The organism is Cryptosporangium sp. NPDC048952, assembly GCF_043197895.1.
Lineage (GTDB): Bacteria > Actinomycetota > Actinomycetes > Mycobacteriales > Cryptosporangiaceae > Cryptosporangium.
On the sequence record NZ_JBICTY010000006.1, the window covers coordinates 442,668 to 661,031 of the forward strand.

General features: G+C 70.0%; 195 protein-coding genes and 4 pseudogenes (1 of these 199 cut by a window edge). 72 read left to right on the plus strand and 127 right to left on the minus strand.

Annotated features, from left to right (window positions below; all coding sequences use genetic code 11):
- Together ACGFY5_RS32480 and ACGFY5_RS32485 are read left to right on the plus strand one after the other, a co-directional pair.
- A protein-coding gene (locus tag ACGFY5_RS32480; RefSeq protein ID WP_392725918.1) for a protein kinase crosses the window boundary here: on the plus strand, positions 1 to 427 show its 3' end. The gene continues 1,925 nt to the left of window position 1, outside the view; the window shows 427 of its 2,352 coding nt (coding positions 1,926-2,352); its start codon lies beyond the left edge, outside the window; its stop codon occupies positions 425 to 427.
- Between the two features lie 38 nt (positions 428 to 465).
- Positions 466 to 1,278 carry a purine-nucleoside phosphorylase gene (locus ACGFY5_RS32485; RefSeq protein ID WP_392725920.1) on the plus strand — a complete coding sequence of 271 codons (813 nt, stop codon included), beginning with the start codon at positions 466 to 468 and terminating at the stop codon, positions 1,276 to 1,278.
- Between the two features lie 54 nt (positions 1,279 to 1,332).
- Here the strand turns inward: ACGFY5_RS32485 and ACGFY5_RS32490 are convergent, their stop codons facing one another.
- Positions 1,333 to 3,033, minus strand: a complete 1,701-nt coding sequence (locus tag ACGFY5_RS32490; RefSeq protein ID WP_392725922.1) for an AMP-binding protein — start codon at positions 3,031 to 3,033, stop codon at positions 1,333 to 1,335.
- A gap of 130 nt (positions 3,034 to 3,163) precedes the next feature.
- On the opposite strand from ACGFY5_RS32490, the gene ACGFY5_RS32495 reads away from it, so the two are divergent.
- Positions 3,164 to 4,822, plus strand: coding sequence for a phospho-sugar mutase (locus ACGFY5_RS32495; RefSeq protein ID WP_392725923.1), 1,659 nt, complete (start codon positions 3,164 to 3,166; stop codon positions 4,820 to 4,822).
- A 105-nt stretch (positions 4,823 to 4,927) separates the two neighbouring features.
- Here ACGFY5_RS32495 and upp read toward each other — a convergent pair whose 3' ends face one another.
- Together upp and ACGFY5_RS32505 are read right to left on the minus strand one after the other, a co-directional pair.
- Positions 4,928 to 5,500, minus strand: coding sequence for a uracil phosphoribosyltransferase (gene upp, locus ACGFY5_RS32500; RefSeq protein ID WP_392726374.1), 573 nt, complete (start codon positions 5,498 to 5,500; stop codon positions 4,928 to 4,930).
- 302 nt (positions 5,501 to 5,802) lie between these two features.
- Positions 5,803 to 7,182: a glycosyltransferase gene (locus ACGFY5_RS32505; protein WP_392725925.1), complete on the minus strand. Its 1,380-nt coding sequence runs from the start codon at positions 7,180 to 7,182 to the stop codon at positions 5,803 to 5,805.
- Positions 7,183 to 7,266: 84 nt separating this feature from the next.
- Between ACGFY5_RS32505 and deoC the strand changes: the two genes are divergently transcribed.
- The 5 genes from deoC (at position 7,267) to ACGFY5_RS32530 (ending at position 11,042) form a co-directional block, all read left to right on the plus strand.
- Positions 7,267 to 8,199, plus strand: a complete 933-nt coding sequence (deoC, locus tag ACGFY5_RS32510) for a deoxyribose-phosphate aldolase (protein WP_392725928.1) — start codon at positions 7,267 to 7,269, stop codon at positions 8,197 to 8,199.
- Between the two features lie 5 nt (positions 8,200 to 8,204).
- Positions 8,205 to 9,620, plus strand: a complete 1,416-nt coding sequence (locus tag ACGFY5_RS32515; protein WP_392725931.1) for an aldehyde dehydrogenase family protein — start codon at positions 8,205 to 8,207, stop codon at positions 9,618 to 9,620.
- Positions 9,617 to 10,423, plus strand: a complete 807-nt coding sequence (locus ACGFY5_RS32520) for an aldehyde dehydrogenase family protein (protein ID WP_392725933.1) — start codon at positions 9,617 to 9,619, stop codon at positions 10,421 to 10,423. The genes ACGFY5_RS32515 and ACGFY5_RS32520 overlap by 4 nt, the downstream gene beginning before the upstream one ends.
- Before the next feature lie 125 nt (positions 10,424 to 10,548).
- The gene (locus ACGFY5_RS32525) at positions 10,549 to 10,770 is read left to right on the plus strand and encodes a hypothetical protein (protein WP_392725936.1); all 222 of its coding nucleotides are present in this window, start codon (positions 10,549 to 10,551) and stop codon (positions 10,768 to 10,770) included.
- Positions 10,713 to 11,042 carry a hypothetical protein gene (locus ACGFY5_RS32530; protein ID WP_392725938.1) on the plus strand — a complete coding sequence of 110 codons (330 nt, stop codon included), beginning with the start codon at positions 10,713 to 10,715 and terminating at the stop codon, positions 11,040 to 11,042. The genes ACGFY5_RS32525 and ACGFY5_RS32530 overlap by 58 nt, the downstream gene beginning before the upstream one ends.
- A gap of 158 nt (positions 11,043 to 11,200) precedes the next feature.
- Here ACGFY5_RS32530 and ACGFY5_RS32535 read toward each other — a convergent pair whose 3' ends face one another.
- Positions 11,201 to 12,676, minus strand: a complete 1,476-nt coding sequence (locus tag ACGFY5_RS32535; protein ID WP_392725941.1) for an ATP-binding protein — start codon at positions 12,674 to 12,676, stop codon at positions 11,201 to 11,203.
- 13 nt (positions 12,677 to 12,689) lie between these two features.
- Positions 12,690 to 13,379 carry a response regulator transcription factor gene (locus tag ACGFY5_RS32540; protein ID WP_035869599.1) on the minus strand — a complete coding sequence of 230 codons (690 nt, stop codon included), beginning with the start codon at positions 13,377 to 13,379 and terminating at the stop codon, positions 12,690 to 12,692.
- Positions 13,380 to 13,648: 269 nt separating this feature from the next.
- Here ACGFY5_RS32540 and ACGFY5_RS32545 point away from each other — a divergent pair, with 269 nt between their 5' ends.
- The 4 genes from ACGFY5_RS32545 to ACGFY5_RS32560 all read left to right on the plus strand — a co-directional run bounded on the left by ACGFY5_RS32545 (position 13,649) and on the right by ACGFY5_RS32560 (position 15,971).
- A complete protein-coding gene (locus tag ACGFY5_RS32545) occupies positions 13,649 to 13,915 on the plus strand; it encodes a hypothetical protein (protein WP_392725944.1) in 267 nt (88 codons plus the stop codon).
- Positions 13,916 to 13,996: 81 nt separating this feature from the next.
- Complete coding sequence (locus tag ACGFY5_RS32550) at positions 13,997 to 15,118, plus strand: DNA primase (protein WP_392725947.1); 1,122 nt, start codon at positions 13,997 to 13,999, stop codon at positions 15,116 to 15,118.
- Between the two features lie 164 nt (positions 15,119 to 15,282).
- Complete coding sequence (locus tag ACGFY5_RS32555; RefSeq protein WP_035858245.1) at positions 15,283 to 15,639, plus strand: VOC family protein; 357 nt, start codon at positions 15,283 to 15,285, stop codon at positions 15,637 to 15,639.
- Between the two features lie 134 nt (positions 15,640 to 15,773).
- Positions 15,774 to 15,971 (plus strand): PspC domain-containing protein, encoded by a 198-nt coding sequence (locus ACGFY5_RS32560; protein WP_392725949.1) that lies wholly within the window; start codon positions 15,774 to 15,776, stop codon positions 15,969 to 15,971.
- A 59-nt stretch (positions 15,972 to 16,030) separates the two neighbouring features.
- On the opposite strand, the gene ACGFY5_RS32565 is transcribed toward ACGFY5_RS32560, so the two are convergent.
- A complete protein-coding gene (locus ACGFY5_RS32565; RefSeq protein WP_392725952.1) occupies positions 16,031 to 17,011 on the minus strand; it encodes an endonuclease/exonuclease/phosphatase family protein in 981 nt (326 codons plus the stop codon).
- Entirely contained in the window at positions 17,008 to 18,120 is a 1,113-nt protein-coding gene (locus ACGFY5_RS32570; protein WP_392725955.1) for an adenosine deaminase, read from the minus strand. The genes ACGFY5_RS32565 and ACGFY5_RS32570 overlap by 4 nt, the downstream gene beginning before the upstream one ends.
- 235 nt (positions 18,121 to 18,355) lie before the next feature.
- Between ACGFY5_RS32570 and ACGFY5_RS32575 the strand changes: the two genes are divergently transcribed.
- Complete coding sequence (locus ACGFY5_RS32575) at positions 18,356 to 20,539, plus strand: MMPL family transporter (RefSeq protein ID WP_392725958.1); 2,184 nt, start codon at positions 18,356 to 18,358, stop codon at positions 20,537 to 20,539.
- Between the two features lie 111 nt (positions 20,540 to 20,650).
- Positions 20,651 to 21,364: a maleylpyruvate isomerase family mycothiol-dependent enzyme gene (locus tag ACGFY5_RS32580; RefSeq protein WP_392725960.1), complete on the plus strand. Its 714-nt coding sequence runs from the start codon at positions 20,651 to 20,653 to the stop codon at positions 21,362 to 21,364.
- On the opposite strand, the gene ACGFY5_RS32585 is transcribed toward ACGFY5_RS32580, so the two are convergent.
- The 8 genes from ACGFY5_RS32585 to ACGFY5_RS32620 form a co-directional block, all read right to left on the minus strand.
- Positions 21,361 to 22,482: a hypothetical protein gene (locus ACGFY5_RS32585; protein ID WP_392725963.1), complete on the minus strand. Its 1,122-nt coding sequence runs from the start codon at positions 22,480 to 22,482 to the stop codon at positions 21,361 to 21,363. The two genes, ACGFY5_RS32580 and ACGFY5_RS32585, sit on opposite strands and share 4 nt — an antisense overlap.
- Before the next feature lie 98 nt (positions 22,483 to 22,580).
- On the minus strand, positions 22,581 to 23,630 hold the full coding sequence (locus ACGFY5_RS32590) for a DUF4272 domain-containing protein (RefSeq protein WP_392725966.1): 1,050 nt from the start codon (positions 23,628 to 23,630) through the stop codon (positions 22,581 to 22,583).
- 35 nt (positions 23,631 to 23,665) lie between these two features.
- Positions 23,666 to 24,949 carry a thymidine phosphorylase gene (locus ACGFY5_RS32595; protein WP_392725968.1) on the minus strand — a complete coding sequence of 428 codons (1,284 nt, stop codon included), beginning with the start codon at positions 24,947 to 24,949 and terminating at the stop codon, positions 23,666 to 23,668.
- 93 nt (positions 24,950 to 25,042) lie between these two features.
- Positions 25,043 to 25,435 carry a cytidine deaminase gene (locus tag ACGFY5_RS32600; protein ID WP_392725971.1) on the minus strand — a complete coding sequence of 131 codons (393 nt, stop codon included), beginning with the start codon at positions 25,433 to 25,435 and terminating at the stop codon, positions 25,043 to 25,045.
- Positions 25,432 to 26,895 (minus strand): ABC transporter permease, encoded by a 1,464-nt coding sequence (locus ACGFY5_RS32605; RefSeq protein WP_392725974.1) that lies wholly within the window; start codon positions 26,893 to 26,895, stop codon positions 25,432 to 25,434. Before ACGFY5_RS32605 ends, ACGFY5_RS32600 begins: the two co-directional genes overlap by 4 nt.
- Positions 26,892 to 28,178 (minus strand): ABC transporter permease, encoded by a 1,287-nt coding sequence (locus ACGFY5_RS32610; protein WP_392725976.1) that lies wholly within the window; start codon positions 28,176 to 28,178, stop codon positions 26,892 to 26,894. Before ACGFY5_RS32610 ends, ACGFY5_RS32605 begins: the two co-directional genes overlap by 4 nt.
- Positions 28,175 to 29,698, minus strand: coding sequence for an ABC transporter ATP-binding protein (locus ACGFY5_RS32615; protein ID WP_392726377.1), 1,524 nt, complete (start codon positions 29,696 to 29,698; stop codon positions 28,175 to 28,177). The genes ACGFY5_RS32610 and ACGFY5_RS32615 overlap by 4 nt, the downstream gene beginning before the upstream one ends.
- A gap of 92 nt (positions 29,699 to 29,790) precedes the next feature.
- Entirely contained in the window at positions 29,791 to 30,843 is a 1,053-nt protein-coding gene (locus ACGFY5_RS32620; RefSeq protein ID WP_392725979.1) for a BMP family protein, read from the minus strand.
- Positions 30,844 to 31,300: 457 nt separating this feature from the next.
- Between ACGFY5_RS32620 and sdhC the strand changes: the two genes are divergently transcribed.
- The 4 genes from sdhC to ACGFY5_RS32640 are packed head-to-tail and all read left to right on the plus strand — an operon-like array spanning position 31,301 to position 34,665.
- A complete protein-coding gene (gene sdhC, locus ACGFY5_RS32625) occupies positions 31,301 to 31,711 on the plus strand; it encodes a succinate dehydrogenase, cytochrome b556 subunit (protein WP_392725981.1) in 411 nt (136 codons plus the stop codon).
- A gap of 2 nt (positions 31,712 to 31,713) precedes the next feature.
- Positions 31,714 to 32,121, plus strand: a complete 408-nt coding sequence (locus ACGFY5_RS32630; protein WP_392725983.1) for a succinate dehydrogenase hydrophobic membrane anchor subunit — start codon at positions 31,714 to 31,716, stop codon at positions 32,119 to 32,121.
- Positions 32,122 to 32,134: 13 nt separating this feature from the next.
- Complete coding sequence (gene sdhA / locus ACGFY5_RS32635) at positions 32,135 to 33,877, plus strand: succinate dehydrogenase flavoprotein subunit (protein WP_392725984.1); 1,743 nt, start codon at positions 32,135 to 32,137, stop codon at positions 33,875 to 33,877.
- Positions 33,877 to 34,665: a succinate dehydrogenase iron-sulfur subunit gene (locus ACGFY5_RS32640; protein WP_392725986.1), complete on the plus strand. Its 789-nt coding sequence runs from the start codon at positions 33,877 to 33,879 to the stop codon at positions 34,663 to 34,665. Before sdhA ends, ACGFY5_RS32640 begins: the two co-directional genes overlap by 1 nt.
- Before the next feature lie 8 nt (positions 34,666 to 34,673).
- Here the strand turns inward: ACGFY5_RS32640 and ACGFY5_RS32645 are convergent, their stop codons facing one another.
- Positions 34,674 to 34,937 (minus strand): SCO4848 family membrane protein, encoded by a 264-nt coding sequence (locus ACGFY5_RS32645; RefSeq protein WP_392725988.1) that lies wholly within the window; start codon positions 34,935 to 34,937, stop codon positions 34,674 to 34,676.
- Between the two features lie 94 nt (positions 34,938 to 35,031).
- Between ACGFY5_RS32645 and ACGFY5_RS32650 the strand changes: the two genes are divergently transcribed.
- Both ACGFY5_RS32650 and ACGFY5_RS32655 read left to right on the plus strand, forming a co-directional pair.
- Positions 35,032 to 36,021: a hypothetical protein gene (locus ACGFY5_RS32650; protein ID WP_392725991.1), complete on the plus strand. Its 990-nt coding sequence runs from the start codon at positions 35,032 to 35,034 to the stop codon at positions 36,019 to 36,021.
- A 49-nt stretch (positions 36,022 to 36,070) separates the two neighbouring features.
- The gene (locus ACGFY5_RS32655) at positions 36,071 to 37,489 is read left to right on the plus strand and encodes a D-alanyl-D-alanine carboxypeptidase family protein (protein ID WP_392725994.1); all 1,419 of its coding nucleotides are present in this window, start codon (positions 36,071 to 36,073) and stop codon (positions 37,487 to 37,489) included.
- Positions 37,490 to 37,565: 76 nt separating this feature from the next.
- Here ACGFY5_RS32655 and ACGFY5_RS32660 read toward each other — a convergent pair.
- The 3 genes and pseudogenes from ACGFY5_RS32660 to trpS all read right to left on the minus strand — a co-directional run.
- Positions 37,566 to 38,423: pseudogene (locus ACGFY5_RS32660) on the minus strand (YihY/virulence factor BrkB family protein); the annotation flags it as partial.
- 19 nt (positions 38,424 to 38,442) lie between these two features.
- Positions 38,443 to 38,958 (minus strand): 2'-5' RNA ligase family protein, encoded by a 516-nt coding sequence (locus tag ACGFY5_RS32665; RefSeq protein ID WP_392725997.1) that lies wholly within the window; start codon positions 38,956 to 38,958, stop codon positions 38,443 to 38,445.
- Positions 38,955 to 39,968, minus strand: a complete 1,014-nt coding sequence (gene trpS, locus ACGFY5_RS32670; protein WP_392725999.1) for a tryptophan--tRNA ligase — start codon at positions 39,966 to 39,968, stop codon at positions 38,955 to 38,957. The genes ACGFY5_RS32665 and trpS overlap by 4 nt, the downstream gene beginning before the upstream one ends.
- Positions 39,969 to 40,059: 91 nt before the next feature.
- Here trpS and galE point away from each other — a divergent pair, with 91 nt between their 5' ends.
- Positions 40,060 to 41,034, plus strand: a complete 975-nt coding sequence (gene galE, locus ACGFY5_RS32675) for a UDP-glucose 4-epimerase GalE (RefSeq protein ID WP_392726002.1) — start codon at positions 40,060 to 40,062, stop codon at positions 41,032 to 41,034.
- A gap of 115 nt (positions 41,035 to 41,149) precedes the next feature.
- Entirely contained in the window at positions 41,150 to 42,247 is a 1,098-nt protein-coding gene (locus ACGFY5_RS32680) for a glycoside hydrolase family 6 protein (protein WP_392726005.1), read from the plus strand.
- A 253-nt stretch (positions 42,248 to 42,500) separates the two neighbouring features.
- Here the strand turns inward: ACGFY5_RS32680 and ACGFY5_RS32685 are convergent, their stop codons facing one another.
- From ACGFY5_RS32685 to sucC, 10 genes are all read right to left on the minus strand, one after another.
- Positions 42,501 to 44,435 carry a galactose oxidase-like domain-containing protein gene (locus ACGFY5_RS32685; protein WP_392726006.1) on the minus strand — a complete coding sequence of 645 codons (1,935 nt, stop codon included), beginning with the start codon at positions 44,433 to 44,435 and terminating at the stop codon, positions 42,501 to 42,503.
- The gene (locus ACGFY5_RS32690; RefSeq protein ID WP_392726008.1) at positions 44,432 to 46,864 is read right to left on the minus strand and encodes a glycosyltransferase family 2 protein; all 2,433 of its coding nucleotides are present in this window, start codon (positions 46,862 to 46,864) and stop codon (positions 44,432 to 44,434) included. Before ACGFY5_RS32690 ends, ACGFY5_RS32685 begins: the two co-directional genes overlap by 4 nt.
- A 1,051-nt stretch (positions 46,865 to 47,915) precedes the next feature.
- Entirely contained in the window at positions 47,916 to 48,767 is an 852-nt protein-coding gene (locus tag ACGFY5_RS32695) for a bifunctional methylenetetrahydrofolate dehydrogenase/methenyltetrahydrofolate cyclohydrolase (RefSeq protein WP_392726010.1), read from the minus strand.
- A gap of 24 nt (positions 48,768 to 48,791) precedes the next feature.
- Positions 48,792 to 50,168: a VWA domain-containing protein gene (locus tag ACGFY5_RS32700; protein WP_392726011.1), complete on the minus strand. Its 1,377-nt coding sequence runs from the start codon at positions 50,166 to 50,168 to the stop codon at positions 48,792 to 48,794.
- A complete protein-coding gene (locus ACGFY5_RS32705; RefSeq protein ID WP_392726013.1) occupies positions 50,165 to 51,034 on the minus strand; it encodes an AAA family ATPase in 870 nt (289 codons plus the stop codon). The genes ACGFY5_RS32700 and ACGFY5_RS32705 overlap by 4 nt, the downstream gene beginning before the upstream one ends.
- 163 nt (positions 51,035 to 51,197) lie before the next feature.
- Entirely contained in the window at positions 51,198 to 52,757 is a 1,560-nt protein-coding gene (gene purH, locus ACGFY5_RS32710; protein WP_392726016.1) for a bifunctional phosphoribosylaminoimidazolecarboxamide formyltransferase/IMP cyclohydrolase, read from the minus strand.
- A complete protein-coding gene (gene purN / locus ACGFY5_RS32715) occupies positions 52,754 to 53,359 on the minus strand; it encodes a phosphoribosylglycinamide formyltransferase (RefSeq protein ID WP_392726019.1) in 606 nt (201 codons plus the stop codon). The genes purH and purN overlap by 4 nt, the downstream gene beginning before the upstream one ends.
- Positions 53,360 to 53,440: 81 nt before the next feature.
- Entirely contained in the window at positions 53,441 to 54,787 is a 1,347-nt protein-coding gene (locus ACGFY5_RS32720) for a DUF6350 family protein (RefSeq protein WP_392726022.1), read from the minus strand.
- A gap of 147 nt (positions 54,788 to 54,934) precedes the next feature.
- Complete coding sequence (gene sucD, locus ACGFY5_RS32725; RefSeq protein WP_392726024.1) at positions 54,935 to 55,831, minus strand: succinate--CoA ligase subunit alpha; 897 nt, start codon at positions 55,829 to 55,831, stop codon at positions 54,935 to 54,937.
- A gap of 13 nt (positions 55,832 to 55,844) precedes the next feature.
- Positions 55,845 to 57,017: an ADP-forming succinate--CoA ligase subunit beta gene (gene sucC / locus ACGFY5_RS32730; protein WP_392726026.1), complete on the minus strand. Its 1,173-nt coding sequence runs from the start codon at positions 57,015 to 57,017 to the stop codon at positions 55,845 to 55,847.
- A gap of 959 nt (positions 57,018 to 57,976) precedes the next feature.
- Between sucC and ACGFY5_RS32735 the strand changes: the two genes are divergently transcribed.
- Positions 57,977 to 58,621 carry a M23 family metallopeptidase gene (locus ACGFY5_RS32735; protein ID WP_392726029.1) on the plus strand — a complete coding sequence of 215 codons (645 nt, stop codon included), beginning with the start codon at positions 57,977 to 57,979 and terminating at the stop codon, positions 58,619 to 58,621.
- A gap of 287 nt (positions 58,622 to 58,908) precedes the next feature.
- Here ACGFY5_RS32735 and pcrA read toward each other — a convergent pair whose 3' ends face one another.
- The gene (gene pcrA, locus ACGFY5_RS32740) at positions 58,909 to 61,272 is read right to left on the minus strand and encodes a DNA helicase PcrA (RefSeq protein ID WP_392726032.1); all 2,364 of its coding nucleotides are present in this window, start codon (positions 61,270 to 61,272) and stop codon (positions 58,909 to 58,911) included.
- Positions 61,273 to 61,510: 238 nt separating this feature from the next.
- Between pcrA and ACGFY5_RS32745 the strand changes: the two genes are divergently transcribed.
- Both ACGFY5_RS32745 and ACGFY5_RS32750 read left to right on the plus strand, forming a co-directional pair.
- Complete coding sequence (locus ACGFY5_RS32745; protein WP_392726035.1) at positions 61,511 to 61,765, plus strand: chorismate mutase; 255 nt, start codon at positions 61,511 to 61,513, stop codon at positions 61,763 to 61,765.
- Positions 61,766 to 61,793: 28 nt separating this feature from the next.
- Positions 61,794 to 62,516, plus strand: coding sequence for a PIG-L deacetylase family protein (locus ACGFY5_RS32750; protein WP_392726037.1), 723 nt, complete (start codon positions 61,794 to 61,796; stop codon positions 62,514 to 62,516).
- Here ACGFY5_RS32750 and ACGFY5_RS32755 read toward each other — a convergent pair.
- Entirely contained in the window at positions 62,513 to 63,172 is a 660-nt protein-coding gene (locus ACGFY5_RS32755) for a sensor domain-containing protein (protein ID WP_392726040.1), read from the minus strand. The two genes, ACGFY5_RS32750 and ACGFY5_RS32755, sit on opposite strands and share 4 nt — an antisense overlap.
- Positions 63,173 to 63,281: 109 nt before the next feature.
- Here ACGFY5_RS32755 and ACGFY5_RS32760 point away from each other — a divergent pair, with 109 nt between their 5' ends.
- Positions 63,282 to 65,087, plus strand: coding sequence for a neutral/alkaline non-lysosomal ceramidase N-terminal domain-containing protein (locus ACGFY5_RS32760; protein ID WP_392726041.1), 1,806 nt, complete (start codon positions 63,282 to 63,284; stop codon positions 65,085 to 65,087).
- On the opposite strand, the gene ACGFY5_RS32765 is transcribed toward ACGFY5_RS32760, so the two are convergent.
- The 16 genes and pseudogenes from ACGFY5_RS32765 to ACGFY5_RS32840 form a co-directional block, all read right to left on the minus strand.
- Entirely contained in the window at positions 65,080 to 66,111 is a 1,032-nt protein-coding gene (locus ACGFY5_RS32765) for a polyprenyl synthetase family protein (protein ID WP_392726043.1), read from the minus strand. The genes ACGFY5_RS32760 and ACGFY5_RS32765 overlap by 8 nt on opposite strands.
- Complete coding sequence (gene nuoN / locus ACGFY5_RS32770; RefSeq protein ID WP_392726046.1) at positions 66,108 to 67,637, minus strand: NADH-quinone oxidoreductase subunit NuoN; 1,530 nt, start codon at positions 67,635 to 67,637, stop codon at positions 66,108 to 66,110. Before nuoN ends, ACGFY5_RS32765 begins: the two co-directional genes overlap by 4 nt.
- Positions 67,634 to 69,190 carry an NADH-quinone oxidoreductase subunit M gene (locus ACGFY5_RS32775; RefSeq protein ID WP_392726047.1) on the minus strand — a complete coding sequence of 519 codons (1,557 nt, stop codon included), beginning with the start codon at positions 69,188 to 69,190 and terminating at the stop codon, positions 67,634 to 67,636. Before ACGFY5_RS32775 ends, nuoN begins: the two co-directional genes overlap by 4 nt.
- On the minus strand, positions 69,187 to 71,124 hold the full coding sequence (gene nuoL, locus ACGFY5_RS32780) for an NADH-quinone oxidoreductase subunit L (RefSeq protein ID WP_392726050.1): 1,938 nt from the start codon (positions 71,122 to 71,124) through the stop codon (positions 69,187 to 69,189). The genes ACGFY5_RS32775 and nuoL overlap by 4 nt, the downstream gene beginning before the upstream one ends.
- Before the next feature lie 13 nt (positions 71,125 to 71,137).
- Positions 71,138 to 71,437, minus strand: coding sequence for an NADH-quinone oxidoreductase subunit NuoK (nuoK, locus tag ACGFY5_RS32785; protein WP_392726052.1), 300 nt, complete (start codon positions 71,435 to 71,437; stop codon positions 71,138 to 71,140).
- 6 nt (positions 71,438 to 71,443) lie between these two features.
- A complete protein-coding gene (locus tag ACGFY5_RS32790) occupies positions 71,444 to 72,220 on the minus strand; it encodes an NADH-quinone oxidoreductase subunit J (protein ID WP_392726054.1) in 777 nt (258 codons plus the stop codon).
- A complete protein-coding gene (nuoI, locus tag ACGFY5_RS32795; protein ID WP_392726057.1) occupies positions 72,217 to 72,771 on the minus strand; it encodes an NADH-quinone oxidoreductase subunit NuoI in 555 nt (184 codons plus the stop codon). The genes ACGFY5_RS32790 and nuoI overlap by 4 nt, the downstream gene beginning before the upstream one ends.
- Position 72,772: 1 nt before the next feature.
- Complete coding sequence (gene nuoH / locus ACGFY5_RS32800) at positions 72,773 to 74,083, minus strand: NADH-quinone oxidoreductase subunit NuoH (RefSeq protein WP_392726380.1); 1,311 nt, start codon at positions 74,081 to 74,083, stop codon at positions 72,773 to 72,775.
- Positions 74,080 to 76,641: an NADH-quinone oxidoreductase subunit G gene (locus ACGFY5_RS32805; protein ID WP_392726059.1), complete on the minus strand. Its 2,562-nt coding sequence runs from the start codon at positions 76,639 to 76,641 to the stop codon at positions 74,080 to 74,082. Before ACGFY5_RS32805 ends, nuoH begins: the two co-directional genes overlap by 4 nt.
- Positions 76,641 to 77,948: an NADH-quinone oxidoreductase subunit NuoF gene (nuoF, locus tag ACGFY5_RS32810; protein ID WP_392726061.1), complete on the minus strand. Its 1,308-nt coding sequence runs from the start codon at positions 77,946 to 77,948 to the stop codon at positions 76,641 to 76,643. Before nuoF ends, ACGFY5_RS32805 begins: the two co-directional genes overlap by 1 nt.
- A 455-nt stretch (positions 77,949 to 78,403) precedes the next feature.
- Positions 78,404 to 79,297: pseudogene (nuoE, locus tag ACGFY5_RS32815) on the minus strand (NADH-quinone oxidoreductase subunit NuoE); the annotation flags it as partial.
- Complete coding sequence (locus tag ACGFY5_RS32820; RefSeq protein WP_392726063.1) at positions 79,294 to 80,616, minus strand: NADH-quinone oxidoreductase subunit D; 1,323 nt, start codon at positions 80,614 to 80,616, stop codon at positions 79,294 to 79,296. The gene ACGFY5_RS32820 and the pseudogene nuoE, both read right to left, overlap by 4 nt.
- A 13-nt stretch (positions 80,617 to 80,629) precedes the next feature.
- Positions 80,630 to 81,316, minus strand: coding sequence for an NADH-quinone oxidoreductase subunit C (locus tag ACGFY5_RS32825; protein WP_392726066.1), 687 nt, complete (start codon positions 81,314 to 81,316; stop codon positions 80,630 to 80,632).
- Positions 81,313 to 81,975, minus strand: coding sequence for a NuoB/complex I 20 kDa subunit family protein (locus ACGFY5_RS32830; RefSeq protein ID WP_392726068.1), 663 nt, complete (start codon positions 81,973 to 81,975; stop codon positions 81,313 to 81,315). The genes ACGFY5_RS32825 and ACGFY5_RS32830 overlap by 4 nt, the downstream gene beginning before the upstream one ends.
- 45 nt (positions 81,976 to 82,020) lie before the next feature.
- On the minus strand, positions 82,021 to 82,398 hold the full coding sequence (locus ACGFY5_RS32835; protein ID WP_392726071.1) for an NADH-quinone oxidoreductase subunit A: 378 nt from the start codon (positions 82,396 to 82,398) through the stop codon (positions 82,021 to 82,023).
- A 133-nt stretch (positions 82,399 to 82,531) separates the two neighbouring features.
- Complete coding sequence (locus ACGFY5_RS32840; protein ID WP_392726382.1) at positions 82,532 to 83,812, minus strand: geranylgeranyl reductase family protein; 1,281 nt, start codon at positions 83,810 to 83,812, stop codon at positions 82,532 to 82,534.
- Positions 83,813 to 84,213: 401 nt separating this feature from the next.
- On the opposite strand from ACGFY5_RS32840, the gene ACGFY5_RS32845 reads away from it, so the two are divergent.
- Both ACGFY5_RS32845 and ACGFY5_RS32850 read left to right on the plus strand, forming a co-directional pair.
- Positions 84,214 to 84,828 carry a superoxide dismutase family protein gene (locus ACGFY5_RS32845; protein ID WP_392726072.1) on the plus strand — a complete coding sequence of 205 codons (615 nt, stop codon included), beginning with the start codon at positions 84,214 to 84,216 and terminating at the stop codon, positions 84,826 to 84,828.
- Positions 84,829 to 84,910: 82 nt separating this feature from the next.
- Entirely contained in the window at positions 84,911 to 85,510 is a 600-nt protein-coding gene (locus ACGFY5_RS32850) for a superoxide dismutase family protein (protein WP_392726075.1), read from the plus strand.
- A gap of 20 nt (positions 85,511 to 85,530) precedes the next feature.
- Here the strand turns inward: ACGFY5_RS32850 and ACGFY5_RS32855 are convergent, their stop codons facing one another.
- Positions 85,531 to 86,217 (minus strand): demethylmenaquinone methyltransferase, encoded by a 687-nt coding sequence (locus tag ACGFY5_RS32855; protein WP_392726077.1) that lies wholly within the window; start codon positions 86,215 to 86,217, stop codon positions 85,531 to 85,533.
- A gap of 102 nt (positions 86,218 to 86,319) precedes the next feature.
- Between ACGFY5_RS32855 and ACGFY5_RS32860 the strand changes: the two genes are divergently transcribed.
- Both ACGFY5_RS32860 and ACGFY5_RS32865 read left to right on the plus strand, forming a co-directional pair.
- The gene (locus ACGFY5_RS32860; protein ID WP_392726080.1) at positions 86,320 to 86,829 is read left to right on the plus strand and encodes an SCP2 sterol-binding domain-containing protein; all 510 of its coding nucleotides are present in this window, start codon (positions 86,320 to 86,322) and stop codon (positions 86,827 to 86,829) included.
- Complete coding sequence (locus tag ACGFY5_RS32865; protein ID WP_392726082.1) at positions 86,829 to 88,409, plus strand: AMP-binding protein; 1,581 nt, start codon at positions 86,829 to 86,831, stop codon at positions 88,407 to 88,409. The genes ACGFY5_RS32860 and ACGFY5_RS32865 overlap by 1 nt, the downstream gene beginning before the upstream one ends.
- 21 nt (positions 88,410 to 88,430) lie before the next feature.
- Here ACGFY5_RS32865 and ACGFY5_RS32870 read toward each other — a convergent pair whose 3' ends face one another.
- The 6 genes from ACGFY5_RS32870 to ACGFY5_RS32895 all read right to left on the minus strand — a co-directional run bounded on the left by ACGFY5_RS32870 (position 88,431) and on the right by ACGFY5_RS32895 (position 94,847).
- A complete protein-coding gene (locus ACGFY5_RS32870) occupies positions 88,431 to 89,534 on the minus strand; it encodes a polyprenyl synthetase family protein (RefSeq protein ID WP_392726085.1) in 1,104 nt (367 codons plus the stop codon).
- 44 nt (positions 89,535 to 89,578) lie between these two features.
- Positions 89,579 to 90,613, minus strand: coding sequence for a MerR family transcriptional regulator (locus ACGFY5_RS32875; RefSeq protein ID WP_392726088.1), 1,035 nt, complete (start codon positions 90,611 to 90,613; stop codon positions 89,579 to 89,581).
- Positions 90,614 to 90,655: 42 nt separating this feature from the next.
- Complete coding sequence (mqnC, locus tag ACGFY5_RS32880; protein WP_392726091.1) at positions 90,656 to 91,852, minus strand: cyclic dehypoxanthinyl futalosine synthase; 1,197 nt, start codon at positions 91,850 to 91,852, stop codon at positions 90,656 to 90,658.
- Positions 91,853 to 91,913: 61 nt separating this feature from the next.
- Entirely contained in the window at positions 91,914 to 93,665 is a 1,752-nt protein-coding gene (locus ACGFY5_RS32885) for a molybdopterin-dependent oxidoreductase (protein WP_392726093.1), read from the minus strand.
- Between the two features lie 34 nt (positions 93,666 to 93,699).
- Complete coding sequence (locus ACGFY5_RS32890) at positions 93,700 to 94,551, minus strand: menaquinone biosynthetic enzyme MqnA/MqnD family protein (RefSeq protein WP_392726096.1); 852 nt, start codon at positions 94,549 to 94,551, stop codon at positions 93,700 to 93,702.
- Between the two features lie 20 nt (positions 94,552 to 94,571).
- Entirely contained in the window at positions 94,572 to 94,847 is a 276-nt protein-coding gene (locus ACGFY5_RS32895) for an isoamylase early set domain-containing protein (RefSeq protein ID WP_392726097.1), read from the minus strand.
- A gap of 274 nt (positions 94,848 to 95,121) precedes the next feature.
- Here ACGFY5_RS32895 and ACGFY5_RS32900 point away from each other — a divergent pair, with 274 nt between their 5' ends.
- Together ACGFY5_RS32900 and ACGFY5_RS32905 are read left to right on the plus strand one after the other, a co-directional pair.
- The gene (locus ACGFY5_RS32900; protein WP_392726099.1) at positions 95,122 to 97,101 is read left to right on the plus strand and encodes a HelD family protein; all 1,980 of its coding nucleotides are present in this window, start codon (positions 95,122 to 95,124) and stop codon (positions 97,099 to 97,101) included.
- 66 nt (positions 97,102 to 97,167) lie between these two features.
- Positions 97,168 to 97,731 (plus strand): Uma2 family endonuclease, encoded by a 564-nt coding sequence (locus tag ACGFY5_RS32905; RefSeq protein WP_392726101.1) that lies wholly within the window; start codon positions 97,168 to 97,170, stop codon positions 97,729 to 97,731.
- Here the strand turns inward: ACGFY5_RS32905 and ACGFY5_RS32910 are convergent, their stop codons facing one another.
- Both ACGFY5_RS32910 and ACGFY5_RS32915 read right to left on the minus strand, forming a co-directional pair.
- Positions 97,732 to 98,019, minus strand: coding sequence for a DUF4229 domain-containing protein (locus ACGFY5_RS32910; protein WP_392726104.1), 288 nt, complete (start codon positions 98,017 to 98,019; stop codon positions 97,732 to 97,734).
- 5 nt (positions 98,020 to 98,024) lie between these two features.
- The gene (locus tag ACGFY5_RS32915; RefSeq protein ID WP_392726105.1) at positions 98,025 to 98,942 is read right to left on the minus strand and encodes a radical SAM protein; all 918 of its coding nucleotides are present in this window, start codon (positions 98,940 to 98,942) and stop codon (positions 98,025 to 98,027) included.
- 179 nt (positions 98,943 to 99,121) lie between these two features.
- Here ACGFY5_RS32915 and ACGFY5_RS32920 point away from each other — a divergent pair, with 179 nt between their 5' ends.
- The 3 genes from ACGFY5_RS32920 to ACGFY5_RS32930 all read left to right on the plus strand — a co-directional run bounded on the left by ACGFY5_RS32920 (position 99,122) and on the right by ACGFY5_RS32930 (position 103,225).
- On the plus strand, positions 99,122 to 100,966 hold the full coding sequence (locus tag ACGFY5_RS32920; protein WP_392726108.1) for an NlpC/P60 family protein: 1,845 nt from the start codon (positions 99,122 to 99,124) through the stop codon (positions 100,964 to 100,966).
- Positions 100,967 to 101,168: 202 nt separating this feature from the next.
- The gene (locus tag ACGFY5_RS32925) at positions 101,169 to 102,377 is read left to right on the plus strand and encodes a hypothetical protein (protein WP_392726110.1); all 1,209 of its coding nucleotides are present in this window, start codon (positions 101,169 to 101,171) and stop codon (positions 102,375 to 102,377) included.
- A 251-nt stretch (positions 102,378 to 102,628) separates the two neighbouring features.
- Positions 102,629 to 103,225, plus strand: a complete 597-nt coding sequence (locus ACGFY5_RS32930) for a putative glycolipid-binding domain-containing protein (protein ID WP_392726112.1) — start codon at positions 102,629 to 102,631, stop codon at positions 103,223 to 103,225.
- Here ACGFY5_RS32930 and ACGFY5_RS32935 read toward each other — a convergent pair.
- The 4 genes from ACGFY5_RS32935 to ACGFY5_RS32950 form a co-directional block, all read right to left on the minus strand.
- Positions 103,204 to 104,439 (minus strand): hypothetical protein, encoded by a 1,236-nt coding sequence (locus ACGFY5_RS32935; protein ID WP_392726115.1) that lies wholly within the window; start codon positions 104,437 to 104,439, stop codon positions 103,204 to 103,206. The genes ACGFY5_RS32930 and ACGFY5_RS32935 overlap by 22 nt on opposite strands.
- Before the next feature lie 37 nt (positions 104,440 to 104,476).
- Entirely contained in the window at positions 104,477 to 105,592 is a 1,116-nt protein-coding gene (locus ACGFY5_RS32940) for a PLP-dependent cysteine synthase family protein (RefSeq protein WP_392726118.1), read from the minus strand.
- The gene (locus tag ACGFY5_RS32945) at positions 105,582 to 106,562 is read right to left on the minus strand and encodes a threonine/serine dehydratase (RefSeq protein WP_392726120.1); all 981 of its coding nucleotides are present in this window, start codon (positions 106,560 to 106,562) and stop codon (positions 105,582 to 105,584) included. The genes ACGFY5_RS32940 and ACGFY5_RS32945 overlap by 11 nt, the downstream gene beginning before the upstream one ends.
- A gap of 371 nt (positions 106,563 to 106,933) precedes the next feature.
- Positions 106,934 to 107,386, minus strand: a complete 453-nt coding sequence (locus tag ACGFY5_RS32950; RefSeq protein WP_392726123.1) for an Lrp/AsnC family transcriptional regulator — start codon at positions 107,384 to 107,386, stop codon at positions 106,934 to 106,936.
- Positions 107,387 to 107,857: 471 nt separating this feature from the next.
- On the opposite strand from ACGFY5_RS32950, the gene ACGFY5_RS32955 reads away from it, so the two are divergent.
- The gene (locus ACGFY5_RS32955; protein ID WP_035858356.1) at positions 107,858 to 108,073 is read left to right on the plus strand and encodes a BldC family transcriptional regulator; all 216 of its coding nucleotides are present in this window, start codon (positions 107,858 to 107,860) and stop codon (positions 108,071 to 108,073) included.
- Here the strand turns inward: ACGFY5_RS32955 and ACGFY5_RS32960 are convergent.
- The 4 genes from ACGFY5_RS32960 to ACGFY5_RS32975 are packed head-to-tail and all read right to left on the minus strand — an operon-like array spanning position 108,070 to position 111,985.
- Entirely contained in the window at positions 108,070 to 108,705 is a 636-nt protein-coding gene (locus ACGFY5_RS32960; RefSeq protein ID WP_392726126.1) for a UbiX family flavin prenyltransferase, read from the minus strand. The two genes, ACGFY5_RS32955 and ACGFY5_RS32960, sit on opposite strands and share 4 nt — an antisense overlap.
- Entirely contained in the window at positions 108,702 to 109,598 is an 897-nt protein-coding gene (mqnP, locus tag ACGFY5_RS32965) for a menaquinone biosynthesis prenyltransferase MqnP (protein ID WP_392726129.1), read from the minus strand. The genes ACGFY5_RS32960 and mqnP overlap by 4 nt, the downstream gene beginning before the upstream one ends.
- Complete coding sequence (locus ACGFY5_RS32970) at positions 109,595 to 111,040, minus strand: menaquinone biosynthesis decarboxylase (RefSeq protein WP_392726132.1); 1,446 nt, start codon at positions 111,038 to 111,040, stop codon at positions 109,595 to 109,597. The genes mqnP and ACGFY5_RS32970 overlap by 4 nt, the downstream gene beginning before the upstream one ends.
- Positions 111,041 to 111,076: 36 nt before the next feature.
- Positions 111,077 to 111,985 carry an NlpC/P60 family protein gene (locus tag ACGFY5_RS32975; RefSeq protein WP_392726134.1) on the minus strand — a complete coding sequence of 303 codons (909 nt, stop codon included), beginning with the start codon at positions 111,983 to 111,985 and terminating at the stop codon, positions 111,077 to 111,079.
- Between the two features lie 404 nt (positions 111,986 to 112,389).
- Between ACGFY5_RS32975 and ACGFY5_RS32980 the strand changes: the two genes are divergently transcribed.
- The gene (locus ACGFY5_RS32980) at positions 112,390 to 112,542 is read left to right on the plus strand and encodes a hypothetical protein (RefSeq protein ID WP_392726137.1); all 153 of its coding nucleotides are present in this window, start codon (positions 112,390 to 112,392) and stop codon (positions 112,540 to 112,542) included.
- A 101-nt stretch (positions 112,543 to 112,643) separates the two neighbouring features.
- Here ACGFY5_RS32980 and ccsB read toward each other — a convergent pair whose 3' ends face one another.
- The 6 genes from ccsB to hemL are packed head-to-tail and all read right to left on the minus strand — an operon-like array spanning position 112,644 to position 118,763.
- Positions 112,644 to 113,645 (minus strand): c-type cytochrome biogenesis protein CcsB, encoded by a 1,002-nt coding sequence (gene ccsB / locus ACGFY5_RS32985; protein WP_392726140.1) that lies wholly within the window; start codon positions 113,643 to 113,645, stop codon positions 112,644 to 112,646.
- Complete coding sequence (locus ACGFY5_RS32990; RefSeq protein ID WP_392726142.1) at positions 113,642 to 115,351, minus strand: cytochrome c biogenesis protein ResB; 1,710 nt, start codon at positions 115,349 to 115,351, stop codon at positions 113,642 to 113,644. The genes ccsB and ACGFY5_RS32990 overlap by 4 nt, the downstream gene beginning before the upstream one ends.
- Entirely contained in the window at positions 115,351 to 116,202 is an 852-nt protein-coding gene (locus ACGFY5_RS32995; RefSeq protein WP_392726145.1) for a cytochrome c biogenesis CcdA family protein, read from the minus strand. The genes ACGFY5_RS32990 and ACGFY5_RS32995 overlap by 1 nt, the downstream gene beginning before the upstream one ends.
- A complete protein-coding gene (locus ACGFY5_RS33000; RefSeq protein WP_392726148.1) occupies positions 116,199 to 116,786 on the minus strand; it encodes a TlpA family protein disulfide reductase in 588 nt (195 codons plus the stop codon). The genes ACGFY5_RS32995 and ACGFY5_RS33000 overlap by 4 nt, the downstream gene beginning before the upstream one ends.
- A 4-nt stretch (positions 116,787 to 116,790) precedes the next feature.
- Positions 116,791 to 117,441, minus strand: coding sequence for a histidine phosphatase family protein (locus tag ACGFY5_RS33005; protein ID WP_392726150.1), 651 nt, complete (start codon positions 117,439 to 117,441; stop codon positions 116,791 to 116,793).
- Between the two features lie 2 nt (positions 117,442 to 117,443).
- Complete coding sequence (gene hemL, locus ACGFY5_RS33010; RefSeq protein WP_392726153.1) at positions 117,444 to 118,763, minus strand: glutamate-1-semialdehyde 2,1-aminomutase; 1,320 nt, start codon at positions 118,761 to 118,763, stop codon at positions 117,444 to 117,446.
- Between the two features lie 145 nt (positions 118,764 to 118,908).
- Here hemL and ACGFY5_RS33015 point away from each other — a divergent pair, with 145 nt between their 5' ends.
- Entirely contained in the window at positions 118,909 to 119,547 is a 639-nt protein-coding gene (locus ACGFY5_RS33015; RefSeq protein ID WP_392726154.1) for a carbonic anhydrase, read from the plus strand.
- Between the two features lie 111 nt (positions 119,548 to 119,658).
- Positions 119,659 to 120,249 carry a hypothetical protein gene (locus tag ACGFY5_RS33020; RefSeq protein WP_392726156.1) on the plus strand — a complete coding sequence of 197 codons (591 nt, stop codon included), beginning with the start codon at positions 119,659 to 119,661 and terminating at the stop codon, positions 120,247 to 120,249.
- Here the strand turns inward: ACGFY5_RS33020 and ACGFY5_RS33025 are convergent.
- Positions 120,239 to 121,387: an NAD(P)/FAD-dependent oxidoreductase gene (locus ACGFY5_RS33025; protein WP_392726158.1), complete on the minus strand. Its 1,149-nt coding sequence runs from the start codon at positions 121,385 to 121,387 to the stop codon at positions 120,239 to 120,241. The genes ACGFY5_RS33020 and ACGFY5_RS33025 overlap by 11 nt on opposite strands.
- 119 nt (positions 121,388 to 121,506) lie before the next feature.
- Between ACGFY5_RS33025 and ACGFY5_RS33030 the strand changes: the two genes are divergently transcribed.
- Positions 121,507 to 122,598 carry an S-(hydroxymethyl)mycothiol dehydrogenase gene (locus ACGFY5_RS33030; protein ID WP_392726161.1) on the plus strand — a complete coding sequence of 364 codons (1,092 nt, stop codon included), beginning with the start codon at positions 121,507 to 121,509 and terminating at the stop codon, positions 122,596 to 122,598.
- Complete coding sequence (locus ACGFY5_RS33035) at positions 122,595 to 123,224, plus strand: MBL fold metallo-hydrolase (protein ID WP_392726163.1); 630 nt, start codon at positions 122,595 to 122,597, stop codon at positions 123,222 to 123,224. Before ACGFY5_RS33030 ends, ACGFY5_RS33035 begins: the two co-directional genes overlap by 4 nt.
- Positions 123,225 to 123,334: 110 nt before the next feature.
- Here the strand turns inward: ACGFY5_RS33035 and ACGFY5_RS33040 are convergent, their stop codons facing one another.
- Positions 123,335 to 124,336, minus strand: coding sequence for a hypothetical protein (locus ACGFY5_RS33040; RefSeq protein WP_392726165.1), 1,002 nt, complete (start codon positions 124,334 to 124,336; stop codon positions 123,335 to 123,337).
- Positions 124,337 to 124,469: 133 nt separating this feature from the next.
- On the opposite strand from ACGFY5_RS33040, the gene ACGFY5_RS33045 reads away from it, so the two are divergent.
- Both ACGFY5_RS33045 and ACGFY5_RS33050 read left to right on the plus strand, forming a co-directional pair.
- Entirely contained in the window at positions 124,470 to 125,711 is a 1,242-nt protein-coding gene (locus tag ACGFY5_RS33045; RefSeq protein WP_392726168.1) for a lytic murein transglycosylase, read from the plus strand.
- 49 nt (positions 125,712 to 125,760) lie between these two features.
- Entirely contained in the window at positions 125,761 to 127,599 is a 1,839-nt protein-coding gene (locus ACGFY5_RS33050) for a protein kinase (RefSeq protein WP_392726171.1), read from the plus strand.
- Here ACGFY5_RS33050 and hemB read toward each other — a convergent pair.
- The 6 genes from hemB to ACGFY5_RS33080 form a co-directional block, all read right to left on the minus strand.
- Positions 127,596 to 128,648, minus strand: coding sequence for a porphobilinogen synthase (hemB, locus tag ACGFY5_RS33055; protein ID WP_392726174.1), 1,053 nt, complete (start codon positions 128,646 to 128,648; stop codon positions 127,596 to 127,598). The genes ACGFY5_RS33050 and hemB overlap by 4 nt on opposite strands.
- 103 nt (positions 128,649 to 128,751) lie before the next feature.
- On the minus strand, positions 128,752 to 130,326 hold the full coding sequence (locus ACGFY5_RS33060) for a uroporphyrinogen-III synthase (protein ID WP_392726176.1): 1,575 nt from the start codon (positions 130,324 to 130,326) through the stop codon (positions 128,752 to 128,754).
- On the minus strand, positions 130,323 to 131,264 hold the full coding sequence (gene hemC / locus ACGFY5_RS33065) for a hydroxymethylbilane synthase (RefSeq protein ID WP_392726178.1): 942 nt from the start codon (positions 131,262 to 131,264) through the stop codon (positions 130,323 to 130,325). Before hemC ends, ACGFY5_RS33060 begins: the two co-directional genes overlap by 4 nt.
- On the minus strand, positions 131,261 to 132,631 hold the full coding sequence (locus tag ACGFY5_RS33070) for a glutamyl-tRNA reductase (RefSeq protein ID WP_392726181.1): 1,371 nt from the start codon (positions 132,629 to 132,631) through the stop codon (positions 131,261 to 131,263). Before ACGFY5_RS33070 ends, hemC begins: the two co-directional genes overlap by 4 nt.
- A 43-nt stretch (positions 132,632 to 132,674) precedes the next feature.
- The gene (locus tag ACGFY5_RS33075; protein ID WP_392726183.1) at positions 132,675 to 133,406 is read right to left on the minus strand and encodes a redox-sensing transcriptional repressor Rex; all 732 of its coding nucleotides are present in this window, start codon (positions 133,404 to 133,406) and stop codon (positions 132,675 to 132,677) included.
- A 236-nt stretch (positions 133,407 to 133,642) separates the two neighbouring features.
- Positions 133,643 to 133,891 (minus strand): glutaredoxin family protein, encoded by a 249-nt coding sequence (locus ACGFY5_RS33080; protein WP_392726185.1) that lies wholly within the window; start codon positions 133,889 to 133,891, stop codon positions 133,643 to 133,645.
- A 658-nt stretch (positions 133,892 to 134,549) separates the two neighbouring features.
- On the opposite strand from ACGFY5_RS33080, the pseudogene ACGFY5_RS33085 reads away from it, so the two are divergent.
- From ACGFY5_RS33085 to ACGFY5_RS33095, 3 genes and pseudogenes are all read left to right on the plus strand, one after another.
- Positions 134,550 to 135,412: pseudogene (locus ACGFY5_RS33085) on the plus strand (ECF subfamily RNA polymerase sigma factor, BldN family).
- A 256-nt stretch (positions 135,413 to 135,668) separates the two neighbouring features.
- Positions 135,669 to 136,775: a DUF5667 domain-containing protein gene (locus tag ACGFY5_RS33090; RefSeq protein ID WP_392726187.1), complete on the plus strand. Its 1,107-nt coding sequence runs from the start codon at positions 135,669 to 135,671 to the stop codon at positions 136,773 to 136,775.
- Between the two features lie 165 nt (positions 136,776 to 136,940).
- On the plus strand, positions 136,941 to 137,822 hold the full coding sequence (locus ACGFY5_RS33095) for an HAD family hydrolase (protein WP_392726189.1): 882 nt from the start codon (positions 136,941 to 136,943) through the stop codon (positions 137,820 to 137,822).
- Here ACGFY5_RS33095 and ACGFY5_RS33100 read toward each other — a convergent pair.
- The 9 genes from ACGFY5_RS33100 to ACGFY5_RS33140 all read right to left on the minus strand — a co-directional run bounded on the left by ACGFY5_RS33100 (position 137,819) and on the right by ACGFY5_RS33140 (position 145,223).
- Positions 137,819 to 138,007, minus strand: coding sequence for a hypothetical protein (locus ACGFY5_RS33100; protein WP_392726191.1), 189 nt, complete (start codon positions 138,005 to 138,007; stop codon positions 137,819 to 137,821). The two genes, ACGFY5_RS33095 and ACGFY5_RS33100, sit on opposite strands and share 4 nt — an antisense overlap.
- Positions 138,008 to 138,017: 10 nt before the next feature.
- A complete protein-coding gene (locus ACGFY5_RS33105) occupies positions 138,018 to 139,202 on the minus strand; it encodes a lysophospholipid acyltransferase family protein (protein WP_392726192.1) in 1,185 nt (394 codons plus the stop codon).
- A gap of 35 nt (positions 139,203 to 139,237) precedes the next feature.
- Positions 139,238 to 140,326 carry an NAD-dependent epimerase/dehydratase family protein gene (locus ACGFY5_RS33110; protein WP_392726195.1) on the minus strand — a complete coding sequence of 363 codons (1,089 nt, stop codon included), beginning with the start codon at positions 140,324 to 140,326 and terminating at the stop codon, positions 139,238 to 139,240.
- A 21-nt stretch (positions 140,327 to 140,347) separates the two neighbouring features.
- Positions 140,348 to 140,446: a 30S ribosomal protein bS22 gene (locus ACGFY5_RS33115; protein ID WP_003948845.1), complete on the minus strand. Its 99-nt coding sequence runs from the start codon at positions 140,444 to 140,446 to the stop codon at positions 140,348 to 140,350.
- A gap of 470 nt (positions 140,447 to 140,916) precedes the next feature.
- Entirely contained in the window at positions 140,917 to 141,123 is a 207-nt protein-coding gene (locus tag ACGFY5_RS33120; protein WP_035858397.1) for a helix-turn-helix domain-containing protein, read from the minus strand.
- Positions 141,124 to 141,416: 293 nt separating this feature from the next.
- Positions 141,417 to 142,220 (minus strand): pyrroline-5-carboxylate reductase, encoded by an 804-nt coding sequence (proC, locus tag ACGFY5_RS33125; protein WP_392726197.1) that lies wholly within the window; start codon positions 142,218 to 142,220, stop codon positions 141,417 to 141,419.
- Positions 142,221 to 142,233: 13 nt separating this feature from the next.
- The gene (locus ACGFY5_RS33130; RefSeq protein WP_392726199.1) at positions 142,234 to 143,154 is read right to left on the minus strand and encodes a proline dehydrogenase family protein; all 921 of its coding nucleotides are present in this window, start codon (positions 143,152 to 143,154) and stop codon (positions 142,234 to 142,236) included.
- Positions 143,155 to 143,339: 185 nt separating this feature from the next.
- Positions 143,340 to 144,188 carry a sugar phosphate isomerase/epimerase family protein gene (locus ACGFY5_RS33135; protein WP_392726202.1) on the minus strand — a complete coding sequence of 283 codons (849 nt, stop codon included), beginning with the start codon at positions 144,186 to 144,188 and terminating at the stop codon, positions 143,340 to 143,342.
- A gap of 48 nt (positions 144,189 to 144,236) precedes the next feature.
- A complete protein-coding gene (locus ACGFY5_RS33140; RefSeq protein ID WP_392726203.1) occupies positions 144,237 to 145,223 on the minus strand; it encodes a hypothetical protein in 987 nt (328 codons plus the stop codon).
- A 100-nt stretch (positions 145,224 to 145,323) separates the two neighbouring features.
- Between ACGFY5_RS33140 and ACGFY5_RS33145 the strand changes: the two genes are divergently transcribed.
- Positions 145,324 to 146,112, plus strand: a complete 789-nt coding sequence (locus ACGFY5_RS33145) for a hypothetical protein (RefSeq protein WP_392726384.1) — start codon at positions 145,324 to 145,326, stop codon at positions 146,110 to 146,112.
- Here the strand turns inward: ACGFY5_RS33145 and ACGFY5_RS33150 are convergent.
- Positions 146,109 to 147,092, minus strand: a complete 984-nt coding sequence (locus ACGFY5_RS33150; protein ID WP_392726205.1) for a helix-turn-helix domain-containing protein — start codon at positions 147,090 to 147,092, stop codon at positions 146,109 to 146,111. The genes ACGFY5_RS33145 and ACGFY5_RS33150 overlap by 4 nt on opposite strands.
- A 109-nt stretch (positions 147,093 to 147,201) precedes the next feature.
- On the opposite strand from ACGFY5_RS33150, the gene ACGFY5_RS33155 reads away from it, so the two are divergent.
- A complete protein-coding gene (locus tag ACGFY5_RS33155; protein WP_392726207.1) occupies positions 147,202 to 147,387 on the plus strand; it encodes a hypothetical protein in 186 nt (61 codons plus the stop codon).
- 9 nt (positions 147,388 to 147,396) lie between these two features.
- On the opposite strand, the gene ACGFY5_RS33160 is transcribed toward ACGFY5_RS33155, so the two are convergent.
- Positions 147,397 to 148,077 (minus strand): response regulator, encoded by a 681-nt coding sequence (locus tag ACGFY5_RS33160; protein WP_392726209.1) that lies wholly within the window; start codon positions 148,075 to 148,077, stop codon positions 147,397 to 147,399.
- Entirely contained in the window at positions 148,074 to 149,354 is a 1,281-nt protein-coding gene (locus tag ACGFY5_RS33165) for a sensor histidine kinase (protein ID WP_392726386.1), read from the minus strand. The genes ACGFY5_RS33160 and ACGFY5_RS33165 overlap by 4 nt, the downstream gene beginning before the upstream one ends.
- A gap of 197 nt (positions 149,355 to 149,551) precedes the next feature.
- Here ACGFY5_RS33165 and phoU (ACGFY5_RS33170) point away from each other — a divergent pair, with 197 nt between their 5' ends.
- Together phoU (ACGFY5_RS33170) and ACGFY5_RS33175 are read left to right on the plus strand one after the other, a co-directional pair.
- Entirely contained in the window at positions 149,552 to 150,202 is a 651-nt protein-coding gene (gene phoU / locus ACGFY5_RS33170) for a phosphate signaling complex protein PhoU (protein WP_392726212.1), read from the plus strand.
- Positions 150,203 to 150,219: 17 nt separating this feature from the next.
- A complete protein-coding gene (locus tag ACGFY5_RS33175; RefSeq protein ID WP_392726389.1) occupies positions 150,220 to 150,918 on the plus strand; it encodes an HAD-IA family hydrolase in 699 nt (232 codons plus the stop codon).
- A gap of 115 nt (positions 150,919 to 151,033) precedes the next feature.
- Here the strand turns inward: ACGFY5_RS33175 and ACGFY5_RS33180 are convergent, their stop codons facing one another.
- From ACGFY5_RS33180 to mshA, 5 genes are all read right to left on the minus strand, one after another.
- Positions 151,034 to 151,789: a phosphoglyceromutase gene (locus ACGFY5_RS33180; protein WP_392726215.1), complete on the minus strand. Its 756-nt coding sequence runs from the start codon at positions 151,787 to 151,789 to the stop codon at positions 151,034 to 151,036.
- A 24-nt stretch (positions 151,790 to 151,813) separates the two neighbouring features.
- Positions 151,814 to 154,744 (minus strand): discoidin domain-containing protein, encoded by a 2,931-nt coding sequence (locus tag ACGFY5_RS33185; RefSeq protein ID WP_392726218.1) that lies wholly within the window; start codon positions 154,742 to 154,744, stop codon positions 151,814 to 151,816.
- 360 nt (positions 154,745 to 155,104) lie between these two features.
- Entirely contained in the window at positions 155,105 to 156,709 is a 1,605-nt protein-coding gene (locus ACGFY5_RS33190) for an MFS transporter (RefSeq protein ID WP_392726221.1), read from the minus strand.
- A 37-nt stretch (positions 156,710 to 156,746) separates the two neighbouring features.
- The gene (locus tag ACGFY5_RS33195; protein ID WP_392726224.1) at positions 156,747 to 157,241 is read right to left on the minus strand and encodes a YbjN domain-containing protein; all 495 of its coding nucleotides are present in this window, start codon (positions 157,239 to 157,241) and stop codon (positions 156,747 to 156,749) included.
- 8 nt (positions 157,242 to 157,249) lie between these two features.
- Positions 157,250 to 158,509 carry a D-inositol-3-phosphate glycosyltransferase gene (gene mshA, locus ACGFY5_RS33200; RefSeq protein ID WP_392726227.1) on the minus strand — a complete coding sequence of 420 codons (1,260 nt, stop codon included), beginning with the start codon at positions 158,507 to 158,509 and terminating at the stop codon, positions 157,250 to 157,252.
- A gap of 164 nt (positions 158,510 to 158,673) precedes the next feature.
- On the opposite strand from mshA, the gene ACGFY5_RS33205 reads away from it, so the two are divergent.
- Together ACGFY5_RS33205 and ACGFY5_RS33210 are read left to right on the plus strand one after the other, a co-directional pair.
- Positions 158,674 to 159,423, plus strand: a complete 750-nt coding sequence (locus ACGFY5_RS33205) for an SDR family oxidoreductase (RefSeq protein WP_392726230.1) — start codon at positions 158,674 to 158,676, stop codon at positions 159,421 to 159,423.
- On the plus strand, positions 159,420 to 160,217 hold the full coding sequence (locus ACGFY5_RS33210) for a class I SAM-dependent methyltransferase (protein ID WP_392726232.1): 798 nt from the start codon (positions 159,420 to 159,422) through the stop codon (positions 160,215 to 160,217). The genes ACGFY5_RS33205 and ACGFY5_RS33210 overlap by 4 nt, the downstream gene beginning before the upstream one ends.
- A 44-nt stretch (positions 160,218 to 160,261) precedes the next feature.
- Here ACGFY5_RS33210 and ACGFY5_RS33215 read toward each other — a convergent pair whose 3' ends face one another.
- Positions 160,262 to 161,305: a UDP-N-acetylmuramate dehydrogenase gene (locus ACGFY5_RS33215; protein ID WP_392726235.1), complete on the minus strand. Its 1,044-nt coding sequence runs from the start codon at positions 161,303 to 161,305 to the stop codon at positions 160,262 to 160,264.
- Between the two features lie 144 nt (positions 161,306 to 161,449).
- Here ACGFY5_RS33215 and ACGFY5_RS33220 point away from each other — a divergent pair, with 144 nt between their 5' ends.
- Complete coding sequence (locus ACGFY5_RS33220; RefSeq protein WP_392726237.1) at positions 161,450 to 162,217, plus strand: maleylpyruvate isomerase N-terminal domain-containing protein; 768 nt, start codon at positions 161,450 to 161,452, stop codon at positions 162,215 to 162,217.
- Here the strand turns inward: ACGFY5_RS33220 and ACGFY5_RS33225 are convergent.
- The 4 genes from ACGFY5_RS33225 to ACGFY5_RS33240 all read right to left on the minus strand — a co-directional run bounded on the left by ACGFY5_RS33225 (position 162,214) and on the right by ACGFY5_RS33240 (position 165,955).
- Entirely contained in the window at positions 162,214 to 163,002 is a 789-nt protein-coding gene (locus ACGFY5_RS33225) for an alpha/beta fold hydrolase (RefSeq protein WP_392726391.1), read from the minus strand. The two genes, ACGFY5_RS33220 and ACGFY5_RS33225, sit on opposite strands and share 4 nt — an antisense overlap.
- Entirely contained in the window at positions 162,996 to 163,298 is a 303-nt protein-coding gene (locus ACGFY5_RS33230) for a DUF2516 family protein (protein WP_392726240.1), read from the minus strand. Before ACGFY5_RS33230 ends, ACGFY5_RS33225 begins: the two co-directional genes overlap by 7 nt.
- Before the next feature lie 19 nt (positions 163,299 to 163,317).
- Entirely contained in the window at positions 163,318 to 163,914 is a 597-nt protein-coding gene (locus ACGFY5_RS33235; protein ID WP_392726242.1) for a DUF4352 domain-containing protein, read from the minus strand.
- A gap of 508 nt (positions 163,915 to 164,422) precedes the next feature.
- Positions 164,423 to 165,955 carry an EAL domain-containing protein gene (locus ACGFY5_RS33240; protein WP_392726245.1) on the minus strand — a complete coding sequence of 511 codons (1,533 nt, stop codon included), beginning with the start codon at positions 165,953 to 165,955 and terminating at the stop codon, positions 164,423 to 164,425.
- Positions 165,956 to 166,516: 561 nt separating this feature from the next.
- On the opposite strand from ACGFY5_RS33240, the gene ACGFY5_RS33245 reads away from it, so the two are divergent.
- Together ACGFY5_RS33245 and ACGFY5_RS33250 are read left to right on the plus strand one after the other, a co-directional pair.
- Positions 166,517 to 167,143 (plus strand): DUF47 domain-containing protein, encoded by a 627-nt coding sequence (locus ACGFY5_RS33245; RefSeq protein WP_392726248.1) that lies wholly within the window; start codon positions 166,517 to 166,519, stop codon positions 167,141 to 167,143.
- A 3-nt stretch (positions 167,144 to 167,146) separates the two neighbouring features.
- Positions 167,147 to 168,142 carry an anion permease gene (locus tag ACGFY5_RS33250; protein ID WP_392726251.1) on the plus strand — a complete coding sequence of 332 codons (996 nt, stop codon included), beginning with the start codon at positions 167,147 to 167,149 and terminating at the stop codon, positions 168,140 to 168,142.
- Here ACGFY5_RS33250 and phoU (ACGFY5_RS33255) read toward each other — a convergent pair.
- From phoU (ACGFY5_RS33255) to ACGFY5_RS33355, 21 genes are all read right to left on the minus strand, one after another.
- Entirely contained in the window at positions 168,139 to 168,777 is a 639-nt protein-coding gene (gene phoU / locus ACGFY5_RS33255) for a phosphate signaling complex protein PhoU (protein WP_392726253.1), read from the minus strand. The two genes, ACGFY5_RS33250 and phoU (ACGFY5_RS33255), sit on opposite strands and share 4 nt — an antisense overlap.
- A 107-nt stretch (positions 168,778 to 168,884) precedes the next feature.
- Positions 168,885 to 169,517 (minus strand): phosphate signaling complex protein PhoU, encoded by a 633-nt coding sequence (phoU, locus tag ACGFY5_RS33260; RefSeq protein WP_392726254.1) that lies wholly within the window; start codon positions 169,515 to 169,517, stop codon positions 168,885 to 168,887.
- Between the two features lie 115 nt (positions 169,518 to 169,632).
- The gene (gene pstB / locus ACGFY5_RS33265; RefSeq protein WP_392726256.1) at positions 169,633 to 170,409 is read right to left on the minus strand and encodes a phosphate ABC transporter ATP-binding protein PstB; all 777 of its coding nucleotides are present in this window, start codon (positions 170,407 to 170,409) and stop codon (positions 169,633 to 169,635) included.
- A 40-nt stretch (positions 170,410 to 170,449) separates the two neighbouring features.
- Complete coding sequence (pstA, locus tag ACGFY5_RS33270; protein WP_392726259.1) at positions 170,450 to 171,523, minus strand: phosphate ABC transporter permease PstA; 1,074 nt, start codon at positions 171,521 to 171,523, stop codon at positions 170,450 to 170,452.
- A 1-nt stretch (position 171,524) separates the two neighbouring features.
- Positions 171,525 to 172,556, minus strand: coding sequence for a phosphate ABC transporter permease subunit PstC (gene pstC, locus ACGFY5_RS33275; protein ID WP_392726262.1), 1,032 nt, complete (start codon positions 172,554 to 172,556; stop codon positions 171,525 to 171,527).
- Between the two features lie 124 nt (positions 172,557 to 172,680).
- A complete protein-coding gene (gene pstS / locus ACGFY5_RS33280; RefSeq protein WP_392726264.1) occupies positions 172,681 to 173,781 on the minus strand; it encodes a phosphate ABC transporter substrate-binding protein PstS in 1,101 nt (366 codons plus the stop codon).
- 252 nt (positions 173,782 to 174,033) lie between these two features.
- Entirely contained in the window at positions 174,034 to 174,633 is a 600-nt protein-coding gene (locus ACGFY5_RS33285) for a prepilin peptidase (RefSeq protein ID WP_392726266.1), read from the minus strand.
- Positions 174,630 to 175,544: a type II secretion system F family protein gene (locus ACGFY5_RS33290; protein WP_392726269.1), complete on the minus strand. Its 915-nt coding sequence runs from the start codon at positions 175,542 to 175,544 to the stop codon at positions 174,630 to 174,632. Before ACGFY5_RS33290 ends, ACGFY5_RS33285 begins: the two co-directional genes overlap by 4 nt.
- Positions 175,545 to 175,546: 2 nt before the next feature.
- On the minus strand, positions 175,547 to 177,478 hold the full coding sequence (locus ACGFY5_RS33295) for a type II secretion system F family protein (RefSeq protein ID WP_392726272.1): 1,932 nt from the start codon (positions 177,476 to 177,478) through the stop codon (positions 175,547 to 175,549).
- A complete protein-coding gene (locus tag ACGFY5_RS33300) occupies positions 177,475 to 178,968 on the minus strand; it encodes a CpaF family protein (protein WP_392726274.1) in 1,494 nt (497 codons plus the stop codon). Before ACGFY5_RS33300 ends, ACGFY5_RS33295 begins: the two co-directional genes overlap by 4 nt.
- Positions 178,969 to 178,970: 2 nt before the next feature.
- Positions 178,971 to 180,146 (minus strand): CpaE family protein, encoded by a 1,176-nt coding sequence (locus ACGFY5_RS33305; RefSeq protein ID WP_392726276.1) that lies wholly within the window; start codon positions 180,144 to 180,146, stop codon positions 178,971 to 178,973.
- Between the two features lie 14 nt (positions 180,147 to 180,160).
- Positions 180,161 to 180,904 carry a Flp pilus assembly protein CpaB gene (cpaB, locus tag ACGFY5_RS33310; protein WP_392726278.1) on the minus strand — a complete coding sequence of 248 codons (744 nt, stop codon included), beginning with the start codon at positions 180,902 to 180,904 and terminating at the stop codon, positions 180,161 to 180,163.
- A gap of 45 nt (positions 180,905 to 180,949) precedes the next feature.
- Complete coding sequence (locus ACGFY5_RS33315) at positions 180,950 to 182,209, minus strand: pilus assembly protein TadG-related protein (RefSeq protein ID WP_392726281.1); 1,260 nt, start codon at positions 182,207 to 182,209, stop codon at positions 180,950 to 180,952.
- Positions 182,206 to 182,595, minus strand: coding sequence for a TadE/TadG family type IV pilus assembly protein (locus ACGFY5_RS33320; protein WP_392726283.1), 390 nt, complete (start codon positions 182,593 to 182,595; stop codon positions 182,206 to 182,208). Before ACGFY5_RS33320 ends, ACGFY5_RS33315 begins: the two co-directional genes overlap by 4 nt.
- 2 nt (positions 182,596 to 182,597) lie before the next feature.
- Positions 182,598 to 182,789 (minus strand): Flp family type IVb pilin, encoded by a 192-nt coding sequence (locus tag ACGFY5_RS33325; protein ID WP_392726286.1) that lies wholly within the window; start codon positions 182,787 to 182,789, stop codon positions 182,598 to 182,600.
- Positions 182,790 to 182,880: 91 nt separating this feature from the next.
- Entirely contained in the window at positions 182,881 to 183,075 is a 195-nt protein-coding gene (locus tag ACGFY5_RS33330) for a Flp family type IVb pilin (protein WP_035858460.1), read from the minus strand.
- 104 nt (positions 183,076 to 183,179) lie between these two features.
- Positions 183,180 to 183,374, minus strand: a complete 195-nt coding sequence (locus ACGFY5_RS33335) for a Flp family type IVb pilin (protein ID WP_392726288.1) — start codon at positions 183,372 to 183,374, stop codon at positions 183,180 to 183,182.
- A 239-nt stretch (positions 183,375 to 183,613) separates the two neighbouring features.
- Complete coding sequence (ggt, locus tag ACGFY5_RS33340; RefSeq protein ID WP_392726290.1) at positions 183,614 to 185,356, minus strand: gamma-glutamyltransferase; 1,743 nt, start codon at positions 185,354 to 185,356, stop codon at positions 183,614 to 183,616.
- A gap of 147 nt (positions 185,357 to 185,503) precedes the next feature.
- Positions 185,504 to 196,024 carry an IPT/TIG domain-containing protein gene (locus tag ACGFY5_RS33345; protein WP_392726293.1) on the minus strand — a complete coding sequence of 3,507 codons (10,521 nt, stop codon included), beginning with the start codon at positions 196,022 to 196,024 and terminating at the stop codon, positions 185,504 to 185,506.
- A 72-nt stretch (positions 196,025 to 196,096) separates the two neighbouring features.
- A complete protein-coding gene (mshD, locus tag ACGFY5_RS33350) occupies positions 196,097 to 196,972 on the minus strand; it encodes a mycothiol synthase (protein WP_392726296.1) in 876 nt (291 codons plus the stop codon).
- Positions 196,973 to 196,998: 26 nt separating this feature from the next.
- Positions 196,999 to 197,715, minus strand: a complete 717-nt coding sequence (locus ACGFY5_RS33355; RefSeq protein ID WP_392726299.1) for a winged-helix domain-containing protein — start codon at positions 197,713 to 197,715, stop codon at positions 196,999 to 197,001.
- A 202-nt stretch (positions 197,716 to 197,917) separates the two neighbouring features.
- On the opposite strand from ACGFY5_RS33355, the gene ACGFY5_RS33360 reads away from it, so the two are divergent.
- From ACGFY5_RS33360 to ACGFY5_RS33400, 9 genes are all read left to right on the plus strand, one after another.
- Positions 197,918 to 198,574: an alpha/beta hydrolase family protein gene (locus ACGFY5_RS33360; protein WP_392726393.1), complete on the plus strand. Its 657-nt coding sequence runs from the start codon at positions 197,918 to 197,920 to the stop codon at positions 198,572 to 198,574.
- Positions 198,575 to 198,612: 38 nt separating this feature from the next.
- Positions 198,613 to 199,458 (plus strand): hypothetical protein, encoded by an 846-nt coding sequence (locus ACGFY5_RS33365; RefSeq protein WP_392726302.1) that lies wholly within the window; start codon positions 198,613 to 198,615, stop codon positions 199,456 to 199,458.
- A 77-nt stretch (positions 199,459 to 199,535) separates the two neighbouring features.
- A complete protein-coding gene (locus ACGFY5_RS33370; RefSeq protein ID WP_392726304.1) occupies positions 199,536 to 200,231 on the plus strand; it encodes a DUF2993 domain-containing protein in 696 nt (231 codons plus the stop codon).
- A gap of 37 nt (positions 200,232 to 200,268) precedes the next feature.
- A complete protein-coding gene (locus ACGFY5_RS33375) occupies positions 200,269 to 200,919 on the plus strand; it encodes a TlpA family protein disulfide reductase (protein ID WP_392726306.1) in 651 nt (216 codons plus the stop codon).
- 101 nt (positions 200,920 to 201,020) lie between these two features.
- Positions 201,021 to 201,095, plus strand: a complete 75-nt coding sequence (locus tag ACGFY5_RS33380) for an Ms5788A family Cys-rich leader peptide (protein WP_392726396.1) — start codon at positions 201,021 to 201,023, stop codon at positions 201,093 to 201,095.
- Positions 201,096 to 201,175: 80 nt separating this feature from the next.
- Positions 201,176 to 201,643, plus strand: a complete 468-nt coding sequence (locus ACGFY5_RS33385) for a DUF4395 domain-containing protein (protein ID WP_392726309.1) — start codon at positions 201,176 to 201,178, stop codon at positions 201,641 to 201,643.
- Complete coding sequence (locus tag ACGFY5_RS33390) at positions 201,640 to 202,473, plus strand: sulfurtransferase (RefSeq protein ID WP_392726312.1); 834 nt, start codon at positions 201,640 to 201,642, stop codon at positions 202,471 to 202,473. The genes ACGFY5_RS33385 and ACGFY5_RS33390 overlap by 4 nt, the downstream gene beginning before the upstream one ends.
- Before the next feature lie 2 nt (positions 202,474 to 202,475).
- Positions 202,476 to 202,778, plus strand: a complete 303-nt coding sequence (locus ACGFY5_RS33395; RefSeq protein ID WP_392726313.1) for a DUF1416 domain-containing protein — start codon at positions 202,476 to 202,478, stop codon at positions 202,776 to 202,778.
- A gap of 69 nt (positions 202,779 to 202,847) precedes the next feature.
- Entirely contained in the window at positions 202,848 to 203,984 is a 1,137-nt protein-coding gene (locus tag ACGFY5_RS33400) for a hypothetical protein (protein WP_392726316.1), read from the plus strand.
- A gap of 1 nt (position 203,985) precedes the next feature.
- On the opposite strand, the gene ACGFY5_RS33405 is transcribed toward ACGFY5_RS33400, so the two are convergent.
- Entirely contained in the window at positions 203,986 to 204,348 is a 363-nt protein-coding gene (locus ACGFY5_RS33405; RefSeq protein ID WP_392726317.1) for a DsrE family protein, read from the minus strand.
- Between the two features lie 204 nt (positions 204,349 to 204,552).
- On the opposite strand from ACGFY5_RS33405, the gene ACGFY5_RS33410 reads away from it, so the two are divergent.
- Positions 204,553 to 205,089, plus strand: a complete 537-nt coding sequence (locus ACGFY5_RS33410; RefSeq protein ID WP_392726319.1) for an FABP family protein — start codon at positions 204,553 to 204,555, stop codon at positions 205,087 to 205,089.
- A 432-nt stretch (positions 205,090 to 205,521) separates the two neighbouring features.
- Here ACGFY5_RS33410 and ACGFY5_RS33415 read toward each other — a convergent pair whose 3' ends face one another.
- Entirely contained in the window at positions 205,522 to 206,370 is an 849-nt protein-coding gene (locus ACGFY5_RS33415) for an aminotransferase class IV (protein WP_392726321.1), read from the minus strand.
- A 22-nt stretch (positions 206,371 to 206,392) separates the two neighbouring features.
- Between ACGFY5_RS33415 and ACGFY5_RS33420 the strand changes: the two genes are divergently transcribed.
- The 6 genes from ACGFY5_RS33420 to ACGFY5_RS33445 all read left to right on the plus strand — a co-directional run bounded on the left by ACGFY5_RS33420 (position 206,393) and on the right by ACGFY5_RS33445 (position 212,391).
- The gene (locus tag ACGFY5_RS33420) at positions 206,393 to 206,851 is read left to right on the plus strand and encodes a Fur family transcriptional regulator (RefSeq protein ID WP_392726323.1); all 459 of its coding nucleotides are present in this window, start codon (positions 206,393 to 206,395) and stop codon (positions 206,849 to 206,851) included.
- A 27-nt stretch (positions 206,852 to 206,878) separates the two neighbouring features.
- A complete protein-coding gene (locus ACGFY5_RS33425; protein ID WP_392726325.1) occupies positions 206,879 to 207,922 on the plus strand; it encodes a YgfZ/GcvT domain-containing protein in 1,044 nt (347 codons plus the stop codon).
- Positions 207,923 to 208,113: 191 nt separating this feature from the next.
- Positions 208,114 to 208,722, plus strand: coding sequence for an aerial mycelium formation protein (locus ACGFY5_RS33430; RefSeq protein ID WP_392726326.1), 609 nt, complete (start codon positions 208,114 to 208,116; stop codon positions 208,720 to 208,722).
- Between the two features lie 112 nt (positions 208,723 to 208,834).
- Complete coding sequence (locus ACGFY5_RS33435; protein WP_392726328.1) at positions 208,835 to 209,266, plus strand: hypothetical protein; 432 nt, start codon at positions 208,835 to 208,837, stop codon at positions 209,264 to 209,266.
- A 154-nt stretch (positions 209,267 to 209,420) separates the two neighbouring features.
- Positions 209,421 to 210,311, plus strand: coding sequence for an RNA polymerase sigma factor SigJ (gene sigJ / locus ACGFY5_RS33440; RefSeq protein ID WP_392726331.1), 891 nt, complete (start codon positions 209,421 to 209,423; stop codon positions 210,309 to 210,311).
- Positions 210,289 to 212,391: an ATP-dependent DNA helicase gene (locus ACGFY5_RS33445; RefSeq protein ID WP_392726333.1), complete on the plus strand. Its 2,103-nt coding sequence runs from the start codon at positions 210,289 to 210,291 to the stop codon at positions 212,389 to 212,391. Before sigJ ends, ACGFY5_RS33445 begins: the two co-directional genes overlap by 23 nt.
- A 3-nt stretch (positions 212,392 to 212,394) precedes the next feature.
- On the opposite strand, the gene ACGFY5_RS33450 is transcribed toward ACGFY5_RS33445, so the two are convergent.
- The gene (locus ACGFY5_RS33450) at positions 212,395 to 213,762 is read right to left on the minus strand and encodes an AI-2E family transporter (RefSeq protein ID WP_392726335.1); all 1,368 of its coding nucleotides are present in this window, start codon (positions 213,760 to 213,762) and stop codon (positions 212,395 to 212,397) included.
- 93 nt (positions 213,763 to 213,855) lie between these two features.
- On the opposite strand from ACGFY5_RS33450, the gene ACGFY5_RS33455 reads away from it, so the two are divergent.
- The gene (locus ACGFY5_RS33455; protein WP_392726337.1) at positions 213,856 to 214,206 is read left to right on the plus strand and encodes a GroES family chaperonin; all 351 of its coding nucleotides are present in this window, start codon (positions 213,856 to 213,858) and stop codon (positions 214,204 to 214,206) included.
- Here ACGFY5_RS33455 and ACGFY5_RS33460 read toward each other — a convergent pair.
- The 3 genes and pseudogenes from ACGFY5_RS33460 to ACGFY5_RS33470 form a co-directional block, all read right to left on the minus strand.
- On the minus strand, positions 214,197 to 215,603 hold the full coding sequence (locus ACGFY5_RS33460) for a PrsW family intramembrane metalloprotease (protein WP_392726339.1): 1,407 nt from the start codon (positions 215,601 to 215,603) through the stop codon (positions 214,197 to 214,199). The two genes, ACGFY5_RS33455 and ACGFY5_RS33460, sit on opposite strands and share 10 nt — an antisense overlap.
- Before the next feature lie 9 nt (positions 215,604 to 215,612).
- The gene (locus tag ACGFY5_RS33465; protein WP_392726341.1) at positions 215,613 to 218,162 is read right to left on the minus strand and encodes an FUSC family protein; all 2,550 of its coding nucleotides are present in this window, start codon (positions 218,160 to 218,162) and stop codon (positions 215,613 to 215,615) included.
- 11 nt (positions 218,163 to 218,173) lie between these two features.
- Positions 218,174 to 218,364 (minus strand): annotated as a pseudogene (locus ACGFY5_RS33470) (hypothetical protein); the annotation flags it as partial.

Below are 218,364 nucleotides of genomic sequence, written 5' to 3' on the forward strand. Positions count from 1 at the left end.
CTACCCCGACCGCGGGTTCACGCTGAAAGCCCCCGCCACCTGGTCGGAGAAAAAAGCCGAGACCTACGTCGACTACGACGGCCCCGAGGGCGACAAACTCCGCGCGCTGATCGAGAACGGCTCCTCACCGGAGCAGCACCTCAAAAGCGCGGAGAACTACCAGAAGCAGCGGCTCTCCAAGGGCCAGATCACCGCGTTCAAGACCGTGTACCAGCGGGCGAGCGCCAAGAAGCTCGGTGGGCGTGACACCTGGGAGTGGGAGTTCACCTACACCGAGAGCAACGTCCAGAAGCACCGCCTCTGGCGGGTCGCCGTCGTCGACGGCAAGGCGTACAACCTGTACCTGACCACCGCCGACGGTGACTTCTCCGACCGCAAGCCGCTGTACGACGAGATCACGGCCTCCTTCACGTTCGATCGACCCTGAGCCGTATTTCGGAGCGCGGTCGACTAGCCTGCTCGAACGTGACCCTTACGACCGACCCTTCCAGCCCTGAGTTCATCGCGGCCTCCGCGGCGACCGCGCTCGGTGAGGCCACCGGTGTGCGCCAGCACGACGTCGCACTGTGGCTCGGTTCGGGGTGGGCCCCGGCTGCCGATCAGATCGGTGCGCCCGACGCCGAGATCCCGCTCGACCGCCTCGTCGGCTTCGCCCCGCCGACCGCGCTCGGCCACGTCGGCTCGGTGCGTTCGCTCACCGTCGGTGAGAAGAAGGTGCTGATCTTCCTCGGGCGCACCCACCTGTACGAGGGGCGCGGTGTCGAGCCGGTCGTGCACGGTGTGCGCGTGGCGGCTGCCGCGGGTTGCCGCACCGTCATCCTCACGAACGCCGCCGGGGGGCTGCGGACGGGCATGTCGGTCGGGCAGCCGGTGCTGATCAGTGACCACATCAACATGACCGGTCGGTCGCCGTTGGTCGGGGCCACGTTCGTCGACCTCACCGACCTGTATTCGCCGCGGCTACGGGCGCTGGCGAAGGAGATCGACCCGTCGCTCGAGGAGGGCGTGTACGCAGCTCTTCCCGGGCCGCACTACGAGACGCCGGCCGAGATCCGGATGCTGGGCACGATCGGTGCCGATCTGGTCGGCATGTCGACAGCGCTCGAGGCGATCGCTGCCCGCGCCGCCGGCACCGAGGTGTTCGGTCTCTCGCTCGTGACGAACCTGGCCGCCGGTCTCGCCGGAAAGCCCCTCTCCCACGACGAGGTGATCGAAGCCGGCCGCGCCTCGGCCACCCGCATGGGCCAACTACTAGGCGAACTGATCGCCAGGACATAAAAAGCGGCCGCGCGTCCCGCCGGCGGGTGCGCTTTTTGCTTGAACCTGGAGCCCCTAAAGGTCTGGGAAGTCTTCTTCGCGGTATTCGTTGGGGCGGCGGTGGTTGCCTCGTTCGCGTTTGCGGAGTTCGATGCGGCGTACCTTGCCGGACAGCGTGCGGGGCAGCGGCCCGAACTCCACCCGCCGGACGCGCTGGTACGGCGGAAGGTGCGACCGCGCGTACCGCAGGATCTCCCGCGCGGTCTCCGGCCCGGCCGGATACCCGTCCGCGAGGTCGATGTACGCCTTCGGCATCGCGTCAGCCGGTCCGGGGCTGGGCACCACCGCGGCCTCACCGACCGCTTCGTGCTCGGCCAGCACCCCTTCCAACTCCACCGGCGAGATCCGGTACTGATCGCACGAGAACACGTCCTCGACCCGCCCGAGATACCGTAGATACCCTCGCTCGTCAGCGATCGCGACGTCCCCGGTGCGGTAATACCGTCCCCGCGTCACGGGCGCCCGCCCGGCGACAGCGGGCTCCACGGCGTCGAAATAGTGCGACATCAGACTCAACGGACGCCGGGTGAGATCCAGACAGATCTCACCCTCCTCCCCCGGCGCAGCCGGGTAACCGCTCAACGGGTCGACGAGCACGACCGGGCACCCCGGCAGCGGACGACCCATCGCACCGAGCGTCATCGGCTGCCCCGGTGTGTGGGCCACCAGAGCGGTGGCCTCGGACTGCCCGTACCCCTCGCGGATCGTGAGCCCCCACGCACGGCGCACCCGGTCGACGACACCGACCCCCACCGGCTCACTGATCGTCACCAGCTCGCGCAGCGTGCCGCGCCGACCGGTCAGATCCGCGCTCGCCAGCGCCCGCCAGGCCTTCGGTGGCGCGCACAACGTGGTCACCCCGCAGCGCTCCAGCAGCGTGAACAGCGTCTCCGGCGCGGGCTGCGGCGCGGCGTAGACCAGCACGCACGCACCGGCGTTCCACGGCGCGAACACGTTCCCGCACAGGTGCTTGGTCCAGCCGGGCGACGAGATGCTCAGGTGGACGTCACCCGGGCGCAGGCCCGCCCAGTACATCGTCGTCAGATGCCCGACCGGGTACGAGACGTGGGTGTGGACGATCGCTTTCGCCCAGCCGGTCGTCCCAGGGGTGAACAGGATCAGCAGCGGATCGTCGGCGCGGGTCGGTCCGTCGGGACGGAACGAGCCGATCCCGTTGCGACAGTCGTCGAACCGCAGCCAGCCGTCGACCGGCTCCCCGACCGCGATCCTGGTGGGCGCGTCGGGCAGGTCGGCGGTGCGGTCGGAGCGCACGATCAGGTGGCTGACGTCGGCCCGGACGATGCGCCCGGCGACCTCGGACGGCGCCAGCAGCGGCGAGGTGGGGACCGCGACCGCACCGAGCTTCATCAGCGCGAGCAACGATTCCCAGAGCTCCACCTGATTGCCGAGCTGCACGAGCACGCGGTCGCCGCGCTCGACCCCGCAGGTGCGCAGCCAACAGGCCACCTGGTCCGAGCGGCGGGACAGCTCGCCGAACGTCCAGGACTGCTCGGTCCCCTCGGCGTCGACGATCCACAGCGCACGGTCGGCGGCGTGCCGCGTGGCGAGGAAGCCGTCGAACCAGTCCAGCGCCCAGTTGAACTCGCTGAAATCCGGCCACTCGAACCTGCGGATCGCTGCCGGGTAATCCGAGGCGGTCTCCAAGAGGAGATCTCGGGCGACGCGGAAAACCGAGCCCGGGTCGGACGGTGTCACTGGCCGCTTCCTGACCTTTCTGGCCGCTGAACGGTGGTCGACCTCGCGCCAGGGTAAACGTCGAAAGGCCTGCTCGTGGCCCCGCGACACCGGGGTGCGTCCCGCCGTCTCAATACGCAACGATGGACCCATGACCGAAACGTCCGGCTGGACCGGCCCCGAGGTTGCGGCTCTGCGTCATCGCACCGAAGCGTGGATCGCCGACGATCCCGATCCGGTCACCCGCGCCGAGCTCCAGGCGGTGCTCGCCGGGGTCCCGGGCAGCCTCGACGACCTGGCCGACCGGTTCGCCGGACCGCTGACGTTCGGCACCGCGGGTCTGCGCGGGCCGGTGCGCGCCGGGCCCAACGGCATGAACCGCGCGGTGGTGCGGGCGGCCGCCGCCGGGCTGTGCGCCTATCTGGACGACAACGGCGCGTCCGGTCCCGTCGTGATCGGTTACGACGCCCGGCGCGGGAGCGCGGACTTCGCCGCGGAGACGGCCGCCGTCGTCACCGGTGCGGGCCGGGCTGCGTTGCTGCTACCCCGGCCGCTGCCGACGCCCGTGCTGGCCTACGCGGTGCGTCGACTGGACGCCGCAGCCGGGGTGATGGTCACCGCGAGCCACAACCCGCCCGCCGACAACGGCTACAAGGTCTACCTCGCCGACGGCGCGCAGATCGTCCCACCCGCGGACCGGGAGATCGAGGAACGCATCCGCGCCGTCGAACAGCTCGCTGCCGTGCCGCTCGGCACGGCAGCGCAGTCCGTCGACGAGCACGTGATCGACGAATACCTCGCGACGACAGTCCGGGCCGTCGTTCGATCCGATGACGACGCCCGGCGCGCCGCGCTGCGGGTGGCGTACACACCGTTGCACGGTGTGGGGCGCGAGATCGTGGAGCAGGCGTTCGCGCGGGCGGGGTTCGCGCCGTTGCACGTCGTGGCGTCCCAGGCCGATCCGGACCCGGCGTTCCCGACGGTCGCGTTCCCGAACCCGGAGGAGCCGGGCGCCGTGGACGAGCTGGTAGCGCTGGCGTCGTCCGTCGGGGCGGACATCGCGATCGCGAACGACCCGGACGCGGACCGGTGCGCGGTGGCGGTTCCGCAGGGATCGGGCTGGCGACTGTTGCACGGCGACGAGGTGGGTGCGCTGCTCGCCGACGCGCTGCTGCGGCACGGCGTCAAAGGCACGTATGCGACGACGATCGTGTCGTCGTCGCTGCTCTCGACGTTGGCACCGGCGCGCGGCGCCCGGGCGGCCGAGACGCTCACCGGTTTCAAGTGGATCGTGCGTGCTGCCGACGACCTGGCGTTCGGTTACGAGGAGGCGCTGGGGTACGCGGTCGCGCCGGGCGTCGTCCGGGACAAGGACGGCGTCGGGGCGGCGCTCGCGGTCGCCGATCTGGCCGCCGAGCTGAAGGCGGACGGGAAGACGCTCACCGACCGGCTGGACGAGCTCGCCGTGGAGTTCGGGTTGCACGCGACGTCGCAGTTGTCGGTGCGGGTGTCCGATCTGAGCGAGATCGGTTCTCTGCTGGCGCGGATCCGGTCGGCGCCGCCGTCGTCGCTGCTCGGGCGGGCAGTGAGCGAGGTGCACGACCGGTTGCCCGACGCGGACGTGCTGACCCTGCGCGCGCCGGGAGTGCGGGTGGTGGTGCGACCGTCCGGTACCGAGCCGAAGCTCAAGGCGTACCTGGAGGTCGTGGTGCCCGTGCCGGCCGGTGTGTCGGCGGCACGGGAATCGGCGAGCGAGCAGCTACGCGCGCTCCGTGCCGAGGTGGCCGTCGCTCTCGGAGTCGACCAGTAACCGGGGTCACGACGACTTCCCGGGCCTACCCGGGCGGGCGGTAGGGCCGGGAAATCGTCGTAGGGCCGGGAAGCCGTCGTAGGGCCGGGAAGTCGTCGGCGCGGCTCAGACCGCGCCGAACTGGCGGTCGCCGGCGTCGCCCAGGCCGGGGACGATGTACGCGGAGTCGTTGAGGCGCTCGTCGATGCTGGCCGTGATCACGCGGATCGGGAGGTTCGCCTCCTCGAGGCGGCGTAGCCCCTCCGGAGCGGCGAGTGCGCAGATCACCGTCACGTCGGTGGCGCCGCGCTGCGTGAGCAGGCCGACGCAGTGCTGGAGCGAGCCGCCGGTGGCGAGCATCGGGTCGAGCACGAACACCGGGCGGCCGGTGAGGTTCTCGGGCAGCGACTCCATGTATGCGCGGGGCTGGTGCGTCTCCTCGTCGCGGGCGAGGCCGACGAAGCCCATCGACGCCTCGGGGAGCAGGCCGAACGCGGCCTCGGCCATGCCCAGGCCGGCGCGCAGCACCGGGACGAGCAGCGGCGGGTTGCCCAGGCGGATGCCGGTGGTGCGGGCGACCGGCGTGTGGATCGGGTACTGCTCGATCTCGATCTCGCGGGTGGCCTCGTAGACGAGCATGAGCGTCAGCTCGCGGAGCGCCGCGCGGAACACGGACGGCTCGGTCCGGGCGTCACGCATGGTGGTGAGCCGGGCACTGGCGAGCGGGTGATCAACAACGAGCGTCTGCACGTCGCGACGGTACCGCGCCCCAGCTCAGCCACCCCCTGCCGGGGCGCGCCCGCCGCGCGCGGGGCCCGTTCCCCGCCGCAGGAGCGGACAGCGCAGCGCAGCGCGCGGACAGCGCAGCGCGGCGCGGCGCGCGGACAGCGCAGCGCGGCGCGGCGCGCGGACAGCGCAGCGCGCGGACAGCGCAGCGCAGCGCGGCGCGCGGGCGGGCGGGCGGACGCCAGGCGCGGGCGGACGTCAGGCGGGGACGGACGTCAAGCGGTGGCGCGCAGGGGGGTGGTCGGGGTGGCCGCGCGGACGGTCTCGGCTGCCAGGCGGGCGGCGGTCGCCCGGCGGTAGACGGATTCGATGGCGGCACCGTAGGCCTCGGGGGTGTGGCGGAGGGCCGCGGTGCGGCAGGCGGTGGCGGTGCGGGCCGCCAGGTCGCGGTCGGTGAGCAGCTCGGCGATCGCGTCGGCGAACTCGTCGCCGGACGCGCAGACCGCTGCTCCCGCCAGCGGGCCGTGGGCGTGCAGGACCGTGTCGCTGAGCACGACCGGCAACTCGGCCAGCGCCGCTTCCTGCAGCACCAGCCCCTGCGTGTCGGTGAGCGACGGGAACGCGAACACGTCCGCGGCCGCGTACGCCTCCGCCACCGCTCCGGCGGGCAGCTGCCCCGTGGTCACCACCCGGTCGCCCACGCCGTGCGTGCGCAGCAGCCCGCTCAGCCAGCGGCGCTCGTACACCGCACCGACGAGCGCGACCCGCACGTCCGGAAGCACCGACGCCAGCCGTGCGGTCGCGGCGAGCAGCGCCTCGACGTTCTTCTCCCGGTTCACCCGGCCGACGAACAGCACCAGCGGGGCGTCGCCCGGAATGCCGTACCGGTCGCGGAACGCGACCCCTGCCCCCGCGGACGCCGGCCGTTCCCGTACGCCGGTCGGGACCTGCACCACCCGCGACGGGTCGACCGGCAAGGCGGAGCGCCGCAGCACGGCCGCGGTCGGCACGACGACGACGTCCGTGCCGCCGAAGAACGCGGCGTTCGCGGCGTCCAGCAACCCGCATCGGGTGGCCGACCGCCGCTCCGGACGCCACGCCCCGGCCGCGCCCCGCACCACCCGAAGGGCAGCCCGCCGCCGCGCCGGCGACCCACTACCCGACCCTGCCATCGAACCGCCGGCGAACACCGCCGTCGATCCGCCCGCGGGACCGGCGAGGCGGCGGGCGTAGGCAGCGCGGAGCAGGCGCAGGGCGGTGGTGGGGATCTTGTACGCCTCGAGGTACGCGTGCAGGTCCGTGTGGTAGGTCTGCACCAGCGGCAACCCGAGCCTGGCTGCGGCGAGCACGCCGAGCAGACCGGCCGGGCCGGGCGTGTGCACGTGGATCACGTCGGGAGCCGCCTCCGCCACCCGCGCCACCTGCCGCGACCGCGGCCACGTGGCCAACCGCAGGTCAGCGACCCCGCACGGCACCGAAGGCAGCCCGATCACCGGAAAACCCACGGGGGTCTGCGACGGATATCCGGGAGCGAACAGCACGCTCTCGTGTCCCCGCTCGGCCAACGCCCCCGCCAGCGTGCGGATCGACGTGATGACGCCGTCCCGCCGGGGTAGGAACGTGTCCGAGAAGTGCGCGATGCGGAGGCCCGTCATGGCGCCCGAACCTAGGGCTCGCGGGCGGCTAACGGCAGAAGTTGCCGTGACCGGGGCGGTAACGCGCTGCGTAGGATGGAGTTCATGTCAGTTCCTTTCGCGCTGGACGTTGGCCGATCCGAAGGGTCGCTCCGCCGGTTCCTGCACGGCCTGCCGGGCGTCGACGAGGTCGGCGCGAAGGCACGCGCCGCCCGCCTCGGCACCCGCTCGATCAAGACGACGGCCAAGGCGCACGCGCTCGACCTGACGATCCGCATGATCGACCTCACCACGCTCGAGGGCGCCGACACTCCGGGCAAGGTCAGGGCGCTGTGCGCCAAGGGGCGCCACCCCGGCGACGACGCCCCGCCGGTCGCGGCGATCTGCGTCTACGGCGACATGGTCCCGTCGGCGGCGGAGGCGCTGGCCGGATCGGGCATCCACATCGCCGCTGTCGCCACCGCGTTTCCCTCCGGCCGCGCGCCGCGTGACGTCAAGCTGGCCGACACGAAGGCTGCCGTCGCCGCCGGCGCCGACGAGATCGACATGGTGATCGACCGGGGCGCGTTCCTCTCCGGGAGGTACGGCCAGGTGTTCGAGGAGATCGTCGCGGTCAAGGAAGCGTGCGGGGACGCCCACCTCAAGGTGATCCTGGAGACCGGCGAACTGGTCACGTACGACAACGTGCGCCGGGCGTCCTGGCTGGCGATGCTCGCCGGCGCCGACTTCATCAAGACGTCCACCGGCAAGGTCTCCCCCGCCGCGACGCTGCCGGTGACGCTGGTGATGCTGGAGGCGTGCCGCGACTACCGCGACGCCCACGGCCGGCAGGTCGGCATGAAGCCCGCCGGCGGCATCCGCACCGCCAAGGACGCGATCAAGTACCTGGTGATGGTCAACGAGATCACCGGCCCCGACTGGCTCGAGCCGGACTGGTTCCGGTTCGGCGCGTCCAGCCTGCTCAACGACGTCCTGCTCCAACGCCGGAAGATGGCCACCGGCCACTACGCCGGCTCCGACCACGTGACCTTGGACTGACGCCCATGTTCGAGTACGCGCCCGCACCCGAATCCCGCAGCGTCGTCGCGCTCCGCGATTCCTACGGCCTGTTCATCGACGGTGAGTTCACCGACGGCGGCGGCGTCTTCAAGACCGTCAATCCGGCCGACGAGGAGGTGCTGGCCGAGGTCGCTTCGGCCGACGCCGCCGACGTCGACCGGGCCGTGAACGCCGCGCGCCGCGCCTTCGACGAGGTCTGGGGCCCGATGCCTGGCCGCGAACGGGGCAAGTACCTGTTCCGGATCGCCCGCGTCCTGCAGGAACGGGCCCGTGAGTTCGCGGTGCTGGAGTCGCTCGACAACGGCAAACCGATCCGCGAGACGCGTGACATCGACCTGCCGTTGGTCGCCGCTCACTTCTTCTACTACGCGGGCTGGGCCGACAAGCTGCAGTACGCGGGGGTCGGAACTCGCCCCCTGGGAGTGGCCGGGCAGGTCATTCCGTGGAACTTCCCGCTGCTGATGCTGGCTTGGAAGATCGCACCGGCGCTGGCCACCGGCAACACCGTGGTGCTCAAGCCGGCCGAGACGACGCCGCTCACCGCGCTGCTGTTCGCCGAGGTGTGCCAACAGGCCGAGTTGCCGCCGGGTGTCGTCAACATCGTGACGGGCGCGGGAGAGACCGGGCGGACGCTGGTCTCGCACCCGGGGATCGACAAGGTGGCGTTCACCGGGTCCACCGAGGTGGGCAGGCAGATCGCCCAGGCGGTGGCCGGGTCGCCGAAGCGGCTCACCCTGGAACTGGGCGGCAAGGCCGCGAACATCGTGTTCGACGACGCGCCGGTCGACCAGGCGGTCGAGGGCATCGTCGACGGAATCTTCTTCAACCAGGGCCACGTGTGCTGCGCCGGGTCCCGGCTGCTGGTGCAGGAGTCGGTCGCCGACGAGGTGCTGGCCGCGCTGCGCCGCCGGATGTCGACGCTTCGGGTGGGCGACCCGCTGGACAAGAACACCGACGTCGGGGCGATCAACTCGGCGGAGCAGCTCGCGAAGATCCAGGAACTGTCGGCGGCGGGCGAGGCCGAGGGTGCCGAGCGGTGGTCGCCGGCGTGCTCGCTGCCCGACCGGGGCTACTGGTTCATACCGACACTGTTCACCGGTGTTTCGCAGGCCCACCGCATCGCCCGCGAGGAGATCTTCGGGCCGGTGCTGTCCGTGCTGACGTTCCGGACGCCCGCGGAAGCCGTCGAGAAGGCCAACAACACGCCGTACGGGCTGTCCGCTGGTATCTGGACCGACAAGGGCTCCCGGATCCTGTGGATGGCCGACAAGCTGCGCGCCGGTGTGGTGTGGGCCAACACGTTCAACCAGTTCGACCCGGCGTCGCCGTTCGGTGGGTACAAGGAGTCCGGTTACGGCCGCGAGGGCGGTCGCCACGGCCTGGAGGCTTACGTCCGATGAGCCGGTTGTCCGTTCGCAAGACGTACAAGCTGTACATCGGGGGCGCGTTCCCCCGCAGTGAGTCCGGGCGCACGTACCCCGTGACCGACCCGGAAGGGGCCTTCGTGGCGAACGTGGCGCACGCTTCCCGGAAGGATCTGCGGGACGCGGTCGTCGCGGCTTCGAAAGCGTCGGCCGGTTGGGCGGGTCGGACGGGGTACAACCGGGGCCAGATCCTCTACCGGGTCGCGGAGATGCTCGAGGCACGCCGGTCGGAGTTCGGCGCCGACGTGGACGCGGCGATCGACCGGTGGGTCTTCCACGCCGGGTGGGCGGACAAGTACGCGCAGGTCGTCGGAGCGACGAACCCGGTGTCGGGGCCGTACCTGAACCTGTCGACGCCGGAGCCGACCGGCGTGGTGGGGGTGCTCGCGCCGGCCGGGTCGCTGCTCGGGCTGGTGAGCGTGATCGCCCCGGTGATCACGACCGGGAACACGTGCGTGGTCGTGGCGTCCGACGCCGTGGCGGCGATCACGCTGGCCGAGGTGCTGGCGACGTCCGACCTACCCGGTGGTGTCGTCAACGTGTTGACCGGTCAGGCGGCGGAGCTCGGCTCGTGGCTGGCGTCGCACGAGGAGGTCCGCGGGCTGGACCTGACCGGGGCGTCCCTCGAGCAGGCCGCCGAGTGGGAGGCGCTGGCCGCCGCCAACCTCACGCGGGTGCGCCGACCCGACCCGGCGGAGGACTGGGAGGCCGACCCGGCCCTCTCCCGCCTGACCACCTTCACCGAGACGAAGACCGTCTGGCACCCGATCGGGGTGTGACGCCTTCGTAGTGACCTGGAGCCGCTCAGGGGCGACGCTGACGGCCGTCGCAGGGAGGGCCGTGACCCTTCTGTCAGCGTCGTTCCTGAGTGGCCGTGCACGGGTGAGAGTCGACGTCGGTATCCGTGCTGGCGAAGCGGATCGGGATCGGGATTCCATCGCTTTACGCGGCCTTCGGAGACAAGAAATCATTGTTCCGGGAAGTGGTCGACGTGTACGCGCGGACACACGGTGCATTCACTGAGCGAGCCTCGCCGCAGAGTCGTCTGCACGTGCAGGCGTCGAACGGATGTTGCGCGAAGCTGCCGCGGAATACACGGCGACGAATCACCCGAACGGCTGTCTGACAATCAGCGCGGCGACGAACTGCGGTCCGGATTCAGCCGATATCGAAGAACTACCGCGCAGCCGGCGGAATGCGAATGTCGCCGCGATCGAGCAACGGATTCAGTCCGACGTCGACGCCGGAACGCTGCCCGCCGATACGAACGCCGCCGCACTCGCCCGCCTGACCGGCGTCGCCGTTCAAGGCATGAGCCAGCAGTCCCGCGACGGCGCCACCCGCTCCGACCTGGAAGCAGTGGCCGCGCTGATCATGAACGCCTGGCCGACTCCCTGAAAAGCCTTACGCGGTGGGGCAGAGGGCTTGAGCCTGCTCTGTCCCACCGCGCTTCGGCTGCGTCCGGCGCCCGGGGGGTCGGCGTCGGTTCGCGTGGTGTCTGACAAGAGAAACGCTACGTCGGAACAATCACCAGCGGGAAGGCCCTTGAGGTTTCGTTAAGGTCTGTCTGAACGCGAGTTAACCCGCGTCTTCCGCATTGCTCGCAACGCCCCGACAGCGCGATGCAGCGGCCGGTAATCACCAGCCCCATGAGGCACATCAGACCACGCCCGATCGGAATCATCACGATCCGGCATCGCCCCGTCCCCACGCGCCATCTTTCGAAAGACCGTCGGATCGAGCATCGCGAGATCGACCCGAATTCGCGCGCCGCCCATCGGACTCGTGTCGATTCGAATCGATCCACCCGCCGTTTCGGCGACCTTTCGGACGATGTCGAGCCCGAGCCCGGTCGACCCGCCGCCGCTGTTCCCGCGCCGCACGGCCATCCGGGGGTGCCGGATGCCGGTGCCCGCGTCCTCGATGACGAGCGCGGCCACCGGACCGCGCAGCACGAGCACGCTCACCGCGAACGCGACGCCCGGCGCGGTGTGCCGGAACACGTTGCCCAGCAGCACGTCGACGCACGACACCAGCTCGGTGCGCGACACCGAGACCGGCACCCGCCGCCCCACCCCGGCCAGCCGGCAGTCGCGGTGCTCGTCCTCCGCGAGCGCGCCCCAGAACTCGACGCGCTCGGAGACCACCTCGGCCAGGTCGCACCACTCCGGCCCGCGCTCGGACAGCGGTCGGCGCGCGGTCTGGATGATGACGTCGACCTCACGCTCGAGCGTGGCGACGGCGTCGCGGATGCGGGCCGCGTCCACGCCGTCGTCGAGGGCCTCGGCGTCCAGTCGCAGCGCGGTCAGCGGGGTGCGCAGGCGGTGCGAGAGGTCAGCGGCCAGTTCGCGCTCCGCGTCGAGCGTCGCGACGACACGGTCGGCCATCGTGTTGAACGACGCCCCCGCCTCGGACAGCTCCCGCGGACCCGAGGGCTCCACCCGGGCGTCCAGGTTGCCGTCGCCGAACGCACGGGCGACCGCCGCGAGGTTGCGGGTCGCGCCGACGACTTTCGCGGCCAGCCGATCGGCGACCACCACCGAACCGATGACCAGTCCCAGCGCCACCGCGATGAGCGCAGCGGACGCACCGGCGACCCCCCGCGACAGCGTGTCCGAGGGCACGAACACCTCGATGACCGCGAGCTGGTCCCCGGACGACATCGACGTCGATTGCAGGTAGACGACGCCGCCGTCGACGTCCGCCGTGAGCGACTCGTCCGCGCTGCTGCGCACCAGCTTGATGTCGGTGGGCTTGGCACGCGTGGTGCCGATCACCGGCGTCTGGCCGTTGGGCAGGTAGATCGCCAGGCCGTCCTGGTTGTAGGCCGGGATCGTGCTGATCGCGTCCTCGATGACCTTGACGTCGTTCGTCGCGGCCAGCAGCGAGACGGCCTGGTTCGCTTGACGCTGCGCGTCGCTGATCGCCCGTTCCCGGGCGATCTGGTGCACCACCAGCAACAAGGGCACGACGAAGGCCAACGAGACCATCGCCGTGGTCGCGAGCGCGACCAGCGCAAGGGCCCGCCTCATCGGTTGCCCGACGTCATGTCGTGGGATCCACGAGCTTCACACCTACCCCGCGAACCGTCCGGAGGTACCGCGGGGCTGCCGCAGTCTCTCCCAGCTTGCGGCGTAACCAGGACAGGTGAACATCGATCGTCTGGTCACCACCGACCGCCGGCTGGCGCCACACCGCCTCCACGAGCTCACGCCGGCTCACCACGGTGCCGGGCCGGGCCGCGAGGTAGGCGAGGAGGTCGAACTCGCGGCGGGCGAGGTCGAGCGGGGCGCCGTCGAGGACGGCTTCCCGGCGGTTCAGATCGATCCGTAGGCCGCCGACGGTGAGCGTCGGGTCACGTCGCACCTCGCCCGGACTGCTGCGCCGGAGCACCGCGGTCATGCGCGCGGTCAGGTGCTCGAACGAGAACGGCTTGACGAGGTAGTCGTCGGCGCCGGAGTTCAGCAGGCGAACGATTTCCCGCTCGTTGTCACGGGCGGTCGCAACCACCACTGGAACATCACAAACGCCACGCAACATGCGTAAAGCGTCTGCTCCGTCCAAATCGGGTAGTCCTAGGTCGAGGATTACTACGTCGGGACGCGCAGAAGTGACTTCACGCAGTGCGTCCAACGCGGTTCCCACAGCACGGACCACGTGGCCCGCCTTTGACAGAGAACGTACAAGGGCACTACGGATCGTGGGGTCGTCCTCGACGAGCAACACGGTCGGCATGTCCGGCACGGTAGCCCGATGAAAGGATGGACGGTATGCCTCGTGCGGTACGGCTCACCTTGCTGTGGCTCGGTACTACCGCCTTAGCAGTGACCGTTTCGTGGTTTGGCGTTCGACTCGTCCTTTATGCAGCCGTACCAGAACGGTCGAAACTACTCTCGGTGTCGGATTTAAAAAGTGCGTCACCGAGAGCGACCAGACCTCCGCCCGCGGCGGGTGTCACGCAAGCCCCGTCCCCCACGGTTTCCACCAGCAACGAACCTACGCCGGTGCCGCAGCGGTGGGAGGACGCCGACGGATTGGTGAATTACACGAGCACGGTGCCGACCGATGGTGGCTGGGCCAAGATCCAGTGGAACAGCAACAAAGTGCTCGTTATCGACACACTTGCCGAAACGGGGTACGCCCCGAAGGTTCAGCAGGAAAGCGCGACCCGCGTGAGCATCTCGTTCGAGTCGGCTGCGAGATCGACGCTCATCACGGCGTGGTGGGACGACGACCGGCCGCAGGTGGACGTCGACAACGGCAACGGGTGAGACGCGGGGGTGGCGCCCGCCACTCGTCTGCCCGGCGGCCCTAAGGTGGGGACCGACAATAGGTCTTTCTCAGGAGGAGCTGTGGCGGGCAGGCACCCGGAAGACGTCGAGCCGCTCGAGGACGAGCTGATCGACGATGCCGAGGCCCCCGAGGAGGACTCCTCCGACGAGGCTGACGAGGTCGAGGGCGAACGCTCGGAGAGCGTGGCCGAGTACTGGGCCGGGCTCGGTATCGACCCCGTCGAGATCGCGCTGCCGCGCGGTGGTGTCGGGCTGACGCTGCGTGAGTACCGCGTCGTCGAGGAAGAGGTCGTCGAAGACGACCTCGACGAGTCGGCCCTCGCCACCGACGAGGACGACGAGTCCCTCCCCGCCGCAGACGCGGACGCCGACGACGCGTCCCGCCGTCGCGCGGCCGCCGCAGCGGACGACGAAGACGACGACGACGCGTCCCTCCGCGCCGCTGACGCGGACGACGCGTCCCGCGCAGCCGCCGACGCGGACGACGAGGACGCGGATGACGCGTCCCGCCGTCGCGCGGCCGCGGCAGCGGACGACGAAGACGACGACGAGGGCGGCGAGAACCGGACGGCGCGGGGGCGGCGCGGAGCCAAGTACAGCGACGAGGCCCTCGCCGAGCGCTTCAACCGCGAGTACGAGGACGACTCGGACGACGAGCCAGCGGACGACGACGAGGACGAGACCGAACCCGGTCGCGCCCGCCTCGCCGCCGGCGAAGAGGAAGCCGTCTTCCTCGCGACCAACGGCACCCTCCACCTCTTCCGCGACGCCGCCTCACTGGTCGCCTTCGTGAAGTCCTCCACCGACCACGACCTCGCCACCGGCGAGAACTGGGCCGAGCTGGTCGAGACCCTCACCCCCGACCTCGTCGTCCCCGACGACGAGGACCGCTACGAGCTCGACCTCGTCGTCGAGAACCTCCGCGGCGGCCGCGACGTCTGGGAACGCGACCTGATCGTCGGCGCCGGCGAACTCGCGCGCGACCTGGCCTACGCCCTCGACCTCACCGAGGTCGACAACAGCCTCGCCCCCGGCTCCCCGCTCGACGACCTCGACGAGGCACTCCGCGCCAAGGGCTTCTTCGCCCGCCGCAAGCTCAAGCGGATCGGCTCCGAACAGGCCGCGCTCGCCTGGCGCAGCGTCATCGGCCGCATCTCGTCGTCGGTCGAGTGGCACGACTGACCCACCGATATCGACTGACACTTGAGCCGAGGCTCCATTCCGTACGTGAGTCAGCCGAGGAGCCATGGATTTCACGGCGCTTCATGGGACTCACGGGCGACACCGCGTGGTAAAAGGGCACACTTACGGGTGTCGGGTCCGAAAACGACGGTTACGGAGCAGCGATGCCCACTTTGGCCAACGGCAAGCTCGCCTATCTCGAGATCCCGGCCGTCGACGTGCGGCAGTCAGCCGACTTCTACAGCCGCGTCTTCGGGTGGGCGTTACGTCGGCGGGGTGACGGTGCGCTGGCTTTCGACGACGCGGTGGGCGAGGTCAGTGGCGTCTGGGTGACCGGCAGGCCGCCGGCGTCCGAGCCCGGGTTGCTGATCTACATCATGGTCGACGACGTCGAGAAGACGATCACGTCGCTCGTGCAGCACGGGGGTGAGCTGATCCAGCCGGTCGGCGGGGAACCCCCGGAGGTCACCGCGAGGTTCCGCGACCCCGCCGGGAACGTGTTCGGAATCTTTGAACAGTAAGTAGGGGTCGCAACCCGGGATCCCCCGGACCCGAAGTTAGCTCTCGCGGGGGACGTTTTCGGTACCGGCTGGGCATCACAGTTGATATCGGCAGGGCAACACGCCCCGCCGAATTCCTGAGAAAGGTGCCAACCATGTCCTCGGTGTCCTACGGCCGTCGCCTCGCCCGCCCGCGCAACGACCGGTGGATCGCCGGTGTCTGCTCGGCCATCGGCCGACGCTTCGGCCTTTCCTCGAGCACCGTCCGCCTGCTCTTCGTGGTCTCCTGTCTGCTCCCGGGTCCCCAGTTCCTGATCTACCTGATCGCCTGGTTCATGATCCCGAGCGAGTGACCCCGAGCGAATGACCCCTAGCGAATGACCCCTAGCGAATGACCCCTAGCGAATGACCCCTAGCGAATGACCAGGTCCGCGACGATCGCGCGGTGGTCGGAGCCCGCGATCGTGTAGGCGTCGAACCTCGACGCGTCGGCACGCGAATCGACCAGCACGTGGTCGAGCGTCACCGGCGGCGCTTTGTTCGCGTTCATCGGCCAGGTCGGCACGAGACCCTTGCCGACCTCGGCCGCGGCGTCCACGTACCCGGTACCGACCAGCTCCCGGAACGGCGAATGGTCCAGCGAGGCGTTGAAGTCTCCGGCCAGCACCCGCACCGGACCGGACGTGGACGCCGCAGGCAGCCGCGAGATGTCCCCGACCCAGCGGGACGGTGATCCGAATTCCGCGGCCTGGAAGATCGGCGGACGCGGGTGTGCGCTCACGACCTCGTACACCCGCTCGTCCGAGACCTGCAGCCGCGCGACCGTCTGATCGAACCCGGACTTCGGGTCGACGGTGCGGTTGTCGGTCAGCGGGTAGCGGGCCCAGATCCCCGTACCCGAGGCCCCGGGCAACGCCCGCAGCGCCGAGTACGGGAACAGCCGCAGCGCCGCGAACTCGGCCGCCCACTCGGGCGTCAGCTCCTGCACGGTCAACACGTCCGGCTTCTCCCGCCGGATCAGCGTCGCCAGCTCGGGTACGGAGCCGGCGCCGATCTTCGTGTTGAACGCCATCACCCGCAGCCGGGCCCCGTCGGACGGTGCACCGGACGGGATCGCCCGCGGCACGACGAACGCCCCGAACGCGAGCACCACCACCCCGGCGGCCACCGACACCTTCCAGCGCCGACTCAGAAGCGCAAGAACCAACGGCAACAGCGAGAACAGGGCGACGTACGGCGTGAACGACACCAGCTGGGCGAACGGCGTCCGGTGGTCGTACCCCACGGCACGGACGAGCAGCCACACCGCCAGCCCCGCCACGGTGAGCCAGAGAACCGCACCCCACACCCGTACCGCGGCCCGGCGGGCGACACCGGTCGGAGCAGTGGTCACAGGAGCTTCTCGTACCCCGGCTTGATCACGTCCTCGATCAGCCGCAGACGCTCGTCGAACGGCAGGAACGCGCTCTTCATCGCGTTGACGGTGAACCAGCGCAGGTCGGCCCAGCCGTAGCCGAACGCCTCGGACAGCAGCGCGAACTCCTTCGACATCGACGTATCGCTCATCAGCCGGTTGTCGGTGTTCACCGTGACCCGGAACCGCAGGTCGCGCAGGAGCCCGATCGGGTGCTCGGCGATCGAGGTCGCCGCGCCGGTCTGGATGTTCGACGACGGGCACATCTCCAGCGGGATGCGCTTGTCGCGGACGTACGCCGCCAGGCGCCCCAGCCGGGCGACGCCGTCCCGGGGGTCGACCCCGTCGAGGTCGGAATCACCGGTCTCGATGTCGTCCACGATCCGGACGCCGTGCCCCAGCCGGTCGGCACCGCACCACTGCAGCGCCTCCCAGATGCTCGGCAGGCCGAACGCCTCACCGGCGTGGATCGTGAAGTGCCCGTTCTCCCGCTTGATGTACTGGAACGCGTCGAGGTGGCGGGTGGGTGGGAAACCGGCTTCGGCGCCGGCGATGTCGAAGCCGGCGACCCCGGCGTCCCGGTACGCGACGGCCAGTTCCGCGATCTCGCGGGAGCGCGCGGCGTGGCGCATCGCGGTGAGCAGCGTGCCCATCCGGATCGAGTGCCCCTCGGCCGCGGCCTGGGCCGCACCGGCCTCGAAGCCGTGCAGAACGCTGTCGACGACCTCGGTGAGCGCCAGCCCCTGCTCGATGTGCAACTCCGGTGCGAACCGCACCTCGGCGTAGACCACGCCGTCGAGGGCCAGGTCGTAGGCGCATTCGGCGGCGACGCGGCTCAGCGCGTCCTTCGTCTGCATGACGCCGACGGTGTGACGGAAGGTCTCCAGGTACTGCACCAGGGAACCGGAGTCGGCCTGGACGCGAAACCACTCGCCGAGCTCGTCGACGTCGGTGGTGGGCAGATCGCGGTAACCGGTCTCGGCAGCCAACTCGACGACGGTGCGTGGCCGGAGCCCGCCGTCGAGGTGATCGTGCAACAGAACCTTCGGGGCCCGAACGATGTCGGGGTAGGCCAACGGATCACTCATGCCCGCAGAGGCTATCCCAGTGCCCGCACTACGCCCCGGAGGCGTTCCGCCCGACTGATACCCAGGTATTAGGGGGTCGACTAAGGGTTAGATCCGGGGCCGTACCTGATGCCCGCAACCCGGCTACTCCGAGAGGGTGAGCCCCGTCAACGCGCCCGACGGGGGTGCGGGCGTTCGGAGGGGTACTCGGATGTTCGGTCGGTTGAGCCGATTCTGTTTCCGGCACCGCCTGTTGGTGGTGGCTGTATGGCTGATTGCGATCGTCGGTGGCGTCTTCGCCGCCGGCCCCGTGTTCGACTCCCTGGACAAGAAGTCGAACGACGTCGAGTTCGAGTCGATCACCGGTGAGGACGTCCTCGAGGAGGCGCAGACCGAGGGCGGCTCGGTGATCGCCGTCGTCGACCGGGTCGATCCCGCCGCCGCGGCGACCAGGACCGCTGTCGAGTCGGCAGCGACCGACCTGAAGAGCGAGCCCGGGATCGTCCGGGTCGACACCCCCTACTCGGCCGGGCCCGCGCTGATCTCCCAGGACAAGCGCGCGCTGATGGTCGTCGTCCACTACGAGAAGGACCTGGCCGACGACGTCGAGGACAAGTCGGTCGAGGCGGCGCAGAAGCGGCTCGACGCGATCGATCTTCCGGGCGCGCAGATCGAGCTCGGCGGCGACCAGCTGCTCGGGCGCGAGATCAACGCCCAGGTGCAGAAGGACCTGTCCACGGCCGAGATGGTCTCGCTGCCGCTGACGCTGCTGTTCATGGTGCTCGTGTTCGGCGGTTTCATCGCCGCCGGTCTGCCGGTGCTCGGCGCCGTCGCGTCGGTGGCGACCGCGATGGTGACGCTGTGGGGCTTCTCGAAGTTCGTCGGGTTGGGCAGTGACACCGTCACCGTCGTCACGCTGCTCGGACTCGGGCTCTCGATCGACTACGGCCTGCTGGTCGTCTCCCGGTACCGCGAGGAACTGGCCACTCTGGTGGCCGCTGCGGGGCCGGGCCTGACGCCCAAGAAGGTGCGGGTCGGCAAGCCGATCCTGCCGGCTTCGCTCCGCGAGGAGGCGGTCGCCCGGGCCGGCGCGACGGCCGGTCGCACCGTCGCGTTCTCGGCGCTCACGGTCATGGCGTCGTTCGCCGGTCTGGTCGTCGTCCAGATGCCGTTCCTGCAGGCGATCGGCGCGGCCGGCATCTCGATCGCGCTGGTCACGATGCTCACCGCGATCACGCTGATCCCCGCCCTGCTGCGGCTGGTCGGCCGCCGGATCACGCCGGCGGGCACCAAGCGGTTCCGCAAGGGCCGCCCCGCGAACCCGGACCGCGGCCTGTTCGCCGGCATCGCCCGGGGCGTCCAGCGTCGTCCGGTGCTCGTCCTGATCGGTTCGCTCGCGGTGCTGCTCGTCGCCGCGGTCCCGGTGCTGTCCACGACGATCAGCTCGCCGGGCATCGGCGAGATCCCGACGTCGATCGAGTCCCGTCGGGTGCTCGACACGCTGGACAACCGGTTCGGCCGCCAGGAGGCGCCCGCGATCTCGGTGGTGGCCCGGACGGACGCCGCGGCACTCGACCGGTGGGCCGCCGGCTTCGCCGACGACCGGGAGATCAGCCGCATCGGCAAGGCGGAGCAGGTCCGCCCCGGTACGTCCGTCGTCTCGATCGACGTCAAGGGCGACGCCAACGGTTCGCAGGCCCGCGAGCTCGTGGAACGACTGCGTGCCGACCGCCCGGACGGCGGTGAGTCGTGGGTGACCGGCCAGGCCGCGTTCTTCCACGACGAGTTGACGCTCTACAAGCGGGACCTGCCGCTGGCCGCCGGGGTCATCGCGGTGGCGATGTTCCTGCTGCTGTTCCTGATGACCGGATCCGTGGTCGTGCCGATCAAGGCGCTGCTGATGAACCTGGTGTCGATGGGTGCCACGTTCGGCGCGATGGTCGCGGCGTTCAAGTGGGGCTGGGGCGCCGGCCCGCTGGACCTGCTCGTCAACCCCGGCCTCGACCCCGCGGTGCTGATGGTGATCTTCGTCTTCGCGTTCGGGCTGTCGATGGACTACGAGACGTTCCTCCTGGCCCGGGTGAAGGAGGAGTACGACAAGGGCATGTCGAACGACGCCGCGGTGCGGACCGGGCTGCAGCGCACCGGCCGGATCATCACGTCGGCGGCGATCGCGATGGTCATCGTGTTCTCCTGCTTCGTGCTGGGTGACATCGGCACCGTCGAGCAGATCGGTTTCGGTCTGGTGGTGGCGGTGCTGGTCGACGCGACCATCGTCCGGTGCCTGCTGGTGCCGGCCACGATGACGCTGCTCGGACGGGCGAACTGGTGGGCGCCTCGTCCACTGAAGAAGGTGTACGACCGGTTCGGCCTGAAGGAAGCACCGTCGACTCCCGAGCCGGTGTCCACTCCGGAACCGGAGCTGGCCTCCACCAAGTAGGGCCCTGAGCTCGTGGGTCGACTCGTCAGTCGACCCACGAGTTCGACCGTTCGGCGCGAATCGGGTTAACGGTCCTGCACGGAGAGTCCCACCCAGGGCAGGATGTGCCGGGTGACAACGTCGACGTACGACCTCCCCGCCGCCGTCGCGAACGTCCCCCTGGCACAGGACCGGCTCGCCAACACGCTCAGCGCGCTCACCGACGCCGAGATCCGGGAGCCGTCGGTGCTCCCCGGGTGGACGCGAGGGCACGTCATCGCGCACGTGGCCCGGAGCGCCGAGGCGATCGTCCGCCTCATCGACGGCGTCCTGACCCACCGGCCGGCGCAGGCCTACCCGGGCGGCCCGGCGGTCCGCGACGCCGAGATCGAACTCGGCGCGCAGAGCACCGCCGACGAACTCGCGGACGAGGTGTACTCGTCCAACATCGCGGTGGTGCACGCGTTCGCCCGGATGACCGCTCCCACGTGGGGACGTCAGGTGCAGTTCCCCACCGGGGCGTTCCCGGCGTCCCGGTGCGCATGGGGCCGCTGGCGCGAGGTGGAGATCCACCACGTCGATCTCGGGCTCGACGTCTACACGATCGAGTCCTGGCCGGAGGAGTTCGTCGCCTGCCACCTGCCGCACGAGCTGGCGAAGCTACCGAACCGGCTGCCCGTCGGCAAAGCCGTGCAGGTGGGGCCGAGCCGGTTCGGATCCGGCGAGATCGTCGCGTCGATCGACGGGCCGGAGCCGGCGCTCCTGGCCTGGCTCCTAGGCCGGGTGGGCCTGGCCGCACCGTCGCTGACGATCTCCGGCTCCGTAGAACTCCCGCCCTGGAGCTAGCCCTTCGGCAACGCCGACCACGTCTCGCCGTCCCGGCTCACCCAGCTGCCCTTGGGGCCGTAGACGAGCACCTGGGAGCCGAGGTCGTAGACAGCGCCGCTCACGTCGTTCACCGGCGTGAGCTGGCCGCTGGGCGACACCACGGCTACCCGCCCGTCGGACGCGATCACCGCGTTGCCGGCGTCCGTGACACCGACGCCACTGCCGGTGTTGGAGCGGTACTCCTCCGGCAGTTTGACGCTGTCGAACGACCCACCGGAGTTGGTGCTGTAGAGCAGCGACTGGCGGGTCGTCCGGCCGGCCTCGGACGGTGCCGTACCCCCGGTTCCCCCCGACGCGTCCGGATCGGCGAGCGACAGCGCCCACGCCAGCTCGCCGGCGCCCGCGATGTCCACCGAGGACGAGGACGGCGCTGGTACCCGGTTGATCGTCCAGTGCTTGCCGCTGTCCCGGCTCACCGCAAGCACGACACGGCCGACGCCGTCCCGGCCCTGGATCCAGAGCGCCCCCTCCGACACCCGCGACGCGCTGATCGTCTCGGTGATCTGCGGCGGTGGCGGGCCGAACGACTTCGAGCTCCCGTTCGGACCGATCACCCGCAGGAACGGCTCGGCGCAGTCGACGTCGAGCGAGCACCAGCCGACCAGCGCAGAGTTGTCCGGCACCACGCTGGTGACGCCGAGCGGCTGGGCGCCGTAGGTCGGCCACTTCTTGCCGTCGGTCGTGCGCCGCGGCGGGCGGGACTCGTCGACCTGGATCTCGGTGACGACCTGGCCGCCGGGTAGCACCACGGCGTAGGCGTCGTCGAGCGGGGTGCTCGTCACCGGCTCGCCGGGCACAGTGGACACGTCCCAGCTCTGCCCGCCGTCGGAGGTGCGCAGCAACTGGTAGGTACAGCTGTCCGCGGCGCAGTGCGCACGGACGAGCGCACCGTTGTCGGCGTCGAGGAACCGACCGCCGATCGGGACGCCGTCGTAGGCGACCAGGCTGGAGCTGAGTGTGTCGTCGTTGCTCGTCGGCGACGCGGTGCTCTCGCTGTCGGCGGCGGAGCGGTCGCCGCAGGCGCTCAGGAGGAGCGCGCTAGCGGCGAGCATGGCCAGGAACGCGTGGCGCGTCACTGTTCGTATCCCTCCGTCAACTTCCGGCACGAGGTCCCCAGGAGCATCCCGCACCGCTTTGCCACTCTAGAGAGGCAAGGTCACACTTCGGAGGGTTTTCAACTGGCCAGATCAACCTCATCCCAGCGTGGCGGGGCCTGATGGTAGGGGCCGCGGAACGTCACGGCCCATTCCAGCGCCCACCGTCGCTGGCCGATCACGTAGGGTAGCGTCACGCCGGGTGAGGGCTCGTCGTTCATGAGTGCCTGGACGTGGCCCCAGTCGAGGCAGTAGTGCAGGTCCAGCAGAGCCGCCACCTCCGCGGCCGGCCGTGGGCGCACGCCTGCCCGCCGCTGCCACTCCGCGAACGGTTCGCCGGACCCGATGTCGGGCAGCCAGGCCGCCAGGCCCTCGCCGCAGTACCGACCGGGGTCGAGGTCCTCCCCCACGCCGAGCACCCAGGCGAAGGCCCAGAGCGCTTCGACGTGCAGCCCGTAGAGGTCGCCGGAGCCCTTGCGCTCGGACAGGAACGCCCACTCCGGTTCGGTGACGTCGTCGACCAGGCCGTTGCGCTCCAGCCAGCCGCAGGTGAGCTCGCCCGGGGCGCCGAAAACGCCGGCGAGGACCGCGTTCAGTACCGCGCACCGTCCGAGGATCTCGGCGGTCGGGCGCAACGCGACCGCGTCGCCGGGCTCCCAGACGAGCGGATATCCGTCGGGCGGTGGCGGGAAGCCGAGTTCGGCCAGGTCGGCCAGCGTCCCGTTCCGGATCATCACCGGGTCGGGCGCGGGCGTCGCCTGCCCCTCCTCGGGCGCCGGCTCCGGCTCGCCCCCGGCCCGGCGCCGCGCCGCGGCCCGCCCCCGCGCCCCTTCCGTGAGCAGAGGCGCCGCCACCGGCGGCGCGACGATCGGCGCCGCAACGCCCGGCACCCCAGAGCCCGGCACCGCAGAACCCGGCACCACAGAACCCGGCACCGCAGAACCCGGCACCGCAGAACCCGGCACCGCAGAACCCGGCACCGCAGAACCCGGCTTCGCGGGGCCGGGCGTCGCGGGGGCGCCCGCGATCGGCGGTCGCGGGCCGGGACGCTCGCTCCCCGCCGCCGGCGGCGGAGGCGCGAGATCGGGTGGGGAGACCAGGCCGACGTCCGGGTCGGGATCGTTCGCCATGGTCACCCCCGTCCGGGGCGGCGCGGGGGCACGGCTCAACCGCCGATCCGGCCGAGCACGAGCGGCCCGGTCTGCACGGCGGTGCCCGCCGGGCCCACGACCAGACCACCCGAGAGCGCATCCAACGCAGCCGGGATCCGATCGGCGTCCTCGGTGCGCAGTTCCAGGATCGGGTCGCCGGCGGCAACCGTGTCACCCTCCCGGCGGTGCAGCAGGATCCCCGCCGACGCCGAGACGGCGTCCTCCTTGCGCGCACGCCCGGCACCCAACCGCCACGCCGCGACGCCCACCGCGAACGCGTCCAACCGGGTCACGACCCCGGCCTGCTCGGCCCGTACGACCTCGGTGACCGGCGCGGTCGGCAGCGGCGCGGACGGATCGCCGCCCTGCGCGCTGATCATCGCGCGCCACACGTCCATCGCCTTGCCCGACGCCAGCACCTCGGCCGGGTCGACGTCCAACCCCGCCGCGGCCACCATCTCGCGGGCCAGCGCGATCGTGAGCTCGATGACGTCGGCCGGCCCACCCCCGGCCAGCACCGCGACGCTCTCCTCGACCTCGACGGCGTGCCCGACCGCGTAACCGAGCGGCGTGTTCATCGCGGTCAACAGCGCGACGGTCTTCACCCCGCGGTCCGTGCCGATCGCGACCATCGTCTCGGCCAGCTCACGGGCCTGCGCTTCGGTCTTCATGAAAGCGCCGGTACCCACCTTGACGTCGAGTACGAGCGCCGACGCACCTTCGGCGAGCTTCTTGCTCATGATCGACGACGCGATCAGCGGAATCGACTCGACGGTGCCGGTGACGTCACGCAGCGCGTACAGCTTCCGGTCGGCCGGCGCGAGCGTGTCGTTCGCGGCGCAGACCACGGCGCCGACGGACTCCAGCTGCGCCAGGTACTCCGCCGTGCTCAACCGGGCCCGCCACCCCGGGATCGACTCGAGCTTGTCGAGCGTGCCACCGGTGTGGCCGAGCCCGCGGCCCGACAGCTGCGGTACCGCCGCACCGCACGCGGCCACCAGTGGGGCCAGCGGCAGCGTGATCTTGTCGCCGACGCCCCCGGTGGAGTGCTTGTCGACGGTGGGGCGCGGAACGGCGCTCAGATCCATCTGCTCGCCGCTGTCGATCATCGCCGCGGTCCAGCGGGCGATCTCACGCCGCTCCATCCCGCGCAGCAGGATCGCCATCGCGAGCGCCGCCATCTGCTCCTCGGCGACCCGTCCGTGGGTGTAGGCGTCGACCACCCAGTCGATCTGAGCATCGGTGAGGGCCGCGCCGTCGCGCTTCGCCCGAATCACATCGACTGCCGTGAAGTGCACGCCTACCTCCGCTCACGTACCCGACCCACGATCGTACGCGCGAGTTGTCGCCCGATTTCAGCCCAGGAGTGTCACGCCACGTCTAGACGGCGTTCACCGGGTCACGAGGTCCTCCGGCCCGAACGCGTCGGGCAGAACCTCACGCATCGGTTTGACGCCCGACACCGTGTCGAGCAGGCAGTCCGGGCCGCCGAACTCCCACAGGAGCTGGCGGCACCGCCCGCACGGCATCAACCGGTTACCGGACCGGTCGACGCACGCCACCGCGACCAGACGGCCCCCACCGGTGGCCGCCAGCGCCGACACCATGCCGCACTCGGCGCACAGCCCGAGCCCGTACGACGCGTTCTCCACGTTGCACCCGACGACGATGCGCCCGTCGTCGACCAGCCCGGCGACGCCGACCGGGAACTTGGAGTACGGCGCATACGCCTTCTCCATCGCGGCCGTGGCCTCCGCCCGCAGCCTGTCCCAGTCGATCGTCATGAGCCCTCACCACGTCTGTACGGCAGGCCGTCGGCGGCGGGCATGCGCAGGCGCTGGGTGGCGAACGCCAGCACGAGCAGCGTGGCGATGTTCGGTGTGACGCCGACGAACTGGTTGGGCACTTCGAACCCGGTCAGCGTCAGGACGCCGAGCACCACCGCGGTCGGTAGATAGAGCGTCAGCGGGCCGGCTTCGGTGCTCCGACCCAACCGGACGCCGAGGTACCCGATCGCACCTGCGACGAGGATGCCGAGCGTCACGATGCCGGTCGTGCCCCACCCGTCGGCGGCCGACACTCCCAGCGCGACGAAACCCGCGAACACGCCGACGGCCACGAGCCAGACGGCGCTGGGCGAGAGCCGGCGCACCAGGCCGCTCGGCCCGTCGGTCTGGTAGATCCGCCACATCTGACGGATCGCCAGGTAGATGAGCGCGACAGCGGCGAACGCGAGCAGCGCCGGCACCGACGAGTTGTCCGACCGCAGACGCAGCGCGTCGGTGTAGCCGAACAGGAGCGCGCCGGCGAACGTGCCGCCGGGCGTCCAGTTGCCGAAGATCATCGCGGCGAGGCCGATGAAGCCGCGCCCACCGGTCTGGCCCTCCAGGTACGTGCCGCTGGAGACCGTCACCAGGTAGACGCCACCGAGGCCGGCGAACGCACCGGAGATCACGACCGCGAGGAACTTCGTGCGGTAGACGTTGACGCCGAGCGTCTCGGCCGCGGTGGGGTTCTCGCCGCAGGAGCGCAGGCGCAGGCCGAAGCTGGTGCGCCACAGGATCAGCCAGCTCAGCGGCACCAGGGCGATCGCGAGCACGGTGAGGGGTGAGAGTCCGACGAACACGCCCCGCAGGATGCCCGCGAGGTCCGACAGAATCACCCAGTGCTTGCCCTCGAGCGTGCCGAGCGGGCCGTCGATGCCGGGGATCGACCAGGTGCCCATCTGGTCGATCGGCGGCGACTGCCGCTCGCTGGCTTCCGGTTTGCCTTCGAAGAACACCTTGCCCAGGACGCCGCCGACGCCGAGCGCGAGGATGTTGATCGCGACGCCGGAGACGATCTGGTCGACCGCGAACACGACGGTGGCGATCGCGTGCAGGGCGCCGACGACGGCGCCGGCGATCAGGCCGACCACGACGCCGCTCCACGGCCCCCACTGGTAGCCGGCCCAGGCGCCGAACAGCGTGCCGACGATGAGCATGCCTTCGAGGCCGATGTTCGTGACGCCCGCGCGCTCGGTCCACACACCACCGAGGCCGGCCAGGCCGATCGGCACCGCGAGCTGCAGTGCGGCGCGGATCGCACCCGCTGACGTGAGGTCGTCGGCGCCCAGCAGCGCCCGGACGACGAAGAACGCGATCACGACCGCGGCCAGGACGTAGTAGAGCCGTACCCGGCTCACCCGGGACGTCCGCCCCGGCTCCGCCGGCGCCGGAGCGGTCCCCGCATCGATGAGACTCATCGCCCCTCCTCCCGCTCGTCATCAGGCTTGTCCGAAGACTTGTCCAAGCGCTCCGCGGTTGGAGGTGCGCCGACCGCCGCCGGCTCCGGGGACTCGGTCGAGAGGTCTTGGCCGGAGGCCAGTTGGCGGGCCACCTGGCGCGCTTCCTGCGCCTTGGTCCAGCGGTTGACCACGACGTACGCGATGACGACGCAGAACACGATCAGCGCCTGCACGATCGACGCGACCTTGTCCGACGTGTCGTTCGGCGGATCCAGGATCGCCAGCGACCGGGTCGTGACGTCGACCCAGCCCCACAGCAGCGCGGCCAACCCCATCCCGATCGGGTTGTTGCGCCCGAGCAGCGCCACCGCGATACCGGTGAACCCGATCCCGCTGGGGAAGTTCAGCGAGTAGTTGTGCCCGCGACCTTCGAGCAGCTCGGGCATGCCGATCAGGCCGGCGACCGCGCCGGAGAGCAGCATGCTGATCAGGATCATCTTCTTCGTGCTCACACCGCTGGCCACCGCCGCGCTCGGCGACGACCCCGTCGCCCGCAGGTCGAACCCGAACCGCGTGCGGTCGACCAGGATCGCGTACAGGACCCCGAGCAGGATCGCGACGATCAGGAAGCCGTAGACCTCCTTGGAGGCCGGCAGTTTGGGGTTGCGCACCGTGTCGGAGTCGAGCAGCCCGGAGCTGCTCAGCGCCTCGATGATCGGTCGCGCGACCGGGTCGAGCGACGGGAACCAGCCCGACTCCGGGATCGGCTTGGTGCCGACGTCGTTACCGCCGCCGGACAGCACGCCGAGGATGCCGTCACGCAGCAGGAATGCGATCACCGCGGTGGCGATCGCGTTCAACATGATCGTCGAGAGCACCTCGCTGACGCCCCGCGTCACCTTGAGGACGGCTGCGATACCGGCCCACGCCGCGCCGACCGCCATGCCGACGATCAGGATCAGGCCGATGTGCAGCGGCCCGGGCAGCGCGACCGCGCCACCCACCGCGGCGGCCAGGAACGCCGCCAGGCGGTACTGGCCGTCGACGCCGATGTTGAACAGGTTCATCCGGAACCCGATCGCGACCGCGAGCGCAGCGATGTACAGGAACGTCGCCCGGTTGACGATGTCGACGATGTTCGCGGGCCGCTTGCCCGACTGCACCATCGCGTCCAGGACGACGCCCGGCTCCTTGCCGAGCGCGATCAGCAGCACGGTGACCAGCAGCGAGGCCAGCACCAGCGCGAGGACCGGCGCAGCCAGCACCAGCCCGATGCGGCGCAGCCGCAACGCGAGGGTCATGCCGCTTCTCCCGCTCCGGTCATCGCCGCACCGAGTTCCTCGGGCGTCACGTTGTGGGGGTCGACCTGGGCGACGATGCGCCCGCGCAGGATCACGTAGAGGGTGTCGGACATACCGATCAGTTCGTCGAGGTCGGCGGAGATCAGGAGCGTCGCGAGTCCGGCGGCGCGGGCCCGGCGCAACTCGTCCCAGATCGCCGCCTGGGCGCCGACGTCGACGCCGCGGGTGGGGTGGGCCGCGATCAGCGCTTTCGGCTCGTGGCTCATCTCCCGGCCGATGATCAGCTTCTGCTGGTTACCGCCGGAGAGCGACGAGGCCGTGACGTCGACGCTGGGCGTGCGGACGTCGTACTCGCGGACGATGCGCTCGGTGTCGTCCCGGGCGCCCTTGCGGTCGACGAACGGCCCGCGGGCGTTCGGCTTCTGCGTCTGGTGGCCAAGGATGCGGTTCTCCCAGAGCGGCGCGTCCAGCAGCAGGCCGTGGCGGTGCCGGTCCTCCGGGATGTAGCCGATGCCGGCCTCGCGGCGCTGGCGGGTGCCCCAGGCGCTGATGTCCTGCTCGCCGAGCCGCACCACACCGGTGGACTCACGCATGCCCATGATCGCCTCGACCAGTTCGGCCTGGCCGTTGCCCTCGACGCCGGCCAGTCCGACGACCTCGCCGGCGTGCAGCGTGAGGTCGACGCCGTCGACGACGGGACGACCGGTAGCGGTCAGCACGGTCAGCTTCTCCGTGGTCAACACGGGCCGATCGGTGACGGTGGACCCGCGCAGTTCCGGCTCGGGTAGCTCGCTGCCGACCATGAGCTGGGCCAGGTCGCGTGCGGTGACCTCGGTCGGGAGGACGGTGCGGACGGTGGTGCCGCGGCGGATGACAGTGATCCGGTCGGCGACCGCACGCACCTCGTCGAGCTTGTGGGAGATGAACAGCACCGTCAGGCCCTCGGCCTTGAGCTCGCGGAGGTTGCCGAACAGCTCGTCGACCTCCTGCGGCACGAGCACGGCGGTCGGCTCGTCGAGGATGAGGATCCGGGCGCCGCGGTAGAGCACCTTGAGGATCTCGACGCGCTGCCGGTCCCCGACGCCGAGCTCCTCGACGAGCGCGTCCGGGTCGACGTCGAGGTGGTACGACGCCGCGAGCTCTTGCACCTTCGTGCGGGCGCGCCGCCGGTCGAGGAAACCGAACCGGGTGGGCTCGCTGCCGAGCACGATGTTCTCGAGCACGGTGAGGTTGTCGGCCAGCATGAAGTGCTGGTGCACCATGCCGACGCCGGCCTTGATCGCATCCGACGGTGAGGAGAACGTGATCGGCGTCCCGTCGATCACGATCTCGCCCTCGTCGGGCTTGTGCAGGCCGTACAGGGTCTTCATCAGCGTCGACTTGCCGGCGCCGTTCTCCCCGACGATCGCGTGCACTTCACCGCGGTTCGCCGAGAGGTTGACGTCGGAGTTGGCGACGACGCCGGGAAAGCGCTTGGTGATGCCACGCAATTCGACGGCGGGGGCGGGCGTCTCGGAGATGGCCGTCTCCTGTTCTGGGTCGTGCGGGGTTGCCGAAACATGACCCGGCCGGTCCCACCCCCGATTCGGGGATGGGACCGGCCGGGAGGAGATCACAGCTTGTCGGGCACCGTGACCGTGCCGGCGATGATGTCGGCCTTGAACTTGTCGATCTGCGTCGCGTACGTCTTGAACTGCTCGTTGTTGATGACGTAACCGACGCCGTTCTCCTTGAGACCCAGGACGGTGTTACCGGCCTTGAACTGGTCTCCCTCGACCGACTTGATGAAGTCGTAAACAGCAGTGTCGACGCCCTTGAGCGCGGAACCGATGATGTACGGCTTCACCGCGGCGGCCGCGGTCTGGAACTGGTCGGAGTCGGTACCGATGGCCCACTTCTTGCCGGCCGCAGCCGCCTCGAAGACACCGTTGTTCGACAGACCGGCGGCGGCGTAGATGACGTCCGCGCCCCGCTCGTAGAGACCGGTGGCGGCCACCTTGCCCTTGTCGGGGGCAGCGAAGCCGCTGAAGTCCGGCGGCTGCGAGATGTAGGTGGAGAGCACCTTGGTGCCCGGCTTGGCAGCCTCGGCGCCGGCCTTGAAGCCCGCCTCGAACTTCTGGATCAGCGGGTTGTTGACGCCGCCGACGAAGCCCACGGTGCCGGTCTTGCTGCCCAGCGCCGCGAGGGCACCGACGAGGAACGCGCTCTCGTTCTCCTTGAACGTGTACGAGGACACGTTCTCGGCGGTGACGCTGTTGTCGTCGATGATCTCGAACTTGGTGTCCGGGTAGTCCGGCGCGACGGCCTTCAGGGCGTTCGCGTACGCGAAGCCGACCGCGACGATCGTGTTGTAGCCGGCGTCGGCGAGCTCCTTGAGCCGCGCCTCCTTGTCGGCGTCGACCTCGCCGTCCTTGGCTGCAAGCTCCTTGTTCTCGAGCTTGAACTCCTTGGCGGCCTTGTCGAAGCCGGCCGCAGCGGCGTCGTTGAAGGACTTGTCGCCCCGCCCGCCGATGTCGTAGGCGAGCCCGATCTTCAGCGTCTGGGCGGAGGCGGACGAGTCGGAGCTCGTCGAGTCACCGTCGTCGTCGCTCCCGCCGCAGGCGGTGAGCGCCATAGCCAAGACCGCGGCCATCGCCGCGAATTTCATCCCACGCGGGTAGCGCAAGACAGTCTCCTTCCCCTGTGCACAAGGCCCCGGTCTGCATCCGTAGGTGCAGAACAGAGGGAGCGTAGGCGCAGGTAGACGTGGATTGAAGTGGAGCGGGCAGTCGTCACCGGAACGTGACTGAACTGCGATCACCGCAGCGGGACCTTAACGGGCGTTACGTAACCGCCTGATGAAACAGATGTTCCATTCGCGTCACCTGGCAAGAGTTGCCCGACCAAGCGGTCGATTTCGGGGAATTCGGTGCGCCTGAACTTGATCGTTTCGGTGGGTGTATCCCATGTGAGAGTGGCCACTCACCTGGTCTGACACATCACACCCTCATAGGGGTGTCCGGATCCTGGGAATAGCATGCGAAGACGCGGGTGTGTCTGATTCCTGTCACAGCCGTGCCTGCCCGGGAGCAGTCAGCACACTGTTTCCGGTCTCCACCTTTCACCACGGAGGCGTGTGTCGGATGCCCAGCGCCGCACCCACCGCCCGCCGCCTTCCGGCGGGCACGCTCTACCGGGGTCGTGAGGGGATGTGGTCGTGGGTCGCCCATCGGGTGACCGGCGTCCTGATCTTCTTCTTCCTCTTCGTCCACGTACTCGACACCGCTCTGATCCGGGTGTCTCCGGACGCCTACAACGACGTCATCGCGTCGTACAAGCACCCGATCATGAGCGTGATGGAGCTCGGCCTGACGGCCGCGATCGCGTTCCACGCCCTGAACGGGATCCGGATCGTGCTGGTCGACTTCTGGTCGAAGGGCACCAAGTACCAGGCCGTGATGCTGCGGGTGATCGTCGTGCTGTGGGTGGCCCTGCTGGTGCCCAGCGCGTACTACCTGCTCAAGCACGCGTTCCTCGAAGTGTTCGGGAGCTGAGAATGAGCCTTCAGATCGAGGCACCCCGCTCCCCGCGCCGCCAGCGGGCGGCCAACCGCACGAACTTCGAGATGTACGCCTGGGTGTTCATGCGCCTGTCGGGCCTGCTGCTCGTCGTCCTGGTCTTCACGCACCTGTTCGTCAACGCGTTCATCGACGGCGGTGTGCAGCGGATCAGCTTCGCGTTCGTGGCCGGCAAGTACGCCAGCCCGTTCTGGCAGGTGTTCGACCTGGCGCTGCTCTGGCTCGCGCAGCTGCACGGCACCAACGGCCTGCGCGTGATCATCAACGACTACGCCGAACGCGACGGCACCCGGTTCTGGCTGAAGATGCTGCTCTACGTGACGACGACGCTGATCATCGCGCTCGGCACGCTGGTCATCTTCACGTTCGACCCGAACCTCAGCTGACCAGGAGACCGACATGCAGTTTCACCGGTACGACACGGTCATCGTCGGGGCGGGCGGTGCCGGTATGCGCGCCGCACTGGAATCCGGCCAGCGTTGCCGCACGGCCGTCCTGACCAAGCTCTACCCCACCCGCTCCCACACCGGCGCGGCGCAGGGCGGCATGTGTGCCGCGCTGGCCAACGTCGAGGAGGACAACTGGGAGTGGCACACCTTCGACACGATCAAGGGCGGCGACTACCTGGTCGACCAGGACGCCGCCGAGATCATGGCGAAGGAAGCCATCGACGCGGTCCTCGACCTCGAGAAGATGGGGCTGCCGTTCAACCGCACCCCCGAGGGCCGTATCGACCAGCGTCGGTTCGGCGGGCACACCCGTAACCACGGCGAGGCCGCCGTGCGCCGGGCCTGCTACGCGGCCGACCGCACCGGCCACATGATCCTGCAGACGCTTTACCAGCAGTGCGTCAAGCACGGGATCGAGTTCTACAACGAGTTCTACGTCCTCGACGTCGTGATGACCGAGACCCCCGATGGTCCGGTCTGCACCGGCGCTGTCGCGTACGAGCTCGCCACCGGCGAGATCCACGTCTTCCACGCCAAGGCGGTCGTGTTCGCCACCGGTGGCTTCGGCAAGGTCTTCAAGACGACGTCGAACGCGCACACGCTCACCGGCGACGGCATGGGCATCGTCTGGCGCAAGGGCCTCCCGCTGGAGGACATGGAGTTCTACCAGTTCCACCCGACCGGCCTGGCCGGCCTGGGCATCCTGCTCACCGAGGGCGCGCGTGCCGAGGGCGGCATCCTGCGCAACGACGCCGGCGAGCGGTTCATGGAGCGGTACGCGCCGACGATCAAGGACCTCGCGCCGCGCGACATCGTCGCCCGCGCGATGGCCACCGAGGTCCGCGAGGGACGCGGCGCCGGTCCGCACAAGGACTACGTCTACCTCGACCTCACGCACCTGCCGCCGGAGCAGCTGGACGCCAAGCTGCCCGACATCACCGAGTTCGCACGGACGTACCTGGGCGTCGAGCCCTACACCGACCCGGTGCCGGTGTACCCGACCGCGCACTACGCGATGGGCGGCATCCCCACCAACATCCACGGTGAGGCGCTGCGCGACTCCGAGCACGTCATCCCCGGCCTGTACGCCGCGGGTGAGGTGGCCTGCGTGTCGGTGCACGGCGCGAACCGGCTGGGCACGAACTCGCTGCTCGACATCAACGTGTTCGGACGCCGCGCCGGGATCTCGGCCGCCGAGTACGCGCTGGCGCACGAGCACGTGGAGATGCCGGCCGACCCGGAGAAGGTCGTCATCGAGCTCGTCGAGGGCCTGCGGAGCTCCACCGGCGAGGAGCGGGTGGCCGACATCCGCCGCGAACTGCAGAACACGATGGACCTCAACGCGGCCGTGTACCGCACCGAGGGCTCGCTGAAGCAGGCGCTGGACGACATCGCCGGACTCAAGGAGCGCTACGCCCGGATCTCGGTCATGGACAAGGGTCAGCGGTACAACTCCGACCTGCTGGAGGCCGTCGAGCTCGGCTTCCTGCTCGACCTGGCCGAGGTGCTCGTCTACTGCGCGGAGGCCCGCAAGGAGTCGCGCGGCGGTCACTCCCGTGAGGACTACACCACCCGGGACGACGAGAACTACATGAAGCACACGATGGCGTACCGGCAGCCGAACGGTGACATCAAGCTCGGCACCAAGCCCGTCGTCGTCACCCGCTACCAGCCGATGGAGCGCAAGTACTGATGGCTTCCACGATGGAGATCACCCGCGAAGCGACCGACGAAGAGCTGGTCGAGAAGACCGTCTCGGGCACGGTCATCCGTACCGTCAACCTCAAGATCCGGCGGTACAACCCGGAGACCGACGCCGAGCCGCACTGGGAGACCTACGAGGTTCCGGTCACCCCCGGCGACCGGCTGCTCAACTCGCTCGGGCACGTCAAGGGTTATACGGACGGCACGCTGACGTACCGCCGGTCGTGCGCGCACGGCATCTGCGGTTCCGACGCGATGCGCATCAACGGCGTCAACCGACTGGCGTGCAAGGTTCTGCTCAAGGACCTCCTGACCAAGGACGGCGAAGAGGTCACGATCGAGCCCATCAAGGGCCTGCCGGTCCTCAAGGACCTGATCGTCGACATGGAGCCGTTCTTCGCCGCCTACCGCGCGGTGCAGCCGTTCCTGATCTCGTACGGCAACGAGCCGACGAAGGAGCGCCTGCAGTCGGCGGAGGACCGGGCCCGGTTCGACGACACGACCAAGTGCATCCTGTGCGCGGCGTGCACCAGCTCGTGCCCGGTGTTCTGGAACGACGGCCAGTACTTCGGACCGGCCGCGATCGTGAACGCGCACCGGTTCATCTTCGACTCGCGTGACGAGGGGTCGGAGGAGCGGCTGGAGATCCTCAACGACGCCGAGGGTGTCTGGCGCTGCCGGACGACGTTCAACTGCACTGACGCGTGCCCCCGCGGCATCGAGGTCACCAAGGCCATCCAGGAAGTGAAGCGCGCCTTGTTGTTCCGCCGCGTCTGACGTTCACTTTACGACGGAAGCCCCGCCTCTTCGTGTTCACGGCGGGGCTTCCGCGTTTTCCGGAGGCCCTGCACGCCGAGGAACGCGATCACGGTGCCGATCACGAGGGCCGTCACTATGAGTACGGCGTGCACGATGAGGAACGACGTCGGCGTGTCGCCGCTCCAGGCGCGTGGATCGTCCCAAATCGCTTTGGCGAAGCGCGGCCAGATCAGCCAGTTCCACCCACCGGCTACCAAAAGGAATGCTGCCCAGCGACGAGATAGGACCACGCCGTTCAGTATGCACGGCTACTCTGGGTTTGCCCCGTGGCCTTCTGAGGTACTGGCCCGGGAGGTATCCGAAGTCGACCCGGAGGCGCGTATCGTGTCCGAGCCACTGTCGGGTGATGCCGTGCCCTCCGACCCGGAGAAGGTCCACACCGAGGCTGAACTCGAGGCGTTAGCCGAGATCATGCCGTCGGTCGACGACACTCTGGAGACGGCGGCGGACGCATCGTCCTGGCCCCGCGAGATCATCGAGCCGGAGACTGAGCTCATCGAGCCGGAGGCTGCACCCTCCGCGCAGATCTCCCCACCCCGCACCGAATCCGCCCGGCAGGGCGCGGCCACCGCCACGGCGACCAGAGCCGCAGCCGCCTCCAGCATCCGCAACGGCGGAACAGTGAGACGCCCCTCCAACGGCGCGACCGTCCGCTGGACGCCGATCGAGGCCGTCGCGGACGAGTACGACGACATCCAACGCCTCGCGAGCCGCGGTTACCGCTGCCTCGGCGTCATCGGCAACGCCTCCCACCTGCGCGGCTCCGGCGGCCACACACCCTGGTGCTCCGAGGGCTTCGGCGGCCGCGCGTGCAAGTTCGGCAAGGTGTACGCGATCGACATCGAGGCCCCGAACATGTCGGGGCTGGAGCGCTGGCTGATCCCGCGACTGCGCAACGGCGCGTACAAGTGGGTCTTCTACCTGAACATCAACGGCCACCAGTACACCCGCAACGACTCGTTCCGCGGTACGTACTCGTCGTCCGACCACCATTTGCATCTGTCCGGCCTCGCCGGTCACGAGTCCGACAACTCGTCGATCGTGCGGGACTGGGAAAACTTTCGGACCAGCGGAGGAGAAGACATGGCCCAGGTGCCGCAGGCGCAGTGGGATCGCGTGCGCAAGCAGCTCGACTCGATCGACGACACGGTCCACGGCGGCAAGGGTGGCGCGTACCGCGAGTCCATCCTGCGCAAGGACCACTCCGACCAGGTCACCGAGCTGAAGGAATACGTCGACCAACGGTTCGACGCGATCGAGAAGAAGCTCGACGCGTTACTGGAGAGCACCTCCACCACGCCACCGGTGGTCTGAGGCAGCGGGTTGCCGGGCGACGCGCCCGGGTCCGGGTAGCGTTCGCCCGGTGAAGCCGGTTCGACTCGCAGCAGCGGCGCTCGCGTTGGTGTGCTCCGTCAGTTTTCCCGGAGTACGACCGGCGGCCGCGGCCGACGATCCGCCCTGCCCGATCGCCAAGCCGTCGCCGCCGGTCAGCGCACCGCCGCGGCCCACGCCGCCGGACCGGGAGAACTCCGACGACCCGGTCGGCGGCGAGCGGATGGGCAGCTCCGGCCTGGTGCTGCCCGACGGTGCCACCGCCGCGCTCCCGAAGACCCTGAACGCCCACTCCTGGGTACTGGCCGACCTCGATAGCGGCGAGGTGCTGGCGACGTGCTCCCCGCACGCGCTGCACCAGCCGGCGAGCACGCTCAAGCTGCTGACCGCACTGACCGTGCTGCCCCGGGTGAAGCCGCAGCAGGTCGTCACTGTCACCTCCGGCGACCTCGCGTTCGAGTCCGGCAGCTCGGCGGTCGGGCTGGTCGAGGGTGGCCGGTACAAGGTAGATACGGTCCTGCTCGGGCTGATGCTCGTCTCCGGCAACGACGCGGCGAACGTGCTGGCGCGGCTGGCCGGCGGCGAGAACGGCGTCAAGGGCGGGCTGGCCGCGATGAACGAGACCGCGGAGAAACTCGGTGCGAAGGACACCCGCGCGGCGACGCCGTCCGGGCTGGACGGGCCCGGCCAGTGGACCAGCGCCTACGACCTGGCGCTGATCGCGAAGGCCGACTTCGCCCGCCCCGACTTCCGCCGGTACACCGCGGCGAAGTCCGCGCAGATCCCCGGCCAGAAACCGAACGTGCAGCCGCCGCGCACGTACGCCGGGTTCCAGATCCAGAACGACAACAAACTGCTCTACAACTACGACGGCGCGATCGGCGGCAAGACCGGCTACACCGACACCGCCCGGCACACGTACATGGGCGCGGCCAGCCGCAACGGTCGGCGTCTGGTCGTGACGATGCTGGACGGCGAGCACCGGCCGCAGCCGCTCTGGCAGCAGGCAGCCGGGCTGCTCGACTGGGGCTTCGCGCTGCCGTCGGGCACCGAGCCGGTGGGCCGGCTGGTCGACGGCGCCGACGAGGCCGCGTCCGCCGGACCGTCGAGGCCTCCCGGCGCGGCCAGCACGGACGCCGTGGTGCCCGGCGGAACCGCGGACGGGCCGTCGGCGTACTTCGTCGGCGTCGGGGTGACCGGCGTCAGCCTGCTGGTGCTCGGCGTCGGGCTGCTCAGGGCCCGGCAGGTGCGCGCCCGGGCACGGCGACGTCGGTCGGCGCGGATGCCGCATCCGGTCGGTCCGGGTGGGCCGCCGCGGACTCAGCGTCACGAGCCGGATCGAGGCCCGTCCGGTCCCCGGCAGCGACCGGCCGGCCGTCCTCCGCAGCGATATAGCTCACCTTCTCCTCGGCGGCCGACGGATCCACGTCGGCAGGAGGGGTCTCGATGACCGCGATCACCTCGACGCACTCTCCGTCCGCCGGCGGGGCGACGCGGTCGATCACCTGACCGCCGCGCTGCGCGGTGGCGGTGAGCGCGGCGCAGTAGAGCAGCAGCTGGTCGAACAGGTTCAGGAACACCAGCAGGCCAACGGTGCCCGCCACCAGCGTGTAGGCGGGGTTCGACTCGGTCATGTTGATGTAGACGCGACCGACGGTCTTGAGCAGCTCGAGCCCGATGGCCCCGAGCAACGCGGGGCCGATGACCCGGCGGAACGACATCCGCAGCCGCGGCAGTCCGGCCAGGAAACCGACGAACGCCACCACGTTGACGACCAGCCCGGCGATGAACGCCAGAATGCTCAACGTGGTCTTGCCGGCGACCTCGCCGTCCTGCCCGGCGGCGCCGAGCAGCCACTCCGCGCCGCTGGAGAGCACGACCGTGACGCCGACCGAGAACAGCAGCGCCGCACCGAGCAGGATCAGCGCGACCAGGTCGTTGATCGTGCGCAGGAACCAGTTGCTCGGGAACTCGTTGCGCCGCCAGACCGCACGCACCGAGCTGCGCACGCAGTCCACCCAGCGCTGTCCGGCGAACAGGAAGCCGATCACGCCGATGACACCGGCCGTGTTCCGGGCGTCCGCGATCGCGGTCACCGGCAGTCCCGGCACGTTCTGCAGCAGGAACTGCTCGACCTGCTGCGTGAGCACGGCATCGTCGGAGAGCAGGAACCCGAGGACGGAGAACGACAGCAACCCCAGCGGGAACGCGGCGAGGAACGCGTAATAAGTGGTCGCCGCTGCCAGGCGGCCGCCGTTGACCTGGTCGAAGCGCACGGCGGCGCGAATCATCGTGTCGAACCAGCGATGGCGCTGCCGGGCACGGCGGACCGGCCCGACGATCCGGGCCGGTATCCCGGGAAACGCGACGAACCGATCGGCCATGCCGCGCCCCCTCGCCCCCTTACGTGGTGAAGGGGAAATCCTGCTGCGGGCGCCATCGCCCGTCGACGCCGTGCTCGAACAACGTAAATCCGGATACCCGGAATCGCGCTTCGAAATGCGCGAGCTGGGCGTAGACGCGGTCCAGGGTCTCGTCGTCGAGGTCGTGCGCGACGGTCACGTGCGGGTGGTACGGGTAGAGGCGCTCACGGTCGAGCGGCCCCGTGCGGATGTCCTTCTCCAACATCTCGCACTCGCTGATGCCGCTCGCGACGGCCACGAACACCACCGCGGTGATCGGGCGGAACGTTCCACTCCCCCGCAGGTGCAGGTCGAACGACGTGTGCCGGGTGGCCGCCACACGCAGGTGCTCGACGACGCCCGGCAGCTCCTCGTCGGCGAGCGGCGTCGGACCGAGCAGCGTGACGTGCGCGGGGATGAACGCGGCCATCGGATCACCGGCGCCCCGCCGGAAACCGTCCAGCTGCCCGCCGAAGGGAGCGGGGATCGGGAGCGCTACTCCGATGGTGCGGGTCACGGGGCCGCCGGGAGGAATCCGATGCGGTCGTAGGCCGCGGCGAGCGTCGCGCCGGCGATCTCCCGGGCCTTCCCCGCCCCGATCGCGAGCACGCGGTCGAGCTCGGCCGGGTCGTCGAGGTAGCCCTGCGTCGCCTTCTGGATCGGTGCGACGAAGTCGGCGACCACCGCGCCGAGGTCCTTTTTGAGGTCGCCGTAGCCCTTGCCCTCGTAGGCGCTCGTCAGCTCGTCGATCGTCCGGCCGGAAAGCGCGGAGTAGATCGTCAGCAGGTTGCTGACGCCCGGCTTGTTTTCCGGGTCGTACACGATTTCGCGACCGGTGTCGGTGACCGCGGACCGGATCTTCTTCGCGGTGCGGTTCGGCTCGTCGAGCAGGTCGATGATGCCGGCCGGCGAGGATGCCGACTTGCTCATCTTCGCCGTCGGGTCCTGCAGGTCGTAGATCTTCGCGGTCTCTTTGACGATGTACGGCTTCGGCACCGTGAACACCGGACCGAACGTCTTGTTGAAGCGCTGTGAGAGGTCACGGGAGAGCTCGACGTGCTGCCGCTGGTCCTCGCCGACCGGAACCGCGTCGGCCTGGTAGAGCACGATGTCGGCGACCTGCAGGATCGGGTACGTGAACAGGCCGACGCTCGACCGGTCGACGCCGCCCTTCGCGGACTTGTCCTTGAACTGGGTCATCCGGCTGGCCTCACCGAACCCGGTGATGCAGCTGAACACCCAGGCGAGCTGCGCGTGCTCCGGCACGTGGCTCTGCACGAACAGGGTGGACTGCTCCGGGTCGATGCCGACCGCGAGCAGCTGCGCGGCGCTCACCCGGGTGCGACGCCGGAGCGTCTCCGGGTCGTGACCCGCGGTGATCGCGTGCAGGTCGACCACGCAGTAGAAGCAGTCGTGGGTCTGCTGCATCGACACCCAGTTGCGCAGCGCCCCGAGGTAGTTGCCGAGATGGAACGAGTCGCTGGTGGGCTGAATGCCGGACAGCACCCGGGGACGTGTCTCACCCATACCGAGCATTCTGTCAGGGATGACCGCGCGGATGCTTCCCAGGCCGGATCGATACGATCTGTAACAGCCGGGGCAGCAACGAGGAGCTGAGATGAAACTGCTGGTGACGGGCGGCGCGGGCTATATCGGCGGGGTGGTGGTGCGGCTACTGGCCGATGCCGGGCACGACGTCACGGTGCTCGACGACCTCTCCACCGGTCACGCCGACGTGATTCCGGACGGGGTGACTCTGCACGAAATGTCAGTGCACGATGTCGCTTCGGTCCTGACGCCCGATTCCGGGTTCGAGGGCGTGCTCCACTTCGCGGCGAAGATCGCTGCCGGTGAGTCGGTCCAATTTCCGGAGCGGCACTACCACACGAACGTCATCGGCTCGCTCGCGTTGCTCGACGCGGTGCGGGCGGCCCGAGTGCCGCGGATGGTGTTCAGCTCGACGGCCGCTGTGTACGGCAACCCGCAGGAGGTGCCGATCACCGAGGATGCGGTGAAGGCACCGACCAATCCCTACGGCTGGACGAAGCTCTCGGTCGACGCCGCGATCGGCGCCGAGTGCACCGCGCACGGACTCGGCGCGATCAGCCTGCGGTACTTCAACGTCGCCGGCGCGTACATCCCCGCGTCGGGTGGGGCGCTCGGTGAGCGTCACGACCCCGAGACCCACCTGATCCCGATCGCGCTCGACGTCGCGGCCGGGAAGCGGGAGAACCTCCAGATCTTCGGCGACGACTACCCGACGCCCGACGGAACCTGCGTCCGCGACTACATCCACGTGGCCGACCTGGCGGCCGCGCACCTGCTGGCACTCGACGCGATCGAGCCGTCGCGGCACCGGGTCTACAACCTGGGTAACGGCAACGGCTTCAGCAACCAGCAGGTCGTGGAAGTCGTGCGGGAGGTCACCGGGCGGCCGGTGCCGGTCGAGATGGCGGCGCGCCGTCCCGGAGACCCGGCCGAGCTGGTCGCCTCCAGCGCGCGGGCCGCGAGCGAACTCGGTTGGGTGCCGCAACGTCCTGATTTGCACTCGATCGTCGCGGACGCCTGGACGTTCTACCAATCGCGCGAATGATCTGAACTTTTCCGTTACCCACGCACGTGTGGGAGCGGTGGTCGGTGCACAGAACGGCTGGCATCGGACCTGTACGGTCAGGCGGGAGTCAATGGGACAGGGCGGGAACCTCGAAGTGGAAGACCAGGCTGCACCTCCGGTAACTGCGGCCCCTCGGCATCGCCGGCCCAAACGGATCGGCACACCGCTGATCATCGGTCTCGCGGTCGTCGTCGCGCTCGTGGCCTGCGGTCTGACGGTCATGCTGACCTCGGGTGGCTCCGATGACGAGCCGCTGACGTCGAAGCCCACTGCCAAGACCGATCCGGACAACCCGTTGTCGGGTCAGAAGTTCTACGTCAACCCGGCGAACCCGGCGGCGCAGAACATCGAGCAGCTCAAGGCCGACGGGAACGCCGACGACGCGAAGCAGCTGGACAAGATCGCGTCCCGTCCGGTCGCGACCTGGCTCGCGGCGGGGTCCGGCGGCACGACCGACGAGGTCAAGGCACTCGTCACCGCAGCCGATCAGGCCAAGCAGACCGCTGTGATGACGGTGTACAACGTGCCGCACCGCGACTGCGGGCAGTACTCGTCCGGTGGGGCGAACGACGCGGACAGCTACAAGGCCTACATCGACGAGATCGCTGCGGGGCTGACGGGCCACAACGGCGTCATCATTCTCGAGCCGGACGCGATCGCGCACACGCTCGACAACTGCATCTCCGACGAGGGGTCGATCGCCGAGCGATACGAGCTGCTGGCGTACGCGATCACGACGCTGAAGGCGAATCCGAAGGCGCACGTGTACGTGGATGCCGGGAACGCGTCGTGGATCAAGGACTTCTCGCGGATGGTGGAGGCCTTGAAGAAGGTCGGCGTCAACAAGGCCGACGGGTTCGCGTTGAACGTGTCGAACTTCGAGACGACGGACGCGAGTGTCGAGTACGGGAACAAGTTGTCCGAAGCGCTGGAGGGCGAGCACTTCGTGATCGACACCAGCCGCAACGGCAACGGGCCGTACACCGAGACGTCGGACGATCTGAAGTGGTGCAACCCGCCGGGGCGGGCGCTCGGTACGCCGCCCACCAGTGACACCGGTATCCCCGGGGTGGATGCGTTTCTCTGGGTGAAGCAGCCCGGGGATTCGGACGGCGCCTGCCGCGACGGAGCACCTCAAGCCGGCCAGTGGTGGACCGAGTATGCCTTGGAGCTAGCCAAGGCCTCTGCGTAACCCTGAACCCCGTTTACGAGCCCCGAAAGCCCCGGCCTTAGGCCGGGGCTTTCGCGTTACCGGCCAGCCTGTAGCGGTCCCGTTCATACGTGCAGGAGCTCGCCTGAACGGGGCCGCACGGGGTCCGGGCCCGGAAGCGGTCCCGTCTTGCCAGGCCCTGGCCCGCCCGAACGGGACCGCTCCGGGCGCGGGCGGGAACAACGAACGGCGGGCCACCCCCCGCTGGGGGTGGCCCGCCGTTGAAGAGCGGGGCTTACTGCACCTGGACCCACTTGGCTTCGGACGGGGTTCCGTCCGCGTTGGTCACGAAGAGCATGTACCAACCCGACGGCACCAAACCGCGCTCCTTCGGGATCGTCACCCCGATCCCGTCAGCGGTCTTCGACACGTCCAACGCGATCGAACGCTGCTCGACGTCAGTGGAGTGCGTGACCGTGCTCGGCCGCATCAACCGAGCGGTAGCGACGTTCCCCGCGTCCGGCGTCGCGAACGTGTACGCCTTCCCACGCTGCACCGACTTCGGCCCGTCGGTGATCGACGGCCGCTCCCCGTGGTACAGGTACGCCGGCGTGAAGATCTCGATCCGCTTCTCGAACGTGCCCGGGTTCTTGTCGGACTTGTCGTACAGCGGGTCGGACCCCAGCGTGATGACCCGCCCGTCCGGCAGCAGCATCGACTCGGAGTGGTAGTTCCGCCCGACGGTCGGGTCCGCCGCCTTCGTGAACTTGTTCGTGTCGGGGTGGTAGATCTGCGCGGTCAGGTGATCGCTGTTGCCTTTACCGCGGTACCCCGACGACCCGTGCCCGGTGTAGAGCGTGTCGTCCGGAAGCAGCACCGTGCCCAGGTAGCGCGTCGGCGCCGGCAGGTCCGGCCCCGGCGTGAACGTCGGCGTGGCTTCCTTCAAGTCGATGATGTCGGTGCGAGCCGTCGACTTCGGGTCCTCACCGACGCCACCACCACCGAGCACCATGACCTTCTGGTCCTGCGCCGGCGCGAGCAGCACCGAAGCGCTGGTCTCGTTCATCTCCGGCTGACGCAGCCCGGACACCTTCGTGAACTTGTTCGTCTTCAGGTCCCAGACGCCCGGGTCACGGCCCTGCTTGTCCGAGCCGTACCCCGCGTTCGATCCCGAGTAGAACAACTTCTCGTTCTGCATCAGGAACACCGACGGGTACGTCGGGAAGTACCGGTTGAGCTTGGGCTGGAACTCCCACTTCTTCGTGGTCTCGTTGTAGACCTCGGTCTTGCCGGTGTCGATCCGGCCGAACTGGTCCAGGCCCGAGAGCGCCAGCACCTTGTTGTCGGCGGTGGGGATCAGCGTCGGGTACCACCGCGGCTCGTTGAGGTTGCCGACCCGCTCGTACTTCTCGGTGAACGGGTTGAACTCGTAGGAGTACTCCGCGCCGGTGTACTCCTGCTTCTCCATCGTGAGCTTCTCGGCGATGCCGTACATCGTGGTCTTGTCGTCGCCGGTCAGACCCTCGATGTCGAACTGCGTCGGCTTCGGGATGACCGAACCCTTGCCCTTGTCGACGGCCTCGATCCAGACCTCGACCTCGCTCGGCGTCACCGTCGTGTCGGCGTGCACGCTGACCTTCTTCGCGGCCGGCACCTTCACGTCCGACGTGAGCTTGTACTTCACGCCGGTCTTCGACGTGACGATCGTGCCCTTGTCGAGCTCGGTCGTGCCGCTGTCCGGGGACTCCTGCTTGATCTTCAGGACGCCCGCGGCGTGCGTGACCTTGTTCTCGAGCAGCTCGTACTTCTTCGTGCCGCCGGCGACCAGCAGGTTCCCGTTCGTCAGGAAGCTGTGCCCGGCACAGAAGATGTCGGTCGGCGTCGTGACGATCTTGAAGTGGTTCGTCTTCGGGTCCCAGATCAGGGTCTTGAACGTGCCGGCCTTGAACTGGTCTTCCTTGTTGCCCGAGCCCGCGATGATCAGCACCTTGCCCGTGGGCAGCAGGGCCGCGTGGATCGCGTTGACCTGGAAGTTGGACGGCACGGGAAGCATGTCCCAGTGCCCGAACTCGGACTTGTACGAGTCCCGGTTGATCTGGAACTGGTGGTACTGCTCCTGGCCGAAGGCAACCATCGGCCGGTTCACGATCGCGAGGACCGCGATCACTCCGGCTGACGTCACGAGCGTGACCAAACGGCGGCCCAGGGAAGGCTTTTTCCGGGGACTCATGCAGCTGTCTCCAGGTGCGGGTTGCGTGCGGACTGCGGACGGGCGGCGGCGGCCTTACGTGCCTGACGGCGACGCAGCGGGGTCTCGTAACGCCAGATGATCACGGGCAGCAGGCAGACGAAGCAGTTCAGCAACGGCCAGATCCAAAGCGGACCCCACGCATGCCCCAACGGAATCGAAACGATGACCAGGCCAGCGAAGAACGCGGCCCAGCCGAGGTGGAGGCTGAACGTCCGGAAGCGGTCGGGGCTCGCCGAGTCGCCCTTGGGCGTGACGACGAAACCACTCTTCCGGCCCAGCAGGGCACCGACGAACGACGAGACGTAGATCGGCGCCGACATCGTGGACATCAGCATGCCCACCGCGCCGGACGAACCGGCGCTCTCGTGCGGGCTCACGTTGTGCCGCCGGTTCCAGAGGTACAACCCGACCTGGAGCACCGCGGCGTCCACGTAGAGCATCAACCAGACCTGCAGCGGAACCTGCACGCCCTTCGTACCCAGGATGACCGAGAGAGCACAGGTGGCCGCGCCGAGCATCCAGGCGACCGCGGTCAGCGGGTAGAAGGACATCAACAACATGTAGTGCAGCATCCGACGCGGGCCGAGTTTCCAGCCGCGCTTCCAGAACGAGCGCATCAGCACCTCGTCGGTGCCGCGCGACCAGCGGTGCTGCTGGGTGAAGAAGTCGGTCCAGGACGCCGGGCCCTCGCCGACCGCGAGAACGTCGGGCGTGTAGACCGAGCGCCACTTCTTGCCGGTCGCCGGGTTCTTCGTAGTGTGGGCGACGATGCTCGTCGCCATGTCCTCGGTGATCGAGTCCTGCAGGCCGCGGATCGACAGCAGCGCGTCGATGCGGACCGCGTTGTTCGTGCCGACCAGCATGGGGATACCCAGCCGGTTGCCGGCCCGCTGGAGCACCGAGTGGAACAGGTACTGCTGCGACTCGGCCCACCGCGTCACGAAGTTGTCGTAGTTGCCGTAGACCTGGGGCCCGATCACGAAGCCGACGCTCGGGTCGCGGAAGTACCCCAGCATGCGCTCGCAGTAGTTCGGCAGCGGCGCGTGGTCGGGGTCGACCGACACGAACGCGTCGTACTCGCGGGCGTGGCTGATGATCCAGGCGTTGTAGTTGCCGTGCTTGGTACGCGCCTTGTGCGGGCCGTGCTTGGTGTTCCACTGCGGCACGTGGCGTCGGGTGAAGTGGCGGACTCCGAGCTCGGCGCACATCGCCTTGACCTCGTCGTCGTCACCCTCGTCGAGCAGCCAGACGTCGAACGGACCGTCGTGGCGGATGCGCTTCGCGGCGATCAGCGTCCGCCGGACGACGTCCACCGGCTCACGGCCCGGAACGATCGTGGTGAGGAACGCGACCCGCATGCCCGACGGCGGAGCGACCGGGATCGGGTCCCGGACGCTCAGCGTCATGATGCACAGCGTCAGGACGTTGATCAGGCGGAAGAGCTCGACCAGCGCCGTGCAGACGATCACGAAGATCGTCGCGGCGTAGAGCGCCTGGTGACCTTCGATCACCGGCATCTTGCCCGCGATCAACAGCCAGGCGAAGAACGTCACTTCGACGACGAGCGCGAGCAGCGTGACCATGGCCGTGCGGAACGGACGGCGGCGGAACAGCCGGCGCATCTGCACCTTGTACTCGCCCTGCGGCGCGGCCTGGATCGGGCCGGCCAGCGTGCTGTAGCCCTCGTAGTCGTAGGTCTCACGGGGGCCGTGAATGCGCTCGATGCCGAACTGGCCGGTCTTGTCCAGTTCGAACGCTGCGTCCAGGCCCGTCTCGGGGACCTCTTCGCGGGCGTCCGGACGGGAGAAGACCGGAACCGTCGCGCGGCCGATCGCGACCATGCGCGGGGCCGGGCCGAACGGCTCGTGGACGATGTCGAGCAGCGCCGTCTCTTCCTGACTCGGCGCTGGCATCGGCGGAGCGTCGATGAAGATCGGGCGGATGTACTCGCCGCTGTCCTCGTAGCCGTGGCCGCCGCGGGACGCGGGCTGCCGGTACTGGCTGTCGGGCTGCGGGCGCGTGTCGTACTGCTGCGGCGGCGGGCCGCTCGGCTGCGGCGGCGCCTGACGCGGCGGCTGCTGCTGGTGTGGCGGCTGCTGTTGCGGCGGCTGCTGCTGCTGCGGCGGCGCCGACTGCGGGCGGGCCGTGCCGTAGGCGGAGGGCTGGTCGTAACCCTGCTCGTAGCCGCGCTGGTCGTAGTTCTGGTCGTACCCGGGCGGGGATAAGTAGCCCTGGTCGGCGTCCGGCTCGGGGCGGGCGACCGGAATCCGGGCGCGGCCCGAAGCCTCGTTGGACGGCCCGGCCCAGTCACGGGGCTCCGGCGGAGGCGGAACCGAGGCACGACCCGGCTGGGCCGGCACGGACGCGCGGCCACGGCCGTCGTCCTCGCGACCCGCGGGCGGCGGCATCGGAACGCTCGCGCGCCCGGACGAACCCGGTACCGACGCCGCCCCGCTGACGGGGGCGCCGCTGACGGAGGCGGCGCCACTGACAGAGGCAGAGCCACTCACCGACGCGCGACCGGACGCCTCGGGCTGCCTGCCCCCGGCGTCGTTCCGGTCCTCGGCGCGATCGGAACCGCCCGCCGATCCCTCGGAATCGGCGGCCGGGCGCGCCGAGGGGACGCGCACCCGGCCTACTGCCGAGTTTTGGGCTTGTGACGAGTCATCTTCGCTCGCCGCAGCCCGGTTCGGCGCGGTCATTGCAGCCCTCCTCCGACAGGGGCGAACCCCTGACTGACACGGACGTGGAAATTTCCGGTGTGGCGATGGGTGACGATGGCCGACCGCTCCGTCAGCGGGCTGTGGGTCTCGGATGTAACGGCCACGGCGTTATTCACGCACCGTGACTCGGCAGGTCCCCTCCATGCCGTCCATCCGAGGATTGCCCTACATTGCACGCATCTACCTTTATGTCCATCTTGCTCATCTTGACGCGGCGACCCCTAAACGGTGCCTCCGAAGGACCGATCATAGGCAACATGCGCACTCTCATGTGAAGGTGCGGTCAAAACTTCATGTCGCTTTGTCAATCACCGACCAGAGCGTATAGTAATTTCGGAAAAGTAGCCCGAAGTCCGTTTGGTCGGACGCCCGCATTCGGTTGAACTCGCAACGATCGGCCGATACGCCAGTTGAGTCGGGATTGTCCAGAAGAACTTATGTCCGTCTTTGGGTGTTCTGTAAAAGTTCTCAGGAACAGTCTCTCCCCTAGGCTGCTTCAGCGTTGTCAACCTTGCGACGGAATCGCCGCCGCCTAGAGTGTCAGAAACCTGACATCGAGAAAACGCCGGGGCTCCGTAACACTCGCCACGATTTTCTCGGGACAGTCGCCAGAAACATCCATCCGTATCCCATAAATAACGCAGAGTTAATTTTCTGGGAAAGCGCAAAAGGAGGGCCCATTCGGCTGCTTCGAACTGACCATCGCTGTGAGTTTCTGGTGTTTAACCGACGGTGATCATTCGGCGAAACGCTCGGCGGTTTCGACCACGTTCGCCAGCAGCATCGCCCGCGTCATCGGTCCGACGCCCCCGGGCATCGGCGCGAGGAAACCTGCCACCTCGGCGACGGCCGGGTCGACGTCGCCGGCGAGACCGACCTCGGTACGCGTGATGCCGACGTCGAGCACCGCTGCGCCGGGCTTCACCATGTCGGGCGTCAGCATGTGCGCGTGACCGGTCGCGACGACGACGATGTCGGCCGCTTGGGTGTGCTCGGTGAGGTTGCGGGTGCCGGTGTGGCACAGCGTCACCGTCGAGTTCTCGGTGCGACGGGTGAGCAGCAGACCCAGCGGGCGGCCGACGGTCAGACCGCGGCCGACCACGACCACCTCGGCGCCGTCGAGCTTCACGCCGTAGCGACGCAGCAGCTCCACGATTCCGCGCGGCGTACAGGGCAGCGGCGCCGGAACCCCCAGGACGAGCCGGCCGAGGTTCGTCGGGTGCAGGCCGTCGGCGTCCTTGTCCGGGTCCATCAGCTCAAGGACGCGGTTCGCGTCGAGCCCACGGGGCAGCGGCAGCTGGACGATGTACCCGGTGCAGGCGGGGTCGGCGTTCAGCCGCGCCACCGCGCCCTCGACCTCCTGCTGGGTCGCGTCGGCGGGAAGGTCGACCCGGATGCTCTCGATCCCGACCTCGGCGCAGTCGCGGTGCTTGCCCGCCACGTAGGCGCGCGAACCCGGGTCGTCACCGACCAGTACGGTGCCCAGCCCGGGCGCCACCCCCCGCTTGCGCAGCGCGGCCACCCGGTCGCGGAGCTCGGCCCGGACCAGGGCCGCGGTTGCCTTACCGTCCAGCAGAGTCGCCGTCACGCCCCTCATCTAACCCGAAGTGGGTCAGACGGGCAGGACTCGACTGATGACCTGGGTTAGCTGGTCGGCGTTGCGGCACTCGTACATGTTGACGAGCGTGCGGTAGGCCTCGGTGGCCGAGTCACCGCTCCCCCACGAGCCGCGCGGCTCGGGGTTGAGCCAGTAGGTGCGACGCGCCCGGTCGACGATCTGTCGGACCGCCGCGAGGTTCGGGTCACCGCCGTTCGTCCGGGCGTCGCCGAGGATGAGCACTGACGTCCGCGGGCCGATCGCGTCCAGGGATTCCGTGACGAAGTCCCGCAGCGCCCGCCCGTAGTTGCTGTGCCCGTCCCACTTCACCACGCCGGCTTCGGACAGAATGCGCTCCACCAGCCGCGCCGGATCGGCGTCGTTGTCGGCCACCAGCTCGGTCACCTCGGCGGTCGAGTCGACGAATGCGAACGCCCGCACCCGGCTGAACTGGTCGTGCATCGCCTCGACCAGCATCAGCGTGAAGTGCGCGAACCCGGCGACCGATCCGGAGACGTCACAGAGCAGCACTATTTCCGGCCGTCCCGGCCGCGGTTTGCGGAACGCCGGACGCATCGCGACCCCGCCGGTCGACAACGACCGGCGGAACGTCCGTCGCAGATCCAGCGCTCCTCTTCTCGTATGACGACGTCGAGCCGCGAGCCGGGTCGCGAGCCGCCGCGACAGCGGTTGCACGGTACGGCGCAGCGCCGCCAGCTGCTCCCGGTTCGCGGTGACGAAGTCGCGGTGGTCGGCGGCCTTCGGGATCGAGTAGCGGGCGATCCGGTCACGGCCACGCATCTCCGCGACCCGGCGCCGGGCCTCCGCGGCGACCAGCTTCTCGAACTCGGCGACCCGCTGCCGCGCCTCGTCCCGCGCCAGGCGGTCGGCGAACTCGCCCTGCGCCATGCGTTCGGCCACCGACGCGATCAGCGTCTGCGGACGGAGACGCTCCATCGCCTGGTGCGCCGACCAACCACCGGACCCGGGTGCGCCCTCGCCGCCGGAGCCGACCTGGCCGTACTGCCCCAGCTGGGCGACGGCTTCTGCGGCCAGCTGGGCGAGCAGCGCCGGGTCTCCGCCGACCAGCGCGTCCGCGAGGCGGGCGCGGAGCTCCTCGATGCTCTGCGGCTCCGCGGAGCCCCGGGTGGCCTCCGGTGCGCCGGTCGCCACCGGGAAGTAGAGGTCGAACACCGCGTCGAACACGGCCTCGTGGCCGGAGCGGCGCAGCAGCGTGGCGGACAGGCCGTGGCGGAGTTGCTCCCGGTCGGCCAGGCCGAGCGCGTCGACGGCGCCGGCCGCGTCGATCGTCTCCCCCGGCCCGATCTGCAGGCCGTGCTCGCGCAGCGCCTGCACGAACTCGACGAGCCGGCCCGAGACGGTCGCGGTCACCGCAGCACCGAGTCCAGCCGCAGGCGCTTGGTGGCGTGGATGACATCCGTCTGATGCTTGAGTAGCACGCCGAGGCTCTCGGTGACGACCTGCTCGTCGAGCGTGTCGGCGCCGAGCGCGAGCAGGGTGCGGGCCCAGTCGATGGTCTCGGCGACCGAGGGAGCCTTGCGCAGCTCCATCGAGCGCAGCGCGTTCACCACCCGGACGACGCTCGTTGCCAGCGTGTCGTCGAGGTCCGGCACGCGGAGCCGGACGATCCGCTCCTCGAGGGCGGCATCCGGGAAGTCGATGTGCAGGTACAGGCACCTGCGGCGCAGCGCTTCGGAGAGTTCGCGGGTCGCGTTCGAGGTGAGGACGACGAACGGGGCGCGGGTGGCCGTGATCGTGCCCAATTCCGGCACGGTGATCTGGAAGTCGCCGAGGACCTCCAGCAGCAGGCCCTCGATCTCGACGTCGGCCTTGTCGGTCTCGTCGATGAGCAGGACGGTCGGCTCGTCGCCCTGGATCGCGGTGAGCAGCGGGCGCGGGAGCAGGAACTCCTCGCTGAAGACGTCCGCCTTTGTCTCTTCCCAGCTCTCGTCCTGGCCGGCCGTGATGCGCAGGAGCTGCTTGGCGTGGTTCCACTCGTACAGCGCGCGCGACTCGTCGACGCCTTCGTAGCACTGGAGCCGCACGAGCCGCGCGTCGGACGCGGCAGCGACGGCCTTGGAGAGCTCGGTCTTCCCGACCCCGGCCGGTCCCTCCACGAGTAACGGCTTCTCGAGCCGATCTGCCAGAAACACAGTCGTCGCAACGGCTGGCGACGCCAGATAACCCACCGCCGCGAGTCGCTCGGAGACATCGGCGACCGACGAAAAGACGCTCATGAGTTCACTATTCCTGACGACGAGCGTCCAGATGCCGTTGTTCGGGTTCGAACCTGGAGCCCGCCCAGGGCAACGCTGCCAGGCGAGCGCGGACCCGCCGCGTATAGGTGATACTCAAGGGTTCGCGCTCGACTGGCAGCGTTGTTCTGGGCGGGCCGCCCACTCAGTGGTAGAAGTGGCGGGTTCCGGTGAAGTAGAGGGCGATGCCGGCCTTCTGAGCGGCGGCGATGACCTCGTCGTCGCGGACGCTGCCGCCGGGCTCGACGATGGCCTTGATACCGGCCTCGGTGAGAACCTCCAGCCCGTCCGCGAACGGGAAGAACGCATCGGAGGCAGCCACCGACCCGGTTGCCCGATCGCCGGCGCGCGACACGGCCAGGCGAGCCGAGTCGACCCGGTTCACCTGTCCCATGCCGACGCCGACCGTCGCGGTGGCGCTCGCGAGCAGGATCGCGTTGCTCTTCACCGCCCGCACCGCCCGCCACGCGAACGCCAGGTCCGCGAGCGTCGCGGCGTCCGCGGGCTCCCCGGTCACGAGCTTCCAGCCGCTGACGTCGTCGCCCGGAGCGTCCACCGCGTCGACGGTCTGCACCAGCCCGCCACCGGAGACCTGCCGGAACTCCACCCCGCCGCGCGCCCGCGCGGGCGCGGTCAGCAGCCGGATCGACGGCTTCTTCGACAGGATCTCGACCGCGCCGTCCTCGTAGGAGGGCGCCACCACGACCTCGGTGAAGATCTCCGCGACCTGCTCGGCCATCGTGACCGTCACCGGCCGGTTCACCGCGATCACACCGCCGAACGCGCTCACCGGATCGCACGCGTGGGCCTTGCGGTGCGCCTCGGCGATAGTGTCCGCCGAGGCGATCCCGCACGGGTTCGCGTGCTTGATGATCGCCACTGTCGGCTCGGTGAAGTCGTACGCGGCGCGGTACGCGGCGTCGGCGTCGACGTAGTTGTTGTAGGACATCGGTTTGCCGTGCAGCTGCTCGGCCTGCGCGATCCCCGCGACGGCGTCGTGGTCGACGTAGAGCGCCGCGGCCTGGTGCGGGTTCTCGCCGTACCGCAGCACCTCGGCGCGCTCCAGCGCGATACCCGCGAACGCCGGCCAGGCGACGTCACCGGTCTCGTCGACCAGCTCCCGCGCGGTCCAGCCCGCCACCGCGACGTCGTACGCGGCGGTGTGCGCGAACGCACGTGCCGCCAGCTGACGGCGGGTAGCGAGGTCGAACCCACCGGCGCGGGCGGCCTCGAGCACGAGCGGGTACGCCCCGGGCTCGACCACGATCGCCACGTTCGCGTGGTTCTTCGCGGCCGCACGCACCATCGACGGACCACCGATGTCGATCTGCTCGACGATCTCGTCGTGGCCGGCGCCGGACGCGACGGTCTCCCGGAACGGGTACAGGTTCGAGATGACCAGCTCGAACGGCGCGATGTTCAGCTCGGAGAGCTGCTGGACGTGTGCCGGGTTGCGCAGGTCTGCCAGGAGCCCGGCGTGCACGTGCGGGTGCAGGGTCTTGACCCGGCCGTCCAGCGTCTCGGGGAAACCGGTGACCTCGGCGACCTGGGTGACCTTGACGCCCGCAGCAGCGATGCGGGCTGCGGTGGAACCGGTGGAGACGATCTCGACGCCGAGCTCCGCCAGGCCGACGGCGAGCTCTTCGATCCCGGTCTTGTCGTACACGCTGATCAACGCGCGCCGGATGGGCTTCCGGTCGGTCATGGGATCGAGACCTTCCTTCCAGTAACGGTCCAGCCCTCCCGGGCCAGCCGGCCGATCGAGTCGACGAGCATGTCCCGCTCGGCGACCTTGATGCGTTCGTGCAGCTGACTCACGTCGTCGGTGGGCTCGACCGGCACGACCCGCTGGTCGATGATCGGCCCGGTGTCGACGCCGGCGTCGACGAAGAACAACGTGCAGCCGGTGAATTTGACGCCGTACTCGAGCGCGTCCCGCGGGCCGTGCATGCCCGGGAACGACGGCAGCAGGGCGGGATGGCTGTTGACCATGCGATTCTGGAAGCGGCTCAGGAACGCCGGCCCGACCAGCTTCATGAAGCCCGCGGAGACGACCAGGTGCGGGTCGTGGGAGGCGACTTCCTCGGTGAGGGCGGCGTCCCAGGCTTCCCTTGTGTCGTAGTCCGCGACCGGGAGGACGAACGTCGGTACGCCGGCCTTCTCGGCCCGGGTGAGGCCCTGGATGTCGCCCCGGTCGGCTCCCACGGCCACGACATCGGCGCCGTACCCCGGATCCGCAGCGGCGTCCAACAACGCCTGCAGCGTGGTGCCTGACCCCGATACGAGGACCACGACTCGGGCGGTCACGACGCTCCTAATCTCCGGACGACGCCACGAGCCTAACCGGTCGTCTCGGACACCGGGCACCGCGCCCGGTCGGGGCGACGGTCAGCCCTCACCGGCTCGGCGCCGGGAATCCGGCGCGGTGTCGACGGTGAGCTCGGGCTCCCGGGGCGGCGGGGCAGCTCGATCGGCGGCGTCCGGGCCGCGCAGCAGGCCCGTCGCGATCCGGCGAGCGCGGGGTGGGAGGCGATCCGCCCAACCCGGGCCCGCCTCGGCAGTCGGGGGCCAGCGGCGGGTGGTCGACCAGGCGGCCCAGGACGCCGCCGTGCGGGCGACGGTGGCACCGACCAGCGCGGCCACCGCGACCTCGACCGCGAGCACGATGCCGACGTGCCAGGCCGACGGGCCCAGTTCGGAGAGCCGGCCGTCGCCGAGCGGCCCGCGCGACGCGGCCGCGGCCAGCCCGACCAGCACACCGGCCACCGGACCGGCGATCAGCGCGCCGCCGAGCGCGATGCGCCAGCGCGGCAGCCCGGGGTCCTCGGCGCGGGCGGCCGGCCGGGCGGTGATGGTGCCCGCCAGCAGTCCGGCGATCAACGGTGCGGCCAGCGCCAGGCTCACCATCGCCGAAGCAGGTCCCGTCGGCACGGCCGCGAGCAGCGGGAACGACGGCAGCGGGGCGAGTTGCACGGTGCTGGCGTCCACAGCAGTGCCCGTCCCGACCGCGAATCCAGGCCCCACCAGGTACGCGCTCGCCCAGACCGCCGCGGTGGGCGCGTAGAGGACGCACAGCGCGGTGATCGCGACCCCACCGACCACACCCGCGTGCAGCGAGCCGAAAACGGTGCGGAACTCCTGGTGGGTGACGGCCATCTGGGCACCGGCCGCGAGGACACCCGCGGTGAGCACGGCCGCGGCCGCGACCGCTCCGGCCGTCACACCACGACGGAGGACGTGGGGCATTCCGACGGCGAGCACCGCACCGACGCCAGCCGCCCTGGCCGCGCCCCAACCCGCGCCGAAGCCGGCGACGAGACCGGTGACGACACCGGCCGAAGCCGGGTCCGCCCGCACGCCGGACGTGGCGCCGAGCAGTGCGGCGACCATGCCGATGAAGCCGTACGCGAGCCCGACCGCCACCGCGACACGCACCACCGCCAGCCAGGACGCCGCGCCGGTGGCCAGCGCGCTGTTGCGACCGGCGCGGTAGAGCTGACGCAGCACCACGACGCTCAGCAGCAGCGGCGTCAGGCCGAACGGACCGACCGGGGTTTGCAGCCGGACGCCGTGCGCGAGCAACCAGCCGTCGGCGGCGAGGCGGATCGCGTCACCCGCCGGGGCACCCGACCGGTTCTCCGCCACCCAGACGACGAGCGCGATCGCAGCCATCGGGACGAGCACCACCAGCGCCGCCCACCCGGCCGTGGTCACCGCCGCTGCGGGCAGGGCCACCCGGGCAGGCGAGGAGGGAGGAGCGCCGGGGGACACCGCCTTACTGTGACAGGCGAGTACCAAGCGGCACGCGCCCAGCCCCGGCGTGTCGCTCCCCGCCCACGCCGAAGCCGGGCCCCGCGGAGCGGAACCCGGCTTCGAGAAAACTCAGGCGGTGACGATCTCGCGCATGAGACGCGCGGTCTCGGACGGCGTCTTGCCGACCTTGACCCCGACGGCCTCGAGCGCTTCCTTCTTCGCCTGCGCGGTACCGGCCGAGCCGGAGATGATCGCGCCGGCGTGACCCATCGTCTTGCCCTCGGGGGCGGTGAAGCCCGCGACGTACGCGACGACCGGCTTCTTCACGTGCTCGGAGATGTAGGCCGCGGCCCGCTCCTCGGCGTCGCCACCGATCTCGCCGATCATGACGATCGCCGCGGTCTCGGGGTCGGCCTCGAACGCCTCCAGGCAGTCGATGTGTGTCGTGCCGATGACCGGGTCACCGCCGATGCCGACAGCGGTGGAGAAACCGATGTCACGCAGCTCGTACATCATCTGGTAGGTCAGCGTGCCGGACTTGCTGACCAGCCCGATCTTGCCGGCCTTGGTGATGTCGGCCGGGATGATGCCCGCGTTGGAGGCTCCGGGGGAGATCAGGCCGGGGCAGTTCGGACCGATGATCCGGGTCTGGCCACCCTCGGCGCGCTTCTTCTCCGCGTAGTCCCAGGCCCAGGTCGTGTCGTGTACCGGGATGCCCTCGGTGATCACGACCGCGAGGCCGATGTTGGCGTCGACGGCCTCGATGATCGCGGCCTTCGCGCCGGCCGGCGGCACGAAGATGACGCTGACGTCGGCGCCGGTCTCCTTGATGGCCTCCGCGACGCTGCCGAACACCGGTACGGACACGTTGTCCTCGAAGTCGACCGACGTGCCGGCCTTCTTCGGGTTGACGCCGCCCACGATCTGGGTGCCCGAGCGGAGCATGCGCTGCGTGTGCTTGCGCCCCTCCGACCCGGTCATGCCCTGGACGATGACCTTGCTCTTCTCGGTCAGGAAGATCGACATCTCTCGGCGTCCCTTACTTCGCAGCCAGCTCGGCGGCGCGGCGGGCGGCGCCATCCATGGTGTCCACCTGCTCGACCAGCGGGTGGTTCGCGTCGGTGAGGATCTGCCGACCGAGCTCGGCGTTGTTGCCGTCCAGACGGACGACCAGTGGCTTGTTGACCTCGTCGCCGCGCTCGGCGAGCAACGCCAGCGCCTGCACGATGCCGTTGGCCACCGCGTCACACGCGGTGATGCCGCCGAAGACGTTGACGAACACGCTCTTCACGGCCGGGTCGGAGAGGATGATCTCCAGGCCGTTCGCCATGACCTCCGCCGAGGCGCCACCGCCGATGTCGAGGAAGTTGGCCGGCTTCTTGCCGCCGAACTCCTCGCCCGCGTACGCGACGACGTCGAGCGTCGACATGACCAGACCGGCACCGTTACCGATGATGCCGACCTCACCGTCGAGCTTGACGTAGTTGAGGTTCTTCTCCTTGGCGGCCTGCTCGAGCGGGTCGACAGCGGAGATGTCCTCGAGCTCGTCGTGGCCCGGCTGCCGGAAACCGGCGTTGCCGTCGAACGTGACCTTGCCGTCGAGCGCGATGATCCGGCCACCCGGGGCCTTGACCAGCGGGTTCACCTCGACGAGCGTCGCGTCCTCGCCCACGAAGACGTCCCAGAGCGCGACGACGGCCTTGGCGGCCTCGTCGAGCGTGTCCTCCGGGAACTTGCCGGCCACCAGGATCTCGCGGGCCTTCGCCTCGTCGACGCCGTCGACGGCGCTGACCGGGATCTTCGCGAGCGCGTCGGGGTTCTCGACCGCGACCTGCTCGATCTCGACGCCACCCTCCCGGCTGGCCATCGCGAGGAACGTGCGGTTGGCGCGGTCGAGCAGGAAGGAGAAGTAGTACTCCTCCTCGATGTCGCTCGCCTCGGCGACCAGCACCCGGTGGGCGATGTGGCCCTTGATGTCCATGCCCAGGATGTCGGTGGCACGGGCTTCGGCCTCGTCCGGCGTCTCGGCGAGCTTGACGCCGCCCGCCTTGCCTCGGCCGCCGACCTTCACCTGCGCCTTGACGACGACCTGCTTGCCGACCTTCTCGGCGATGCTGCGCGCCTCGGCCGGAGTGTCGGCTACCGAGCCGGCCAGCACCGGAACCCCGTGCTTGGCGAAGATGTCCCTCGCCTGATATTCGAACAGATCCACTGCCGCGTCCGTCCTCGCTCGTTTCGACGCGGGTCGAAGCCGCCGCTCGGCCCGCTGTCGCTGCCTCGTCGCATGGTGCCGGAGGAGCATCCGTCGTCGCGCGCGGCCAAGCCTGCAGAGCCGGTGGGCGCAACAACGACGGGTATCCGACACCTTCTTGCCGCAGGTTATCGGTGGCGACACGGACCGTGCGCCTCCGCGCCGGTGTGTTACCTCACAAGCACGACGATACGAACATCACGTGTCCGGTCGGACACCGGGATGGCGGCAGGTCACACGCACATCAGCGGCCCCGGCAGCCCCGGATGTGACATCCGCCCCGCCAGCCCCCGTTACCGCGAGCGCGGCCGCGCGTTGTTCCCAGCGACCGCCCATCGGCAACGGTCGGGCGGGCGGTCGGGGTCGGGCGTTCGAGGGGTGCGCCCGACCCCTCCGCTCAATCTCACCCTCCGTAAGCGGGAACAGGTTCCATCCGAGGCATCAGACGCCGCTCAGCCGTTCGGAGGACTACCCCTTCCCGGTGCACTACGTGTGACCCAGACTGTCTTTAGGTGGGTTTAAGACACGACATGGCGCCCGTTATCTGACGTCGATTACCTATTCGTCCGATACACAGAAGAGCACCAATGAAACTCGCGATAACGAATGGTGCGCTTTCGGCTACCGGTAGCAGCGATTTTCCCGTGCGCAAAAGGGAATCGGGGGGCGGAAAGCCACGGGTTCGTGTGCGATTCTTGCCCCTGCCGTCTGGGGCTGGCATCGTGACGCCTTGTGTCGGGAACCGGTCTGCCGTTTCCGACCGTCTCCGGACTCGATCCGAATGTGAACGCACTTGCGGCGGCACACGTGATCGAACAGGGAGCAGGTAGGCCGTCGAAAGGCAGTTAGTGCAAGAGAGCGGGAATGTCCGGCACGTCGGACGCCATCGCGCACCGACAGCACCACGCGCCGGATACGCCATGGCTGTTACGACCGCAGTGGTCGGCGTCAGTGTCGCCGCCCTGGCGGTCGGCTCGGCGCTTCCGACAGCGGATACCGCCAGCGCCTCGGCAGCACTCGGCCAGCAGGTCGACGCCGGCAAGCTCTCCGCCGCGAAGTCGAGCGACGCGGGAAACGCCACCCAGCTGGACACCCGCAGCGGTAGCCCGCGCGCGTCCCGGTCGCAGAAGCGCAGTGGCGTCGGCGAGCCGGAGCAACTGCCCGTCTGGATCAAGCCGGCCACCGGGCCGCTCAGCTCGCTCTACGCCGCCCGCTGGGGCACGTTCCACTACGGCATCGACTTCGCCGCCGCCTACGGCTCGACCGTGCGGGCGGCCAGCGCGGGCACCGTGATCCGCGCCGGCTGGTACGGCGGTTACGGCCAGATCGTGATCATCGACCATGGCAACGGCGTCACCACCCGGTACGGGCACAACTCAGAACTGCTCGTCTCCGTCGGCGACCACGTCGAAGCCGGCGACGCGATCTCCAAGGTGGGCAGCACCGGCCAGTCCACCGGGCCGCACTGCCACTTCGAGGTTCGCATCGACGACGTGCCGGAGGACCCGCTCGGCTGGCTCGAGGACCACGACGTCTCGGTGACGGCCGTCAACACCGGCCTCTGAGAAGCCGGGACGGTAGGCCTCCAGCACGATCCGACCGGTTGACGGCCGCGCCGAGACCGTGGACCGCACCGTGGGTGCCGCGCAGTACCGCGGCCGGCGGACCGTCACAACCGTGGCGCTCTTGATCTCGTTCATCCCCGTACCACCCTCACCGTTCGAGCATCGTTCGAACACATGTTCGATTCTATCGGTAGAACGACCGTACAGCCAGCCGTTCGGTGGATCAGTTTGCGCTCGCGGACCACAAGAGACGGTGGACCACTTCGGACTGTTGTGACGGACGCGGCCTAGAGCTTGTCGAGTGGCGCGTAGCGCAGCAGGAACCAGCGGGCCTTGCCGTCTCCGAAGTCGACGGCGGCCTGGGCGCGGTCGCCGTCGCCCCGCTTCTCCACGACGCGCCCCAGCCCGTGCGCGTCGTGGGAGACCCGGTCGCCGACCTCGAGGGAGATGGCCGGACGGTTGCCGCCTCCGCCGCCACGGGACGATGGCCGCGCTGACGACGCATAGGACTGCGCGAGACGCTCCTGCGCCGACCCGGTGCCGCTCCACTTGGAGAGCGTCTCCTTCGGCGCCGGAGCCTGCCGCTCCCAGCTGAGCAGCCCGGTGGGCACCTCGTCGAGGAAGCGCGACGGCGGGTTGTACTGCGGCTGACCCCAGGCGCTACGGGTGATCGCCCGGGACAGGTACAGCCGCTCCCGCGCCCGCGTGATGCCGACGTACGCCAGCCTGCGCTCCTCCTCCAGTTCCTTGGGGTCGCCCAGCGACCGCAGGTGCGGGAAGACGCCGTCTTCCAGGCCGGTGAGGAACACGACCGGGAACTCGAGGCCCTTTGCGGTGTGCAACGTCATCAGCGTGACCTGGCCCTGCGCGGCGGCCTGGTCGGCGCCCTCGGCGTCGTCGGGCGCCGGAGGGATGCTGTCGGCGTCGGCGACCAGCGCGACCTGCTCGAGGAACTCGACGAGCCCGGCTTCGGTCTCCGCGGCCGCCGCCCGCTCCTCGAACTCACGCGCGACGCTCACGAGCTCCTGCAGGTTCTCGACCCGCCCCTCGTCCTGCGGGTCGGTGCTCTCCTCCAGCTCGGCGAGGTAGCCGGTACGGGTGAGCACGGCCTCCAGGACGATGCTCGGCGGCTCGGTGTCGGCCAGATCGCGCAGGGACGCCATGAGCGCGGTGAACTCGCCGATCTGCTTGACCGCGCGGCTGCCGATACCCGGGGCCTCCCCCGCGCGTTCGAGCGCCGCGCCGAAGCCGATGCGCTCCCGCGACGACAGCGCCTCGACGCAGGCCTCGGCCCGATCGCCGATGCCCCGCCGGGGTGTGTTCAGAACCCTCCGGACGCTCACCGTGTCGTCGGGGTTCGCGATCGCACGCAGGTACGCGAGGGCGTCCCGGACCTCTTTGCGCTCGTAGAACCGCACACCGCCGACGACCTTGTAGGGCAGGCCCACCCGGATGAAGATCTCCTCGAACACCCGGGACTGGGCGTTCGTGCGGTAGAACACCGCGACCTCACCCGGCTTGTTGGTGCCCGAGTCGGTGAGCCGGTCGACCTCGCCGGCGACCCAGGCGGCCTCGTCGTGCTCGTTGTCGGCCACGTACGCGGTGAGCGGGTGCCCGTCGCCGGCCTGCGACCACAGCTTCTTCTCGCGCCGGTCGGGGTTGCGCGCGATCACCGCGTTGGCGGCGTTGAGGATCGTCTGCGTGGAGCGGTAGTTCTGCTCGAGCAGGATCGTGGTGGCCTGCGGGTAGTCACGCTCGAACTCGAGGATGTTGCGGATGCTCGCGCCGCGGAACGCGTAGATCGACTGGTCGGCGTCGCCGACGACGCACAGCTCCGCCGGGGCTGGCTGTGCTCCGACTGCAGTTTGGCCCTCGGCGTCCGTACCGACGAGCTCACGGACCAGCGCGTACTGGGCGTGGTTGGTGTCCTGGTACTCGTCGACCATGACGTGGCGGAACCGCCGCCGGTAGTGTTCGGCCACCGCCGGGAACGCCCGCAGCAGGTTCACCGTGGTCATGATGATGTCGTCGAAGTCCAGCGCCTGGGCCTCGCGCAGCCGCCGCTGGTAGAGCGTGTACGCCTCGGCCAGCATGCGCTCGGCCGTGCCGGACGCCCGGGACGCGAACGTCTCCTCGTCGACCAGCTCGTTCTTGAGGTTGCTGATCTGGGCCAGCAGCGAGCGGGCCGGGTACTTCTTCGGATCGAGGTCGAGCTCGCGGGCGACCAGCGTCATCAGCCGCCGCGAGTCGTCAGCGTCGTAGATCGAGAACTGCGACTTCAGCCCGGCGGTCTTCGCCTCGGCGCGCAGGATGCGGATGCAGGCGGAGTGGAACGTCGACACCCACATCGACCGAGCGCGGTTGCCGATGAGCTCGGTGACCCGCTCCTTCATCTCGCCCGCGGCCTTGTTCGTGAACGTGATCGCGAGGATCTCGCCGGGCTGAGCGCCGCGGTACGCGAGGATCCAGGCCACCCGATGGGTGAGCACCCGGGTCTTGCCGGAGCCGGCACCGGCGACGATCAGCAGCGGTGTGCCCTCGTGGACCACGGCGGCGCGCTGCTGCTCGTTGAGCCCCTCGAGCAGCGTCGACGGGTCGACCTTGAGGTGGACGGGCCGACGGGCGCTGGGGATGTCGAAGAGGGTGCTCATCGCCTCGCGACATTACTCCGGAGCACCGACAGTTCCGACCGCCGTTGGCCGATGCGCGACCCGCGTGCAACACTGAACCCGTGGTTCGACTGACGGCACGATTTTTTTACGGCTCCGGGCATCCGGCAGCCGTCATCGTCGTCTGAACCAAGACAACTTCGACGCCCCGGGGCCCGGCCCCGGGGCGTTTTTTGTGCGCCCCGATGGTCCGGACGCCGCGAACAGGAAAGAGCACGCCGTGACTACCGAGACCGCTGACGAGATCGCCGCGCTCCGCGAACGGATCAACGCCGCCGACGACGAACTGATCCGGATCTGGCGCGAGCGCGCCGAGCTGAGCCGCCAGGTCGGCGTCGCCCGCATGGCCGCCGGCGGTACCCGGCTCGTGCTCGCCCGCGAGCAGGCCATCGTCGACAAGTTCCGCCGCGAGCTCGGCGCCGACGGCGCCCAGCTCGCGATGCTCGTCCTGAGGGCCGGTCGGGGACCGCTGTAATCTCGATGGAGTGAGCTTTCCGAATTCTGTGAGCCCCATTGACGACGTGGAGCGCGTGCTGGTCGTCACCGCGCACCCCGACGACGTCGACTTCAGCGCGGGTGGGACGGTCGCCACCTGGACCAAGGCCGGCATCGAGGTCGCCTACGTGATCGCCACCAGCGGTGACGCGGGCGGCTTCGACGAGGCCACCCCGCGCGACTCGATGGCCGGCATCCGCGAGGCCGAGCAGCGTGCGGCGGCCGCCGTCGTGGGCGTCACCGACGTGACGTTCCTCGGCTACCCCGACGGCGCGCTCTACGTCACGAACGAGCTGCGCCGGGACATCGCCCGGCAGATCCGCCGGGTGCGGCCCGACCGGGTGCTCACCACGTCGCCGGTCCGCGACTGGTCACGTACCCCGTCGGCCCACGGCGACCACGTCCGGATCGGCGAGGCGACGTTCGACGCGGTCTACCCCGACGCGCGCAACCCGTTCGCCCACGCGACGCTCCTCCGCGACGAGGGGCTGGAGCCCTGGACGGTCCGGGAGATGTGGTTCTCCGGCACCCCCACGGCCGATCACGGCGTCGACATCACCGACGTCTTCGAGCAGAAGATCGCCGCGCTGCGCGAACACGTCAGCCAGCTGCCCGGCGAGCTCGACGCGATGCGGTCGCGGATCGAGCAGTGGAACGGCGCCAACGCCGCGAAAGCCGGCCTCCCGCAGGGCCGGCTCGCGGAGCTGTTCTCGGTGATCAGTACGGTCTAGCGACCCGACTGGCTCGGACCGAGCAGGAACTCCGTGTAGCGGACGCTCATGCGCGCCATCGCCTTGGTGACCCACCCGGCGACCCAGAGCAGCACGATCCCGACGCCGACCCACGGCATCGCCGAGCCGAAGCTGTCGATGACGAACGGGTTGTGGCTGTCCCAGACACCGAACAGGTAGATCTTGTCGTCCGGCATGGACCAGTACCAGGTCCACAGCGTCATCGAGCCCAGCGCCGCCGCCCAGAACGAGAGCGCCACGACCGCCGCGGTCAGCGTCACCGGGAAGACGAGTAGGTGGTGCAGCAGGTCCCGCCAGGTCGACGGCGCGGCCAGCCACTGGCGGATCCGCTGCAGCAGGCTTCCACTGACCAGCGGATACGGCATCGGCACCGGCGTTCCGAGCAGGATCGCGGCCCGGCGCCGTTCGACCTCCGCCATCCCCCGGCTGACCGCCAGCGCGGCCAACAGCACCGGTACGCCGACGATCAGCGCGGAGAACGTAGCGCCGAACGTCACGACCAGGATGAACGTGATCAGGCCGAGGATGCCGGTGAGGAACCCGACGGCGAGGTAACCGGCCGAACGCGCGGTGTCCGCGTCGAAGGCACGGGCAATCGGGTTGGAGATCGGCCGGGCTACGGCGGTCGCGGTCATGGGTGCGTCCTCTCTCGGTTTCGACACGTCCGAACCTATGGATTCGAGACGTCCGGCGAATCACCGTCATTAGCCACACCCGGTCTAGCTCTCAGGTACTACTGGCCCGATGAGGTTCACGGTGAGCACGCCCGCACCGCCCCCGCTGGAGCCGGTGCCCGCGTTGCTGGCGGGCGCGGCCGCTGTCGATCTCACGCCGCCACCGGGCCTCCCCAAGGCCGGGTACTCCCGCAACGCCCGCACCGGCGTCGGTTTCCGGGGCCGGTTACGCGCCCGGGTGCTGCACCTGCGCGCCGGAACGGCGTCGGTGACGATCGTGGCGTGCGACCTGCTGGGCGGATCGTCAGTCGTGCAGCGCCAGGTCGCGGCCCGCACCGGTACCCCGCTTGCGGGCCTGTTCGTCGGCGCGACCCACACCCACGGCGCTCCAGGTCAGTTCCTCGGCACCGATCTCTACAACGGCTTCGCGTCCAACCGGCCCGGCTTCGACCCGGCCTGGACCGAGTTCCTGGTGGAGCAGATCAGCTCCGGCGTTGCCCGGGCGGTCGAGTCCCGGCGTCCGGCGCTGGCCGCCTGGGGCGAGACCGAGGTCTGGGGTCTGACCCGGAACCGGTCACTGGCAGCCCACGTCGAGAACGCCGACAAGCACGGTCGGCGGATCGCACCTCAGCGGACCTACGCGTCCATCGATCCGCGGCTGCGCCTGCTGCGGGTGGACGGCACCGACGGCGACCCCATCGCCGCGCTGGCGGTGTTCGGCGTCCACGGCACCGGCATCCCGATGCGCAACAGCGTCTACAACGCCGATCTCTGGGCGTACGTCTACGAGGAGATGCGGGGCTGCGCCCCGGTGGTGGGTGCACTGCAGGGGACGCATGCCGACGTCGCACCCGCGCTGCGCCCGGGCCGGGCCGGTGACGTCGAGGCTGCCCGGGTGGGGCGTGGCATCGGCGCGGCGGCGGCGAAGCTGCACGCGTCGCTGACGCCGACCGCCGACTGGGAACTCGGCGCCGGGCTGCGCGAGGTCGATCTCTCGGCCGACCGTTCGATCGACGGCGTGACGCTTCCGGAGCGCCCGGCGCTGGGGGCCGCACTGATCGCCGGTGCCTTCGAGAACGTGACGCCGATCGTGCACCGCGTCCCGCCGTTCCGCGCCGGCGTCCCGAAGCCGCACGCCCCGGACGACCCGCACGGTGCGAAGTGGGTGATCGGCTCCCGCTGGCTGCAACCGGCGGTCGTGCCGCTGCGGCACTTCCCGCGGGTGATCCCGGTGCACGTCCTGCGGATCGGTTCCGCCGTGCTGGTCGGAGCGCCGTTCGAGATCACTGTCGACGCGGGGCGCCGGATCGCGTCGGCGGTCGGCCCCGGCGACGTCATCGTGTCGTCGGTGGCCAACGAGTACGCCGGGTACTGCACGACTCCCGAGGAGTACTCGCGGCAGCACTACGAGGGCGGCCACACGCTCTACGGGCCGAACACGAACGCGTTCCTGGCGGCCCACGCCGCGTCCCTCGCCGCGCGCGTGGCACCGGGCGCGATGGTGACCGAGGCCCCACCGGAGCGGACGTTCGACCTGCGCGTGCACCGGTACTGGCCGTTACCCGGCTCCGGCGGCAGCCCTCGGCGGGCGGGAAAGGCCCGCTTCGTCGACGTCACCGCCGAACAGGACGCCTACTGGGAGCAGGGCTGGTTCGACGCCGCACCGGGCGACCTGACCTGGCACGAGCCGATCGTCCGCGTCGAGTGGCGATCGGACGGGAGCTGGCAGACGCTCGTCGACGACTCGTCGTGCGCTCTCGAGGTGCGGCACCACGGCGACGACCGCTACCTCGTGCGGTGGCACGACCCCGAGCTCCGCGACGGCCGCGACTACCGTTTCGTGGTCCGCGGCCTGCCGCTGGAGCTCTTTAACTAGTCCGGTCCACCACGTAGTACGTGAGCGACTCGAGCGCGTTCCGGGCCGGGACGTCGGGCAGCGTCGCCAGCAGGTCCCGGGCGCGCTGGGCGTACGCGGCGAGCGTCTCGCGGGCACTGGCCATGCCCGGCGACTTCCGCAGCAGACCGAGCGCCTCGGCCACCTCGTCGTCATCGGTGATCGGCCGCGCGATCAACTCACGCATCCGCGCCTCGGCCGGGTCGTTCCCGGCCAGCGCGTGCAGCACGGCCAGCGTCGGGACGCCCTCCCGAAGGTCGGTGCCGGGCGTCTTGCCCGATTCCGCCGACGTGGACGCGATGTCGAGCAGGTCGTCGGAGAGCTGGAACGCCACCCCGATCTCCTCGCCGTACGCGGTGAGCGTCTCGGTGATCGCCGGGCCGCACCCGGAGAACATCGCCCCGAACCGCGCCGACGTCGCGATCAGCGACCCGGTCTTCTCGGCCAGCACGTGGAGGTGGAACTCCACGGCGTCGTCGCCCTCGGCCGGCCCCGCGGTCTCCCGGATCTGACCGGTGACCAGGCGGGCGAACGTGCGGGCCTGCAGCCGCACCGCGTCCGGCCCCAGATCGGCCACCAGGTCCGACGCCCGGGCGAACAGGTAGTCGCCGGTGAGGATCGCGATCGTGTTCGTCCAGCGCGCGTTCGCACTCGGTGCGCCGCGCCGCACTGGCGCCTCGTCCATGACGTCGTCGTGGTAGAGCGTCGCCAGGTGGGTCAGCTCGGCGACCACTGCTGCCTGCACGACGGCATCAGCTCCGGCGTTGCCGAAGTGTGCCGCCGACAGCGCCAGCAGCGGCCGGAACCGCTTGCCGCCCGCCTCGACCAGGTGGCGCGCCGCGCTGTGCACCAGCGGGTCGGCGTCCGACACCGCGGTGCGTAGCGCGTCTTCCACCTGCGCCAGGCCGGCGCGGACGGAAGCGGCGAACTCAGGCTCGATGGCCTCGATGCCGAGCAGACCTGTGCCGGTGGGTGCCACGTCCATCCCTGCTGTGCGCGTGTTCATCGAACAAATTGTGCCGCCTGCCCGGCGAGGTCGAGCAGTTGAGTCGGCACCACGCCAAGGGCGAGTGTGGCGAGCACCCCGATCGTCAGGGCAGCGGCGGTGAAACCGCCGGGAACCGAAACGGTCGGACCATCCTCAGCAGGGTCAGACAGGTACATGAGCACAATTACCCGAAGATACGGGAAAGCGAGCACCATGCTGGCGATGACACCAACGATCACCAGCGATACCGCGTCACCCTCGATCGCGGCCGCGAACACCGCGAACTTGGAGATGAAACCGCTGGTCAGCGGCAGACCCGCGAACGCCAACAGGAACAGCGTCATCACGCCGGCGTAGAGCGGCGACCGGCGGCCGAGCCCGGCCCACCGGGAGAGGTGCGTGGCCTCGCCATCGGAGTCGCGGACGAGCATCACGACTGCGAACGCACCGATCGTCGTGAAGCCGTAGGCCGCGAGATAGAACAGCGTCGACGAGACGCCCCGCTCGTTGAGCGCGACCACACCGGTGAGGATGAAGCCCGCGTTCGCGATCGAGGAGTACGCCAGCAGGCGCTTGATGTCGGTCTGCGTGACCGCGAGCACCGAACCGACGATCATCGTCAGCATCGCGATGCCGATCAGCACCGGCCGCCAGTCCCACTTCGTCGACTGGAACGCCACGTAGAACACCCGCAGGATCGCGCCGAACGCCGCCACCTTCGTGCAGGCGGCCATCAGCGCGGTCACCGGCGTCGGGGCGCCCTGGTACACGTCGGGCGTCCAGGAGTGGAACGGCACGACGCCGGCCTTGAACAGCAGGCCGATCAGCAACATCGCCAGACCGATGAACAGCAGCGCGTCGTTGGCCTGCGAGCCGTTCACCGCATCGTGGATCGACGCCAGGTCGATCGCACCCGCGTAGCCGTAGATCAGCGCGACGCCGTACAGGAAGAACGCCGAGGCGAACGCACCGAGCAGGAAGTACTTGACCGCGGCCTCCTGGCTGAGCAGCCGCCGGCGACGGGCCAGCGCGCACAGCAGGTACAGCGGCAACGAGAGCACTTCCAGGCCGATGAACATCATCAGCAGGTCATTCGACGAGACGAACACCAGCATCCCCGCGAGCGCGAACATCGCCAGCGGGAACGCCTCGGTGTGCGACGTCGGCTCGCTGGCCAGACGCCGGTCGGGCGGCGAGCCCGCGACCACAGCGGCCTGCGCCACGAACGAACCACCGGCGTCCAGCGACCGCTCGGCCATCAGCAGGATGCTGACCGCGCCCAGCACGATGATGCTGCCGGACAGGAACAGCGCCGGGCCGTCGATCGCGATGGCACCCGCCGCCGTGATCACCTCGCGCTGGGCCACCAGCACCACCGCGACGAACGCGGCGGCGAGCCCCACCAGCGAGAGCCCCACCTGAACGAAGTGCCGGGCCCGGCGGGGCACGAACGCCTCGATCAGGATGCCGACGCAGGCCGCGCCGATCAGGATCAGGATCGGCGAGAGCGCCGCGTAGTCGAGCTTCGGCGCCTCGATGTTCATCGGTTCCCTCCGGCCACTTCAGTGGGTTGCGGGTCTTGTTTGCCCACGTCGGTGAGCGTGGCCTTCACTGCCGGGTTGATCACGTCGAGCAGCGGCTTCGGGTAGACGCCCAAGCCGATGATGAGGACGAGCAGCGGGGCGATGACCCAGGCTTCGCGGCGGCTCAGGTCACGCCACTTCGGCTTGCCCTCGTCGTCGATGGCCTCGCCCATCAGCGTCGGGTTGACCGGGCCGTGCATCGTGCGCTGGATCATCCACAGCACGTAGAGCGCCGCGACCACGATGCCGAGCGTCGCGACGACACCCGCGACCGGGTTGCGCGAGAAGACGCCCAGCAGCACGAGGAACTCACTGACGAACGAGTTGGTCATCGGCAGCGCCAGCGACGCCATGCCGGTGATGAAGAACGCACCGTAGATCCACGGGACGAGCCGGCCCACGCCTCCGTAGTCGGCGATCAGCGCCGAGCCGCGGCGGGCGATGAGGAAGCCGACCACCAGGAACAGCGCGCCGGTGGCGATGCCGTGGTTGACCATGTAGAGCACGGCACCGGAGCCGCCCTGCGTGGTGAACGCGAAGACGCCGATCGCGATGAACCCGAAGTGGGCCACCGAGGTGTAGGACACCAGGCGCTTCATGTCGTTCTGGCCGATCGCCAGCAGCGCGGCGTACAGGATGCCGATGATGCCGAGCACGATGACCAGCGGCGCGAAGAACCGCGACGCCTCCGGAAACAGCGGCAGGTTGTAGCGCAGGAAGCCGAACGTGCCGACCTTGTCCAGCACGCCGACGAGCAGCACGGCCGCACCGATCGGGGCCTGGCCACCGGCGTCCGGCAGCCAGGTGTGGAACGGGAACAGCGGCGCCTTCACCGCGAACGCGACGAAGAACCCGAGCCAGATCCAGCGCCCGGCCGTGGTCGACATGTCCATTCCGGCGAGCTTGTCGAAGGCGAACGTGCCCTCGCCCAGCTCGCGGACGCTCACCACGTACAGCGCGATGACGCTGGCCAGCATGAACAGACCGCCGACCAGGGAGTACAGGAAGAACTTGACCGCCGCGTACTGCCGCTGCGGGCCACCGTAGGACCCGATCAAGAAGTACATCGGGACCAGCATCGCCTCGAAGAAGACGTAGAAGAAGAACACGTCGGTGGCGACGAAGACGCCGATCATGCAGGTCTGCAGCGCGAGCATCAGCGCGTAGTACGTCTTGACCGAGCGGCGCCCCTGGCCCGACTCGTGCCAGGACGCCAGCAGGACGATCGGCGTCAGCACGGCGATCAGCGCCAGCATCACCAGCGCGATGCCGTCCACACCGAACGCGAGCCGCGTGCCGAACTGCGGGATCCAGGTGTACGACGTGACGAACTGGAACCGGTCGCCGTCGGGGTCGAAGTTGGCGCAGACCACGATCGTCAGCACCAGCACCGCGAGCGACCAGCCGAGGGCCAGCAGCTTCGCGAGCCGGTCGGCGCCCTTGGGCAGGAACGCCAGAACGATCGCGCCGACCAGCGGCAGCGCGGTCAGTACGGGGAGCCAGGGACCGTTCATCCGAGCCGCACCACCAGCAGCGACGCCAGCACCACGACCGCACCTCCGAGCATCGTCAGGGCATAGGACCGGACGAAGCCGGTCTGCAGGCGGCGTAGGCGGCCGGAACCGCCACCCACCGCGGCGGACAGGCCGTTGACCAAGCCGTCCACCCCTCGGCTGTCGACGTACACCAGGGCCCGGGTGAGCCACTGGCCAGGCCGCATGAACACGGCCTCGTTGAACGCGTCCGCGTACAGGTTGCGCCGGGCGGCCACCACGAGCTGGTTAGCCGGCTGCTCCGCCTTGGCGGTGCCACCGCGGAAGATCAGGTAGGCCAGCGCGACCCCGACCAGCGAGACGACGATGACCAGCGCGGTGATGACGATCGGCTCGAGCTTGTGCGCTGCCTCGGGGGCCTCGGCGCCGCGGACCAGCACCGGCTCGAGCCAGTGCACCGTCCGGTCGCCCTGGGTGAGCAGGAAACCACCGGCGACCGAGCCGACCGCCAGCAGGATCATCGGCACGGTCATCGAGAGCGGCGACTCGTGCGGGTGCGGAGCCCCGCCGATCTGCTCGTCCTCCGCGGTGGGCCAGCGCGGCTTACCGAGGAACGTCAGCACGAACAGCCGCGTCATGTAGAACGCGGTCAGGCCCGCACCGAGCAGCGCCGCGCCACCGAACAGCCAGCCGGACCAGCCGGGCCGGTCGAAGGCGTGCTCGATGATCGGGTCTTTCGAGAAGAAACCGGACAGCGGCGGGATGCCGATGATCGCCAGCCAGCCGAGCCCGAACGTGACCGTCGTGATCGGCATGTACTTCGCCAGTCCGCCGAACCGCCGGATGTCGACCTGGTCGTTCATGCCGTGCATGACCGAGCCGGCGCCGAGGAACAGCCCGGCCTTGAAGAAGCCGTGGGCGAGCAGGTGGATGATGCCCAGCGCGTAGGCCTCACCGCCGAGCCCGACGGCCAGGAACATGTAACCGATCTGGCTGACCGTCGAGTACGCCAGCACCTTCTTGATGTCGTCCTTGGCGCAGCCGATCACACAACCGATGAGCAGCGTGAGTGCGCCGATGACGCAGACCACGGTGCGGCCGGTCTCGGTGAGGTCGTAGATCGGCGACGAGCGCGCGATCAGGTAGACACCGGCCGTGACCATCGTCGCCGCGTGGATGAGCGCGGAGACCGGCGTCGGGCCGGCCATCGCGTCGGGGAGCCAGGCCTGCAGCGGGAACTGGCCGGACTTACCGCAGGCGCCCAGGAGCAGCAGCAGCGCGACGATCGTGACCGTCGTCGACGAGAGCTGGTCGACCGAGTTGAACACGCCCTCGAACGACGTGTCGCCGAGCGTCGCGAACAGCAGGAAGATGGCCAGCGCCAGGCCGACGTCGCCGACCCGGTTCATGATGAACGCCTTCTTCGCCGCGGTGGCGGCCTCCGGGCGCGTGTACCAGAACGCGATCAGCAGGTACGACGCCAGACCGACGCCCTCCCAGCCGACGTAGAGCGCGACGAAGCTGTTGCCGAGGACCAGCAGCAGCATCGCGGCCACGAACAGGTTCAGCATCGCGAAGAAGCGCCGCCGACCCTCGTCGTGCGACATGTACCCGATCGAGTACACGTGGATGAGGAACCCGACGCCGGTGATCAGCAGCACGAACACCGCCGACAGCGGGTCGTAGAGCAGCCCGGCGTCGACCTTCAGCCCGCCCACGTCGATGAACGTGAACAGGTGCTGGGAGATCTGCCGGCCCTCCTCGCCCAGTCCGCGCAGTTCGAAGAACTGGACGACGCCCAGCACGAACGCGATGCCGACCGTCGCGCACCCGAGCAGGTGCCCCCAGGTGTTCGCGCGGCGACCGAGCAGGAACAGCACGAGCGCACCGCCCAGCGGCAGCGCGATCAACAACCAGAGCAGGGAAAGGGACCCCGTCGGCTCTGCATACTCCACGGCGCTTGTCCCCTCAGTACTTCAGCAGGTTCGCGTCGTCGACCGAGGCCGACTTGCGGGTGCGGAAGATCGACATGATGATCGCGAGCCCGACCACGACTTCCGCGGCGGCGACCACCATCACGAAGAACGCCATGATCTGGCCGTCCAGCGTGCCGTTGATCCGGGAGAACGTGACCAGCGTGAGGTTGGCCGCGTTGAGCATCAGCTCGATGCACATGAACACGACGATCGCGTTGCGCCGGATGAGCACACCGACGGCGCCGATCGTGAACAGCGCCGCGGAGAGCAGCAGGTAGTAGGTAGGTGTCACTGCCGATCAGCCCTTCGGGGTGGTCAGACCGCTGTCGAGTTCGCGCCGCTCGACCGACGGCGCGACGCTGCCCTCGGCGGGCGTGCCGTCGGGGAGCAGGGCCGGCGTGGCCACCGAGTCGGACAGTGCGTAGACGCCGGGGCCCGGCTTGGGGGCCGGGTGGTTGCCCGTCCGGAACCGGGCGATCGAGCGCTCGCGCTGCGTCGGGACGCCGCCCTTGTCGCGCTCGACGTGGGCCAGAATCATCGCGCCGACCGCTGCGGTGATCAGCAGCGCGCTGGTGACCTCGAACGCGAAGACGTAGCGGGTGAAAAGCAGCGCCGCGATCGAGTCGACGTTGCCGCCGCCGGCCTCGTTCGTCTGGCGCAGGCCGGTGGCCGACACCTCGCCGAGCGCCCGGTAGAGCCCGGTCGTGACCAGCGCCGCCAGTCCGATGCCGAGCAGCACCGCGGCGAGCCGTTGCCCGCGGAGCGTCTCGACGATCGAGTCCGACGAGTCCCTGCCGACCAGCATCAGCACGAACAGGAACAGGATCATGATCGCGCCGGTGTAGACGATGACCTGGACGACGCCGATGAACGGCCCGGCCTGCAGCACGTAGAACACACCGAGGCTGAACATCGTGCAGACCAGGAACAGCGCCGAGTGGATCGCGTTGCGGGCCAGCACCATGCCGAGAGCGCCGCCCAGCGCAACCGGGGCGAGCACCCAGAACGCCACCTTCTCGCCGGTGGGCGGGTCACCGGGTGCGGCAGCGGCCAGCACCTCCAGAGCAACGCTCACCGGACGACCTCCTTGGTCTCCCGCTCCGGACGCTCGGCGCCGGCCGAGGCCCCGGGGTTCGTCGGGCCCTGCACGTAGTAGTCGGTCTCGTTCGCGCCGAGCCGCATGGCGTGCGGCGGCGCTTCCATGCCGGGCAGCAGCGGCGCGAGCAGCTGCTCCTTGGTGTAGATCAGGTCGGCCCGGCTGTCGCTGGCCAGCTCGTAGGCGTTCGACATCGTCAGCGACCGCGTCGGGCAGGCTTCGATGCAGAGCCCGCAGAAGATGCAGCGGGCGTAGTTGATCTGGTAGATCGCGCCGTATCGCTCACCGGGTGAGAAGCGCTCTTCCTCGGTGTTGTCGCCGCCCTCGACGTAGATCGCGTCGGCCGGGCAGGCCCAGGCACAGAGCTCGCAGCCGACGCACTTCTCCAGCCCGTCGGGGTGCCGGTTGAGCACGTGGCGACCGTGGTACCGGGGCGCCGCGGGCTGCGGCACGTCCGGGTACTTGATCGTCACCCGCTTCTTGAACATGGTCGAGAACGTCAGACCGAAGCCTTTGACGGAGTCGAGCACGTCAGTCCTCCTTCTCGGTCTGCGATTCGTCGTCCGCGCCGACCTTGGCGGGAACCTGCGGCTTCAGCCGAGGCGACGGTGGAACGACGAGGTCCATCGGCGGCACCGGGAAGTCGGAACTCGGGTTGGGATCGCGGGCGTCGACTTCCTTCTTGGCGCGTTCCGGCACCAGCAGGCTGAGCGCGACGACCACCAGCAGCACGACCGCGAGACCGATCAGGACGTTGCGCGTCGAGAGGTCGTACTCGCGGCTGATCGTGCGCATCGCGGCGACGAGCAGCAGCCAGACCAGGCTGATCGGCACCAGGACCTTCCAGCCGAAGTGCATGAACTGGTCGTAGCGCAGGCGGGGCAGCGCACCGCGGAGCCAGACGAACACGAAGAGGGCTGCGAGCACCTTGATGATGAACCACAGCACCGGCCACCAGTTCTCGTTGGCGCCCGGCCAGATCGTGCCGATGCCGAACGGTGCCCGCCAGCCACCGAGGAACAGCGTCGCGCAGAGCGCCGACACCGTCACCATGTTGATGTACTCGCCGAGGAAGAACATCGCGAACTTCAGCGAGGAGTACTCGGTGTGGAAACCACCGACGAGCTCGCTTTCGGCCTCGGGGAGGTCGAACGGAGCCCGGTTGGTCTCACCGACCGCCGAGATCGCGTAGACGACGAAGCTCGGCAGCAGCGTGAACACGAACCAGGTGTTCTCTTGCGCCCCGACGATCTCGCTGGTGGACAGCGAACCCGCGGTGAGCAGCACCGGCACGATCGAGAGGCCCATCGCGACCTCGTAGGAGATCATCTGCGCCGCCGACCGCAGACCACCCAGCAGCGGGTAGGTCGAGCCGGACGCCCAGCCGGCGAGCACGATGCCGTACACACCCATCGACGAGCAGGCCAGGATGTACAGGACGCCGACCGGCAGGTCGGTGAGCTGCAGCGCGGTGGTGTGGCCGAAGACCGAGACGTTCGGGCCGAGCGGGATCACCGAGAACGCGATGATGGCCACGATCGCCGAGATGATCGGCGCGATGATGTAGACGACCTTGTCAGCGGCCGTCGGGATGATGTCTTCCTTGAACGCCAGCTTGATGCCGTCGGCGAGGCTCTGCAGCGTGCCCCACGGGCCGGTGCGGTTGGGCCCCGGCCGCACCTGCATGTAGCCGATGACCTTGCGCTCGGCGACGATCGAGAACAGCACGAAGACGACGAGGATGGCGAACGTCGCGATGATCTTCGCGATGATCAGCCACCACGGGTCGTTGCCGACCGCCGCCGGTTCCGCGGCCGCGAGCACGGCGCTGGTATTCATCAGGCCTCTCCCTCGGTGTCGACCGCCGGCCGGCCACCGTCGGCCGGGTCACCGCCGTCGCTGGTGGCGCGGGCCTCGACGTCGCCCAGGCCACCGTCGGCCGGAACACTGCCAGGCACCCCCGACGAAACCGGGGCGGACGCGCCGTTGGCCGAACCTGCTGTGACTCGCACCAGGTCTCCGGCCCCGACACCGAGCGTCGGGCGGACGCGGGAATCGACCGAGTTCGTCGGCACCCAGACCACCCGGTCGGGCATCTCGGTGACCGCGACCGGCAGCTGGATCGCTCCCCGGTCGGTGGAGACCAGGATGTGCGCGCCGGGCCGGACGCCGAGCTCGGCGGCCGTACCGGGTGAGAGGTGCGCGAACGCGGGCTTCGCGGTGCCGGCGAGATGCTCCTCGCCGTCCTGCAGCGTGCCCAGGTCGAGCATGTGGTGCCAGGTGGCCAGCACGGCCTCGCCGTCACCGGCGCTCACGCGCGGCGCGGCGGGCTCCATCGGGGACGGTGGCGGATCGACGTCCGGGCCGCTCGTACCCAGCGCGGTGGCCTCGGCCAGGATCGCCTCGGAGGTCGCGGCGCCGAGGTAGGCGCCGAGCTCCGACGCGAGCGTGTCGAGGACCCGCGCGTCGGTCAGCGCGCCGGTGCCCTGGAGCGTGAGCCCGAACGGACGGACCCGGCCTTCCCAGTTGATGAAGCTGCCGACCTTCTCGGCCACCGGGGCGATCGGGAACACGACGTCCGCGTACTCGGTGACGCCCGACGAGCGCAGCTCGAGGCTGACGACGAACGGGGCCGCCGCCAGCGCGGCACGTGCCGCCACCGGGTCGGGCATGTCGTCGGGGTCGACGCCGCCGACCACCAGGCCGCCGAGCGTGCCGTCGGCAGCAGCGGCGAGGATCTCCGACGCCGAGCGCCCCGGGGCCTCGGGCAGCGAGACGCCCCAGGCCGCCTCCACGGCGGACCGACCGGCCACGGAGGACACCTGACGCCCACCGGGCAGCAGGTTCGGCAGCGCGCCGGCCTCGACCGAGCCGCGCTCACCGGCGCGACGCGGCACCCAGCCGAGCTTCGCGCCGGTCGAGAGCGCCAGCAGCGAGGCCGCGGAGTACGCGCCGCGGATGCTCGCCGCGCGCTCCCCGATCAGGATCACCGCACCCGGTCCACGCAGCCCCTCGGACAGTGCCGTGAGGTCGGGCAGCTCGCCGGCGCGCAACGCGTCCAGCACCTTGGGCTCGGCGCCCGGGGTGGCCTGGATCAGCGTGCCGCCGAGCTTGTCGAGCCCGCGGGTGGCCAGCGGGGCCACCGACCAGACCTTCGCGCCGCGCTTGCGCCAGGCCTTGCGCAGGCGGAGGAAGAGGATCGCCGCTTCCTCCTCCGGCTCGAACGCCACCAGCAGGACGTTCGACGCGTTCTCCAGGTCGCGGTAGGTGATGCCCATGCCCTGGCCCGCGACGTGCGCGCCGAGGAACAGCGACTCCTCGTCGGAGTGCGGGCGGGCGCGGAAGTCCACGTCGTTGGTGCCCAGGGCGACCCGCGCGAACTTCGAGTACGCGTAGGCGTCCTCGTAGGTCAGACGGCCACCCGGCAGCACGCCGACGCCACCGTTGTCCTTCGCGGCCTCCAGGCCGCGCGCGGCGGCGTCGAAGGCCTCGGTCCACGAGACCGGCTCGAGCTCACCGGCGGTGTTGCGCACCAGCGGCTGGGTGAGCCGCTTCTTGCCGGTCGCGTAGACGAACGCCCAGCGGCCCTTGTCGCAGTTCCACTCCTCGTTGACCTCGGGATCCTCACCGGCGAGCCGGCGCAGGACCTTGCCGCGCCGCCAGTCGGTGCGCAAGCTGCAGCCACCCGCGCAGTGCTCGCACACCGACGGCGTGCTGACCAGGTCGAACGGGCGGGCCCGGAACCGGTAGGCAGCGCTGGTGAGCGCGCCGACCGGGCAGATCTGGACCGTGTTGCCAGAGAAGTACGACTGGAACGGCTCGTCGGACGCGATGCCGACCTGCTCCAGCGCGGAACGCTCCAGCAGCTCGATGAACGGGTCACCGGCGATCTGCTTGGAGAACCGCGTGCAGCGGGCGCACAGCACGCAGCGCTCGCGGTCGAGCAGCACCTGCGACGAGATCGCCAGCGGCTTCGGGTAGGTGCGCTTGACGTCCCGGAAACGCGACTCGGCGGCGCCGTTGCTCATCGCCTGGTTCTGCAGCGGGCACTCACCGCCCTTGTCGCAGATCGGGCAGTCCAGCGGGTGGTTGATCAGCAGCAGCTCGAGCGTGCCCCGCTGCGCCTTCTCGGCGACCGGGCTGGAGAGCTGCGTCTTGACCACCATGTCGGGCGTGACCGTGGCCGTGCAGCTCGCGACCGGCTTGCGCTGGCCGTCGACCTCCACGATGCACTGGCGACACGCGCCGACCGGCTCGAGCAGCGGGTGGTCGCAGAACCGGGGGATCTGGATCCCCAGCTCCTCGGCGGCCCGGATGATCAGCGTGCCCTTCGGCACGGTGACGCTCAGGCCGTCGATCGTCAGCGTGACGGTGTCGACTTTCTCAGGTGCAACGGTCATCAGTGCGCTCCGGCGAGTGCGGCCTGCTCGGCCGAGAAGTACGGCGCCTTGCGGCCCTCGATGTAGTCGAGGTAGTCGTCGCGGAAGTACTTCAGCGACGACGTGACCGGGCTGGTCGCACCGTCGCCGAGCGCGCAGAACGACCGGCCGAAGATGTTGTCGCAGGTGTCGAGCAGCGTGTCGAGGTCGGTTTTGGTGCCCTGCCCGGACAGGATCCGGCGGAGCACCTGCACCATCCAGTAGTTGCCCTCGCGGCACGGCGTGCACTTGCCGCACGACTCGTGCGCGTAGAACGCGATCCAGCGATAGGTCGCGTACACCACGTCGTCCTGATCGCTGAACACCTGCACGGCCGTCGTACCGAGCATCGACCCGGCGGCCGCGGCACCTTCGAAGTCCAGCGGGACGTCGAGATGCTCGTCGGTGAAGAGCGGCGTGGACGAACCACCCGGCGTCCAGAACTTCAGCTGGTGGCCCTCTTTCATGCCACCGGCCAGTTCGAGCAGCTCGCGCAGCGTGATGCCGAGGTGACACTCGTACTGGCCCGGACGGTTCACCCGGCCGGAGATCGAGAAGATCTTCGGGCCCGGCGACTTCTCGGTGCCCATCGTCTTCCACCACTCGGAGCCGCCGAGCACGATGTACGGCACGCTCGCGATCGTCTCGACGTTGTTGACGACCGTCGGGCCGCCGTAGAGGCCGGCGACAGCGGGGAACGGCGGCTTGAGGCGCGGCTGGCCGCGGTAGCCCTCGAGCGAGTCGAGCAGCGCGGTTTCCTCGCCGCAGATGTAGGCGCCGGCGCCGGAGTGGACGACCAGCTCCAGGTCGAAGCCGCTGCCGAGGATGTTGCGGCCGAGGTAGCCGCGGGCGTAGGCCTCGTTCACCGCGTTGCGGAGGCGGCGGGCGGCGTGCACGGCTTCACCGCGGATGTAGATCGCGGCGAAGTTCGCGCGGATCGCGTAGGCGGCGATCACGATGCCCTCGATGAGGCCGTGCGGGTCGGCCATCATGTACGGCAGGTCCTTGCAGGTGCCGGGCTCACCCTCGTCGGCGTTCACCACGAGGTAGTGCGGCTTGCCGTCGCCCTGCGGGATGAATCCCCACTTGAGACCGGTGGGGAAGCCGGCGCCACCACGGCCGCGCAGACCGGAGTCCTTGATCAGCTGGATCAGGTCGTCCGGGTGGGACTTGATCGCCTTGCGCAAGCCCGAGTAGCCGTCGAGGCGCTCGTAGACCGAGATCTTCCAGGCCTCGGGCGAGAGCCAACGCTTGGTGAGTACCGGGGTGAGGACTTCGCGCTCGCTCACTTGTCGTTCCCCTTCGCGTTCTCAGTCCTGGGGTCCGTCGGCGGTGCGTCACCGGCCGGCTTGGAGTCCGCTGCGGGCTCCGGCACGGTCGGCGAGGTCTCGGCCGGGTTCTCCGGCGTTTCAAGAACGGCGTCCTTGATCTGGGACTGCGCCTCTGGAGATGGGTTGGCGGCCTGGGCCGGCTGCGTGGGCGCCTGCTCGACCGCGGGGGCCGAGCGCTCGGTGCCCGGGCGCCGCGTCGTGGTGCGCTTGGTGGCCGGCCGACGCTTGGCCGGGTCGGCCGTGGCCGACACCAACGGCCCGGTCGTCCGCTTCCGCGGCGCCGCCTTCTTCGCCGGCTCCGTACCGGCAGGCGGCCGAACGAGCCCGATCGGCTCAGCCTTGTCGCCGGACTCGACGGACTCGCCGGGCTTGGCGTCCGCCGGCTGCGCCGGGACGACTGCCGCGGGCGCGGTCGCGCTGTCCGCGGGCTTGTTGTCCGCGGGCGCGGCCTTGTCGCCGCCCGGCTCAGCCGTCTTCGGCCCGTCAGCCTTGGCCGCGACAGCCGTTTCGCCGGCAGGCGAAGCCGCCGCCGGTGCGGCAGGAGCCGCCGGTGCGGCAGCGGCCGGGCCGGGCGCGGCCTTGGCCGGGGCCGGCTGGGCGTCTTTTTCGGCTTTCCTGGGGATGGGCGTGTTCGGGAAGTAGCCCGGGACACTCACCCCGCGCTCCTCCGCCACCCGGTTCCCGGCGACCGTCGGCTCGACGCCGACCATCGCGTCGGCGACCGCGCTGCGGTCGTCCTGGAACCCCGCGAGCTCCCGCGACATCTGCTTGAACGAGCAGAGCCGCGCCCCGCGCGTCGGCATCGGACGCTCGCCGTCCTGGAGTTTCTTCACCAGCGAGAGCGCCGAATCGGCGTCCACCTGGTCGAAGTACTCGTAATTCACCGTCATCACCGGCGCGTAGTCACACGCCGCGAGGCACTCGGCGTGCTCCAGTGTGATCCGACCGTCCTCGGTGGTCTGGTCGTGCCCCACCTCGAGGTACGACGACAGCGCCTCGTACGCCTTGTCTCCCCCGAGCACCCCGCACATCGTGTTCGTGCAGACGCTCACCAGGTACTCACCGGTGGGCCGACGCTTGTACATCGTGTAGAACGTCGCGACCGCGGCCACCTCGGCCTTGGTGATCCCGAGCTGCTCGGCGCAGAACGCGATGCCCTGCGGGCTCACGTACCCGTCGACCGACTGCACCAGGTGCAGCATCGGCAGCAACGCCGAGCGCGAACGCCCCTCGGGGTAGCGGGCGACGATCGTCGCGGCCTGCTCGACCAGGTCAGCCCTGACCGTCTCGTCGGTCAACTCGCTCATCGATCTACTCCACCCATAACCGGGTCCAGCGAGGCGCCGGACGCGATCGCGTCGGCGATCGGGGCACCCTCGACCATCGCGGGGAACGCCTGCAGGTTCACGAAGCTGGGTTCGCGCACGTGGACGCGGTACGGCCGGGTGCCGCCGTCGCTGACGACGTGGAAGCCGAGCTCACCGCGGGGCGACTCGACGGCCGTGTAGACCTGCCCGACCGGTACCCGGAAGCCCTCGGTCACCAGCTTGAAGTGGTGGATCAGGGCCTCCATCGACTGGCCCATGATCTGCCGGACGTGCTCCAGCGAGTTGCCCATGCCGTCCTTGCCGAGCGCGAGTTGCGCCGGCCAGGCGATCTTCTTGTCGCCCACCATGACCGGGCCCGGCGCCAGCCGGTCCAGCGTCTGCTCGACGATGCGCAGCGACTCGCGCATCTCGTTGATGCGCACCAGGTAGCGGCCGAACACGTCGCCGGTGGTCTCGGTGACGACCTCGAAGTCGTAGTTCTCGTACCCGCAGTACGGCATCGTCTTGCGCAGGTCCCAGGGCAGACCGGCCGAGCGGAGCACGGGCCCGGTGACGCCCAGCGCGAGGCACCCGGTGACGTCGAGGAAGCCGACGTTCTTCGTCCGGGCCTTCCAGACCGGCTGACCGGTCAGCAGCTTCTCGTAGTCGTCGATCTTGGACCGCATGTACGGCACGAACTCGCGGATCTTGTCGACGGCGCCGGGTGGCAGGTCCTGTGCGAGGCCGCCGGGCCGGACGAACGCCATGTTCATCCGCAGGCCGGTGATCTCCTCGAACAGGTCGAGCACGTGCTCGCGCTCGCGGAAGCCGTAGATCATCATCGTCGTGGAGCCGAGCTCCATACCGGTGGTGGCCAGCCAGACCAGGTGCGAGCTGATCCGGTTGAGCTCCATCAGCAGCACGCGCAGCGTCGTGGCCCGCTCGGGCACCTCGACGCCGAGCAGCTTCTCCACCGCCAGGCAGTAGCCGGTCTCGTTGAAGATCGGCGCGAGGTAGTCCATCCGGGTGACGAACGTGGTGCCCTGCGTCCACGTGCGGTACTCGGTGTTCTTCTCGATGCCCGTGTGCAGGTAGCCGATGACCGAGCGCGCCTCGGTGATCGTCTCGCCCTCGAGTTCGAGCACGAGGCGCAGCACGCCGTGCGTCGACGGGTGCTGGGGCCCCATGTTGACGACGATGCGCTCACTGGCCAGCGGGTCCTCGGCGTTGATCGAGTCCCAGTCGCCGCCCGTGACCGTGTAGACGCGACCCTCGGTGGTCTCCCGGGAGTCGGCGTAGGGGTCGGTTGCCTGTGTCATGTCACGACCTCCTCTACCGGTAGGCCCGGCGGGTGTCGGGCGGCGGGATCTCCGCGCCCTTGTACTCGACCGGGACGCCACCGAGCGGGTAGTCCTTGCGCTGCGGGTGGCCGTCCCAGTCGTCCGGCATGAGGATCCGGGTCAGTGCGGGGTGGCCGTCGAAGAGCACGCCGAACATGTCCCAGGTCTCGCGCTCCTGCCAGTCCGCGGTCGGGTAGACCGACGTGACCGACGGGACGTGCGGGTCTTCCACGGTGACCGCGACCTCGAGCCGGATGCGGCGCCGGTAGGTCATGCTGGTCAGCTGGTAGACGACGTGCAGGCGGGAGGCTTTCTCCGCCTCGTCGGTGCCCTGCGGGGCGTCCAGGTAGTCGACTCCGGACACCGAGCTGAGCAGCTCGAACCGCAGCCCGTCGCCGTCGCGCAGCTGCTTGCAGACCTCGACGATCCGCTCGCGGCGCACGTGGAGCGTCAGCTCGCCGCGGTCGACGACGACCCGGGTGACCGCCTCCTCGAACCCGACGCCTCCCGTGGCCAGCTGCTCGCCGAGCAGGTCGGCGACCTCGTCGAAGTAGCTGCCGTACGGACGCTGGGTCGCGAGCGGGTCGGTGACCGGGCGGACCAGGCCACCGAACCCGGAGGTGTCGCCGGAGCCGGAGACCCCGAACATGCCCTTCTGGGCGGCGTCGTCAGTGCTCACTTGCGTGCCACTCCCGCTTCGATCTGCTTCGCGGCGGTTTCGATGCGGAGCTGCTCCGTACGGCCCTCGGCCTCGGCCTGCTCCCACTCCTTGCGGAGCGTCTTGTCGTACCGGAACGAGGACGGCATCGTGCCGTACCGCTTGAGCGTGCCGTTGGCCCGCGCCTCCTCGAATTCGGCGCGGCGCTTGGGCCCGAGCGGCTCGTGCATGATCTTTTCGTGCAGCTTCAGCACGGCGTCCAGCAGCATTTCCGGCCGCGGCGGGCAGCCGGGCAGGTACATGTCGACCGGCACCACGTGATCGACGCCCTGCACGATCGCGTAGTTGTTGAACATTCCACCCGAGCTCGCGCAGACGCCCATCGAGAGCACCCATTTCGGGTCGGGCATCTGGTCGTAGATCTGGCGCAGCACCGGCGCCATCTTCTGGCTCACCCGGCCGGCGACGATCATCAGGTCGGCCTGGCGCGGAGTGGCGGCGAACCGCTCCATTCCGAAGCGGGCGAAGTCGTACCGGGCTGCACCGGTCGTCATCATTTCGATGGCGCAGCAGGCCAGGCCGAACGTGGCCGGCCACATCGACGACTTACGACTCCAGTTGACGAGCTTCTCGACGGTGGTCACCAGAACCCCGCCGGGGAGTTTCTCTTCGAGCCCCATCGCGCGGACCCCTCTCAGAGTGAACGGGCTTGGTCGGGGAGCGACTCAGTCCCAGTCGAGGCCGCCGCGACGCCACACGTACGCGTAGGCGATGAACACGGTGGCGATGAACAGCACCATCTCCACCAGCCCGAACACGCCGAGCGACTCGTTGGCGACCGCCCACGGGTAAAGGAAGATGATTTCGATGTCGAAGATGATGAACAGCATCGCGGTCAAGTAGAACTTGACCGGGAATCGGCCACCGCCGGTGGCCTGCGGTGACGGCTCGATGCCGCATTCATAGGCTTCGAGCTTCGCTTTGTTGTAGCGCTTCGGGCCGACGACGGCCGCTGCTCCCACACTGCCGACCGCGAACAGAGCAGCAAGCACGAAAAGGCCGACGATCGGCATGAAAAGCGCGAGTGAACCGCCGGTGTCCATCGGTTCCCTTCCCTGACGTCGGTGTGCAGCGAGGAGGTGCCGTGAAGCTAATTAATGAGGGTTATGTTGTTGTGGGGGTGGCAGAGCAGTTAACACCAAGCTGCTACCCGCAGTTAAATTCGGTCGTACTCAATCACACTGCGGGTGCGAGCTTGGACAGGCCGTTGATGACTCGGTCCATTGCGTCCCCGCCGCGCGGGTCGGTGAGGTTCGCGAGCAGCTTGAGCACGAATCGCATGAGCAGCGGGTGCGGCAGGCCGTGCCGCGTCGCGACCTTCATGATCTCGGGGTTGCTGATCAGCTTCACGAACACACCGCCGAGGCGGTAGTAGCCGCCGTAGCGCTCGGTGAGCAGCGTCGGGTAGGCGCGCAGCGCCCGCTCCCGGCTCGGACCGGCGGACCGCGCGAGCGCCTGGACGGCGACCTCGGCGGCGATCTCGCCGGACTCCATCGCATACGCGATGCCCTCGCCGTTGAACGGGTTGACCATGCCGCCGGCATCGCCGACCAGCATCAGGCCCCGGGTGTAGTGCGGCTTGCGGTTGAAGCCCATCGGGAGGGCCGCGCCACGGATCGGGCCGTCGGCGTTCTCCTCGCGGAAGCCCCACTCTTCCGGAGTGCTGTTCATCCACGTCTTCAGCAGCTGGCGGTAGTTGACGTCCTTGAACGCCGCCGAGCTGTTGAGGATGCCGAGGCCGACGTTGGAACGCCCGTCGCCGAGGCCGAAGATCCAGCCGTAGCCGGGGAGCAGCCGCTCGCGGCCCTCGACCTTGTCCCACAGCTCCAACCACGACTCCAGGTAGTCGTCGTCGTGCCGGGGGCTCTCGTAGTACCGGCGGACCGCGACGCCCATCGGCCGGGCCTCGTTGCGGGCCAGGCCCAGCGCCAGCGCGAACCGGCCGGAGACGCCGTCGGCGGCGATCACCAGCGGGGCGCGGTAGGTGGCCTTCGTCTTCTCCGGACCGACCTCGGCCTCGACGCCGACCACCCGACCGGCGGTGGACAGCACCGGGCCGGTGACGGTGGTGGACGTGCGCAGCTGGGCGCCGGCCTTCCTGGCCGCCTTCGCGAGCATGTCGTCGAAGTCCATGCGGGTGCGCGTGAGGCCGTAGTTCGGGTAGGCCGCGAGCTCGGGCCAGGGCAGTTCCATCCGGACGCCGCCACCGATGACCCGCAGACCCCTGTTGTGCAGCCAGCCGTTCTCGGTGGACACGTCGATGCCCATCGAGATCAACGACCGGACCGCGCGTGGCGTCAACCCGTCGCCGCAGACCTTCTCGCGCGGGAACTCGGTCTTCTCCAGCAGGAGGACGTCGAGCCCGGCGCTGGCCAGGTGGTAGGCAGCCGCGGACCCGGCCGGGCCAGCGCCCACGACGATGACATCAGCATCCAGCCCGCCGGCGGTGCCGGACAGGCTCAGGGAACTGCTATCGGCGGCGGTGTCGACCACGGGGGGCTCGGCACCGCGAGGAGCGGGCTCGGTGGTCACGGCAGCCTCTCGAAGGGGCCTGGGGGCAGGGCTTTCGTGCGCTTGTGAAAATGTTCACGAACTCACGTGCGGCAGTCTATGCCGCTCATCACAGGCCTGGGTACTAAGGCTCACCTAACACGGAACACACACGCGCAAGGGGTCACCGCACTCCACAGCGCACAGGCTTTTGTTGACCGGTGTTTACATCGGTTTGCCCCGAGTTCGCGACGGTTCGGGGATTGTTCCCGGGGTCACAAAAAATCGACGCACCGAGTAGCGTCCCCGCCGAGCGGAACTAGTACATATCCGCACTTAGCAGGATCGTTGCCGCAGGGGGAACCAAGATGCGTCGGACCGCAGGACTCGTTGTCGTAACGGCCGCGTTGCTCACCGCCACCGGCTGCGGTGGCGGGAATTCGGACAGCTCCGGATCGACGCCGGAGAACTCGGCCTCGGGCGCGCTCGAGGCGACGCAGCCGACCGTCGCCGAGGGGACGTTCGCCCCCTACTCCCCCAGCGCCACCGCTATCGCCTACGACCCGAAGCTGATCCCGTCCGGAGCCTCGGCGCACCTGACGATCGCCGAGATCGTCGACACCACCACCGTGACGCTCGACGTCCGCGGCCTGCTGCCGAACCGGACCTACGGCGCGCACCTGCACACGATGCCGTGCGGCCCCACCGGCAAGGCCGCCGGACCGCACTACCAGCACCGGCCCGACCCGGCCGCGGCCGCGTCGCCGCCCTCGGTCGACCAGCTCTACGCGAACCCGCAGAACGAAGTCTGGCTCGACGTCACGACCGACTCGCAGGGCACCGGCACGAGCAAGAGCACCCAGCAGTGGCGCTTCGCGACGAAGCCGAAGTCGCTGGTCATCCACGCCAAGAAGACGGAGACGGCCGACGGCGAAGCAGGCATGGCCGGCGATCGCCTGGCTTGCCTGACCGTGCAGTCCTGATCCGTGTTGTCCGGCTAACAAAGTTCGACATTTCCGGCCAGTACCGTCTCGGGACGTCATCACCTTCCCGAAAGGCTCTGAAATGTACCGATCAACGGGATTATTCCTCGTCGCCGCTGCCGCGCTGCTCGTCACCTCGTGCGCCGACCCGAAGCCGGAGACGTCCACTCCGGAGAGCTCCGCGTCGACAGCGGTGAAACCGGCGTCGATGACCAAGGGGACGTTCGGCCCGTACACGGCGGACGGCAAAGCGGTCACCTACGACCCGGCCGTGGTCCCACCCGGAGCCACCGCGAGCGTCGGGATCACCGAAGCCGACGGCACCACGATCGTGACGCTGGAAACCCAGGGCCTGGTGCCCGACCGGGTCTACGGCGCGCACCTGCACACCAAGCCGTGCGGTGAGACCGGTAAGGCCGCCGGGCCGCACTACCAGCACGAGCACGACCCCGCCGCGAAGGCCTCACCGCCCTCGGTGGACCCGAGTTACGCCAACCCGCAGAACGAGGTCTGGCTCGACCTGACGACCGACTCGCAGGGCGCGGGCACGAGCAAGAGCACCCAGCAGTGGACGTTCACCGCGAAACCGCAGTCGCTGATCCTCCACGCCAAGAAGACCGAGACCGCGCCCGGCAAGGCAGGCACGGCCGGCGACCGGGTGGCCTGCCTGACGATCAGCTAGGCCCTGCTTTGGAGCAGGGCCTAACTCCGGATGGCGTGGTGCAGGGCGACGATCCCGCCGGTGAGATTGCGCCAGCGCACCGAGCCCCAGCCGTTCGCCGCGATCAGCCCGGCCAGCCCAGCCTGGTCGGGCCACGCCCGGATCGACTCGGCGAGGTACACGTAGGCATCCGGTGCGCTGCTCACCGTGCGGGCCACCTGCGGGAGAGCCCGCATCAGGTACTCGGTGTAGACGGTGCGGAACGGCGCCCAGGTCGGGCTGCTGAACTCGAGCACGACGAGTCGGCCGCCCGGCTTGGTGACCCGTGCCATCTCGGCCAGACCGGCGGCGGTGTCGGCCACGTTCCGCAAGCCCAGCGAGATCGTCACGGCGTCGAACGCGGCGTCCGGGAACGGCAGGTGCATCGCGTCGCCGGCCACCAGCGGAACGCCGCGGTCACGGCCCTCGCGGAGCATGCCGAGCGAGAAGTCGCAGGCGATGACCTCGGCGCCGGAGTGCGCCAGTTCGGCGGTGGAGACCGCGGTGCCGGCCGCGAGATCGAGGCAGCGTTCCCCCGGGCGCAGGTCGAGCACGTCAGCGGTGAGCGCGCGCCACCGCCGGTCCTGGCCGAACGAGATGACCGTGTTCGTCAGGTCGTACCGGCGTGCGACCTGGTCGAACATTGCCGCTACTTCATTCGGTCGCTTCTCCAGTGATGCCCGCGTCATGGGCGTCAGCCTAATCGCCAGTTCTCGGGAACCACTGGTCCGACTGTTTAACTCGAGAGTAACCTACTGGTGCGTTAAATACCGACCCGAGGGAGCCCCGCCGTGTCGACCTTCGAGATCGACCCGAAGAAGATCAGCACCGAAGAGTTCCAGGAGTTGCTCTCCCAGGCCGGTGACTCCGGGGGCCTGGACGACGTCGACCCGGCCACATTCGCCCGCCTCATCGGTCGCGCCCGGCGCGACCAGCTCGAGGCCGTGATGAGCAGCCCGGCCCGCGCGGTCGTGCTCGACCAGCTCTTCCGTCGGTTCGCCGAGCACTACCGGGCCGGCGAGAAGCGCCCACCGAAGGTCATCCACTGGAAGGTGACCGGCCGTCCCGACGGCGGCCAGGACGAGTACGAGCTCGTCCTGCACGGCGACCGGTGCGAGACGAATGCCGTACCGGAGCACGGCGCCGACACCACGATCATCCTGGGCGGACCGGAGCTCCTCCAGCTCACGTCGGGCAACGGCAGGCCGACCACGATGTTCATGACCGGCAAACTGAAGATCCGCGGCGACCTGGGCCTGGCCGCGGTACTGGCCAAGATCTTCGACGTTCCGAGCGCCTGATGTACGCCTCCCAGCTGGCCACCACGCTGATCAAGGCCGGTGTCATCGCACCCGGCCGTCCCGATCGGGTCACCAAGCAGCTCGTCGCGCTGCGGAGCTGGGGGCTGAGCCTGGCCGGCGGCTACACCAGCGCGGCGGCCCGTGACCCCGAGCGCATCGCACTGATCGACGAACGACGGCAGGTGACGTTCGCCGAGCTCGTCGACCGCGCCACCCGCATCTCTCGCGGCCTGGCCTCACTCGGCGTCCGGGGCAAGAGCAGGGTCGCGGTGCTCTGCCGCAACCACGCCGGCCTGATCGAAGCGCTGGTGGCCTCGGCCATGCTCGGGTCCGACACCGTGCTGCTCAACACCGGCCTCCCGGCGGCCCAGCTCGAAACCGTGCTGCGCGAGCAGTCCGTCGAACTGCTCATCGCCGACGAGGAGTTCCTGCCCGCGATCGGCGATCCGGGCTTCCCGGTCGTCGTGGCCTGGACCGAGAGCTCACAGCAGACGACGCTCGAGGACCTCGTCACCCAGAACCCGGGCGGTAAAGCGGCCCCGCCGGAGGTCGTCGGCCGCACGATCGTCCTCACGTCCGGCACCACGGGGGCGCCGAAGGGCGCCCGGCGCCCGCCGCCGCACGGGCTCGGCGCCCTCGCGTCGATCCTGTCGAAGATCCCGCTGAAGGTGCGGGACACGATCGCCATCCCCGCGCCGCTGTTCCACACCTGGGGATTCGCCGGCCTGCAGGTCGGGATGGGGCTGCGGGCGACGCTGGTGCTGCGACGCCGCTTCGAGCCCGAAGCTGTCCTGGCCGACGTGGCGGCCCACGGGGCCAACGGGATCTTCGTCGTCCCGATCATGATGCAGCGGATGCTCGAGCTGCCGCCCGACGTCCGGGCGAAGTACGACCTGTCCACGCTGCGCGCGATCGCCAGCAGCGGGTCCGCGCTGATCGGCGACTTCGCCGTCCACTTCATGGACGCGTTCGGCGACGTCCTCTACAACCTGTACGGCTCGACCGAGGTGTCGTGGGCGACGATCGCGACCCCGGCCGACATGCGCCGGGAGCCACGCACGGCCGGGCAGGCACCGCTGGGAACACGGCTGGCCATCCTGGACGCGGACGGCAACGACCTGCCCACCGGAACGCCGGGCCGGATCTTCGTCGCGAACGGGATGCTGTTCGAGGGATACACGAACGGTGCCGGTAAGGAAGCGGTACGCGGGTTCCTGAGCACCGGCGACGTCGGTCACCTGGACGCGACCGGGCTCCTGTTCGTGGACGGCCGCGACGACGACATGATCGTGTCGGGCGGCGAGAACGTGTTCCCGCGCGAGGTGGAGAACATCCTCACCGAAGCGGAATGCGTGCGTGAGGTGGCAGTGATCGGCGTTCCGGATGCGGACTTCGGTCAGCGGCTGGCCGCGTACGTCGTCCTGCACGAGGGGCACGCGGTCGACGCGGACGCGATCCGCGACATCGTGAAGGCGAAGGCCGCCCGCTACGCGATCCCCCGCGACGTCCACTTCCTCGCGGAACTCCCCCGCAACGCGACCGGGAAGGTCGTGCCGAGACTTCTGCGCCCCGCGACCTGACGGTCATCAGGGCCGGCGCGGCTATGCGTCGCGGTCGACGGCAGCGACGGCGAGGGCGCGTAGGGCCGCGCAGCCCTCCGTCGTCAGCGGAGCGGCTTCCAGCACCGCGAGCGCGTGGGTGAACCGCTCCGCGATCATCGTCTCGACGCGATCACGCGCGCCACAGTCGACGATCAGCTCGCGCAGCGCGCTCACCCCGGCGTCGTCGAGGTCGGGGTCGCCGAGGCGCTCGGCCAGCAGCGCGCGCCCGCCGTCCGACGCCTGCTCGCGGGTCGCCGCGATGAGCACGGTCTGCTTGCCCTCGCGCAGGTCCTCGCCGGACGGCTTCCCGGTCACGTCGCTGTCCCCGAACACCCCGAGCAGGTCGTCGCGCAGCTGGAACGCCTCGCCGATCGGGAGCGCGAACGCGGTGTACGCGTCGATCACCGCCGTGGGTGCATCGGCAATCGCCGCACCGAGGTGCAGCGGTGCTTCCACCGTGTACTTGCCGCTCTTGTACTGAGCGATCCGTAGGGCCCGCTCCAGCGGCACACCGCCGCGCGTCGGCGCCGAGATGTCGAGGTACTGCCCGGCCATCAGCTCCAGCCGCATCGACGCGAACACGTCACGCGTCCGCAGCGCCGCGGGCGCGGGGAGCCCGGCCGACGCGAGCATCTGCTCGGAGAGCACCAGGAGCAGGTCACCGAGCAGGATGGCGGCCGCCGACCCGAACCGGTCGGGGTCGCCGTGCCATCCGGCAGCGCGGTGCGTGGCGGCGAGCGCCCGGTGCGCCGCCGGACGGCCGCGGCGCAGGTCGGAGCCGTCCATGACGTCGTCGTGGATCAACGCGAACGCGTGCAGGAGCTCCAGCGACGCCGCAGCCCGGATCAACGACTCGTCGTCCGGCGCCCCGGCGGCGCGAGCACCCCAATAGGCGAACAGCGGACGCAGCCGCTTGCCTCCGGCCAGCACCGATGCCTGCAGCGGCCCGTCGAGGTCGGAGAGCTCGTCGCCGACCCGGGCGAGCACCTCGGTGTAGTCGGCGAGGAAGTCCTCCAACGCCAGACCGACACGCGCTCTGACGTCGGCGCTGCTGAATTTGGAGCGCGAAGTCGGTCGAGCTGTGCGCTGGACCTGCAAACTCATCTCGACCTCGTCCTGTTGGCGGTGCATCGGTTGTGCATCGATTCCTACCGCGAGGCGCGATGGCCCGCATCTCGAGATGACACCGGTCCGCCGAGTGCGGCCAGTACGCATTCCACGGCTTCGACCAGCGACGTCGGCAGCGCGACCCCGGCCGGCAGCCGTCGTCGGGCCGGCCCCAGCCAGCCCGGCCCCGCCGCGATCAGCCGCACTGGACGGCCGAGCGCCATCAACTTGGTGAACACGGTTGGGTCCGCTCTGTCCGGTATCTGCGACCACAGCACGACGACGGCCGGGCCGGTGCGACGCACGGCCTCCACCATCGCGTCGGTGGGGACGCGTGCCCCGAGGATGCGGGTACCGCGGCGCGCCTCCCGCAGCGCCGCCGCGAGCGCCTCCAGCGGCAGCGTGTGCTGCTCTTCCTCGACCGAGGCCAGCAGCGTCCGCGGTGGGGCCAGCGCCGGCACCGGTTCGTCGGCGGCTCGCGCGCGCCGGGGGCCGGAGGGGCCCGGCACGATCATCCGCAGTTCGGTGGAAATGTGCCAGGACAGCAAATGCTCGATTTCGACGACGCTGTGGCCGGCCTGCCATCGCTGGCCCAGCGCGTTGAGCACGGGAACCAGCACCTCGGTCCAGGTCAGCACCGTGCCGTAGGTGCGCAGGCAGCTGCGGATCTCCTCGGCGATCGCGTCGCCGTCCATGCTTCCGGCGGCGCGGGCGAGCCCTCGTGCGGCGGACTGGGCCAGCCCGACCGGCATCACCCGTCGCCCGGCCGGACGGGCGGTGGCACGCGGGGCCGGCTCGGAGAGCTCACCGGGGTTCGCAGCCAGCGCGGTGCGGGCGGCGTCGGCTGGGGAGACCCCCTGGAACGTGAGCCGGCGCATCATCTCCAGGCGCCGGACGTCCTCCGTGGAGTAGCGCCGGTGACGCCCCGCCTCGTGCTCACTCGGGCCCAACCCGTATCGCTGGTCCCAGGTACGCAGCGTAGTGACCGCGACACCGAGCCGCCGGGCCACCGCACCCGCCGTCAGACGCGGACCGGTCCAGGAAGGCCGGACCACCTCGCGTTCGTCACTCGCCACCTGTCGATCATCGCGCGCAACGCCCGAACCCGCGCGTTGAGATCAGCTGGCTTCCACCAGCGGGAGGTTGCGGCCGATGCCACCGCCGGGCAGGGCGATCGACGCGAAGTGCGACACGATGTGGTCGTCGCTGGGGTCGTTCGCCGGGTCCTCGTGCACGACCAGGTGGTTGTAGAGCGTGTCGCGCTGCGCCGGCGTACGGCCCGCACTGCGCATCAGCGAGATGAGCTCGGTGCGGTTCGAGCGGTGCTTCGCACCCGCGCTGGAGACGACGTTCTCCTCCAGCATCACCGAGCCCAGGTCGTCGGCGCCGTAGTGCAGCGTCAGCTGGCCGATGTCCTTGCCGGTCGTCAGCCACGAGCCCTGCAGGTGCCGGACGTTGTCGAAGAACAGCCGCGCGACCGCGACCAGCCGCAGGTACTCCAGGCTGGTGGCCTGCGTGCGGCCCTTCAGGTGGTTGTTCTCCGGCTGGTACGTCCACGGGATGAACGACCGGAACCCACCGGTGCGGTCCTGCACGTCCCGGACCATTCGCATGTGCTCGATGCGCTCGGCGTTCGTCTCGCCGGTGCCCATCATGAACGTGGCGGTGGACTCCACCCCGAGATTGTGCGCGGTCTCCATCGTCTCGAGCCAGCGCTCACCGGACTCCTTGAGCGGCGCGATCGCCGTGCGCGGACGCGCGACCAGGATCTCCGCGCCGGCACCGGCGAACGAATCGAGACCGGCCGCGTGGATGCGGGTGATCGACTCCTCGATGCTGACCTTCGAGACCTTCGACATGTGCATGACCTCGGACGCACCGAGCGAGTGCAGCGTCAGCGACGGGTATTCGCGCCGGATCGCGCCGAACACCGTCTCGTAGTACTCGACGCCGTACTCCGGGTGGTGCCCACCCTGGAGCATGATCTGCGTCGCGCCGAGCTTCACCGCCTCGTCGCAGCGGCGCAGGATCTCGTCGAGATCGTGCGACCAGCCTTCCTTGTGCTTCGGCGCGCGGTAGAACGCGCAGAACTTGCACGCGGTGACGCAGACGTTCGTGTAGTTGATGTTGCGGTCGATGATGTACGTCGCGATGTGGGCGATATCGCCGTACATCCGGCGCCGGACCGTGTCAGCGGCCTGACCGAGCGCGTGCAGCGGCGCCTCGGTGTAGAGCAGCAGCGCCTCCTCCGGCGAGATCCGGCCGCCATCGGCGGCACGCTGAAGGATGTCGGCAGTAGCAGCGTTTCCGGTCACGACGTCGAGCGTAACCCGGTTCGGCCGCACCCCGTTTGTGGTGTCCACAACCCTGGGTGCGTCAGCGCACGTCCACGCTGATGCGGTGGTAGCCCTCGGAGCCGTCCGGGGCCGGGGGACGGATTGCGGCGGACTGGGGTGTACCGGTGGCGTCGGTGGCGCGTACCTCGAGCGAGTGCTCGCCCTCTCCGGCCGTCTTCGTGTCCCATTCCCAGCGCCACTGCCGCCAGGTGTCGACGGAGTCGGCGGTGGCGAGCGTCGCGGCCTGCCACGGACCGCTGTCGACCCGGACCTCGACCTTGGTGACGCCCCGGTGCTGGGCCCAGGCGACACCGGCGACAGTGACCGTGCCGTCGACTTTCGCGGAGTCGCGCGGGGTGTCGATCCGCGACGAGGTCTTGATCGGCGCCTGTTGCGACCAGCCGCGGGGCACCCAGTACGCGTCGAAGTCGCTGAAGCGGGAGAGTTCGAGGTCGACGAGCCACTTCGTCGCGCTCACGTAGCCGTAGAGGCCCGGGACCACCATTCGCACCGGGAAGCCGTGCGCGATCGGGAGCGGCTCGCCGTTCATGCCGACCGCCAGCAGGGCGTCCCGTCCGTCGCGGCAGGCCGCGGTCGGGGTGCCGCAGGTCCAGCCGTCCGCGGAGCGTCCGACGAGTTGGTCGGCACCCGCCTCCGGTTCCACCCGGTCCAGCAGATCCTTGAGCCGGACGCCCAGCCAGCGGGCATTTCCGGTGAGGTCGCCGCCGACCTCGTTGGAGACGCAGGCGAGCGTGATGTCGCGCTCGACGAGCGGGAGGCCGAGGAGGTCGTCGTAAGTGAGCGTGAGCTCACGTTTCACCCGGCCGTGGATGCGTAGGCGGTAGGTCTCCGGGTTCACCTGGGGGAGGACGAACGCGGTGTCGACGCGGTAGAAGTTCTTGCTGGACGTGGTCCAGGGGGAGATGCCCGGAACGTCGAGCTTCGTTCCTGGAGGGACCGGCGGGGCCGGTGACGCCGGTTTCGGGAGGCGGATCGCGGCGCGCTGGTCGCTGACGCCCCGCCAGCGCGCGAGCAGTCGTCCCGCTCCCCCCGCGACGACCGCCGCCCCAGCCGTCCCGCCGGCCAGCACAAAGAACGTCCGCCGCGACGCGGTACCTCCGCCGAGCCAGGGCACGTCGGGAGCGGAGCCGGCCGCACCCCCGACCCACGCTGCCCGGCTCTCGGAGTCGGCACCGGGAGCGGAGCCGGCCGCACCCCCGACCCACGCTGCCCGGCTCTCGGAGTCGGCACCGGGAGCGGAGCCGGCCGCACCCCCGACATCGGCCGGCTCCGCAGTTCGCTGGGAGCCTGCTTCGATGGCCCGCTGAACCAGCGGGGACAGCGCCAGCATCGCGGCGCCAGCGCCCACCAACGTCGGTATCACCGCGTAACTGGTGGAGTCGGGACGCCCGATCGCCGCGAGGCATCCGACTGCCGCAAAAGCCGCAATTACTCCCAAACCGAAGCCTATACGACGCTGCGCGAGGATGCCCGCCAGCGCGGCCACGCCGGCGAGAACGACGATTATCACCAGCGTGAGCAGGGGTTTGTCCCAGCTGCCGAACGTCTGCACGCCGAACTGTTCGAGTGAATGCGGAACCAGGTCCACGACCGCCCCCGCTACCGCGGTCAGCGGAGAAGACGACGGCCCGACGAACGCCGCGACCAGTTCCGCGACCCCGACCCCGATCGCCGCCGCCGCAATCCCGGCCAGCGCAGCGAGAACCCGCCCGCTACGCCAGTCGATCCCCCGGCGCCGCGGTTCGGCGGGGCGGATGTCAGTGGTGCTCACAGCTGCCTACGTTCCCGCGCCCGCGCAACCCGGCCTAGATCTCGACGAACTCCGGCCCGCCCGGCGGCAACGGCGGGGCCTCGCCGGCCGCGGTGGCCTTGGCCGCGAACGCACGCAGCCCTTCGACCTGACGCGCACCCAGCGAAAAATCCAGGGTCCGGAAGTAGTTCGCCAGCGTCGCCGCGTCGAACACCTCCCACCGGGCGGCGTCGGCAGCGACGTCGTCGATCTGCGTCAGGCACAGGTCGCGCGACCGCAGGAACGCGTCGTGCACGTCCTTCACCTGACCGGGGTGCCGCTCGGCGAAGTCCCGCCGCACGGCCCACACCGCGAACACCATCGGCAGGCCGCTCCACTCCCGCCAGGCAGCGCCGAGGTCGGTCACGGTCAGCCCCATGTCGGGCCCCTCGTACAGCGCCCGGAGCGCGGCGTCGCCGATCAGCACGCCGGCCTCGGCCTCCTGCATCATCACGCCCAGGTCGGGGGGGCACACGTAGTACTCCGGCTGGACGCCGTAGCGCTCCGCCAGCAACATCCGAGCCAGCAGCACGCTGGTACGGCTGGTCGAGCCCAGTGCGACGCGCCGACCGTCCAACTCCCCCAGCGGCCGCTGCGAGACGACGTTCACCGACAGCACCGGACCGTCCGACCCCACCGCGATGTCCGGCAGCAGCAACAGCTGGTCGGCGTTGCGGAGGTACTCGACCAGGCTGATCGGCCCGATGTCGAGATCCCCCCGCACCAGCGCGTCGTTCAGGTTGTCGGGGGTGTCCTTCGTCAGATCGACGTCGAGCAGCGCACCGGTCCGCACCAGCCCGTAGTAGATCGGGAGGCAGTTGAGGAACTGGATGTGTCCGACCCGGGGGCGTCGCGGTGCTTCCTTCACTCCTCGACAGTACGTCGGGCCTACACGACCAGAACGCTGCCCTGGGAGTCGATCCCGTCCGCCTCGACGTCGTCGAGCCACAACCCACCGGTGCCGAGATACCGGAAATGGTGGGTGCCGGACGGCAGCGTGAGCGTCACGCTGCGGGTTCCGTTGCGGCGCGGGGTCAGTTCGTGCTTGCCGGGCTGCCACCCGTTGAAGTCGCCCACGACGCTGATCGACGGCGTCGTTTCGTCCATCGGCAAGGTGAATGTGATTTTGGTCTTGGAATCCTTCAACGGTGTGCGCTTGAGCACGAACGGTCTCCTCTCCCTGGGCGAGGGGGGCCGAACTGGTACTTTCCCCGCATAATGCCATTAACCGTGAGATTCTGTCATCTCCTCCCGCGCTGCGGAGCAGCGGCACGCGGATCAACGCTTCGCTTAATCGGTTCGCCGCTCGGCGTCGATAGGCATATGGTTTTGGGCTTGTGCATGTCGGCACTACCCCGTCGAAGCCGGGCGTCCCGGAGCGCGAACCGCGCCGGGCCTAGGGCAGTGGGGACCCGTTCACCGGTCCCGGAGGCCCTTGATGACGTCACTCGACGCTGAACTCGCCCAGGAAGCCGCTCACCTGGAGTCCTCGCGGGTGGCGTTGGCCGCGATGCGGACGCGGACCGAGGAACTGACCCGGAGCGACGTCGCCGGCGATCCGTTTTCCGCCGAAATGCTGGCGCGGGCGTTGGCCAGGCGGATGGAGCAGCTGCTCGACGACGGCACGACGCCGCTGTTCTTCGGACGGCTGGATTTCGGTCGATCGGGCACGCAGTACGCGGACGAGACCTTTTACGTTGGTCGGCGGCACGTCGCCGATGCGGCGGGCGATCCGATGGTGGTGGACTGGCGCGCTCCGGTGTCGACGGCGTTCTACCAGGCCAGCGCGGTTGAGCCGGTCGGTGTTCGACGCCGGCGCCGATTCGGGTTCGACGGCGGGAAGCTCACCTCGTTCGAGGACGAGGAGCTCACAGCGGGTGAGGAGTCGGGGCTGAGGTCCCGGCTGCTGACCGAGGAGATCGAACGGCCACGTGTCGGGCCGATGCGCGACATCGTGGCCACCATTCAGCCCGACCAGGACGTCCTGGTGCGTGCGGATCTGGACAGCAGCCTGTGTGTCCAGGGCGCGCCGGGCACCGGAAAGACCGCTGTGGGTCTGCACCGGGTGGCCTATCTGCTCTACGCCTACCCCGAGCGGCTGCGCCGGGCCGGCGTGCTCGTCATCGGTCCGAACCGGGCGTTCCTCGGCTACATCAGTCAGGTGCTGCCCGCGTTGGGCGAGGCCGACGTCACACAGCTCACGATCGACGACGTCGTCGCGAACAAGCCGGTGACCGCGACCGACGATCCGGCCGCCGCCCGGGTCAAAGGCGACGCCCGGATGGCGACGGTCCTGGCCAACGTGCTCTTGGCGGGCTTCGGTGCGCCGACCGAACCGATCGTTCTCGTGGAGCCGGGGGCACGCCTGCGGATCGGTCCCGGTGAGCTCCGGGCGGTCCTGCGGGAGGTTCGGGACGGCTACGCCGGCGGAGTCCCGTATTCGACCAGTCGCGATCGGGCCGCGCTGCAGGTCGCGGAACGGTTCCGGCGCCAGCGCGAATACCGGGGTGGCGCACCGTCGGACTCCTGGGTGCGGCGGGTCGCCCGCTCGAAGCCGGTGCGGGCGTGGCTCGACGAGGCGTGGCCGGCGGTGGACCCGGCAGGGCTGGTCAACCGGCTGCTGACCGAGCCTTCGCTGCTCGCCGTCGCGGCTGACGGGGTGCTGACGGCGGACGAGCAGGCGGCGATCGTCCGGCCCGCACGCCGTCGCCCGGCCTGGACCGCCGCCGACGCCGTGCTGATCGACGAGGTCACCGGTCAGCTCGAACGGACGGCGGGCTTCGGACACGTCCTGGTCGACGAGGCGCAGGACCTGTCGCCCATGCAGGCGCGTGCGGTCGCCCGTCGATCGCGGCACGGGTCGCTGACCGTGCTCGGTGACCTCGCCCAGGGCACGGCGGTGCACGCCGCCAGCGACTGGGCGACGCTGCTCGCCCACCTCGACAAGCCGTCGACGCCCGTGACGCCGCTGACGACCGGGTACCGCATGCCCGCGGAGATCGTCGAGTTCGCGAATCGGCTGCTGCCGGCGCTGGCGAGTGGTGTCGCGCCGGCGACGTCGATGCGGCGCGCGGCCGGGGCGCTTTCGGTTCGGCAGGTGCCGGATCTTCTTGCTGCCTTGCCGGACGTGATCCGGGACGCGCTGAGCGTGCCGGGCTCCGTGGCCGTGATCTGCGCCGACGCGGTGGCGGCCGAAGCGTCTGTCGTCCTGGCCGGCGAGGGCGAGCAGGTCACCGTGATGCCTGCCTCACTCGCCAAGGGCTTGGAGTTCGACACGGTCGTCGTGCTCGAACCGGCGGCGATCGTGGCCGCCGAGCCACGCGGCCTCCACCGCCTCTACGTGGTCCTGACCCGAGCCGTCTCCCGCCTCGTAGTCCTGCACACCGCGCCACTCCCGAATACACTTGCGAGCACGTAGGAACGAGTACTTGAATCGAGGGGACCCGTCATGGAGCCGCCCGAACCCGGAGAGCAGGTGAGGCCGATGAGCGCGCCCGCGATCAAGTACGGCCCGAAGACCATCGATGACTTCGATGCGCTTCCCGAAGACAACACCCGGCGGTACGAGCTGATCAACGGAGAGATCATCGTGACGTCCCGCCCCATGCCCACTCACCAGCGCGTGATGGCCAAATTGTTAGTCGCACTCGATCGTTCGCTGCCACCCGGATACGAGGCGGTCACCGAGACTGCGATCGGGTTCGACGACCGCAAGCAGGGATGCGTTCCCGACCTGCTGGTTCTCCGCCCGGGTGTCACCTGGAACCGGTCCCGCTTCCACAGCGACGACGTGGCACTAGCCGTGGAAATCATCTCCGGCACAGTCCGCCTCGACCGCGAGACCAAACGATCCATCTACGCGGCCGCCGGCATCCCGACCTACTGGATGGTCCTGCCCGACCCGTTCCAGATCATCGTGAACCGCCTCGTCGGCCACTGGTACACGGTCGCCGAGGACGTCACCGGTGACGAACTGATCATGACCGAGCCCTTCGAGGCCAAGATCGACCTCAGTGCCGTTCGTCGAGCCGCCAACGGCGAGGCCTGATCAGGGCTGGTCGTCGTCGCCGGCCAGGGCGGCGCGGAGCTTGGCCTTCTCGGTTTGACGCTTGCTCATCCGGCCCTCGACGCGCTGGGCGAAAGCCTCCCGCTGCTTGCGCAGCAGGAAGAACGACAGAGGCGCGGAGAGCAGCAACGCTCCGAACACCAACATCCAGGAGCGAAACCCGATCACGAACAGCACGATCACGCACGCGACGAAGATCATGAACCGGGCCGTGGTGTACAGGAAGCCCGGGTGCAAGCGCTCGAGCGTGCTCGAATCCTTCTCGCTCATCGTCCTCAGCTCCACATCGGCTGTGGCTCACGACGACGCTCGGCCAGCGGCGTCGGACCTTCGAACTTCTGCACGACCTCGTACCGGGCGTTCCGCTCCACCGGCGTGAACCCGGCGTCACGAATCAGGTCCAGCACGTCGGGCGTGCCGTACCCATCGAGGTCGTCGACCCCGAAGTTGAGCGACAGCTGCGCCAACGACGACTCGTGCGTCCCCCCGAAACACTTCACGTGCGGCACGTTGTCGAACAGCAACCGCGCCACCGCGAACGTCTTGAGCGACTCGACCGGCATCACCGCGTCGTCCTGCTCGCGGAGCGGGACGAAGACCTGGAACCCGCGGGTCTCGTCCTGCAGCTCACGCAGGCGGAGCACGTGGCCGACGGGGTCCTCAATGCTGCCGTAGAGCATGGTGGCGGGCGTCTTCATGCCCTTGGAGTGCGCCAGGCGGTGGATCCGCGACCAGGTGTCCCAGTCGGCCTCGGCGCCTCCGCCGGTGAGCGACCCGAGCCCGGCGTCGACGAGTTCGTCGAGGATCTGATCGGCGGAGAGGCCGGAGATCTGCTCGAACCACTGGATGTCGGCGGCGGTGAACGCCTTGATCGAGACGTCCGGCAGGACGTCCTTGAGTGCGCGCAGCGAGCGTGGGTAGTCCGGCCACGCCACGTTCGGCTGGACGCCGTTGAGGACGTGCAGCTCGGTGAGTCCCTCGGGCGCAACGCTCAGGGCCTCTTCGAGGGTGTCGACGTGGCGGTTCGCGGCGAAGAAGACGACTTCGCCGTTCTTCGCGGTACGGACCTCGTGCGCGAGACCGCCGAGCCACGCCAGGTCGTCGCAGTCGTAGAGCGCGACGCCGTCGTCGGAGGTGAGCCGCTCACCGGCTCGTACCTTCTGCTCGATCGCACGTTTGAGGCCGGAATCCATGAGCCCAGCGTACGCGGGGGCCATTCTGCTGGATTCCCTGGTCAGCTAACGCGTATTACGACGCAGAGACGTGACTGTTTACGCATATCTTGCTATACCCCCATAGTGGGCTCAAACGGACTTAGCGTGTCAGGCCACCCGGCAAACGGCGGGAACCCCGACAACGGGATCCACGGCTGATGGGCGGCGCGCACCGGAAACCGACGCTGTTCTCCCGGGGAATCCCCGAGGCGCTGCGGGGTCGCGACTATCACGTCGCCGCGCGGACGGCCCGGCTGTCGGTGGCGGTCGGAACCGCGCTGACGCTGGCCGCAGGCTCGGGCACCGCCTGGGCCGACGCCCCGGCGACGAGCCCCGCGGGCACCGCGACCGGACACGCCGGCACCTCGACGACCCGAGTCGGCGGCCCAGCCATCTCCGCCGCTTTCCCGCCGCGAGGCCCGGGGATGCCTGCTCGCCGCGCAGAGCCCCGCGACGAGCACCGCGTGCGCGTGCCGGCCCCTGATGCGCACGCGGCAGGCGCACGGGGTGCGCAGGCGGCACGCGCACGGAGCGCGCAGGCGCGAGGCGCGCAGGCGCGAGGCGCGCAGGGCAGTGCCGCGGGCAGTGTCAATGCGGCTTTGGCTCGGACCGGGCGGCGCCACACCCCGGCGAAGGCGGGCGACCCGATCACCGCCCGCATCACCCGGGCCTCCGCCGCCGCCGAGGCGGTCGCCGAGCGCCTCACCGAAGCCCGCGCCGCCCTCGACGCACTAACGACCGCGCAGACCGCGACCGCCGCGAACCTCGCCGTCGCCACAACCCTGACCGACCGCGCCGAGTTCGCCGCGGCCACCTGGACGCGGAAGTCGTTCATCGCCCAGTCGAGCCGCCCGGAAGGCCTGGTCGACGACCCACGCACCGGCATGCTCGGCCGCCCCGAGATCGGCACGGCCGTGCTCGACCTCGAAGCCGCCCGGGCCCAGCAGCACAAAGCCACGGACGCCGTCGACCGCGCGACCGCCGCGGTGACCGCCCAGCGCGCCCACGTCGCCTCGCTCCGGCGTGACCTCGACACCCGCGGCGCCGAGCTCCGCACACTCCGCGCCGCACAGGCGTCGGCGCTGATCGAGGCACAGCGCCGACGCGACGCCGTGGAGGCTGCGCTGGCGCGCAAGTACCTGCGTGACGCGGACGGGTCGGCCGGCCAGGCCGCTCTGTCCGCGGTGCACTTCGCCCTCGCACAGCGCGGTAAGCCGTACGAGTGGGGCGCGGAGGGTCCGGACCGGTTCGACTGCTCGGGCCTGGTCCAAACCGCCTACGCCACGGCCGACGTCGTGCTGCCCCGTACCGCCCGGCCGCAGTACCGGGTGACCAAGCCGGTGTCGGTGACCGCGCTGCTCCCCGGTGACCTGCTGTTCTTCGCGACGGAACACGCGGACTGGAACACGATCCACCACGTCGGGGTGTACCTCGGGGGCGGGTTGATGGTGCACGCTCCGACGACGGGCGACGTCGTGCGGGTCGCGCCCGTGTGGTGGTCGGAGTTCTTCGCAGCGGGGCGTGTGGTGCCGGGTCGGCCTTGGCACCGTGGTGAGTCGTCGGTGCTCGCGGGGCTCCGGCCGGATCGTGTGGTCCGGCACGCTGTCCCAGGTCCGTCGGCGTCGACGTCCACGCCGGCGGATGCGGCGACCGCCACCCCCATGGTCGACGCCTCGAAGTCGGCGAGCCCGTCACCCTCGACGAGCCCCACCACCTCCCCGAGCACCACACCCCACCGCCCGTCCACCCCCGCAACCACCGACCGCGCAACCACCACCGGCAAACACCGCTCCCCTCACCGGACCTCGAGCCCCAGCCCATCCACCGCGACCGACCACCGCACGGCCGCGTCCAACGCCGGTGTCTCCGGGACTCCCGCCGAGCGGCGTGGCGCGGGTAGCCGCGCGAAGAAGGTCGGGGCCTCGTTGAGTGCCTCGCCCGACCCGGGAGTGATGGAGCCGAGCCCACCGACCGAACCCCGGGCACCTCAGGCCCCACGATGACCGAAAGTCCCACCAGCCTCACCGGCGACTCCTGTACTGACACCAGGAAACGATTCAGGCGCGCTCGGTGACCAGTACGAGATAATTTTCGGCATACTCGCGCAATACCGGGGTTCTGTCGTGCGTCCAACGGAAATCATCACTGTCACATGGCACCGTTTGGGTCGGCCGTCGGAACGAACCGGAAAGGTGGGAGATAGTCATGGCCGAGGAGGAAGAGGGGCCCCGGACCGTACGGCTCGATCCGTCACAGCTCCCGGGTGGGTCTCGCTTCACACCGCCGGTCATCCCGGACCAGCCCCCGGCCCCCGAGGCCGAGTCCGAATCTCCCGGCACCCCCCCGAATCCCCCGAAGGCCACCGGCTCCGCCAAGCCGGAGCCCACCCGAGCCGCCGGATCAGCAAAGGTCAGCGGCTCCGCGACGCCGGCCGCGCCGGAACCGACGATGGTGGCAGGGTCCGCCAAGGTGTCTGCGCCGGTGGGCGTACCGGGTGATGGTGCCGGGACGTCGTCGGGCGTGCAAGGCGGCGACGTCGAACGCGACGCCCAGACGCGCATCGCCCCGCTTCCGCCGGACCTGATCAACCGCCTGGCCGAGGCTCGCCCCACCTCCGGGCCCGGCGCGCCAGCCGACTCTCCGGCCAAAGACGCGGCCACGCCCGGCTCCCCGGCCAAAGACGCGGCCACGCCCGCACCCGACTCCCCGGCCAAAGACGCGGCCACGCCCGCACCCGGCTCGACAGCTCCGCCCGCCCCCGCGAAGGGAGCAGCAGCGGTCGCGAGCGCACCGGCCACGGGCTCTGCCCCGGCGCCGGTGGGTAGCGCGCCGGCCTCCGGCGCACCCGCGGCGCCGGCCGCCGCCGGGAAAGCCTCCGTCCCCACCCCGGCCACCCCGCAGCCCCCCAGCGCCCCGGAGGCCGGGAAAGCTCAGGCGGCCGCCCCGAACGCCCAGGCCGGAAAAGCATCGGTCCCGCAGGCACCCAGCCCACCGCAAGCCGGCAAAGCCTCCGTGCCCGAAGCCGGGCGAGGGGCAGCACGGGTGCCGACCCCCTTCGAACCGATGGCCGACCCCGACCTCCCGACAGTTGCCCGCCCGGGCTGGACCATCGAACCGGGCTGGTCCGCCTACCCCAACGGCGCCCCGCCGGAGCCCGCGGAGCAACCCCCGTCCTTCGACGCCACCCCGGAACAAAAAGAGCAGGAACCGATCCCCGAGCACACCTCGTCCCTCGCCGGCGCCCTGCTCGGCCCGAGCTCCGGTCCCCCTCCGGAGCACCAACCCGAACCCAGCAACCGCCGCACGATCCTCATCGTCGCGATCGTGCTCGTCGTCGCGGTCGCCGTCGGCGCGGGCATCGCGATCGTCGCCGGCGACACGATCATGTCGGTTCTCGACGGCGTCCTGTCGTAAGCGCACGAATCGACGACGTCCGCGCCACCCACGAGCAGCTCGGTCTTCAACCCGGCGCGATTCCACGCCTTCGACGGGGAAACCGCCGCGTACGCGCGATGGTCCAGCGTCAGGTACGGCGTGAACCGCGCGTCGCCGAGCGTCAGCGGTCCGCCGGTTACCGCAGCCACTTCTCACTGCGCCGCCGCCGGATCTCGTCGAGATCCGCTCAGAGATCCATGGTTCCCATGATCCGTGGGACGCTGAAGAACATGGGTACGTTCGCATGGAATCGGGTGGGATTCGGGGCAGAACTCGCGGTCGTGAGCACGGATCGGGGCCTGCGCGCCTCCGGTTGGTCGCTCGGCTCCGCGCCCGAGCCGTACACCTGCCACTACACGCTGTCCACCGACGAGCAGTGGGTCACGCTTTCCCTGGAGGTCCAGACCGAGGGCGCGGGCTGGGCCCGTTCACTGCGGATGACGCGTAAGTCCGCACGCGACGAGTGGCGGATCCGTGCGAGCGAGACCGGCTCGCTGGCCGCTTCCCCCGCCGGATCCGAGTACCCGGAGCGGATCCTCGACGCGCTGGACGTCGACATCGCTTTTTCGCCGTTGACCAACACGCTGCCGATCCGTCGCCTCGACCTGCGCAACCAGCAGGTCGGAGCGGAGTTCGAGCTGAACGTCGCGTTCGTCGACCTGCCGTCGCTGGCGGTCAGCAGCAACAAACAGCGGTACGTGTTCGCGGGCGGGAACGAGGTCGGCTACCGCTCCGGCGATTTCCGCGCGCAGATCACCGTCGACGACGACGGTTTCGTCGTCGAGTACCCGGGCCTGGCCACCCGTCAGCCCCGAGGTGCCTCGTAGGTCACTGTCGCGGTCGGGCCGCCCGGGCCGCCACCGACCGGTAGTTCCAGCCGCGTCTGGTGGATGACCGTCGAGCGGTGCCGCACCGCGATGTGCACCCGGTAGACGTCCGGACGGCGCGGGGCGACGAACGGTAACTCCAGGCGCTCGGACCGCTCCTGCGGCAGGCAGGTGTGCAGTCCGTCGGGCGGACAGGGGCAGGTCCAGGCCTGGCCCTCTCGCGGGACGAACATCGGGTGCGGCCCGGGTGGCACGGTGACGGTCTCGGCGACCGCGGAGACCTGCACCCAGGCACCGACCTCGCCGGGTGGGCCGCCGCGCGGATCGTCGGGGAGCGCCGCGGCTCGCATCGCGATCTGGATCAGGTAGTACCCACCCGGTGCGAGCGCCCGCGTGACGGGCGCCCCCTCGGTGTCGACGACCGCCACGCTCACACCGACAGCCGGGTCGTCCGAAACCGGATCGCGCTGCTTCGGTGGTCCGCCCGACGACGGTTCCGGCACCTCCGAACGCTTCCACCATCGCCGCCGCCCAGCCGGAGGTTCCGGAGGTTCCGGAGGTTCCGCAAGATCTACCGGCTCGACGGGCTGCGCCAACTCCGCAGCCGCCTCCGACCACGCCCGCCGCGCCTGCGGAACATCCGGGGAAACCGGCCCCAACTGCGCTTCCCGCACGACCGAAGCCACCGGCTGAACCCCACGGATCGCCTGCTCGTCGACGCTCACCACCGCACCGTGGCGTAACGCCAGCGCCCCGAACGCCTCGGCTTCGGCGAGATCGTCGAGCACCAGCACCACCGTGCGGCCGGGCACTACCAGCGCGCTGACGGTCTCCGCCGCCCCCGCACCGCCGAGCGCGGCCGACAATCCGCGGAACGTGTCGACGAGCACCACCGCGGGCGGTGCCGCCACGGCTCCAATCGCCCCGGCGATCGCCTCCCACCCCTTGCGCCCGGCCGCCGAGGGCGCGCCGTTGAGCCGCACCGTCCGTGGGCGGTCGGCCGGCGGGTCGACGGCCATCCACAGTGCACCGAGGTCGATCATCGTGCCGCCGGCCGCCGGACCGGCCAGCAGCGTGAGCGCGGCGCTCCGGCCCGCGCCGGCGGGCCCCACCACGAGCGCCAGTGGCTGTCTCGCCACCAGCGAAAACACCTGATCGGCGTGGCCGCCCCCCGCCGCACCCACCGACGGCGGTACCGGCACGTTTCTCGTCACCGTCGTCCCCGCTAGCTCAGGCCCGGCGCCCAACTATCTATTGACCACTCCCCGACAACTTTGCCTTGCGCTCCGTGTCAAAGCCAGCGGTTCGCCACTCTCCGGTCTCGTCGAAGCGCTGGAGCATCTCGGTGTACGGCCCGAGATCGAGCCCGGCGGCGCGCAGCCAGTCGTCGTCGTAATAGGTGCGTGCGTACCGCTCGCCACCGTCACACAGCAGCGTGACGACGCTGCCGGACGTCCCCCGCAGCGAATCGAGCAGCGCAAAGGCACCCCAGAGATTCGTTCCGGTCGAGCCACCGACGGGGCGGCCGAGCCGTCGGGTGGCGTAGCGGGCGGTCGCGATCGAGGCGGCGTCGGGCACGCCGATCATCCGGTCGACGATCCCGCCGACGAAGCTGGGTTCGACGCGCTGGCGGCCGATGCCTTCGATCCGCGAACCCCGTGCGGTGGTCACGCTCGGATCGGCGACCGACCACGCCGGGAGAAATGCCGAATTCTCCGGATCGACGACACACAAGCGCGTGTCGTGCCTGCGGTAACGGATGTACCGGCCGATCGTCGCGCTGGTACCGCCGGTTCCTGCGCCGACGATGATCCAGCGCGGGACGGGGTGCCGTTCGTACGCGAGCTGCTCGAAGATCGACTCGGCGATGTTGTTGTTGCCGCGCCAGTCGGTGGCCCGCTCGGCGTAGGTGAACTGGTCCATGTAGTGGCCGCCGAGCTCCGCGGCCAGCCGACGCGACTCGTCGTAGACGTGCGACGGGTCGTCGACGAGGTGACACCGACCACCGTGGAACTCGATCAGCGCGATCTTCTCCGCGCTCGTCCGTGCGGGCATCACCGCGACGAACGGCAGCCCGAGCATGCGGGCGAAGTACGCCTCGCTGACCGCCGTCGACCCGGAGGACGCCTCCACGATCGTGGTGCCCTCCTGGATCCAGCCGTTGCACAGCGCGTACAGGAACAGCGACCGCGCGAGCCGGTGCTTCAGCGACCCGGTGGGGTGCGTGGACTCGTCCTTGACGTACAGGTCGAGTCCCTCGAACCCCGGGGGCAACGGGAACGTCAGCAGGTGGGTGTCGGCGGACCGGTTCGCATCCGCTTCCACCTTGCGAACGGCCTCGTCGGTCCAGTCCCGGTCACTGCCCACCGAAGTACTCCACGTACTTCGCCGGATCGACGTTTCCTCCCGAGACCACGGCGACGGTCCGCCCGGCCGGCAGCGACGACGAGCGGAACAGGTACGCGGCGGTCGTCACCGCCCCCGACGGCTCGACCACCAGGCGCGACCGGCGACCGAGCAACCGCGTCGCCTCGACGATCTCCGACTCGGACACCGTGACCACGTCGTCGACGTAGCGGCGGATGTGTTCGAACGGCAGAACGCCCACCGACGTCGTCCGCAGCCCGTCGGCGATCGTGCGGTAGGTCTGCTCGGGCGTCCAGGTCACCCGCCGCCCGCTCCGGAAGCTCTCCAGAGCGTCGGCGGCGAGTTCGGGCTCGACCGCGATCACCCGGGTCCGCGGCGACAACGCTTTGATCGCGGTCGCGACCCCGGAGATCAAGCCGCCGCCACTCACCGGCACCAGGACGACGTCCGCCTCGAGGTCCGAAGCGATCTCCAGCCCCACCGTCCCCTGCCCCGCGATGATCCTGGCGTCGTCGTAGGGCGGGATGTGCGTGTAGCCGTACTCGGCCACCAGCTCCAGCGGCCGGACGTCCCGCTCGGCCGGCGGAACGATCAGTACGTCGGCGCCGAACGAGCGCGTCGCCTCGAGCTTCACGGGGGGCGTGGTGTCCGGCATGACGATCGTCGCCCGGATGCCGAGCCGCGCGGCGGCGTAGGCGACCGCCTGGGCGTGGTTGCCGCTGGACTGCGCAACCACGCCCCGGGCGCGCTGGTCGGCGTCCAGCTGGGCGAGCGCGTTGCTGGCCCCGCGGAGTTTGAACGCACCGGTCGCCTGCAGGTTCTCCGGTTTGAGCCAGAGTGGACGTCCGTCTTCTGCCCAGACGCACGGCAGAAGTGGGGTCCGCACCACCAGATCCCGAATCCGGGCGGCTGCTGCCTGAATGTCGCTCAGCGTCACCAATGAGGGGGATGCGGTACGGATCGCGGTCATACGGCCACGATAGCCAGATGCCAGGGCCCGATCCGGCCAGCACGCACATCAGCCTTGCCCAGCTCCCAATTTATGCCCTTTTAAGAGCATGCTATTTCGATCAAGAAAGAACTGACCCACATTTCAGCCCTCCACCGACACGTCGAATCCACTCGTCCGTTCCACCTATCGGTTGAACACTCACGGTATCGACGCTCGGCTCGTGCCATACCGAAGGCGCACGCGAAATTCTCTCCGCGATTCCCGAACAGCGACATCGGCGAATTAATTGCTGCCACCGAACACCATCAGAATTCGTTGGCCGGGGCATTGAAACAGCGTCTCGCGAAGCGAGACGGAATATTCCCTGCTCTTATCGCGCCAACGATTACCTAGGCGTCATCGAGCGGACGCGCCCGGCCTTCCCATTTCGTCGATAGCACAACGGTCGTACGGGTTCGCGCGACACCGTGGATGCGGTTGAGCCGACCGATCGTGTGCTCGAGAGCCGCGACATCGGGAACCCGCACGAGGAGCAGAAATGACTCCTCACCTGCCACGAACCAGCAGGACTCCACTTCCGACAGCCGGTTGAGCGAGGCAGCGATCTCGTCCTGCTCGGAACTCTCCGCCTGGAGCACGCCGATCAGCGCCGTCACCCCGAGGCCGATCGCCGTGGTGTCGACAGCGGCGTGGTAGCCGGTGATGATTCCTGCTGCTTCGAGCTTGCCCACCCGGTCGTGAACGGCCGGCGCGGAGAGCCCCACGCGCCGCGCCAACTCGGCGTACGTCTCACGACCGCTGTTCCGCAGCGTGTCCAGCAACCGCCGGTCGATCTCGTCCACGAGCTCTCCCCCCGGTGGTAGCGGTACTGGCCCTTGCGCATCGTAAGCCGGTTCCGCATCCGACGCTGACCCCCGGTCGGCGGACGTTGTCATCAGAAGGAGTAACCGTCCGTTCGTTGTGGACCGACACTCACTCGTTGAACTCTGCTCAACAATTCGTGACCGCAGACACAGTGATCCGCACGTGATTGAACGAAGGCACCGGTACACGTTCCGACGACACCTGTCCCGTAGCCGAATTCATCCCCATAATCGCAGGTCACGCGGGTGGTTGTGCACACCGGACACGTCGAATCCAGGTTTGGCCATACAATCGGTGACGCATCGACCTTCGACGACCGAACAGATCAGTTTGGCCGTTTCCAGTCGCCGACCGTACCTCCGGTGCTTGAATGACTCGCGAACCAATAACGCCGCGCCCCTTTGGGCGCATCAACGTGCGATTACGCACCGGCGAGAAGAGAGGCGAAAGTGGAGGTTGGCGAGCGTCTACTCACCCCAGGTGAGGTCGCGGCGCTTTTCCGGGTGGACCCGAAGACGGTGACGCGGTGGGCGGCGGCTGGGCGAATCAGCAGCATCCGCACCCCCGGCGGCCATCGCCGATTCCGGGAATCCGAGGTCCGCGCGCTGCTCGCATCGGGGGACCCGGATGTCGAACTCGAGGACCGCAGAGCGTCCGGGCACTAGTGGGCGGACGGGGCTTGCGACCGGGCAGCACCCAATTCACCGCGCCACCGGGTGAACAGCGTGTGGGTGATGCCGAGACTGTCGAGCACCTTTCCCGCGACGAAGTCGACCAGCTCCTGCACCGTCGAGGTGCCGGCGTAAAATCCCGGGCTGGCCGGCAGCACGATCGCGCCGGCGTCGTGGAGCGCGAGCAGGTGGACGAGGTGCCCCCGGGAGAGCGGGGTTTCCCGGGGCACCACGACCAACGGCCGCCGTTCCTTGAGGTTCACGTCGGCGGCGCGCTGCAGTAGATCCTTCGAGAGCCCCAGCGCGATGCCGGCTACCGCCGCCGTGCTCGCGGGCACCACCACCATGCCGCGCACCGGGTACGACCCGCTGCTCGGCCCCGCGGCCAGGTCTCCGGCCGCCCAATACCGCACGCCCGTCGGCGGCCGGCCGAGCCAGGCCTCCACGTCCTCTTCCCAGTGGCCGTCCCGAATCGTCCGGCCCACCTCGTCGAGCAACGTCAGCCGCGCCGCGCGCGACACCACGAGGTCCACGGTCTCCCCGGCATCGAGCAGCCCGTTGAGCACCGACTGCGCGTACGGCGTCCCGCTCGCGCCGGAGACGCCGACGACCCACGGAGTCCTCACCAACGGAGGCCCTGCAGAATCACCAGGTCCGCGAGCGCGAACAGGAACAAAACAATTCCGATGACGCCGTTCGCGGTGAAAAACGCGCGGTTGACGCGGGACAGGTCACTGGGACGAACGATCGCGTGCTCATAGGCCAGCACGAGCGCGGTGAACACCATCCCGACCCACCAGAGCCACCCGTAGCCGGTCAGCGCCCCGAACCACACGTACAGCGCCACCGTGAACACGTGCACGACGGTGGACGCGTGCAGCGACGCGGCGATGCCGAACCGCACCGGCACGCTGCGTACGCCGATCCGCTCGTCCACCTCGACGTCCTGGCAGGCGTAGATCAGGTCGAAGCCACCGATCCACGTCCCGACCGCCAGGCCGAGCACGAATGCCGGCCACGACCACGAGCCGGTCACCGCGATCCAGGCACCGATCGGCGCGATGGCCTGCGCGAGCCCGAGGAACGCCTGCGGGAAGTCGGTGAAGCGCTTCGCGTACGAGTAGATCGTCAGGAAGAACAGCGCGATCGGGGACAGCACCAGGCAGAGCCAGCCGAGCCAGGCAGCGGACGCCAGGAACACGACGAGCGCTACGCCCAGCCCCACCCAGGCCGACCGCACCGACAGCGCCCCCGTGACCAGCTCACGCTGTGCCGTGCGGGGGTTCTGGGCGTCGATGCGCCGGTCGATGATGCGGTTCGCGGCCATCGCGACCGTCCGGGCCGCGACCATCGCGATCGTGACGACGAGCAGCGTCAGCCACTGGACGCTCGATCCCTCGGTGCGCATGGCGGTCAGCGCGGCCACGTAGGCGAACGGCAGCGCGAACACCGAGTGCTCGATCATGACCAGGCGCAGGAACGCCTTGACCTTGTTCGGGGCCTCGACCGTCTCGGTCACAGCCCCAGCTCCCGCCAGCGCGCGTCGACCTTCGCCACCACGTCGGGGCTCATCCGCATCTCCTCCGGCCAACCGCGGTGATAGCCCTCCGTCGGGAGCTTGCGCGTGGCGTCCACCCCCAGCTTGCCACCCCAGAACTGCTGGTAGGAGGCGTGATCGAGGTGATCTACCGGACCATGCGTCAGCAGGATGTCGTGCGCGTAGTCGACGTTCCCGAATGCCCGGAACGCGACCTCGTTGTAGTCGTGGACGTCACAGTCGGCGTCCACGACGACGATCAGCTTGGACAGCGACAGCAGACCGGCGCCCCAGACGGCGTTCATCACCTTCATGGCGTGTTTCGGGAACCGCTTGTCGATCGAGACGATGCAGCAGTTGTGGAAGACGCCGGCGTCCGGCAGGTCGAAGTCGACGATGTCGGGGATCATGAACTTGATCAGCGGCAGGAAGATGCGGTTGGTGGCCTTGCCCAGCGGGCCGTCCTCCTGGGGCGGCTGGCTGGTGATGATCGACTGGTAGATCGGCTTCTGCTGCATCGTCATCACCTCGACGTGCAGCACCGGAAAGTCCTCGACCGGCGTGTAGAAGCCGGTGTGGTCACCGAACGGACCCTCCGGGGCACGCTCGCCCGGCTCGAGGTAGCCCTCCAGCACGACCTGCGCGTGCGCGGGCACCTGGAGCGGCACGGTGAGGCAGTCGACCATCTCGACGCGCTCACCGCGGAGGAACCCGGCGAACAGGTACTCGTCGATGTCACCGGGCAGCGGCGCGGTCGCGGAGTACGAGACCGCCGGATCGCACCCGAACGCGATCGCCACCGGCAACCGCTCGCCGCGCCGCTCGGCGACCGCGTGGTGTGCGGTGGAGTCCTTGTGGATCTGCCAGTGCATGCCCAGCGTGTTGCGGCTGTGCTGCTGCAGCCGGTAGAGGCCGAGGTTGCGGGCCCCGGTCTCCGGGTGCTTCGTATGGGTCAGACCCAGGTTGTGGTAGATCCCGCCGTCGCCGGGCCAGACCTGGAGGCCGGGCAGCTTGTCCAGGTCGACGTCGTCGCCCTTGTACACGACCTCCTGGCACGGTGCCGTCTTCACCCGCTTCGGGGGGACGTTCTTCAGCTGCGTGAGCTTGCCGAGCGCTTCGCGGAAGCCGCTGAACCCCTGGGGCAGTTCGGGCTTGAGCATGCTGCCGATGCGCTGCCCGATCTCGTCCAACGAGTCGACGCCCAGCGCCATCGCCATCCGGCGCTCCGTGCCGAACACGTTGATCGCGACCGGCATGTCGCCGCGCGTCGGGTTCTCGAACAGCAGGGCCGGACCGCCTGCCCGCACCACCCGCTGGGTGATCTCGCTGATCTCGAGCGTCGGGTCGACCGGCGCGGTGATCCGCTTGAGTTCACCGGCCTTTTCCAGCCGCTTCAGGAACTCACGAAGATCGGTGTGGGCCATGAACACAAGTATTCACGGCCCACCGACAGTTCCGACCTACGGCCTGCCCGCTCCGGCGAAGGGCATGTTGTTGATGTTCTCCACCTGCACGTTCTGCCCCTCGGTGGGCGCGTGGACCACCTGGTTGTTGCCGATGTAGATGCCGTCGTGGTGCAGATCGCTGTAGAAGAACACGATGTCGCCCGGCTGCAGGTTGGCCCGGGACACCTTCGGGATCTGGTTGTACTGCTGGTGCGCCGAGTGCGGCAGGCTCACGCCGACCTGCTGCCAGGCCATCATCACCAGGCCCGAGCAGTCCCAGGAGTTGGGGCCGGCGCCACCGAACACGTACGGCTCGCCCTGCTGCGCCATCGCGTACTGCACGACCACCGCGGCGTTACCGCTGGCCTGGCCGTTGTAGGTGACCGTCGCCGGGGAGCTGCCGTACTTCTTGACGTACGCCGACCGGCGGATCTCCTCCCACTTCGACTGGTCCTTCTTGATCTGCTTCTGCTGGGAGCCGAGCTGCGACTCCAGCCGCTGAGCAGCCTTGACCTGGTTGTCGACGCGGGTCTTCGTGCCGTTGTACTTGGCCTGGTAGGCCTTCGCCTCGTCGATCGTGTCGCGCTGCCGGGACGAGAGCCACTCGACGGCGGCGAGCTGGTCGAGGTAGTCGGTCGGCGATCCGTCCCGGACCATCGCGGAGGTGAGCGACAGGCTGCCGTCGCGGTACGCGGCGGCGGCGATCTTGCCGACCTCGGCCTGGGAGGCGTCGAGCTTGGCCTGCGAGGCGGCCAGCTGGCGGTTCAGCCCGGCCTGCTGCGTCTTGACCCGCTTGAGCTGCACCTTGGCGCTGTTCATCTGCTCGTTGACCTTGTCCATCTTCACGCCGAGTGAATCGAGCTGCTTCTCGGCTTCGGACAGGTTCGGGGCCGCTTGCGCGCCGCCTCCGGGTAACAGCGCCACGCACAAGATGCTTGCGAGGACGCTGGCCAGAACGACGGGACGGCGAGCGTGAGTCCGGAAGGATCTCACCGGTGCGGCACTCCCCACTCGTAGGTGAACGTGGGACACGGTATGACATCTGTGACTGGCCGGTCCAGCCTCGTCCCGGAATCCTAATGAACGTCTCAGGGATGGCGACAACGCGTGGTTGGTCCACTCCAGAGCGCCTTCTTAAGTGCTCCTTAATGCGGTTTCGCCGACGCATCCGCCGAACGGTGGAGCTGTCAGCCCACAGTAGACAGACGATCGACCGATCACATTGGCGGGGCGCTTGAGGTTTCCGATTCGCCCGTTATCTAGCGTCCCAAACCGTCCTTTTTTGGTAATTTGTCGGAAACGACAGGTTGACCAAGGGGGACGATTCGATGCCACAGCAGGCCGAACACGAAGACGTGGTGGTGGTCGGCTGGCTCCGGGGGGACGACTACGAGGCCGCGCTCGCCTACCGCCGACGCGACGACGCCACCCCGAGCGACGATCAGCCGAAGCGCCAGCCACCCCAGCCGCCGAAGCGCTGATCAGCGCTACCAAAATTTAAGGCGCCACTACCCCACGGCTGTGGCGCGCGACACAGCGATGCGCGCCACCCGGGTACGGGTGACGCGCATCGTCTTAGGGCTTACAGACCCGAATACGAGTGCAGGCCGCTCACCGCGAAGTTGATCACGTAGAGGTTGATCATCATCGTGACGAAGCCCAGGACGGCGATCGTGGCCGCCCGGGGGCCACGCCAACCGGTCGTCGCCCGCGCGTGCAGGTAGGCGGCGTACACGACCCACGAGATGAACGCCCAGGTCTCCTTGGGGTCCCAGCCCCAGTACCGGCTCCACGCCGCCTCGGCCCAGATCGCGCCACAGATGATCGCGAACGTCCAGATCGGGAAACCGAACGCGTGCAGGCGGAACGTCATCCGCTCCAGGCCGTCCGCGGCGGGCAGGTGCCGCCCGACGCCGAACGGGAAGCCCGGCGCGTTGGCCGCGCGCCCTGCCGCGACCCGCCGGTCGTAGCCCTCACGCAGCAGGTACAGCACCGAGAGCACGCCGCCGATCAGGTAGATCCCGACCGAGATCGACGCGGTGGAGACGTGGATCCAGAGCCAGTACGAGTTCAGCGCCGGCATCAGCGGCCCGGCGTCGACATAGAGCACGGTGCCGGCCAGGCCCAGCAGCAGCACCACCGGCAGCATCACGAACATGCCCAGGTAGCGCACCGGACGCCGGGCGGAGATCACCAGCCAGGTGATCGTGCCGACGACGCACGCCACCGAGACGAACTCGTACATGTTGCCCCACGGCACCCGACCGGCCGCGAATCCACGCGCGGCCAGACAGCCGAGCTGCGCGAGCGCCCCGATGATCGCCGCGGCGACGCCGAAGCGCCCGAACCAGGCCGCGCGTCCACCCGTGGGAACCGGGGGCGGCGGCGGGGCGGGAGCCTCGTCCTGCTCGGGGCCGCCGGCACCGACCAACACGCGCTTCGGCGGAGCCGCCGCGCGCGACGCCACCACTCCCTTGCGACCGAACGCGAACTCGATGGCGTAGCCGAACATCGCCACCGTGTACGCCAGGATCGCGACGACGAGCAGCGTGTTCGAGAGGTCGGCGAGCTGGGCGTCGGTCATGACGCTCCTTCTTTCGCGGGTACTGTTCGATCTTTCGCTGGTGCGGTGCGTTCGATCCGCTCGACGAGACTACGGAACTCCTCGGCGAAGCGGTCGGGGTCGGTGCGCGCCAGGCCGCCGACGGTGAGCTCACCGTCGTTGTCGACGCGGACGAAGATCCGGCGGCGCCGGACGGTCAGCGAGGCGATCAGGCCGACGAGCATGAAACCGGCAGAGATCAGCACGATCATCTCGCCGGGGTCATGTCCGACCTGGACGGTCATGAACTCACGGAAGCCGGCGAACTGGAGCGTCGTGCCGTCGTCGAGCGTCCAGACCTCGCCGACCGAGAGCTTCTTCGAGCCCACCGACTTCAACGCGCCGCTGTCGACCTGGTTCTGGTCGATCGAGTACACCGAGCGCGGGATGCCGGAGTCCAGGCCGGTGTCGCCGCGGTAGCCGACCAGCGTCACCGCCGGGTCCTTCGCCTCTGGGCTCACCGACTGGATCGGCGGTCCCGACGGGGGCGCAGTCGGCAGGAAGAACCCGGTGAACGCCATCTGCACGTCGCTGGTGCGGTTCGTGGAGTTCGGATCCTGGTTGGCGTCCGGGAGCACGAACGCGCCCTCGCTGGTGAGCTGGACGTCCTGCGGCAGGAACGCCGGCGTCTCCTCGAACACCGTGCCGTAGCGGTCGGTGTACTTGAGCACCGGCGCGTAGCCGTGGTTGATCAGGTAGACGTTCGCGCCGTCGAGCCGCAGCGGGTGGTTGACCTTGAGCTCGTACGCGCGGTCGGGGTCGTCGGTCGCCGCGCGGTCGCCCTCGACGAACTTCACCTTCGCCAGGAAATCCTCGGGCTGCCCGTTGTCCAGGTAGGTGGCCTGGAAGTCGTCCAGTTGGACGCAGAACGGCGGGAGCGACGCGTCTCGCATGCGGCTGCCCGGCGAGAACGAGTCGTAGGCCGCGACCGTGTCGCAGAACGCGCTGCCCTCGACGGTGAGAACGCTGGCCTTCCACCCCCAGAGCGAGCCGGACGCGACGCCGACCAGGAGGCCGACGAGCGCGACGTGGAACGCCAGGTTCCCGGTTTCGCGCAGGTAGCCCTTCTCAGCGCTGACCGTCACCGCGCCGGACGCCTCGGTGCGCACGACCGTGCGCCAGCGGGCGCGGCGGAGTACACCCCGTGCGGTGTCCGCGATCGCGGAGGCATCGCCGGCCACGGGGGCCGTGGAGGAGACCGGGAGCCGGTCGAGGTTGCGCGGCGCCACCGGGGGGCGCCTGAGCATCGCGCGGCCGTGGACCCGGATGCGAGGCACCAGGCAGCCCACGAGCGACACGAACAACAGCAGATAGATCGCCGCGAACCACGGCGAGGCAAAGACGTCGAACGCCGACAGCTTGTCGAGGACCGGCGCCAACGTGGGGTGCTCGGTGAAGTACTCGTCGACCTTGTTCTGGTTGAGCGATCGCTGCGGGAACGTGCTGCCGGGCACGGCGGCCAGCGCCAGCAGGAACAGCAGCACCAGCGCGGTACGCATGCTGGTCAGCTGTCGCCACCAGTGGCGCGGCTCCTCCAGGAGCCGGCTGAACCGCCCGGGTCCCACCGGGCCACGGCCGCCGGCGTCCGGGTCGGTACGACCGGCGCGACGGTCCGCCGGTGCGTTCGCGTCTTCCGGGGCGGTAGCGAGGCCGGTGACCGCATCGTGCTCATCAGTGGTGGCGGACATCAGATGATCACCTCCCCGACGCCGAACACGCCACGGATCCAGATCACCATGTCGTCCCAGAAGCCGAAGAGCAGCGCGACGCCGACCGCGATCAGCAGCACACCACCGATGCGGACGACCCAGACGCTGTGCCGACGCACGGCCGCGAACGCGCCCAGCAGGCGCCGGAAGCCGAGCGCGAAGAGGACGAACGGGACGCCCAGGCCGACGCAGTACGCGAGGGCCAGGAACACGCCACGTCCGGCGCCGCCCTGCACCGCGGCCAGGCCCAGCACAGCGCCGAGCGTCGGGCCGATGCAGGGCACCCACCCGAGGCCGAAGACGGCGCCCAGCAGCGGGGCGCCGGCCAGGCCGGAGGCCGGCAGCCACCGCACCCGGGCCTCCCGCTGCAGGCCCGGCAACACGCCGAGGTAGCCGAGGCCGAACACGACGACGAGCGCGCCGATGACCCGCTGGAGCGTGGTCTGGTGCTCGAACAGGAACCCGCCGAGCCCGCCGGTCGCGAACGCCAGCAGCGTGAACACCGCGCTGAAGCCTGCAACGAACAGCAGGCTCCCCGCCAGCATCCGCCCCCGCACGCGGCCCAGCGTGAGGCGACCCGCCACCGGCCTCGCGGCCGTGGTGACGCCCCCGGCGGCGGCCGACGCCTCCGGCGCCGCGACCGGGCGGCCGGACGGGTCGGTGCCGAGCGCGGCGTCGAGATCGGCGCCGGCGATGCCGGTGACGTACGAGACGTAACCCGGCACCAGCGGCAACACGCACGGCGACAGGAAACTGACCAGACCGGCCACCACGCTGACCCCGGCTGCCACGACCAGCGGCCCGTCGGCGACGAGATCGGGGATGCTCATCGCTGCTCCGCCGCGATCTTCTCGACGACCGGCTGCAGTTCGCTGTCGAGCATGCCCTTCCGGAACACGGCGGCGATCCGGCCCTCGCGGTCGAGGACGATCGTCGCCGGAACCGCGTTCGGCGGTGCTGCCTTGAGCTGCAGCGCCACCCGCTGCGACGGGTCGAACAGGCTCGGATAGGTGATGTTGAACTTGTGGTCGAAGCCCTTGGCCCGGGATTCGGTGTCCTTGATGTTCACCCCGAGGAACTGCACCCCGCTCGCTTTCGTGGCCTGGTGGACGCGCTGCAGATCGTCCGCCTCGGCCCGGCACGGCCCGCACCACGACGCCCAGAAGTTCAGCACGACGACGTCACCGCGCGCCGAGCTGAGCCGGAACGAACTACCGTCCAGCAGCTTCCCGGAGATGTCGGGCACGGCCGCGCGTTCCCCGGCCGGGTACACCTTCTCCGACCCCGACCCGGCGACGAACCGCGTCGAGCTCCCCGACTGGTCCACGGCGTCCGTGCCCGTCGAGCACGCGGCCAGAGCTGCGGTCACCGCGACGAGGGGGACAGAACGGCGGAGCCAGGAGGGGACGAACATCAGATCAGGCGCCTCGCTCGGTTTGCGCGGTCTTCGACTGGGCGATCAGGGCGGCCGCGGGGTCGGCGTACTCGACGCCGACGACCTCGTCGTCCTCGAACTTCACCGACGTGACGCTGGCCAGCGCACACTGCCGGCGACGGGGGTCGTGCCAGAGCGACTTCTTCTCCAGGAACCGGCGCAGGATCACGATCGGCGACTGGTGGGAGATGCAGATCGCCTCGTGACCCTCGGCGGCCTTCCGGAAGTCGGTGATCGCGGAGAACATCCGCTCGGCCTGCTCCTTGTACGGCTCGCCCCACGACGGACGGAACGGGTTACGCAGGTAGTGCCAGTACTTGCGGTGACGCCAGAGCCCGTCGCCGGGCCCGAACGGCTTGCCCTCGAACAGGTTCGTGGCTTCGATGATGCGCTCGTCGATCACCGGCTCGAGCCCGAACTGCTCGGCGAACGGCTCCATCGTCTGCTGGGCGCGTTCCATCGGGCTCACGAACAGGTGCGTGACGTCCCGTCCGGCCAGGTGCTTCGCGGTGACCACCGCCATCTGCTCGCCGAGCGGCGACAGCTTGTACCCGGGCAGGCGCCCGTAGAGGATCCCGCCCGGGTTGTACACCTCGCCGTGGCGAATTACGTGCACGGTGGTCGTGACCGTCACTCTCAGGACTCCGTTCGGGTCGCTGCGGCGGCACGGGCCGCTACCGGCAGAGCTGCCGCGATCCGACCCAGCGCCTCTTCGTCGTGTGCCGCCGACAGGAACCACGCCTCGTAGGCACTGGGCGGAAGGTAGACGCCCTCGGCCAACATCGCATGGAAGAACGCCGCGTAGGCCGCGGTGTCCTGTCGCTGAGCACCGGCGAAGTCGACTACCTCGTCAGCGGCGAAGAACACCGAGAAAAGGTTGCCGGCCGCCTGCACCCGGTGCGGCACTCCGGCTTCAGTCAACGCCTCGGACGCCATCCTGGCCACCTGACTAGCCGAAGCGTCGACCTTCGCGTAGACCTCATCGGTGGCCGCTTTCAAGGTGGCGAGCCCCGCGGCGCAGGCCAGGGGGTTACCGGACAGCGTTCCGGCCTGGTAGACCGGCCCGGCCGGAGCCAGCGCGGCCATCACGTCCGCAGTGCCGCCGAACGCCGCAGCAGGCAGGCCGCCGCCCATCACCTTGCCGAACGTGAACAGGTCGGGGACGACCCGTCCACCGGAGGCTCCGAACCAGCCCGCGGCCGAGATCCGGAAGCCGGTCATCACCTCGTCGCTGATCAGCAACGCCCCAGCGGCCGTGCACTGTTCGCGCAGCAGCACGTCGAACCCGTCGACCGGCGGGACGACGCCCATGTTCGCCGGGATCGCTTCGACGATCACCGCGGCGATGTCCGACCCCTGCTCGGCGAACGCGGCTGTCAGCGCGGACCCGTCGTTGTACGGCAGCACGATCGTGTCGGCAGCGCTCGCGCCGGTGACGCCCGGCGTGTCCGGCAGACCGAACGTGACGACGCCCGAGCCGGCCGCCGCGAGCAACGCGTCGACGTGGCCGTGGTAGTTACCGGCGAACTTGACGATCTTGGAACGGCCGGTGACGCCACGGGCGAGTCGGATCGCGCTCATCGTCGCCTCGGTGCCGGAGTTGACCAGGCGCACCTGCTCGACCGGCGCCACCCGCGCGACGATCTCCTCGGCCAGCTCCACCTCGCCGACGCTCGGCGTCCCGAAACTGGTGCCCTTCGCGGCCGCTGCGGTGAGCGCGGCGACGACGTCGGGGTGGGCGTGGCCCAGCAGCAGCGGCCCCCACGAGCAGACGAGGTCGACGTACTGCCGCCCGTCGACGTCGTACAGGTAGGGGCCTTCACCGCGCGCCATGAAGCGGGGGGTGCCGCCAACCGCCCGGAACGCACGGACCGGAGAGTTGACCCCGCCGGGCACGACGGTGCTGGCGCGCGCGAACCATTCGGCCGAGAGGGGCGCGTCCTGGGGATAGCTCACTGCGCCATTGTGACAACTACCGGCCGTAGACGTCCTGCCGGGTACCGTGGTGACACCCACATCCCCTGGCTCACAGCCCCGGGACGTCGTATACAGAATTCAGGGGCGCGCTTCCCCGCGGCCCGACGACTCCCGAGGAGCCGCGATGTCTGCCGTGCCTTTGCCCGTTGCGCCCGAACCGCCCGCCCACCCCACCCCCGACGAGGCGTACGCGCTCATGGTCGCCGGCAACGCCCGGTTCGCCGCGAACACGCCCGCGCGCCCCAATCAGGACGACGCCAGGCGCGTACAGCTCGTCGCCGGTCAGGAGCCGTTCGCAGCCGTGCTGGGGTGCGCCGACTCGCGGGTTCCCGCGGAGATCGTGTTCGACCAGGGCCTCGGCGACCTGTTCGTGTGCCGCACCGCCGGGCCGATCGTCGACTTCGCCGTCCTCGGCAGCATCGAGTTCGCGATCACGCAGCTGCACGTGCCGCTCGTCGTGGTGATGGGCCACGAGTCCTGCGGCGCACTGAAGGCCGCCGCCGAGACCGCGACCGGGAACCTCGACCCGACCGGGTCGGTGCGTGATCTGGTCGAGCGGGTGCTGCCGATCACGCTGAAGGCGCAGCGGGAGGGCGGCTCGAAGGAGGAGCAGCTCAACCGGGCGATCGGCTACAACGTCACCCGGGTCATCAACCTGCTGATCGAGCGCTCCCCCGCGATCGCGGACGCGGTCGCCGACGGCTCGGTGAAGCTCGTCGGCGCGGTGTACGAGCTCGAGGGCGGCCGCGCCCGCTTCCTTTAGGGCACCGCCGCTGACCCTTAACTGCACCCAAAAGTTGCCATCAGTCACTGGCGCCCCAGAGTTACTCGTCAGTAGGGTGATCGCTGTCACTCTCGCTGTCGAGGAGGATCCGTGCGCCGTCTGCTCGTTCTGCTGGCTGTCACCGTTGCAACCCTCGCGGTCGCACAGCCGGCCCAGGCCGCCCCGGTCGACCTGGTCTTCGCCAACACCACCGGAACGACGTTCATCGCCAAGCAGAAGGTCACCGCCGAGATCCCGACGTCGGTGGTCAAGACGTCGATCGACCTGGACGCGAAGACGCTGACCGGTTCGGCCGAGATCCCCGACCTCACCGTGCACCTCAAGCTCGCGAACCTGATCCCGACGACGTCGATCGTCCGGATCGTGCCGCAGGGCGGTCTGACCGGCACGGTCGACCTCGGCGCCAACAAGCTCGAAACGACGACGACGTTCACGCTGGAGGTCCTGCGGGTCTTCCAGGACTCGCTGCCGAACCTGAACCTGATCAGCCCCGGCTGCACCACGAAGACCGCGACCAGCGCCACGCTCACCAACACCACGCCGATCGATGTCTTCGCGACGACCACGGTCTCCGGCAGCTACAAGATCCCGGCGTTCACCAAGTGCGGCCTGCTGACGCCGCTGCTGACCACCCTGCTCGCCGGCGACGGCAACACGCTCACGCTGAACCTCAAGGCGTAGCGGCCAACTCCCGCCGGAGGCGCACGAAGGTCCGCGGGATGCGGGCGCCGAGCACCGCGACGAGCTTGCCCTCGCGACGATAGGCAGCCACGAAGCGGTGCTCGGACGGGTCCCCGTCCACCACCTCGACGTCGTCCCCCGGGCGCACGAAGCCGGCGAACTGCACCATCACGCCGTACTGCTCGCTCCACACATACGGCACCGGGTCGTACTCCACCGGCTCGCCGAGCAACCCGGCGGCGACAGCCGCACCGTGCTCGCGCGCGTGCGTCCAGTGCTCCACCCGGATCGACCCACCGGCCCGCACCGACGGGTACCGGGCCACGTCGCCGCAGGCCCAGACCCCGGGCACGGACGTCCGCCCGGCCGCATCCACGACGACGCCGTTGTCGAGCGCCACCCCGGAGTCCGCCAGCCAACCGGTGGCCGGCGCGACCCCGATCCCCACCACGACGACGTCAGCGGGCAGCTCGCGCCCGTCGGCGAGCGCCACCCCGGTCACCGCACCGCCCTCGGACGAGAACCCCGCGACCGACACCCCGGTCAGCAGCGGCACCCCGTTGATCCCGTGCAACGACGTCACCACCGACGCCATCGACGGCCCGAACACGTGCGCCATCGGCGAATCCGAGGCGTCCAGCACGGTCACCGACGCCCCGAGCTTCGACGCCGTGGACGCCACCTCGGCGCCGATGAACCCGGCACCGATGATGACGACGTTGGCGCCCGGCACGAACGCCGCGCGCAGAGCGTCGGCATCGGAGCAGGTACGGAGGGTGTGGACGCCGCGTAGCCCGGCAGCGGCGGGCAGCGACCGCGGCGAGGTGCCGGTGGCGATGACCACGGCGTCGCCGGAAACGTCGGACCCGTCGGCTAGAACGACAGTGTGATCGCGAAGACCCGCTGCAGGTACACCGAGCCGCCACGTCACCGGCACGTCCTCGTCGGCGACGAGCAGCGAGATGCCCCCGAGGTCGAGGTCACCGGCCAGGTACGCCTTGGACAGCGGCGGACGGTCGTAGGGCCGGTGCGGCTCGTCGCCGATCAGCTCGATCGAGCCACCGAAACCACGCGTCCGCAGCGAACGGGCCAGCGACCAGCCGGCCAGCGATGCCCCGACGATGACCACCCTGTCCACAGGTGTTCTCCTTCTCTGCGGAAAGTAGGCTTCCCACGCAGATGATCGTCCCGTAACAATCGCCGAACGCGCCGGGGCGTCCCGCTTTCCGGCGCGCACACGCGGAAAGGGGAGTCGCAGTGACGCAGGAGGTACAAGGAGTCATTTCCCGAGCTAAAGGTGCTCCCGTGGAGGTGACAACCGTCCTGGTGCCCGACCCGGGCCCCGGCGAAGCGGTCGTGAAAGTACAGGCGTGCGGCGTTTGTCACACCGACCTGCACTACCGCGAAGGCGGAATCAACGACGATTTCCCGTTCCTGCTCGGCCACGAGGCGGCCGGTGTCGTCGAGGCGGTCGGCCCCGACGTCACGAACGTCGCCGTCGGCGACTACGTCGTCCTGAACTGGCGCGCGGTCTGCGGTGACTGCCGCGCCTGCCTGCGCGGTCAGCCCTGGTACTGCTTCAACACGCACAACGCGAAGCAGAAGATGACTCTGCAGGACGGCACCGAGCTGTCCCCTGCGCTCGGCATCGGCGCGTTCATCGAGAAGACGCTGGTCGCTGCGGGTCAGTGCACGAAGGTCGACCCGGAGGCCAAGCCCGCCGTCGCCGGTCTGCTCGGCTGCGGCGTGATGGCCGGTATCGGCGCGGCGATCAACACCGGTGGTGTCGGCCGTGGTCACAGCGTCGCGGTCTGGGGAGCCGGCGGCGTCGGTGACGGCGCGATCGCGGGTGCGTACCTGGCCGGTGCGCGTCGGATCATCGCTATCGACGTCGACGAGAAGAAGCTCCAGTGGGCGCGCGAGTTCGGTGCGACGCACACGATCAACGCACGTGAGGTCGACGACGTCGTCAAGGCCGTGCAGGACCTCACCGACGGGTTCGGCGTCGACGTCGCGATCGAGGCGGTCGGCCGTCCGGAGACCTACAAGCAGGCGTTCTACGCCCGTGACCTGGCCGGAACCGTCGTCCTGGTCGGCGTCCCGACCCCGGACATGACGCTCGAACTGCCGCTGATCGACGTCTTCGGCCGCGGTGGAGCGTTGAAGTCGTCCTGGTACGGCGACTGCCTGCCGTCCCGCGACTTCCCGATGCTCATCGACCTGTACCTGCAGGGTCGTCTCCCGCTCGACAAGTTCGTGACGGAGACGATTCCGCTGGACGGCGTCGAGGGCGCGTTCGAAAAGATGCACGGTGGCGAGGTCCTGCGGTCGGTCGTGGTGTTCGAGTGACCGCCCGCGTCGACCGGATCGTCACCTCCGGCATCTTCGCGCTCGACGGCGGGGAGTGGGAAGTCGACAACAACGTCTGGATCCTCGGGGACGACTCCGAGTGCCTGGTGATCGACGCTCCCCACGAGGCGGACGCGATCGCGGCGGCGGTCGGGGGTCGTACGGTGACCGCGATCGCCTGCACGCACGCGCACAACGACCATGTGAACGCCGCGGTGGAGCTGGCGAGTTTTGTGGGCGCGCCGATCCTGCTGAACCCGGCCGACCGGGTGCTGTGGGACATGGTCCACCCCGACCGCTCCCCCGATGGGGAGCTCGCCGACGGGCAGAAGTTGTCGGTAGCGGGGGTCGAGCTGGAGGTGCTGGCCACGCCGGGGCACGCGCCCGGCGCGGTGTGCTTCTACGCGCCCTCACTGGGGGCGCTGTTCTCCGGTGACACGCTGTTCAACGGTGGGCCGGGGGCGACCGGCCGGTCGTACTCCGACTTCCCGACGATCATCGACTCGATCCGGGATCGGCTGCTCGCGCTGCCTCCGGAGACGGTCGTGCACACCGGCCACGGCGACACGACGACGATCGGCGCCGAAGCGCCGCATCTGCAGGAGTGGATAGCCCGAGGTCACTGATTTCTCTTTACGCCCGGCGGCGCACCGTCCGCCCGCATGTCCCGTGCGGGCGGACACCGCCGCGGGGCGCCATCGCGCCGCGCCTGCGGGCGGCCGGGCGGCATTGGCGTTCAGGCCGCCGGGGCCGGCGGGCGGCGGTGCACGAGGGCCACGCCGCCGGCTGCCAGCAGGGCCAGGCCCACGAGAGCTACGGCGAAGCCGGCGGCCAGGAAGCTGTCGAGGATCTGGGCTAGTGCGGTCGCGGGGACCACGAGCGCGATGAGTACTGCGGGCACGAGCGCCGGCCAGCGTCGCGTCGCCAGGTAGAGCCCGAAGCAGCCGGCCGCGAACGCGAGCCCGAGCACGAGGCCGACCACCGCGAGCGCCTTGCTGTCGGTGGTGACCGCCTCGGCCGCACCGAACCCGGTCAGGCCACCGAGGAGCACCGCAAGCCCGGGCTCCCGAACCGGGCTCCCCCGGAACGGCACGGCCAACAGCATCCAGATCGCGCCGACGATCGCGTACACGATCCCCCACGGCAGGATGCTGTCGACGTCCGCACGGTCCAGGAAGTCACCGACCAGCAGGGCGGACGCGAGCCACGCGGTTCCCAGCAGCGGAGCCCCACGCACCAGCGCGTACGCCGGCACCGCGACGACGAGCGCCGCCACCGACGCGGCGAGCTCCTCGTTCGGGTCCGCGGCCGGCACCGCGGCCGCGATCGCCGCCGCGCCCGACGCCAGCGCGCCGAGCGCCGACGCCAGCCGCATCCGCGCCCCGAGCGTGTCGTCGCCCAGACGCGCGAACCGGGCCGCGACCGCACCACCGGCCAGCAGGATCGTCGCGACCAACGCGAGAGCGAACCGCGCCGCCGCCGGGAACGAGTCCCACGTCGGGACGACGATCGACGCCGCACCACCGAGCACCATCGCCCCGCCGAGGTAACCGGCCACTTCGACGACACGCGTCCGGAACCGGTGCTCGCCTGGCGTCACGACGGGCACCACCGTGGCGGCCGCGAGGCGGTGATTCACCTGATCGGCCTGGGCGGACGAGAGCACACCGTCGCTCACGAGTCCGTCGAGGGCGGTCCGCACAGAGATGAGCGGAACCGAGGGTTCGGGGGTGGTCATGCGAACATCATGACGTCGGCTCCGACCTGCGCACATGAGTCGAACTACCCGGTCGGCGAAGCGTGCACCGGACCGCCCGAAGAGGCACCCTGGGACCGTGCGCATAAAACGGGGCAATGACGATGAAGACGGGGTGAACCAGGCGGCTGGTTCCGACCCGGATCCGGCACCGGCCGAGGAGCCTCCCCAGCTGTCGGCCGAGCCGTGGCGCCAGGCCGCGGTCGCGTGGACCCAGCACGCCGAGGCCTGGGCCGCCCAGACCGAAGCGGCCCAATCCGAAGCCGCCGCCCGAGCAGCCACACCTCCCGAGGAACCGGAGCCCGAGCGGAAGTGGGTCAGTCCGACCGAGGCCGGTGACATGTTGCCGGTGCGGGCGCAGCTGGCGGCCGCGGCTCCGGCGGAACCCGTGGCACCGTACGTCGCCCAGACGGAACCCGAGGTCGACGACCTCGGCGAGATGCCCGATGACCCACCGGTCAGCCCCTGGCCGGACCTCTCCCCCGACGAGCGCTCAGCGCACGCGCACGTCTGGCAACCCACCGCCCGCTCGCGCCGCCCCGGCCGCACCCTGGCCCCCCTCGCGGGTGCAGCCGCGTTCGTCCTCTGTCTGGCCACCGCCAGCGTCGCCGTCTGGAGCTGGACCCGCCCCGAGCCCACCCCGCTCTCCGCCCCCGCCCCACCGCTGGTGTCCGCCCCGGTGACCCCGTCCGCCGACGCACCGGCCCTCGCCCCTTCGGGCCTGCCCGAGGAGGGCGCCGCCAGCGCCGAGGTGAACCCCGCCCCGACCGGCGGCCGCCCCGAAGAAAGCACACCCCGCCCCGCGGACGCACTCGCCGACTGGGCCGACGCCCTCCGCCAGCTCGACATCCCGCCGACAGCGCTCCAGGCCTACGGCTACGCCGAGGCGGTACTCGCCAGAGCAAAACCGAACTGCAAACTCTCCTGGACGCTCCTCGCCGGCATCGGCGCGGTCGAATCCAACCACGGACGCTACGGCGGAGCCGCGCTCCAACCCGACGGCACGAGCAGCCGCCCGATCATCGGCGTCCCCCTCGCCGGGATCGGCGTCGAGCGTGTCACGGACACCGACCAGGGCCTGCTCGACGGCGACCTCACCTACGACCGCGCGATCGGCCCGATGCAGTTCCTGCCCGCGACCTGGAAGTCGTGGGCGGTCGACGCCGACGACAACGGCCGCGCGGACCCGTACGACATCGACGACGCCTCCCTCGCCGCCGGCTACTACCTCTGCGCCGGAAACCAGAACCTGGCGTCGGGCAGCGGCTGGTCGTCGGCGGTTTTCAGCTACAACCACGTGCCCGCCTACGTCGAACGGGTTTACGAATTCGCTGACGCATACGGTCGCGCTTCTTGACCTCAGCAGCCACGATGGAGGTGAAAAACCCGGGGAGGAGTCGTCGTCCGTGAGTGCACCAACTGTCGGACAGCTCGGCCAGTACAAGCTGGTCGGCGTGCTCGGATCCGGCGGAATGGGCACGGTCTACCTGGGCCGCTCGCCGGGCGGACGCCCGGCCGCGGTCAAGGCCGTGCACGGCCATCTCGCGATCAACCCCGACTTCCGGACCCGCTTCCGACGTGAGGTCGCGCTGGCGCAGCGGGTCGGGGGGCCGTACACGGCCGCGATGCTCGACGCCGACCCGGACGGTGACCCGCCCTGGCTCGCTACCGAGTACATCCGCGGGCAGTCGCTGTCGCAGGTGCTCACCGAGCACGGGGCGTTGCCGGAGCACACGGTGCGGGCGCTTGCCGCCGGGTTGGCGGAGGCGCTGCAGGTCATTCACGCTGCCGGGGTCGTGCACCGGGATCTGAAGCCGTCGAACGTGCTGCTCTCGGAGAACGGTCCGCGGGTGATCGATTTCGGGATCGCCAAAGCGGTCGAGGGGATCGATCTGACCGGGGACGGGCCGTTGCTCGGCACGCCGGGGTACATGTCGCCGGAGCACCTGGCTGGTGCGGCGTTGGCGCCGAGCAGTGACATCTTTTCGTTGGGTGCGGTGTTGGCGCATGCCGCGACGGGGGTCGCGCCGTTCGGGGCCGGGCAGTCGTTCGCGGTCGCGAACCGGGTGTTCACCGCGCCGCCCGACCTGTCGGGGCTGCCGACCGGGCTCGCTGAGCTGATCGGGCGCTGCCTCGCGAAAGAGCCGGGTGACCGGCCCTCGTTGGACTGGGTGGTGCGGCAGGTCGGATCGTTCTCCGAGCAGCATTCGTGGTTGCCGTCCGAGGTCGGGAACGCGATTCGTCACCGGCCGGCGCCGACGCGTCCGTTCACCAGCGCGGATGCCCCACCCCCGGGTGCTTCGTCGCCGGGTGCCTCGTCGGGTGCCGACGATGAGTTGCCGGACATCGTCGAGTACCTGGCCGACCGGTTTTCGCGGCGCTCCGGCGGGGCGCCGATCGTTCCGGTCAGCGCCTCCGAGCGGCCGGTCGCCCTCATCCGCCCCAAGCCCGCCGCCGGCACTGCGGCCCCCGACGTGCCGCCCGCCGAGCTGGCAGTAGCCAAACTCAAAGAGGGCGCCGCCCGCCTCCAGGGCGCCGCCGCCCGCCTGAAATCCACCCCCCGCCCCGCCGCTCCCCCGGCGGCCGTCAATGGGCGGCCCGGGGCGCCGCAGCAGCGGGCGCCGTGGCGTCCGCAGGCGGCGCCCGGTGGGGCGCCCGGGGGGCGGGACGCTCGGGTGGGGGCTGCGGGGTTGAAGCCGGCTCGGAGGGTGCCGTGGCAGCGCATTCAGTGCCCGCCGATCGGCACCCAGACCGGGCGCCGGGCGTGGAGCCGCTGGCTGCTCGTGCTGATCCTGATCGCGCTGCTCGACGCCGTCGCCCAGGCCCCGTTCGTCCGTGACCTCGTCGGAGCACCCAGCTCCCCACCGTGGCTCGGTGGCGCCTTCGAGGCCAGCTCCGTGATCAGCCGCGCGCTCGGCAGCATCCCCGACCCGATCACCGCCTGGATCAAGACCGGCGATACCGCGGCCCGCCTCGCCGCGATCCCACTCCTGCTGCTGATCTTCGTCGGCCTGATCCGCCGCGGCGGCACCTCGTCGCCGATGATGATCGCCAAGACCGCCGCCGGCTGGCTGGGCACCGCCCTCGCGGTGCTCCTCGCCTGCCGCTACCTGGCGACGGGCTTCGCCAGCCTCGTCTGGGCCGTAGCCACCCTGGGCTGGCTACTCATCCCGGTGGCACTCGCCCTCGCGGTCATCACGAGCCGCCTGGCCGGGCCGGCGCTCACGGATAAGCGGCCACGCTAGGACAGCAGCCCGGCGGCTTCCGTGGCCCAGTACGTCAGAACGAAGTCCGCACCGGCACGACGCGCACCGATCAGCGTCTCCATCATGACCTGCTCACGGTTGATCCACCCGTTGGCCGCAGCAGCCTCGACCATCGCGTACTCACCAGACACCTGGTAAGCCGCCACCGGCACGTCCACCGCGTCCGCGACCTGCCGCAGCACGTCGAGATACGGCAACGCCGGCTTCACCATGATGATGTCGGCACCCTCGGCGACGTCCAACGCCACCTCACGCAGCGCCTCGGCCGCATTCGCCGGGTCCTGCTGGTACGTCTTCCGGTCGCCCTGCAGCTGCGACTCCACCGCGTCCCGGAACGGTCCGTAGAAGCCCGACGCGTACTTCGCCGCGTAGGCGAGGATCACCGTGTTGGTGTGGCCCGCCGCGTCCAGCGCCGCCCGCACCACCCCGACCTGACCGTCCATCATCCCGGAGAGCCCGAGCACGTGTGCCCCGGCGTCGGCCTGCGCGACTGCCATCTCCGCGTACCGCAGCAGCGTGGCGTCGTTGTCGACGGTGCCGTCGGCGGCCAGGATCCCGCAGTGGCCGTGGTCGGTGAACTCGTCCAGGCACAGGTCGGTCATCACGACCGTGTCCTGCCCGACCTCGGCGATCACGTCGGCGACCGCCTCGTTGAGCACGGCGTCGGTCGTGCCGCAGTGGTCCCGCTCGTTCGGGACACCGAACAGCATCAGACCGCCGATACCGGCGGAGACGGCCTCGTGGGCGGCCCGGCGCAGCGAGTCACGCGAGTGCTGGAAGACGCCGGGCAGCGACCGGATCGGCCGCGCCTCGGGAATGCCTTCCTTGACGAACAGCGGGAGGACGAGGTCGGCCGGGTGCAGCCGCACCTCGGAGACCAGGCGACGCATGGCCGGGCTCTGCCGCAGCCGCCGCGGACGCACGCTCGGGAACCCGCCACCGCCGCCACCGCTGCCCGGCGAGAGGCCGGGGCAGAGCTTTTCGAGTGACGGCGCACCGGCAGTGGCTCGCCGCAACGTCCCGCTCATGCGTATCTCCCTCTCCCCGCGTCCCGCCCTCTACTGTGCAGGACGCGGTACCTCGTTTGCTGGTTCAGTTGACGTTCTGTGCGTCACCTGAACCGGTAAATCCCTACCGTGCCAGTCGACCAGCCGTGGGCCCCTGCGCCTTCGCGCCGCGCCGGGGCTTGGCCGGCAGCGCGGCCAGCTTCTCCCGGAGCTCGAGCGCGTACTCGGCCAGCGACTCCACCAGCGACGGCACGTTCGCCGTCTCCGGCTGGACGTCGACCCGCAGACCGAGTTCGCGCGCGGTGTCGGCGGTCTTCGGCCCGATGCAGGCCACGACCGTCCGCGCGTGCGGCTTGCCGGCGATGCCGACCAGGTTCCGCACGGTGGAGGACGACGTGAACAGCACCGCGTCGAACCCGCCCGACTTGATCGCGTCGCGGATCGGCGCGGGCGGCGGAGCCGCCCGGACGGTGCGGTAGGCCGTGACGTCGTCGACCTCCCAGCCACGCTCGATCAGACCGGCGGCCAGCGTCTCGGTCGCGATGTCGGCGCGCGGCAGCAGGATCCGGTCGATCGGGTCCAGTACTTCGTCGTAGGGCGGGAAGTCGGCCAGCAGGCCGTCGCTCGACTGCTCACCGCTCGGCAGCAGCTCCGCCTTGACGCCGAACGCCTCGACGGCCGCCGCGGTGGCGTCACCGACGCAGGCGATCTTCACGCCGGCGAACGCGCGAGCGTCGAGACCGAACTCGGCGAACTTCTCCCAGACCGCCTTCACGGCGTTCGTGGAGGTGAAGATGACCCACTCGTACCGGCCGGTCACCAGGCCCTTGATCGCCCGCTCCATCTGAGCAGGCGTCCGGGGCGGCTCGACGGCGATCGTCGGCACCTCCTCCGGGATGGCGCCCCAACCGCGCAGCTGCGCGCTCATCGCACCGGCCTGCTCCTTGGTGCGCGGCACCAGGACCTTCCAGCCGTAGAGCGGACGCGACTCCCACCAGGAGAGCTTGTCGCGCAGCCCCACACCGGCGCCGATCGAGACGACCAGCGTGCCGTAGAGCCCGATCGCCGCGTCGACGATGCCGTCGAGCGTCGAGACCGAGGTGGACTGGGTGTCGGTGGTGCCGTCGCCGGTCACCAGCACTGTCGCCTGACCGCTCATCCCGGCCGCGAGCAGCCCGTCACGGACGGCGGGGAGGTCACCGGCGTCCAGCGTCAGCGTGAGCGAGCCGGGCACCGCGACCATCGCGTCGAAATCGAGGGCGGTGACGTCGCGGACCTCGACGGTCGTGCGCAGACCACCGGTCGGCGCACCGGCGTAGCCGGTGACACCCTCCGCGAGCGGCACACCCGGGACGACCTCGAACGGCACGGACGTGCGGGCGACGGCCTGCACCTCGCGGACTATCGACTCCGCGGTCAGCGGGTCGCCGGCGACCAGACGGGCGACGGTGCGCCCGGAGCGGGCCCCGGACAGCAGCACCTTGGCGACGTCACCCGCAGCGCCCTCGGCGACGCTGACCTCGACCTCGGCGGGCGCACCGGCGACCACCGCGGCCAGCAGGGTCGCCGGGAGCGACCGGTCGTGCAGGATGTGGTCGGCGTCAGCGACGGCGTCGAGCGCACGCCGGGTCAGCAGCCCCGGGTCGCCGGGGCCAGCCCCGACGAACGTGATCCGGCCAGTCGTGGAGCGACGGGTCATGCGGTTCTCCCCATTAGGGTGTCGGCGCCGGCAGCGAGGAGGTCGGCAGCGAGCTGCCTTCCGACCGCTTCGGCGTCGGTGTGCAAATCGTCATGCGGGCGGGAGACGGGGATCGTCCGCGCGTCGGTCAGCACCGAGGTGCCGTCCAGCGACGCGACCCGCGCCCGCAATGTGAGCTCAGTGGTGGTGGCCGTGGCCCATGCCGCGACCGGTGCGCTGCACCCGGCTTCCAGTGCGGCGAGCAGCGAACGCTCGGCGATCACTTCGGCGCGGGCATTCACATCTTCGAGCGCACCTAGCAGTTCGACCAAATCGGGGTCGTCGGCGCGGCACTCGACAGCGAGCGCTCCCTGCGCCGGAGCGGGCACGACGACGTCCGGATCGAGCGCCTCGGTGATCTCGGCGTCGCGGCCGAGCCGGGCCAGGCCGGCCACGGCCAGCACGACCGCGTCGAGCTCTCCGCTGGACACCTTGCCCATCCGGGTGTCGACGTTGCCGCGGATCGGGACGCACTCCACGTCGGGGCGGGCCGCGAGCACCTGCGCGATCCGACGGGGTGCGCCGGTGCCGATGCGGGCGCCGGGCGGCAGCTTGTCCAGCGTGAGACCGTCGCGGGCGATCAGCGCGTCGCGGGTGTCGGCCCGAACCGGTACCGCCGCGATCGTCAGGCCCTCGGCGGCCGCGGTGGGCAGGTCCTTGTACGAGTGGACCGCGATGTCGATCCGTCCGGCGAGCAGCGCGTCACGCAGCGCGGACACGAAGACGCCGGTGCCGCCGATCTGCGTCAGCGGCGTCGTCCGGTCGCGGTCGCCCTCGGTGCTGATGTGCACCAACTCGACCTCACGGCCGGTGGTGGCAGTGATCGCCTCGGCGACGTCGCCCGACTGGGCGAGCGCGAGCTTCGAAGCCCGCGTCCCCAGGCGCAGCGCCCGGCTCATCCCTTTACCTCCCGGTCGGCCGAAACCTCTTCGCTACTCAGCACCCAGGGGTTGCCGTCCGGGCCCGACGGGTCGACCGTCACGGCCGCCGCCGGCCGCGCGTGGCCGTCGAGCAGGAACAGTTCGCGGACCGCCGCAGCGTAGCGGTCACCGCCCGGTGCACTGGCCAGCTCTTTCATCCGCACTGTGGGCGTGTGCAGGAGCGTCGACACGACCCGGCGGACCGTCTTCTCCACCTCGCGGCGGGAGGCCTCGTCCAGGTTCGGGAGCCGGCTGTGCAGCCGGTCGAGCTCCCCCGCGACGACCTGGTCGGCGCGCGCACGCAGCGCGACCACGGTGGGGGCGACCTCGCCGGCGCGCTGCCAGGCCGCGAACGCCTGCACCTCGGACTCGATGATCGATTTCGCGGTGTCGACGGCGGCCGACGCCGGCGCGTCGGCCAGCGCGACGGTGAGCGCCTCGATGTCCAGCACGACGACGCCCGGCAGCGTGTCGACCGCCCGCTCGGTGTCGCGGGGCACCGCGAGGTCGAGGATGACCAGGTCCGGTGCCGACGGGCCACGAGCCGCCATCGCCGCCGACACGTCCTGGTAGGTGAGCACGGGCTCGGTGGAACCGGTCGCGGTGACGATGACGTCGGCTTCGGCGAGCGCGTCGCGGATGCCGCTCAGGTCACCGCCGGTGCCACCGACCCCGGCAGCGACGCGGTGCGCGGTGTCGGCGGTGCGGTTGAGGACCGTGATGTGGCCGACGCCCTCGCGCTGCAGCGTCGCCGCGGCGAGCGCACCGAGCGAACCGGCGCCGACGACGAGCGCGCGACGACCGACCAGCGGGCCGACCTTCTCGGCGCCCAGCCGCAGCGCGGCCGTGACCACCGACTGGCCGGCGTGGTCGATGTCGGTGTCGGTGTGGACGCGCTTGCCGACGCGCAGCGCCTGCTGCATCACCTCGTGCAGCACGCGCCCGGGGGCGCCGTGGCCGTCGGCGGCGTTGTAGGCGTCACGGAGCTGGCCGAGGATCTGCGGCTCGCCGACGACCAGGGAGTCCAGGCCGGAGACGACCGAGAAGACGTGGCGGACCGCGGCGTCGGAGTAGTGGACGTAGAGGTGGTCGGCCAGCTCGGCGATGTGCACGCCGGTGCGGGTGGCCAGCACCTGACCGATCTCGTGGAGCGCACCGTGGAACGTGTTGACCGCGGCGTACACCTCCACCCGGTTACAGGTGGAGAGGACGACAGCTTCCGCCACGTTCGTGCCGCTGATCAGCTCGGCGAGTACACCGCCGAGTTGCGGTGACGGCACGGACGCCCGCTCCAGCAGGCGGACGGGTGCGGTGCGGTGGTTGAGACCGACGACGACGACGCTCATGCCTGGTGCACGCTCCGCTCGGTGCTCCCGGTTCGATACCCGCTCACTGGGCGACGACCTCCCGGGCGTCGACGTGAGCAGCCGGCAGAGGGGTAACCGTGCCGGCGCTGTCAGCCTTCCGCTGTTCGTGGAAGGAGAGGATCTGGAGTTCGAGCGCGAGGTCGACCTTGCGGACGTCGACCCCGTCGGGCACCTGCAGGACGCACGGAGCGAAGTTGAGGATGCTGGTGACCCCGGCCTCGACCAGCCGATCGGCCACTTCCTGGGCCGCGTCGGCGGGCGTGGAGATCACGCCGATCGACACCTGCTCCTCCGCGACCACCCGGTCGAGGTCGTCGATGTGGCGGATCTCCTGCCCCGCGATCGTCTCGCCCACGCGTTCGGCGTCGGCATCGAAGAGGGCAGCGATCCGGAACCCACGGGACGCGAAGCCGGCGTAGCCGGCCAGGGCGTGGCCCAAATTTCCGACGCCGACCAGCACCACGGCCCAACGCTGCGTGAGCCCGAGCGCCCGGGAGATCTGGTCGACGAGAAGCGCGACCTCGTAGCCGACCCCGCGCGTGCCGTAGGAACCGAGGTGGGAGAGGTCCTTGCGCAGCTTGGCCGAGTTGACGCCGGCCGCCACCGCGAGTTCCTCGGAGGACACCGTGTCGTGACCGGCGTCGGCGAGCGCATGCAGAGCGCGCAGATAGACCGGTAGCCGGGCGACCGTCGCTTCGGGCACACCGCGGGTTCTCCCCGCGGCGCGGATGCGCGGACGATTTCCGGACGACATCGGTCTCCTCGACGGTGCGGACGCCGACTAATGGTCGCGCCGTCCGGCCCCGCCGGGTACTGGAAGAAACCCTGTGGCCGGGCCTGTGGCGTACAGCGCTTGACCCTCACCGTAGCCGCTTGTGAACGCCTGCACAAAGTCGACGCCGCAGGCCAGAGGCTCGGTGACGAGCGACACAAGCACCGTTCGTGTTCTTCCCGTCACACACCGCCCGTTAACCTGCCGGTCACCTCGATTCAGCGTGCGAGGTCGCGCAGAAGACGCGTTTCCTCGACCCGCCAGAAACCGTGTTCCTTGCCGTCGAGCAGAACGACAGGCACTCGGTCGCCGTACTCGTACGCCAGTTCCGGGTCCGCGTCGACGTCCACCTCGTTCCACTCGACGCCGGTCTGCGCGGCGATTCGCGCGATCACGTCTTTGGCGTCGTCACAGAGATGACATCCCACGCGGGTCAGCAATGTCACGGTGTGCGCAGTCGAAGCCATGACAAAAGTTTGCCAGCCCGTGTCCGTCACCAGAGGGTTGGCTGAGTCCGATGCGTTCCGAGGGACGTTCGGGGGCCAATCACGGGCATGTTGGCGCGCCACTGTCCCCAGTACGGGGGCGGTGACTACTTTTTGCAACTCTGAGTGGTGCGGCAGTGCCAGGATGTGCCGCAGTGCACGGCAAGGGGGCCGGAATGGAAGAAATGTCGTGGTGTGTGCGTCCCCGACGCGGCGAGAGCCTTGGGGAAAGTATGATCTCTCCGTCACTAGACAAGTACATGCTGTAATCGGTCCGCCCGGTCGCCGTCCTACCGATCGACCGAAGCCGTTGCTCGCGGCTTCTCCGACGGTCTCGGCGGACCACTTGGGGGGACGGTCATGATCGGCGGAATGGCGGGGTACGGCGCGTTGCCGGGGGGCATCGAGCTGGAACTCGACCTCTCCGACCTGCGGAAAGCGCTGGTCGACCTGCGCAACCGCACTACGCTGACCAGCCGTGCCGGGCTGGCCGGGCTTGCACCCGGGCTGCGGTGTGTCACCGGCAGGCGGGACGGTGCGCGGATTCCGTGGGCGCGCGGTGCAATGTCGGTTCCGCGTGCGGACGGAGATGCGGACAGCACTCCGACCGTCGCGCTGCCGCTGCCCGCGCTGCCGACGAGTGGCACGGCGGCCGCGCCTGCGCTCCCGGCCCAGCCGGGAGCGGAGTCCGACGCGCCGACCGCTGAGCCGCATCGAGCCGACCCGCGCCCCAACCGGCCGGGGCGGCCGAGCTCCCGTGCGCTGCGCAACCCGGCTCCACGTCGACCCGTCGACGCGGAGACCTCCGGCGACGTCGTCGTCGGCCACCCCGGCGGCGGCAGCGGACCGGGCCCGGACGACCCCGACCAGCGCAATTACGTCCCCCGTCCGACCCGCGGCTCCGGCCGTGGCCGGGCGACCGTCACCGCACCCGAGGTCGACGACGAGGACGTCTGGGAGCTGGTGCGGCAGGCACAGGCCGGCGATCCCCAGGCGTTCGCCCGGATCTACGACAGGTACTTCGACACGGTCTACCGGTACATCTCGTACCGGATCGGCTCTCGGACCGTGGCCGAGGACCTGACCAGCGAGGTTTGGCTGCGTGCGCTGCGACGGATCGGCAGCGTGACCTGGCAGGGCCGCGACCTGGGCGCCTGGCTGGTCACGATCGCCCGCAACCTGATCGCCGACCACTACAAGTCGGCGCGCGCCCGGCTGGAAGTGACCACCGCGGACATGCTCGACGCCGACGACGAGGCACCGGGGCCCGAGGGCCGCCCGGAGGCCGAGGTGCTCACCCGCCTCGACAACGCCACGCTGCTCGACGCCGTGCGCCGCCTCAACCCCGAACAGCAGGAGTGCATCACCTTGCGATTCCTCCAGGGGCTCTCGGTCACCGAGACGGCCCAGATCATGGGAAAGAACGACGGCGCCATCAAGGCACTCCAGTACCGGGCGGTCAGAACGCTCGGCCGACTGCTTCCGGAGGGATTCACGCCGTGAACCGGCTCCGCCCCGTAACCCGCGGACGGCGCGTCGCGTTATCCGGGATGCCGAGGCAGTCGGTTCCTCGGTCCGGTATCGCCGGAACGTGGGGGGCGGAGAGGAGGTGCCCACGGTGATGTTGAGCCCAGCGGAACGCCGTCGGGCCCGGGACTTCAACGCTCGGATGACGGCGCGCCGAGGCAGTCGGGCAGTCGATCACCCCGGGCGCTCGCGACATACCGGCCAGCACGCAGCGCCACCGCACCCCGTCGGGGTGCACCGGGCAGCCGAGGACGTCACGGACCTGGTGCAGCTGGCCGAACGACTCTCGAGCGCCGGATCGCAGGTCCGGCCGGACGACGAGTTCCGCGACCGGCTGCGCCAGCGCCTGATCGCGGTGGCGTCGGTCCACGGCATCAACGCCGAGCCGGGTTTCCGGCCGCCACCCCCGGTGGACGCCGAGCCCGGATTGCTCCACCCGCTCCCCGGTTCCCGGCGCCGGGTGCCCCGCCGCGTGACGGTCGTCAGCGGCACGCTCGCCGGGTTGGTCGCGCTGTCCGGGGTCGGGTTCGCCAGCTCGAACGCGAACCCCGGAGACGCGCTCTACGGCGTCAAACGCAGCCGGGAGACCGCTCAGCTCACGTTGGCCCGCTCGGCCGTCGCTCGCGGCCAGCTCCACCTCGAGTTCGCGCGCAACCGCCTCGCCGAGGCCGCGGCCGCCACCCGCGACCAGCGCCAGCTCGACCGCCTGCTGAACGACATGGACAGCGACACCCGGCTCGGAATGAACGACCTGGGTACCGCAGCCGCCACGCAGCACCACCCCGCGCCGCTCGACCTGGTCGACGAGTTCGCGCTCGCCCAGCACCGCGAGCTGAGCGTCCTGGCGAACGCCGGCACCACACTGCCACTCGCCGCGCAACGGATCCGTACGTCGCTCGCGCTGGTCGACCAGATCAGCAAGCGTTCGGTCGACCTACGAGGTGTGCTGCGCTGCGCCGATCCGCTGACTGTCGACGGGCTGGGCCCGCTCCCGCGCGAGTGCGTGGACCCGCCGGCCGAAGAGACCTCACTCCCGTCGGAGGAGCCGACGACGTCGTGGCCCACCCGGCCTCGATCCAACGGCTACAACCGGAGGTCCCGGACGCCGAGCCCGGAACCGTCCGAGAGCGCCGCCGGCACGACGGCCGCCGAGGACTTCGACCCCTCCAAGGCCGTCGAGAGCATGGTTCCGCAGTCCGGTAGCGGGTTCCCGACCCCGATGTCCGGGTCACCGATCACGCCACTGGTCGGGTCCGTGCACGACACGATCGACAGCGTCGGACGAAGCCCCCTCGGAAGCGGGAACGCGGGCCCACTCGGAAGCAGAGAAACGGACTAGTTCGACCGCCCCGGGCGTTCATTCAGTGGGCGTGCACGGCTCACGTTCTGTTGCCCCGGTCGGCACAGAGCGGGGAATGCGGCCGCCTCTACACTGGGGACCGGCCGCCCCGTTCGCACGCCCCGGGGTCGACAAGGCGTTTCTGCACGTCAGTGGAGGTAGCGAGTGATCACGCTCACCCGACGCGGTCGCGCCCACCAGGACGCTCTCGCCGTGGTGGCCGGTGCTGCGAGCGCAGCCGCGGCCGAGGTCGAAGCGCCGACAGCAGTCACGCCCGACCTGGGTGCCGCCGCGTTCTTCGACGTCGACAACACGATGATCGCCGGCGCATCGATCTACCACTTCGCCCGGGGCATGGCCGCGCGCAAGTACTTCAGCAGCCGTGACCTGCTCGGATTCGCGTTCCAGCAGGTCAAGTTCCGGATGTCCGGGGTCGAGGACGCCGCCAACATGGTGACGGCCCGCCAGGCCGCGCTCGCGTTCGTCGCCGGGCGCGAGGTCGACGAGATCGTCGGCCACGCCGAGGACATCTACGACGAGGTCATGGCCAAGCGCATCTGGTCGGGCACGCGTGCGCTCGCCCAGATGCACCTGGACGCCGGTCAGCGCGTCTGGCTGGTCACCGCGACGCCGGTCGAGCTGGCGAACATCATCGCGCACCGGCTCGGGCTCACCGGAGCTCTCGGCACCGTGTCCGAGATCGTCGACGGCAAGTACACCGGCCGGTTGGTGGGCGAGCCGCTGCACGGCCCGGCGAAGGCGGAGGCGGTGCTCTCGCTGGCCCGCCGCGAAGGGCTCGACCTGTCCCGCTGCACCGCGTACAGCGACTCGGTGAACGACGTCCCGATGCTCAGCACGGTGGGCACCGGCGTGGCGATCAACCCCGACTCGGCGCTCCGGCGCGAGGCGCGCGAGCGTGGCTGGCAGGTGCGTGACTACCGCACGGCACGCAAGGCCGCCAAGGTCGGAGCTCCGGCCGTGGCCGCCGCCGGCGTGATCGCCGGCGGCGTGGCCGGAACGTTGGCGGTCCGCCGCAAGATCGCCTAGTGGCTCGTCGGGCCCTGGCCGCCGCTGTCCGGGGTGGGACGCTCGTCGTCGTCCTCGGACTCGCGGGCCTGGATGACTTCAGCCAGCGCGTCGCCGCCGGTGGGGTCGTCGTTCTGCCCGTCGCCCGAGTAGGTCGCCATCGCCCGGCGGCGTTCTTCGTCGGTCACTCCTGTGCTTTCACTCATGCGGAGCCGGTTACCCAAAGACGGACGGACGACGCATCAGCAACTGGTACAGCATCTGCTGGATCGTCTCGCGCACCTGGTCGGTCAGGTTGAACACCTGCATGGGGTCGTCCGCGCCCGCCGCCAGGTCCGACGTCTCGATCGGCTCGCCGAACTCGATGTACCACTTCGACGGCAGCGGCACCGCGCCCAACGGGCCGAGCCAGGGGAACGTCGGCGTCAGCGGGAAGTACGGCAGCCCGAACATGCGCGCGATGACCTTCGCGTCGCCGATCTTCGGGTAGATCTCCTCGGCGCCGACGATCGCGCACGGGATGATCGGGGCCTTCGTCGCGAGCGCCGCGGACACGAAGCCGCCGCGGCCGAACCGCTGCAGCTTGTAGCGCTCGCTGAACGGCTTGCCGACGCCCTTGAAGCCCTCCGGGAACACGCCGACGAGCTCGCCGCCGGACAGCAGGCGCTCGGCGTCGGGCTGGCAAGCCAGCGTACTGCCGGACTTGCGGGCCAGCTCGCCCACGAACGGCATCTGGAACACCAGGTCGGCCGCGAGCAGGCGGAGTTTGCGCGCGGCCGGGTGGTGGTCGAGCAGCCCGAGCTGCAGCATCGTGGCGTCGATCGGGATCGTGCCGGAGTGGTTCGCGACGACCAGCGCGCCGCCGGTGTCGCTGACGTGTTCCAGGCCCGAGATCTCCACCCGGAACCATTTTTCGTAGAGCGGGCGGAGCGCGGGGGCCAGCACGGACTGGGAGAACTCCGGGTCGAAGCCGAACTCGTCGGTCTCGTACTCCCCGGTCAGCCGCCGCCGCAAGAACGCCAACGTCCCAGCGATCCGCCGATCCCACTGATCCTCGACGCCCGCCGCGGACGCCGCCGATGCCGAGGGCGCCGCCGCGCGGCGGCCTTCAGTGGGCGCCGCCGCCGATGCGGCGGGCGCCGCGGGCGCGGCCGTGCCGCGGTCCTTCGCAGTAGCCGAGGGCGCGGCGGGTGCTGCGGGCTTCTTGGCCGGCGGCCGCACGGCCTTCTTCGCGATCTTTTTGGCGGGGGCCTTGCGCGGCGCCGGCTCCGCGGCGACCTCCACGGTGACCTTCTCGTCCGCGGTACCGGCGTCGGCGTTGGCGGTGACGCCCTCGTCCGTGGACACCACGGGCTCAGCCTTGTTGCCACCGTCGAAGGGAATGATCTGGGCGTCGGGCATCTGCGGGCACTCCTTGCCGAACCAGGGGTCTCGCGCTAGCGGGAACGGACCGACTCCACGAGCCTGCGCGCCGCCGACCAGCGCGTCCTGATCATCCGCTCGACCGCTGCGAGATTGTCGGCCGACAGCACGGACGCCAGGTCACTACCCCGTACGAAGTCGTCGAACGCAGTAGCGGTCGAGTACGCCGGGGTGAACCCGAACTCCTGCTGCAGCCGGGTGATGTCCACGACCCGCCCGTAGGTGAGCAGGCGCGTCTGCTCGGGCGAGAAGTCGATCGAGCCGGCCTGCCGGACGACCATGCCCAGATAGGGCGCGGTGATCGACGGCACCGGCAGTGGCACTCGCCCGGCCCGGCGGATCGCCTGCGAAAGCAGCAGCGACCCCGGCCCGGCGACGTTGAACGTGCCCGGGTGGTCCTCGCAGACGGCCCGGGTCAGCACGTCGAGGCCGTCCTCGACGTGCAGGAACTGCAGGCGGGCGTCGAAGCCCAGCACGGTGGGCACCACCGGCAGCGCGAAGTAGCGCGCCAGCGGCGTGTCGATCCGCGGGCTGAGCATGTTCGCCAGCCGCAGCGTCGTGACGATGACGTCCGGGCGTCGCCGGGTGAAGCCGCGGACGTACCCCTCGACCTCGGTGGCATCCTTGGCGTAGCCGCTCGGGGGGCTCTGCTTCGCCTGGATGCTTTCGGTGAACACCGCCGGGTCGCGCGGGGAGGCTCCGTAGACGGCCGTGGACGAGCGTACGACGAGCTTGCGGACCGTCGGGGCCTTCTGGCACGCGGCGAGCAGCTGCATCGAGCCGATGACGTTCAGCTCTTTCATCGACGCCCGACCGCCCAGACCGGCCGGGGTCGCGAGCACACTCATATGGACGACGGTGTCGACACCGGCGTCCGCGATGACCTTCGCGATCAACGGGTTGCGGATGTCGGCTCGCACGAACTCCGTGCGGCCGATCCGCTCAGCGGTTTCCGCGTCGGGTGCCACCGTGTCGACCCCGAGGACCCGTTCGATACCCGGGTCGGCCGCGAGACGAGCGGCCAGCCGACTCCCGAAGTATCGGCTGACGCCGGTGACCAAGGCGACCCGGGGCAGCCCCGGCGGTCTTTCCTCTGCCGGCATGCTGCCTCCCCGGGTGCGGGCCTACTTCTTGTTGCGACGCTGGACGCGGGTCCGCTTCAGGAGCTTGCGGTGCTTCTTCTTCGCCATCCGCTTGCGGCGCTTCTTGATGACCGAACCCATACGACTTCCTCAATGTTCTACGACGACGACAGTAAGACGGACCCCCACCTTATCCCGAGCCGCCTCACCCAGCCCGCCCGGGCTCCAGGCGTTCCTGATCGAGCCCGCAGCCCGCGTGTCGAGCGCCGCAGGCGCGAGCGCGTGTCGAGCGCCGCCAGGCGCGAGCGTCTGAACCTGGAGCCCGCTCAGGGTGTCGCTGGCAGTCGAGCGCGCCGACGTCGTGACCTTTGGCCTGCTGTCCGGCGTCGGCGCGCTCGCCTGTCAGCGTCGCCCTGAGCGGGCCGCCCACAACGAAAAAAGCCGGGGCGTTGAGGGAAAGGGGGTCCCTCGTGCGCCACGGCTCTTCTCGTGGGTGGTGTGCGCCACCGGTGGTGGTACACCTCACCCGGTCAGGTCAGGTCCTCTGCTCGGAGCGGAGGAAGCAACGGACTCCCCGGCCGCTGCGTGCCCCTCTCCGGGCAAAGCCGTCACTAGGCGGTGTCGGTGAACGCGTCGCGAAGATATTCGTGAACGGCACGCTCGGGCACACGGAACGAGCGCCCGACCCGTACTGCGTTCAGCTCGCCGGAATGCACGAGCCGGTACACGGTCATCTTCGAGACTCGCATCAACGTCGCCACCTCAGCGACGGTGAGGAACCTAACGTCGGACAGATTGGACGGTCCTGCTACTGCCATACGACCCACCTCACCCGGGCACGTATCGGGTGCCGGCTTCCCCTCCGGCACGGTGGTCACGCACGTGCTCTTAGTAGAGTAACGGTGCAAGTGGGAGCGAGCGACACTCTCAGCAACTCTGTCCATGCTGATCGCAACATTGGACATGGTTTCGCCCAGGTATGCCCCACTTTAGACCGACGCGATTCATGTTTTGTCACGTCCCGGACGGCCCAATCCGTCCCACCATTTGCACGAGCCGTCCGCCAATCGGACCCCAGCGCTCCCGCGAACCCCACGAGACACGGTGGGCGTCAGTACAAATGTCCAAGTTCGACACTGCGGTTCCGGGCGGCTTCGATGGCGTCTATCAGGGCCGCGCGGACGCCGTGCCGCTCGAGTTCACGGATCGCGGCAATCGTCGTGCCGCCGGGCGACGTGACCGCTTCACGCAACTGCACCGGGTGGGTCCCGGCCTCACTGAGCATCTTCGCGGCACCGAGTGCACTCTGGACGATCAGGTCCGCCGCGACGTCCCGCGGGATCCCGAGCAGGATCCCCGCATCGATCATCGCCTCGACGAGGAAGAAGAAGTACGCGGGCCCCGACCCGGACAGCGCCGTGACCGCGTCCTGTTGCGACTCCGGCAACCGCCGGACCTTCCCCACCGGCCGCAGCAGCGCCTCGGCGGCAGCCAGGTGCTTCTCCTCGGCGTGCGCACCCCCCGAGACGACGCTCATCGCCTCGTCGACCAACGCCGGCGTGTTCGGCATGACCCGGATCACCGGGACGCCGTCAGCCAGCCGCTGCTCGTAGTACTTCGTCGGAATGCCCGCCGCGACCGACACCACGAGGTGATCGGGTGTCACCACCGGCGCCAGCGAGTCCAGCAGCACCCCGACGTCCTGCGGCTTCACCGCGACGATCAGCGTCCGCGCGTGCGCCACGGCCTCGGCCGGCGCTACGGCCCGCACCTGGTACTTCTCAAGCAGGAACGCCGCGCGCTCCTCGTACCGCTCGACGATGACGATCTCCTCCGGGGTGCGCCCGGCCCGGCGGAGACCGGAGAGCAGCGCCTCGCCGAGCTTGCCGGCACCGAAGATCGCCAACGTGTCCACAGGTAGAGCCCTTTCAGCGAGAAGAAACCAACGACCGGGCGAAGAGCGCCAGATACGCCGGACGCTCGGCCAGGCGGCGCATCAGGTACGGGTACCAGTCACGTCCGTACGGCAGGTAGATGCGGACGGTGTAGCCGGCCCGCGCCAACCGACGCTGCTCGTCCGGCCGAACGCCGTGCAGCATCTGGAACTCGAACGTGTCGGGCGTGCGGTCGTACCAGCGCGCCCGCTCCTCCCCGATCGCGACCAGCCGGGGGTCGTGCGTGGCCAGCATCGGATAGCCGTCGCCGGCCATCAGCACGTTCAGGCACCGGACGTAGGACCGATCGACGTCCAGCGCGGTCTCGAACCCGACCGACTCCGGCTCGGCGTACGCACCCTTGCACAACCGCACCCGGGACCCGGCGTGGGCCAGCTCGCGGCAGTCGGTCTCGGTGCGCCGCAGGTAGGCCTGCAGCACCGCACCCGTGTCGGGGTAGTCCTCGCGCAGCGCGCCCAGCGTGTCGAGCGTGTGGTCGGTGGTGGTGTGGTCCTCCATGTCGAGCGTCACGGTGGTACCCACCGCGGCGGCCGACTGGCAGATCTTCCGGGCGTTCTCGGTGGCGAGCCGGGGGTCGAGACGTTGGCCCACCGCGGAGAGCTTCACGCTCACTTCAGCCGGCGGCGCGATGTCCGCGGCGGCGAGCGCGTCGAGCAGCGCGCAGTAGGCCGCGGTGGTCGCTGCGGCGGCCGCTTCGTCCGAGGTGTCCTCGCCGAGCCGGTCGAGCGTGACGGCCAGACCGTCCGCGATGAGCTCCCGGCTGACCTGGACCGCGTCGTCGACCTCGTCACCCGCGACGTACCGCGCCACCAGGCTCTGAGCCACTGACGCGTTGGTGAGAAGGCGTTCGACGGCCGGGGTGCGGGCCGCCGCGAGGATCGCCGTTCGAAGCATGGCTGGAGCCTAACGTGGCCTCGTGAGAGGGCTCGGAAAGACCAACGCCCCCGGACGGGTGGGTATCCCGGTCCGGAGGCGAGGTTGGGGGCGCCTTGGTGAGGCTCCCCAAAAAGAGTACGAGCGTCCTACGTAACGCGCACGCAATCGGGGTTCATTGTCGCAATATGTGAGATGAAGAGAACTCACACTGCGCCGAGATGCGCAGCCGGAGCCGCTGGCGCGGCGAGGTGGAGCCGCGCGAACGCCAGCGACTCGGCCAGGTCGGCCTCCCGCTGCTCGCGGTCCATCCCCCGGGTGCCCACCTCGACCACCACCGAGCCGCTGAATCCGCGGGCGGCCAGCCGCTCGAGCACGGTGCCGCACGGCTGGTCACCGCGGCCGGGCACCAGGTGCTCGTCCTTGATCAGGCCGCCGCCGTCCGCGAGGTGCAGGTGCGCGAGCCGGCCACCCATCCGGTCGAGCATGGCCAGCGCGTCGGTGCGCGCGACAGCGGTGTGCGACGTGTCGAGCGTGAAATGCTGGTACGCCCCCGACGTCGGATCCCAGTGCGGCGCGTACGGGATGAACTCCCTACCGCGCGCACGCAGCGGGAACATGTTCTCGACAGCGAACTTCACCGCCGTGTCCTCGCCGAGCTTCCGGATGCCGTCGACGAAGTTGCGCGCGTACTCGCGCTGCCAGCGGAACGGCGGGTGGACGACGACGGTGTCACCGCCCAGCTTCTCGGCGGCCTCCCGCGACCGCCGCAGTCGTTCCCACGGGTCTGCACTCCAGACGCGCTGGGTGATGATCAGGCAGGGTGCGTGCACCGACAGGACCGGCATCGAGTACTTCTGCTGCAGGTCGCGCAGTGCGTCGAGATCCTGGCTGATCGGGTCGTTCCAGACCATTACCTCGACACCGTCATAGCCCAGCGCGGCAGCGAGCTCGAACGCTGCCGGGGCAGTCTCTGGGTACACCGAGGCGGTGGAGAGCCCGACTTTCGCGGCCGGAACCCGAACCGTCTGCGGTGTGTCGCCTTCCCTGGTCACTCCATCCAGAGTAGCCCCCGGTCGTCAGGACCGACCGCCCCGTGCCGGTCAGGCGTTGACGGGCTCCTGATCGGCCACGACCTCGGGAAGGGACGGATCCTGGATACCGCTGTCGAGCCAGTCGAGACGCTGCAGGATGACTCCTTCGCGCAGTGCCCACGGGCAGATTTCGACAGCGGCCAGGTCGAGCCGGCGCATCGTGGCCTCGGCGACCACCGCACCGGCCAGCAGCTGGTGTGCCCGGCCCGCACTGACACCCTCGATCTCGGCGAGGTCGGTGGCCGGGATGCGCGAGATGAACTCGATGATCTGGCGCAGGCCGTCGATCGTCAGCGTGCGGCGGACCCGCGGCCCGGCGGCCGACGGCGCGGCGCCCGAGAGGCGGGCCAGCGTCCGGAACGTCTTGGACGTGGCCACGGCCCGATCGATGTCCCCCGCCTGCGACACGCTCTCGGCCACCGGATCGAGCTCACCGTCGACGTAGTCGCGGAGCTCCACGATCTGCTTGCGCTTCGGCGGATCGTCGGAAAACTGCTCGCGGGTGAGCCGACCCGCCCCCAGCGGCACCGACAGCGCCAGCTCGGGGCTTTCGTCGACACCCACCGCGATCTCCAGCGAGCCGCCGCCGATGTCGAGGCACAGCAGGCGCCCGGCCGACCAGCCGAACCAGCGCCGGACCGCGAGGAACGTCAGCCGCGCCTCGTCCTCGCCGGACAGGACGGACAGACCGACGCCGGTCTCCTTCCGCACCCGCTCCAGCACCTTCTCGCCGTTGCGTGCTTCGCGGATGGCCGACGTCGCGAATGCGAGCAGGTGATCGACGCGGAGCCGACGGGAGGCGTCCTTGGCCGAGGTCACGGCGTCGAGCAGTGCGTTGGCGCCCTTGTCGGAGAGCTTGCCGCTGCTGTTCACCGCCTCGGCGAGCCGCAGCACCGACTTCTCGGAGTACGCCGGTGTGGGATGACCCCCTCGCCGGGCGTCGACCACCAGCAGGTGCACGGTGTTCGACCCGACGTCCAAAACCCCCAACCGCATACCTGAACGCTACGCCCTGATTCGTGTCGACTACGGCCTCGTCACCCACTGTTCATCAGCGCCGTAGGCTGGTTTCGTGGCGCACACCGTGGAACTCCCGATGCCTCGGCCGCGTGACGCGGAGGTCGGGCTCGACTTCCCGCGCGAGTGGCTGGAACTGACCGATCCGGCCGACCCCGAGCACGTGGTCAAGGCCGATCTGACCTGGCTGCTCTCCGATTGGACCTGTATCTACGGCGCCGGCTGCCACGGGGTGGTGGAGGGCCGCGCGGAGACCGGCTGCTGCAGCCACGGCGCCTTCTTCACCGACGACGACGACGTGGAGCGCGTCGCGAAGTTCGTGAAGCGGCTGGGCCCGGCGGACTGGCAGTTCTACCGCAAGAGCTCCCCGAAGCACTGGACCGAGCGCGACTCGGTCGGCGACGAGGACGACCGGCTGCGCACCGCCGTCGTGGACGGCGCGTGCCTGTTCCACAACCGCGAGGGCTTCCCGGGTGGCGCCGGGTGCGCGCTGCACGCGCTGGCGCTGCGGGAAGGCCGGCACCCGCTGGAGACCAAGCCCGACGTCTGCTGGCAGCTGCCGGTGCGCCGGGAGCAGGAGTGGGTGACGCGGCCCGACGGGAGTCAGGTGCTCGTCGACACGCTCGGCGAGTTCGACCGGCGCGGGTGGGGCGAGGGTGGGCACGATCTGCACTGGTGGTGCACGTCGGCCCCGGAGGCGCACGTCGCCGCGGATCCGCTGTACCGCACGTACGCCCCCGAGTTGATCGCGCTGATCGGCGAGAGCGCGTACGCCGAACTCGCGCGCCTGTGCGAGGCCCGTGCCGCCCGAGGCCTCATCGCACCACACCCCGCCACCGTCGAAGCCTCCCGCGCCGCAGGCGCTTAGGCGGCACCTTCGTCGGGGCACTCCGACGCGGCCCGGAACGCCCGCCGGTAATCCCGGGGCGGCACTCCGCGCCGCCGCACGAACTGGTCACGCAGTGCGGCGGCGGTACCGAAGCCGACCCGCTTGGCGACCTCTTCCACCGGCAGGTCACCGCCCTCCAGCAGCTCCTCGGCCCGGTGCAGCCGCTGCGCCAGCAGCCAGGCGCGCGGCGTCGTGCCGGTGGCCGCCCGGAAGTGCCTGGCGAAGCTGCGCGGGCTCATCAACGCCTTCGCCGCCAGCACCTCGACGGTGAGCGACTCGTGCAGGTTCGACCGCATCCAGGCGAGCACCTCGACCAGCCGGTCGGAGTCACCGGCCTCGGGCAGCGGCGAGACGATGTACTGGGCCTGGCCCCCGTCGCGGTGCGGCGGGATCACCACCGAGCGCGCCAGCGCGTTCGCCACCCGGGCGCCGTACTCCCGGCGCACCCAGTGCAGGCACAGGTCGAGCCCGGCGGCGCTGCCCGCCCCGGTGAGCACTCGCCCCTCGTCGACGTAGAGCACGTCGGCGTCGATCGTGACCGAGGGGAACGCGTTGGCGATGAACGCCGCGTTGTTCCAGTGCGTCGTCGCCTTGCGTCCGTCCAGCAGACCGGCCTTCGCGAGCACGAACGTGCCCGAGCAGAAGCCCATCAGCGTGGCACCGCGGTCGTACGCCCGGCGCAGCGCGTCGAGGTAGGCGGGTGGCAGCGGGGCCGAGAAGTCCTCCCACGGCAGCGCCAGGACCAGGTCCGACTCCTCGATGCGGCTGACGTCTCCCTCGAGGTGGATCGTGGCGCCGTACCGGGTGCGGATCGGGCCGTCCTCGGCCGGAACGATCGCGAAGTCGAACTCGGGCATGCCGATGTCGGTGCGGTCGTAACCGAAGACTTCGGTGACGATGCCGAAGCTCAGCGCGCCGATCATCCGGGGGGTGACGCCGGTGACGATCATGGCGTCCATGATGGCAGTTTTCTTGCGCTCAGCGTAACCCTGTCATTGGCAGTTTTCTTTGCATGGCGGTCATAGTTGCCACTCACGCTCGGAGCACCGTCGGCGAGACGCTTTTCGCATGTTCGCAATCGACTGCCACCACCACGGCGCACGCACCCTGGCCAGCACCGACGACATCCGCCGCTACGAGAACACCGACCACGGCATCGTGCTGGAGGTGGAGTGCTGGTGCGGCGGGATCGTCACCGTGACCACCGGCCGCACCGCCGCCGCGGCCCCCGTCCTCACGGGAGCCGCGGCGTGAGAAAGAGGATCAGGCCTCGAACTTGTAGCCCAGGCCCCGCACCGTGACGAGGTACGCCGGGGCGCTGGGCGAGGGCTCGATCTTCGCCCGCAGCCTCTTCACGTGGACGTCGAGCGTCTTCGTGTCGCCGACGTAGTCCGCGCCCCAGATCCGGTCGATCAGCTGTCCCCGGGTGAGCACCCGACCCGCATTGCGGAGCAGCATCTCCAGCAGCTCGAACTCCTTGAGCGGCAGCGCGATGTTCGCTCCGTTGACCGTCACCGTGTGCCGGTCGACGTCCATCCGCACCGGGCCGGCCTCGAGCGTCGCGGGGGACAGCTCCTCCGGCTCGGTGCGGCGGCGCAGCACCGCCCGGATCCGGGCGACGAGCTCCCGCGGGGAGTACGGCTTGGTCACGTAGTCGTCGGCGCCGATCTCCAGGCCGACGACCTTGTCGATCTCACCGTCGCGGGCCGTGACCATGATGATCGGCACCGTCGAACGCGCGCGGAGCGTCCGGCACACCTCGGTGCCCGACAAGCCCGGCAGCATGACGTCGAGCAGGACGATGTCGGCGCCCGCCCGGTCGAACTCGGTCAGCGCGTCCGGCCCGGTGGCGGCGAGCCCGACCTCGAATCCCTCCTTGCGGAGCATGTAGGACAAGGCGTCAGAGAACGACTCCTCGTCTTCGACCACCAGAACTCGGGTCACGCTTCACCTCTCGCTACTGCTGTGGGACTTGCTGTGGAGCCCGCGTCGGCTTCGTCGTCATCGTCGGCTTCAGGGCCTGATAACTCGGCCACACGGCGGGAAGTGGGCGGCTCGGCGTCTCCGCCGGAGAATTCAGCGAGGCCGTCGAGGTCCTCGATCGCGTCGAAGTCCTCGAACCCCGGCGAGTCGCAGCCCGGATCGGGCAGGCGGATCGTGAACGTCGACCCGGAGCCCTCGACGCTCCAGACGTCGACGCTGCCGCCGTGGTTGGTGGCGATGTGCTTGACGATGGCCAGGCCCAGGCCGGTTCCGCCGGTCGCCCGCGAACGGGCCGGGTCGGCGCGGTAGAAGCGCTCGAAGATCCGATCCAGGTCGGCTTCGCCGATCCCCATGCCCTGGTCGGACACCGAGATCTCGATCAGGTGCCCGCGGCGCCGGGTGCCGATCGCGACCCGGGTGCGCTCCGGGCTGTAGGTCACCGCGTTCTCGACGAGGTTCGCGATGGCGGTGACCAGCTGGTTCTCGTTGCCCTCGACGACCAGGCCGCGCTCGCCACCGGACACCACGGTGATCGTCTTGCCCTCGGCGAGGGTCCTGGTGCGGTCGACGACCTCGGACACCACGCTGTCGACCGGCACGGCGACCGGCTCGGGCAGGGGGTCCGCGCCCTGCAGCCGGGAGAGCTCGATCAGCTCCTGCACCAGGCGGCCGAGCCGGCCGGACTCGTGGCGCATGCGGTGGGCGAACCGCTGCACGGCCACCGGGTCGTCGACGGCGTCGAGCAATGCCTCGGACAGCAGCGAGAGCGCACCGACCGGCGTTTTGAGCTCGTGGCTGACGTTCGCGACGAAGTCGCGGCGGACGTTGGCCAGCCGGTGCGACTCGGTGACGTCTTCCACCTGCATCACGGCGTGGCCGCTGACGCCGAGCGGGGCGGCCCGGACCCGAACCCCCAACGGTTCCAGGCCGCGCCCGCGCGGCAGCTCCACCTCGGTCTCGCGCACCTCGCCGATCTGTCGGACTTGCCGACTGAAGGCGCGGAGTACCGAATGTCCGATCCGACCGTCCCGGACAACCCCTAGCCTACGTGCCGCAGGGTTCGCGAGCACGACATCATCGCGGGGATCTAGAACAACTACGCCGATTCCCAGCCCGTCGAGGCTCCGGCGGGCCAGATCGAGGTCGAGAGCGGCGATCGGTGACGGCGCCACTTCCGGTTGCGTTGGCCGCCTCTGCAGGGCGAACACGGCAAACCCCACCGCTGCACCGAGCAGCACAGCGGGGACGCCGACCAGCAGCGCCGTTACGAGATCCACGACTTCGATCGTAAGTTGCCCCAAGTCCGCAGTGACCTTAACGTGACCTCCTGACCGAAATCTGCGGCTGGTGTTCACCCGAAAGCCGCTCAACCTTCAGTCGATCGACACTGTCGGGGAAAGCCGAGCCGACGCCCCAGCCGCTAACGTCACGACGTATGCGCGATTCCTTCCACGGCGAGCTCTCGAAGATCAACGAGATTCTCGTCCGGATGACCGACCTCGCGCGTGTCGCGATGGATTCGGCCACCACCGCGCTGCTCACGTCCGACCTTCGGCTCGCCGAGACGGTCATCTCCGGTGACGCCCAGATCGACGCGCTCCACCGCGAGTTGGAAGAGCGCTCGATGGACCTGCTCGCCCGGCAGCAGCCGGTCGCCGTCGACCTGCGGACGATCATCGGCGGCCTGCGGATGGTCTCGTCGCTGGAACGCATGGGTGACCTCGCGCGCCACGTCGCGACGATCTCGCGGATGCGGTACCCGGATTGTGCCGTCCCGGACGAGTTGAAGCCGATCTTTGCCGAGGCGGCAGCGGTCGCCGACAAGCTCGTCGTCAAAACTCGGGACGTCTTAGTCGAGCGAGATGTGTCACTCGCGGCGGAGATCGTCAAGGACGACGACCGGATGGACGAGCTGCACCGGGAGCTTTTTGCCCGAGTTCTGGACGACAACTGGGCCCACGGCATGGAAGCCGCGATCGATGTGACCCTTCTGGGGCGCTTTTACGAGCGTTACGGCGATCACTCGGTCTCGCTGGCCAGGCGAATGGTGCAACTGATTACGGGTGTGCTGCCGGCCAGCGCCTGAGGAAGAATGCGGTCGTGATGGCCGCACGCACTCCCCTGGATCACCTCGCTCAACCGGAGACCTGGTCGACGACGCTCGCCGGCATCCTGTTCGATCTCGACGGGACGCTGGTCGACTCCACCGCGGTCGTGGAGCGTCAGTGGGCCACGTTCCTCGCTTGGTACGGGCTGCCTGCCTCGGCGCTGCCGAAGCAGTTGCACGGTAAACGCGCCGAGGACCACATTCGCGGCATGCTCCCGGCCGACCAGGTCGCCGACGCCGCGGCCCGGCTCGCCGCGCTCGAGGCCAGCGATCTCGCGGGCGTACGAGCCGTCACCGGAGCCGCCGCGCTGATCGACGCCGTCGACGGCGTCGTGCCGTGGGGAATCGTCACCAGCGGGACGCTCGCGGTGGCCACGGCCCGGCTCGCCGCGGCCGGCCTGCCGACGCCGAGCGTCCTGGTGACCGCGGAGGACGTCCGGGCCGGTAAGCCCGACCCGGAGCCGTACCTGACCGGCATGGAGCGGCTGGGCGTCGGCGGCGCTGTCGTGGTGTTCGAGGACGCACCCGCCGGGATCCGCTCCGGCCTCGACGCCGGCTGCCCGGTCGTTGCGCTCACCACGTCCCACCCCGCCGATGACCTCGGCGAGGCGGACGTCGTCGTTCCCGATCTGACCGCGGTGGCGCTCACCGCGCCGGCGAAGGACGACAGCGCCGTCCTCACCGCCATCCAATAAACGGCGGTGGAGCCCGCTCAGGGCAACGCTGCCGATCGGGCGGCAGGACGCCGCGTATAAGTGATACTCAAGTCCTGCCGCCCGCTCGGCAGCGTTGTTCTGAGCGGGCCGTGCACTACCGGCCCTGGTTGGCTACTGCGGCGACGGCGGCTTTGGCCGCGTCGGGGTCCAGGTAGGTGCCGCCGGGGTTGGTCGGCTTGAGGTTCTCGTCGAGGTCGTAGCGCAGCGGGATGCCGGTCGGGATGTTCAGCCCGGCGATCGCCTCGTCGCTGACGCCGTCGAGGTGCTTGACGACCGCGCGCAGCGAGTTGCCGTGCGCGGCGACCAGCACGGTCTTGCCCGCCTGCAGGTCGGGGACGATCGAGTCGTACCAGTACGGCAGCGCCCGCTCGAGCACGTCCTTGAGGCACTCGGTCTGCGGCCGCAGCTCCGGCGGCAGCGCCGCGTACTGCGCGTGGTCGAACTGGGACCACTCGTCGTCGCGATCCAGCGGCGGGGGCGGGGTGTCGTACGAGCGACGCCAGAGCATGAACTGCTCCTCGCCGAACTCCTCGAGCGTCTGCTTCTTGTTCTTGCCCTGCAGGGCACCGTAGTGCCGCTCGTTCAGCCGCCAGCTCCGCGTCACCGGGATCCACAGCCGGTCGAGGGCGTCCAGCGCGATGACCGACGTCCGGATGGCCCGGCGCAGCACCGACGTGTGCAGCACGTCGGGCAGCAGCCCGGCCTCCTTCAGCAGCTCACCGCCCCGACGCGCCTCGTCCTCGCCTTTCGCCGTGAGGTCGACGTCGACCCACCCGGTGAACAGGTTCTTCGCGTTCCACTCGCTCTCGCCGTGGCGGAGCAAAACCAGGGTTCCGATCGCTGCACTCATGCCTCACAGCCTGCCAGACCTGGCCTAACCCTCCGCTTGCACCACCGAGATGGAGTAGGGCGGGAGCGAGACCGTCGTCGACTGCTGGCTCGTCTTGGTCGGGGGGACGCTCTTCTTGGGTTCGCCGGCGTTGTCCGCGGCGTCCCCGGGATCCCAGTCGTAGTTGTCGCTGGAGTACTGGTACATGTCGATCGGACCGCTGAGGTCACCGCCGCGACCCTCGACCTTCACCTTCACCGTCTTCTTCGGGTCCTTGTTGATGAGCATCACCGAGACCTTGCCGTCCGGCCGGCGCACCGTGTAGGCCGTGACCTGCGGGTTCCCGTCGGGCAGCTTCAGGTCGGACTCGGTCTTGAGCACCTGGTGCTTCTCGTTACCGGGCTTCACCCAGTGCCGGGTGACCAGCTGCGCCGCGAAGTACCCCACGACCGGCCGGATCTTGAAGTCCTCGTAGAACTGCAACAGCATGAGGTTGCCGTAGGTGTTGCACTTCTCGCCTTCCTTCTCCTGGAAGGACCAGTTCGGCTCGAGCCCGTAGTAGTAGCTCGTGTGGCCACCCTTGGCCAGGAACATCGCCGCGGTCTCGACGTTGACGATCGCGCCGGGGAACTCCACCTCGACCTCACCGGCGAACGACGAGTAGCCGTACTCGGTGATCACCATCGGGATGTCCTTGGGCAGACCGTGCTCGTACTGCTTCTCGATGATGTCGTTGAACAGCTTCGGGTGCTGCGCGATCTGCTCGTTGTGCTTCCCGCAGACGTCGTCGAACGGGTACCACTCGAACGAGAAGAAGTCGAAGTCGTCCATCCGCTTGTTCGCCGTCAGGTACTTCACGAACCGGCTGGTCCAGGAGTTGTCGCCGCTCTTGTCCCGCCAGTGGATCCAGTCCGGGAGCACGGTCTGGTAGCCCGGTCCGCCCATCTGGACGTCCGGCGCCACCTTCTTGATCGCGTCCGCGACCTGCATGTAGAGCTGCCCGTAGTCCTCCGGCGTGGCCAGCTGACCGTCGGGCTCCTCCCCCATCTCCACCTGGAAGAACGGGAACTTCTTCTTCTTGAGGTACGAGACGAGCGAGGCGGCGTCCTCGGGAATGCCGTAGAGCACCGGCACCGGGATCATCATCGGCTCGTTGTTCGTCAGACCGCTGGCGTAGGTGCGCTCGAAGCTGGCGTGCTCGTAGTTCTTGTCCATGTCGGTGGCGCGGTGCCACGGGTCGGTGGACGAGACCCACGTCGGTGACTGCTGCTGGTCCTTGCGGTGCACGATGTGGTCGACGAACGAGCCGTCCTTCGTGTACCCGATCGACAGTTCACGCACCGAGTAGCCGAGCCGGTCGCGGATGTCCCCGCTGTCGGGTCCGGTACCGGAGGCCTCCGACAGCACGATGCGGACGAACTGCGCGTCCATCGGGGTGTCGGACACCGTCACGGACTGCTTGCCACCGGTGCCGGTCACCTCGCCGACCGGGAAGTCTTTCCAGTTCGCCGTCGGGTGGGCGGGGTGGATCGCGTCGTTGCTGCCCGACCAGTACTGGACCCGGAACTTGGTCGCGTACGAGTCGCCCCAGTTGATCGTGATGTCCTGCACCGGCTTCGCGTAGCCGAGGCCGATCATGATCCACTGCTCGTGCTCGGTGCTCGGCTTCTTCGTGAAGTGCGGGTCCAGGTAGGGGTTGCTCTTCCAGAAGCTTTCCGGGTCGCCGTCGGTCATCTTGGCGAACGCGTCGTTGTTCGCCTGGTCGATCGTGTTGCCGCGGCGCGGCAGGTTGTAGCCGTAGGAGACGCCCGCGTCCTTCGTGACGACGTCGCTGGAGGTCCAGTAGCCCTCCTTCGCACCCGGGTTGCTCCAGGTGCCGACCGGGTTCCAATGCCAGGCCTTCACGCCGAGCTCGGTACGGAGCCGGTAGCTGATCGAGCCCCAGCCGGCCGACTTCATCGCGGTGATGTTGTTCGGCGTCCAGACCTTGTCGATCTCGCCGCCCTCGAGGCCGTCGACGCCGGCGCCGAGCTGCTTGTGCGGCTGGAACTCCTGGATGACGTCACCCTGGCCGAGGCCGACGGTGACCGTGCCGTCGGCGGAGCCGGAGAGTAACTGGAACGGCGGGCGGACGTGGCTGTCGGCGGCCATCAGAGCGAACACGACGAGCACGGCGGCCAGTGAGATCAGCTTCGGACGCTGCCACAGCGGGCGGGCGTCGGCGATCTTCTTGCTGCCGTCGCGGCCACGGCGGTGGGTGGGCCCGATTGCCGGGTCGGCGGCGCCCAACTGCGTGTCGACGACCGGCATGCCGCTGCCGGTGGCGGCGGCGCCTGCCGACCAGCCCAGCTCGGAGGAGCCCTGCGGTTTGGCCGGGCCGGCGGACCAGCCGACCTGCGCCGGTCCCGCTCCGGCGGGAGACGGTGGCGCGGAGGCGGGGCGCGGAGGTACGGGCATGCCCGAGACCGGGCGCGGAGGGCCCGGGAGGCCGGACACCGGACGCGGAGGTACCGGCGGTGCGGAGGCGGGGGGTGCGGACGGCACCGACGGGACGGCCGAGACCGGGCGGGCCGGGGAACCGTAGGTCGTGCCGTAGGTGGTGCCCTGCGGCTGGGGCGGCGGCGGAGGCGGAGTGACCGGCGGCGGGGGCGGCGGCGGCGAGTACCGGCCGTCGTCGCGGTAGTCCTCGTACCGGCCGCGGTCGTCGTACCCGCCCCGGTTGTCGTATCCCCCGCGGTTGTCGTAGCCGTTACGCGCGTCGTACTGCCCGCGGTCGTCGTAGCCGTTACGCGCGTCGTACTGCCCGCGGTTGTCGTAGCCCCCGCGGTCGTCGTAGCCGTTACGCGCGTCGTACCCACCGCGGTTGTCGTAGCCGCCGCGATCGTCGTAGCCGCCGCGGCTGTCGTACTGACCGCCGCCCTGGTAGCCGGAACCAGACTCGTACGGATCGGCGTCGTACTGGTACTGCTGTGGCATCGGCGGTGGAGGAGGTGGAGTGGAACGCTGACGTGCGTCCTCGTCCGACTGGCCGTCGTGGTTCCATGCACCACGCCCGCCGCCGGGACCGTAATGACCGCCCTCGTTCACGCTGCTCCCCGTTGACCGGCAGGGCAACTGACCACCGTTACCCCGTCAGGCGCGATCGTAGGCAGCGCACGCCGCCGTGAAATCGGTGTTCCATCCCGCAAATCAGGTCACACCGAACACGTCTGGCTCAAACTTTTACGCGTTAGCTAAGCATCGTTTAAGAGAACTCACAGGATCGCGGTTCGGTCCCACGAATTAGCAGTAAAACCCCGAATCATCCTTTCATGCGACCGAAAAGCGTTCCTGAGATCAAACAGTCGCCCCGTCCTCCGAAGGTTCCTCCGCAGCGTCGTCCGGCTCCGACCGTCCCGGCCCAGCGGCGTCCGCGTCGCTAGCCCGCCGCCGCGGCAGGAACAGCACCGCGACGATCGCGCCGAGCCACGCCACCACCGCTGAACCCACGGCAGTCAGGTGCATGGCGTCCACAAAGGCGTCTTTGGCGGCGTCGACCAGCGCAAGGGCGTCGCGGGCCGACGACGGAGCGGAAGCGACCAAACGGCCGGCGGCCTCGAGCGCGCCACCGATCGACTCCCCCGCGCCGTCGCGGGCGGACGCCGGGAGGACGTCGACGGCGTCGCCGAGGTTGGAGCGGTAGGACGCCGACAGCAGCGAACCCATGATCGCGACGCCGAGCGCGCCGCCGACCATCCGGACCGTGTTGTTCACCGCCGACCCGGCGCCGGCCTTGTCCCGCGGCACCGCGGACATCACGGCCTCGGTGGCCGGCGCCATCGCGTTGCCCATGCCGAAGCCGAGCGCGAAGACGATGATCTCGATGACCCAGATGGGGGTGTCGCGGCCGACGAACGTGTACGCGCCGAGCGCCAGCCCGACGAGCGTCATGCCGAACGCGACGACGATCCGCGTCCCGAAGCGCTGAGCCATCTTCGCCGAGCGTGGCGCGGCGAGCGCGATCCCCACCGCCACCGGCACGACGAGCAGCCCGGCCTGGAGCGGCGAGTAGTCGCGCACCGCCTGCCAGAAGTAGGCGAGGAAGAACGTCGCACCCTGCATTGCGAAGAAGACCAGGCCGATGCTGACCGCTCCGGCCGAGAACGCGGCGTTGCGGAACAGCGTCACGTCCAGTGACGGGTGGCTGCTGCGTGCCTCGACGAACACGAACAGCGCGACCAGCGCGATCCCACCGAGGATCGGCCCCAGCACCGCGAGCGAGCCCCATTCGGTGGTCTCACCGCCGTGGATGATGCCGTACACCAACAGCGACAGCCCGGCGATCGAGAGCAGCACCCCGAACGGGTCGATCCGCCCCGGCGACGGGTCCTTCGACTCCGGCACGACGAGCGCGATGGCGACGACGCCCACCAGCACGAACGGGACGTTGACCAGGAAGACCGAGCCCCACCAGAAGTTCTCCAGCAGGAGCCCGCCGGTGACCGGTCCGATCGCGATGCCGATTCCGGAGAAGCTCGCCCAGATGCCGATCGCCTTGCCGCGCTCGGACGGGTCGAAGACGTTCGTGATCACCGAGAGCGTCTGCGGCTGGACCAGCGCAGCACCGATGCCCATCAGCGCGCGGGTCGCGATCAGCTGGCTCGGCGAGTCGGCGAACGCCGAGGCCACCGACGCCAGGCCGAAGATCACCATGCCGACGATCAGGAACAGCCGACGCCCGAACCGGTCGCCGAGCACTCCGGCGCTGAACATCAGACCGGCGAACACCAGCGTGTACGAGTTGATCGCCCATTCCATCTGCGACTGGGTGGCACCCAGGTCGGCCTGGATCGTCTTGAGGGCGACGTTGAGGATCGTGTTGTCGAGAATGACGACGAGCAGGCACACCACCAGCACGCCGAGAATCAGCCAACGGCGGCGATGCACGGTCTGAGCGTCCACATCGCGGACGTTACTGCCAGTTTCTTGTGCCCTGCAACTAGTCGGTCCCGGCCCAGTCCGCGAACGCCTCGAGGTTCTGCAGGGACTCGCCCCGCTTCACTCGCCAGGCCCATTCGCGCCGGATCGCGCTGGGAAATCCGATTTCGAGCATCTGGTTGAAGCTGCCGTCGGAGTACTCGAGCACCGCGCCGAGGATCCGGTCGAGCTCGTCCTCGGTGATCGACGAGAGCGGCAGGCGCCCCGTGAGATAAACGTCACCGGCCTTGTCGACGCTCCACGAAACCCCGTACATCCGGGCGTTCTTCGTCAGCAGGTAGGAGTACAACTCCTCCCGGTTCTCGTCCGGGTGCCGCATCACGAACGCTTCCACGCGCAACGAGTGGTCGCCGATGACCAGGTTCGCCAGCGTCTTCTGCTTGCGTGTTCCGGGCAGCGTGACGACGAAGTCGCCGTTGGGCGTCCGCTCGTAGTCGGCCTCCCGATCCTTCAGAAAGGCTTCGAGGACGGCGGTCAGCTCTTCTTTTGTCGCCACGAGACCTCCTAGACGGGGGTCAGATCGACCCGACGCTGGCGCATTGCGGCACGGTACCCGTCCAGAAGTCCGTCAGCCGTGCGCTGCCAGGAGAATCGTGCGGCGTGCAACACACCGCCGCGACCGAGCGCACCCCGGTACCGCGGTTCGGCGATCAGCCGGCCGAGCACGCGGGCGTAGTCACCGGGATCGTGCGAGTCGACCAGCACGCCGGAAGCCCCGTCGGCCACGGCGGTCCTTAACCCACCGACCGACGCGGCGACGACCGGCGTCCCGCACGCCTGCGACTCGACCGCGACCAGCCCGAACGACTCGTTGTGGCTGGGCACGACAGTGACGTCCGCGGCGCGGTAGAGCTGCCCCAGCTCGTCGGGCGGGATCGGCGCGAGGAAGCGGACCAGGTCGGAGACGCCGAGCGAGGCCGCGAGCCGCCGCAGCGCGGCCGGCTCCTCCATGCCGTTGCCGCTCGCACCACCGCACACCACGACGGTCAGCGACCGCCGCAGCGAGGGGTCGTTCGCGACCAGTTCGGCAGCGGCCTTCACCAGCAGGTCGGGTGCCTTCAGCGGTTGGATCCGCCCGACGAACAGCAGCACGGTGCCGTCCTCCGGCAGTCCGAAGCGCCGCCGTGCGACGCGCCGGTCGCCGGGCTGGAATCGTGCGAGATCGACGCCGGGCAGCACCGTGGCGACGCGGGCGGCGTCGGCGCCGTAGAGCTCGACGAGCTGGCGCGCCTCTGCGGGAGTGTTCGCGATCAGCAGGTCGGAGTCGGCGACCACCTGCTCCTCGCCGAGCACCCGGGAGGCAGGCTCGGGCTTGTCACCGTCGGCCAGCGCCGCGTTCTTCACCTTCGCGAGCGTGTGCGCGGAGTGCACCAGCGGCACGCCCCAGCGCATCCGGGCGAGCGCCCCCACCTGCCCGGAGAGCCAGTAGTGCGAGTGCACGAGGTCGTACCAACCGGGTTCCTGGTGCGCCTCGGCCTCCAGCACCGCGCCGGAGAACGCGCACAGCTGACCGGGCAGTTCGTCGCGGCCCAGGCCCTCGTACGGGCCAGCGGGGACGTGCCGCACCAGCACGCCGGGCGTCATCTCGACGATCGGCGGGAGGTCCGATGACGTGGCCCGGGTGAAGATCTCGACCTGCACACCCGCTGCCGCGAGGCGCCGGGAGACCTCCGCGACGTAGACGTTCAATCCGCCCGCGTCGCCCGTTCCTGGCTGGTCTAGCGGAGAGGTATGGAGGGTGATCGTGGCGACCCGCCGTGGCAACTCTTGTCCGTTTCGCTGCCGGCGAGACCGAAATGACACCCGTGACTCCTCCCGAACTACTTCGACTTCCCCGCAACCCGACCCTACGTAACACTCTCGACTTCAACTATCTTCCGGGCACCGCCACGTGACCTGCGGCACCGGACATGCGGCAGGATCGGGGCATGGACAACCCCCGGCCGGTCGCAGTCGTCACCGGCGCCAGCAGTGGAATCGGAGCCGCGAGCGCCCGGCGGTTGGCCGCTGAGGGCTTCCACGTCGTGCTCGGTGCTCGACGCAAGGACCGGTTGGACGCGCTCGCCGCGGAGATCGACGGGACCGCGCTGCCGCTGGACGTCACCGACGAGGCGTCGGTGGCCGCGTTCGTCGAGGCCGTGCCCGGTCCGGTGAAGGTCCTGCTCAACAACGCCGGCGGCGCGAAGGGCCAGGAGCCCATCGAGGTCACCGACCCCGCCGACTGGCAGTGGATGTACGAGGTCAACGTCATCGGCACGCTGCGCGTGACGAAGGCCCTGCTGCCGGCGCTCAAGGCCGCTGACGACGCGATCGTCGTGCTGATGTCGTCCACCGCCGGGCACGGCGTCTACGAGGGCGGCGCCGGGTACACCGGGGCCAAGCACGCGATCAACGCGTTCGCCGAGACGCTGCGCCTGGAGCTCAACGGGTTGCCGATCCGGGTGACCGAGATCGCACCGGGCATGGTGAAGACCGAGGAGTTCTCGACCGTCCGGTTCGCCGGTGACCAGGCCCGCGCCGACAAGGTCTACGAGGGCGTGGCGGAGCCGTTGTCCGCCGAGGACGTCGCCGACTGCGTCGCGTGGGCCGTGACGCGGCCGAAGCACGTGGACATCGACCTCCTCGTGGTGCGGCCCGTGGCGCAGGCATCGAACTACAAGGTGCACCGGACTCGATGAAGAAAGCGCCTCGGCTGGCGGCGGGGCGCGCCCGCGCGCTGGGGCTGCCCACCCGCGGCACCACGAATCCCAACCGGCTGCGCCGGATGGACCGGTGGCTGGTCGACACGCTGCCGCTGCCGCCGGCGCCGCTGGTCGTCGACCTCGGGTACGGCGCTTCGCCGGTGACGACCGTCGAGCTCTACGGACGGTTGCGGTCCCGCTGTCCGGACGTCCGGGTCGTCGGGTTGGAGCTGGACGCCGAGCGGGTGGCCGCGGCGGCGGACGCGGCCGAGCCGCCCGCGCTGACGTTCCGGCGCGGGGGGTTCGAGTTGGCGGGGCTGCGCCCTGCGGTGGTGCGTGCGGCGAACGTCCTGCGCCAGTACGACGAGGCGGCTGCCGCCGACGCCTGGCGCACGCTGTGCGGTGGCCTCGCGCCGGACGGCGTTCTGATCGACGGCACGTGTGACGAGTTGGGCCGCGTCGGTGGGTGGGTGACGCTCGGGCCGGAGGGGCCCCGGACGCTCACGTTTGCAGTGCGGGTGGCCTCGCTCGACCGGCCGTCGACGCTGGCCGAGCGCCTGCCCAAAGCATTGATCCACCGGAACGTGCCGGGTGAGCGCGTGCACGCGCTGTTCGTCGCGTTCGACGCCGCGTGGGACGCCGCCGCGCCGATGGCCCCCTTCGGCCCCCGCCAGCGCTGGGTCGACGCGGTGTCCCGCCTCGCCGCCGACGGCTGGCCGGTCCTCGGCGACCGCCGCCGCTGGCGCCTGGGCGAGCTCACGCTCCCGTGGGCCTGCGTCGCCCCGCTCTGACCACGGCCGCCGCCCTGCCCACGGCCGCCGCCTGCGGCGCGGGGTCAGCGGGTGACGAGGTCCACGCCTACGAGGCGGGGTTCGGGGACGAGGGTTACTCCGTAGGCGCCCTGGACCCCGGCGACGATCTCCTCGGCGAGGTCGAGGAGCGCGGCCGTCGTGCCGTCGCCGCGGTTCGTCAACGCGAGCGTGTGCTTCGTCGAGATACCGACGCCGTCGCGCCCGTACCCACGCTTGAACCCCGCGCGCTCGATGAGCCAGGCCGCTGACGTCTTGACGCGCCCACCCGGGGCGTCCCAGCGCGGCGGCGCCTCCGGCAGCCGGATCTCGAGGTTCGCGAACACCTCGGGGTCGAGCACCGGGTTGGTGAAGAACGACCCGACGCTGCGCGTGTCGGGATCCTCGGGGTCGAGAACCATGCCCTTGCCCCGCCGCAGCCCGAGAACGGCGTCCCGGACATCACCCAATGGCGCCACACCCCCCGGAGCAACACCGAGCACCCGGGTCAGCTCCCCGTACCGCAACGGCCGCGACTCGAACCCCGGCCGCAACCGGAACCGCACCGACAGCACCACGTACCGGTCGGTCTCCTTGAACGTCGAGTGCCGATACCCGAATCCGCACTCCTCCGCCGACAACTGCACGATTTCGTCGAGCACCCGGTCGTGCGCGGTGACGTCGATCAGCACGTCGGAGACCTCGGCACCGTAGGCACCGACGTTCTGAATGGGCGTGGCCCCCGTGGAGCCGGGGATTCCGGACAGGCACTCCAGCCCCGACCACCCCTCGGCGACGGCCTGCTCGACCAACTCGTCCCAGTCGTGGCCGGCCTGCACGGTGAGTTCGATGTCCTCACCGCGGCGCGTGGCCGCCACGCCGCTCGACCGGACGAGCACGACCGTGCCGGCGAACCCCTCGTCGGCGATCACCACGTTGCTGCCACCCGCCAGCACGAGGAGCGGCCGACCGGTGGCGTCGGCCAGGCGGATCGCTTCGGCGATCTCGGAGGCATCAGCGGCGGTGACGAGGGTGGCCGCCGGGCCACCCAGACCGATGGTGGTCAGGGGAGCCAGGGATGCGTCGCTCACTCCTGGAACGATACGGCTCGACCACCGGTTGCCGATGGCCCGCCCGGGGTATCGGATCCGCGGACACCCTAGGCTGGTTCGAGAACCCGCCCACGTTGATCGATAGTGGGGCCGTCGAGCCCCCATCACGCGACAGGACGCGACATGAGCGAGAGCCGCCCGAACGCCGAGTTCTGGCTGGACAGCCTACGGCGCGAGGGCGCCGCGTTCCGCGCGGCGCTGACCCCGGAGACGCTCGGTTCGCAGGTGCCTTCCTGTCCGGAATGGAACGTCGAACAGCTGGTTGCGCACGTCGGTGCCGTGTACCGGTTCCACGCCGAACACCTGACCCGCGGAGTGGCGACGCCTCCCGAGCAGGAGGACGAGGATCCGTCGATCGCGCCTGCCGGCCCCGCCGTCATCGAGTGGTGGGACGAGTCGTTCCGCATCGTCCTGGCCGCGCTCGAGTCGACCGATCCCGACTCTCCGGCGTGGAACTGGTCGATCGTGCAGGACAAGGTCGCGAAGTTCTGGTTCCGCCGGATGGCGCAGGAAACCGCGGTGCACCGCTGGGACGCCCAACTCGGGGCCGGCGCCGCGCTCACCGAGCCGATCGACACGCGCCTCGCCGTCGACGGCATCGACGAGATGCTCGACACGTTCCTGCCGTCCAAGCACGACTGGGACCCCGAGGGTCAGCGCGGCGTGGTGACACTGCGCACCACCGACGCCGACGCGCACTGGGCGGTGCGGCTGCGTGGCGTCGGCATCTCGCTGTTGGACACCGGCACGGTCTTCGACGACTCGCCGCACGCCCAGAGCGCGGTGAGCGGAAGCGCCAGTGACCTGCTGCTGGCGCTGTGGGGCCGGGTTCCGTTCACGGTGCTCACTGTCGAGGGCAACCCGGAGCTCCCCCGGGTCCTGATCGCCTAGCGGCTGTTCAGGAATTCGCTGATCCGGCGTCGCAGGTCACCGCGCTGGTTCCACAGCACTCCCGGCTGCGGATAGACGTGCAGGATCGCGTTCGGCACCGCGTCGGCAAGCGCTTCGGCGACCGACGCCGGGTGCAGCGGATCACCGACGCAGCCGATCACCGACGTCGGCGCGCGGAGCGCTCGCAACGCGTCCGCCGAGGGCACCGCTGTCAATGCGGGAAGTCGCCGGAGCGCCTCGCGCATGCCCGGTGCGCGCAGGGCGACGGTTCGCTGCCGTACGTACGTGCGGGCGGCCGCCGACCCGCTGAACTCCGCGGGCACCTCGAGCGCCACCACCGACGCCAGGCGGTCCTCGTCGTCCGCGTCGAGGGCGTCGGCCAGCGCGACGAACCGGCCGCGCGCCTCGGCCGGCCGCGGTTCGTCGAGCACCGCCGGGAGGAACAGCACCAGGCGCTCGAAGCGCTCGGGCTCGTCGGCGACCAGCCGGGTCAGCGCGCCCGCGCCGAGGCTGGCGCCGACAGCGCGGGTGGCCCCGTGGAGATCGGCCACCTGCCGGACGTCGTCGGCGAGCGTGTCGTAGGTCCAGTCGGGTGGGAGCGGGCCGGAACCGCCGTGCCCGCGGAACGACAGGAACACCCGGGTGCCGTCGACGCCGGACCCGAGCGGGCGGGTGTCGCTGATGCCACCGCCGAACCCGTGTGCGAAGACGGTGACCGGGTCACCGCTACCGGTGAGCAGCCAGTCGACGTCTCCGACGCGGCCGACCGGCCGGCCTTCTACCAGCGACTACCACCGCCGCTGATCTCCCGGATGCGCGGCCGCACGTCGAGCAGGTACACGAGGGCCGCGATCAACGCGATCATCGCGAACAGCATGCCGAACGCGAAGAACAGCAGGGACGCGAGCATCGTGCCGCCGATGAGCGCCAGCCAGACACCCTTCTGCAGCGTCTCGACGGCCGGGAACGCCTCTGCCTTCTGCAGCAGCGCATGCACGAACGCCCATGCCTCTAGGCCGAGGCTCACTACCAGGACCACCAAGTTGATGACCTGGATGACTTGTCCAACCCATCCACCCACGTCTTCAGCCTACAGGCCGCTACTTGAGCGAGATCAGGATCTCGTCGGAGTAGTCGCCGACCGGGTTCATCTTGAGCTCGGCGGGCTTCTGGTCGGCCGGGATGTCGAACACGATGATGCCTACCGCGCTCTTGCCCGGGTAGATGTTCTCGAACAGCGGCTGCTTGCCGTCCGGGTTCGCCTTGTACGAGGAGAAGTCGACGTAGGTCTCGCCGCCCTGCTCGTCGATCAGGTAGGTCCCGAAGTCCTTCGGCTTGAGCGCCTTCTTGCCGGTGTTCTCGAACTTGAGGTCGATCAGGCAAAACTGGCCCTTGGTGGTCTCGTAGACCCCGTAGCCCTCGCCGACCGTCTTGACGCCGCAGCGGGGCGGGCCGGTGACCGTGATCACCAGGTCGCCCTGGCGGATCGGCTTGCCGATCGTGCCCTTGCCGCTGGTCGGCGCCGTGGAGTCCGTGCTCGGGTCCGAGCCGGGGTCGGTATCGGTCTGGGGTCCGCCGGTGGCGGCCGGGCCGTCGCTGATCGAGACGGTCGGGTCGTCGGACGGCTCGCTGCGGTTCGAGATGAACACGGCGGCGATGACGCCGCCCGCGATCATGATCAGCACGACGGCTGCCACGATCGCACCGACGATTAACCCGACGTTGCGGTTCGGGGGCTGCGGACCCGACGGGCCCTGGGGGCCCTGGGGCGGCGGAGGCGCACCGAAGCCGGGGCCACCCCCGTAGCCGGGAGCTCCGCCGTACCCGGGGTTACCCCCGAACCCGGGAGCGGGCGCCCCGCCATAGGTCGGGGCCGCCCCGGAACTGGGCGCACCACCGTAGTTGGGGGCCCCGCCGTAGGTCGGAGCCCCGCCGGAACTGGGAGCTCCGCCGTAGGTCGGAGCCCCGCCGGAACTGGGAGCTCCGCCGTAGGTCGGAGCCCCGCCGGAACTGGGAGCCCCGGTGGACCCTGGATTTCCGCCGTAGTTCGGGTTGCCGCCGTAGCTCGGGTTGCCCCCGTAGCCGGGTTGGTAGCCGGGTGCCTCGGGCTGACCCATCGCAAAAACTCCAGTTCCCCGTTGTCCCATACGTGACCGTGGCATCCAACCACGCGGTCGCCAGGAGGCGAAGAGCCTTCAGGAGGGCTTAAGCCTGACTCAGGTCGGTACCTGTAAGTACCGGACGGCTCGCGTACTGAACGCGAATACCCGGCTCCGCTGCGGAGGCACCGGTCCAGGCGGTGCCGCCCAGTTGGTGCGCATGACGCATCAATTCCGCCAGTCGCAGTGAGAGCCCGTTCACGTCCGCGGCGGCGGATGTCGGCGGGCAGTCGAGCGTCGCCACCGCGAGGTCGACCGGCCGCCCGTACCGGTCCTCCGGACGCAGATCGAGCAGCGAGCGAACGGTCCGGTCCGCAGCGTTCCGGTCGGAGAGCATCACGAACGCGCCGGCCCCGAAGTGCCCGAGCCAGCACCCCCCACCCATCGACGCGGCGACCCGCCGCAGCACGACCGCGGACTCGACGATCAGCGCGTTCCCAGCCAGGAACCCCTCGGCGTCGACGACCGCCTGCCGATCCACCTCGACCCAGCTGATCGCCACGCCGTTCGGGTCGCGCAGCCGGCGGCGGACGGTCTCCTCGACGACCTTGCCGCTGGGCAGCTCGGTGACCGGGTCGAGCGAGATCGCGACGTCCACCTGGTTGCGCTGCGAAGCGGTGAGCAGGTCCGCGACCCGCACGATGCCGACGCAGCGCCCGTCGCGGTCGCCCACCACGAGGTCGTCGTAGACGCGGCTGCGCGAGCGGGACGTGACCAGCCGGATCGCGTCGGCCACCGGCGTGTCGGGCGCGACCAGCCGGGGCTGGACCGCGTGCTGGAGGACACCGCGGCGGGCGTGCAGCGCGTGCCCGAACGGCCCACTGGCCGCCAGCATGAACGTCCCCCGCGGGATGACGCCGGCGATGTGGCCCACCTCGTCGAGAAGGACGACGGTCAGCAGGTCCTCGTCGAGCCCGAACACGTCGCGGATCTCGTCACCGGACGCGTCGACGGACGCGACCATCGCGCGGCGCAGCAGCTCACGAATCGTCTGACCCTCGAACGCGTCACCGGCGGAGTCGTCGTCGCGGGCCGCGGGCCGGTCGGTGACCAGGAGTGGCGGCACCGCGACGACGTCCCGCCACTGGTGGTCGGTACCGCCGAGCGCCGCACCCTGCCCGTAGGCGACGCCGAGCGACCGCAGCGCGGTGACCGCGGCGTCCGAGTCGACACCGGTCGCGGTGAGCGTCGCGCCGATCTTGCGGGCGAACAGCACGATCGCCTCGATGACCGCGGACGCTTCCGGGTACTCGGCGATCGAGCTGACGAGCGTGTGGTGCACCTTGACCACCTGGGGGTGGATCGCGGCCAGCACCGACAGCGAGCCGTGCAGCGCACCGACGTCGTCGACGCCGATCGAGAAGCCGTGGCGACGCAGAGCCGCGCACCGGCGGCGCAGGCTCACGACGTCGGTCATGCAGTTGCGCTCGGCGAGCAGCACGGTGACGGTGTCGGGCGCGCGCCGGGTGGCGGCACAGCGCTCGGCGAGCGCGTCGGGCAGCGCGGGGTCGCGGAGCAGCGCGTCGGGGTGGAGCGGGAGGTGCAGCGGCGTCGGCAACCCGGCGGCCAGTTCGATCATCCGGAGGGGATGGACCCCGCGGCCCGCCGCGACCTCATGGGCCGGTACACGCCCGCTGAACAGGTCAACGACTGCTCTGTACTGGATCGATTCCCCCACGGAGCCAGTATTCAGCGTCTCCGCACCATCGCGACCGGCGTTAACGAGGGGTCCGACAAATGTTCACCGAACACAGCCACCCGATGCCGACACAATCGGCTATCACGTCGAGCGGGTCGGAAGAACGGCCGAGCGCCGGTACGGACTGGACTATTTCCGACACCACGGCATACGCCACGAGCGCGGGCAGCAGCCATCCTGCGCGCACTCCGGCACGGAACCCGGTCAGCGCCAACGCAGCAAAAAGCGCACCATGAACCACCTTGTCGGTTCCCGAAGGGAAGCCTGAGGGAACATCATCATTAGGTAGAAAAAGAACGAAAACGCTGATTATGACGACAATGCCGAATGACACCCGCCAAGTTCGCTTCACGGGCGCCCGATGCATTGCGCCGCAGAGCGTGTACCTAGCATCTTCACGCAGTACAAGTTTCCGACACCTCGACGTCACCAGGGGTTCACGTGCGCTTCCGGCTCCGCCCCACCGAGACCGCCTTCTACGATTTCTTCAGCCAGGCAGCAGACAACTTGGTGAAGGGCGCGGACATCCTCGAAGAGCTCAGCCTGCCCGCTCCCGACTTCCAGTCGATCTCCGACCGGATGAAGGACGTCGAGCACGCCAACGACGAGGTTACGCACGCTCTGTTGCGGAAGCTGAACTCGACGTTCGTCACGCCGTTCGACCGCGAGGACATCTACCAGCTGGGCTCGCTGCTCGACGACGTCATGGACCACATGGAGGCGGCGGGCAACCTCATCTACCTGTACGGGCTCTCGACGCTGCCGGCGTTGCCGCGGGAGATGCACGAGCTGATCGAGACGCTCAGCCGGGCCGCGCGGCTCACCGCCTCCGCGATGCCGCGCCTGCAGTCGCTCAAAGACCTCGAGGCGTACTGGATCGAGGCCAACCAGATCGAGAACGAAGGCGACCACGCCTACCGGATGCTGCTCGTCCGGCTGTTCAGCGGCGAGTACGACACGTTGACCGTGATGAAGCTCAAGGAGGTCGCCGACGAGCTCGAAGCAGCCGCCGACGCGTTCGAGCACGTCGCGAACACGGTCGAGACGATCGCGGTCAAGGAGTCCTGACCGGTGGAACTGCTCCCGGTCATCGCGATCATCGTCATCGCGCTGGCGTTCGACTACACCAACGGTTTCCACGACGCGGCGAACGCGATCGCCACGTCGGTCTCCACCCGTGCCCTGACGCCACGGGCCGCGCTGATCCTGGCGGCGGTGGCCAACCTGGCCGGTGCGCTGCTCGGCACCGACGTCGCGAAGACCGTCGGTGAGGGGATCGTGTCCGCGCCCAGCGGCGGCGAAGGCCTGCTGCTGGTGTTCTGCGCGCTGTTCGGCGCGATCGTGTGGAACCTCATCACCTGGTACTTCGGGCTGCCCTCGTCGTCCTCGCACGCGTTGATCGGCGGCCTGGTCGGAGCGGCGCTCTCCTCCGACGCGATAGTGAAGTGGGCCGGGGTCGTCGACAAGGTCGTGATCCCGATGGTGCTCTCGCCGATCGTCGGGTTCGGCTTGGGCTACCTGCTGATGCTGGCGATCCTCTGGACGTTCCGGCGGGCGCACCCGGCGAAGATGAGCCGGGGCTTCCGGTACGCGCAGACCGCGTCGGCCGCGGCGATGGCGCTCGGGCACGGGCTGCAGGACGCCCAGAAGACGATGGGCGTGATCGTGCTGGCGCTGGTCGTCGGCGGCCACCACACCGGCTTCGAGGTGCCGCTGTGGGTGATCCTCGCGGTCGCGCTGGCGCTCGCGGCGGGAACGTACGCCGGTGGGTGGCGGATCATGCGGACGCTCGGCCGCCGGATCATCCACCTCGACCCGCCGCGCGGGTTCGCGGCCGAGACCGCGGCCGCCGCGGTGCTCTACACGACGGCCTACGTGTTCCACGTGCCGATCTCGACGACGCACACGATCACGTCGTCGGTGATGGGCGTCGGCGCGACGAAGCGCCTGAGCGCGGTGCGCTGGGGCGTGGCCACCAACATCGTCACGGCCTGGGTCCTCACGATCCCCGCCGCCGCCCTGGTCGCCGCAGCCCTGGAATCGATCCTCCACGCACTGATGTTCTAGATCAGCTTTTCGTCGTGGTCCTTGGGCATTTCGCCGGTGACCAGGTAGACCACGCCGTCGGCGATCGCCACGGCGTGGTCGGCGAACCGCTCGTAGTAGCGCCCCAGGAGCGCGACGTCGATCGCCGACTCGACGCCGTGCGGCCAGTCGTCGAGCAGCGTCCGGAAGAGTGTCCGGCGTAGACCGTCCATCGCGTCGTCGTCGATCGAGAGGCGCCCGGCGTCCGCCGCGTCCGTGGAGTTGAGCACCGCGCCGGCGCTCTGCGCCATCCGGACCGCGACGTCACCCATCTTCCGGATCAGCGGGAACTGCGAGTCCGGCACCGCGTACCCCGGATACCGCCGCACCGCGACCTTCGACACGTGCTGAGCGAGTGTTCCCATGCGATGGATGTCGCCGCCGACCTTGATCGCCATCACCATCGTGCGCAGGTCACTGGCGACCGGCTGCTGCAGTGCCAGCACCTCGTACGTCTGGTCCTCGACCACCCGCCGGGCCGTGTCGAGCTGCACGGCGAGCGCGCTCACCGCCTCGGCGACGGTCAGGTCGGCGCCGAGCAGCGCCACCGTCGCCCGTTCCATCGCGACCGCCGCGGTGTCGGTCATGTCGGCCAGCGCACCGCGAATCGCTGTCAATTGGCCGTGGAATCCCTCGCGCACCCTCTACCCCTCGCCGCAGGTCCGAGGAACATACCCGTGCCCGGCCTGCCGAACCTGGTTCGGCGGACCGGGCACGAGAAGAATCACTCCGCGGTCACTCCAGTGACCAGGTACACCACCGCGTCGGCGATCGCCACCGCGTGGTCGGCGAACCGCTCGTAGTACCGACCGGCCAGGGCCACGTCGGCGGCGGCCTGGGCGCCGTAGGGCCAGTCGCCGGCGATCTGGCTGAACAGTTCCAACCGCAGCCGGTCGACGGTGTCGTCGTCCTCCGCGAGCCGGCCGGCGTCCGCGGTGTCCCGCGAGCGCAGCGCCGCGGCGGCGTCGATCGCCATCTGCTGGGCGACCTCACCCATCTGACGGAACACCGGAATCAGCGGCTCCGGCACGACGCTGCCGCGGTTCGCGGTATCGGCGATGTGGGCCGCTAGCGAGCCCATCCGCTCGACGTCGGCGCCCAGCCGGACGACAGTGACCAGGACCCGCAAGTCCGAAGCCACCGGCGCCTGGAGCGCCAGCAGGTCGTAGGCGTTGTTCTCCAGCTCGGTCAGGCGCGCACGGAGCGCCTGGTTCTGCTGCAGCGAGTTCTCGGCAGCATCTTTGTCCGCGTCGAGCAGCGCCACTGTCGCCTGGGCGACCGCGGCGGCCGCGATGTCGGCCAACTCGGCCAGGGTGTCCTCGGCCGTCGCGAGCGCACGACGGAATTCATCCCGCACGGGAATTCTCCTCGCAGAAGGGAAGATCGGGGCGCGCACCGCAGCCGGCTCCGGTCCGGCCGCGGTGCGCGAGGCCGCGGACCAGCCCCTCCAGGCCCGCGGACATTCTGGGGATTTAGCCGAAGCGGCCGGTGATGTAGTCCTCGGTGCGCTTGTCGGTCGGGTTGGTGAAGATCTTCTGGGTGTCGTCCATCTCGACGAGCTTGCCGGGCTTGCCGACCGCCGAGAGGTTGAAGAACCCGGTGCGCTCGCTCACACGCGCGGCCTGCTGCATGTTGTGCGTGACGATGACGATCGTGTAGTCGGTCTTCAGCTGCTGGATCAGGTCCTCGATCGCGAGCGTCGAGATCGGGTCCAGCGCCGAGCACGGCTCGTCCATCAGCAGGACGTCGGGCTGCACCGCGATCGCACGGGCGATGCACAGACGCTGCTGCTGACCACCGGAGAGGCCCGAGCCGGGCTTCTTCAGCCGGTCCCTGACCTCGTTCCAGAGGTTCGCACCCTGGAGGGAACGCTCGACGGTCTCGTCCAGCGTGCTCTTCTTCTGGCGGCCCTGGAGCTTCAGGCCGGCGATGACGTTGTCGTAGATCGACATCGTCGGGAACGGGTTCGGGCGCTGGAACACCATGCCGATCGTGCGGCGGACGTTCACCGGGTCGACCGAGTTGCCGTAGATGTCCTCGCCCTCGAGCAGCACCTTGCCCTCGACGCGCGCACCGGGAATGACCTCGTGCATGCGGTTGAGCGTGCGGAGCACCGTGGACTTGCCGCAGCCGGACGGGCCGATGAACGCGGTGACCGACCGCGGCTCGATCGACATCGACACTCCCTCGACCGCGAGGAAGCTGCCGTAGTAGATGTTCAGGTCCTTGACTTCGAGTCCCTTGGACATGAGGTTTCGCCTTTCACAGATGAGGGGTGGAGTGCGGGACTCAGCCGCGGGCCCGGGTGAACCGCCCGACGAAGCGGGCGAGCAGGTTGAAGATCATGATGATCGCGATCAGCGTCACGGCCGCACCCCACGCACGCGCGGTACCGGGGGCGTCGGGGTTACCGGCCGCGGAACCGAGCTGCGAGTAGATGAACGTCGGCAGCGTCGACATCGGGTCGGCGAACGGGTCGAAGCTGATCTTCGCCTGGACACCGACGAGCAGCAGCAGCGGCGCGGTCTCACCCATCGCGCGGGCGATCGCCAGCATCACGCCGGTGACGATGCCGCTGAACGCGGTCGGCAGAACGATCTTGGTGATCGTCTTCCACTTCGGAACGCCGAGCGCGTAGGAGGCCTCGCGCAGCTCGTGCGGCACCAGGCGCAGGATCTCCTCCGTCGACCGGACGATGACCGGGAGCATGAGGATGACCAGCGAGAGCGCACCGGCGAAGCCGGACTTCTGGAAGCCGAGCGTGAGCAGCCAGAACGTGAAGATGAACAGACCCGCGACGATCGACGGGATGCCGGTCATGACGTCGACGAAGAAGCTGACGGCCTTGGCGAACCGCTTACCCTCGCCGTACTCGACCAGGTAGACCGCGGTCAGCACACCGATCGGCACGGCGAACACGGCCGCGATCGCGGTGACGATCAGCGTGCCGATGATCGCGTGATAGGCGCCACCGCCGAAGCTGTCCTCGGAGATCGTGAACATCGAGTGCGTCAGGAAGCCGCCGTCGATGACGCCGATGCCCTGCGACAGCGTGTAGTAGATGATCGAGAACAGCGGCGCGACAGCGAGCACGAACGCCGAATAGACGAACGTCGTGAACAGACGGTCGACGGCCTGCCGGCGACCTTCCACCGCGAAGCTGGCTCCGGTGAGCAGCACGATGAACAGCAGGGCGGCGAGCACCGCGAACCGCGCCTTGTTGAAGCTGTCACCGGTCAAGCCGAAGATCAGCCCGCTGAGGACGATCGAGCCGACGCCGATCGCCCAGGGCGCCCAGCTGGGGAGCTTCTGCCCGCGCAGATTGCTCGCGACGTCGGACGGGGAAGCCTGGAGAGTAGCCATGTCAGGACACCTTCTTGCGACGCACGATCAGCTGCGACAGCGAGTTGACGACGAGCGTGATGACGAACAGGCAGAGACCGGACGCGATGAGCGCGCTGGTTCCGATCGTTCCGGCCTCGTCGTACTTGCTCGCGATGTTCGACGCGAACGTGACGCCGCCGTTCTCCGTGATGTGGATGCTCACGTTGTAGGCGCTGGCCAGGATGATCGTGACGGCGAGCGTCTCACCGAGCGCGCGGCCGAGGCCGAGGATCGCGGCGGAGACCATGCCGGCGCGGCCGAACGGCAGCACCGAGAGCCGGATCATCTCCCAGCGGGTCGCCCCCAGCGCCAGCGCACCCTCCACGTTGGCCGGCGGAACCTGGCGGAACACCTCGCGGGTGATCGCGGCGACGATCGGCAGGATCATGACCGCGAGCACGATGCCGACGGTGAAGTCCGAGCGGTTGCCCGGGACGTCGTCGGGGCGGTACGCGAACAGCGGGATCCAGCCGAGGTACTTGTCGAGGAAGAGCGTCAGGCCGGTCATGTTCGGCACGAGGAGGAACAGACCCCAGAGGCCGTAGACCACCGACGGCACCGCTGCGAGCAGGTCGACCAGGTAGGCCAGGCCCTGCGAGAGGCGACGCGGCGCGTAGAACGTGATGAACAGCGCGATGCCGACCGCGACCGGGACCGCGATGAGCATCGCGATCAGACCGGTGACGACGGTGTGGAACGTCAGCGCTGCGATACCGAAGACCGACGGGCCACCCGCGGTCGAGGGGTCGGGCTGCCACTCCTTCGTCGTGAAGAAGTTGCCGTCGTTGTTGGTGAATGCGTCGATCGACTTGTAGATCAGGAAGACCGCGATCGCGGCCATGATCGCGAGCAGGACCGCCCCGGCGCCCGTCGAGATGAATTTGAAGACCGCATCGCCGCCCTTCGTGGACTTTTGGTTGCTCAAGCCTGAATTACGAGGTGCTGGGGTCAGCTGTTGCGGCTCAGCAGGGGTGGCGGTGGCGGTGGCTGGTTTCGTGGAGGGGTCAGCCATGTCGAACTTCCTCTGACTCGTACGGGGCACCGGAGGCCCTGGTGGGACAAGGTCTGCACGCACCCGGGCCGGGCGAGGACTCGTTCGTCCTCACCCGGCCCGAGCCGACGGACTACCTAGCTGGTCAGGCGATCGCCGCAGCGGCAGCCTGCGCCTTGGTCAGCAGCTCGGCCGGCAGCTTCGAGTAACCGGCGTCGGCGGCAGCGGTCTGGCCGGCGTCGCTGAGCAGGTAGCTCAGGAAGCCCTTGGTCAGCGCGACCTGGTCCGAAGTGAGGCCCTTCTCGCAGGTGATCTCGTAGGTCACCAGCACGGCCGGGTAGGCACCGGCCTCCTTGAGGCCGTAGTTCAGCTTCAGCTTCAGGTTGTTGCCGTCGAAGTCCTGCTCGGCAGCGGCGATCGCCTTGCCGACCGTGTCGTCGGAGATCTCGACCGCACCGGAACCGGTGTCGATCCCGGCCGACTTCAGGTTGTTCTTCTTGGCGTCGGGGGCGTCGACGTAGGAGATCGAGCCGTCCTTGCCGGTCACGGCGGACACGATGCCGGCCGAGTCGGGCGCGCCGGTTCCGACGGTGCCCTTCCAGCCCTTACCGGTGCCGAGCTTCCAGGTCTCCGGGGTCTGCGCCTCGAGGAACTTGGTGAAGTTGTCGGTGGTACCCGAGTCCTTCGAGCGGAAGACGACCGAGATGGCGGTCGACGGCAGCGTCACGCCCGAGTTGGTCTTCGCGATCTTCGGGTCGTTCCAAGTCTTGATGGTGCCCTGGAAGATGCCGGAGATCGTCGCCGGGTCGAGCGACAGCTTGTCGACGCCGTTCACGTTGAAGACGATCGCGACGGCGGTGGCGATACCCGGGATGTTGATCGCCTTGCCGGTCTTGCAGCGGGTGTCGCCAGCGGTCTGCTCGTCGTCCTTGAGGGAGGAGTCGGAACCGGCGAAGGCCACCTTGCCGGCGTTGAAGTCGGTCACGCCCGCACCGGAACCGGTGGCGGCGTAGTTGATCTGCGCGCCACATTCCTTGGCGTACGCGGTCGTCCAAGCGTTCATCGCGGTCTTCTGCGCCGACGAACCGGCGGCAGAGATCTGGCCTTCGGCGCAGTTCGGGTTGCTGCTGCTGCCCGCGCTGTTGTCGGAGCTCGCGGAGTCGACGTTGTCCGATCCACAGGCGGAAACAGCGAGCAGGCTGGCAAGCGCGATCCCGGCGAAGGCGCCAGTGCGGTACAGCTTCACGTTCAAGTCCCTCCGAGGGATACAGCCCAGTCCTCTGGGGCCGGCTACCTCGCCGGTCGTTCGGAACGCTAGGTAGCGAAAGTGACGCGCTCCCCGGGGCCAAATGAACGTGGGGTGAACACCGCAAGTTGCCGGATTAACCGTCTCTGCACAGGTCGGTGGCCATTAGGTGAACGAGATCACGCCCCGCGATCACGATCCCGCATCACCGGCACTTTAGTTACACTCTGTAATTGCTGTCAAAATGGGTAATCAGCTACCGAAGAGGGCCAGCGCGGTTACCGCCCCGATGATCATCGCGGGCCCGTGGGGCAGCTGACCACGGCGTCCGATCCTCCGGGTGACGAGCAGCACAAGCGTCAGCAGGCCGTGCAGCAGGAACCCCGCAGCGATCCCGAACAGCGCCACGACACCGCCCCACCAGCCGAGCGCGAGCCCCAGCGGGAACGCGAGTTTCACGTCTCCCAAGCCCATCCCGGCCGGCAGGACGAACGCCAGCAGGAAGTACCAGGCCGCTGCCCCGAGCCCGCAGAGCACCGCCCGGCCCAGCCGGGCGGGCTCCAACTCCGCCGCCAGCAGCACGAACACCCCGGCCGCGGCGGCACCGGTGTAGGGATTGGGCAGCCGCTGCACTCCCACGTCGACGAGCGCCAGCACGACGCCCCACAGCACCAGCCAGCACGCGGCGAGCAGCACCCAGATCGATGCCCTCGCCAGTCCCCAGGAGACCAGCGCCAGCCCGAGTGCGGCCACCAGCTCGACCACGCCGAACCGGGGCGTCGCTGCGTAGCGGGCGATTCCGGCACGCAGCAAGGGGCCGAGCAGCACCCCGACGACTGCGGCGACGATCACCACTGGATGTTGGCGATCCTCACCACGGCCGGGCCCATGACGATCATGAACAGGGCCGGGAACAGACAGAAGATCACCGGGAGCAGGATCTTGACCGGCACTTTCTGGGCCGCCTCCTCCGCCCGCTGACGCCGTTGCAGACGCATCTCGTGCGCCTGTTCGCGCAGCACCCCGGCGATCGGGATACCGCGGTCGGTGGCCTGCACGACCGCGCGGACGAACGTGTGGATCTCGACCACCGTCGTCCGGGCCGCCATCGCGCGCAGCGCCTCCGACCGGGAGCGCCCCAGCTGGAGCTCCTGCAGCACGCGCACGATCTCGCGGACGAACGGCCCGCGTCCGTTAGCGGCGACCTGGGCCAGCGCGGCGTCGAACCCGAGCCCGGCTTCGACGCTGATCACCATCGTGTCGAGCACGTCGGTGAGCGTGTTCTGCAGGTTCGCCTGGTGCTTCGTGCCGGCGTTGTAGACGAGCAGGTTCGGCAGCAGGAACCCGCCGATGGGGCCGAGGATCAGCCCGAGGACCGCCCCGCTCCCGCCGCCGAACGCGTTGCCGAAGAACGGTCCCAGGAACAGGCCGACGATCGCCACCGCGCCCTTCGCCGCGATCACGCGGTCCATCGGCCAGTCCAGCGGGTTGCCGGCGAACGAGAGCTGCTTGACCAGCCGGGCCTCGGAGTTCGGCAGCATCAGGGCCTTGCCGAGAATGCCGCACTGCTTCCGCGCGACGATCCGGAACCGCTCGAGCAGCGATCGCTGGGCGACCGGCACCGCGCCCCGCCGCACCATCTCGAACGCTTCGAGCGAGCGCAGCAGCTTCTCGCCGGGCCGGAGCGTCACCGTCAACGACCAGGCCATCACCATCACGGCGGCCATGACCGCCGCCAGCGAGGCCAGGAGCACGAAGGTCACGGCTAGACCTCCACCTTGACCAGTTTCCGGATCCACACCGCGCCCACGACCATGAGCAGCGCCGCGGACGCGAGGATCGCGAAACCGACCGTCGTCGTGTACAGCGGCCGCACGTATTCGCGGCGGATCAGGAACATGAAGCCGCCGACGCCGAGCGGCAGGGCGAGCAGGAGGTTGCCGGAGAGCCGTCCCTCGGCGGAGAGCGCCCGAACGTGGCGCTCCAACCGGCCCCGCTCGCGCATCGTCTCGACCGTCGTCTCCACGACCTCGGCCAGCGAACCACCGACGTCGCTCTGGATGCGCAGCGCCATGACCAGCCAGGTGATGTCCCGGCTGTTGTTCCGCTCGGCAACGCGTTCCAGGGCCTCCTCGAGGTCGCCGCCCAGCCGGATCTCGGCGAGCGCGCGCCGGAACTCCGCGGCGACCGGACCGTCGCCCTCGCTCGCCACCGAGTCGATCGCCTGGTGCAGCGAGAAGCCCGACCGCAGCGAGCCGACGACGATCCGCAGCGAGTCCGGCAACTGTTCGGCGAACGCCCGCGCCCGCCGTGCCGCGCGGATCCGCAGCCAGCTCCGGGTACCGAAGAGCCCACCGACGAACCCGAGGATCAGGCCCGGCAGCAGCCCGAGCATCAGCGTCAGTGCGACGACCAGGCCGACGCAGATCGCAATCCGCAGTGCGACCCACTGATCCGGCGTCATCGAACTGCCCGCGCGCTCGAGCGACAGCTCGATCTTCGCGCGCCGAGCCGGGTTGGTGAGCACTTTGCTGACGGCGTCCGCCGCCTTGGCCGACAGCGTGACGACCGAGAAGCGCGAGCGGCGCTTGCCACCGCGCGGGTGCTCGAGGATGCGTTGGAGCCGGGCCATCGCGCGGCGGCCCTCGTTGCCCGCCAGCGCGGGCGCCAGCACCCGGACCGCGAACCAGACCAGCAGCGCACTGACCGCGGCCAGGCCGACCAACAGGCTCCAGAGCGAGCCACCGGTCACCGTCGTCGCGGCCGGGACGGCGGCGATCGCGTCCGGGTCGACGGCGAGCTTCACCGGTGTGGCCGCGCTCGTCAGGTCACCGCTGGTGACGCTCAGTTCCGAGGTCCGCCCGGACAGGCCGTACGGCACGGTCGCGCGTACGAGCACGGCGGCCGTCAGTTCGGCCGAGGCGCGATCGAGCGCGTCGCCGACGCCGCCCACGGCCTCGACCGTCCGGATCGCGCCTCCGGTGGCCGCGACGAGCTGGGTCACGGAGGCGGGAGCCGGCCCGACCGTGACCGCGTCGAGCGGGCGACCCCCCGACGCCATCCGGGCGCCGACCGTGCCGGCCGTCGCTGTCTCGGACGCGTCTCCGCTGGTCACGACCAAGATGCGCCGGTCTCGGTACTGCTCGGTACCGGGCGCGCCGACCAGCATCGCGTCGGCCTGGGCCACCGCGCCGGGCAGGTCACCGGACGCCGCGGTGCCGGCGTCGGCCAGCGCGGCGAGGAAGTCGTTGCGGTCGGTGGTCGGGCCGATCAGGTTGACCGGGCGGTCGCCGATCGCCACCAACCCGATCGCGACACCGTCCGGCGCGTTGACCACGTACCGGGCGATCGCCGCGCGCAGAACGTCGACGTCGTCGTTGGCGTGAAGGACGACCACGACGGCGCGGTTGGGGTCGGCGGACGACTCGGGTATCTCGCTCGCCGTCGCGGCGAGCCCGCCCTCGTCCTTCGCGCGCACGACCGGGTCCGAGAGGTCCGGCGCGGTCGAGAAGCCGTCGGGGTGGAGCACGAACTCGACCTCGCCCGGCAGCGTGCGGAACCCGCTGATCTGCAGCGTCGGGCCGCCGGTGCGGTTCGGCTCGAGCGGTTGCGGCGGCGGCGGCGGCGCAGCGACCGTCGGCGCAGCGCCGCCGAGCAGGGCGACCACCGCGGTGGTCGCCGCCAGCCACCGTTTCACCGGCCGCGCCCCGGGGACGCGAAGAGGTCCGGCGGCAGCTTGACGCCGTGGGCGGCGAGCTCGTCCATGAAGCCCGGACGCAGGCCGGTGGACTGCAGCGTGCCGAGGAACTTGCCTTTCGCGTCCACGCCGGCGTTGTAGTCGAACAGGAACAGGTCCTGCATCGTGACGATGTCGCCCTCCATGCCGGCGACCTCGGTGATGTGGGTGACCTTGCGGCTTCCGTCGCGCAGGCGGCTGACCTGGATGATCAGGTGCACGGCCGAGACGACCTGGTCGCGGATCGCGCGCATCGGCAGGTCCATGCCGGCCATCAGCACCATCGTCTCCAGGCGCGCGAGCGCGTCCCGGGGGGTGTTCGCGTGCAGCGTGGTCAGCGAGCCGTCGTGACCGGTGTTCATCGCCTGCAGCATGTCGAGCGCGGCGCCGTCGCGGACCTCACCGACGATGATGCGGTCGGGGCGCATCCGCAGCGCGTTCTTCACCAGGTCGCGGGCCGAGATCGTGCCGCGCCCCTCCACGTTGGCCGGGCGCGACTCGAGCCGCACCACGTGGTCCTGATTGAGCTGGAGCTCGGCGGCGTCCTCGACCGTGACGATCCGCTCGTCATGCGGCACGAAGCTCGACAGCACGTTGAGCATCGTCGTCTTACCGGAGCCGGTACCACCGCTGACCACGACGTTCAGGCGGCCGCGGACGCAGGCCGAGAGCAGGTCGGCGGTCTGCCGGGTGAGCGTTCCGAACTCGATCAGCGACTCGATCGTCAGCCGGTCGACGGCGAACTTCCGGATCGTCAGCGTGGATCCGTCCAGCGCGATCGGCGGGACGATCGCGTTGACGCGGCTGCCGTCGGGGAGACGGGCGTCGACCATCGGGCTGGACTCGTCGACCCGGCGGCCGACCCGGGAGACGATCCGGTCGATCACCCGGCGCAGGTGCGCCTCGTCGCTGAACTCCGCGTCGGTGATCTCCAGCCGCCCGCGACGCTCCACGTAGACCTTGTGCGGCCCGTTGACCATCACTTCGCTGACGCTCGGGTCGCGCAGCAGCGGCTCGATCGGCCCGTGCCCGAGCACCTCGTCGGTGACCTCGCGGATGATCCGGGCCCGGTCGATGCCGGTCAGCGGTGTCTCTTCACGAGCGAGCAGGTCACTTACCGTGTCCCGGACGCGGAGGTCGAGATCCTCGGCGCCGTGCTCGTAGAGCTTCGGGCCGAGCATCTCGGCGAGCGTGCGCTGCACCCGGTGCCGCACCTCGGTGATCGGGTCGACCATCTGCCGGCCGGCCTCGCGGTACCGGGAGGCCGCGTCCTGCCGGCTCCCGTCAGCGGACGTCGAGCGCCGGCTTTTCGCCGCGAGTCGGCGGCTCTCGATCGGCAGCATCGCCGGCTCTGCGGTCACCGGCGGCGGTCCGGCCGGCTCGACCTCGGCTTCATCGACCTCGACCTCGGCCTGCTTCTGCTTGGCCAGGAGGCGGTCAGCGAGACCCATGGCTATCTCCTCCGGCCGAAGATGGGCACGCGGCGCTTCATCTCGACCGGCGTCGTCGTCTCGTCCACGTCGGCGCAGCGGTTGGCCAGCTGCCGGATCGCCTGGCTGACCGGGTTGCCCGGGTCGTCGAGCGCGATCGGCACACCCTTGTTGATCGACACCGGGACGTCGCGCGACGAGGGCATGTGTACCGCCATCGGCGTGCCGACCGCTTCCTCCACGTCCGCGATCGTCAGGCCGACCTGCGAGTTCGCACGGTTGAGCAACGCCAGCCGCCGCTCCCGCGGGTACTCCAGCACGTCGAACATGTCCAACGTCAGGCGGACGCTCTTGAGCGTCGGCAGGTCCGGGGTGACCACCGGCACGTAGAGGTCCGACACGTCCAGCGCCGAGAGCACCTGGTCGGAGAAGAACGGTGGCGTGTCGATCACTACGAAATCGAAGAGCGATTTGGCGACGTTGATCAGCTCGGTGACCAGGTCGCGGGTGACGTGTTCACCCTCGGCCGGGCCGGCGGGCGCGAGCGCGACGTCCACGCCGGGGCAGTACCGGGTGAGCAGCGAGCGCAGGCCCGGTTCGTCCAGGCGCCCGGCCATACCGATCGCGTCCGCGATGCTGCGCACCGGCGTCAGCTGCAGCATGATCGCCACGTCGCCGAACTGCAGGTCCAGGTCGATCAGGCAGACGCGACGGCTGCCGCCGGCCGCGAGCGCGACGGCCAGGTTCGTCGCGACAGTGCTCTTCCCGCAGCCGCCCTTGCCGGAGAAGATCGTGACGACCTTCCCCTCCGAGCTCGTCTCCCTGGTGCTCTGCACAGCACTGCGCAGGGCCCGGGAGACCTCGAGCGCCCGGGTGCACGCGGCCCTGATGGCGGCCGGGTCGTCCAGGTCGGCCACCTCACGGATGCCGGCGCGCATGGCGTCGGCCAGCATTTGGGGAGTGACCTGACGCCGGAGCAGGACGACGCCCATCGCGGGGCTCTTCACCCGCTGATAGGCGGCGAACTCGATCGCCGCGCCGAACTCGACGCCGGCGCCGAGGACGACGAGCAGCGTCCCGGGGTGGCGTTCGAGCTGCCCGGTGAGCTTCTTCCAGGAGTTGACCAGCGTGAACCCGGCGGCGGCGATGTTCGCCGGTGTGTCGATGATGTTCTCGCCGGAAGGTTCGAGGTAGATCATGAGGCTCCTGTCGCCTACCGGAAGAGGGTTTCGGTGTCCACACCGCTGCCCGGTTCGACCGTGACCGCGTCGTCGAGCAGACCCAGCGAGAGCGTTCCGGTCTGCGAGGCCTGCACCAGCCGTTCCGCGTCGGCCTGACTGGCCGCGAGGGTGACGCTCACCGTGCTGGTGTTGGAGCTGGAGCTCGTCTCGGTCTTCTTCTCCCCGATCGCCAGAACCTGTGCGCGGGAGAGCAGCACGCGGGTCGCGGTGATCTGCTGGGACGCGGACACCGCCTGGCCGTCCTTGGAGTCGGCGATCGGCTGGTAGGTGTAGAAGACCGCCACCTCGGAGCCGCGCTGCACGTAGCCGGCCACCCGGGACGCCGCGGTCATGTCCACGCTGACGGCGAGCTTGCCGGCCGGGATCGTCAGGCCGCCGGTGCTGGTCTGCTTCTGGCCCAGTGCTCCACGCAGCAGCAGCTGGCTCGGCTGCACGTCCGCGGTGAGGGCCAGGTTGTCCAGTCCGGACGGAATCGAGCCCAGCGCATCCTTCGGAACGGTCTCGGCCGGCATCTGGACGGTTTTCACCTTGCCGCTGTTACGCAGTTCTGCGCCGGTCGTCCCGGCCGGGAGGAGCGCGCTGGCGACCAGCACCGACACCGGCTCCTTGCCGGCGACGGCACGTTCGTCCGCACCGCCGACGTAGGCGAGGATCCCCACGCAGCCCAGCAGCGCGAGCACGAATGCGAGCGCCAGTGCGAGTAGTCGACGTCTCATCCCGGTTGGCCTTCGTTAAGAAACTCCTGGTCAGCTCCCTATCGGCTACCCGATGCGGGTTATGAGCGAGACCCCGTAGTCGGTGGTGCCGAGGCTGTTCACGCTCACCGAGGGGGCCGGGATGATCGCCTGGGTGAAATAGCCGTTGAGGCAGAAGTCGAGCACGACCGCGCACTGCGGGTTTCCCGAGACGCCCAGCAGCGAGCCGACGGTCTTCAGGACGCCGTTGAGCAGGCCCAGTTGGTAGCCCTTCACGACGAAGGCCGCGAACCCGGCGATGCGGACCGTGTACGCGTCGAGATTGATCAACGGATTCCACTGGTAGTCGTAGATCGGGACGAGGATCGGCGCTCCGGTGTTGACCGCGTTCTGCAGCGACGTCAGGCAGTTCACCGGAGCGAGCGCCCCGAGGTCACTGGCGGGTAGCACGTCCCCCACGGTCATGGTCTGCAGGCAGTTCGCGTCCGAGTAGGCGCCCTGGAGGAAGCCGAAGCCGTTGCCGCCGGTCCACGGCGGCGGCGAGGCCGGCGCGCCGGCGTTGCAGGCCGGGCTGGTGTTGACCTTGCCGATCGTGTCGTGGATGAAGATCAGCTGACCGGTGGCCGGTGGTGCGGCACCGAGCAGGCCGGCGACCGCTGTTCCGGTATCGCCGAGCACGCCGGTCAGAAGTCCGCCGACGCCACTCACCAGGGAATACACCAGGCCGGAGTTGGTCAGTTGGTAGAACTCGCAACGACCGATGCCGATGGCCAGCGGCGTGGCGGTGTTCGGGATGCCCCAGGCGACGCGCGCGCAGGCACCCACCGACGAGCCGGTGTTCGAGCTGTTCAGCAGGTTCGAGAAGACCGGTGGCACCTTCGTCGTGCCGTCCGCCTCCTTGGTCGACGTCTGGACCTGCAGGTAGTTGGCCGTCGCCGGGGGGCTGCCCAGGCAGTCGGAGAGTTTCGACGTCTGCGTCGCGCAGCTGCTCAACCCGGTGAACCGGCCGCAGATCGCGCTGATGTTCGTCGCGGAGTCCTTGGCGTTGCTGCTCGCCAGCGTCGCCGCGAGCGTGGCCTGGGCACCGCACAGGGACCGGGTCGCAGCAGTGATACAGCGTTTTGCGAGCGCCCAGGACGCGAGGTCGGCGCCGCTCGAGAGCTGTTCGCGCTCGTCGTAGAGCTTTCCGACGTCGATGACGAGCGCGCCCATGCCGAACAGAAGGCCGCCGCCCATGACCGCCGCGGCGATGATCGCGACCGCGCCGCGCTCGCCGGAGGGACGCCGGGCGAGGATGCGTTCCCACCAGTGGCGCTTCGGCCTCATCCGACGCATGCCATGACCCCGGTGGACTGGAGTGTGCGCGTCGAGCCGGCGGTGCCGAGCAAACCCATGATCGGCGTGATGTACGTGTAGGTCTGCTTGAGCGTCACGCTGGCGGTGTTCGCGACGGTCGCGGTCGGCGGGCAGGCGGTCGACGAGGCGATCTGCGTGTCGGTGGTGCCGGTGACGAGTTGGGCCCGCGCCAGCGTGTTCGCCGGGGTCTGACCGAACGCGAGGGCCCGTGCGGCCTCGCGGGACGCCTCGGTGAGCGTCATCTGGGTGTTGATGACCCGGCCGAAGTCGATGATCCCGAAGATCATGACGAGCAGGATCGGCATGATGATCGCGAGCTCGATCGCGGCGGCGCCGCGCTCTTTCCCGGATCCCATGGTCAGGGCAGGTGGCTCGAGATGGTCGAGAACGCGGAGTTGATCTTCCCGCCGAGCGTCACGACCGTCGCGACGATGACAGCGGCGATCAGGGCCGCGAGCAGGCCGTATTCCACTGCTGTCGCGCCGCGGTCGGAGCGCTGCTCCAGCGCGGTGGCGCGACTGACCAGCGCCGTGTAGAGGTGCAGGAACATCGGTCCTCGCTTACGTCGGTCTGCCCATCCGTGGGCCGACCGGGCCGACGGTGAAAGGGGACGGCGGCAGGGCCGCCGTCCCCTCTCGAGGTCAGGGAAGCTTGCTGGAGATCGTGTTGAACGCGGTGTTGATCTTCCCGCCGAGCGTCACGACGGTCGCGACGATGACAGCGGCGATGAGCGCGGCGAGCAGGCCGTACTCCACTGCGGTGGCGCCCCGGTCGTTTGCACGATCCTTGAGGGCGACGGCGCGCTCGGCGATGGCGGTGTAGGCGTACAGGAACATCGGTCCTCGCTTAGGTCGGTCGGTCCATCCGTGGGCCGGCCACCGGCATTTCGGTGTCGGTCAAGACAAACGTCGGCAGGCTGAGCGCCGAGGTGAGGAGTACGTCAGGGAAGCTTCGTGGAGATCGTGCTGAAAGCCGTGTTGATCTTTCCGCCGAGCGTCACGACGGTGGCGACGATGACCGCGGCGATCAGGGCCGCCAGCAGGCCGTATTCGACGGCGGTGGCGCCCCGGTCGTTGGCACGAGCCTTCAGTGCGACGGCGCGCTCGGCGATGGCGGTGTAGGCGTACAGGAACATTTCGTGGCCCCCTCGGTGTGGGGCTCCGTTGTGCCCCTGTGCCTCCGACATCGGCCCATCGCTGCGGCCTTGAAGTGCACGAGGGGTGCGCCTAGGGCGCAGATCGGTTGCCGGGGCGGCCCGCCCAGAACGACGCTGCCGCGCGAGCGCGCCTCCTCATGGCACCAGGGCCAAGGCCACCACGTCGGCGCGCTCGAGCGGCAGCGCCGCCCTGGGCGGGCTCCAGGTCGGCGATTTGGTTAGCGGACGGTTCCGGCGGAGCCGCCGCCTCGGCGGGTGGGTTCGGCCGCGGCGAGATAGCGGCCGTCCTTGAGGAACTCGATGGCGGCGACCGCGCCGATCTCCTCGACGCTCGAGAACTTCCAGCCGAGCTTCGTGAGCGCGGCGGTGTCGAACGCCGGTTCGGCCTCGACCGAGGCACCGTTACGCCCGGACGCCCGCGGCGCCGCGACGGCCTGCGGCAGCGTGAGGCCCCGGTCCAACCGACCGAGCAACACCTGCAGCACGGTAGTGATGATCGTGGCGCCCCCGGGCGAGCCGAGCGCGAGCAACGGCTTCCCGTGCTGAAGCACGATCGTCGGCGCCATCGAGCTGCGCGGACGCTTCCCCGGACCGGGCAGATTCGGATCCGGCACGCCCGGCGTCACCGGCACGAAGTTGAAGTCGGTGAGCTCGTTGTTGAGCAGGAACCCGCGCCCGGGAACCGTGATACCCGATCCACCGGTCTGCTCGATCGTCAACGTGTACGCGACGACGTTTCCCCACTTGTCGGCGACAGTGAGATGCGTCGTCGACGGCCCCTCGTACGGGGTGGTCGGCGCGGCACCGGCCGGAACCTTGCAGTCCGTGCCGGCGGTGCGGGGATCCGCCGGGGGCTGCGGAGTGGTCAGCGCCTTCTTCGGGTCGACCAGGCAGGCGCGGCTCGCCGCGAACCGCTCCGAGAGCAAGGCGTTCACCGGAACACCCTCGACGTCTCCCACCCAACGGTTGCGGTCAGCGAACGCCAGCGTGCTGGATGCCAGGTACCGGTGCAGGTGGTCGCCGGTGGTCTTTTCGTAGATGTTGAGGGCCTCGCCGACCGTGGTACCGCCGGACGACGGCGGTGCCATGCTGTAGACGTCGAGACCGCGGAAGTCGGCGCGGGTCGGCGCCCGGAACGGAGCCGTGTACCTGGCGAGGTCTTTTGCGGTGAGCTGGCCCTTGCGCACCTTCCGCGTCACTGCCGGGTCGACCGGCGGGTTCTGCACGGTCTTGACGACGTCCGCGCCGATCGGGCCGGTGTAGATCTCGTCGACACCGTTGTGGGCGAGCTGCTCGTAGGTGCGCGCGAGGTCGGGGTTCTTCAGCGTGCTGCCGACGGCCGGGGGCTGACCGCCGGGCAGGAACAACTTCTTGGTGGCCGGGAACTCGGCGAACCGCTCGGCGTTGTCCGCGGTTTGGTCGCGGAACGTCGCGTCGACGACGAAGCCCTTCTTCGCCAGCGCGGTGGCCGGGGCGAGCGACTCCGCGAGCGACCGGGTGCCCCAGGTGTGCAGCGCGCGTTCCCAGGTCCTCGGGGTGCCCGGGACGCCGACCGAGAGTCCGCTGGTGACGACGTCGGCGAACGGGATCGCAGTGCCGTTCTCCGTGAACACCGTCGAGGTGAAGCTCGCCGGTGCGGTCTCGCGACCGTCGATCGTGCTGATCTTCTTGTGCTTGGCGTCGTAGTAGACGAAGAAGCCGCCACCGCCGATACCGGCGGAGTACGGCTCGGTGACGCCGAGGGCTGCGGCGGTGGCCACTGCCGCGTCGACCGCGTTGCCGCCGCGGCGGAGGACCTCGAGGCCGATGGCGGTCGCGTCCGGGTCGACCGAGGAGACCGCACCGCCGGAGCCGACCGCTGTGGGTCGGCTCGGTGGTGGGGTGGCAGCCGCGGCGGGAGTAGTGGTCGCGACCAGCGCGGCCACTACGCCAACGGACAGGACACTGAGCTTTTTCGCCACGGGTGCCTCCCCAGTCCTTTGGAGATTCACCGTGCCCACTCGGATACGGCTCTAATCCCCCGGGCGCGGATTGACAGGATGCGGTCCTGATCGGGTGCGCTCGGAGGACCGTACCCTGGCAATCCGCGTGTCAGGCGCCGCTGGGTGTCAGGCGCCGCGGCGGCGGAGGGCGTCTTCGAGGTCGGGGTGCCAGTCCCGGCCGATCACCCGGGGCTCCGGGTGCGGCATCGCGTGCCGGCCGCGTCGCGCCGGGACCGGCACCGGACCCCGGCGCACCGCCTGGCGTGCCGCGATGCCGGCGAACAGGAGGAGCGCGCCGATCAGCCCCGCTGCGAGGTTCTGCGGCGACGTGGCGGCGAGTGTGTTGCGTGGCGACGCCACGGTGCTGTTCGACATCGACGAGGAGACCTGCCGGGTGGAGCCGGCGGCGGAGGTCGTACCGCCGTAGGTGTACTCGCTGGTGGCGACGCCACCGCTGGTGATCACGTGCACCACGCTGGTGCCCGCGGAGCAGCGGGGCGCGGTGAAGGTGAGCGACGTGCCGTCGCTGTCCACCTCGACGGCGTTGGCCGCGACCTTGGCGTTGCAGATCACGACTGCGGTGTCCGCGCCGCCGAGGCTGGAGCCGGTGATCGTGATCTTCGTGCCGCCGGCGGCCGGGCCCCGGGTTGGCGCGAGCGTGTTGATCGTCGGGTTGGCCTTCGCGGCCGCGCGGGGCTTGGCCGCGGCGGCGTTGAGGCTCGGGGGGCGGAGGCCCGTGGCCGGGGCACGCTCGAAGGTGAGCGGCGCTGCGAGCGCCGTGAAGCTCTGCGGAAGCACGGCCACCGGGGCCGCAGCCGGAGCGATGAGCAGGGGGTCAGCCGCCGCCGGCTCCTCCACTACCTGAACCGGCACCGCCGCGGGCGAGTCCGCACCTTCCCCGTCCATACTCCCCGGGGCAGGCACCGCACCGTCTCCGGGCGCGGCGTCGGCCGCGGGCACCCCACCGCCTGCGGGCGCGGCGTTGGCCGCAGGCATCGCACCGCCTGCGGGTGCGGTGTCGGCCGCGGGCACCACACCGCCTGCGGGCGCGGCGTCGGCCGCGGGCACCAGACCGCCTGCGGGCGCGGCGTTGGCCGCAGGCACCACACCGTCCGCGGGTGCGGCGTTGGCCGCAGGCACCACACCGTCCGCGGGTGCGGCGTTGGCCGCAGGCATCGCACCGCCTGCGGGCGCGGCGTTGGCCGCAGGCACCACACCGCCTGCGGGCGCCGCAGGAGCCGCGCCGCCGGCTGCCGCCGGAGGCACCGCACCGCCCGCCGGGCCCGCGGGCGCCGCGTTGCCGGTCGTGGGTGCTGCGGGGGCCGGGTTGTTTGCGGGGGCTGTGGCCGGCTCTGTTGCTAGTACGTCGGAGCCGTCAATCGCAGGCTCGGTGGGGAGGGTGTCGGTGGCGGGGAGGCAGCTGGCGGTGGCCAGGCGGATCGTGCCCAGTTCGACCGGTGCGTCGTCCGTGCCCGTCGCGGAGATCCTCGCCTCGACCGAGGCGTGCGCTCCCCCAGCGTCGACCTTGGCGATTTTCTGCAGTTCGACGCCGAGCTGCACGCCCTCGGCCGGCACCGTCACCGGGACCCCGCCGAACTCGGCGGGTTCACCGGCGACGAGCACACCCGACACGTCGGTCGAGGCGGTCGGCTTGTCGGAACCCTCCGGCGGGCAGGTCACCTGCGCGTGAACGCGGTCCGCGCTCAGGAGCGAGGTACCGAGCACGGTGAGCTCGAACCGTCCGAGGTCGGCGGTGGCGTCCGAGCCGGATTCCTGTCGCACCGCGGTCACCTTCGTGGCCAGGCCGCGGGCAACGAGGTTGCCCGCGTCCACGCTGACCGGAACGTCGGCGACCGTCGTGTCCCCGCTCTTCGGGGCCACCGCCCCGACCCCGTCCCGACTCAAAGCCCCGAACTCAACCGGCACAACCGTGCCAATCCCGTCCTCCGACAGCTCCACCGTCGATTCGTCCGCGCCCGTGCTCTCCGACGCACCGCCCGTCCCGGCGCCCCCCGGAGCCGCACCCCCGGGCGCAGTGCCTCCAGGCTCCGCGCCCTCCGGCGCCGTGCCGCCTGGCGCCACCGGATCCGGCGCAACAGGATCGGACGCCGAGCCATCCGGCGCCACCGGATCCGGCGCCACCGGATCCGGCGCGATGGGATCCGGCGCGATGGGATCCGGCGCGATGGGATCCGGCGCGATGGGATCTGACGCCGCGCCGGCCGGCATCACCGGATCCGGCACCGTGCCCTCGGGAGCGGTCGGGTCCGGAGCGGACGAAACGCTCGTGGGCACCGACGCCGCGGTGAATGTCAACGACATCACCTGCGCCGACGCCTCACCCGCCGAACTCACCAACCGCGCCCCACCCGACGCGTGCACGAACGCCGGCGACACCAACGGCGCCCCCGTGACCACGCTCGCACTAGCCGGGCGCTCCGCCACGGCCAGCACCAGCGCGGTGGCGCACGGCACCGCGATCAACACTGCCCGCAGCCCGGTGGACCCCATCATCCGGGTCCGGGGCCCCCCGTGCCGCCTCCGCGTCGAACGCATCTTCCGACCCCTCGTCGTCGAGTAAGGCGCACTGACCGGCACCGTGAGCCCTCGGGCTCCCCACACGCACCCCGCGCCGAGCACCAGCAGCACGATGCCGCCGAGCGCCAGACCGTCGATCCCGAACCCGGTCACGTCCGTGCCGGTGGTCGGTAGCCAGTTCGAGCTACCGGTCCGGGTGCCACCGGACGTGTTCCGTCCCCCGCCCGACGAGTTGTCGTCGTCGTCCGGCGTGGTCGCCGAAGCAGCGGCGAACTCGACCTCGGCCTCGGTGCTCCCACCGGCCGTCGTCAACGTGATCGACTGCTTCCCGGCCTTGCACTTCGGCGCCCGGAACGAGGCAGTGGTGCCCCCGATGCCGACGATCACCTCGGACGCCGGGATCGTGTACCCGCAAATCTCGACAGTCGTCCCGTTGATGACGAAGTTGTCGCCGGTCACCGTGATCAGGCCCCCGCTGTCGACCTTGAGCTTCGCCGGCTTCACCGAGACGTCGACCGGGGGCTTTTTCGGCTTCGGTGTCGTCGGTCCGCCGGGGGTGCCGTCGTCCGGGTCGTCGGTGTCGGGATCGTCGGTGTCCGGGTCGTCGGTGTCCGGGTCCGGATCGGTGCCCGGGTTAACCGTCCCGGGGTTGCCCGTGCCCGGATTCCCGGTCGTGTAGTACGTGTAACTCAGCGGCTGGGCCGGGATGTTGTCCGTCGTCACGACGACGTACACCTGGCCGACCGCGTGCGCCGGCACCACCGCGGTGAGCGTCGTGGCCGACTGCACGCTGATGCCGGTAGCCGCGACGCCGTCGAACGTCACTGTGGTTCCGGTGTTGAACCCGCTGCCGGTGACCGTGACGGTCTGCCCGCCCGCGATCGGGCCGGTCACCGGCGTCATGCCGTCCGCCGTCGGGCCGGCCGCGTAGAACACGTCGTTCGTCGACGCCGCGTCCTGACCGGGAAGGATCACGCTGACGTCCGCGAGCGTCCCGTTCGGACGGGCGGGCGCCTTCGCGACCACCTGCGAGTTCGGCGGCGCGGCCAGGATCCGTGCGGTCCGCCGGTTTTCCGGGACCGAAGAAGCCGCCCGCACCGACGCCGTACCGGCCATCGCCTTCGCCGACAGCAGCTCGCCGTCGACGCCGTCGAACGTCACCCGGACCGCGTCCTGGAGGTTGATGCCGTTGATCGTGACGAGCGTGCCACCGCTGATGTTCGCGTACGGCGGCACGACCGACGTGATCGCCGGCGGCGTGAACTCGATCGTGCCGAACGGCTTCGTGCTGTTGTCGGAGAACACCAGCACGACGGGCTTGACGCCCTGCTCGTGCGGCGGCGACGTGACGGTCACCTGCGTGGCGCTCGCCGACACGTTGGTGCCGGCGGTCCCGTCGAACGTGACGCCGGTGACGCCGGCCAGGCCGGTGCCGGTGATCGTCACGGTCGAGCCGCCGTACGTCGGGATCTGCGGCGGCGTCAGCGACGAGGTCGTCGCGCTGTCGGAGATCGGCGGCACGGTGGCCGGCACGTAGGTGTAGCCGCCGGTGGACGTCGCGTCCGCACCGGGCAGCGTCACGACGACGTCGACCGCACCGATCGCGTGCGTCGGGGTGACGACGGTGATCGACTTGCCGTCGGCAGCGGCCACCATGTTCGTGCCGGGCAAGCCGTCGAACCGCACGGCGCTGGCCTGGGCGAGCCCGGTGCCGGTGATCGTCACGGGCGTGCCGCCGCTCGCGGTGCCGCTGTTCGGCGTGATCGCGGTGATCGTCGGCGCGACGTAGGTCAGCGCGCCGACTTTCCGGTTGCCCGCCGGGAACACCAGCGTGACGTCGACGGCGCCGGCGTCCTCACTCGACGGGATGTCAGCGGTCAGCGACGTGCCGGCGGTGTTGATGACCACGTTCGTCGCCGCCTTGGTGCCGACCAGCACCCGCGACACGGACTTCAGGCCGGTGCCGAACAGCGTTAGCGTGGTGCCGCCCGCGGTCAGCGACGTGTCCGCGGAGAGCGTGGCGGTGGTGGAGCTGCCGTCGGCGAGGTAGGTGAACTTCCCCGGCTCCGGCGACCTACCGGGCACCTCGACGGTGACCGTCGCGTCCCCGGCGGTGCCGGGCGGGGTGACGAACGTGATCGTCGTGCCGTCGGCGCTCGGTGTGAACGTGACCGACTTGCCGTTGATCCGGACCACCGTCGCGGCGGCCAGGCCGGTACCGGTCAGCGTCACCTGCGTCCCGCCAGACTCCGCACCCGCCTGCGGTGTCACAGCGGTGATCGTCGGAGTGTCGTACGTGAGCGTCGGGTCGGCCTTCTTGGTGCCCTGCGGGTACACCACGACGACCTCGGCCGAGTCCTTGCTGGACGGCGGTGCCGTGACGACGATCGACTTCCCGTCGCTGGACGGCTTCATGTCCGTGCCGGGCGTGCCGTCGAACGTCACCTGGGTGGCGTCGTCGAGCCCGGTGCCGGTGAGCGTCACCGGGCCGCCCGACGAGGGAACCGACGTCGGGTTGATCGCGGTCACCGTCGCGCCGGTGCCGTCCGCGATGTAGGTGAACGTCATCACCGGCGGCGACGACGCGAGGTACGTCAGCTTGACGTCGGCCGGGCCGGGTGTCCCCTGGGGCGTGCGGAACTTCATCCGCGTGCCGCTGGCGTTGACCTCCGGAGTCACCAGGACACCGTCCACCGTGACGCTCTGGACGCCACCGAGCGCGAACCCGTCGATCGTCACCTCGGTGTCACCGGCGGCCGGTCCGCTGGTCGGCGACATGCTCGAGACCGTCGGGCCGGCGTAGTAGTAGCCGCGCGGCACGGTGCTCGTGGCCCCGCCGAGGGTGGTCAGCACCACCTGCACGGCGCCCGACTGGCTGCGCGCCGGGACGTCGACGATGATCTCGTTGTTCGCCGTGCTCACGATCGAGCCCAGGTCCCCGGCGAACGTCACCGCCGTGACGTTCTGCAGGTTGGCGCCGGTGATCGACACCCGCGTGGCGACGTTCGTCGGGCCGAACGCGGGTGTGATCGCGTCGACCGACGGTGCCGCGGGGGCGAGGTAGGCGAAGGCGCTCGTCTGCGACGCGTCCCGGCCCGGAAGGACGACGACCACGTTGACCACTGCCGCCCCGTTGTGCGCCGGGGTGAGGGCCGTCAGCGTGCTGCCGGAGCCGGAGACGACCACGTCGGTCGCCGGCTCACCGTCGAACGTCACCTGGGTCGCGCCGGTGAAGCCGATACCGGTCAGCGTGACCTTCGTGCCGCCCGCGACCGGCCCCTGCGACGGGTACACGGTGTAGATCGCCGGTGCGACGTACGTGATCGTGCCGGCCTCGAACGTGCCGCCCGGGAACCAGACCTGCACCGGGACGTCGCCGGTGTTCTCGGTCTCCGGAGCCTTCACCGTGATCCGGGTGCCGTTCGGGTCGATCGTGAAGTCGTCACCGGCCTTGCCGCCAAACGTCACAGCGGTCGCGCCGGTGAAGTTGTCGCCCTGCAGCGTGACCGTCGAACCCGCGGTCGGGACGCTCTTCGGGCTCAGGCTGGCCACCGAAGCGTTGCTGCCGTCCGACACGTACCGGTACGCGTCACGCTTGGCCGCGTCCATGCCCGGCAGCGTGACGGCGATGTCGACCGTCCCGGGTCCGTGCGCCGGTGCCTTGACGACGATCGCCGACCCGGCCGGGTCACGGCTGGTGATGTCGGCCGTGACGTTGTCGATCGTCACGGTCGTTGCCTGGTCGAGCCCACTGCCCAGGATGACGATCGAGTTGCCGCCGGAGACCGACCCGGACGCGGGGTCAAGGGCCCGGATCTCCGGTGCGACGTACTTGAGCTGGCTGGCCGACAGGGCCGCGCCGTTCGGCGTCACCACCGCGACGTCGACCGGGGCGTCCGACTCGGAGGCCGGCACCAGCGCGCGGATCTGGGTGTCGGTCGGTGTCCCCTGGATGTCAGCGGGCTTGCCGCCGATCGTCACCGAAGTCGCTCCGCTCAGGTTGGAGCCGGTGAGCGTGACGACCTCACCGCCCGACGTCGGGCTGGTGGTCGGCGAGAGGCCGGTGATCGTCGGCGGCGGCAGCGGCGAGTACGTGAAGCCGCCGACCGCTGTGGCGTCCGCACCCGGCAACACGACGACGACGTCCACGGCACCGGCCGCATGGGCCGGGACCGTCGCGGTGACGACGCCGTTCTGGTCGACCGCGAAGTCGGTGGTGAGCTGGCCGCCCACCGTGACCGCGGTGGCACCGGTCAGGCCCATGCCGGAGATCCGGATCCGGGTACCGCCGTCCACGAACCCGCGGTCCGGCGCGACCGTCGTGATCTTCGGTGCGACGTAAGCGGCGGTACCGCCCTCGTACGTCCCCAGCGGGAAGCCGATCGTGAGCGCCGCCGGTCCCGCGGTCTCCCGCGGTGGAGCGGTCGCGGTGAGCGTCGTGCCGTCCGCGCTGACCGACACCACCGACCCCGGCTGCCCGCCGAACGTGATGGCGTTCGCGCCGGTGAGGTTGGTGCCGGTGACAGTGACCTGGCCGCCGCCGGTCGCGATCGACGGGGCCACGTTGGTCACCGAGGTGTTCGACCCGTCCGCGACGTAGGTGAACTTCACCGGCTTCGGGTCGGGCCCCGGGAAGTCGACGACGACCTGCGCGTCACCGGCCACACCGGCGGGCGTCGCGAACGTGATCGTGCCGTCGGTCGTCGTGAACGCGGTGACCGCGACCCCGCCGACCTTGACGCTCAGCGCACCCTTGAGCTGGGTGCCGGTGAGCGTGACCGTCGTACCGCCGGCGACCCGTCCGTTGGCCGGCGAGATCCCGGTGAGTTCCGGTCCCTTGTACGTGTAGCCGTTCGGCAGGACGCCGGTCCCGGCGCTGCTGGTGACCGCGATCGCGACCGGACCGGCGTCGGTGGAGGCGGGTGTGGTGACGGTCAGGTTCGTCGCCGAGTTGACGGTCAGGTCGGTGCCGGGGACGCCGTTGAACGTCACCTGGTTGACGCCGTCGAAGTTCGTACCGGTCAGCGTCACGCTGGTGCCGCCGCTGCTCGGGCCCTCGGGCACCGACACGTTCGTCACGGTCGGCGCACCGGGCGCCACGTAGGCGAAGCCGTTGTTCACCCGCGCGTCGGCGCCGGGCAGCTCGACAGCGACGTTCACCGCGCCCGCGCTGTTGCCGCCCGGCGTCCGGACCGTCAGGCCGGTCGCGGTGACCGTGAGGTCCGTGGCGAGCACGCCGCCGAACAGCACCCGGGTGGCCGCGCTCAGCCCGGTTCCGGTGATCGTCACCGTGTCGCCGCCGGCGAGCGCTCCCTGTCCCGGCTGGATCGACGTGATCGTCGGGGCCGTGTAGGTCAGCTGACCGGCGTTGACGGTTCCGCTCGGGAACTTCAAGGCCACGGGGACGTCACTCGGGGTGTCGGTCGGCGGGACCGTCACCGTGATCTGCGTGGGCGTCACCGTGAGGTTCGTGCCGGGCACCCCGTCGATCAGGACCGCGGTGACCGCGCCGAGGTTCGTCCCGGTGATCGTCACCGTGCCGCCGGAGGACGGAACGGAGGTCGGCGAGATGCCGGTGACCTGCGAGGCCGAGCCGTCGTCCTGGTACGTGTAGGCGCTCACGGACTTCGCGTCCAGGCCCGATACCACGACCGTCACGTCGACCACGCCGGCGGCGTGGGGCGGCACCGTCGCATTCACCTTGGTGCCGGCGGAGTTCGCGGTCACGCCGGTCGCGTCGGCGTCCCCGAACTTCACAGCGGTCGCGCCGGTAAGGCCGGTTCCGATGATCTCCACCGCGTTCGTGCCGGCCGCGGGTCCCTGCACGGGCGTGACGCTCGTGATCGACGGCCCCTCGTAGGTGATCGTCCCGGCGTCGGCGGAACCGGCCGGGTACTTGATCAAGACGGGGGCCGCACCGGCGGTCTCGCTGGTGGGCGCCGTGACGGTGATCGCGGTTCCGGCGCTGTTGACCGTCATGTTCGTGCCGGGCACACCGGCGAACGTCACGCCGGTCGCCCCGGTCAGGTTCGTGCCGGTGATCGTCACCTTGCGGCCCGACGTCGAGATCGGACTCGGGTCGACGCTGCCGATCGTGGCCTGTGAGCCGTCGTACTCGTAGGTGTACTTGATCGGGTCCGGGTCGTGCCCGGTGACCGCGACGGTGATCAGCGCGTCGCCGGGCGTCCCGGCCGGGGTCTTGAAGATGATCGTGGTGCCGTCCGGCGTGATGCTGTCGATGCTCTGCGCGTTGACGCCGCCGACTTTGACCGCGGTGGCGGTGCTCAGCCCGGTTCCGGTGAGGGTCACCTGGACGCCGCCCCGCTGCGGGCCGGTCTGCGGGCTGACCGCTGTCAGCGTCGGCCCGTCGTAGGTGAAACCGCCCGGCCGGGTGCCGCTCCTGTTGTCCGACGTCGACAGTGCGATGTCGACCGGTCCGGCGTCCTCGGAGACCGGCGTCGTGATCTTCAGCGAGGTCGCGGTGCGGCTGCCACTGTCGATCGTGGCCGGTTGACCGTTGACCTCGACCGAGTTGACGTTCGTGAAGTTCGTGCCGGTCAGCGTCACCGGGGTGCCGCCGACGGTCGGGCCGCGGGCCGGCGAGACGTCGCTGATCGTCGGGCTGCCCGGCGGCTGGTAGGAGTAGCCGTTCGTCAGCGTCGCGTCGGCGCCCGGCAGCGGTACGACGATGTCGACGAGGCCCTCGGCGTGGGCCGGCGCCGTGAACGTGATCCGCGTGCCCGCCTGGTTGACGGTGACGCCGGTCGCTGGATTTCCGCCGATCGTGACGCTCGCCGCGCCCGACAGCCCCGTACCGCTCAGCTCGATCGGCGTACCACCGGCGATCGGCCCCTGGGGTGGGCTGACCGCGGTGATCGCCGGGGCCTTGTACGTGTAGGTGCCGGCGTTGACGGTTCCGGCCGGGAACACCAGGACGACTCCGACGTCGCCGCCCTGCTCACTCGACGGAACGGTCGCGGTGGCCTGCGTCCCGGCGGAGTTGACGGTGAACCCGGTGGCGTCGACGCCTCCAATTCGGACACCGGTGGCCGCGGAGAGGCCGGATCCGGTGATCGTGACCGTGTTGCCCCCGGCGGTGAAGCCGGAAGCCGGGTCGGGTGCGTTGGCGGTCGCGTCCGATCCGTCGGCGAGGTAGGTGTACTTCAGCGCGGAGCTGCTGCCGCCCGCCGACGTGACGACGACGTCGGCCTGGCCGACCGGCTTCGCGGGCGCGGTGTACGTCAGCGAGTTGCCGTCGGCGGACACGTTCGTGACGGTGGCCGGGGCGCCGCCGACGGTGACCGTGGTGTTGCCGGGCACGAAGCCGGTACCGGTGACGGTGATCGGCGTGCCACCGGACTGCTTGCCCGACGACGGGCTCAGACTGGCGGCGGTGGTGGCCGGTACGGCCGGCTTCTGGCAACTGGCGGTCGCGAACGAGAGCGTGCCCAGGTTGATGTCGATGCCCAGGTCAGCGGTGAGGCGGACCGACACGGACAGTCCGGCCGCGTTGGCGGAGTTGACCGTCGTGTTCTCGATGCGGGTGGCGGTGACGAACAGCCGGGCGTTGACCAGGCCGGTGATCGTGATCGGCAGCCCCTTGGTGACCGAAACGTTGGCAGCGAGGTTGACCGCCTGCCCGAGCAGCGTCACTCCGGTCGTCGAGCTGACAGCTGTCTGCTTGCCGGTCGCGGGGCAGGTGACCTCACCCGAGAGCGCGCCGACGTTGAGCAGGCTCGTGCCCAGCAGCGTGACGTTGAGCCCGGCGATCTTGGCTTTCGCCGACGACTGGACCGAGCCTTTGGTCGCGGTGATCGTGTCGACGTCCGCGTTGGCGGAGACGCCGAGGCCGCTCAGCGGGAGCTTCACGACGGCGGCGTCCTTCGTACCACCGGCCGCGGGCGCATCCGCCGCGCCGACCTGGCCGTTCAGCTGGAGCAGCTTGATGCCCAGCACGGTGGCGCCGAGCTCGGCGACGATGCCTCGCGCGGACGCGTCGCCGGCGGCCGCGTATGCAGGGGAAGCGGGCAACTGCCCGAGGGCACTCCCGACGAGCAGCGTCGTGATCAGCGCGCCAATTCCACGCAGAACCCGGTTCCCCAGTTGCATACAGACAACCTACGAATAGTACTTATAGGCTGTTAAGTCCGTATACGGTTGCAATTCAGGTGCAGAACTGGATTATTCGGGGCGCGAGTACATCACGTCCGTCGCGCATACCTCGAACCCGAGACCCGTGTACAAGCGCACCGCACGCGGATTCGATTCGTCGACGTACAGCGTCGATTCCGTGGCTCCGGTGCGCGCCAGGTACTCCAGGCCGGCGAGCGTGAGCGCGGTACCCAGCCGCAGGCCCTGAGCATCGGGATCAACGCCGACGACGTAAACCTCGCCCTCCGGCCCCGGGGTGCCGTCAGCGGCCAGTTCGCGCTTCGTCCAGTGGTAGCCGAGCAGCTTCGAAGGCTCGTCCGCCGACACCGCGAGCAGGAACCCCGCCGCGTCGAACCAGGGCTCACGGATGCGCAGCTCGAGGTCCTGCTGGGTCCATTTTCCCTGCTCAGGGTGGGTGGCGAAGGCCCGTGCGTTGACCCGCAGCCAGGCTGCGTCGTCCGCTCCGGGCTCGAAGGCACGCAGGCGGACGCCATCCGGCAACTGCGTCGGCGGCAGCGGACGCGTCAGCGGGCGGCACATCTTGAAGAGCACCCGGGAACGCTCGAGGCCGAGCTTCTCCGCCAGCGCCCGCGCGGCCGGGTGCTCGCCGTGCGCCCAGATCGCGAGGGGCGCCGTTTCGAGCATCTCCTCGAGCAGCTTTCGACCGAGGCCCCGACCGCGCGCAGCGGGATGTACTACCAATTCCCCCGACGCATCCGCTATTTGTGCGTATCCCGCAATTACGCCGTCCGCACGCGAGAAAAGATGTACGACGTCCGGATAATCAGCGGGATTACGCAGCGCCAATATCGTCTGTTCGGAAAACGGTGCTACCCCGTCGGTAGCGGTGGCCGCATCGGCCACCGCCAGCACGGACTCGATCTCAACTGCCGTTACGGACGTCACCTACATGTAATACAACAACCCACGTCTCAGACGACGGACAGAATGGGGTCGTTCTCCGGCAGCGTGCGCGGCGGCGGCGTGACGAACTTGTAGCCGACCTGCCGGACGGTGCCGATCAGCGCCTCGTGCTCACTGCCGAGCTTCGCGCGCAGACGACGGACGTGGACGTCGACGGTGCGGGTGCCACCGAAGTAGTCGTAGCCCCAGACTTCGCGGAGCAACTGGTCACGGGTGAAGACCCGACCCGGGTGCTGGGCGAGAAAACGGAGGAGCTCGAACTCCTTGTACGTGAGGTCGAGCGGGCGACCCTTGATGCGGGCCGAGTAGGTCTGCGGGTCGATGACCAGTTCGCCGGCGCGGACGACACCCGGCTCGTCGTCGGCAGCTTCGTTGCCGTTCTTGCCGGTGGCCAGACGCAGGCGCGCTTCGACCTCGGCCGGACCGGCGGAGGTGAGCAGGATGTCGTCGACGCCCCACTCGGCGTTGAGGGCGACCAAGCCACCCTCGGTGAGTACCGCGAACAGCGGAACGGTGAGCCCGGTGGTGCGCAGCAGCCGACACGTCGAGCGGGCACCGGCGAGGTCGCCACGGGCGTCCACCATGACCGCGTCCGGCGTCGGACCGCCGAGCAGCGCCTTCAGATCGCGCGGAGCGGTTCGGACGGTGTGTCCGAGCAGATCCAGGGCAGGAAGCACGGTAGCGGCTTCGGCTTCGACGCCTGCCGTCATGAGGAGGATTTCCATGGGCCACCTCCGGGTGAATCGATCCGGTCGGGCGGCGCTGCCCAGGTCAGCCCCGACTTCTGCAGCCTGGAGCGTTACGGGCAGGATAACAACAGTGGACCTCGGAGAGCCGGTGCTCCTTCTCACAGATGACGAAATTCAGCTTTTCGGTTCGTGGTGGCCAGCCACACCGACAGCTGAAAAAGGAACTCTGATCGTTTTCATCCCAGGTTTCACAGGGCACGCGCGCATTGCGGCAGTGCGTCGCCTCATCGTCCGGCTGCGTCGGCGGGCGGACGTCCTCGTCGTCGAGCTCCGGGGCCACGGGCGCAGCGCGGGCCGGTCGACGATGGGCGTCGAGGAGGTCGCGGACGTCGCCGCCGGCGTGGATTGGGGTCGTAGTCAGGGCTACGAGCGGGTCGTCACGGTCGGGTTCTCGTTCGGTGGCGCGGTGGTGCTGTGCCACGCGGCCCTGCGCAAGACCGTCGACGCCGTCGCCGCCGTAAGCACCCCGTCGCGCTGGTTCGTCCGCGACACCCCGATCATGCGCGCGTTGCACGTGCTGGTGGAGAGCCTGCCGGGGCGCGTGGTGGCCCGCACCGTGTACAAGGTGCGGCTCGCACCTCTGACGTCAGACATCCCGCCGTCGCCGCTCGAGCTGATGCCGCGGATCGCGCCGACGCCGGTCCTGCTGGTCCACGGGTTGATCGACCACTACTTCCCGATCGAACACCCGCTGGCCCTCGCGGCCGCGGCGGGCGACAACGCGACGGTCTGGCTCGAACCGGACTTCGCGCACGCGGAGAACCGGCTGCCGGTCGCGCTGGCCGACCGGCTCGGTCGCTGGCTGTCAGAAGCTGCGGCTCCGGTGAACCGGTGACTGCCAACGGTGCGGATGAGGTCTGGCACGATCGTGGCGTGCCTGACTCCGAAGCGCCCGAGGCGTCGCGCGCCGACTCGGGCGCCGCGCACGCGGGTACCGCCGCGATCGCCGGCGTGACCGCGTTGGTGGGTGGCGCGGTGCTGGGTGGGGCTGCCTTCGCCGGCCCGGTCCCCTACGCGATCGCGATCCTGGTGGCCCAGCTCGCGCTGGTCGGTGCCTGGTGCGTCGTCACCCGTCCGCCGGGCACGGTCGGCACCGCCGTCGTCGGGGTTCTCACCGCAATTGCGGCCGACGTCGTCGCGCTGGCCACCGGGGAGAGCGGCGCCGGCGGGCTGGTCGCGGTGCTGGCCTGCGCATTCGGCGCGACGACGTTCCACCAGCTGTCGCGGGGCGTCACCCGGCGCAACGTTACCGAGTCGTTCGGCTCGACGATGACGATCGGGGTCGCGGTGATCGCGCTTGCCGCGACGGTCGCGCTGCGGCAGTCCGAGGAGCCCGACCTGGTCGGTCTGATCGCGATCGCCGCCGCCCTCGCGATGGTCGTCGCCCGACTGGCCGATCTCGTGCTTCCCCGGCCGACGGTGCACCAGCAGGTCCCGCGCGGGGTCTTCGGACCGGCGCTCGGCAGCGTGGCCGCCGCCGGTGGTTCCGCGCTCGGCGTGGTGCTCGGCCTGGACCTGCCCCTCGGGCCGGCGACGCTGGTGGGCTGGTTGGTCGGCACCGCGGCGGTACTGGCCGACCTCGCCGTCGACCTGGCCCGCGCCGGACGGATCGCGGCCGGTGGGCCGGCGACGGCGGGGCCGGGAGGAGCGGCGCTCGGCCCGCTGGTCGCGTTCGCGGTCGCGGCACCCATCGGCTACCTGGTCGGCCTGACCCTGTGAAAGACCCTGCCCTGTAAGACGTCTTACCCGGAGGGACACGAATGGCGGCGAGAAGGCGAGGCGGTTGCCTCGTCCTGGTGTTGGTCCTGGTCGTCATCCTGTGCGGGGTCGGCTTCGCGGTGGACCGCGCGGTGGCGTCCGCTGCGGACAAGCGGCTCACCGCCGCGGTGTCGCAGAACCTGCGGAACAACGGCACACCGGCGCAGAGCACCGAGGTCGAGACCGTGGGGTTCCCGTTCCTCACCCAGTTGCTCTCGGGTGACTTCGACGGGGGTGACGTGCACCTGACGAGCGTCAAGACGCCGGAGGGCACCGTCGACCGCGTCGACCTGAAGCTGCGGGACGTGAGCATTCCGCAGGACGTGCTGCGGGGAGGGGAGATGCACGACGTCACGGCGAAGAGCGTCACCGGCACCGGGCACGTGAGCGTGGCGGAGATCGCCCGCCGGCTCGGCCTGCAGGGGCTGAAGCTGGAGAGCGCCGGTTCGGCCCTGCGGGCCTCGCTGCCGGTGGAGGTTCCGGTGGTCGGTTCGATCGACGTGCAGGCCGACGTCACGCCGAAGCTTTCGGGCAATCAACTGACGTTCGACGTCAAGAACGTGAGCGCGGCGGGGATCACGGTGCCGGGCGCGGTGGTCGACCAGATCACCGACCAGTTCGCGCGGCCGGTCGCGCTCGAGCTGCCGTTCGAGGTGAAGCTCGACAAGGTGACGGCGAGCAAGGGCTCGCTCCAGGTCACCGGCAGCGCCGCGAACGTGCCCCTGGTGCAATAAGTAAGCGCCCCGGCGCGTTGGCCGGTTCATGGGTGACGTGGGCACGCGCGTTCTGATCCTGGTCGCGGTACTCGCCGCCGCCACGGCGGCCGGCGCGCTCTGGCGCACCCGCACCGGCCGCATCCGCCCGACCGCAGCCGCCGCGGGCGCCGCAGGCGCGGGCGCAGCCGCCGCGGGCGCCGCAGGCGCGGGCGCAGCCGCCGCGGGCGCCGCAGGCGCGGGCGCAGCCGCCGCGGGCGCAGCAGGCGCGGGCGCAGCCGCCGCGGGCGCAGCGAACAGCCCGAACTCCGCGGGCGCCGCGAACAGCGCGAACGGCGCGGCGCCTGCCGCCACCCCCGCCCCGCCGCCGCAGGCGGCGAGGGCGGAGCACGCGGACACGTGGCAGGAGTTGGGGATCGATCCGGGGGACGCGGTGGTGACCCTGGTGCAGTTCTCGTCGGCGTTCTGCGCACCCTGCCGAGCCACCCGCCGCATCCTGACCGACGTCTCCGGGCAACTGCCCGAGGTGCACCACGTCGAGATCGACGCCGAGTCGCACCTCGACGCGGTGCGCAAGCTCGACGTCCGCAGCACCCCCACGACCCTGCTCGTCGACCGCACCGGGGCGATCACCGGTCGTGCCGTCGGCCAACCCCGGCGCGACGACGTGCTCGCCGCGATCGGCCCCTATCTTTCTCGTGACGTGTAAATCCTTCCTTACAGGTAGGAAATGCCAGTTGTCCCGCACACCAGGAGTGACGTCCCACATTTCAAGACGGTCGCCCCGGAGTGTTTGCTACGCTGGCCTCCATGAGCCCCCTGCTCACGAAGCGCCGCGCGGTGGACCTCTGCCGCGTCGGTAGCTGCCTGTGTCCCCCGGCCTGACGCCGGGCGATGCACGCTGAGCACCCTCTGGCTCCCGTGACCGTCGCCCTGACCCCAGCTCCCTGGCTGTCAGGAGACTCATGTCCAAGTTATCGCCGACACACGTCGACCCCCGCGGGCCACGGTTCGCCGCCTGGCTGACCACTGTCGTCCTCGCGGTCGTGCTGCTCACCGGCAGCGGGTGGCTGCTCGCCGTCCAGGCGGTGGTGTTCGCGCTCGGCGCGTTCATCGGGCTGGGTGTGGCCCCGTACGCGGCGCTCTACCGCGTACTGATCGCACCCCGGCTCGCCCCGCCCGCCGAGCGTGAGGCCGCCGCCCCCGTGCGCTTCGCACAGGGCGTCGGATTCGTCTTCGCGCTGGTCGGCACGATCGGCTACCTCGCCGGCGCGCCGACCGTCGGCATCGTCGCCACCTCGGCGGCACTGATCGCGGCGTTCCTCAACGCTGCGTTCGGGCTCTGTCTCGGCTGCCTCGCGTACCTCCGCGGCCGGCTGCTGCTGTCCCGCTTCTCCCGCACCAAGACCCCACACAAAGGAGTGCCTGCATGAGCCGCGAGTCCGCGCTCGTCTCGACCGACTGGGCCGAGAAGAACCTCAACGCCGAGAACACCGTCTTCGTCGAGGTCGACGAAGACACCACTGCCTACGACAACGGGCACATCCCCGGTGCCGTGAAGCTCGACTGGAAGACCGACCTCCAGGACCCGGTGCTCCGCGACTTCGTCAACAAGGAGCAGTTCGAGGCGCTGCTGTCGAGCCGGGGCATCGGTAACGACGACACCGTCGTGCTCTACGGCGGCAACAACAACTGGTTCGCCGCGTACGCGTACTGGTACTTCAAGCTCTACGGCCACGACGCCGTGAAGCTGATCGACGGTGGCCGCAAGAAGTGGGAACTCGACGGTCGCGAGCTGGTCAAGGACGTCCCCCAGCGGGCCGCCACGACCTACACCGCCAAGGAGCAGGACACCTCGATCCGCGCCTTCCGTGACGAGGTCGTCGCCTCGATCGGCAAGCAGAACCTGGTCGACGTCCGGTCGCCCGACGAGTTCTCCGGCAAGCTGCTCGCCCCGGCGCACCTCCCGCAGGAGCAGTCGCAGCGCGGCGGTCACATCCCCACCGCGGTGAACGTGCCGTGGAGCAAGGCCGCGAACGAGGACGGAACGTTCAAGTCGGACGACGACCTCCGTAAGCTCTACGCCGAGGCCGGCCTCGACGACAGCAAGGACACGATCGCGTACTGCCGAATCGGCGAGCGTTCGAGCCACAGCTGGTTCGTACTTCGCGAGCTGCTCGGCCACCAGAACGTGAAGAACTACGACGGTTCGTGGACCGAGTACGGTTCGCTGATCGGCGTTCCGATCGAGAAGGGCGCCTGAGCATGTGCGGAGCACCTGAGCAGGGCAACGACCTTAGCACCGAGGGCATCGACACCACCAGGGAAACGGTGATCCAGGGCATCGTCACGGGCGGCGACGGTTCGCCGGTACCGAGCGCCTTCGTCCGACTGCTCGATTCCACCGGTGAGTTCACCGCCGAGGTGGTGTCGTCGGCGACCGGCCAGTTCCGGTTCTTCGCGGCACCGGGCGACTGGACCGTCCGCGCATTGCACTCGAGCGGCAACGGACAGACCGCCGTCTCCGCCGACAAGGGCGTCAACCAGGCCAGTTTGGTCCTGGCCTGACCGTTCCCGCCTCGAAGGCCCGTCCGGCGTTCGCCGGACGGGCCTTCGTCGTACTTCTACGCTTGACGTATGGCCGGGCCGCGCGACGATGCGGGCGACGGCGAGCGTCACCTGAGCCGTGCACCTGCGTATTGGGATGATCTGGACGACACAGCGGATGCGGTCGCCCCGACTTTCGACGTGCGCAGCACGAGCCTCTGGGACGCGCCGCTCCCCCCTCAGCCGACCTCGGACGTTCCGGAGGAGCCCGACGAACCGCCGGAGCAGGACGGCACCGCTCCGGAGGAGCCTTTGGCACGCCCCGGCCCCGTCGCGCGGGCCGAGGACTGGCTGCGCGACCGGCAGAACCGGCTCCTGTGGATCGCCGCGTTCGTCGTCGGCACGCTGCTCGGCGGTGCCGCCGTCCACAGCTGGGAGACCCAGGCCGCCGACGCCGCCCGCCGGGATACCGTCCAGGTGACCGCGAGGGTCGCCGAGGACGCCGCCAGCAGCGCGAGCTGGACCGGCACCCGACAGCCGTGGACGTTGCGGATCGTGCTCACGAACACCGGGCCGGGTGACGTCCGTCTGCAGAACGCCCGGCTGGACGACGACCGGTACACGTCGAACCTGCGTCAGGTCAGCCGCGGTGTCCGGATACCGGCCGGAGACGAGACCTGGATCTCGATGGACGTCACGCACTCGTGCGCGCAGGGCGGGCCGGCGACCGCGCCGCGCGACGTCATCCTGACCGTCGCGCCCGACGACCGGCCGGAACGCGACGTCCAGGTACGCCTCGCCGACGACAACACGTTGATCGTCGACACCGCGCGGCAGAAGTGCCAGACCGTCGCGAGCGAGGTCTGGATCACGTCCGAGCTGGTCGGAGAACCGGCCGATCTGGACACCACGCTCGTGACACCGATCCGGATCCGCCAGCACGACCGGCGGGCCATCGCGCTGCGTGAACTCCGTACGCCGACGCCGGGCCTGTCGATGGTGGCCTCGACGCGGCCGGTCAGTTTCGTCGAGGACCTCACCCCGGTGACCGCGCTGCGGTGGTCGGTCGCGGACTGCGCGAAGGCGCGGGTCGTCGTCTATGCGGAAGTGGGCATTTCAGCGGTGGTGCAGCTCGCCGATGCCGGTCCGTCGCTGCGGACCGCAATCGTCCTCGATGCGAACGCGGTGCTGGCAATCGTTCGCTTCATCACCCGTTCGTGCGGGTGAGTCAGTAGACGAGTGCCTGGACGTTGTCGGTGAGCACTTCCTCGACGAACGCGGCCGCACCGGCGATCCGGACACCGGGCAGCACGTCAGCTTCGACGATCTCGCGGCGCGCGGCGCACTGCGTGCACAGCGTCACCCGCCCGGCGGACAGCAGCGAGATGAGCAGGTCCGACAGCGGCGCCGCGTGCGGCAGTTCGAACTCGGCGGCCCGGCCGGGCAGCGCGAACCAGGACGATTCGCCGGTCAGCCAGAGCGAGACGTCGACTCCGGACGCCAGTGCCGTAGCGGCGACCGTGAACGCCTGCGCGCAACGTTCGGGAGCATCCGCTCCAGCTGTCACCTTGACGACCAGTGCGCGGCTCATGCGGAAGACCTTAGGGCTCCGGCGGCTTCGCCGCTGTACCCGCCGCGCTGTGTCAAGGGCCACCCACCTGAACACCGGGGCGTCGCCATAGACTCGGGTCGTGCTCGAGACATTCTTCCTAGTGCTGCTCGTCGCGGCCTTCGCCATCATCGGCTGGTTCGGCTTCTACGTCGTGTACAAGCTCTACCAGGGCCAGCGCTGACCGTGACCGACTCCGCCGGATACCCGTACGAGGAGACCCACGACCTCCGGAGCGGGCCGAACCTGCACGAGTCGCTGCTGGGGCTGCTGCCGTTCGTCGGCGTGTGGCGCGGCACCGGCAAAGGTGGCTACCCGGGCACCGACGACTTCGACTACGCGCAGGAAGTGCGGTTCAGCCACGACGGCCGGCCGTTCCTCGCGTACGAGTCCCGTGCCTGGATCATCGACGGCGAGGGCCGACCGATTCGCCCGGCCGCGCGCGAGGTCGGCTGGTGGCGTCCGCAGGGTGAGGACGCGGTGGAGGTGCTGCTCGCGCACCCGACCGGATACGTCGAGGTGTACGTCGGCGAGATCGACGGTCTGAAGGTGGAGCTGAGCACCGACGCAGTGGTGCGTACCGCGACCGCCAAGGAAGTGTCGGCGAATCATCGTCTGTACGGGATCGTCGAAGGCGATCTGCTGTACGCGCACGACATGGCCGCGGTGGGCAATGATCTGACGCCACACATGAGCGCTCGCCTCAAGCGCATTGCCGGCTGACCAAGCATTCAACGCGCGCCGAGCGCCGCAGGCGTGAGTGGCTTGAAGGTGGAGCCCGTTCAGGACGGCGCTGACGCTCGAGCGGGCCGACGCCGTGACATCAGCGAAGCGTCATAAGGAGGCCCGCTCGCGCGTCAGCGTCGTTCTGAACGGGCCGTGCACATAAAAAGGCCCCCCGGGCTATGACTCCCGCGATTCTCATCGCGGGGCCGGTCGGACAAGGCCGGCAGCCCGAGGGGTCGGTGGTTACCTTGGTTTGCCTCACCGCTGTCTACTGACATCCCCTAACTGCGGGGGGCAGCGGTTCGGACCGGAGTCCAACAGCGGCTAGGAAGTAGCCACCTCACGAGTCCGAAAAGTATTCAACTTTGGACCACCTCCCCTCTTGTGTACCTCCGAATCTACGTCGGTCTCCGAGGGTCGGCAACGCAATTAAAGCGGGAATCCGAGGATGCGTTGTACGCCCTCGGTGAACCCCCGCTCGCCCACCGGCTTGCCGTCGATCGTCGTCACCCGTGCCGCGCCACGGACGCTCGAACACAGCCACACCTCGTCGGCTTCCGCGAGCTCGTCGAGGTGCACCCGGGCGTGCTCGGCGCGCAGCCCCAGCTCACCCGCGCGGTCGAGCAGGAACGCCGCGGTCGTCCCGGCGAGGATCCCGGTGTCGGCCGGAACCGTGCGCAGCGCGCCATCGGCCGCCCACACGACGGTGGCCGTGGGCGCCTCCAGGACGAGGCCCTCGGTCGAGACGAGGATCGCGTCGTCGGCGCCGACGGACGCGGCGTGCCGCAGCGCGGCCATGTTCACCGCGTAGGAGAGCGTCTTGGCGCCGCCGAGCAGCCAGGGGGCGCCTTCCCGGACGTCCGCTGGCACACCGAGCGAGATCGACACGACCGACACGCCCTCGCGACGCCCGCGCAGCTGCCCCGGCGAGACGTCGAACATCGTCGCGAACACGGTGGGTGGTTCGAGCTGTCCGGTGTCGGGTCCCCGCGTGCAGACGATCTTCACCGCTACTTCCGCGTCCTCGACTGCGTCCACCAGCACGTCGTCGATCAGCGAAGCGAGTTCTTCGGCCGGCGGGAGCGCGATCCCCAGCGTTCCGGCCGAGCCCGCCATGCGGGCGAGGTGTTCGTCGAGTTGCCAGGGCTTGCCGAAGCGGACGTGAACGGTCTCGAAGATGCCGTCACCGCGGGTGAGGCCGGCGTCGTCGGCGCGGGCGATGGGGGTTTCGACCGGTACGCGACCCCGGCCGAGGACAGCAAGTGCGCGGGTAGCCATGCCCGTGAATACCATGGCGGCTATGGCGCTACCGTCACTGACCGATGCGCTGCGGTCCCGTGGGCTCCGGATGACCGTGCAGCGGCAACTCGTCATGGAAGCCGTCGAGCGACTGGGGCATGCCACCCCGGAGCAGGTGCACGGCCAAGTGACGCAGACCGCGGCGGGTATCAACCTGACCACCGTCTACCGCACGCTCGAGCTGCTCGAGCAGATCGGGCTGGTGCGGCACACGCATCTGATCGACGCTGCGACCACCTATCATCTGGCCGCTGATCAGCACTTCCACCTGGTCTGCCGGATGTGCCGGACGGTCTCGGAGGCTCCCATCGGGATGCTGGCCGACCTGGCCGGCCGGCTGGCCGACGAGCGCGGTTTCAGCATGGACGTCGGCCACGTGGCGCTGTTCGGTGTCTGCGGTAACTGCAGCGAAGGAAATACCTGCGACCCGGAGACCGCTGCACCTACGGGATCCCCTTGATCCGGATCCCCTTGATCGGAGGTGCTGATGAGCCCGCTGAGCTCCCGCCCTGGTGCCGTCCTCGCCGAGGGCGCCGACGCCGGTGTCGCCGCCCACTACGGTGACCCGTTCCGTGAGCAACGGCACCTGAGCGAGGACGTCGGTGTCGTCGACCGGAGCAACCGCGGCGTGATCGCGGTACCGGGCGCCGACCGGCTGAGCTGGCTGCACAGCCTGACCTCCCAGCACCTCGACGCGTTGCCGGCCTGGCACGGCACCGAGGCACTGGTGCTCTCGCCGCACGGACACGTCGAACACCACTTCCTGGTGGGCGACGACGGCAACACCACCTGGCTGGACGTCGAGCCCGGCACCACCGAGGCGCTGCTGGGCTACCTGCAGAAGATGGTCTTCTTCATGCGCGTCGAGCCGACCGACGTCACCGCCGACTGGGCGGTGCTCTCGGTGATCGGGCCTTCCGCGGGAGCGGCGCTCTCCCGGCTCGGTGTGGAACTCCCGTCCGAGCCGTATGCGCTGGTCGCGCTGCCCGACGGAGGTTTCGTCCGACGGATGCCGTGGCCCGGTGAGGTGGCGGCCGATCTGCTGGTTCCGCGCGATCGGATGGAGGCCGTCGTCGACCGCCTCGACGCACCGCTCGCCGGCACCTGGGCCTACGAGGCGCTCCGGGTCGCCGATCGGCGTCCGCGGTTGGCGTTCGAGACCGACCACCGCACGATCGTGCAGGAGCCGGAGTGGATCCCCACCGCGGTTCACCTGGAGAAGGGCTGCTACCGCGGTCAGGAGACGGTCGCGCGGGTGCACAACCTCGGGCGTCCGCCGCGTCGGATGGTGCTGGTGCACCTCGACGGCGTCAGCGAGGAGCTTCCCGCCCAGGGCACCGCGATCACGCTCGGACGTGACGGCCGCGCGGTCGGGTTCGTCGGCACCGCGGTGCGCCATTTCGAACTCGGCCACATCGCGCTCGGTTTGGTCAAACGCAACATCCCGGACGACGCCGACCTCTGGATCGGCGAAACCAAGGCCGCCATAGACCCAAGTACGGACCTGGAGACCGCTGTCCCGAAAACGTGAGAGTTTTTCTCATATAGCGGCCACGCACCGGGTTTTGTGGCCGGAATGTGACTGTTTCGTCATCACATCCATGCCAAAAGCTGCTGCAACCCGCCCTTGAGTCGCTCCTGCATGCCAGGATGCTCCAGACGCGGTGGGCGACCCGCCACACCACTGGCCTGCGAATCCGCGCCGTGCGAAGGAGCAGAGGCATGACGGATGTCGTACCAGGAGGGAGACGGCGGATCGACCGGGTGCTGGCCCCCGGTTATCTGCTGGGTCTGGATGCCCTGAGAACAGCGGAGGTGCGGCACCGGCGCGACGAAGGGCTGGCGGAGCTCGCTGAACTGAACCGGCTCGGCCACCAACTGGACGAGCGGATCGCCATGATCACGGCCGAGCAGCGACACCGCGCGGCGGTCGTCTTCGACGGCGCGCCCGACGCCCGCCCGTCCGACGACGTACCGACCGGTGGACGGCTGGCCCGCGTGTTCCGCCTGCGTGCCGACTCCGACGGCCCGCCCACGCATCGCCGGCGTCGACGCGTCGAACGGCTGGTCGCCGACGTGGACCTCGCTGACGTCGCCAGACGCACCGACGACGAGCTCGCCCGCGTTCTCCGCACGTTCCGACACGAGCGTAGACAGGTGACCGACGTGTCCGGCCGGGTGCGTGCCGTCGTCGACCGGTGCGGGGGCGAGTTGGGACGTCGGCGGGTCGAACCGCGGGCCCCAGGGATAGCCGAGAATTCCGAGACGACGTCGGACGAGCAAGGCCACGACCTGACCGGCACACACGGGGCGAACCACACTCTTCCCTGACATCGCTCTCAGGGTCCGACCCTGACCCTTCCCTGAAGTGCTAGCTGAGCGCTTGCAGGTGTTAGCGCGGGCGACCTACCGTGGAGTCACCTCCACAGCGAAGGGAAGCCAGATGTCTACTCCCACGGGGCCTGCCGACAACGAGCAGACCGAGACCGGCAACACCCAGGCGGGGCCCGCCGCGATCGGACCCGGCCCCGGCAGTGGCGCTGACTCGAAGCAGTGGCCGGAGCCGCTGTACGCCCTCGCCGGCGTCGGTGACGTCGTCGCCGAGCAGATCCGCAAGCTCGCAGCTAACGCTCCGGAGATCTCCGAGCGGTTCCAGCGCAACGCCGCGACCCTGCCCGAGGACCTGCGCAGCCTGCCGCGCGAGCTCCGCACGCTAGCCGCCGACCTGCCGTCGTACGCGGCCGATCTGCAGAGCAAGGCGCGCGAGGTGAACAGCGAGTCGGTGAAGCGCAACGTCGAGACCGCACAGACCCGTGCCCAGGACGTCTACCGCACGCTCGTCGAGCGCGGCGAGCAGGCCGTCAAACCGCAGTGAATCTTCGGCCTCGGGCCCGACCCAAGTCGTGGCTGACGGTCGTCGCAGGGAGGGCCGTGACCGTTCTTTGGTCACAACCGACCGAGACGGCCGTCAGCCACGACTTGGGTGGGCCCGCGGTCACGTATCGCGGGGCCGTATCGTCTTTACGGACATGGATGAGTTCAGCGCGCACCGGGAGCACCTGGTGCGGGTCGCCTACCGCATGCTGGGCAGCCTGGCCGACGCCGAGGATGCCGTCCAGGAGACCTGGCTGCGCTGGCAGCGTACCGACCAGTCGGAGATCGTCGAGCCCCGCGCGTGGCTCACCCGGGTGACCGGCAGGATCTGCCTGGACGTGCTCCGGTCGGCCCGGGTCACCCGGGAGGCGTACGTCGGGCCGTGGCTGCCCGAGCCCCTCGTGGAGCGCCTCCCGACCGACGCCTCCGACCCGGCCGACCTCGCGGAACTGGACGACTCGGTCCGGATCGCGCTCCTGCACCTCCTGGAGCGGCTCAGCCCCGAACAGCGGGTGGCGTTCATCCTGCACGACGTGTTCGGCATCCCGTTCGACGGCATCGCCGCAGCGCTCGGCACGAAGGCCGAGAACGCCCGTCAGCTGGCGTCCCGCGCGCGTCGGTTGCTGCACGACAGCGCGCCGCCGCCGCTGGCTCCGCTCTCGGAGCAGCGGGCCACCGTCGAAGCCTTTTTCGACGCCTGTCAGGGCGGCGATCTGGGCCGGCTCACCGCGCTGCTCGCGCCCGACGTCGAGTTCCACTCCGACGGCGGGGGCCAGGTGCGTGCCGCGCTGCGTCCGATCTACGGGCCGGACAAGGTCATCCGGTTCACTCTCGGCGTCCTGACCGGGAACGGCCGGTCCCTCGAGCCCGAGCCGGCGCTGGTCAACGGCCAGTTCGGCCTGGTGTTGCGCCGTGCCGGCGAACTGCTCGGCGTGGTCGTGCCGGATGTGAACGCGGACGGCCGGATCTCCCGTTTCTCGTTCATCGTCAATCCGGAGAAGCTGCGCCACCTACTACCTGTGGATGGGGACTCCGGAGTGTCGTAGGGGACGGGTACCGTTGCCGCCCGTGGCAGCAGTGACCGAAGCGGGTACCGAATCCCAGGCCGACCAGAAGCACACCGAGGCGCTGCTCGCCGCGGCGATCGGCGCGGTACCCGGCGGGATGGACCGTCCCGGGCAACGGACGATGGCCCGCGCGGTCACCGAGGCCGTACACACCGGTGAGCACCTCCTCGTGCAGGCGGGCACCGGTACCGGCAAGTCGCTGGCCTACCTGGTGCCGGCGCTCGCCACCGGCAAGCGCGTCGTCGTCACCACCGCCACGCTGGCGCTGCAGGCCCAGCTGGTCAACCACGACCTGCCACGGCTGGTCGAGGCCGCCACCCCGGTGCTCGGCCGCACCCCGTCGTTCGCGCTGTTGAAGGGTCGGCACCACTACGCGTGCCTGGCCCGGCTGGAGCCGGGCGCCGCGGACGACGAGGACGGCCTGTTCGAGACCGACACCCAGTGGCTCGGCGCCGCCGGGAAGCTCGTCCAGCAGGTCACCCGCGTGCGCGAGTGGGCGGAGGAGACCGACACCGGTGACCGCGCCGATCTCGATCCCGGCGTCGACGACCAGGCGTGGCGGCAGGTCAGCATGCCGGCCCGGGAGTGCGTCGGCGCGGCCCGCTGCCCGTTCGGCGAGGACTGTTTTGCCGAGGCCGCGCGGGCCAAGGCGCGTCAGGCCGACATCGTGGTGACGAACCACAGCCTGCTCGCCGTCGACCTGCTCTCCGGGCGGCACATCGTCCCGGAGCACGCGCTCCTGGTGGTCGACGAGGCGCACGAGCTCACCGACCGGGTCACCAGCGCCGCTCAGGCCGAGCTGACCGCCGACGTGATCAGCCGGGCCGCCCGCCGCCTGGGGTCGTTCGTCTCCGCCAAGCTCCGCGACGACGTGGAGGGCTCCGCCGATCTGCTGGAACGCATGCTGGACGGCGTGCGGCCCGGTCGGCTGGAGCGGCTGCCCGAGCCGCTGTACGACGCGCTGTTCCTGGTCGATTCGTCAGCACGGGCCGCGCTGGACGCGCTCGGCGGCGAGGTCGGCCCCGACGAGGCCGACGCGGTCAAGCGCAACCAGGCCAAGCAGGGCCTCACGGGGTTGGTCGACACCGTGGAGCGCCTGCTCGAACAGTCCGACCGTGACGTCGCGTGGGTGGCCCAGGAGGACCGGCGGCCACCGGCGCTGCACGTCGCCCCGCTGTCGGTCTCGGCGGCGCTGGGCAGCGGGCTGTTCCGCGACCGGGTCGTCGTGGCCGCGTCGGCCACGCTGGCGCTCGGCGGGCGCTTCGACACCGTCGCCCGCTCGCTGGGCCTCGAGGTCGACTACGGCCGCACGCCCGACACCAACGACGTCCGGCGGGTCGAACCGCCACCCTCCGACGGGGACGACGACAAGGAGCCGCCGGCGGTCTGGCGCGCGCTCGACGTCGGATCGCCGTTCGACTACCCGAAGCAGGGCATTCTCTACGTCGCCTCGCGGCTGCCGAAGCCGGGCATGTCCGGGCTCTCCGACGCCGCGCAGCGCGAACTGGTCGAACTGGTCACGGCCGCCGGCGGGCGCACGCTGGGCCTGTTCTCGTCGCGCAAGGCCGCCGCGATGGCCGCCGAGACGCTGCGAGCGCAGACCGACCTGCCGGTGCTGCTGCAGGGTGACGACTCGATCCACCTGCTCGTACGCCGGTTCAAGGAGGAGCCGCAGACGTGCCTGCTCGGCGTCGCGTCGCTCTGGCAGGGCGTTGACGTCCCGGGCGACGCGTGCCAGCTGGTCGTGATCGACCGGTTGCCGTTCCCCCGGCCCGACGAGCCGCTGACCGCCGCCCGGTCGAAGGCCGTCGACGACGCGGGCGGGTCCGGCTTCATGGCGGTGTCGGTGCCCGCGGCCGCGATCCGGCTGTCGCAGGGCGCCGGGCGGTTGATCCGGGCCGCCGGCGACCGCGGTGTCGTCGCGGTGCTCGACGCCCGGCTGCACAACGCGCGGTACGGCGAATTCATCCGCCGCACGCTGCCGCCGTTCTGGTACACCACGTCGCCGGACGTCGTCCGTGGCGCGTTGAAGCGCCTCGGCGGCACCGCGGGCGCCTGAGGCTCAGTCGGTCTTCACCGGGCCCGGCGGTTCGCCGACGGGCTTCGGCAGGACACCGACGGCCTCCGCGTGGCCGGCGACCCCGGCGCCCGTCGTGTCGGTCTGCTCGGCGTCGGCGCGCGCTTCCTCGACTTCGGCTTCGTCGTCGTCGGTCGGCACCGTCCCCGGTGGAGCGTCGGCGGGCGCGGGACCTCCGTCGGGCCTCAGCACCAGGTAGCGGATCGCGGTGTTCAGCACCGCCAGCAGCGGCACCGCGACCAGACCGCCGACGATGCCGGCGGTCGTGATGCCGATCGCGATCGCCAGGATCACCGACAGCGGGTGCAACGCGACCGCGCGACCCATGATCAGCGGCTGCAGGACGTGGCCCTCCAGCTGCTGCACGCCGATGACCACCGCGAGGATGATCAGCGCGGACACCGGGCCCTGCGTGACCAACGCCACCGCCACCGCGACGGCGCCGGACAGCGTCGCACCGATCACCGGGATGAACGCACCGAGGAACACCAGCGCGGCCAGCGGCAGCGTGAGCGGGACCTTCAGGATCGCAAGTCCGATGCCGATGCCGAGCGCGTCGACGAACGCGACGAAGACCGTGGCGCGCACGTACGACGTGAGCGTGTGCCAGGAGTACTCGCCGGCCTGACGCACCGCGGGACGGGCCGGACGCGGCAGCAGGCGGGTGAGGAACCGCCAGATCTGGCTGCCGTCCTTCAGGAAGAAGAACGTGGTGAACAGCACCAGGAAGAACCCGGTGACGACCTCACCCAGCGTCGTGGCGGTGCTCAGCGCCCCGGACGTCAGCGACGAGCTGTTCTCCGACAACCAGGTCTGCGCCCGTTCGACGTACTGGTCGATCTGGTCCTGAGAGATGTGCAGCGGGCCCGACAGCAGCCAGTCGCGGCCCTCGTTGAGCGCCTGGTTGACCTGGTCGGTGAGGTCGGCGAGGCCGTTGACGAACGCCTGCACGACCAGCGCCAGCGTGCCGAACACCAGCACCAGGCCGAACACCAGGATCGTCGTCGCGGCCAGCGCCCGGGGAGCACCCTGCTTGCGCAGGAAGCCCGCCGCCGGCTCCAGCAGCGCCGCCAGCAGCAACGCCACCATCAGCGGGATCACGACGACGCGGAGCATCGAGATGATGTGGAACAAGCCGTAGAGCACCACGGCGACGATCGCGAGGCGCCAGGCCCAGGCCGAGGCCACCCGGAGCGCGGTGGGCACGCTCTCGTTGTCCGGCTCGCCCGCAGGCAGCAGGACGACGCCCGGCGACCCTTCGGAGACGGGTTGAGCCGGCGGAACAACTTGGTTCTCCCTCGCCGCCGCGAGTCGCTCGCGCGCCTCGTCGCGCACCCGCAACAGCCAACTCACCCGGGTTCCCCCTCATTCGTCTCGAGCGCACCGTACCGGCGCCTCCTACCCGCGCCCACCGATCCCACACACTCGGCGATAACGTGTGGAGCTGTGAGTACAGAACCCGACTTGGTCAACGGCGCGAACGGTGGCCTGCCGATTCACCTGCTGCACGATCGGGTCCTGGTGAAACTGGAGGGCACTGCGGGCGAGCGCCGCTCCAGTTCCGGCATCGTGATCCCGGCCACGGCGGCGATGGGTCGTCGGCTGGCGTGGGCGACGGCGGTGGCCGTCGGCCCCACCGTGCGGTCGGTGGAGGTCAACGACCGGGTGTTGTTCGATCCCGACGAGAAGTCCGAGGTCGAGCTGGGTGGCAACGACTACGTGCTGATGCGCGAGCGTGACGTCCACGCGGTCGCCGCGTCCCGCGTCGACGACGAAGGAACCGGCCTCTACCTCTGAGTCTCCGGCCCGTGATGGGGCTGGTACCCCGGGTGGTGCCCGCCGCCGTAGTAGGTGGGGTTGTAGATCTGCCCGCCATAGTTCGGCGGGCTCCCGTAGGCCGGCCCCGGGTAGTTCCCGCTGCCGCTGACGTAGTTGCCGCCGTGCCCGGGCGGGTACGCGGCGGGGTTCGGCGCCCACGGCATCGCCGTACCAGGCCGCGCATGCTGCAGGATGTACTGGCGCCGGGCGTCCACGGTGGCCAACAGGTGCCGCTCCTCGTCCGCGAACTCCCGGTTGGTGATGCCGCGGGCCAGCGCGTCCCGGGCGATCGCCAGCTTCGTGGCGGCGAACTGGTAGTCCGACATCGCTTTGGCGCCGATGCTGCCGGCGATTCCGCGCGCCCACTGCCGGCCGGCCCGGCGCGTCTGCATCGTCGCGAGCGCGGCGATCTCCTGCGGGGTGAACCAGCCGGCTTCGACGTACACCGGCAGTACCCGGCCGACGACCTTCGCCTCCCGGCCGCGGAGCACGATCGCGAGGGTGATCATGGCGATCAGGATCGGCAGCATGAGCAGCGTGTATCCGGTGAGGATCACGCCGAAGTCCTGGCTGGAAGCCAGCAGGTTCCACGTCCCGTGGAGGAGCACCGCGAGCGCGAGACCGCCGATCGGGAACACGATCTTCAGCCACGTGCGCCTGCTGCGCACCGCCAACCCGACGCCGACGCCGGTCATCGCGGTGAACAGCGGGTGGGCGAACGGTGAGAAGACGCCCCGGAGCACGAACGTGACGATCAGCGCGGTGATGCCGCCCGGCATGTTCTTCTCTTCGTCGCCGATGTAGGCGGAGCCGAAGTAGAGGACGTTCTCGGTGAACGCGAACCCGACCGCGGACATCCCCGCGTAGACGATGCCGTCGACGACGCCGTTGATCTGCCGCCGGCCGGTGAGCGCGAGGCCGAGCAGGATGAACAGCGGGACGGCCTTGAAGAACTCCTCGGTGGGCGGAGCCACGAGCACGGCGGTGGTGCTTTCCGAGCCGCCGGCACCGGTGATCACGCGCCCGCCGAACGAGTTGATGATCAGCGCGGCGAACGTCGCCACGCACGCACCCCAGGCGAACGCGAACGCCAGGTAGCGACGGGGTTCGGGTTCGTACCGGTCGAGCCACCAGAAGAACGCCAGCAGAATCGGCACCGGCAGCACGGCGGTGCCGAGCGCGAGGATCAGCGCGGCGGGGCCGAGGCTGTAGCCGAGGATGCCGTAGATGCCGAGCCCGGCCAGCGCGATGACACCGACGGCGACGACGGCCACCGCGATGCCGAACCAGCGACGCTTGTGCCAGGGCACCATCGGGGCCGGTTGAGCCATCCCCTCCGACGGGTGGGGAACGCCCGGTTGCTGGGGATGAACCATGTACGCAGCCTAATCGGAGGCGGGCCCCGGCGCCCCCTTCGCATCCTGCCGGAGCAGGTGATTGAGCGTGCCGATGCCGTCGGTCAGGCGGTCGGCAGCGGTGGCGAAAGTGGCCAGTCGGGCAGATGGTGCTACTGCGATCAAATCGTCGACGTCGGCACGGAGCCCGGGCAACGCCTTCGGACGTTTTCCGGTCCGCAACGCGGTAGCGACGCCAGCCAGCGCGGTGTCGACGTCGCGCGCGAACGTCCGGGCCTCCGGGCGGGTCAGCCCGTCCGGGTACACGTCCCTGGCGGCCTCCAACGCCATTCCGCCCTGCACCAGCCGACTGGCGTGCACGCTGACGCCACTCGCGAGGTCGACCAGCGCGCGGGGGGTGCCGGGTTCGTCGGCGAGGCGCTTCGCGGAGTCGCGGGCGTTGCTCAGCGCCACGCGGGCCGTGGTGCGGGCGGCGTCCACGTCGGTGTCGGCGGCGTCCGGGTCCGCGGCCGTCCGCAGGTAGGTGCGTGCCGACTCGATCGCGTCGGCGAGCGTCTCGCGGGCGGTGGACCGCTCCCAGGTGGGCCACGCCAGGTAGGCCGCGAGCGCGATGACGCCGGCCGCGACGGTGTAGGTGAGGCGCTCCGGGATCAGTTCGCCGGCCGACGCGCCGAGCAGGTCGGCGATCAGGACGGCGTTCCCGGCCATCGCCGCGGCTCCGAGCGCGAAGTTCGCAGCGAGGACCGTGCGGAGGAAGAAATAGAAGACCGGAACGAGCGCCATCTTCTGCCAGGTGTCGGAGACCACCCACTCCAGGAGCGCGGAGACGACGAGCATTCCGAGCAGGGTCCCCGCGACCCGGTCGACGACCTGCTTGACCGTCGCGGAGAAGTCGGGCCGGATCGCGACCGCGACCGTGAGCAGCAGCCAGTAGCCGCGGGGTAGGCCTAGCGCGACCAGGGCGGAGGCCACCGCCGCGAGCGTGAATGCCAGCCGCAGCGCGTGCCGGAACGCCTCCGACGAGGGTCGGAGGTTGGCCCGCAGCACGGTGATCGGCTCATCAGCAGGCATGAGAAACACGGGCGTACCCACCTGCAGAGGATCGCCGTCGCCCCCGCGGCCGGCTCCGACCGCGGGCCCGACCGCGCGGTCGGGCCCAGCGGCTCGGTCGGAGTCGGCAGCTCCGTCGGAGTCGGCAGCTCCGTCGGAGTCGGCAGCTCCGTCGGAGTCGGCAGCTCCGTCGGAGTCGGCAGCTCCGTCGGAGTCGGCGGCTCCGTCGGAGTCGGCGGCTCCGTCGGAGTCGGCGGCTCGGGCGGAGTCGGCGGCTCCGTCGGAGTCGGCACCACGGGCGGAGTCGGCACCACGGGCGGAGTCGGCACCACGGGCGGAGTCGGCACCACGGGCGGAGTCGGCGGCATCCGCTCGATCGGCGGCGGAGGTGGCCGCGCGGCCGAGATCGGCGGCTCGGCCGGCATCCGCCGCTCGGTGGGAGTCGGCGGCGGCTGGGGCGGTGGTTGATCGTCGCTTCGGGGTGGTTCGGGTGGGGTCGGTGGCGTCGGCTATTCGGCGGGCCGCGCGGAGTTGGCCGGCGAGGGCTGCCGAGCGGGCCGCTGCGCCGCGGCGGGTCAGCGGCGCCCGGCCGGCCCCGTCCGCACGGGCCCGCACGGCCGCGACGGCCTTGGCGAGCGCGTCGTCCAGCGCGGGAACGAGCTCCGGGTGCAGGTCGTCTGGACCGGCCGTGAGCCGCTCCGCGATCGTGGCGGCCACGGCCGCGGCGGCGTCGATCACCGCGCCGACCTCGTCGGCGGCCTCGGCCTGCTCCATGTCCGCCAGCCGGGTCCGCAGCACGGCGAGCGCGACGACCTCACCGCGAGCCCGCTCGACCTCGTCGAGCAACATGCGCAGGCCGGCAACGGCCCGGTTGCGCTGCGGATCGAGCCCGCGCAACGCAGCGTGCGCCTCGAGCACGACCGGATAAGCGGGCCCACCCCCGGCCGGATCGACGTCGGTGAGTTCCCGGTACGCAGCAGCCACCGCCGCCCGCTCCGGCGCGAACCCCCGCACCGGCCAGGGTGCGATCGCCAGCAGCGTCTGCAGCGCCGCACCCACGAAAACCGCCGAGGCGGCGAGGAGCGCCTGACTGAGCTCCTGCGGCTGCTCCCCGATCACGATCAGCACGATCAGCCCGGTGATACCGACGCGGGTACCGGCGGCGCCAAGGGACGTGAGGAGCCCGGCGAGGAACCCCCACACCGCCACCAGCAGCACGGCGACCACCGGATACGGGTGAGCGAGCGCCCCCAACAGCACCGACAGCGCGCCGCACAACGCCAGCGCGAACCCGAGCCGCAGCCGTCGCCGGTACGGGCCGGACAGGTCGGCGAATCCGGTGAAGTACGCGCCGAGCGTGGCAGCCACCGCGGGGAGCACCGCGCCGGTGAGCGCCCCGATCAGCAGCGGCACCGCGACCGCGAGCGCACCGCGCGCCGCGACACGGGGACTGAGCTTCGCCCGGGGCACCGCAATCAGCCCGCCCAGGGCACCGCGCAGCGTCCGCCCAAACTCCGCCCCGGTCGCCACGTGTTCCGACCCTAACGCCCCCCACCGCCCCCACCCCGCACCAAGCCCGCCGCCCCGCCGATACAGCCGCACAGCCGCCACCGGCGCCGCCCGCCCCACCGTGCCGCCGCCCCACCGTGCCGCCGCCCCACCGTGCCGCCGCCCCACCGTGCCGCCGCCCCACCGTGCCGCCGCCCCACCGTGCCGCCGCCCCACCGTGCCG

Excerpts from the sequence above, each read along its gene's own strand:
- ACGFY5_RS32495 (WP_392725923.1), top strand. The coding sequence starts at position 3,164 with ATGACCGAAACGTCCGGCTGGACCGGCCCCGAGGTTGCGGCTCTGCGT.
- upp (WP_392726374.1), bottom strand. The coding sequence starts at position 5,500 with ATGCGTGACGCCCGGACCGAGCCGTCCGTGTTCCGCGCGGCGCTCCGC.
- ACGFY5_RS32505 (WP_392725925.1), bottom strand. The coding sequence starts at position 7,182 with ATGACGGGCCTCCGCATCGCGCACTTCTCGGACACGTTCCTACCCCGG.
- deoC (WP_392725928.1), top strand. The coding sequence starts at position 7,267 with ATGTCAGTTCCTTTCGCGCTGGACGTTGGCCGATCCGAAGGGTCGCTC.
- ACGFY5_RS32515 (WP_392725931.1), top strand. The coding sequence starts at position 8,205 with ATGTTCGAGTACGCGCCCGCACCCGAATCCCGCAGCGTCGTCGCGCTC.
- ACGFY5_RS32520 (WP_392725933.1), top strand. The coding sequence starts at position 9,617 with ATGAGCCGGTTGTCCGTTCGCAAGACGTACAAGCTGTACATCGGGGGC.
- ACGFY5_RS32530 (WP_392725938.1), top strand. The coding sequence starts at position 10,713 with ATGTTGCGCGAAGCTGCCGCGGAATACACGGCGACGAATCACCCGAAC.
- ACGFY5_RS32535 (WP_392725941.1), bottom strand. The coding sequence starts at position 12,676 with ATGAGGCGGGCCCTTGCGCTGGTCGCGCTCGCGACCACGGCGATGGTC.
- ACGFY5_RS32540 (WP_035869599.1), bottom strand. The coding sequence starts at position 13,379 with ATGCCGACCGTGTTGCTCGTCGAGGACGACCCCACGATCCGTAGTGCC.
- ACGFY5_RS32555 (WP_035858245.1), top strand. The coding sequence starts at position 15,283 with ATGCCCACTTTGGCCAACGGCAAGCTCGCCTATCTCGAGATCCCGGCC.
- ACGFY5_RS32560 (WP_392725949.1), top strand. The coding sequence starts at position 15,774 with ATGTCCTCGGTGTCCTACGGCCGTCGCCTCGCCCGCCCGCGCAACGAC.
- ACGFY5_RS32570 (WP_392725955.1), bottom strand. The coding sequence starts at position 18,120 with ATGAGTGATCCGTTGGCCTACCCCGACATCGTTCGGGCCCCGAAGGTT.
- ACGFY5_RS32590 (WP_392725966.1), bottom strand. The coding sequence starts at position 23,630 with ATGGCGAACGATCCCGACCCGGACGTCGGCCTGGTCTCCCCACCCGAT.
- ACGFY5_RS32600 (WP_392725971.1), bottom strand. The coding sequence starts at position 25,435 with ATGACGATCGACTGGGACAGGCTGCGGGCGGAGGCCACGGCCGCGATG.
- ACGFY5_RS32605 (WP_392725974.1), bottom strand. The coding sequence starts at position 26,895 with ATGAGTCTCATCGATGCGGGGACCGCTCCGGCGCCGGCGGAGCCGGGG.
- ACGFY5_RS32610 (WP_392725976.1), bottom strand. The coding sequence starts at position 28,178 with ATGACCCTCGCGTTGCGGCTGCGCCGCATCGGGCTGGTGCTGGCTGCG.
- sdhC (WP_392725981.1), top strand. The coding sequence starts at position 31,301 with ATGCCCAGCGCCGCACCCACCGCCCGCCGCCTTCCGGCGGGCACGCTC.
- ACGFY5_RS32630 (WP_392725983.1), top strand. The coding sequence starts at position 31,714 with ATGAGCCTTCAGATCGAGGCACCCCGCTCCCCGCGCCGCCAGCGGGCG.
- sdhA (WP_392725984.1), top strand. The coding sequence starts at position 32,135 with ATGCAGTTTCACCGGTACGACACGGTCATCGTCGGGGCGGGCGGTGCC.
- ACGFY5_RS32640 (WP_392725986.1), top strand. The coding sequence starts at position 33,877 with ATGGCTTCCACGATGGAGATCACCCGCGAAGCGACCGACGAAGAGCTG.
- trpS (WP_392725999.1), bottom strand. The coding sequence starts at position 39,968 with ATGGGTGAGACACGTCCCCGGGTGCTGTCCGGCATTCAGCCCACCAGC.
- galE (WP_392726002.1), top strand. The coding sequence starts at position 40,060 with ATGAAACTGCTGGTGACGGGCGGCGCGGGCTATATCGGCGGGGTGGTG.
- ACGFY5_RS32685 (WP_392726006.1), bottom strand. The coding sequence starts at position 44,435 with ATGAGTCCCCGGAAAAAGCCTTCCCTGGGCCGCCGTTTGGTCACGCTC.
- ACGFY5_RS32690 (WP_392726008.1), bottom strand. The coding sequence starts at position 46,864 with ATGCCGCCGCCCGCGGGTCGCGAGGACGACGGCCGTGGCCGCGCGTCC.
- ACGFY5_RS32705 (WP_392726013.1), bottom strand. The coding sequence starts at position 51,034 with ATGAGCGTCTTTTCGTCGGTCGCCGATGTCTCCGAGCGACTCGCGGCG.
- purH (WP_392726016.1), bottom strand. The coding sequence starts at position 52,757 with ATGACCGACCGGAAGCCCATCCGGCGCGCGTTGATCAGCGTGTACGAC.
- sucD (WP_392726024.1), bottom strand. The coding sequence starts at position 55,831 with ATGTCGATCTTCCTGACCGAGAAGAGCAAGGTCATCGTCCAGGGCATG.
- ACGFY5_RS32735 (WP_392726029.1), top strand. The coding sequence starts at position 57,977 with ATGGCTGTTACGACCGCAGTGGTCGGCGTCAGTGTCGCCGCCCTGGCG.
- pcrA (WP_392726032.1), bottom strand. The coding sequence starts at position 61,272 with ATGAGCACCCTCTTCGACATCCCCAGCGCCCGTCGGCCCGTCCACCTC.
- ACGFY5_RS32755 (WP_392726040.1), bottom strand. The coding sequence starts at position 63,172 with ATGACCGCGACCGCCGTAGCCCGGCCGATCTCCAACCCGATTGCCCGT.
- ACGFY5_RS32760 (WP_392726041.1), top strand. The coding sequence starts at position 63,282 with ATGAGGTTCACGGTGAGCACGCCCGCACCGCCCCCGCTGGAGCCGGTG.
- ACGFY5_RS32765 (WP_392726043.1), bottom strand. The coding sequence starts at position 66,111 with ATGAACACGCGCACAGCAGGGATGGACGTGGCACCCACCGGCACAGGT.
- nuoN (WP_392726046.1), bottom strand. The coding sequence starts at position 67,637 with ATGAACATCGAGGCGCCGAAGCTCGACTACGCGGCGCTCTCGCCGATC.
- ACGFY5_RS32775 (WP_392726047.1), bottom strand. The coding sequence starts at position 69,190 with ATGAACGGTCCCTGGCTCCCCGTACTGACCGCGCTGCCGCTGGTCGGC.
- ACGFY5_RS32805 (WP_392726059.1), bottom strand. The coding sequence starts at position 76,641 with ATGACCGTTGCACCTGAGAAAGTCGACACCGTCACGCTGACGATCGAC.
- ACGFY5_RS32820 (WP_392726063.1), bottom strand. The coding sequence starts at position 80,616 with ATGACACAGGCAACCGACCCCTACGCCGACTCCCGGGAGACCACCGAG.
- ACGFY5_RS32830 (WP_392726068.1), bottom strand. The coding sequence starts at position 81,975 with ATGGGGCTCGAAGAGAAACTCCCCGGCGGGGTTCTGGTGACCACCGTC.
- ACGFY5_RS32835 (WP_392726071.1), bottom strand. The coding sequence starts at position 82,398 with ATGGACACCGGCGGTTCACTCGCGCTTTTCATGCCGATCGTCGGCCTT.
- ACGFY5_RS32845 (WP_392726072.1), top strand. The coding sequence starts at position 84,214 with ATGCGTCGGACCGCAGGACTCGTTGTCGTAACGGCCGCGTTGCTCACC.
- ACGFY5_RS32850 (WP_392726075.1), top strand. The coding sequence starts at position 84,911 with ATGTACCGATCAACGGGATTATTCCTCGTCGCCGCTGCCGCGCTGCTC.
- ACGFY5_RS32855 (WP_392726077.1), bottom strand. The coding sequence starts at position 86,217 with ATGACGCGGGCATCACTGGAGAAGCGACCGAATGAAGTAGCGGCAATG.
- ACGFY5_RS32865 (WP_392726082.1), top strand. The coding sequence starts at position 86,829 with ATGTACGCCTCCCAGCTGGCCACCACGCTGATCAAGGCCGGTGTCATC.
- ACGFY5_RS32870 (WP_392726085.1), bottom strand. The coding sequence starts at position 89,534 with ATGAGTTTGCAGGTCCAGCGCACAGCTCGACCGACTTCGCGCTCCAAA.
- ACGFY5_RS32900 (WP_392726099.1), top strand. The coding sequence starts at position 95,122 with ATGACGTCACTCGACGCTGAACTCGCCCAGGAAGCCGCTCACCTGGAG.
- ACGFY5_RS32905 (WP_392726101.1), top strand. The coding sequence starts at position 97,168 with ATGAGCGCGCCCGCGATCAAGTACGGCCCGAAGACCATCGATGACTTC.
- ACGFY5_RS32910 (WP_392726104.1), bottom strand. The coding sequence starts at position 98,019 with ATGAGCGAGAAGGATTCGAGCACGCTCGAGCGCTTGCACCCGGGCTTC.
- ACGFY5_RS32915 (WP_392726105.1), bottom strand. The coding sequence starts at position 98,942 with ATGGATTCCGGCCTCAAACGTGCGATCGAGCAGAAGGTACGAGCCGGT.
- ACGFY5_RS32920 (WP_392726108.1), top strand. The coding sequence starts at position 99,122 with ATGGGCGGCGCGCACCGGAAACCGACGCTGTTCTCCCGGGGAATCCCC.
- ACGFY5_RS32925 (WP_392726110.1), top strand. The coding sequence starts at position 101,169 with ATGGCCGAGGAGGAAGAGGGGCCCCGGACCGTACGGCTCGATCCGTCA.
- ACGFY5_RS32930 (WP_392726112.1), top strand. The coding sequence starts at position 102,629 with ATGGGTACGTTCGCATGGAATCGGGTGGGATTCGGGGCAGAACTCGCG.
- ACGFY5_RS32945 (WP_392726120.1), bottom strand. The coding sequence starts at position 106,562 with ATGACCGCGATCCGTACCGCATCCCCCTCATTGGTGACGCTGAGCGAC.
- ACGFY5_RS32970 (WP_392726132.1), bottom strand. The coding sequence starts at position 111,040 with ATGGCCCACACCGATCTTCGTGAGTTCCTGAAGCGGCTGGAAAAGGCC.
- ACGFY5_RS32980 (WP_392726137.1), top strand. The coding sequence starts at position 112,390 with ATGCCACAGCAGGCCGAACACGAAGACGTGGTGGTGGTCGGCTGGCTC.
- ccsB (WP_392726140.1), bottom strand. The coding sequence starts at position 113,645 with ATGACCGACGCCCAGCTCGCCGACCTCTCGAACACGCTGCTCGTCGTC.
- ACGFY5_RS32990 (WP_392726142.1), bottom strand. The coding sequence starts at position 115,351 with ATGTCCGCCACCACTGATGAGCACGATGCGGTCACCGGCCTCGCTACC.
- ACGFY5_RS32995 (WP_392726145.1), bottom strand. The coding sequence starts at position 116,202 with ATGAGCATCCCCGATCTCGTCGCCGACGGGCCGCTGGTCGTGGCAGCC.
- ACGFY5_RS33000 (WP_392726148.1), bottom strand. The coding sequence starts at position 116,786 with ATGTTCGTCCCCTCCTGGCTCCGCCGTTCTGTCCCCCTCGTCGCGGTG.
- ACGFY5_RS33015 (WP_392726154.1), top strand. The coding sequence starts at position 118,909 with ATGTCTGCCGTGCCTTTGCCCGTTGCGCCCGAACCGCCCGCCCACCCC.
- ACGFY5_RS33040 (WP_392726165.1), bottom strand. The coding sequence starts at position 124,336 with ATGACCACCCCCGAACCCTCGGTTCCGCTCATCTCTGTGCGGACCGCC.
- hemB (WP_392726174.1), bottom strand. The coding sequence starts at position 128,648 with ATGAGCGGGACGTTGCGGCGAGCCACTGCCGGTGCGCCGTCACTCGAA.
- ACGFY5_RS33060 (WP_392726176.1), bottom strand. The coding sequence starts at position 130,326 with ATGACCCGTCGCTCCACGACTGGCCGGATCACGTTCGTCGGGGCTGGC.
- hemC (WP_392726178.1), bottom strand. The coding sequence starts at position 131,264 with ATGAGCCGGGCGCTGCGCCTGGGGACGCGGGCTTCGAAGCTCGCGCTC.
- ACGFY5_RS33070 (WP_392726181.1), bottom strand. The coding sequence starts at position 132,631 with ATGAGCGTCGTCGTCGTCGGTCTCAACCACCGCACCGCACCCGTCCGC.
- ACGFY5_RS33075 (WP_392726183.1), bottom strand. The coding sequence starts at position 133,406 with ATGTCGTCCGGAAATCGTCCGCGCATCCGCGCCGCGGGGAGAACCCGC.
- ACGFY5_RS33080 (WP_392726185.1), bottom strand. The coding sequence starts at position 133,891 with ATGGCTTCGACTGCGCACACCGTGACATTGCTGACCCGCGTGGGATGT.
- ACGFY5_RS33100 (WP_392726191.1), bottom strand. The coding sequence starts at position 138,007 with ATGAGTGAAAGCACAGGAGTGACCGACGAAGAACGCCGCCGGGCGATG.
- ACGFY5_RS33105 (WP_392726192.1), bottom strand. The coding sequence starts at position 139,202 with ATGCCCGACGCCCAGATCATTCCCTTCGACGGTGGCAACAAGGCTGAG.
- ACGFY5_RS33110 (WP_392726195.1), bottom strand. The coding sequence starts at position 140,326 with ATGCCGGCAGAGGAAAGACCGCCGGGGCTGCCCCGGGTCGCCTTGGTC.
- ACGFY5_RS33115 (WP_003948845.1), bottom strand. The coding sequence starts at position 140,446 with ATGGGTTCGGTCATCAAGAAGCGCCGCAAGCGGATGGCGAAGAAGAAG.
- ACGFY5_RS33120 (WP_035858397.1), bottom strand. The coding sequence starts at position 141,123 with ATGGCAGTAGCAGGACCGTCCAATCTGTCCGACGTTAGGTTCCTCACC.
- ACGFY5_RS33130 (WP_392726199.1), bottom strand. The coding sequence starts at position 143,154 with ATGCTTCGAACGGCGATCCTCGCGGCGGCCCGCACCCCGGCCGTCGAA.
- ACGFY5_RS33140 (WP_392726203.1), bottom strand. The coding sequence starts at position 145,223 with ATGCGGTTGGGGGTTTTGGACGTCGGGTCGAACACCGTGCACCTGCTG.
- ACGFY5_RS33145 (WP_392726384.1), top strand. The coding sequence starts at position 145,324 with ATGCCTCGGCCGCGTGACGCGGAGGTCGGGCTCGACTTCCCGCGCGAG.
- ACGFY5_RS33150 (WP_392726205.1), bottom strand. The coding sequence starts at position 147,092 with ATGGACGCCATGATCGTCACCGGCGTCACCCCCCGGATGATCGGCGCG.
- ACGFY5_RS33155 (WP_392726207.1), top strand. The coding sequence starts at position 147,202 with ATGTTCGCAATCGACTGCCACCACCACGGCGCACGCACCCTGGCCAGC.
- phoU (WP_392726212.1), top strand. The coding sequence starts at position 149,552 with ATGCGCGATTCCTTCCACGGCGAGCTCTCGAAGATCAACGAGATTCTC.
- ACGFY5_RS33175 (WP_392726389.1), top strand. The coding sequence starts at position 150,220 with ATGGCCGCACGCACTCCCCTGGATCACCTCGCTCAACCGGAGACCTGG.
- ACGFY5_RS33180 (WP_392726215.1), bottom strand. The coding sequence starts at position 151,789 with ATGAGTGCAGCGATCGGAACCCTGGTTTTGCTCCGCCACGGCGAGAGC.
- ACGFY5_RS33185 (WP_392726218.1), bottom strand. The coding sequence starts at position 154,744 with ATGCCACAGCAGTACCAGTACGACGCCGATCCGTACGAGTCTGGTTCC.
- ACGFY5_RS33205 (WP_392726230.1), top strand. The coding sequence starts at position 158,674 with ATGGACAACCCCCGGCCGGTCGCAGTCGTCACCGGCGCCAGCAGTGGA.
- ACGFY5_RS33210 (WP_392726232.1), top strand. The coding sequence starts at position 159,420 with ATGAAGAAAGCGCCTCGGCTGGCGGCGGGGCGCGCCCGCGCGCTGGGG.
- ACGFY5_RS33220 (WP_392726237.1), top strand. The coding sequence starts at position 161,450 with ATGAGCGAGAGCCGCCCGAACGCCGAGTTCTGGCTGGACAGCCTACGG.
- ACGFY5_RS33240 (WP_392726245.1), bottom strand. The coding sequence starts at position 165,955 with ATGATCGAACTGGCCGCCGGGTTGCCGACGCCGCTGCACCTCCCGCTC.
- pstB (WP_392726256.1), bottom strand. The coding sequence starts at position 170,409 with ATGTCCAAGGGACTCGAAGTCAAGGACCTGAACATCTACTACGGCAGC.
- pstA (WP_392726259.1), bottom strand. The coding sequence starts at position 171,523 with ATGGCTACTCTCCAGGCTTCCCCGTCCGACGTCGCGAGCAATCTGCGC.
- pstC (WP_392726262.1), bottom strand. The coding sequence starts at position 172,556 with ATGGCTGACCCCTCCACGAAACCAGCCACCGCCACCGCCACCCCTGCT.
- ACGFY5_RS33300 (WP_392726274.1), bottom strand. The coding sequence starts at position 178,968 with ATGGGTCTCGCTGACCGCCTCCTGGCCAAGCAGAAGCAGGCCGAGGTC.
- ACGFY5_RS33305 (WP_392726276.1), bottom strand. The coding sequence starts at position 180,146 with ATGATCTACCTCGAACCTTCCGGCGAGAACATCATCGACACACCGGCG.
- cpaB (WP_392726278.1), bottom strand. The coding sequence starts at position 180,904 with ATGAGACGTCGACTACTCGCACTGGCGCTCGCATTCGTGCTCGCGCTG.
- ACGFY5_RS33315 (WP_392726281.1), bottom strand. The coding sequence starts at position 182,209 with ATGAGGCCGAAGCGCCACTGGTGGGAACGCATCCTCGCCCGGCGTCCC.
- ACGFY5_RS33320 (WP_392726283.1), bottom strand. The coding sequence starts at position 182,595 with ATGGGATCCGGGAAAGAGCGCGGCGCCGCCGCGATCGAGCTCGCGATC.
- ACGFY5_RS33325 (WP_392726286.1), bottom strand. The coding sequence starts at position 182,789 with ATGTTCCTGCACCTCTACACGGCGCTGGTCAGTCGCGCCACCGCGCTG.
- ACGFY5_RS33330 (WP_035858460.1), bottom strand. The coding sequence starts at position 183,075 with ATGTTCCTGTACGCCTACACCGCCATCGCCGAGCGCGCCGTCGCCCTC.
- ACGFY5_RS33335 (WP_392726288.1), bottom strand. The coding sequence starts at position 183,374 with ATGTTCCTGTACGCCTACACCGCCATCGCCGAGCGCGCCGTCGCACTG.
- ACGFY5_RS33345 (WP_392726293.1), bottom strand. The coding sequence starts at position 196,024 with ATGCAACTGGGGAACCGGGTTCTGCGTGGAATTGGCGCGCTGATCACG.
- ACGFY5_RS33355 (WP_392726299.1), bottom strand. The coding sequence starts at position 197,715 with ATGGAAATCCTCCTCATGACGGCAGGCGTCGAAGCCGAAGCCGCTACC.
- ACGFY5_RS33385 (WP_392726309.1), top strand. The coding sequence starts at position 201,176 with ATGTCCAAGTTATCGCCGACACACGTCGACCCCCGCGGGCCACGGTTC.
- ACGFY5_RS33390 (WP_392726312.1), top strand. The coding sequence starts at position 201,640 with ATGAGCCGCGAGTCCGCGCTCGTCTCGACCGACTGGGCCGAGAAGAAC.
- ACGFY5_RS33395 (WP_392726313.1), top strand. The coding sequence starts at position 202,476 with ATGTGCGGAGCACCTGAGCAGGGCAACGACCTTAGCACCGAGGGCATC.
- ACGFY5_RS33400 (WP_392726316.1), top strand. The coding sequence starts at position 202,848 with ATGGCCGGGCCGCGCGACGATGCGGGCGACGGCGAGCGTCACCTGAGC.
- ACGFY5_RS33405 (WP_392726317.1), bottom strand. The coding sequence starts at position 204,348 with ATGAGCCGCGCACTGGTCGTCAAGGTGACAGCTGGAGCGGATGCTCCC.
- ACGFY5_RS33415 (WP_392726321.1), bottom strand. The coding sequence starts at position 206,370 with ATGGCTACCCGCGCACTTGCTGTCCTCGGCCGGGGTCGCGTACCGGTC.
- ACGFY5_RS33420 (WP_392726323.1), top strand. The coding sequence starts at position 206,393 with ATGGCGCTACCGTCACTGACCGATGCGCTGCGGTCCCGTGGGCTCCGG.
- ACGFY5_RS33425 (WP_392726325.1), top strand. The coding sequence starts at position 206,879 with ATGAGCCCGCTGAGCTCCCGCCCTGGTGCCGTCCTCGCCGAGGGCGCC.
- ACGFY5_RS33430 (WP_392726326.1), top strand. The coding sequence starts at position 208,114 with ATGACGGATGTCGTACCAGGAGGGAGACGGCGGATCGACCGGGTGCTG.
- ACGFY5_RS33435 (WP_392726328.1), top strand. The coding sequence starts at position 208,835 with ATGTCTACTCCCACGGGGCCTGCCGACAACGAGCAGACCGAGACCGGC.
- sigJ (WP_392726331.1), top strand. The coding sequence starts at position 209,421 with ATGGATGAGTTCAGCGCGCACCGGGAGCACCTGGTGCGGGTCGCCTAC.
- ACGFY5_RS33445 (WP_392726333.1), top strand. The coding sequence starts at position 210,289 with ATGGGGACTCCGGAGTGTCGTAGGGGACGGGTACCGTTGCCGCCCGTG.
- ACGFY5_RS33460 (WP_392726339.1), bottom strand. The coding sequence starts at position 215,603 with ATGGTTCATCCCCAGCAACCGGGCGTTCCCCACCCGTCGGAGGGGATG.